This is a genomic window from Streptomyces echinoruber (genome assembly GCF_014651135.1).
GTDB lineage: Bacteria > Actinomycetota > Actinomycetes > Streptomycetales > Streptomycetaceae > Streptomyces > Streptomyces echinoruber.
Map to the genome: position 1 here is coordinate 1 of NZ_BMWH01000014.1, position 176240 is coordinate 176240.

General features: G+C 72.3%; 151 protein-coding genes and 4 pseudogenes. 83 read left to right on the top strand and 72 right to left on the bottom strand.

The features are described 5' to 3' along the window. A partial coding sequence (locus IE225_RS34060; protein ID WP_373303219.1) for a biotin carboxylase N-terminal domain-containing protein occupies positions 1-67 on the bottom strand: 67 nt, incomplete at its 3' end. Positions 68-458: 391 nt separating this feature from the next. On the opposite strand from IE225_RS34060, the gene IE225_RS17230 reads away from it, so the two are divergent. Further along, entirely contained in the window at positions 459-1013 is a 555-nt protein-coding gene (locus IE225_RS17230; protein ID WP_373303210.1) for a DUF308 domain-containing protein, read from the top strand. Here IE225_RS17230 and IE225_RS17235 read toward each other — a convergent pair. The 4 genes from IE225_RS17235 to IE225_RS17245 form a co-directional block, all read right to left on the bottom strand. Next, entirely contained in the window at positions 985-1602 is a 618-nt protein-coding gene (locus tag IE225_RS17235) for a Maf family protein (RefSeq protein WP_190058425.1), read from the bottom strand. The genes IE225_RS17230 and IE225_RS17235 overlap by 29 nt on opposite strands. 27 nt (positions 1603-1629) lie before the next feature. Continuing rightward, complete coding sequence (gene mmpB, locus IE225_RS33770) at positions 1630-1758, bottom strand: morphogenic membrane protein MmpB (RefSeq protein ID WP_268250001.1); 129 nt, start codon at positions 1756-1758, stop codon at positions 1630-1632. Between the two features lie 301 nt (positions 1759-2059). Further along, positions 2060-2269, bottom strand: coding sequence for an acyl-CoA carboxylase epsilon subunit (locus IE225_RS17240; protein ID WP_190058426.1), 210 nt, complete (start codon positions 2267-2269; stop codon positions 2060-2062). Positions 2270-2297: 28 nt separating this feature from the next. Next, complete coding sequence (locus IE225_RS17245; RefSeq protein WP_190058427.1) at positions 2298-3890, bottom strand: acyl-CoA carboxylase subunit beta; 1593 nt, start codon at positions 3888-3890, stop codon at positions 2298-2300. A 166-nt stretch (positions 3891-4056) separates the two neighbouring features. Between IE225_RS17245 and IE225_RS17250 the strand changes: the two genes are divergently transcribed. Both IE225_RS17250 and IE225_RS17255 read left to right on the top strand, forming a co-directional pair. Continuing rightward, on the top strand, positions 4057-4947 hold the full coding sequence (locus tag IE225_RS17250) for a biotin--[acetyl-CoA-carboxylase] ligase (protein ID WP_190058428.1): 891 nt from the start codon (positions 4057-4059) through the stop codon (positions 4945-4947). Positions 4948-5125: 178 nt separating this feature from the next. Next, positions 5126-6265 carry an adenylate/guanylate cyclase domain-containing protein gene (locus tag IE225_RS17255; RefSeq protein WP_190058429.1) on the top strand — a complete coding sequence of 380 codons (1140 nt, stop codon included), beginning with the start codon at positions 5126-5128 and terminating at the stop codon, positions 6263-6265. An 80-nt stretch (positions 6266-6345) separates the two neighbouring features. Here IE225_RS17255 and IE225_RS17260 read toward each other — a convergent pair whose 3' ends face one another. After that, positions 6346-6972: a hypothetical protein gene (locus tag IE225_RS17260; RefSeq protein ID WP_229879632.1), complete on the bottom strand. Its 627-nt coding sequence runs from the start codon at positions 6970-6972 to the stop codon at positions 6346-6348. 436 nt (positions 6973-7408) lie between these two features. Here IE225_RS17260 and IE225_RS17265 point away from each other — a divergent pair, with 436 nt between their 5' ends. From IE225_RS17265 to hutH, 3 genes are all read left to right on the top strand, one after another. Next, positions 7409-8203 (top strand): enoyl-CoA hydratase/isomerase family protein, encoded by a 795-nt coding sequence (locus IE225_RS17265; protein ID WP_190058430.1) that lies wholly within the window; start codon positions 7409-7411, stop codon positions 8201-8203. 169 nt (positions 8204-8372) lie between these two features. Continuing rightward, positions 8373-9518: a GGDEF domain-containing protein gene (locus tag IE225_RS17270; RefSeq protein ID WP_190058431.1), complete on the top strand. Its 1146-nt coding sequence runs from the start codon at positions 8373-8375 to the stop codon at positions 9516-9518. 97 nt (positions 9519-9615) lie between these two features. After that, a complete protein-coding gene (hutH, locus tag IE225_RS17275; protein ID WP_190058553.1) occupies positions 9616-11184 on the top strand; it encodes a histidine ammonia-lyase in 1569 nt (522 codons plus the stop codon). A 289-nt stretch (positions 11185-11473) separates the two neighbouring features. Here the strand turns inward: hutH and IE225_RS17280 are convergent, their stop codons facing one another. Continuing rightward, entirely contained in the window at positions 11474-11815 is a 342-nt protein-coding gene (locus tag IE225_RS17280) for a hypothetical protein (protein WP_190058432.1), read from the bottom strand. A gap of 108 nt (positions 11816-11923) precedes the next feature. Here IE225_RS17280 and IE225_RS17285 point away from each other — a divergent pair, with 108 nt between their 5' ends. The 6 genes from IE225_RS17285 (at position 11924) to IE225_RS17310 (ending at position 20743) form a co-directional block, all read left to right on the top strand. Beyond that, positions 11924-12253, top strand: a complete 330-nt coding sequence (locus tag IE225_RS17285; protein WP_190058433.1) for a hypothetical protein — start codon at positions 11924-11926, stop codon at positions 12251-12253. 370 nt (positions 12254-12623) lie between these two features. Beyond that, complete coding sequence (locus IE225_RS17290; protein WP_190058434.1) at positions 12624-13871, top strand: L,D-transpeptidase; 1248 nt, start codon at positions 12624-12626, stop codon at positions 13869-13871. A gap of 211 nt (positions 13872-14082) precedes the next feature. After that, positions 14083-15525: an ABC transporter permease gene (locus IE225_RS17295; protein WP_190058435.1), complete on the top strand. Its 1443-nt coding sequence runs from the start codon at positions 14083-14085 to the stop codon at positions 15523-15525. A gap of 69 nt (positions 15526-15594) precedes the next feature. Continuing rightward, the gene (locus IE225_RS17300; protein ID WP_190058436.1) at positions 15595-16278 is read left to right on the top strand and encodes an ABC transporter ATP-binding protein; all 684 of its coding nucleotides are present in this window, start codon (positions 15595-15597) and stop codon (positions 16276-16278) included. Between the two features lie 417 nt (positions 16279-16695). Further along, on the top strand, positions 16696-19932 hold the full coding sequence (locus IE225_RS17305; protein ID WP_190058554.1) for a S8 family serine peptidase: 3237 nt from the start codon (positions 16696-16698) through the stop codon (positions 19930-19932). Positions 19933-20272: 340 nt separating this feature from the next. Beyond that, on the top strand, positions 20273-20743 hold the full coding sequence (locus IE225_RS17310) for a hypothetical protein (RefSeq protein WP_190058437.1): 471 nt from the start codon (positions 20273-20275) through the stop codon (positions 20741-20743). Positions 20744-20875: 132 nt separating this feature from the next. On the opposite strand, the gene IE225_RS17315 is transcribed toward IE225_RS17310, so the two are convergent. Continuing rightward, positions 20876-21814, bottom strand: coding sequence for a helix-turn-helix domain-containing protein (locus IE225_RS17315; protein WP_190058438.1), 939 nt, complete (start codon positions 21812-21814; stop codon positions 20876-20878). 181 nt (positions 21815-21995) lie between these two features. Between IE225_RS17315 and IE225_RS17320 the strand changes: the two genes are divergently transcribed. Continuing rightward, positions 21996-23036 (top strand): NAD(P)-dependent alcohol dehydrogenase, encoded by a 1041-nt coding sequence (locus IE225_RS17320; RefSeq protein ID WP_190058439.1) that lies wholly within the window; start codon positions 21996-21998, stop codon positions 23034-23036. A gap of 127 nt (positions 23037-23163) precedes the next feature. Here IE225_RS17320 and IE225_RS17325 read toward each other — a convergent pair whose 3' ends face one another. After that, positions 23164-23736, bottom strand: coding sequence for a dihydrofolate reductase family protein (locus tag IE225_RS17325; RefSeq protein ID WP_190058440.1), 573 nt, complete (start codon positions 23734-23736; stop codon positions 23164-23166). Positions 23737-24204: 468 nt separating this feature from the next. Here IE225_RS17325 and IE225_RS17330 point away from each other — a divergent pair, with 468 nt between their 5' ends. From IE225_RS17330 to IE225_RS17340, 3 genes are all read left to right on the top strand, one after another. Further along, the gene (locus IE225_RS17330) at positions 24205-24618 is read left to right on the top strand and encodes a YciI family protein (RefSeq protein WP_190058441.1); all 414 of its coding nucleotides are present in this window, start codon (positions 24205-24207) and stop codon (positions 24616-24618) included. Next, on the top strand, positions 24618-25793 hold the full coding sequence (locus IE225_RS17335; protein ID WP_190058442.1) for an RNA polymerase sigma factor: 1176 nt from the start codon (positions 24618-24620) through the stop codon (positions 25791-25793). The genes IE225_RS17330 and IE225_RS17335 overlap by 1 nt, the downstream gene beginning before the upstream one ends. Before the next feature lie 430 nt (positions 25794-26223). Next, positions 26224-26745: a hypothetical protein gene (locus tag IE225_RS17340; RefSeq protein WP_229879634.1), complete on the top strand. Its 522-nt coding sequence runs from the start codon at positions 26224-26226 to the stop codon at positions 26743-26745. A 102-nt stretch (positions 26746-26847) separates the two neighbouring features. Here the strand turns inward: IE225_RS17340 and msrA are convergent, their stop codons facing one another. Both msrA and IE225_RS17350 read right to left on the bottom strand, forming a co-directional pair. After that, positions 26848-27564 carry a peptide-methionine (S)-S-oxide reductase MsrA gene (gene msrA / locus IE225_RS17345; protein WP_190058443.1) on the bottom strand — a complete coding sequence of 239 codons (717 nt, stop codon included), beginning with the start codon at positions 27562-27564 and terminating at the stop codon, positions 26848-26850. A 131-nt stretch (positions 27565-27695) separates the two neighbouring features. Continuing rightward, positions 27696-28814, bottom strand: coding sequence for a hypothetical protein (locus IE225_RS17350; protein ID WP_190058444.1), 1119 nt, complete (start codon positions 28812-28814; stop codon positions 27696-27698). Between the two features lie 186 nt (positions 28815-29000). On the opposite strand from IE225_RS17350, the gene IE225_RS17355 reads away from it, so the two are divergent. Next, positions 29001-30155 carry a cystathionine gamma-synthase gene (locus IE225_RS17355; RefSeq protein ID WP_190058445.1) on the top strand — a complete coding sequence of 385 codons (1155 nt, stop codon included), beginning with the start codon at positions 29001-29003 and terminating at the stop codon, positions 30153-30155. Between the two features lie 95 nt (positions 30156-30250). Here IE225_RS17355 and IE225_RS33235 read toward each other — a convergent pair whose 3' ends face one another. The 3 genes from IE225_RS33235 to IE225_RS17365 all read right to left on the bottom strand — a co-directional run bounded on the left by IE225_RS33235 (position 30251) and on the right by IE225_RS17365 (position 31915). Continuing rightward, on the bottom strand, positions 30251-30499 hold the full coding sequence (locus tag IE225_RS33235; protein ID WP_229879636.1) for a hypothetical protein: 249 nt from the start codon (positions 30497-30499) through the stop codon (positions 30251-30253). Then, positions 30496-31011: a sigma factor-like helix-turn-helix DNA-binding protein gene (locus tag IE225_RS33240; RefSeq protein WP_229879638.1), complete on the bottom strand. Its 516-nt coding sequence runs from the start codon at positions 31009-31011 to the stop codon at positions 30496-30498. Before IE225_RS33240 ends, IE225_RS33235 begins: the two co-directional genes overlap by 4 nt. A 385-nt stretch (positions 31012-31396) precedes the next feature. Next, a complete protein-coding gene (locus IE225_RS17365; RefSeq protein ID WP_190058446.1) occupies positions 31397-31915 on the bottom strand; it encodes a MarR family winged helix-turn-helix transcriptional regulator in 519 nt (172 codons plus the stop codon). 161 nt (positions 31916-32076) lie between these two features. On the opposite strand from IE225_RS17365, the gene ilvA reads away from it, so the two are divergent. The 3 genes from ilvA to IE225_RS17380 all read left to right on the top strand — a co-directional run bounded on the left by ilvA (position 32077) and on the right by IE225_RS17380 (position 35461). Next, positions 32077-33306, top strand: a complete 1230-nt coding sequence (gene ilvA / locus IE225_RS17370) for a threonine ammonia-lyase (RefSeq protein ID WP_190058447.1) — start codon at positions 32077-32079, stop codon at positions 33304-33306. A 296-nt stretch (positions 33307-33602) separates the two neighbouring features. Beyond that, complete coding sequence (locus IE225_RS17375) at positions 33603-34619, top strand: ATP-binding cassette domain-containing protein (protein WP_190058448.1); 1017 nt, start codon at positions 33603-33605, stop codon at positions 34617-34619. Next, the gene (locus IE225_RS17380) at positions 34616-35461 is read left to right on the top strand and encodes an ABC transporter permease (RefSeq protein WP_190058449.1); all 846 of its coding nucleotides are present in this window, start codon (positions 34616-34618) and stop codon (positions 35459-35461) included. The genes IE225_RS17375 and IE225_RS17380 overlap by 4 nt, the downstream gene beginning before the upstream one ends. 54 nt (positions 35462-35515) lie before the next feature. On the opposite strand, the gene greA is transcribed toward IE225_RS17380, so the two are convergent. Both greA and IE225_RS17390 read right to left on the bottom strand, forming a co-directional pair. Next, positions 35516-36013 (bottom strand): transcription elongation factor GreA, encoded by a 498-nt coding sequence (gene greA, locus IE225_RS17385; RefSeq protein ID WP_190058450.1) that lies wholly within the window; start codon positions 36011-36013, stop codon positions 35516-35518. A 197-nt stretch (positions 36014-36210) separates the two neighbouring features. Beyond that, positions 36211-36606: a DUF4307 domain-containing protein gene (locus IE225_RS17390; RefSeq protein WP_190058451.1), complete on the bottom strand. Its 396-nt coding sequence runs from the start codon at positions 36604-36606 to the stop codon at positions 36211-36213. Positions 36607-36833: 227 nt separating this feature from the next. On the opposite strand from IE225_RS17390, the gene mca reads away from it, so the two are divergent. After that, positions 36834-37694: a mycothiol conjugate amidase Mca gene (gene mca / locus IE225_RS17395; RefSeq protein ID WP_190058556.1), complete on the top strand. Its 861-nt coding sequence runs from the start codon at positions 36834-36836 to the stop codon at positions 37692-37694. Next, positions 37687-37974: a hypothetical protein gene (locus tag IE225_RS17400; RefSeq protein ID WP_190058452.1), complete on the top strand. Its 288-nt coding sequence runs from the start codon at positions 37687-37689 to the stop codon at positions 37972-37974. Before mca ends, IE225_RS17400 begins: the two co-directional genes overlap by 8 nt. A gap of 289 nt (positions 37975-38263) precedes the next feature. On the opposite strand, the gene IE225_RS17405 is transcribed toward IE225_RS17400, so the two are convergent. Beyond that, positions 38264-38755, bottom strand: coding sequence for a hypothetical protein (locus tag IE225_RS17405; protein WP_190058453.1), 492 nt, complete (start codon positions 38753-38755; stop codon positions 38264-38266). Between the two features lie 116 nt (positions 38756-38871). On the opposite strand from IE225_RS17405, the gene IE225_RS17410 reads away from it, so the two are divergent. The 6 genes from IE225_RS17410 (at position 38872) to IE225_RS17435 (ending at position 48239) form a co-directional block, all read left to right on the top strand. After that, positions 38872-39474, top strand: coding sequence for an ArsR/SmtB family transcription factor (locus IE225_RS17410; protein ID WP_190058454.1), 603 nt, complete (start codon positions 38872-38874; stop codon positions 39472-39474). Beyond that, positions 39455-41485, top strand: a complete 2031-nt coding sequence (locus IE225_RS17415) for a thioredoxin domain-containing protein (RefSeq protein WP_190058455.1) — start codon at positions 39455-39457, stop codon at positions 41483-41485. The genes IE225_RS17410 and IE225_RS17415 overlap by 20 nt, the downstream gene beginning before the upstream one ends. Before the next feature lie 217 nt (positions 41486-41702). Further along, complete coding sequence (locus IE225_RS17420) at positions 41703-42971, top strand: glycosyltransferase (protein WP_190058456.1); 1269 nt, start codon at positions 41703-41705, stop codon at positions 42969-42971. Then, positions 42968-44614, top strand: a complete 1647-nt coding sequence (locus IE225_RS17425) for an ArnT family glycosyltransferase (protein WP_190058457.1) — start codon at positions 42968-42970, stop codon at positions 44612-44614. Before IE225_RS17420 ends, IE225_RS17425 begins: the two co-directional genes overlap by 4 nt. Further along, positions 44611-45837 (top strand): glycosyltransferase, encoded by a 1227-nt coding sequence (locus IE225_RS17430; RefSeq protein WP_190058458.1) that lies wholly within the window; start codon positions 44611-44613, stop codon positions 45835-45837. The genes IE225_RS17425 and IE225_RS17430 overlap by 4 nt, the downstream gene beginning before the upstream one ends. Continuing rightward, positions 45834-48239 (top strand): galactose oxidase family protein, encoded by a 2406-nt coding sequence (locus tag IE225_RS17435; RefSeq protein ID WP_190058459.1) that lies wholly within the window; start codon positions 45834-45836, stop codon positions 48237-48239. The genes IE225_RS17430 and IE225_RS17435 overlap by 4 nt, the downstream gene beginning before the upstream one ends. A 78-nt stretch (positions 48240-48317) precedes the next feature. On the opposite strand, the gene IE225_RS17440 is transcribed toward IE225_RS17435, so the two are convergent. From IE225_RS17440 to trhA, 4 genes and pseudogenes are all read right to left on the bottom strand, one after another. After that, positions 48318-49049, bottom strand: coding sequence for a Mut7-C RNAse domain-containing protein (locus IE225_RS17440; RefSeq protein WP_190058460.1), 732 nt, complete (start codon positions 49047-49049; stop codon positions 48318-48320). Positions 49050-49082: 33 nt separating this feature from the next. Continuing rightward, entirely contained in the window at positions 49083-49709 is a 627-nt protein-coding gene (locus IE225_RS17445) for a TetR/AcrR family transcriptional regulator (RefSeq protein WP_190058461.1), read from the bottom strand. 5 nt (positions 49710-49714) lie between these two features. Next, positions 49715-51417 (bottom strand): annotated as a pseudogene (locus tag IE225_RS17450) (MFS transporter). 204 nt (positions 51418-51621) lie between these two features. Then, positions 51622-52335, bottom strand: a complete 714-nt coding sequence (gene trhA / locus IE225_RS17455; protein WP_190058462.1) for a PAQR family membrane homeostasis protein TrhA — start codon at positions 52333-52335, stop codon at positions 51622-51624. A 302-nt stretch (positions 52336-52637) separates the two neighbouring features. Between trhA and IE225_RS17460 the strand changes: the two genes are divergently transcribed. Together IE225_RS17460 and IE225_RS17465 are read left to right on the top strand one after the other, a co-directional pair. Then, on the top strand, positions 52638-54467 hold the full coding sequence (locus IE225_RS17460; protein WP_190058463.1) for a phosphoenolpyruvate carboxykinase (GTP): 1830 nt from the start codon (positions 52638-52640) through the stop codon (positions 54465-54467). Between the two features lie 339 nt (positions 54468-54806). Beyond that, entirely contained in the window at positions 54807-54983 is a 177-nt protein-coding gene (locus IE225_RS17465; protein ID WP_190058464.1) for a hypothetical protein, read from the top strand. 127 nt (positions 54984-55110) lie between these two features. Here IE225_RS17465 and IE225_RS17470 read toward each other — a convergent pair whose 3' ends face one another. Beyond that, positions 55111-57984, bottom strand: coding sequence for an NACHT domain-containing protein (locus tag IE225_RS17470; protein WP_190058465.1), 2874 nt, complete (start codon positions 57982-57984; stop codon positions 55111-55113). A gap of 153 nt (positions 57985-58137) precedes the next feature. Between IE225_RS17470 and IE225_RS17475 the strand changes: the two genes are divergently transcribed. Then, positions 58138-58584, top strand: coding sequence for a hypothetical protein (locus IE225_RS17475; protein ID WP_229879642.1), 447 nt, complete (start codon positions 58138-58140; stop codon positions 58582-58584). A gap of 371 nt (positions 58585-58955) precedes the next feature. On the opposite strand, the gene IE225_RS17480 is transcribed toward IE225_RS17475, so the two are convergent. Both IE225_RS17480 and IE225_RS17485 read right to left on the bottom strand, forming a co-directional pair. Further along, on the bottom strand, positions 58956-59384 hold the full coding sequence (locus tag IE225_RS17480) for an SCO4983 family protein (protein WP_190058466.1): 429 nt from the start codon (positions 59382-59384) through the stop codon (positions 58956-58958). 190 nt (positions 59385-59574) lie between these two features. Further along, the gene (locus IE225_RS17485; protein ID WP_190058467.1) at positions 59575-60786 is read right to left on the bottom strand and encodes a pyridoxal phosphate-dependent aminotransferase; all 1212 of its coding nucleotides are present in this window, start codon (positions 60784-60786) and stop codon (positions 59575-59577) included. 124 nt (positions 60787-60910) lie between these two features. Between IE225_RS17485 and IE225_RS17490 the strand changes: the two genes are divergently transcribed. Next, positions 60911-61720 (top strand): hypothetical protein, encoded by an 810-nt coding sequence (locus tag IE225_RS17490; protein ID WP_190058468.1) that lies wholly within the window; start codon positions 60911-60913, stop codon positions 61718-61720. Positions 61721-62075: 355 nt separating this feature from the next. Here IE225_RS17490 and IE225_RS17495 read toward each other — a convergent pair whose 3' ends face one another. Further along, entirely contained in the window at positions 62076-63872 is a 1797-nt protein-coding gene (locus IE225_RS17495) for a caspase, EACC1-associated type (RefSeq protein ID WP_190058469.1), read from the bottom strand. After that, complete coding sequence (locus tag IE225_RS17500; RefSeq protein WP_229879643.1) at positions 63869-64306, bottom strand: hypothetical protein; 438 nt, start codon at positions 64304-64306, stop codon at positions 63869-63871. The genes IE225_RS17495 and IE225_RS17500 overlap by 4 nt, the downstream gene beginning before the upstream one ends. Positions 64307-64483: 177 nt before the next feature. On the opposite strand from IE225_RS17500, the gene IE225_RS17505 reads away from it, so the two are divergent. Next, positions 64484-65308: a S1 family peptidase gene (locus tag IE225_RS17505; RefSeq protein ID WP_190058470.1), complete on the top strand. Its 825-nt coding sequence runs from the start codon at positions 64484-64486 to the stop codon at positions 65306-65308. A 190-nt stretch (positions 65309-65498) separates the two neighbouring features. Here IE225_RS17505 and IE225_RS17510 read toward each other — a convergent pair whose 3' ends face one another. Continuing rightward, positions 65499-67193, bottom strand: a complete 1695-nt coding sequence (locus IE225_RS17510; protein ID WP_190058471.1) for an N-acyl-D-amino-acid deacylase family protein — start codon at positions 67191-67193, stop codon at positions 65499-65501. Positions 67194-67210: 17 nt separating this feature from the next. Beyond that, on the bottom strand, positions 67211-68479 hold the full coding sequence (locus IE225_RS17515; protein WP_190058472.1) for an alanine racemase: 1269 nt from the start codon (positions 68477-68479) through the stop codon (positions 67211-67213). Positions 68480-68763: 284 nt separating this feature from the next. On the opposite strand from IE225_RS17515, the gene IE225_RS17520 reads away from it, so the two are divergent. After that, positions 68764-69450 (top strand): hypothetical protein, encoded by a 687-nt coding sequence (locus IE225_RS17520; RefSeq protein ID WP_190058473.1) that lies wholly within the window; start codon positions 68764-68766, stop codon positions 69448-69450. 5 nt (positions 69451-69455) lie between these two features. On the opposite strand, the gene IE225_RS17525 is transcribed toward IE225_RS17520, so the two are convergent. Beyond that, positions 69456-69647 carry a hypothetical protein gene (locus IE225_RS17525; protein ID WP_190058474.1) on the bottom strand — a complete coding sequence of 64 codons (192 nt, stop codon included), beginning with the start codon at positions 69645-69647 and terminating at the stop codon, positions 69456-69458. Positions 69648-69657: 10 nt separating this feature from the next. Further along, positions 69658-70509 carry a helix-turn-helix domain-containing protein gene (locus IE225_RS17530; protein ID WP_190058475.1) on the bottom strand — a complete coding sequence of 284 codons (852 nt, stop codon included), beginning with the start codon at positions 70507-70509 and terminating at the stop codon, positions 69658-69660. Positions 70510-70777: 268 nt separating this feature from the next. Between IE225_RS17530 and IE225_RS17535 the strand changes: the two genes are divergently transcribed. After that, the gene (locus IE225_RS17535; protein ID WP_190058476.1) at positions 70778-71269 is read left to right on the top strand and encodes an ATP-binding protein; all 492 of its coding nucleotides are present in this window, start codon (positions 70778-70780) and stop codon (positions 71267-71269) included. Positions 71270-71560: 291 nt separating this feature from the next. Further along, the gene (locus IE225_RS17540; RefSeq protein WP_190058477.1) at positions 71561-72310 is read left to right on the top strand and encodes a transposase family protein; all 750 of its coding nucleotides are present in this window, start codon (positions 71561-71563) and stop codon (positions 72308-72310) included. A gap of 485 nt (positions 72311-72795) precedes the next feature. On the opposite strand, the gene IE225_RS17545 is transcribed toward IE225_RS17540, so the two are convergent. Further along, positions 72796-74265, bottom strand: coding sequence for a HEAT repeat domain-containing protein (locus IE225_RS17545; protein ID WP_190058478.1), 1470 nt, complete (start codon positions 74263-74265; stop codon positions 72796-72798). After that, positions 74265-74504, bottom strand: a complete 240-nt coding sequence (locus IE225_RS17550; protein ID WP_190058558.1) for a helix-turn-helix domain-containing protein — start codon at positions 74502-74504, stop codon at positions 74265-74267. Before IE225_RS17550 ends, IE225_RS17545 begins: the two co-directional genes overlap by 1 nt. A gap of 64 nt (positions 74505-74568) precedes the next feature. On the opposite strand from IE225_RS17550, the gene IE225_RS17555 reads away from it, so the two are divergent. Together IE225_RS17555 and IE225_RS17560 are read left to right on the top strand one after the other, a co-directional pair. Then, positions 74569-76272 carry a DNA methyltransferase gene (locus IE225_RS17555; RefSeq protein ID WP_229879644.1) on the top strand — a complete coding sequence of 568 codons (1704 nt, stop codon included), beginning with the start codon at positions 74569-74571 and terminating at the stop codon, positions 76270-76272. 320 nt (positions 76273-76592) lie between these two features. Continuing rightward, positions 76593-77252, top strand: a complete 660-nt coding sequence (locus IE225_RS17560; protein ID WP_190058480.1) for a hypothetical protein — start codon at positions 76593-76595, stop codon at positions 77250-77252. A 57-nt stretch (positions 77253-77309) separates the two neighbouring features. Here the strand turns inward: IE225_RS17560 and IE225_RS17565 are convergent, their stop codons facing one another. The 3 genes from IE225_RS17565 to IE225_RS17575 are packed head-to-tail and all read right to left on the bottom strand — an operon-like array spanning position 77310 to position 83091. Continuing rightward, positions 77310-82055 (bottom strand): putative T7SS-secreted protein, encoded by a 4746-nt coding sequence (locus IE225_RS17565; RefSeq protein WP_190058481.1) that lies wholly within the window; start codon positions 82053-82055, stop codon positions 77310-77312. After that, the gene (locus IE225_RS17570) at positions 82055-82702 is read right to left on the bottom strand and encodes a hypothetical protein (RefSeq protein ID WP_190058482.1); all 648 of its coding nucleotides are present in this window, start codon (positions 82700-82702) and stop codon (positions 82055-82057) included. The genes IE225_RS17565 and IE225_RS17570 overlap by 1 nt, the downstream gene beginning before the upstream one ends. Next, positions 82699-83091: an SseB family protein gene (locus IE225_RS17575; protein ID WP_373303212.1), complete on the bottom strand. Its 393-nt coding sequence runs from the start codon at positions 83089-83091 to the stop codon at positions 82699-82701. The genes IE225_RS17570 and IE225_RS17575 overlap by 4 nt, the downstream gene beginning before the upstream one ends. A gap of 508 nt (positions 83092-83599) precedes the next feature. Here IE225_RS17575 and IE225_RS17580 point away from each other — a divergent pair. After that, positions 83600-84109, top strand: a complete 510-nt coding sequence (locus IE225_RS17580; protein WP_190058483.1) for a GNAT family N-acetyltransferase — start codon at positions 83600-83602, stop codon at positions 84107-84109. Between the two features lie 80 nt (positions 84110-84189). On the opposite strand, the gene IE225_RS17585 is transcribed toward IE225_RS17580, so the two are convergent. Further along, a complete protein-coding gene (locus IE225_RS17585) occupies positions 84190-86106 on the bottom strand; it encodes an arabinofuranosidase catalytic domain-containing protein (protein WP_190058484.1) in 1917 nt (638 codons plus the stop codon). A 751-nt stretch (positions 86107-86857) separates the two neighbouring features. Between IE225_RS17585 and IE225_RS17590 the strand changes: the two genes are divergently transcribed. From IE225_RS17590 to IE225_RS17600, 3 genes are all read left to right on the top strand, one after another. Further along, positions 86858-87859, top strand: a complete 1002-nt coding sequence (locus IE225_RS17590) for an AraC-like ligand-binding domain-containing protein (protein WP_190058485.1) — start codon at positions 86858-86860, stop codon at positions 87857-87859. Between the two features lie 97 nt (positions 87860-87956). Continuing rightward, positions 87957-88442, top strand: a complete 486-nt coding sequence (locus IE225_RS17595) for a DUF2975 domain-containing protein (RefSeq protein WP_190058486.1) — start codon at positions 87957-87959, stop codon at positions 88440-88442. After that, positions 88442-88663 (top strand): helix-turn-helix domain-containing protein, encoded by a 222-nt coding sequence (locus IE225_RS17600; protein ID WP_190058487.1) that lies wholly within the window; start codon positions 88442-88444, stop codon positions 88661-88663. Before IE225_RS17595 ends, IE225_RS17600 begins: the two co-directional genes overlap by 1 nt. A gap of 395 nt (positions 88664-89058) precedes the next feature. Here the strand turns inward: IE225_RS17600 and IE225_RS17605 are convergent, their stop codons facing one another. Continuing rightward, positions 89059-90696, bottom strand: coding sequence for a chitinase (locus IE225_RS17605; RefSeq protein WP_190058559.1), 1638 nt, complete (start codon positions 90694-90696; stop codon positions 89059-89061). Positions 90697-91436: 740 nt separating this feature from the next. Here IE225_RS17605 and IE225_RS17610 point away from each other — a divergent pair. From IE225_RS17610 to IE225_RS17675, 14 genes are all read left to right on the top strand, one after another. Then, positions 91437-92246 (top strand): hypothetical protein, encoded by an 810-nt coding sequence (locus IE225_RS17610; RefSeq protein WP_229879653.1) that lies wholly within the window; start codon positions 91437-91439, stop codon positions 92244-92246. Between the two features lie 118 nt (positions 92247-92364). Then, positions 92365-93069: a Flp pilus assembly protein CpaB gene (gene cpaB, locus IE225_RS17615; RefSeq protein ID WP_190058489.1), complete on the top strand. Its 705-nt coding sequence runs from the start codon at positions 92365-92367 to the stop codon at positions 93067-93069. A gap of 9 nt (positions 93070-93078) precedes the next feature. Continuing rightward, a complete protein-coding gene (locus IE225_RS17620) occupies positions 93079-94338 on the top strand; it encodes a CpaE/TadZ family protein (RefSeq protein WP_190058490.1) in 1260 nt (419 codons plus the stop codon). Positions 94339-94556: 218 nt separating this feature from the next. Next, the gene (locus IE225_RS33245; protein ID WP_229879655.1) at positions 94557-94886 is read left to right on the top strand and encodes a pilus assembly protein; all 330 of its coding nucleotides are present in this window, start codon (positions 94557-94559) and stop codon (positions 94884-94886) included. A 1-nt stretch (position 94887) separates the two neighbouring features. After that, a complete protein-coding gene (locus IE225_RS17630; protein WP_190058491.1) occupies positions 94888-95331 on the top strand; it encodes a TadE/TadG family type IV pilus assembly protein in 444 nt (147 codons plus the stop codon). Further along, positions 95328-96665 (top strand): TadA family conjugal transfer-associated ATPase, encoded by a 1338-nt coding sequence (locus tag IE225_RS17635; RefSeq protein ID WP_190058492.1) that lies wholly within the window; start codon positions 95328-95330, stop codon positions 96663-96665. The genes IE225_RS17630 and IE225_RS17635 overlap by 4 nt, the downstream gene beginning before the upstream one ends. A 31-nt stretch (positions 96666-96696) precedes the next feature. Beyond that, entirely contained in the window at positions 96697-97641 is a 945-nt protein-coding gene (locus IE225_RS17640) for a type II secretion system F family protein (protein ID WP_190058561.1), read from the top strand. Positions 97642-97662: 21 nt separating this feature from the next. Continuing rightward, positions 97663-98550 carry a DUF5936 domain-containing protein gene (locus IE225_RS17645; RefSeq protein WP_190058493.1) on the top strand — a complete coding sequence of 296 codons (888 nt, stop codon included), beginning with the start codon at positions 97663-97665 and terminating at the stop codon, positions 98548-98550. 20 nt (positions 98551-98570) lie between these two features. After that, on the top strand, positions 98571-100271 hold the full coding sequence (locus IE225_RS17650; RefSeq protein ID WP_373303213.1) for a sensor histidine kinase: 1701 nt from the start codon (positions 98571-98573) through the stop codon (positions 100269-100271). Positions 100272-100363: 92 nt separating this feature from the next. After that, positions 100364-101203: a response regulator gene (locus IE225_RS17655; protein WP_229879645.1), complete on the top strand. Its 840-nt coding sequence runs from the start codon at positions 100364-100366 to the stop codon at positions 101201-101203. Positions 101204-101326: 123 nt separating this feature from the next. Next, positions 101327-101524, top strand: coding sequence for a Flp family type IVb pilin (locus IE225_RS17660; protein ID WP_190058495.1), 198 nt, complete (start codon positions 101327-101329; stop codon positions 101522-101524). Beyond that, positions 101521-102120, top strand: coding sequence for a pilus assembly protein TadG-related protein (locus tag IE225_RS17665; protein WP_190058563.1), 600 nt, complete (start codon positions 101521-101523; stop codon positions 102118-102120). Before IE225_RS17660 ends, IE225_RS17665 begins: the two co-directional genes overlap by 4 nt. A 35-nt stretch (positions 102121-102155) precedes the next feature. Beyond that, a complete protein-coding gene (locus IE225_RS17670; RefSeq protein WP_190058496.1) occupies positions 102156-102740 on the top strand; it encodes a hypothetical protein in 585 nt (194 codons plus the stop codon). Positions 102741-102747: 7 nt separating this feature from the next. Beyond that, on the top strand, positions 102748-103380 hold the full coding sequence (locus IE225_RS17675) for an OmpA family protein (protein ID WP_190058497.1): 633 nt from the start codon (positions 102748-102750) through the stop codon (positions 103378-103380). Positions 103381-103457: 77 nt separating this feature from the next. Here IE225_RS17675 and IE225_RS17680 read toward each other — a convergent pair whose 3' ends face one another. Continuing rightward, positions 103458-103826 carry a DUF192 domain-containing protein gene (locus tag IE225_RS17680; RefSeq protein WP_190058498.1) on the bottom strand — a complete coding sequence of 123 codons (369 nt, stop codon included), beginning with the start codon at positions 103824-103826 and terminating at the stop codon, positions 103458-103460. A 290-nt stretch (positions 103827-104116) separates the two neighbouring features. Here IE225_RS17680 and IE225_RS17685 point away from each other — a divergent pair, with 290 nt between their 5' ends. From IE225_RS17685 to IE225_RS17715, 7 genes are all read left to right on the top strand, one after another. Beyond that, complete coding sequence (locus IE225_RS17685) at positions 104117-104869, top strand: prepilin peptidase (protein WP_190058499.1); 753 nt, start codon at positions 104117-104119, stop codon at positions 104867-104869. 61 nt (positions 104870-104930) lie between these two features. Next, positions 104931-105506, top strand: a complete 576-nt coding sequence (locus IE225_RS17690; RefSeq protein WP_190058500.1) for a dihydrofolate reductase family protein — start codon at positions 104931-104933, stop codon at positions 105504-105506. A 142-nt stretch (positions 105507-105648) separates the two neighbouring features. Beyond that, positions 105649-106524, top strand: coding sequence for an LLM class flavin-dependent oxidoreductase (locus tag IE225_RS17695; RefSeq protein WP_190058501.1), 876 nt, complete (start codon positions 105649-105651; stop codon positions 106522-106524). Positions 106525-107438: 914 nt separating this feature from the next. Then, complete coding sequence (locus IE225_RS17700; protein WP_190058502.1) at positions 107439-108212, top strand: isoprenyl transferase; 774 nt, start codon at positions 107439-107441, stop codon at positions 108210-108212. A 384-nt stretch (positions 108213-108596) separates the two neighbouring features. Beyond that, the gene (gene phoH2, locus IE225_RS17705; protein WP_190058503.1) at positions 108597-109922 is read left to right on the top strand and encodes an RNA 5'-3' helicase PhoH2; all 1326 of its coding nucleotides are present in this window, start codon (positions 108597-108599) and stop codon (positions 109920-109922) included. A 412-nt stretch (positions 109923-110334) separates the two neighbouring features. After that, a complete protein-coding gene (locus IE225_RS17710) occupies positions 110335-111051 on the top strand; it encodes an aggregation-promoting factor C-terminal-like domain-containing protein (RefSeq protein ID WP_190058504.1) in 717 nt (238 codons plus the stop codon). A gap of 158 nt (positions 111052-111209) precedes the next feature. After that, the gene (locus tag IE225_RS17715) at positions 111210-112511 is read left to right on the top strand and encodes an AI-2E family transporter (RefSeq protein ID WP_190058505.1); all 1302 of its coding nucleotides are present in this window, start codon (positions 111210-111212) and stop codon (positions 112509-112511) included. A gap of 79 nt (positions 112512-112590) precedes the next feature. Here IE225_RS17715 and IE225_RS17720 read toward each other — a convergent pair whose 3' ends face one another. Continuing rightward, positions 112591-113124, bottom strand: a complete 534-nt coding sequence (locus IE225_RS17720) for an alkyl hydroperoxide reductase (RefSeq protein ID WP_190058506.1) — start codon at positions 113122-113124, stop codon at positions 112591-112593. Positions 113125-113127: 3 nt separating this feature from the next. Continuing rightward, a complete protein-coding gene (locus IE225_RS17725) occupies positions 113128-113682 on the bottom strand; it encodes a peroxiredoxin (protein ID WP_190058507.1) in 555 nt (184 codons plus the stop codon). Between the two features lie 133 nt (positions 113683-113815). Here IE225_RS17725 and IE225_RS17730 point away from each other — a divergent pair, with 133 nt between their 5' ends. Then, on the top strand, positions 113816-114763 hold the full coding sequence (locus tag IE225_RS17730; protein WP_190058508.1) for a hydrogen peroxide-inducible genes activator: 948 nt from the start codon (positions 113816-113818) through the stop codon (positions 114761-114763). A gap of 125 nt (positions 114764-114888) precedes the next feature. Here IE225_RS17730 and IE225_RS17735 read toward each other — a convergent pair whose 3' ends face one another. The 5 genes from IE225_RS17735 to IE225_RS17755 form a co-directional block, all read right to left on the bottom strand. Then, the gene (locus IE225_RS17735) at positions 114889-117222 is read right to left on the bottom strand and encodes an ABC transporter permease (protein ID WP_190058509.1); all 2334 of its coding nucleotides are present in this window, start codon (positions 117220-117222) and stop codon (positions 114889-114891) included. Beyond that, a complete protein-coding gene (locus IE225_RS17740) occupies positions 117219-117908 on the bottom strand; it encodes an ABC transporter ATP-binding protein (protein ID WP_190058510.1) in 690 nt (229 codons plus the stop codon). The genes IE225_RS17735 and IE225_RS17740 overlap by 4 nt, the downstream gene beginning before the upstream one ends. Continuing rightward, complete coding sequence (locus IE225_RS17745) at positions 117905-118429, bottom strand: PadR family transcriptional regulator (RefSeq protein WP_190058511.1); 525 nt, start codon at positions 118427-118429, stop codon at positions 117905-117907. The genes IE225_RS17740 and IE225_RS17745 overlap by 4 nt, the downstream gene beginning before the upstream one ends. Before the next feature lie 287 nt (positions 118430-118716). Beyond that, the gene (locus tag IE225_RS17750) at positions 118717-119082 is read right to left on the bottom strand and encodes a type II toxin-antitoxin system antitoxin (RefSeq protein WP_190058512.1); all 366 of its coding nucleotides are present in this window, start codon (positions 119080-119082) and stop codon (positions 118717-118719) included. After that, on the bottom strand, positions 119028-119948 hold the full coding sequence (locus IE225_RS17755) for an SPFH domain-containing protein (RefSeq protein ID WP_190058513.1): 921 nt from the start codon (positions 119946-119948) through the stop codon (positions 119028-119030). Before IE225_RS17755 ends, IE225_RS17750 begins: the two co-directional genes overlap by 55 nt. Positions 119949-120274: 326 nt before the next feature. Here IE225_RS17755 and IE225_RS17760 point away from each other — a divergent pair, with 326 nt between their 5' ends. Next, positions 120275-122662, top strand: coding sequence for a transglycosylase domain-containing protein (locus IE225_RS17760; protein ID WP_190058514.1), 2388 nt, complete (start codon positions 120275-120277; stop codon positions 122660-122662). A gap of 128 nt (positions 122663-122790) precedes the next feature. Here IE225_RS17760 and IE225_RS17765 read toward each other — a convergent pair whose 3' ends face one another. The 3 genes from IE225_RS17765 to IE225_RS17775 form a co-directional block, all read right to left on the bottom strand. After that, a complete protein-coding gene (locus tag IE225_RS17765; RefSeq protein WP_190058515.1) occupies positions 122791-124905 on the bottom strand; it encodes an ATP-binding SpoIIE family protein phosphatase in 2115 nt (704 codons plus the stop codon). 371 nt (positions 124906-125276) lie between these two features. Beyond that, positions 125277-125975, bottom strand: coding sequence for a cytidylyl-2-hydroxypropylphosphonate hydrolase (gene fomD, locus IE225_RS17770; protein WP_190058516.1), 699 nt, complete (start codon positions 125973-125975; stop codon positions 125277-125279). A 106-nt stretch (positions 125976-126081) separates the two neighbouring features. Then, positions 126082-127467, bottom strand: a complete 1386-nt coding sequence (locus tag IE225_RS17775; protein ID WP_190058564.1) for a class II fumarate hydratase — start codon at positions 127465-127467, stop codon at positions 126082-126084. Between the two features lie 313 nt (positions 127468-127780). Between IE225_RS17775 and IE225_RS17780 the strand changes: the two genes are divergently transcribed. Continuing rightward, positions 127781-129349 carry a recombinase family protein gene (locus IE225_RS17780; RefSeq protein WP_190058517.1) on the top strand — a complete coding sequence of 523 codons (1569 nt, stop codon included), beginning with the start codon at positions 127781-127783 and terminating at the stop codon, positions 129347-129349. A gap of 223 nt (positions 129350-129572) precedes the next feature. Here IE225_RS17780 and IE225_RS17785 read toward each other — a convergent pair whose 3' ends face one another. The 6 genes from IE225_RS17785 to IE225_RS17810 form a co-directional block, all read right to left on the bottom strand. Beyond that, a complete protein-coding gene (locus IE225_RS17785) occupies positions 129573-130961 on the bottom strand; it encodes an IS1380 family transposase (RefSeq protein ID WP_190058518.1) in 1389 nt (462 codons plus the stop codon). A 593-nt stretch (positions 130962-131554) separates the two neighbouring features. Continuing rightward, on the bottom strand, positions 131555-131761 hold the full coding sequence (locus tag IE225_RS17790; protein WP_190058519.1) for a hypothetical protein: 207 nt from the start codon (positions 131759-131761) through the stop codon (positions 131555-131557). An 88-nt stretch (positions 131762-131849) separates the two neighbouring features. Further along, complete coding sequence (locus IE225_RS17795) at positions 131850-132698, bottom strand: helix-turn-helix domain-containing protein (RefSeq protein WP_190058520.1); 849 nt, start codon at positions 132696-132698, stop codon at positions 131850-131852. Positions 132699-132713: 15 nt separating this feature from the next. Then, complete coding sequence (locus tag IE225_RS17800; protein ID WP_190058521.1) at positions 132714-133238, bottom strand: DUF6879 family protein; 525 nt, start codon at positions 133236-133238, stop codon at positions 132714-132716. Next, positions 133210-133452 (bottom strand): hypothetical protein, encoded by a 243-nt coding sequence (locus tag IE225_RS17805; RefSeq protein WP_190058522.1) that lies wholly within the window; start codon positions 133450-133452, stop codon positions 133210-133212. The genes IE225_RS17800 and IE225_RS17805 overlap by 29 nt, the downstream gene beginning before the upstream one ends. Before the next feature lie 179 nt (positions 133453-133631). After that, positions 133632-135302: a fumarate hydratase gene (locus tag IE225_RS17810; protein WP_190058523.1), complete on the bottom strand. Its 1671-nt coding sequence runs from the start codon at positions 135300-135302 to the stop codon at positions 133632-133634. A 148-nt stretch (positions 135303-135450) separates the two neighbouring features. Between IE225_RS17810 and IE225_RS17815 the strand changes: the two genes are divergently transcribed. Both IE225_RS17815 and IE225_RS17820 read left to right on the top strand, forming a co-directional pair. Continuing rightward, positions 135451-136179 carry a DUF1707 SHOCT-like domain-containing protein gene (locus tag IE225_RS17815; RefSeq protein ID WP_190058524.1) on the top strand — a complete coding sequence of 243 codons (729 nt, stop codon included), beginning with the start codon at positions 135451-135453 and terminating at the stop codon, positions 136177-136179. A gap of 174 nt (positions 136180-136353) precedes the next feature. Continuing rightward, positions 136354-136728 (top strand): WhiB family transcriptional regulator, encoded by a 375-nt coding sequence (locus tag IE225_RS17820; protein WP_190058525.1) that lies wholly within the window; start codon positions 136354-136356, stop codon positions 136726-136728. 272 nt (positions 136729-137000) lie between these two features. On the opposite strand, the gene glpX is transcribed toward IE225_RS17820, so the two are convergent. Further along, on the bottom strand, positions 137001-138035 hold the full coding sequence (gene glpX, locus IE225_RS17825; RefSeq protein WP_190058526.1) for a class II fructose-bisphosphatase: 1035 nt from the start codon (positions 138033-138035) through the stop codon (positions 137001-137003). A 128-nt stretch (positions 138036-138163) separates the two neighbouring features. Between glpX and IE225_RS17830 the strand changes: the two genes are divergently transcribed. Continuing rightward, positions 138164-138688 (top strand): DUF4245 domain-containing protein, encoded by a 525-nt coding sequence (locus IE225_RS17830; RefSeq protein WP_190058527.1) that lies wholly within the window; start codon positions 138164-138166, stop codon positions 138686-138688. A 139-nt stretch (positions 138689-138827) separates the two neighbouring features. Here IE225_RS17830 and IE225_RS17835 read toward each other — a convergent pair whose 3' ends face one another. From IE225_RS17835 to xseA, 3 genes are all read right to left on the bottom strand, one after another. After that, positions 138828-139418 (bottom strand): malonic semialdehyde reductase, encoded by a 591-nt coding sequence (locus IE225_RS17835; RefSeq protein ID WP_190058528.1) that lies wholly within the window; start codon positions 139416-139418, stop codon positions 138828-138830. Between the two features lie 205 nt (positions 139419-139623). Then, positions 139624-139890 (bottom strand): exodeoxyribonuclease VII small subunit, encoded by a 267-nt coding sequence (locus tag IE225_RS17840; RefSeq protein WP_190058529.1) that lies wholly within the window; start codon positions 139888-139890, stop codon positions 139624-139626. A gap of 10 nt (positions 139891-139900) precedes the next feature. Then, complete coding sequence (gene xseA / locus IE225_RS17845) at positions 139901-141130, bottom strand: exodeoxyribonuclease VII large subunit (protein ID WP_190058530.1); 1230 nt, start codon at positions 141128-141130, stop codon at positions 139901-139903. A 216-nt stretch (positions 141131-141346) separates the two neighbouring features. On the opposite strand from xseA, the gene IE225_RS17850 reads away from it, so the two are divergent. After that, positions 141347-142393 (top strand): 4-hydroxy-3-methylbut-2-enyl diphosphate reductase, encoded by a 1047-nt coding sequence (locus tag IE225_RS17850; protein ID WP_190058531.1) that lies wholly within the window; start codon positions 141347-141349, stop codon positions 142391-142393. Between the two features lie 240 nt (positions 142394-142633). After that, on the top strand, positions 142634-143395 hold the full coding sequence (ppgK, locus tag IE225_RS17855; RefSeq protein ID WP_190058532.1) for a polyphosphate--glucose phosphotransferase: 762 nt from the start codon (positions 142634-142636) through the stop codon (positions 143393-143395). Positions 143396-143461: 66 nt separating this feature from the next. Here the strand turns inward: ppgK and IE225_RS34065 are convergent, their stop codons facing one another. Continuing rightward, positions 143462-143803: a DUF6542 domain-containing protein gene (locus tag IE225_RS34065; protein WP_373303220.1), complete on the bottom strand. Its 342-nt coding sequence runs from the start codon at positions 143801-143803 to the stop codon at positions 143462-143464. A 479-nt stretch (positions 143804-144282) separates the two neighbouring features. Here IE225_RS34065 and ychF point away from each other — a divergent pair, with 479 nt between their 5' ends. Then, on the top strand, positions 144283-145371 hold the full coding sequence (gene ychF / locus IE225_RS17865; RefSeq protein WP_190058534.1) for a redox-regulated ATPase YchF: 1089 nt from the start codon (positions 144283-144285) through the stop codon (positions 145369-145371). Positions 145372-145489: 118 nt separating this feature from the next. On the opposite strand, the gene IE225_RS17870 is transcribed toward ychF, so the two are convergent. Next, complete coding sequence (locus tag IE225_RS17870) at positions 145490-145738, bottom strand: hypothetical protein (protein ID WP_190058535.1); 249 nt, start codon at positions 145736-145738, stop codon at positions 145490-145492. 334 nt (positions 145739-146072) lie between these two features. Between IE225_RS17870 and IE225_RS17875 the strand changes: the two genes are divergently transcribed. Then, a complete protein-coding gene (locus tag IE225_RS17875) occupies positions 146073-147341 on the top strand; it encodes an IS701 family transposase (RefSeq protein WP_229879646.1) in 1269 nt (422 codons plus the stop codon). Positions 147342-147348: 7 nt separating this feature from the next. Here the strand turns inward: IE225_RS17875 and IE225_RS17880 are convergent, their stop codons facing one another. Further along, positions 147349-148047, bottom strand: a complete 699-nt coding sequence (locus tag IE225_RS17880) for a ScbR family autoregulator-binding transcription factor (protein WP_190058536.1) — start codon at positions 148045-148047, stop codon at positions 147349-147351. 715 nt (positions 148048-148762) lie between these two features. Here IE225_RS17880 and IE225_RS17885 point away from each other — a divergent pair. Beyond that, positions 148763-150229, top strand: coding sequence for an MFS transporter (locus IE225_RS17885; protein WP_190058537.1), 1467 nt, complete (start codon positions 148763-148765; stop codon positions 150227-150229). A gap of 193 nt (positions 150230-150422) precedes the next feature. On the opposite strand, the gene IE225_RS17890 is transcribed toward IE225_RS17885, so the two are convergent. The 6 genes from IE225_RS17890 to IE225_RS17915 form a co-directional block, all read right to left on the bottom strand. After that, on the bottom strand, positions 150423-150836 hold the full coding sequence (locus tag IE225_RS17890; RefSeq protein ID WP_190058538.1) for a CU044_2847 family protein: 414 nt from the start codon (positions 150834-150836) through the stop codon (positions 150423-150425). A 55-nt stretch (positions 150837-150891) separates the two neighbouring features. Further along, positions 150892-152217 carry an ABC transporter substrate-binding protein gene (locus IE225_RS17895; RefSeq protein WP_190058539.1) on the bottom strand — a complete coding sequence of 442 codons (1326 nt, stop codon included), beginning with the start codon at positions 152215-152217 and terminating at the stop codon, positions 150892-150894. Beyond that, entirely contained in the window at positions 152214-153206 is a 993-nt protein-coding gene (locus tag IE225_RS17900; protein ID WP_190058540.1) for a hypothetical protein, read from the bottom strand. Before IE225_RS17900 ends, IE225_RS17895 begins: the two co-directional genes overlap by 4 nt. Further along, entirely contained in the window at positions 153203-154621 is a 1419-nt protein-coding gene (locus tag IE225_RS17905) for a vWA domain-containing protein (protein ID WP_190058541.1), read from the bottom strand. The genes IE225_RS17900 and IE225_RS17905 overlap by 4 nt, the downstream gene beginning before the upstream one ends. Positions 154622-154891: 270 nt before the next feature. Beyond that, entirely contained in the window at positions 154892-157036 is a 2145-nt protein-coding gene (locus tag IE225_RS17910; protein WP_190058542.1) for a tetratricopeptide repeat protein, read from the bottom strand. Beyond that, positions 157029-158780, bottom strand: a complete 1752-nt coding sequence (locus IE225_RS17915) for a S1 family peptidase (protein WP_190058543.1) — start codon at positions 158778-158780, stop codon at positions 157029-157031. The genes IE225_RS17910 and IE225_RS17915 overlap by 8 nt, the downstream gene beginning before the upstream one ends. Positions 158781-158910: 130 nt before the next feature. Between IE225_RS17915 and IE225_RS33250 the strand changes: the two are divergent. The 6 genes and pseudogenes from IE225_RS33250 to IE225_RS17940 form a co-directional block, all read left to right on the top strand. Then, positions 158911-159107 (top strand): annotated as a pseudogene (locus IE225_RS33250) (short-chain dehydrogenase/reductase); the annotation flags it as partial. 322 nt (positions 159108-159429) lie between these two features. Then, entirely contained in the window at positions 159430-160182 is a 753-nt protein-coding gene (locus IE225_RS17920; RefSeq protein ID WP_190058544.1) for a GntR family transcriptional regulator, read from the top strand. Between the two features lie 372 nt (positions 160183-160554). Beyond that, a complete protein-coding gene (locus tag IE225_RS17925; RefSeq protein ID WP_190058545.1) occupies positions 160555-160734 on the top strand; it encodes an SPOR domain-containing protein in 180 nt (59 codons plus the stop codon). An 89-nt stretch (positions 160735-160823) separates the two neighbouring features. Beyond that, positions 160824-161207, top strand: a pseudogene (locus IE225_RS17930) ((deoxy)nucleoside triphosphate pyrophosphohydrolase); the annotation flags it as partial. A 398-nt stretch (positions 161208-161605) separates the two neighbouring features. After that, positions 161606-162013, top strand: coding sequence for an ATP-binding protein (locus IE225_RS17935; RefSeq protein WP_190058565.1), 408 nt, complete (start codon positions 161606-161608; stop codon positions 162011-162013). Between the two features lie 219 nt (positions 162014-162232). Continuing rightward, a complete protein-coding gene (locus tag IE225_RS17940; RefSeq protein WP_229879647.1) occupies positions 162233-165196 on the top strand; it encodes a SpoIIE family protein phosphatase in 2964 nt (987 codons plus the stop codon). A 59-nt stretch (positions 165197-165255) separates the two neighbouring features. Here the strand turns inward: IE225_RS17940 and IE225_RS17945 are convergent, their stop codons facing one another. Beyond that, entirely contained in the window at positions 165256-166875 is a 1620-nt protein-coding gene (locus IE225_RS17945) for a hypothetical protein (RefSeq protein WP_229879648.1), read from the bottom strand. A gap of 121 nt (positions 166876-166996) precedes the next feature. Between IE225_RS17945 and IE225_RS17950 the strand changes: the two genes are divergently transcribed. Together IE225_RS17950 and IE225_RS34240 are read left to right on the top strand one after the other, a co-directional pair. Then, positions 166997-168325 carry a glycoside hydrolase family 18 protein gene (locus IE225_RS17950; RefSeq protein WP_229879649.1) on the top strand — a complete coding sequence of 443 codons (1329 nt, stop codon included), beginning with the start codon at positions 166997-166999 and terminating at the stop codon, positions 168323-168325. A 31-nt stretch (positions 168326-168356) separates the two neighbouring features. Continuing rightward, a pseudogene (locus IE225_RS34240) lies at positions 168357-169343 on the top strand (phosphotransferase family protein). A 178-nt stretch (positions 169344-169521) separates the two neighbouring features. On the opposite strand, the gene IE225_RS17960 reads toward IE225_RS34240, so the two are convergent. The 4 genes from IE225_RS17960 to IE225_RS17975 all read right to left on the bottom strand — a co-directional run bounded on the left by IE225_RS17960 (position 169522) and on the right by IE225_RS17975 (position 173620). After that, a complete protein-coding gene (locus tag IE225_RS17960) occupies positions 169522-170292 on the bottom strand; it encodes a succinate dehydrogenase/fumarate reductase iron-sulfur subunit (protein ID WP_190058547.1) in 771 nt (256 codons plus the stop codon). After that, positions 170289-172220, bottom strand: coding sequence for a fumarate reductase/succinate dehydrogenase flavoprotein subunit (locus IE225_RS17965; RefSeq protein ID WP_190058548.1), 1932 nt, complete (start codon positions 172218-172220; stop codon positions 170289-170291). The genes IE225_RS17960 and IE225_RS17965 overlap by 4 nt, the downstream gene beginning before the upstream one ends. Positions 172221-172344: 124 nt before the next feature. Next, positions 172345-173181, bottom strand: a complete 837-nt coding sequence (gene sdhC / locus IE225_RS17970; protein ID WP_190058549.1) for a succinate dehydrogenase subunit SdhC — start codon at positions 173179-173181, stop codon at positions 172345-172347. Between the two features lie 148 nt (positions 173182-173329). Beyond that, a complete protein-coding gene (locus tag IE225_RS17975) occupies positions 173330-173620 on the bottom strand; it encodes an Rv0250c family protein (protein WP_190058550.1) in 291 nt (96 codons plus the stop codon). A 380-nt stretch (positions 173621-174000) separates the two neighbouring features. Between IE225_RS17975 and IE225_RS17980 the strand changes: the two genes are divergently transcribed. Further along, complete coding sequence (locus IE225_RS17980; RefSeq protein ID WP_190058551.1) at positions 174001-176214, top strand: ABC transporter family substrate-binding protein; 2214 nt, start codon at positions 174001-174003, stop codon at positions 176212-176214. Positions 176215-176240 lie beyond the last annotated feature (26 nt).

Below are 176240 nucleotides of genomic sequence, written 5' to 3' on the forward strand. Positions count from 1 at the left end.
CGTCGCGGCAGGCCCGGGCCACGCGGACAGCGATTTCGCCACGATTGGCGATGAGCACCTTGCGCACGATTGAGGCTCCCTCCTTGAAACAAGCCGAGTTTAGGGACTGCCGACACGGCACTACGACCCGTCCCCAATGGTGAGCTTGCCCACACGGAGCGTGAAAAGAGGCTCGCTCGACCGGCGAAATCCCTTGTCGTACCGCGTTACGCAGGACTCCCCCCGAAAACCCTAGCCCCCTGGTGTGGTCAAGGTCTCTGTGAGAGCGTGCTGCCGGCCACTCGGTTTCTTTGTGGAATCCCTACGAATGGCCCAACCGGCCTTTGCCGTTTGCAGGACTCTTGTCCCGCCGTTTACCGATGAGTAGCGTTCGCGATGCCCTGCGGGGTACTCCGGGTAACGGGCGGCGGGAGTCGCGTGGCGGTCGAAAGTGGGTGGGGCCGGTGGTGCGCAGGCCGGTGGCGTTGGTCGTGGCGCTGGTGCTGTACGTCGAGGCGTTCGGCGTGGCGGTGCTGAACTGGACGCTGGGCACGCTCGTGGACCGTCAGCACATGTCGCTGGCCGGGCTGGAGCCGGGGCGGATGGCGGCGGCCTCGAAGGGCTCCGGGATCGTCTTCGGCCTGTACTTCGTGCTGTGCGGCGTGGTCGCGCTGCTCGTCGCCGTACGCGACCGCCGCCCGGCCGGTTTCGGGCGCATCCTGCTGATCAGCGCCGCGGTGGTGCACGGGCTGCTGGGCGCCTTCGCGTGGGGGCTGGTGGGCTGGCCGGCGTTCCTGTTCATGATGGCCGTGCTCGCCCTGATCGTGCTGCTGCTGATGACGTACGACCCCGAGCCGGGCCCGGAGGCCGGCGCCCCGGCCCAGGAGCCCGGCGGGCCGCAGGACGCGGGCCCCGCCGACGATCACCCGCGGGGCGCCGGTCCCGCCGACGATCGCCCGCGGGGCGCCGGTCCCGCCGACGATCGCCCGCAGGGCGCCGGTCCGGTCAGTCCGTCGGCGCCCACAACTCCGTGATGCCCACGCCGAGCCGGGCGAGCAGGCGGCGCACCAGCGGCAGGCTGATCCCGATGACGTTGCCGTGGTCGCCCTCGATGCCCTCGATGAATGGCGCCGAGCGCCCGTCGAGGGTGAACGCCCCGGCGACGTGGAGGGGTTCGCCGGAGGCGACGTAGGCGGCGATCTCCTCGTCGCTGGGCTCGCCGAAGCGGACCACGGTGGAGGCGACGGCGGAGGCGTGGCGCCCGCTGAGCGTGTCGTGGACGCAGTGCCCGGTCTGCAGCGTGCCGGCCCGCCCGCGCATGGCCTTCCAGCGGGCGGTGGCCTCCTCGGCGTCGGCCGGCTTGCCCAGGGCCTGGCCGTCCAGGTCGAGCACCGAGTCGCAGCCGATCACCAGGGCGCCCTTCACCTCGGGCTTCGCCGCGACCACGGAGGCCTTGGCCTCGGCCAGGGCGAGCGCGAGCTCGGCGGGGGTGGGTGCGGTGACGGCGTCCTCGTCGACCCCGCTGACGATCACCTCGGGATCGAGTCCGGCCTGCCGGAGCAGACCGAGCCGGGCGGGGGACTGGGAGGCGAGCACGAGTCGGCGGCGCGGCTGATCTGTCATGCGGTCAGGGTAGCCAGCGGACCGGACTCACCTCACCCCGATCACGATCATCGCGAGCACCATGGCCAGCGCCATGAGAACGCCCAGCCGCCGCAGCATCTCCTGCATGTCGCGCAGTTCCTTGGGCGGCTCGTTCTCCGGGTCGGACCACAGCATGCCTTCGATCGTGCGGCGGCCGTCTCCGGCGGCGCCTGAGTACGCGTACTCAACTTCGCCGGAAGGGTGCGCGGTCCGGTGGACGTGGAGGCGCCGGAGCCCGGTGGACGCGGAAGCAGTGGTGCGGCCCGGTGGACGCGAAAGCGGCGCGGCCCGGTGGACGCGAAAGCGGCGCGGCCCGGTGGACGCGAAAGCGGCGCGGCCCGGTGGGCGTGGAGGCGGCGCGGCCCGGTGGGTCCGGCCGCCCCGCCCCGACCGGGACGGGCAGGGCGGGGCGGCCGGACCGCGGACGCCGCGGTGTTCAGCGGGGCCAGTAGCTGCGGTGCCACGCCGTCGGACCCGGCTGGGGCAGGTGACGGCCGGCGATGCGGGCCGGGTCGGCCCAGGAGTCACGGGGGGCGGGCGCGCCGGACGGCAGGGCGGCCGCCGCCGCGGCGCGCGCCCGGACCACCGCCAGAGCGGCGGCGAGCTCCTCCGGGGTCGGGTTGCCCCGTACGACCTTGATGTTCATGACCGCTCCCGGCGGGTCTGGAGGGGGATCACAGGGGGATGTTGCCGTGCTTCTTCGGAGGCAGGGATTCCCGCTTCGTCCGCAGGTGACGCAGCCCGCGCACGATGTGGGCGCGGGTGTCCGACGGCGTGATCACCGCGTCGACGTAGCCGCGCTCGGCCGCGACGTAGGGGTTGAGCAGCGTGTCCTCGTACTCCTGCATCAGCCGCGCCCGCGTCGCCTCCGGGTCCTCCGCCTCGGCGATGGTGCGGCGGTGCAGGATGTTGACCGCGCCCTGCGCGCCCATCACGGCGATCTGGGCGGTGGGCCAGGCCAGGTTCAGGTCCGCGCCCAGGTGCTTGGAGCCCATGACGTCGTACGCGCCGCCGAACGCCTTGCGCGTGATCACCGTGATCAGCGGGACGGTGGCCTCGGCGTACGCGTAGATCAGCTTGGCGCCGCGCCGGATGATGCCGTCGTGCTCCTGGTCGACGCCGGGCAGGAAGCCGGGGACGTCCACGAAGGTCAGCACCGGGATGTTGAAGGCGTCGCAGGTGCGCACGAACCGCGCGGCCTTCTCGCTCGCCTTGATGTCCAGGCAGCCGGCGAACTGCATCGGCTGGTTGGCGACCACGCCCACCGGGTGGCCCTCCACCCGGCCGAAGCCGGTGACGATGTTCGGCGCGTACATCGGCTGCGTCTCGAGGAACTCGCCGTCGTCCAGGACGTGCTCGATCACCGTGTGCATGTCGTACGGCTGGTTGGCGCTGTCCGGGATCAGCACGTCCAGCTCGCGGTCCTCGTCGGTGACGGTGAGGTCCGCCTCCTCCGGGAACGCCGGCGGCTCGCTGAGGTTGTTCGACGGCAGGTACGACAGCAGCTGCTTGACGTACTCGATGGCGTCCTTCTCGTCCCCGGCCATGTGGTGGGCCACACCGGAGGCGGTGTTGTGGGTGCGGGCGCCGCCCAGCTCCTCGAAGCCGACGTCCTCGCCGGTGACGGTCTTGATGACGTCCGGGCCGGTGATGAACATGTGCGAGGTCTGGTCGACCATGACCGTGAAGTCGGTGATGGCCGGCGAGTAGACGGCGCCGCCCGCGCACGGGCCCACGATCAGGCTGATCTGCGGGATCACACCCGAGGCGTGCGTGTTGCGGCGGAAGATCTCCCCGTAGGCGCCCAGCGAGGCCACGCCCTCCTGGATGCGGGCGCCGCCGGAGTCGTTGATCCCGACGACCGGGCAGCCCGTCTTCAGGGCGAAGTCCATCACCTTGCAGATCTTCTGCCCGTACACCTCGCCCAGGGCGCCGCCGAAGACGGTGAAGTCCTGCGAGAACACGGCCACGGGCCGCCCGTCGACGGTGCCGTACCCGGTGACGACGCCGTCGCCGTACGGCCGGTTCTTCTCCAGCCCGAAGTGGGTGGAGCGGTGCCGGGCGAACTCGTCCAGTTCGACGAACGACCCCTCGTCGAGCAGCAGCTCGATCCGCTCGCGGGCGGTCAGCTTGCCCTTGGCGTGCTGCTTCTCGACGGCGCGTTCCGAACCGGCGTGGGTCGCCTCGTGGATGCGGCGCTGCAAGTCCGCCAGCTTGCCCGCGGTGGTGTGGATGTCGGGGTGCTGTACTTCTTCCGGCTCGGACATCGGGACGCGGCTCCCTGCCTGCTCAGTGCCTGCGCCGTGCGGGGAGCGGTGCCCGCTGCCACGGCGCGTTCGGCGTGCTCAAAAGGGGGGACGGTTACTCATCCGTAGCGTAGTGGTGCTCCTCCGTGTCGGCAGTGCGGCGTTTACCACACCTAGGGTGGCTTGCATGACGCCGCGAGATCCATCACAAGATCCATCACGAGGTCCATCAGGGAAAAACCCCAGCCGCTGGTCCGACCTGGACCGGCCCCCCCTCGACGCCGCCGCGCTGCGCCGCGCGCTGGTCCGGGAGGGTGGCCTGTGGACCGGCCTGGAGGTGCTGGAGCGCACCGGCTCCACCAACGCCGACCTCGTCGCCCGCGCCGAGACCGGCACGGCCGGCGAGGGCGCCGTCCTCGTCGCCGAGGAGCAGACCGCCGGCCGGGGCCGCCTGGACCGCCGGTGGACGGCCCCCGCGCGCTCGGGCCTGTTCTTCTCCGTGCTCCTGAAGCCCACCGAGGTGCCGGTCGCCCGCTGGGGCTGGCTGCCGCTGCTGACCGGGGTCGCCGTGGCGACGGCGCTGGCGCGGGCGGCCGGCGTCGACACGGCGCTGAAATGGCCGAACGACCTGCTCGTCACCGTCGGGCAGGAGGAACGCAAGGCCGGGGGCATCCTCGCGGAGCGCGCCGGGGACGACGGGCTGGTCATCGGGGTCGGCATCAACGTCACCCTACGCCGGGACGAGCTCCCGGTGCCCCAGGCGGGCTCCCTGGCGCTCGCCGGGGCGGCCGGGACGGACCGGGACCCGCTGCTGCGGGCCGTGCTGCGCTCGCTGGAGGACTGGTACGTGCGGTGGCGGGCGGCCGGCGGCGATCCGGGCGCGTGCGGCCTGCAGGAGACGTACACCGCCGGGTGCGCCACGCTGGGCCGGCAGGTCCGGGCGGAGCTGCCCGGGGGGCGGGCCGTGGTGGGGGAGGCGGTCGCCGTGGACGGCGACGGCAGGCTCGTGATCGCCACGGAGGACGGGGTGCGGGAGCCGGTGGGAGCGGGCGACGTGGTGCACCTCCGGCCGGCGTGACGCGACGGGCGGTGACAGCGGTGACGGCGGCGGGGGCGGCGCCGGGCGCGGTGCGGCGGTCGCCGCGACCGGGGTCGCACCCCCGCCGGCCTCACCTGACGGAGTGAGCTGGCGCACACCTGCCGTAGAGTTGAGGCCGGTCGCTATCTGACCGCGGCAGATCGGAAGGGCAGCAGGCGTGACCGTCGACGATTCGGGCTCCGGCCGGGGCGGGCATCCCGCGCCCGACGGCGCCGGCAACGACCCCGAATCCGGCGAGGACCCCCTCGCCCTGCGACTCGAACAGCTCATCCTGGGCGCCGAGCGCCGCTACACGCCGTTCCAGGCGGCCCGCACGGCGGGCGTGTCGATGGAGCTGGCGTCCCGCTTCTGGCGGGCGATGGGCTTCGCGGACATCGGCCAGGCGAAGGCGCTGACCGAGGCGGACGTCCTGGCGCTGCGCCGCCTGGCGGGCCTGGTGGAGGCGGGCCTGCTGAGCGAGGCGATGGCGGTGCAGGTGGCCCGGTCGACGGGGCAGACCACCGCCCGGCTGGCCGAGTGGCAGATCGACTCCTTCCTGGAGGGCCTGACCGAGCCGCCGGAGCCGGGCATGACCCGCACCGAGGTGACGTACCCGCTGATCGAGCTGCTGCTGCCGGAGCTGGAGGAGTTCCTGGTCTACGTCTGGCGGCGGCAGCTCGCGGCCGCCACCGGCCGGGTGATCCAGGCGGCCGACGACGAGGAGATGGTCGACCGGCGCCTGGCGGTCGGCTTCGCCGACCTGGTCGGCTTCACACGCCTGACCCGCCGGATGGAGGAGGAGGAGCTCGGCGAGCTGGTCGAGGCGTTCGAGACGACCGCCGCCGACCTGGTGGCCGCGCACGGCGGCCGGCTGATCAAGACCCTCGGCGACGAGGTGCTGTACTGCGCGGACGACGCGGGCGTGGCGGCGGAGATCGGCCTGCGGCTCATCGAGACGCTGGCGAACGACGAGACGATGCCGGAACTGCGCGTCGGCATGGCGTTCGGCACGGTGACCACCCGGATGGGAGACGTCTTCGGCACGACCGTGAACCTGGCCTCGCGGCTGACGTCGATAGCGCCCCGCGACGCCGTCCTGGTCGACACCGCGTTCGCGGAGGAGCTGATCCGCACCGGCGAGGCCCCGGCCTCCGAGGAGGAGGCGGCCGAGGCCGCGGCCGCCGCGGAGAAGGAGGGCGAGGAGCCCCCCGCGTACCGCTTCACGCTGCAGCCGATGTGGCAGCGCCCGGTGCGCGGCCTGGGCGTGGTGGAGCCCTGGCTGCTCGTCCGCCGCACCGACGACGCCGAGCAGGAGTAGGCGGGCGGGAGCAGCCGGGCAGGAGTGGCCGGGCGGGAGCAGCCGGGCAGGAATGGCCGGGCGGGAGCAGGCGCCCCGTCTCAGTCGCCGCCCAGTCCCACGCACACCGCGACGATCGGCACGCACACCGTCAGACCGCCCGGCTCCTGCGGCGGCGGAGCCGGCGTGTCCGCCGTCCCGCTCGGCACCGGCGTCGGTTCCGGCGCGGGCCGCGGCGCGCGGCTCGTGGGGGACGGCGGGACGGGTGCGGGGGTGGCGGGCACCGGAGGGCGCGGCGGTTCGGGGAGGGCGGTCGGGACCGCGTGCGGTGCCCCGGGTCCGGTGCCGGACGCGGACGGCGGCACCGCGGCCGTACGGCCGCCGTCCGGGACCGGCGCGGTGCTCCCGCCCATGGCGGTGGTCGACGGGGCCGGCCGGGCGGGCACCGCCGGGAGGGCGGCGGCGCGGGACGGGCGGTCGGGGCGGCCGGAGTGCCCGGGGTGCGGTGCCACCCGGACGGCGTCCGGACCGCCGGTTCCGGGTTCCGGGACCAGCCGGACGAGGCTCAGCGCGCCGGCGGCCATGGCGAGGCCCGCGGCGACCGGCAGCAGCAGCCTGCGGGACCGGGGGCGGCGGTGCCGCCCGTGTACCCGGAGCGGCCAGGGCCGTATCCCGCCCGCCGCTCCCTCCGCCTCCGCCGCCAGCCGCCCGGCTCCGGATGTGTTCACCGGCCGCCCGGCTCCGGATATGTCCGTTGGCCGCCCGGCTCCTGATGTCTCCGACGACCGTCCGGCTCCGGATGTCCCCGCGGATGTCCCCGCCGGTGTCTCCGGCGCTGCTGCTCTGCCCGTCGTCACGATCCCCTCCCGGTGCGTGCGCCCCCTGTGCGCCGCGGCGCACGCACGGTATGCGCTGCGGTGGGCAGTGCGCCCGGAGTCGCGCGGAATGTCACTCGAACGGGTGGCCGGTGCTGGACACGGCGAGCGACGGCGCGTCCGGCGCCCGCCCGGCCCTGCTGCCCTGCTGCGTCGACGTCCGTCCGAGGCGCGCTGCCCCGCCCCCGCTTCCCCGCCGCTTCCCTGCCCCCGCTTCCCCGCCGCCCGGGGTGGCTGCGATGATCGGAGCAGAATGGTTAACCGACGTTAACGCGTGCAGGGAGGGTCCATGAGTGAGGAGCGGTTCGGGGAGTTCGTCCTGGTGCGGCGGCACGGGCACGTCGCGGAGCTCGTCCTCGACCGGCCCAAGGCGATGAACGCCGTCTCCACGGAGATGGCCCGCTCCATCGCGGCCGCGTGCACCGCGCTGGGCGCCGACCGGGACGTACGGGTGGTCGTGCTGACCTCGTCGCACGAGCGGGCGTTCTGCGTCGGCGCCGACCTGAAGGAGCGCAACTCGCTGACCGACGCGGAACTGGTGCGGCAGCGGCCGGTGGCGCGCGGCGCGTACACCGGGGTGCTGGAGCTGCCGGTGCCGACGATCGCCGCGGTGCACGGCTTCGCGCTGGGCGGTGGCTTCGAACTGGCGCTGTCCTGCGACGTGATCGTGGCCGACCGTACGGCCGTGGTGGGGCTGCCGGAGGTGTCCGTCGGGGTGATCCCGGGCGGGGGCGGCACGCAGCTGCTGCCGCGCCGGGTGGGGGCGGCGCGGGCCGCGGAGCTGATCTTCACCGCGCGCCGGGTGGAGGCCGAGGAGGCGCGCGAGCTGGGGCTCGTCGACCATCTCGTGGCGGAGGGCCGGGACCGGGAGGAGGCGCTGGAGCTGGCCGCGCGGATGGCGGCGAACTCGCCGGTCGGGCTGCGGGCGGCCAAGCGGGCGCTGCGGCTCGGGCACGGGCTGGACCTGCGCGCCGGGCTGGAGGTCGAGGACGCGGCGTGGCGGGCGGTGGCGTTCTCCGGGGACCGGAAGGAGGGCGTCGCCGCCTTCAACGAAAAGCGGAAGCCCCAGTGGCCCGGGGAATGAGGCGGTCCCGCCGCCCGGAGCGCAGCGGCTCCGCCGGGCCGTAGTGCAGCGACCCCGCCGGCCCGGCGGGTGAAGCGGCCCTGCCGGCCCGGGGAGTGAAACGCCCCCGATCCCGGCAAACGGCCCAACCCTCGGCGTCATTACCCCAAAACCTCCCTAGCCTGGAGTAATGGGTGAGGACAAGCGGCTCGCGGCGGTCGTCGCGCTGGCGCAGGGGATGGCGGCGGCGCGCAGTCCGCGCGAGTCGTGGCGGGCGGCGGCGCTGGGGGCGTGCCGGGCGCTGGACGGCAGCTTCGCGGCGCTGTCGGTGTGGGAACGCGACCACGGGCGGCTGCGGGTGCTGGTGAACGTGGGGGACCGCGCGCCGGACGAGGAGGAGTTCCCGGAGGACGAGACCTACCCGGTGCACCAGTTCGCGGAGATCACGGAGTTCCTGCACGAGAAGTGGGCCTCGGGCGGGGAGCCGAACGCCTGGGTGGAGACCGCCGAGGGCCCCGCGGCCGGCCGCGCCGGGTACTGCCACCAGCGGGTCGCCGCGCTGCGCCGGCGCGGCCGCGGCTGCTGCGTGGTCGCGCCGATCGTGCTGCACGGCCGGGCCTGGGGCGAGCTGTACGTGGCCCGCGCGGCGGGGGCGCCCGTCTTCGGCCGGGGCGACGCGGACTTCGCGACCGTCCTGGCGGCCGTCGTCTCGGCCGGGATAGCGCAGACCGAGCGGCTCCAGGAGGCGCGGCGGCTGGCGTTCACCGACCCGCTGACCGGGCTGGCCAACCGGCGCGCGGTGGACGTCCGGCTGGACGAGGCGATCGAGCGGCACCAGGCGGAGGGTGTGGTCGTCAGCCTCGTCATCTGCGACCTCAACGGGCTCAAGCAGGTCAACGACACGCTCGGGCACGCCGTGGGCGACCGGCTGCTGGAACGGTTCGGCTCGGTGCTGTCGCTGTGCGGGGCGATGCTGCCGGGGACGCTGGCGGCCCGGCTGGGCGGGGACGAGTTCTGCCTGCTGGCGGTGGGGCCGCCCGCCCAGGACGTGATCAAGGCGGCCGACGAGCTGTGCCGGCGCGCGGCGGAGCTGGAACCGGGCGAGGGGGTGGCCTGCGGGGTGGCCTCCACCGGCGAGCCCATCGGCCCGGTCGGTTCGGCCCGGCGGTTGTTCCGCCTGGCGGACGCGGCCCAGTACCGGGCCAAGGCGGTGCACGCCAACCGGCCGGTCGTGGCCGGTGCCGAGGGGCCGGACGACCCCGTCGTACGGCTGGTCGACGAGCCGCCCGAGGAGCCGCCGCCCGGTGAGCGCCGCCTCTTCCGGCGCCGCCGCTGAGCCCGGCCCCGGGCGCGGTAAGGGGCGCGGTAAGGGGCGTACCGGCCGCCCACTGGTGACAGTTACGTCTTCACTGCGTACGCTCCTGAATATGGATATGCACACTGTGGTGGTGGGGACGTCCGGTGTCACCGCGTCCGACGTCCTCGCCGTGGCGCGCGGCGGCGCCCGGGTCGAACTCGCCGAGGAGGCGGTGGCCGCGCTGACCGAAGCCCGCGCGATCGTCGACGCGCTGGCGGCCAAGCCCGACCCCGTCTACGGCGTCTCCACCGGCTTCGGCGCCCTGGCGACCCGGCACATCGGCCCGGAACTGCGCACCCGGCTGCAGCGCAACATCGTCCGCTCGCACGCCGCCGGCATGGGGCCGCGGGTGGAGCGGGAGGTCGTCCGGGCCCTGATGTTCCTGCGGCTGAAGACCGTCTGCTCCGGGTACACCGGGGTGCGGCCCGAGGTCGCGCGGACCATGGCCGACGTACTCAACGCCGGCATCACCCCGGTCGTGCACGAGTACGGCTCCCTGGGCTGCTCCGGGGACCTCGCCCCGCTGTCCCACTGCGCGCTCACCCTCATGGGAGAGGGCGAGGCGGAGGGCCCCGACGGCAGTGTCCGCCCCGCCGCCGAACTGCTCGCCGAGCACGGCATCGCCCCGGTCGAGCTGCGCGAGAAGGAGGGCCTGGCGCTCCTCAACGGCACCGACGGCATGCTCGGCATGCTGCTGATGGCCCTCGCCGACCTGGAGCTGCTGTACAAGTCCGCCGACGTCACCGCCGCCCTCACCCTGGAGGCCCTGCTCGGCACCGACAAGGTCCTCGCGCCCGAGCTGCACGCCATCCGCCCGCACCCCGGGCAGGCCGCGTCCGCCGCCAACATGCTCGCCGTCCTCAAGGGCTCCGGCCTCACCGGCCACCATCAGGACGACGCGCCCCGCGTGCAGGACGCCTACTCGGTGCGCTGCGCCCCGCAGGTCGCCGGCGCCGGCCGCGACACCCTCGCCCACGCCCGCCTGGTCGCCGAGCGCGAACTGGCCGCGGCCGTCGACAACCCCGTCGTATTGCCTGGGGGTACCTCCCAGGCTTTCGGCTCTGGGGGAGGCCGGGTGGAGTCCAACGGCAACTTCCACGGCGCCCCGGTCGCCTACGTCCTGGACTTCCTCGCCATCGCCGCCGCCGACCTCGCCTCCATCGCCGAGCGGCGCACCGACCGGCTGCTGGACAAGAACCGCAGCCACGGCCTGCCGCCGTTCCTCGCCGACGACGCCGGCGTCGACTCCGGGCTGATGATCGCCCAGTACACGCAGGCCGCGCTGGTCAGCGAGATGAAGCGGCTGGCCGTACCGGCCTCCGCCGACTCGATCCCGTCCTCCGCGATGCAGGAGGACCACGTCTCCATGGGCTGGTCGGCGGCCCGCAAGCTGCGCACGGCCGTCGACGCGCTCACCCGCGTCCTGGCCGTCGAACTGTACGCCGCCACCCGCGCGATCGAACTGCGCGAGGGCCTGACCCCGGCCCCGGCGACCCGGGCGGTCCTCGAGGCCGCGCGCGCGGCCGGCGTCCGGGGCCCCGGCCCGGACCGCTTCCTCGCCCCCGACCTGGCGGCCGCGGAGTCCTTCGTGCGCGACGGCCGGCTCGTCGCGGCGGCCGAGACGGTCACCGGGCCGTTGCGCTGACGCCTCGGCGACGCGGTCGCGGCCGACGGCGCGGCGGATGCGGAGTCCGCCGCGCCGTCGGGCCCGTTGCCGGAGCAGGCAGCGACAGGGCGGGCGGCGGCGCGCCCACGGCGAACGGGGCGTCCACGGCGAACGAGCGTTCGCGTCCACGTCGATGGGGGCGTCCGCGGCGATCAGAGCATCCACGGCAAACAGGACGTCCATGGCAAACGGGACGCACCGCCGCGCACCCGGGGGGTCTCTTGACGAGCGGACCGTGAACGGCTCGTCAAGGAAGCGTCAAGCGCGGCTAAAAACCGAGTCGTTCGCGACGCACCGAATACACCACGAATCCGGCGCCCACGGTGAGGAAGAGGGTGCCGCCGACCACGTACGGGGTGGTGTCGACGCTTCCGGTGTCGGCGAGTTCCCGCTCCGCGCGGGCGGCCGTTCCGCTGACCGTGCCGGCGACCGTACCGGTGGTCGTGGAGGCGGCCCTGGCCTGCGTCGTCGCGGTCGCCGACGGTTCTGCTCTGCGCTGCTGCGGCGCCTGCTGGTCCACCGTCGCGTGGGCGGACGGGACGAACCACAGGGCACACAGCAGGGTGCCCGCGGCGGTGGCGGTCAGCAGCGGACGGCGGGCGGATGACACGGAATATCGATCCCCTTGTGGCACTGGCGAATTGGCCGTGTGGGGGATGTTAGTGAAAGGCGCGGGTCACAGGAAAGTCACGGGACCCGCCGGCCGTACTCTCCGCACATGAGCACTCCAGAGACATCACGCTTTGTCCGGCTTCGCGTGGAGCTGCTGCTCGAAGTCGGTGACGACGACGCCATCACCAAGGCCGCCCTGCACCGCATCGCGGCCGACCCGGACCTGCCGGAGCCGGAACGCGGCCACGCCGAACGCGCTGTGACGGAAGACACTGCGGAGGCCCTGGCGTACCTCGTGGACCCGTTGGACCTGGTCAGTGAGGTGCCCGGGGTGGAACTGCAGCAGGCGTCCTGGTCCAGCGAGCGCGTCGCGCACGATCCGGACTCGCCCGAGTGGCTCCTCGACGAGGATGATGTCGAGGAGGAGGACGCCTAGAACGACCCTTCCGGACCGACCCTTCGGCGCCGGGCGGAACACCGCGGCCGGCCCACCGGAACCGGCCTTCCGGCCGGCCCGCCGGAACGGGCCGGTCCGAACGGGCCGGTCCGGACGGTCCTGGGGACCGGCACGACTCGCCGCCCCGGACGGCAACCACCGTCCGGGGTTCGCGCGTCTCACGGGCGGACGCGTCACGGGCCGCGCCGGCCGGCGCCCGCACTTCACGCCCCGGAGGTGCGCCCCGGCGGAGGCGGTGCGCCCCACGCGCCCGGAACCCGGGGAACCGGATCGGCCGGCCGTAGCGTTGAAGGCTCGTAACGGGGGACCCGCGGGGTTTGGGTATTCGGCAACGATGGAGAAGCGTGTGATGACGAACAGTAAGCGGCGCAGGGGCCTGGCGGCCGCGTCCGCACTGCTCGGCGGGGTGCTGGTGCTCTCCGCCTGCTCCGGCGGCGACGACCACGCCTCCGGCAGCGGGGGCGACACCTCGCAGGCCAAGGTCGACGAGGCGGCAGCCAAGAGGACGTCCGAGGCCCAGATCAGCATCACGCCCAAGGACGGCTCCAACAACGCCTCGATCAACAACTCCGCCAAGGTGACCGTGGCCAAGGGCACGCTCACCGACGTGAAGATGACCACCTCCGACGGCACCGCCGTCTCCGGGCGGATATCCGCCGACGGCAAGAGCTGGAAGCCCAGCGTCCAGCTGGAGCGCGCCACCACCTACCGGCTCGCGGTGACGGCCAAGGACTCCGCGGGCCGTGCCGCCCACGAGAACGCCTCCTTCACCACCGTCGCCCCGGCGCACAGCTTCATCGGCAACTTCACGCCGGACAACGGTGCCACGGTCGGCGTCGGCATGCCCGTGTCGATCACCTTCGACAAGGCGATCACCAACAAGGCCGCCGTGCAGAAGGGCATCACCGTCACCTCCACCAGCGGTCAGGAGATCGCCTGCCACTGGTTCAACGCCCAGCGCATGGACTGCCGGCCCGAGGAGTACTGGAAGGAGGGCTCCACCGTCACCCTCAAGCTGGCGCTCGACGGCGTCGAGGGCGCCCCGGGCGTCTACGGCGTCCAGCAGAAGACGGTGACCTTCCACATCGGCCGCAACCAGGTCTCCTACGTCGACGCGAAGACCAAGCAGATGAAGGTCACGCAGGACGGCAAGGTCGTCAAGACCATCCCGATCTCCGCCGGTTCGCCCCAGAACAAGACGTACGAGGGCCAGATGGTGATCTCCGAGAAGTTCAAGGAGACCCGGATGAACGGCGCGACGGTCGGCTTCACCGACGACGACGGCAAGGGCGAGTACGACATCAAGGACGTGCCGCACGCCATGCGCCTGACCACCTCCGGCACCTTCGTGCACGGCAACTACTGGGGCGCGCCGTCCATCTTCGGCAACGTCAACACCAGCCACGGCTGCGTCGGCCTGCAGGACAAGAAGGGCGCCAACGACCCCAACACGCCGGCCGCGTGGTTCTACGAGCACTCCCTGATCGGTGACGTCGTGGTCGTCTCCCACACCGGCGACAAGACCGTCGCCCCGGACAACGGCCTCAACGGCTGGAACATGAGCTGGTCCGAGTGGAAGGCGGGCTCCGCCGTCTGACGGACCGCCATCCCGTGCCGGTGCCGCTCCCTTTGGGGCGGCACCGCTGCGTTTGGGCCGCTGCGTTTCCGGGGCGGCGGCATCATGCGCCACGGGGGCGTCGGCACCGTATCCCGCGGCGGTGCACGGGGCCGTGCGGGAACTCGGGCTTCTCATCGGACTCTTATGCCGGCCTTAAGCCTTCATCAGGGTCCGTTCCTAGCGTGCCGCCATGTTCTTCACCTACCTGAGGCGCGAACTGCGCCGCCGCAGAAAGGCGGCCCTCGTCGTCGCCTCCGGCCTCGCGCTGGGCATCGCGCTGGTCATCGTGGTCACCTCCGTGTCCTCCGGCATGAACGGGGCCCAGGACAAGGTGCTGCAGTCGCTGTACGGGCTGGGCACCGACATGACGGTCACCAAGGCGGCGACGCCGGCCACGGGCAGCGCGCAGCGCCCGCGCTTCCGGTTCGACGCGCAGGACGACGACTCCGGCAAGGAGCAGAGCAGCGACCACGTCCTGGTGCAGGGCTTCACCACCCTGCCCTCCTCGACCGTCGGCAAGGTGGCCGGACAGCGGGGCGTGGCGGGCGCCGTGGGCGGACTGAGCCTCACCGTCGTCAAGGTCAGCGGCCAGTTCACCCGCGGCCGGATCCAGCAGAACCAGGGCGGCGACCAGCCGGGCGGCTACGGCGGCGGGCCGCCGCAGGGCCGCGTGGCGGGCGGCGGCGCCGACTTCGACGTCAACCAGTACACGGTCTACGGCACCGACGTCACCGAGCCGGCCCTCGGCCCGCTCACCTCGTCGAAGATCACCAGCGGCCGCGCCTTCCAGAAGACCGAGACCGACGCGAAGGTCGCCGTCGCCGACTCCGCCTACGCCAAGGAGGAGAAGCTCGAGGTCGGCGACACCGTCACCATCAAGGGCGTCAAGTTCACCATCGTCGGCATCGCGACCGCCGACAGCGGCGCCGCCGCCGCCAACCTCTACATCCCGCTGAAACGGGCCCAGACGCTCAGCGGCACCAAGGACAAGGTCACCACGATCTACGTCAAGGCGACCGACTCCCAGCAGATCGACGCGGTCAAGAAGACCATCCAGAAGAACGTCTCCGGTACCACCGTGACGACCTCCGCCGACCTCGCGGACACCGTCTCCGGCTCCCTGTCCACCGCCTCCCATCTCGCCGCCGGCGTCGGCAAGTGGCTGTCGGCCGTGGTGCTCGCGGCCGCGTTCCTGGTGGCCGGACTGCTGACCTCCTCGGCCGTCTCCCGCCGGGTGCGCGAGTTCGGCACGCTCAAGGCGCTGGGCTGGAGGTCGGGACGGGTGACCCGGCAGGTGGTCGGCGAGGCCGTCGTCAACGGCCTGGTCGGCGGCGTCCTCGGCATCGCGCTCGGGCTGGCGGGGGCGTACGCCGTCACCGCGGCCAGTCCGACGCTGCAGGCACAGCTCGGCGGGGGCGGCGCCACGGGCGGCGGTCCCGGCGGTCCCGGCTTCGGCGGCCCCGGGCGGCAGGCGGCCAGGACGCTCGAGGTGGCGCTCACCGCACCGGTGAGCGCGACGACGATCGCGCTCGCCGTGGGACTCGCGGTCACCGGGGGCCTGATCGCCGGGGCGTTCGGCGGCTGGCGGGCGTCCCGGCTGCGGCCGGCCGACGCGCTGCGCCGCGTCGAGTAACCGAGGCCGCGTCCGACCCCCGACCCCCAACCCCCGACCGCCCCAGCACACCCAGGAGTTGTTGCCCCCATGTACGAACTCAGAGGCGTCACCAAGCGCTACACCCGCGGCAAGGAGACCGTCCACGCCCTCGACGGCGTCGACCTGACCATTCCCGACGGCGACCGGCTGGTCATCCAGGGCCCCACCGGCGGCGGCAAGTCGACGCTGCTGCAGATGCTCGGCGCACTGGACCGGCCGACCTCCGGCGAGGTCGTCCTCGACGGCACCGACCTGGCCGGGCTGCCGGAGGCGAAGCTGACCCGGGTGCGCAGCGAGAACATCGGCTTCGTCTTCCAGTCGTTCAACCTCATCCCCACGCTCACCGCGCAGGAGAACGTGGAGACCGCCCTCGTACCGCTCGGCGTGAAGCCCGGGGAGCGGCGCGAGCGGGCCGCGGAGGCGCTGCGGTCGGTCGGGCTGGGCGAGCGGCTCGGGCATCTGCCCGGCGAGCTGTCCGGCGGCCAGCAGCAGCGTGTGGCCATCGCCCGCGCCCTGGTGAAGCAGCCGAAGGTGCTGCTGGCCGACGAACCCACCGGCAACCTCGACGAGTCCACGCGCGACGAGATCATGGACGTCCTCGAACGTTTGTGGAACGAGCACGGGCTGACTTTCGTGATGGTCACCCACGACTCCGCGATCGCGAGGAAGGCACCGCGCCTGGCGACGATCCGCAAGGGACGGATCACCGTCACGGAGAAGACGGGGGCGTGACGGGAGAAGCCCGCGGAGGACGGACGGCGGGAGAAGCCCGCGGAGGGTGAATGACGGGAGAAGCCCGCGGAGGGTGAATGACGGGAGAACCCCGCGGAGGACGGGTGACGGGAGAAACCCACGAAGACGGAATCTGAAACACCGTCAATCCGGCAACCGCGTAACAGTGTTACTGCGGCGGCGTTACAGTCCGCCGTCCCGGCTCCTTACCTTTCTCTCCTCCCTTGAGGCGTGATCAACCCCTCGGCATACTGCGAGATCCGGGGGACTCGCGCACGCGCGTACGAAGCTTCCCCCGGCCGGGCGAACGGGGATTCGCCCGGTACCTCGTCTCCAGGGGGAGTCTTGCGCAGACAAGTGAACAGAGCCTGCGTGGCCGCCGTCGCCGCGGCGGCCGCCGTCGCGCTCGCCGCGGGCATGACCAACCCGGCGGCGGCGCAGACGGAGCGGCGTTCGACCACCGCCGCCCGCCTGACACCGCACCACACCGTCACCCTGATCACCGGCGACCGGGTCACCGTCGACGCCAAGGGCCGGGTGACCTGCCTGGCGCCGGCCAAGGGCCGCGAGCACATACCCGTCCGGATCCGCAAGGCCCACGGGCACACGCTGGTCCTCCCGGCCGACGCCGCCCGCCTGGTCGCCACCGGCACACTGGACCAGCGGCTGTTCGACGTCACCGAGTTGAACAAGTCCGCCACCCGCGCCTCCCAGAAGAACGGCCTGAAGGTCATCGTCGGCTACCGCGGCACCGCCGCGGCCGCCAAGGAGCAGGTCCGCGACGCGGGCACCCTGCGCCGCACCCTGCGGACCCTCAACGCCGACGCCGTGCAGACCCCGGTGAAGGACACGCCGGAGCTGTGGGACGCGGTGACCAACGGCGACCGGACCGCCTCCGGCATCGCGCACGTCTGGCTCGACGGCATCCGCCGCGCCAGCCTCGACAAGTCCGTCCCGCAGATCGGCGCGCCCACGGCCTGGGCGGCCGGCTACACCGGCAAGGGCGTGAAGATCGCCGTCCTGGACACCGGCGTCGACACCACCCACCCCGACCTGAGGAACCAGGTCGTCGCGTCCAAGAACTTCTCCGCCGCCGCCGACGCCACCGACCACTTCGGCCACGGCACGCACGTCGCCTCCATCGCGGCCGGCACCGGCGCCAAGTCGCACGGGAAGTACAAGGGCGTCGCGCCCGACGCGAAGATCCTCAACGGCAAGGTCCTCGACGACTCCGGCTCCGGCGACGACTCCGGCATCCTCGCCGGCATGGAGTGGGCCGCCCAGCAGGGCGCCTCCGTCGTCAACCTCAGCCTCGGCGGCTACGACTCGCCCGGCATCGACCCGCTCGAGGCCGAGGTCAACAAGCTGTCCGCGGAGAAGGGCATCCTGTTCGCGATCGCCGCGGGCAACGAGGGCCCCGAGTCGATCGGCTCGCCCGGCAGCGCGGACGCCGCGCTCACCGTCGGCGCCGTCGACGACCACGACAAGCTCGCCGACTTCTCCTCCACCGGCCCGCGCACCGGCGACGGCGGCATCAAGCCCGACGTCACCGCGCCCGGCGTGGACATCACCGCCGCCGCGGCCAAGGGCAGCGTCATCGACCGGGAGGTCGGCGAGAAGCCCGACGGGTACCTGACCATCTCCGGCACCTCCATGGCCACCCCGCATGTCGCCGGCGCCGCGGCCCTGCTCAAGCAGGAGCACCCGGACTGGGGGTACGCCGAGCTGAAGGGCGCCCTGACCGGCTCCGCCAAGGGCGGCGCCTACACGCCGTTCCAGCAGGGCGCCGGCCGGATCGCCGTCGACAAGGCCATCAAGCAGAGCGTCGTCGCCGACCCGGTCTCGGTCGGCTTCGGCGTCCAGCAGTGGCCGCACACCGACGACAAGCCCGTCACCAAGCAGCTCACGTACCGCAACCTCGGCACCAGCGACGTCACCCTGAAGCTGACGGCCACCGCCACCAACCCCAAGGGCCAGGCGGCCCCGGCCGGCTTCTTCACCCTCGGCGCCACCACCGTCAAGGTCCCGGCCGGCGGCAAGGCCTCCGTCGACCTCACCGTGAACACCAAGCTCGGCGGCACCGTGGACGGCGCCTACTCGGCGTACGTCACGGCGACCGGCGGCGGGCAGACGGTGCGCACCGCGGCCGCCGTCCAGCGCGAGGTCGAGTCGTACGACGTGACCGTCCGGCACATCGGCCGCGACGGCAACCCGACCGGCGGCTACCTCACCGACCTGTTCGCCTACACCGGCGCCGGCCAGGGCCGGGACTACCAGGTCCCCGTCAGCGACTCCGGCACCACCACCGTGCGCGTGCCCAAGGGCACGTACCTGCTGGACGCCCTGGTCGTCAAGGACTTCGCGGCCTTCGACGGCGGCATCGACTGGCTGGCCCAGCCCAAGCTGACCGTCGACAGGAACACCACCGTGACCGTCGACGCCCGCACCACCAAGGCGGCCGACATCACCGTGCCCGACGCGGCCGCACAGCCCCGCTCGGCGGCCGTCGACTACTCCTACGACCCGGCCGGCGTCGTCGCCGGCGTCAATGTGCGCTCCTTCGCCGACCTGCGCATCGGGCACCTCGGCCCGCAGGTGGACGGCCTGGCGCAGACCTGGAACGGCCAGTGGACCAAGGGCGACGACACCGAGTACGACGTCGCCACCAGCGCGAAGGTCAAGCGGCTCGTCGGCGACAAGGTCCGCCACTTCACGGCGGGCGAGCTGGCCACGGTGAAGAACCGGATCGGCGCGGGCGCCTCCGGCAAGACCGGCGGCGTCACCGCCTGGGGCTACCTGCCCGACGACGTCGTCATCGGCAACCCCGTCGAGCAGAAGCTGCCCGGCACGCGCACACTGCACCTGTCCACCGGCGAAGGCGTCCAGTGGTCCTTCGACGTCGAGCAGTACAACGGCCACGACGCCCAGGGCTACCCGGTCACCGAGGCCCTCTACACGCTGGGCGACCCGCAGACCTTCCAGGGCGGCCACAGCTACACGAAGACCTTCAACACCGCCGTCTTCGGCCCCCACCTCAACGCCGCCTACGGCCTGTTCCGCGACGGCGACACGATCTCCGGCCTGGTGCCGCTGTTCGCCGACGCCAACAAGCACGCCGGCTCCTCGGTGTTCACCTCGGCGAACACGACGCTGTACCGCAACGGCACCAAGGTGGGCTCCAACGACGACCCGCTCCTGGGCGGCAGTGCCTTCAAGGTCCCCGCGGGCGACGCCGAGTACAAGCTGACCACCTCGGTCAAGCGCAGCGTCAAGGTCGCGGCGGCCTCCACCCGGATCGACGCGAGCTGGACCTTCCGCTCCAAGAAGCCCACCGGCTCCGACACCGTCCGGCTGCCGGTGTCCACGGTCCGCTTCAACGCCACCACGGGCCTCGACAACCGTGTCGCGGCCGGCCGGAAGGCGACCTTCCCGGTCGTCGTCGAGGGCGCCGCCGCGGGCCGCAACCTGAAGTCCCTGTCCGTCTACGTCTCCTACGACTACGGCCAGACCTGGAAGAAGGTGCAGGTCAGGAACGGCCGTATCACGGTGGACAACCCGGCGAAGGGCCAGGCCATCTCCTTCCACGCCAAGATCACCGACAAGAAGAACAACAAGTCGACGCTCTCGATCTACAACGCGTACTACGGGAAGTGACCGTGGCCTGAAGAACAGCGCCGCACCTCAGGTGGCCCGCCGGTTTCCGCCGGCGGGCCATCCGCGTACCGGGGCCCCGGCACCCGGGCCAGGACGGATCCCGTCGGAAAACCCACCGGGAATTCCATCGAAAGGGAGCGAAGAAATCCGTTTCGGCGGCCGTGGCCGAATGCCGCCGAACATGCGCACGGCACCGTTTTCCGGGCCGTCCGGAATGCGCCCCCGTTCCGTGTATGGCCGGTTTTTCCCTTCTCCGCGCCGACGTCCTCCCGGAAGGCTGAGGGCCACTTCGGCCGCCGTGCCGAACGGCGGCCGGGAACGACCGCAGACAGGGGGAGACATGTCACTGCGCAAGGGAATCACGCTGGCCGCGGCCGCGGCCGCGCTGGTCGGGGGGCAGCTCGCGGCCACGCAGGCGTCGGCGGCACCCGCTCCGTCGTCACCGCTGCAGAAGCGGGTCGCCCAGTACCTGGAGAGCCACCCCGACGCCCACCGGATCGGTTCCGCGACCCTGAGCATCCCCGGGGGGACGGTCACGCTCGCCGCTCCCGGAGCCGCCCCGAGCACCGCCGCGATCAGCTGCGGCAGCGGCCACCTGTGTATCCAGGACGGCCTCGGCGACCGCTACGACTACTACTACTGCGGCTACTACGACTTCGACGGAGTCGGCGACGGGGTGTTCAACAACAACCAGACCTCCGGCACGGTCGCCAAGTTCTACAACGAGAACGGCAGCCTGCGCTGGTCCAACACGGCCAAGGACACCGGCACCGCGTCCTGGACGCCGGTGTGGCACATCCGCCCGTGCTGACGGGCCTGACGGACCTGATGGACCTGACGGCCCCGACGGCCCTGACGGACCCGCACTGAGCCCAACGCCCGCTCAGGGCACACCGCCGGGCCCCGGCCGGACACCCGTCCGGCCGGGGCCCGGCCACGTCGCTCACGCCGACGGCGCCGAAGAGGTCCCCGTCCCCGTCCCCGCGCGCGTCGCGTCCACGCCCCAGCTCGCCAGCAGACGCAGCGCCTCCGCCGACGGGGAGCCGGGCTCGGCGTGGTAGGTGCACAGGCACTGCTCGCCGTCGTCGGCGACATGGAACGACTCGAAGGACAGGGTGAGTTCACCGACGAGCGGATGGCGCAGCCGCTTGACGCCGTGGCCCTTCTCCTTCACGTCGTGCGCGGCCCACAGCCACCGGAACTCCTCGCTCTTGACGGACAGCTCGCCGACCAGCGCGGACAGGCGCGGGTCGTCGGGATGGCAGCCGGCGTCCATGCGCAGGTAGCTGACGACGTCGGAGGCCTTCTGCTCCCAGTCCACGAACAGCTCCCGGTAGGCGGGCCGCAGGAACACCAGCCGCGCCCAGTTGCGCTCCTGCGCCGGCAGCTCCGACCAGTCGCCGAACACCGCCGCCGCCATCCGGTTCCACACCAGGATGTCCGAGCGGCGGCCGGTGATGTACGCCGGGACGCCGTCGAGGGTGTCCAGGAGCTGCCGCAGCGAGGTGCGCACCTGCTGGGTGCGCGCGGACGGCTTCTTCTTGTGCTGCTTGGGCCGCGCCAGGTGCACCAGGTGCGCGTGCTCGGCGTCGCTGAGCCGCAGCGCCCGGGCGATCGCGTCCAGCACCTCCGCGGACACGTTCCGCCCGTTGCCCTGCTCCAGGCGCGTGTAGTACGCCACCGACACCCCGGCCAGCTGGGCCAGCTCCTCGCGGCGCAGCCCCGGCACCCGGCGGTGCCGGCCGTAGTCCGGCAGCCCCACGTCCCCGGGCTTGAGCCGGGCGCGCCGGGTGCGCAGGAACTCGCTGAGCTCGGCACGCCGGTCCAGGGCCGTCCGCGCGTCCACGGCCGGCTGCGGTACGGCGTCGGGCTGATGGTCCATGGGTCCAGTATTCACGGTCGTACGCAGGGCAACCTGACCCCGCCAGTGGTAGGACCGGCCGACGTAGGCACAGCCGTGGTCTGGGTGGACGCACGGCCGCGCGGCAGGCTGGGGAACCGGACAGACCGCGCCCGGGCACCAGACGACCGGGCACGGAGCGATCGCTAGGAGAACCCTCCGCATGACCACTGTTGCCGCGTACGCCGCCCCCGCCGCCAAGGCTCCGCTGGAGCGCACCACCATCGAGCGGCGGCCGGTGGGCGAGTTCGACGTCCTGATCGACATCAAGTTCGCCGGCATCTGCCACTCCGACATCCACCAGGTCCGGGAGGGCTGGGGCCAGGCGATCTTCCCGATGGTTCCCGGCCACGAGATCGCCGGCGTCGTCTCCGAGGTCGGTCCCGGCGTGACGAAGTTCAAGGCCGGCGACCACGTGGGCGTCGGCTGCATGGTCGACTCCTGCCGCGCGTGCGACAACTGCAGGGCCGGCCTGGAGCAGTACTGCACCCGCGGCGCCGTGATGACGTACAACGGCATCGGCCGGGACGGCGAGCCCACCTACGGCGGCTACTCCCAGAAGATCGTCGTCGACGAGAACTACGTCGTCCGCATCCCCGACAGCCTCCCCCTCGACGTGGCCGCGCCGCTGCTGTGCGCCGGCATCACCACGTACTCCCCGCTGAAGCACTGGAACGCCGGCCCCGGCAAGAAGGTCGCCGTCGTCGGTCTCGGCGGCCTCGGCCACATGGCCGTCAAGATCGCCCACGCGCTGGGCGCCGAGGTGACCGTGCTGTCGCAGTCCCTGCGCAAGAAGGACGACGGCCTGAAGCTGGGCGCCGACCACTATTACGCCACCAGCGACCCGAAGACCTTCGAAGAGCTCCGCGGCACCTTCGACCTGATCCTGTCCACGGTGTCGGCGCCCATGGACTTCGACGCCCTGCTCTCCCTGCTGAAGACCGACGGCGCGCTGGTCAACGTCGGCGCCCCCGAGGAGCCGATCTCCCTCAACCTCTTCTCCGTGATCGCCGGCCGCAAGACCCTCGCCGGGTCCTCCATCGGCGGCATCCGCGAGACCCAGGAGATGCTCGACTTCTGCGCCGAGCACCACATCGGCGCCGAGATCGAACTCATCCGCGCCGAGCAGGTCAACGAGGCCTACGAGCGCGTCCTGAACAGCGACGTGCGCTACCGCTTCGTGATCGACACGGCGACGATCTGACGGCGACGATCTGCGGCGGTGAGGTGAGCGCGCGGTGAGGTGAGCGCGCGGTGAGGTGAGCAGGCGGTGAGGTGAGCACGTGGTGGGGCCCCGGGTTGCCGGGGCCCCACCACGTGCGGAGCCCTTGTCAGCGGACGACGTCGAAGACGTTCTTCTGCAGGCCGTTGGCGTAGACCTCGTGCTCGACGAGCCTCAGCTTCTGGGCGTCCTTGTCCGTGGTGCTGAACAGGCGCTTGCCCGCGCCGAGCAGGAGCGGGAAGACGAGCAGGTGGTACCGGTCGATCAGGCCGGCGTCCGAAAGGCTCCGGTTCAGGGCGGCGCTGCCGTGGATGATGATCGGGCCGCCCTCCGTCTCCTTCAGCGCGGCGACCTCGTCGAGCGAGCGCAGGATCGTGGTCTCGCCCCAGTCGGGCACCAGGTCGTCCTCGGTGAGGGTGGTGGAGACGACGTACTTCGGCATCACCTTGTAGTCGGCGAACTCCGCCATCCCCGGCCACACCGGGCTGAACGCCTCGTAACTGACCCGCCCCAGCAGCATCGCGGTGGCCTCCTTCTGCTCCCGGCCCTTGATCTCGTACGCCTCGGGGAGGAACTCGACGTCCTTGAAGGTCCACCCGGAGTTCCGGTAACCGGGTTCACCGCCCGGGGCCTCCACGACGCCGTCGAGCGAGATGAAGGCGGTGCTGATCAACATACGCATGTGAGGCTCCTCGGTGTTCCGCGTCGTTCCGCGTGGTTCTGCGTCGCCCTATGTCGTTCTATGTCGTTCTGTATCGTTCCGCGTCCGGTTCCGACGGGTCCGGCCGGCGCACGCTGCGACCGCACCCGCGGCCGCAGCGCACCGGCCATGACTTCCGACTGCGGACCGCGGCGAAACTCATCGGTCGCGCCCGCCGGCCGGCCGAGGAGCTGAAGGAAGGCAGCCCGCACGGGCGGGCCCGGTGGCCCCGGTACGAGGCGCAGGCCCGGCACAGCGGCCGAAAACGGCTACGGCACCCGCGACACGAAGAGCACGGAGAGCACGAAGAGCACGGAGAGCAGAGAGAGCAGAGAGAGCAGAGAGAGCCCGGAAAAAAATTTGGGCGGCGATGTCGAGAACCCGCGTCCGGCTCCGTCCCCGGGGTGAACGCGACCAGAATGGGTCGTACCAGCACCGAGGAGCGACACGATGGCCAAGTACCTGCTGCTCAAGCACTACCGCGGTGCCCCGGCTGCGGTCAACGACGTGCCCATGGACCAGTGGACGCCGCAGGAGATCTCGGCGCACGTGCAGTACATGAACGACTTCGCGGCCCGGCTCGAGAAGACCGGTGAGTTCGTCGACGGCCAGGCGCTCGCCCCCGAGGGGACCTGGGTCCGCTACGACGGTGAGGGGCGCCCGCCGGTCACCGACGGCCCGTTCGCCGAGACCAAGGACCTCATCGCCGGCTGGATGGTGATCGACGTCGACAGCTACGAGCGCGCCGTCGAGCTGGCCGGGGAACTGTCGGCCGCCCCCGGGGCGGGCGGGAAGCCGATCCACGAGTGGCTCGAGGTGCGCCCGTTCCTGACCGCGAACCCCGGCATCACCGAGTGTCATTGATGGACGAGGCCCTGCTGAGGAGCCTCACGCCGAGCGTGATCGCCGTCCTCGTCCGCCGCGGAGCCGACTTCGCGGCGGCCGAGGACGCCGTGCAGGACGCGCTGGTCGAGGCACTCCGCTCCTGGCCGGCCGATCCCTCCCCCGGCTCTTCGGGCGAGGGGCACCCCCTTCGGGACGCGAAGGGCTGGCTGGTCACGGTGGCCTGGCGCAAGTTCCTCGACCAGACCCGGTCGGACGCCGCCCGCCGCCGGCGTGAGGAACGCGTCGACCAGGAGCCGGCGCCCGGACCCGCGCCCGCCGTGGACGACACGCTCCAGCTCTACTTCCTGTGCGCCCACCCGTCGCTGACGCCCTCGTCCGCGGTCGCGCTCACGCTGCGCGCCGTCGGCGGACTGACCACCCGCCAGATCGCCCGGGCCTACCTGGTACCCGAGGCGACCATGGCACAGCGCATCAGCCGGGCCAAGCGCACCGTCTCCGGCGTGCGATTCGACCAGCCCGGCGACGTCGCCACCGTGCTGCGCGTCCTCTACCTCGTCTTCAACGAGGGCTACTCCGGCGACCTCGACCTCGCCGCCGAGGCCATCCGGCTCACCCGGCAACTCGCGGCCCGGGTCGACCACCCCGAGGTGGCGGGGCTGCTCGCCCTCATGCTGCTCCACCACGCCCGGCGCGCCGCCCGCACCGCACCCGACGGCAGCCTGGTGCCGCTCGCGGAACAGGACCGCGGCCGGTGGGACACCGAGGCGATCGCCGAGGGCGTCACCCTCCTGCAGGCGGCCCTCGCCCGCGACCGGCTGGGCGAGTTCCAGGCCCAGGCCGCCATCGCGGCCCTCCACGCCGACGCGCCCACCGCCGAGGAGACCGACTGGGTGCAGATCGTCGAGTGGTACGACGAGCTCGTGCGCCTGACCGACAGCCCGATCGTCCGGCTCAACCGCGCGGTGGCCGTCGGCGAGGCCGACGGGCCGCGCGCCGGGCTGGCGGCGCTCGCGGCGCTGGACGACTCACTGCCCCGCCACGCCGCGGTGGCGGCGTACCTCCACGAGCGCGACGGCGATGTGGCGACGGCGGCACGGCTGTACGCCGAGGCGGCCCACCAGGCACCCAACACCGCCGAACGCGACTACCTGACACGCCAGGCAGCCAGACTCAACACCCGCCGGAACCGCTGACAGTCCGCGCCCGGCCCCTCCCACAGCACTCGACGCGGCCCCACGACCGAAGCGGCCACCTCACAGCCAGCGAGCGGGTGGGCGGGCCGAGACCGACTGCACGACGCGCTGCCGCATCGCACAGCCGCGGACCCTCAAGGGCTGTGGAACCGGCGGGTCTGCAGGACGCGAAATGCGCGTTTCCCGCAGGGGGAAGCCCCGGACCCCCTCCCTGCGCGCTGCGGCGCCTGTCCCAGCCGCCCCGCCGGATCAGCAGGTGCGGTCACGCGCCAGTGGAGGCAGGCCGGTCGGCTGGCGGCGTGTGGCAAACGGGCTAACTCTGTGCGTCCCCCGCCGGCTCGTGGGATGGAGGCAATAACGCTACTCGCAGACCACGGTCGGAGGAACAATGGCGATAGACGTCCGCAGGCTCGCACGGCACGGTTCGGGCTTGGCATCCACAGCTACGGTTCTGGCCACCGCAGCCGCGGTCCTCACGATGGCGCCTCCGGCTGCCGATGCCGTAGGCCCCCAGGGAGGGAAGGCCGCCGAGAAGAGGCAGATCGCCTCCTCGGTGCTGGGAGAGGACTTCAAGTTCACCCTGACCGCGCTGCGCTCCACGACCGACCCGCTGCGCGCCTCGGTGCGCCTGAAGGTCTTCGTCCTGCGTGACGGTGTCTGGTCGTTGTCGGACCAGGTCCTGGTCGGACAGCCCGACAGCTGGTTCTGGTTCCCCCTCACCGGTAGGGGAGCGATCTGTGAGTTCTCGACCGCCAGCACCAACCCCGCGCCCATCATGGTGAGTCTGCTGATCACCCCGTCGATCGGCTGCTCCCCCACGGAGAACTTCGAGCTGCGCGACGGGAAGTTCTCCGCGGAGCCGAGCAGGGCGCACAAGCCGCGAGGCGCGGTGAGCGCCGGAGGCGGCGGCATGGCCGAGTCGGTTGCCGCACGGTTCCCACCGACTCGCTGACCGGTCAGTGCTCCGCAGAGCCGGACCACTCGGACCGTGAGGGGCTCGCCGTGGCACCCACCGGGACGGATCGGAGCCACGGCGTGCTGTTCCTGCGGCGGACTACTGGTCCGTGGGCTCCGGCGCCGGAGCGACACCCGTCGGGCACGAGGCACCCCAGTTCGTCTCGAACGGGTCACCCAGCTCGACCCCCGTCCCGCCCAGCCCGCAGTACCCGCCGGGGTTCTTGTCGAGGTACTGCTGGTGGTAGGCCTCCGCCGGGTAGAACGGGTGGTCGGCCGCGGGGATGATCTCCGTGGTGATCGTGCCGTGTCCGGCCGCGGTGAGGACCTTCTGGTAGGCGGCGCGGGAGGACTCGGCGGCCGCCGCCTGGGCGGGGGAGTGGGTGAGGATGACGGAGCGGTACTGGGTGCCGACGTCGTTGCCCTGGCGGTAGCCCTGGGTGGGGTCGTGGGACTCCCAGAAGGTCTGCAGGAGCTTCTCGTACGGCAGGACCTTCGGGTCGTGGACCACGCGGACCACCTCGGCGTGGCCGGTCAGGCCCGAGCAGACCTCCTCGTACGTGGGGTTCTCGGTGTAGCCGCCCTGGTAGCCGACCAGGGTCGTCCACACGCCCGCCGGGAGCTGCCAGAAGCGGCGTTCGGCGCCCCAGAAGCAGCCCAGGCCGAAGTCGGCGATCTCCAGGCCCTCGGGGTAGGGGCCCAGCAGCGGCGTACCGAGGACCGTGTGGCGCTCGGGGACCGCGAAGGCCGGCTCGGGGCGGCCGGGCAGGGCCTCCTCGGGGGTCGGCATCACGGGAGTACGGCGGTACAGGAACATCGGGTCTCCCACCTGGGTCGGGGCCTCGGTTCAGGTCAACGCGCAGGACGCCCTCGCCATTCCGGCTCGGCGTTCCGGGGCCTCCCGGCCGCCGCGCCGCCGGGACGCGCACGCGGGGGCGCGTGTGCGCCTCAGCGGTGCAGCGTCGCCGGGCTGCCTCCGTTCGCCTCGTAGCCCGCCACCGCCAGCGCGCGGTGGACGGCGAACTCCGCGGCCGGGTCCGCGGAGAGGGTCCAGGGCAGGGCGCCGACGTGGCCGTCGACATGTATGAGCTGCTGCATGGCCTCCGCCCAGCGCTCGGCGCGCACCAGGAAGAAGATCAGCAGGTGGCGGACGTGCGCGAGGACCGGGTCGTCGGGGCGGGCCGAGTGCACCGCGTGCAGCGCGCCGTGGATCGCCCTGGTCACGACCTCGCTCTGGTAGAAGCCGCGGACCAGGTTCACCTCGGGCAGGTGCTCGAAGACCGCGAACAGCGGCAGCGCGGCCAGCAGCGAGCCCCGGGGCGCGCGGGCGGCGGCCGCCTCGGCGAAGGAATACGCCAGCTCGCGCGAGCCGTGCCACTTCTCGCACCAGTAGTGCAGCGCGGCCAGGTGCGCGCCCATGTGGTGCGGCGCCCGGTCCAGGATCTTCAGCCACAGCTGCTCGAACTCCGGCCGGGAATAGGCCAGTCCGCGCGCCACCGCCAGCTCGACGATGTACGGGACCGGGTCGTCGGGGGCCAGCAGCGCCGCCTGCCCGCAGGCGTCCCGGGCCTCCTCCATGATGATCCGGAACTCGTCCGTGCCCGGTGTGGACGTCCGCCACGCCTGCTGCACCAGGAACTCGGCGTGCACGGCCGCGCCGCCCGGATCCTTGGGTGCCTCGGCCCGCCACACCCGCAGCCACTGCGCGCCGGGCACCTCGCTCACCCCGCCGGGCCGCTGCTGCAGCTCCAGCGCGGCGGCGCCCGCGAACGCCTGCACCCGCTGCCAGCGCAGCTCGCCCTCCTCCGCCGTGCCCGCGAGCAGGTGCGCGGCCGCCTTGTACTCCTGCGTGCGCTGCACCACGTCCAGGACGTCCAGCAGGTCCTCGTCGGGGCCGGGCAGGCGGACGTCCAGGTCCTCCTCGCGCACGAAGCCGTAGTCCGCGGGGTCCGCGGCGTCCGGGTGCCCGGGCGGAACCAGCTCGATCACGCCGCGCCGGCGCCTGAGGTACGGCAGCAGCGCGAAGCCGATCAGAACCACCGCCATCAGGACCCAGAGAATCTCCATGCCTCCAGCGAACCAGACGCCGCCGACAATTGGCCAACCCGTCACCACGACCTGTGGACAACCCGGGCCGCCGGGGTCCCGAGCGGCCTCACCGCCCGCCGCCCGCCGCCCGCATCCGCCGCCCGCCGCCCGCATCCGCCGCCCGCATCCGCCGCCCACCGCTCCGGCGCATTACGCTCGGTCCCCATGAGCGACAGGCACATCAGTCAGCACTTCGAGACCCTCGCGATCCACGCGGGCAACACCGCCGACCCCCTCACCGGCGCCGTCGTCCCGCCGATCTACCAGGTCTCCACCTACAAGCAGGACGGCGTCGGCGGCCTGCGCGGCGGCTACGAGTACAGCCGCAGCGCGAACCCGACCCGCACCGCCCTGGAGGAGAACCTCGCCGCCCTGGAGGGCGGCCGCCGGGGCCTTGCGTTCGCGTCCGGACTGGCGGCCGAGGACTGCCTGTTGCGTACGCTGCTCGCTCCCGGCGACCACGTGGTGATCCCCAACGACGCCTACGGCGGCACGTTCCGCCTCTTCGCGAAGGTCGTGTCGCGGTGGGGCGTGGAGTGGTCGGTGGCCGACAGCAGCGACCCGGCGGCGGTACGGGCCGCGCTCACCCCGAAGACCAAGGTCATCTGGGTGGAGACGCCGTCCAACCCGCTGCTCGGCATCACCGACATCGCCGCCGTCGCCCAGGTCGCCCGGGACGCCGGTGTCCGGCTTGTGGTCGACAACACCTTCGCCACGCCGTACCTGCAGCAGCCGCTGGCGCTCGGCGCGGACGTCGTCGTGCACTCCCTGACCAAGTACATGGGCGGCCACTCCGACGTCGTCGGCGGCGCGCTGATCGTGGACGACGCCGAGCTCGGCGAGGAACTGGCCTACCACCAGAACGCGATGGGCGCGGTCGCCGGCCCCTTCGACTCCTGGCTGGTACTGCGCGGCACCAAGACGCTCGCGGTGCGCATGGACCGGCACAGCGAGAACGCCGCCAAGGTGGCCGACATGCTCACCCGGCACCCGCGCGTGAAGCAGGTGCTGTACCCCGGGCTGCCGGACCACCCGGGGCACGAGGTCGCCGCCAAGCAGATGCGGGCCTTCGGCGGCATGGTCTCCTTCCGGGTGGAGGGCGGCGAGGAGGCGGCCGTCGAGGTCTGCAACCGCGCCAGGGTCTTCACCCTCGGCGAGTCCCTCGGCGGCGTGGAGTCGCTGATCGAGCACCCGGGCCGGATGACGCACGCCTCGGCGGCCGGCTCGGCCCTGGAGGTGCCCGGCGACCTGGTGCGGCTGTCGGTGGGCATCGAGAACGTCGACGACCTGCTGGAGGACCTGCAGCAGGCCCTGGGCTGACCAGGAGCCGCCTGGCCCGACCAGGAACCGGGAAGGCTGACCAGGAGTCGGGCGGCTCGGTCAGGAGCCGGGCGGGCTGCTCCGGGCCGGGCGGTTCACCAGCCCGTCAGGGGCGTCGTCGTCCGTGACGGCGGCTCCACCCAGGGGTGGACGTCGACCGCCCACACGGTGAACGCCACGGCCGCGGCGAGCAGCAGCAGCCACAGCAGCCGCCGGGCGAGCACCCGGCGGCGCAGCATGCGGCCGCCGACGCGCACGGCGTCCGCGTACACCTCCGGCGGCACCCGGGGCGCCGAGTGCTCCAGCAGGGCGCGGACGGCCGCCTCGCGCCGGGCGCGGTTCACGGCGCGGCCACCGGCGCGGCGGGCGGCGCGCCGCCCACCGCGGGCGCGGAGCCGCGCGGCGGGTGCAGCAGGCGGGCGGCGGCACGGTCGCACAGCACACGCACGCGTTCCTGCGACAGTCCGAGCAGCGCGGCGGTCTGCTCCTCGGCGACCCCCTCGAACAGCCGCAGGACCAGCACCAGCCGTTCCCGCGGCGGCAGGGCCGCCAGCGGTCCCGCGGGGTGCGGGCGGGCCCGGCGGGGGAAGGGGGCGTGGTGCCACGCCTCGCGTGCGAAGCGGGCGGCCAGGTACTGGCGGGCGCGGTCGTAGGGGTCCTCGCCGCGCAGCCGGTCCCAGGTGGCGTAGGTGTGGCCGAGGGCGAGGGTGAGCAGGCGCCGCGCACGCGGGTTGTCGTGCGGGTCCTCCGCGGTGAGCAGCGTGGCGGCGTGCAGCAGCCGGCCGGCCGCACCCGTCGCGAACGCCTCGAACTCCCGGGCCCGGCGGGCGTCTTTGGCCGCATGCCGTTCTCGCACCGCGCCTCCCCTCCCGCCCGGGGCGCCCTGCCGCCCGGGGCAGCTCCCGGGGCGGCTTCGGGACTCGCGGGACCCCACTCCGCGTGCGGACGGCACGACGGGCGCGTGCCGTCCGCACGCGACGAGGACCCGCTCTCATATGAGGCCAGGGGTGGGCTTTCGGTCAAGAGCCGCGCACACTCCCGTGCCGCCCCGCTCTGTCCGCCCCGCGCGCGTGACGCACCGGGGCGCCGGGTGACGGGCAGGCGCGCGTGGACTGCGTACGTGGACTGCGTACGTGGACTACGTACTGGACTGGCCGCGCGCGTGGGCTTGCGGACTTCAGGAGGAGCGCACGCGTGGGCTTGCGGGCTTCAGAGGGACCGCGGGGGTGGCCTCATGGGCCTCAGGAGGACTGCGGGGATTCCGCCGACGCGTCGGACGGGAGGACCTGGGCGGCGGCCTGGCGGGCGGAGAGCGCGGTGTTGAAGCGGGTGAGGAGGGCGCAGAACGTCTCCCGTTCCTCCGGGGTCCAGTCGTGCGTCAGTTCGGCCATCAGCTGACGCCGGGACGACCGCACCTCCTCCAGGCGGGAGAGCCCGCGCGGGGAGAGCTGGAGGACCACCGCCCGGCCGTCCTCCGGATGGGAGGTGCGCTTGACGAGGCCGGTGTCGACCAGGGGAGCCACCTGCCGGGTGACCGTCGAGGAGTCGATGCCCATGCTCGCGGCGAGCGCCTTGACGCCCATCGGGCCCTCCGTGTCGAGGCGGTTGAGCAGCAGATAGGCGGCACGGTCCATGGAGTTGCGCACCTGCCCGACCCCGCCGAGCCGGGTCTGTTCGGCGCGGCGGGCGAACACCGCCACCTCGTGCTGCAGCGTGTCGAGAACACGGGGGTCACCGACGGTCGTCATGTCCATCGACATTTCAGGTGTTGTGGGCATGGCCGGGGGCTCACTTCGGGAGGCTGCTGGGTTGGGGGACAGGGTACGCGGACCGGGGGCGGGACGTACCGGCGCTGCGCAAACCCGTTCCGGAGGTTGGTCACACCGGTCGCCGCGCGCCGGGAACTGGGAGACTTGGGGGCATGAACCACAGCACGGCCTCCTCCTCGCGGATCGTCACCCTCGACGACGTGCGCGGCGCGCAGAAGATGCTCGCGGGTGTGGCGCGGATGACCCCGATGGAGGGCAGCAGGCACCTCACCCGGCTGGTGGGTGCCCCGGTGCACCTCAAGTGCGAGAACCTGCAGCGCACCGGATCGTTCAAGCTGCGCGGCGCCTACGTCCGCATCGCCGGGCTGCTGCCGGAGGAGCGGGCCGCGGGTGTCGTGGCCGCGAGCGCGGGCAACCACGCGCAGGGCGTGGCGCTGGCCTCCTCGCTGCTGGGCGTGCGCGCCACGGTGTTCATGCCGAAGGGCGCCCCGCTGCCGAAGATCAGCGCCACCCGCGAGTACGGTGCCGAGGTGCGCCTGCACGGCCAGGTGGTCGACGAGACGCTCGCCGCGGCCAAGGAGTACGCGGCCACCACGGGCGCGGTGTTCATCCACCCCTTCGACCACCCCGACATCATCGCCGGGCAGGGCTCGGTCGGCCTGGAGATCCTGGAGCAGTGCCCGCAGGTGCGCACGGTCGTCGTCGGCATCGGCGGCGGCGGGCTCGCGGCCGGCATCGCGGTGGCCGTCAAGTCGCTGCGGCCGGACGTGCGGGTCGTCGGCGTGCAGGCGGAGGGCGCGGCGGCGTACCCGCCGTCGCTGGCGGCGGGGCGGCCGGTGGCGGTGCACAACCCGGCGACGATGGCCGACGGCATCCTGGTCGGCCGGCCCGGCGACGTGCCGTTCGGGATCATCGGCGAGCTGGTGGACGAGGTGCGCACGGTCACCGAGGACGAGCTGGCCGCGGCGCTGCTGCTGTGCCTGGAGCGGGCCAAGCTCGTGGTGGAGCCGGCCGGGGCGAGTCCCGTCGCCGCGCTGCTGAGCGCGCCGGAGGCCTTCGAGGGCCCGGTGGTCGCGGTGCTGTCCGGCGGCAACGTCGACCCGCTGCTGCTGCAGCGCCTGCTGCGCCACGGCATGGCCGCGCAGGGCCGCTACCTGGCCGTACGGCTGCGGCTGACCGACCGGCCGGGGGCGCTCGCCACGCTCCTCGGGGTGTTGTCAGTGGTCGACGCTAACGTCCTCGATGTGAGCCACGTGCGGACCGACCCACGGCTGGGCCTCACGGAGGCGGAGGTGGAGCTGCACCTGGAGACGAAGGGCCCGGCGCACTGCGCCGAGGTCGGGCAGGCGCTGCGCGAGGCCGGTTACACGGTCATCGACTGACGCGCCCGGAGCCGCCGCCGCGGTCGTGCGGCCGGCGGGTGCCGGGCCGTCGTGGTGATCCGGCCGACGGGCGCGGACCGGTCGCGGTCGTGGTCGGCGGACACGCCCGCCGCGGCTGTCGGGGCGCCTCCCAGGACCCCTGCGACCCTTGCGTCACCTGTTCGGGTAATTCCATTGAGAGACGCGATACATCGCGTTATGGTGTGTGCGTGCCCCTCATCATGCACTGCGCACGGCACATCCGCCGACTTCTTTTTTCCTGACCTTTTTCGATCCCCGACGACGTGGAGACTCATATGCCAGGCGCCATCTATGCCGAAGGTCTGGTGAAGACCTTCGGTGACGTACGGGCTCTGGACGGCGTCGACCTCGACGTCCCGCAGGGCACGGTGCTGGGTCTGCTCGGGCCGAACGGCGCGGGCAAGACCACCACGGTCCGCTGCCTGACGACCCTGCTGCGCCCCGACAGCGGCACCGCCGTCGTCGCGGGCCTCGACGTGCTCCGGCAGCCCGACGCCGTCCGCCGCTCCATCGGCCTGTCCGGGCAGTTCGCGGCCGTCGACGAGTACCTGACCGGCCGCGAGAACCTGCAGATGGTCGGCCAGCTGTACCAGATGAGCGCGAGGGCGGCCCGGGCGCGCGCCGGCGAACTGCTGGAGCAGTTCCACCTCACCGAGGCCGCCGACCGGCCGGCCAAGACGTACTCCGGCGGCATGCGCCGCCGGCTCGACCTGGCGGCGGCGCTCGTCGTCTCGCCGCCCGTGATGTTCATGGACGAGCCGACCACCGGGCTCGATCCGCGCAACCGCCAGCAGCTGTGGGACGTCATCAAGCAGCTCGTCTCCGACGGCACGACGCTGCTGCTGACCACGCAGTACCTGGAGGAGGCCGACCACCTCGCCCACGAGATCGCCGTCGTCGACCACGGCCGTGTCATCGCCAAGGGCACCTCCGACCAGCTCAAGGCCCGCACCGGCGGCGAGCGCGTCGAGCTCGTCGTGCACGAGCGCGACCGCATCCAGGACGCCTCCGGCGTGCTGCGCGGCTTCGGCAAGGGCGAGGTCACGGTCGAGGAGCACACGCGCAAGCTCACCGTGCCGGTCACCGGCGGCGCGAAGCTCCTCGCCGAGGTGATCCGCGAGCTGGACGCCCGCGGCGTCGAGATCGACGACATCGGACTGCGCCGCCCCACCCTCGACGACGTCTTCCTGTCCCTGACCGGACACGTCGCCGAGGCCACCGACGAGGACAACGGCCAGAAGGCCGGCCGGGCCGCCCAGGACCGCCGGCGCAGGAAGGAGACCACCAAGTGAGTGCCGCCACCGACACCCTCAGAACCCCGGCGCCCGCCGGCGCGTTCGGCCGTTCCGTCCGGGACTCCCTGGTCGTGGCCAAGCGGAACCTGATCCGCATGGTCAGGATCCCCGAGGTCGTCATCTTCGGGCTGATCCAGCCGATCATGTTCGTGGTGCTGTTCAGCTACGTGTTCGGCGGCTCCATGAACATCGGCGGCACCACGAGCCCGTCCGTCTACCGCGAGTTCCTGATGGCCGGCATCTTCGCGCAGACCGTCACCTTCGCCACCGCGGGCGCCGGGGCGGGCATCGCCGAGGACATGCACAAGGGGCTCATCGACCGCTTCCGCTCCCTGCCCATGGCACGCGGCGCGGTGCTGACCGGGCGCACCCTGGCCGACCTCGTGCAGACCGCGCTCACCCTGGTGATCCTGGCCGTGGTCGCCCTGCTGGTCGGCTGGCGCACCCACACCAACGTCGGCGAGGTGCTGGCCGCCTTCGGGCTGCTCCTGCTCAGCGGATACGCCTTCACCTGGATCGGCGCCCTCATCGGCCTGTCCGTGCGCACCCCCGAGGCCGCCACCTCCGGCGGACTGGTCTGGCTCTTCCCGGTCACGTTCATCTCGAACGCGTTCGTGGACTCCAGCCGGATGACCCCCTGGCTGCGCCACATCGCCGAGTGGAACCCCTTCAGCGCCACCGTCCAGGCCTGCCGCCAGCTCTTCGGCAACCCCGGCGTCTCCACCTCCGAGGCCTGGCCCATGCAGCACCCGGTGTGGGCCTCGCTGATCTACTCGATCCTGATAGTCCTGATCTTCCGCACGCTCGCCGTCCGCAAGTACCGCTCGGCGACCGCATGACGAAACCCCCGGCGCCGACCGGGCGCCGGGGGCTCGTCAAAGGTCCGCGGGGGATCACCCCTGGTACGGCTCGGCCTTGAGGATCTTGACGGAGGCCTTCTTGCCGTTGGGCAGCTCGTACTCCGCGGTCTCGCCCACCTTGTGGCCGATGACACCGGAACCCAGCGGGGACTGCGGCGAGTAGGTCTCGATGTCGCCGCTCGCGTACTCGCGGGAGGCGAGCAGGAAGGTCAGCGTGTCGTCCTCGTCGCCGTCGAAGGCGATGGTGACGACCATGCCGGGCGCGACCTCGCCGTCCGTGGCCGGGGGCTCACCGACCTTGGCGTTCTCGAGGAGCTGGGTCAGCTGGCGCACACGGAGCTCCTGCTTGCCCTGCTCCTCCTTGGCCGCGTGGTACCCGCCGTTCTCACGCAGGTCGCCCTCCTCGCGCGCGGCTGCGATCTTGGCGGAGATCTCCGCACGCGCGGGACCAGTAAGGTACTCAAGCTCAGCCTTGAGCTTGTTGTACGCCTCCTGGGTCAGCCAGGTGACGTTCTCGCTGGTCTGGGTCACAGGTGCTCCTCGTAGGTACTGGGAATACAAAGCATCGCCCTACCCAGAAGAATGTTCCTCCACGGATGGGCGAAACCACGAGCCTAACAATTCAGCGGCCCAAGGGGGAGGACATATGCCTCGGAACCACGTCAACGCAGGTCAGCGCCTACGTATTCCGGGTGAGCCCGGTGCGTGGCGGCCGCCGGGGCGTCGGTTCAGCCGGTGTGGCAGCCCAGCAGCTCCGCCGTGGTGCCCCGGGCCGTCGTCCGCAGCGTGACCACCTTGTCGATCCGCGCGGCGTGGTCGTCGAAGCGGAAGTCCGCCCGGCCCACCTCGCTGCCGTCCGCGGCCTGCGAGCGCAGGGTGCAGTAGCCGCGGGTGCCGGCGTCCTTGCGGACCTCCAGGTGCACCTTCACCGCGTCGTCGGAGGCCTTGAAGGTGATCACCTGGGCGCTGATCCCGCTCTGCCCGACATAGCGGTAGGCGAAGTAGCCGACCAGGGCGAGCAGGACGGCGCCGAAGACGGCGGCGGCGACCTTGAGCCCGCGGTCGGAACGCTGTGCGGAGCGGCCGTAGCGGCCCTCGGGCAGGCGCGTACTCGCCGTGCTCATGATCGTCCTCCCGGCAGGTGCGGGACGGGTGTCCCAAAAGGGCGCCCGAAGTCGTACTCCGGAATTATCCGCCCTTCGATTCGGTCACTATAGAAGCCGCCCACCCGTCGCCCGACCACCGCCCCGGGACCGGGGTCCCCGCGGGGCGGGCCCTGTTGGATGCGCCCCGGGACACCGGGGACGCCGATGACCTTGAGGATTGAGCCTTGACTGACCAACTGCGACTGATGGCCGTGCACGCGCACCCCGACGACGAGTCGAGCAAGGGCGCGGCCACCATGGCGAAGTACGTGTCCGAGGGGGTGGACGTGCTGGTGGTGACCTGCACGGGCGGGGAGCGCGGCTCCATCCTCAACCCCAAGCTGCAGGGCGACAAGTACATCGAGGAGCACATCCACGAGGTGCGTCGCAAGGAGATGGACGAGGCCCGCGAGATCCTCGGCGTCAAGCAGGAGTGGCTCGGCTTCGTCGACTCCGGCCTGCCCGAGGGCGACCCGCTGCCGCCGCTCCCGGAGGGCTGCTTCGCCCTGGAGGACGTCGACAAGGCGGCCGGGGAACTGGTGAAGAAGATCCGCTCCTTCCGCCCCCAGGTGATCACCACCTACGACGAGAACGGCGGCTACCCGCACCCCGACCACATCATGACCCACAAGATCTCGGTGGTCGCCTTCGACGGCGCGGCCGACACCGAGAAGTACCCGGAGGCGGAGTTCGGTCCGGCCTGGCAGCCGCTGAAGCTCTACTACAACCAGGGCTTCAACCGCCCCCGCACCGAGGCCCTGCACAAAGCGATGCTGGAGCGCGGCCTGGAGTCGCCGTACGGGGAGTGGCTCAAGCGCTGGGAGAAGTCCGGCCACAAGGACCGCACGCTCACCACGCACATCCCCTGTGCCGACTTCTTCGAGATCCGCGACAAGGCGCTGATCGCGCACGCCACGCAGATCGACCCCGACGGCGGCTGGTTCCGGGTCCCCATGGAGCTCCAGAAGGAGGTCTGGCCGACCGAGGAGTACGAGCTGGCGAAGTCCCTCGTGGACACCTCCATCCCCGAGGACGACCTGTTCGCGGGCATCCGCGACAATGCATGACATGAGCGCAAGCGCGAGCCTGGCAACGGCCCACCTCGTCACCCTGGCCGAGGTGGACCAGAACAAGGTCACCCCCGGCATCCTCGGTTTCCTCGTCTTCGCGGCGCTGGCCCTCGCGGTGTGGGGGCTGATGAAGTCCATGAACAAGCACATGGGCAAGGTGGACTTCGAGGAGGCCCCGGACCCGGAGGCCGACACCCCGCGGAAGACCTCCTCCACGGCCGAGTCCTCCGGTGGGGCGGGCGCCTCCGGCAAGCCCGCCGGCCCGAAGCGGAGCTGACCCGGCACGCGGCACCCGGGGGCGGCGGTCCCCGCACGACCGGCACCGCCACCCCCGTCACCTCGCGCGCCGCTCGGGCTCCCCGCACAGCCGCCGGAGCCGGAGAACGCGGCCGTGACCGCCGTCTCCCCACCGCCGTCTCGTTGCGCAACCCGGAGGCCTGCCGCCCCTCCGCCCCGGCGTACGGCACGTCGGGGCGCCGGCCGCGGAAGTGCCCGGGGGCGGCTCCTGCTCGGCTGCTCCCGCCGCCGGCACACCGCCCCGGCGGGGCGTCTGCTTCCCCTTCGCCTCAACTCCCTTGTGTACGAGTGCCCTTGTGGTGGGTCGGGGGCCTGGGGGTACGGCGGTCGTCCACGGCCGATCCGGCAGCCGGCCCCGTGGCCGGGACCCGGCCCAGTGCCAGGCACACGCAGGTCCCGGCGAGCGCCGCTTCCGCCACCGCGCACGCCGCGGCCTGGGCCAGGGCGGCGCCCGGTGGGGCGGTCGTCAGGTCGAACCAGGCGTCCAGCACCGCCACGGCGGCGGTCGCGGACGCCGTGAGCCGTGCGTGCGGACTGCCCCGGAGACCGAGCAGGGAGGTGGCCGCGCAGCCGGCCGTCAGGAGCACGTCGAGACCGACCCAGGCCAGCGACCAGTGCCGTACCTGCGTGTCGGCGGGCAGCGTGCGGGCGAGCACCACCATCCACGGCACCAGCAGCACCGCGGCCGACCCCAGCACGACCAGCGTCCCTTTCCTCACCCGCCCGCCCAAGTGGCCGACGGACCGCCCGGCAACGTGCACGGCACACTCCCTCCCCTCGCGCCTGCCACCACCGTAGAACCGCAGAGAAAATTCTGCAAAGGAAATTCTGCAGACGTCCCTCTGTGCCATGGCAGGGCCGGGGATACCGTTTGCCCATGTCCGCCGCCGACCCGACGCCCCCGACCGAGCTGACCAGCCTGGAACGCACCGCCCTGTACAAGTCCCTCGCCAACCCGCTGCGCCGCCGGATCCTCGACTACCTCACGCGACACGGCGAGGCGAACTCCACCGTGCTGGCCCGGGAACTCGGCGAGAGCTCCGGCACCACCAGCTACCACCTGCGCAAACTCGCCGAGCAGCGGCTCATCGAAGAGATCCCGGAGAAGTCCGGCGGACGAGAACGCTGGTGGCGGGCCGCGCCCTTCGCCCACACCGCGCCCGACCCGGCGACGATGGCCCCCGAGGAGTACGCGGCGGCCGAGCGGCTCGCCCTGCTCAAGATCGAGACGGACACCCGGCTGTTCCGCCGCGCCCACGAGGAGTACGCCGGCCCCGAGGGCTGGGCTCAGGTGCAGCGCGCCGGCGTCTGGATGACCAAGGAGGAACTGCTCGCCTTCGTCCGCGCCTACCAGGAGTTGCTCGCCCGGTACGGTCACACGCGCGAGGACGCCCCGCAGGGGGCGCGCCGGATGAACCTGCGGTTCTACGCCGCGCCCGACGCAGTGGGAGAGTGGAGGGGTGAACCGACTGGCCCGTGAGACGTCCCCGTACCTCCTTCAGCACGCCGACAACCCCGTCGACTGGTGGCCCTGGTCGGCCGAGGCCTTCGAGGAGGCCCGCAGGAGCGACCGGCCGGTGCTGCTGAGCGTCGGATACAGCAGTTGCCACTGGTGCCACGTGATGGCGCGCGAGTCGTTCGAGGACGAGACGACCGCCGCCTTCATGAACGAGCACTTCGTCAACGTCAAGGTCGACCGCGAGGAGCGCCCGGACGTCGACGCCGTGTACATGGAGGCCGTGCAGGCGGCCACCGGGCAGGGCGGGTGGCCGATGACGGTGTTCCTCACGGCAGACGGGGAGCCGTTCTACTTCGGGACGTACTTCCCGCCGCGGCCGCGGCACGGGATGCCGTCGTTCCGGCAGGTGCTGGAGGGGGTCGCGCAGGCCTGGCGGGAGCGGCGGGCGGAGGTCGCGGACGTCGCCGGGAGGATCGCCCGGGACCTGGGCGAGCGGCACCTGGCCTACGGCGACTCCGAGCTGCCCGGCGAGCGCGAGATGGCGCAGGCGCTGCTGGGGCTGACGCGGGAGTACGACCCGCAGCGCGGCGGGTTCGGCGGGGCGCCGAAGTTCCCGCCGTCCATGGTGCTGGAGTTCCTGCTGCGGCACCACGCCCGCACCGGCTCCGAGGGCGCGCTGCAGATGGCGCAGGACACCTGCGAGCGAATGGCCCGCGGCGGGATCTACGACCAGCTCGGCGGCGGTTTCGCCCGCTACTCGGTGGACCGCGACTGGGTGGTGCCGCACTTCGAGAAGATGCTGTACGACAACGCGCTGCTGTGCCGGGTGTACGCCCACCTGTGGCGGGCCACCGGGTCGGAGCTGGCGCGGCGGGTCGCGCTGGAGACCGCCGACTTCATGGTGCGGGAGCTGCGCACGGCCGAGGGCGGGTTCGCCTCCGCGCTGGACGCCGACAGCGACGACGGAAGCGGCCGGCACGTCGAGGGCGCCTACTACGTGTGGACCCCGCAGCAGTTGCGGGAGGTCCTCGGGGAGGCCGACGCCGAACTCGCCGCCCGCCACTTCGGCGTGACCGAGGAGGGCACCTTCGAGCAGGGCGCGTCGGTGCTGCAACTGCCGTTGCGGGACGAGGTGTTCGACGCCGACCGGATCGAGTCGGTGCGGCGGCGGCTGCGCGCGGCGCGGTCGAGGCGCCCGGCGCCGGCCCGCGACGACAAGGTCGTCGCCGCCTGGAACGGCCTGGCGATCGCCGCGCTGGCCGAGACCGGCGCCTACTTCGACCGCCCCGACCTGGTGGAGGCCGCGACCGGCGCCGCCGACCTCCTGCTGCGGCTGCACCTGGACGAGCACGCGCGGCTGACCCGTACCAGCAGGGACGGGCGCCCCGGCGGCACCGCGGGCGTGCTGGAGGACTACGGCGACGTCGCCGAGGGCTTCCTCGCGCTGGCGTCGGTCACCGGCGAGGGCGCCTGGCTGGATCTCGCCGGTCTGCTCCTGGAGCAGGTGCTGACCCGGTTCACCGACCCGGACACCGGCGCGCTGTACGACACGGCCGCCGACGCCGAGCGGCTGATCCGCCGCCCGCAGGACCCGACCGACAACGCCGCCCCGTCCGGCTGGACGGCGACCGCGGGCGCCCTGCTCGGGTACGCCGCGCACACCGGCTCCGAGCGGCACCGGGCCGCGGCGGAGCGGGCGTTGGGCATCGTCCGGGCGCTGGCGCCGCGGGTGCCGCGGTACGTGGGCTGGGGGCTGGCGGTGGCCGAGGCGCTGCTGGACGGGCCGCGCGAGGTCGCCGTGGTCGGTCCGGCGCCGGAGGACCCGGCGACGCGGGAGATGCACCGCACGGCGCTGCTGGGGACGGCGCCGGGCGCGGTGGTCGCCGTCGGGGCGCCCGGCAGCGACGAGTTCCCGTTGCTCTCCGACCGTTCCCTGATCGGCGGCGCGCCGGCCGCGTACGTCTGCCGCAACTTCACCTGCGACGCCCCGACGACCGATCCGGAACGGCTGCGCGCGGCGCTGAGCGGCTGAAACGGGCGGCCGGCGGAGGGCGGAGCGGGGCCGGAGCGGGGCCGGAACAGGGCTCGTGTCCGGCTTGGTCCCGCTAGGGACAGCACCGGACCGAAACATACTATTTATCGGAACAGCTGTCGGACTTCACACTTCCCCCCTAGTCTCCTCACAGTGACGCGACGGTCGCAACGAGTCGTCGCGTCAGGGGGTTTCACGGGGATCTGGGGGGATCTGTTTGATGACGTCCGTCTTCATCGCCGCCGTCTCGCTCGCGCTGTTCTGGATGGCGGCGTTCACCCTGTGGTGGCAGATGCACGCGTGGCGCACGCCCGAGGTGCTCGCCTCCACCCGCTTCGGCAGACCCGACGGCACGGCACACCTGTCGTTCTCGCTGCTGCTGCCGGCGCGCCACGAGCAGGCCGTGCTGGACCACACCGTCCAGCGGCTGCTGGAGTCCACGCACACCGACTTCGAGATCATCGTCATCGTGGGGCACGACGACCCGGAGACCGCCGAGGTCGCCCGCCGGGCCGCCGAGCGTGATCCGCGCGTCCGCGTCGTCGTCGACACCCACGAGAAGAAGAACAAGCCGAAGGCCATGAACACGGCGCTGCCGCACTGCCGCGGCGACGTCGTCGGGGTCTTCGACGCCGAGGACCAGGTCCACCCCGAGCTCCTCGCCCACGTCGACCACGCCTTTCGCACCACTGGCGCGGACGTCGTGCAGGGCGGCGTGCAGCTCATCAACTTCCACTCCAGCTGGTACAGCCTGCGCAACTGCCTGGAGTACTTCTTCTGGTTCCGCTCCCGGCTGCACCTGCACGCCCAGAAGGGGTTCATCCCGCTGGGCGGCAACACCGTCTTCGTACGGACCGGCGTCCTCCGGGAGGCCGGCGGCTGGGACAACGACTGCCTGGCCGAGGACTGCGACCTGGGCGTGCGCCTGTCCAGCGTCGGCAAGAAGGTCGTCGTCGCCTACGACCCCCGCATGGTGACCCGGGAGGAGACCCCGGGCACCCTGATGTCGCTGCTGAAGCAGCGCACCCGCTGGAACCAGGGCTTTTTGCAGGTCTACCGCAAGAGGGACTGGAAGCAGCTACCCACGTTCGGCCAGCGGATGCTGGCCCGCTACACCCTGATGACGCCGTTCCTGCAGGCCTTCTCCGGGGTGGTCATCCCCGTCAACGCGGCGATCGCGCTCTTCCTCGACGTTCCCGTCTCGATCGCCTTCCTCACCTTCCTGCCGCTGGTCACGGCCGCCGTCACGTTCGTCTTCGAGGTGGTCGGACTGCACGACTTCGGGCGGCAGTACGGGCTGCGCATCCGCTTCGTCCACTACGTGAAGCTCATCCTCGGCGGCCCCTTCTACCAGGTCCTGCTCGCCGGAGCCGCCCTGCGCGCCGTCTGGCGCGAGCAGCGCGGCCGCACCGACTGGGAGCTGACCCGGCACGTCGGCGCGCACCTGACCGAGTCCGAAGCGATCCGAGAGGACGTCCCCGCGTGACCTCCACTCTTCCCGCGGCGACCGGCACCAGGGTCCCCGCGCGGCGCACCCCTGCGCCCGCCGCCCGCCCGGACGGCCGTACGGCACCGGCGCGGCTGCGTTCCTCCCGGCCCGACCTGCTGCTGTGCGGCGTGCTGCTCGCCGCGATCCTGCTCGTGCAGGGCTGGAACATCGCCGCCTACCCCACCCTCAGCGACGACGAGGGCACCTACCTCGCCCAGGCCTGGGCCGTGCAGCAGGGCAGGGGCCTGGCCCACTACACGTACTGGTACGACCACCCGCCGCTCGGCTGGATCCAGATCGCCCTGCTGACCTGGATCCCCTCGGCGCTCAGCCCCGGCGCGATGACCGTCGGCGCGATGCGCGCGGCGATGCTGCCGGTCGCCGCCGTCAGCGCCGTCCTCGTCTACGTCCTGGCCCGCCGGCTGGCGCTGCCGCGCTGGGCGGCCGGGCTCGCCATGGCGCTCTTCGGCCTCTCGCCGCTCTCCGTGGTGCTGCAGCGGGAGATCTTCCTGGACAACCTCGCGGTGCTGTGGACGCTGCTCGCCTTCACCCTCGCCGCCTCCCCGAGCCGCCACCTCTGGCACCACTTCGGCGCCGGTCTCGCGGCGGCGACCGCGGTGCTCACCAAGGAGACGATGCTCGTCGTCCTGCCCGCGCTGTTCGTCACCATGTGGCGGCACAGCCACCGCGACACCCGCAAGTTCGCCCTCACCGGAGCGGTCACCGCCTGCGCCCTGGCCGGCTTCTCCTACCCCCTCTTCGCCCTGCTGAAGGGCGAGTTGCTGCCGGGCAGCGGGCATGTGTCGCTGTGGGACGGCATCGTCTACCAGATGACCCGGCCCGGCTCCGGCTTCCTCCTCGATCCCGGCTCCGGCTCCCACGGGGTGCTGCGGTCGTGGCTGTACTACGACCGCGTGCTGCCCCTGGCCGGGCTCGCCGGCGCGGCGCTGCTGCTGGTCACCTGGCGCTGGTCGGTCACCGCCCGCGCCCTGGCCGGGCCGGCGCTGGCGGTGGCGATCCTCACCGTGCTGGCCCTGCGCCCCAACGGCTACCTGCCCGCGATGTACGTCATCCAGGCGCTGCCGTTCCTCGCCCTGGTCCTCGCCGGCGCCGCCGCGAGCGTCGTCCACACGGTGCTGCACCGCCGGCGCCGCGCGACCGAGAAGCGGTACCTCACCCACGGCCGGTACGCGCTCGCCGCCGTCCTCGCCCTGGCCGCCGGCGCGTTCGTCGTGCCGCGCTGGTACGACGGCGACCGCACCGCCGTCACCGCCGACGCCAACGCCCCCTACCGGGCCGCCTCCGCGTGGCTGGCCACACGGGTCGACGACCCGCGCGGCACCCGCGTGCTGGTCGACGACGCGCTGTGGCTGGACCTGGTGCACGCCGGGTACCGGCCCGGGCCCGGCGCGATCTGGTTCTACAAGGCCGACCTGGACCCGGCCGTCGCCCGGACCCTGCCGCGCGGCTGGCAGGACGTGGACTACGTCGTCGCCTCGCCGACCGTGCGCCGCGACGCGGCCGACCTGCCCACCGTGCGGGCCGCCATCGACCACTCCGCCCCCGTCGCCGTGTTCGGCACCGGAGCCGACCGCATCGAGATCCGCCGCATCCACCCCGCCCCGAAAGGCGCACGATGAGCTTCGAGTCCACCGTCCCCGGGGAGTTGGGGGACCCGTCCGTCCGCGCCGCGGAGGTGCCGGAGCCGGGCGCCGTCACCCTCGTCGTCCCGACCTTCAACGAGTCGGGCAACGTGCGGGAGCTGCTGCGCCGGATCACCGACTCGGTGCCCGCCCGGCTGCCCTGCGAGGTGGTCTTCGTCGACGACTCCACCGACGACACCCCGCAGGTGATCGCCGAGGCCGCGCAGGACTGCCCGTTCCCGGTGAGCGTGCTGCACCGCGCGGAGCCGGCCGGCGGGCTCGGCGGGGCCGTGGTGGAGGGCCTGCGGGCCGCGACCTCCGACTGGGTCGTCGTCATGGACGGCGACCTGCAGCATCCGCCGTCCCTGGTGCCGGAGTTGGTGGCCACCGGGGAGCGGACCGGCGCCGAACTCGTCGTCGCCTCCCGCTACATCGCGGGCGGCAGCCGTGCCGGGCTGGCCGGCGGCTACCGGGTCGCCGTCTCCCGGGGTGCGACCTGGCTGGCCAAGTCGCTCTTCCCGCGCGCCCTGCGCGGCATCAGCGATCCGATGAGCGGTTTCTTCGCCGTCCGCCGCGGCGCGGTGGCCGCCGAGGTGCTCCAGCCGCTCGGCTACAAGATCCTCCTCGAACTCGCGGTGCGCTGCCGCCCGCGCCGCGTCGCCGAGGTCCCGTTCGTCTTCCAGGACCGCTTCGCGGGCGAGTCGAAGTCGACCGCGCGGGAGGGGCTGCGCTTCCTGCGCCACCTGGCCGGCCTGCGCACCGCCTCCCCGCTCGCCCGCATGACCGGCTTCGGCCTGATCGGCGCCAGCGGTTTCCTGCCCAACCTGCTCGGCCTGTACGTCCTGACCGGCCTCGGCCTGCACTACGTGCCCGCCGAGATCCTCGCCAACCAGCTCGGCGTGGCCTGGAACTTCCTCCTCGTCGAACAGCTCCTCTTCCGCGACCGGCGCCGGCACCGGCGCTGGTGGGACCGGGCCGGCCGGTTCGCGCTGCTGGCCAACGCCGACCTGGTGCTGCGCATCCCGCTGATCGCGCTGTTCGTCGGCCGGCTGGGGATGGGCGCCCTGTCCGCCACCGCGCTGGCGCTGGTGGTGACGTTCGTCCTGCGCTTCGCCGGCACCGAGGCGCTGGTCTACCTGCCGCGCAGGAACCGCGGCAACCGCAGCAACCGCAAGAACCGCAGGGACCGTACGGCCCGCACCGCAAGGAGAGCCGCGTGAGAAAGCACCGCAGAAGAACCGCGTTGCTGGGGGTGGGCGCACTGACCGCCGGCCTCCTGCTGACCTCCCCGCAGCCCGCCTCGGCCGCCAACCTCGTGAAGAACCCCGGCTTCGAGACCGACGGCGGCGACGGGATGCCGTACTGCTGGGAGAAGTCCGGCTGGGGCGACAACGACTACACCTTCACCACCACCTCGGACGCCCACGGCGGCAGCAGGGCCATGAAGGTGGAGCTGACCCGCCGCGTCGACGGCGACCGCAAGGCCCTGATCACCGAGTCCGCCCAGTGCGCGCCCGTGGTGACGGCGGGCCGGCAGTACGACCTGTCCCTGTGGTACAAGTCGACCACGCCCGACACCTCCGTCACCCTCTTCCGGCACGACACCACGGCGGGCTGGCAGTACTGGACCGACCTCAAGACGCTGGAGATGCGGGGCGGCTGGACGCAGGCGTCGGTGCGCACCCCCGAGGTCCCGGCCGGCACCGACCGCATCACCTGGGGCGTCTCCGTCTACGGCACCGGCTCGGTCACCACCGACGACTACACCATGGAGCAGGTCCCCGACACCCTGCCGCCCGCCCCGTGCACCGGCACCGGCAGCCAGTGCGCCGACGGAAGCTGGCAGGTGCTGCCCACGCAGAACCCGGTGCGCTCCATGCACTCCGTCGTCCTCAACAACGGCAAGGTGCTGCTGATCGCCGGCTCCGGCAACAGCGAGGAGCAGTTCGCGGCCGGCACGTTCACCAGCGCCGTCTACGACCCGGCCCACGGCACCTACAAGGTCATCCCCACGCCGAAGGACATGTTCTGCGCCGGGCACGTGCAACTGCAGGACGGCCGGGTGCTGGTGATGAGCGGCAACAAGGCGTACCCGGCGGCGGACGGCTCGCACGGCTACGAGGGCTTCAAGGACTCGTACGTCTTCGACCCGCGGACCGAGACCTACACCAGGACCAACGACCTGAACGACGGCCACTGGTACCCGTCGGCGACCGAACTCGGCAACGGCGACGTGATCTCCTTCGGCGGGCTGCGGGAGGACTCGACCGGCTCGGTGACCGCCGAGCGCTTCTCGCAGGCCGAGCAGCGGTGGCTGCCGCTGTGGCGGGTCAACCAGACCTGGTCGTACTGGGGCCTGTACCCGTCGATGATCCTGATGCAGGACGGGCGCCTCTTCTACTCCGGCAGCCACGTCTTCGGCAACAACATCCCCGGCACCGGCGCGGCGATCTACGACTACGACGCCAACACCGTCACCCAGGTGCCGGGCCTGCGGAACAAGGACGAACGGGACCAGTCGGCGAGCGTGCTGCTGCCGCCGGCGCAGGACCAGCGGGTCCTCACCCTCGGCGGCGGCAACATCGACTCCAACCCGGACGCGAACCGCCTCACCGACATCATCGACCTCAAGCAGCCCGACCCGTCCTACGTCGCCGGCCCGCCGCTGCCGCAGGGCACGGTCGACCTCGGCAACGGCCCCCAGCCGGAGACCGGCGGCCAGGGCAAGATGTACGTCTCCGCCGTGCTGCTGCCCGACGGCAAGGTCCTGGAGACCGGCGGCGCGCTGCACAACCGCGCCGACCCGGTCCGCGAGTCGTCGCTGTTCGACCCGCAGACCGAGACCTTCGACCCGGTGGCCGCCGACCCGGAGGCGCGCGGCTACCACTCCTCGTCGTTCCTGCTGCCCGACGGCCGCGTGATGTCCACCGGCGACAACCCGGGCAACGGCACCTGGAACCACCACGTGTCCATCTACACCCCGCCCTACCTGTACAAGGGCACCCGCCCGACGATCACCTCGGTGATCGACACCGAGTGGACGTACGGCGACACCCAGCGCATCACCGTCGACCGGCCCATCGCCAAGGCCGAGCTGATCCGCCCGGCCGCCGTCACGCACTCCTCCGACCCCAACCAGCGGTTCGTGGACCTGCCGCTGTCGGTGGACGGCAACAACGTCGACCTGAACGTCACGAGCAACCCCGACCTGGCCCCGCCCGGCTGGTACATGCTCTTCGCGGTCGACGCCAACGGGGTGCCGTCGGTGGCGAAGTGGGTGCACCTCCAGGGCCCGTCCGCGCTGAGCGCCGCCACCCCCTCCGCCCACGTGCACTCCTTCGCCGACTCCCCGCGGGGCGCCACCAGCGGCCCCGGCCGGAAGCGCGCCTCGCAGAAGGTCGGCACCACGGTCTCCGGCTGCGACCGGCACTACGGCTCGGCCAACGTGTGCGTGCCCACGGCCTTCCCGCCCGGGGTGCGGCGGACGACCGCGGCCCGCTGCGCCTGGCTGCACGGCAACGACTACGGCCGCCTGAAGGTCAACGGCCGCGACGATCCGCTGGGCCTGGACCGCGACCGGGACGGCATCGCCTGCGGCCGGGGTGATGTGACGAAGCGTTAGGAGCTGTTGGCGGGCGAGGCGTCAGGGCCCGTCGCCGGGCGAGGAGTTGGAGCTTGTCGCCGGGCCCTGGCCGTGCTGTCAGCCGCGCCGTGCCTGCTCCGCGAGGGCGCGCTCCACGATGGCTTCGAGCTGCTCGTGGTGCGCGCCCTTCCAGTAGGCGCGGCCGCACGCGCGGCACCGGGCGAACACCTCGTAGGTGCGCCGGGTGCCGGTGTGGAGCTGGTCGGCGACCTCCTCCTTGGTGGCCTCGCGCAGCAGGCCGTTGCAGGCGGTGCAGCGGGTCCAGGGACGCAGGTCGGGGGCGAACCGGTCGAGGACGTCGCGCAGTTGCTCCTCGGGGCGGGTGCTGTAGACGAAGGCGCCCGCCCACAGTTCGCGGCGGCGCAGCAGCCCCCGGTCGCGGCTGAGCATCACCCGCCGCTCGGCCGCCGAGCGGGCGGCGAGGGCCGCGTCGCCGATGTCCGTCGACTCGTACGCCGCGTCCACGCCGAGCAGCCGCAGCCGGCGGGCCAGCGTGCCCAGGTGGACGTCGAGGAGGAAGCGCAGGGGAGCGCCCGGCACCCGCTGCGGGCGGGGCACCGTACGGACGCGCACCCGCTCCCCGGCGGCCGGGACGTGCGAGGCGGGCACCTCGCGGCCGTCCACCTCCAGCGCGCCGACCTCGGTCAGCGGCACGCCGAGGGACTCCACGACGTGGCCGAGGGTGGACACGCCGTCGGTGGCGACCGGGGTGGCGCCCCCGCGGCGGGCCTGCGGGACGAACAGGTGCAGCTCGGGGGCGAACTCGACGCGGATCTCGGGACCGTTCACCCGGTCAGGATGGCACGGGGGAGGGGGCGGATCTCAGTGTTTTCCGGCGGGCAGGCCGTGCTCGATCACGTCGAGGGCGCGGTCGATGAGCTCCTGCAGGTCTTCCTCGTAGCCGTGCTCGGCCCAGTACAGGTAGACCTCCATCAGTCCGCCGACCAGGGACATGGCGAAGACGCGCACCTCCAGGCCGTCCGGGTCCAGACCGGTGCGCTCGCCGATGGCCTGGCGCAGCAGGCGCCCGGTGACCGACATGCTCTCGATCATCCGGGAGCGCACCGCGGGCACCTCCGCGCTCAGCCGGGCCCGCAGCCGGGTCACCTCGGGATCCTCCTCCGCCCCGATGCCCGCGGCCTTGCGCACCACGTGCCGCACGGACTCCGTCCACGGCTCGTCCGCGGGCCGCCTGCGCAGCTCCTCCAGCAGGAGCGGGTCGTACTCGTCGGTGAGGACGATGTCCTCCTTGGTCGGGAAGTAGCGGAAGACCGTGGAGGGCGACACCTCGGCACGCTCGGCGATCTGCTCGATCGTCGTGGCCTCGTACCCCTGCTCCCGGATCAGCGCGTAGGTCGCGCTGCGGATCGCCTGCCGGGTCTTGATCTTCTTGCGTTCCCGAAGGCCCGGCCGGGGGCGGTCGGCGGCGGAGGTGCGTGCGGAGGTCATGACGGTCATTGTCGGGCATCCGTCGGCGGGGCGGCCATGTCCGAGGTGCCGGGGTCTGGGGTGCCGGGGTCCGGGGCGTCGGGTTCCGGGGCGCCGGGGGCTGGGACGTCGGGTTCCGGGGCGTCGGGCGCGGCGGTGCGGGCGGGCGGGGCCTGCGGCAGGAACACGGCGGCCGGCAGCGCCGCGAGCAGGGCGGCGACGCCGCACACCAGCAGCACCAGGCCCATGCCGTGGACGTAGGCGGCGTCCGCGGAGGCCGCCAGGCGGGCCGACCCGGCCTGCCCGGCGACCAGATGGGCGGCGACCACGGAGTCCCCGGCCGTCTCCGCCGCCCGCGCGGGCAGCCCGCTCACGTCGAGCCGGTCGCGGAAGGCGCCGGCGAGCAGGCTGCCCAGCAGCGCGATGCCGAGGGCGCCACCGACCTGGCGCAGCGTCATCAGCAACCCGGAACCTCCCCCACTGCCTCAAGGGCGTGGGGGGACCCCCAGCCGGCCCGGTCGCGCGACAGGGTGCCGAGGGCACCGTCCATCGCGGGCACGACCGAGAAGCCGAAGCCGAGCCCGGCGACCGACAGCCACAGCGCGGTGAAGCCGTAGCCGGACTCCACCGTCGTACGGCTGCCGAGCAGCGCGGCGAAGGCGAGGACGACCAGGCCCGCGCCGACCGTCGCCCGGGCGCCGAACCGGGCGACGACGGGCTGCGCGCCCCGCGCGGCGACCAGCAGACCGCCCATCATCGGCAGCAGCCGCAGACCGGTGCCGAGGGCGTCGTGGCCGAGAACCGCCTGCAGGTAGGGCGGCAGCACGAACAGCAGGCCGGACAGGACGAACATCACCAGGGTCGCCGCGACCGTGTTCCACAGGAAGCCGCGCCGGGCGAGCAGCGCCAGGTCGAGCAGGGGGCGCACGGCCCGCCGCTCGCGCAGCACGAGCGCGGTCAGCAGCACCGCGGCGGCGGCCAGGAAGCCGAGCACCAGGGCGTCGCCCCAGCCGCGGTCGGGCGCTTCGATGATCGCGTAGACAAGGGCGGCGAGGCCGGCCGCGGTGAGCGCGGTGGAGACGGCGTCGACCCTGGGGGAGGCGGGGTCGCGAGTTTCGGGCAGCAGGAAGGCGCAGGCCGCGAGGCCGACGGCGGCCATCGGGACGTTGATCAGGAAGACCGAGCCCCACCAGAAGTGGTCGAGCAGGAAGCCGCCGATGATCGGGCCCAGCGGCAGGCCGAGCGCCGAGGCGGAGGAGATGACACCGACGGCCTTGGCGCGCTCGTCCGGGCCGAACAGGGAGGGCAGGACGGACAGGGCGAGCGGCGTGACCAGGGCCGCGCCGACGCCCATCACCGCGCGGGCCGCGACGACCCACGCCACGTCCCCGGCCAGCGCGCCGACGAGCGAGCCGGCGAGGAAGACGCCGAGCCCGGCCATCAGCATCCGCCGCCGCCCGAACCGGTCGCCGAGCAGCCCCGCCGGGAGCATCAGCGCGGCGAAGACGACGACATACGCGTCCGCCATCCTCCCCCAGGGCTAAACGCCTGGGGGGACCCCCAGCTGCTCGCCGGTGGAGGCACCGAGCTGGGCGGCCATGGTCGGCAGCGCCACGTTGAGGATCGTCGTGTCGAAACCGAGCACCAGCATGCTCGCGACCAGGGCCCCGAGGGCCCACCAGCGGCGGGGGTCGCGCCGCGTGTCGTCGGACTGAGTGACAGTAACCATGAAATGAGAGTAACTCTCAAAATCTATGAGATGTCAATCGCGAGTAACTGTTGGCGGGGCTCGCTCCGGTACAGCTCCGGTACAGGCGTGCGCGGGCGTATGGGTGTGTGGGCACGCGCGGGCCGTGCGCGAGCCATGCGCGGCCATGCAAAAAGGGCCACGGCCGCAGAAACGGCCATGGCCCGGAGGATGTGAGCGGGGCGGTTACGCGTACCCGTACGCCACCAGGGAGATCCCCACGTAGTGGGCGACGAAGCCCGCCAGGGTGAAGGAGTGGAAGACCTCGTGGAAGCCGAACCAGCGCGGTGACGGGTTGGGGCGCTTGATGCCGTAGACGACGCCGCCCGCGCTGTACAGCACGCCGCCCAGCACCACCAGCGCCAGGACGGCGACGCCGCCGGCGTGCAGGAAGTCGGGCAGGTAGAAGACGGCCGCCCAGCCCATGGCGATGTAGCAGGGGGTGTAGAGCCAGCGCGGGGCGCCGACCCAGAAGACGCGGAAGGCGATGCCGGCCGCCGCGGCGCCCCAGATGCCCCACAGCAGCCAGCGGCCCTTGGCGCCGGGCAGGAGCAGCAGGGTGAACGGGGTGTAGGTGCCGGCGATGATCAGGAAGATGTTCGCGTGGTCTAGGCGGCGCAGGACGCCGTCCATGCGCGGGCTCCAGTTGCCCCGGTGGTACAGGGCGCTGACGCCGAACAGCAGGCACGCCGTCAGGGCGTAGATCCCGCAGGCGAGGCGGCCCTCGGTCGAGTCGGCCAGGGCGGTCAGCACCAGGCCGGCGACCAGGGCCGCCGGGAACATGCCGAGGTGCAGCCAGCCCCGGAGCTTGGGCTTGACCGGGTGCGGCAGGGAGAGCGCGCGGGGACCGTGGTCGGCGACCGGCGTGTCCAGGTGCGCGTCGGAGGCGGACGCAGTCATGCGGGAAATGGTACCTACGCGACCGTAAGTTACGCGTCAGAGTCACCTGTTGATCTTCGGTTGATCGGCGGTAACGCAAAAAGACCTTCAGTTGAACCTCATGTGGACGCAAAGAACCCCGAAACCGTGGCGATCCTCACTCTGCTCACCTGTGAGGCCCACTGGACATATGCGCATCATCGTCGGATGATCAAATGAGTGCGGTCGGCACCGGATGAGCGCCAACAGCTCGATGCTGCGAAGCATCCGGGTCGCAGCCCCCACGGGGCGACAAGACAAAAATCCCTCATTTAGGAGCAATCGTGGCGCGCGACATCGCGGCTCCCCCCGTCCCGACCAACCACCAGGAACTGATCTCGTGGGTCAACGAGATCGCGGAACTCACGCAGCCGGACAACGTGGTCTGGTGTGACGGATCCGAGGCCGAGTACGAGCGACTGTGCGAGGAGCTCGTGGCGAAGGGCACCTTCCGGAAACTCGACCCGATCAAGCGCCCCAACTCCTACTACGCGGCCTCCGACCCCTCCGACGTCGCCCGCGTCGAGGACCGGACCTTCATCTGCTCCGAGAAGGAGGAGGACGCGGGCCCGACCAACCACTGGATGGACCCCGCGAAGATGCGGGAGATCTTCCAGGGCAAGGACGGCCAGGGCGGCATCTTCCGCGGTTCGATGCGGGGCCGGACGATGTACGTCGTCCCGTTCTGCATGGGCCCGCTCGGCTCGCCGCTCTCCGCCATCGGCGTCGAGATCACCGACTCCGCCTACGTCGCCGTCTCCATGCGCACCATGACCCGCATGGGGCAGGCGGTCCTGGACGAGCTCGGCGACGACGGCTTCTTCGTCAAGGCCGTCCACTCCCTCGGCGCCCCGCTGGAGCCCGGCCAGCAGGACGTGCCCTGGCCCTGCAACAAGACCAAGTACATCTCCCACTTCCCGGAGACCCGCGAGATCTGGTCCTACGGCTCCGGCTACGGCGGCAACGCCCTGCTCGGCAAGAAGTGCTACGCCCTGCGCATAGCCTCCGTCATGGCCCGCGACGAGGGCTGGCTCGCCGAGCACATGCTGGTCCTGAAGCTGACCCCGCCGCAGGGCGAGCCCAAGTACGTCGCCGCCGCCTTCCCCAGCGCGTGCGGCAAGACCAACCTCGCCATGCTGGAGCCCACGATCTCCGGCTGGACGGTGGAGACCATCGGCGACGACATCGCCTGGATGCGCTTCGGCGAGGACGGCCGCCTGTACGCCATCAACCCCGAGGCCGGCTTCTTCGGCGTCGCGCCCGGCACCGGCGAGCACACCAACGCCAACGCGATGAAGACGCTGTGGGGCAACGCGGTCTTCACCAACGTCGCCCTCACCGACGACGGCGACGTGTGGTGGGAGGGCATGACCGAGGAGCCGCCCGCCCACCTCACCGACTGGAAGGGCCGGGACTGGACGCCGGACTCCGACGAGCCCGCCGCCCACCCCAACGCCCGCTTCACCGTCCCCGCCTCCCAGTGCCCGATCATCGCGCCGGAGTGGGAGGACCCCAAGGGCGTGCCGATCTCCGCGATCCTCTTCGGCGGCCGGCGCGCCACCGCCGTACCGCTGGTGACGGAGTCCTTCGACTGGAACCACGGCGTCTTCCTCGGCGCCAACGTGGCCTCCGAGAAGACGGCCGCCGCCGAGGGCAAGGTCGGCGAGCTGCGCCGCGACCCCTTCGCCATGCTGCCGTTCTGCGGCTACAACATGGGCGACTACATGGCCCACTGGCTCGAGGTGGCCAAGGACAAGGACCAGTCCAAGCTGCCGAAGATCTACTACGTCAACTGGTTCCGCAAGAACGACGAGGGCAAGTTCGTCTGGCCCGGCTTCGGTGAGAACTCCCGCGTCCTGAAGTGGATCGTGGAGCGCCTGGAGGGCCGGGCGGAGGGCGTCGAGACCCCCATCGGCATCCTGCCGACCAAGGAGGCCCTCGACACCGACGGCCTCGACCTGTCCGACGAGGAGCTGGACTTCCTCCTCACCGTCGACAAGGAGGTCTGGCGCGAGGAGGCCGCGCTCATCCCCGAGCACCTCAACACCTTCGGCGACCACACGCCCAAGGAACTGTGGGACGAGTACCACGCGCTCGTCAAGCGCCTGGGCTGACGCCCACCCCAGCCCCGCGGCCGGCCCGACCAGCCCTGACCTGCGACGTCGTCCCGGCCGGCCGCGGTGACACGCGCCAGGGGCCGGCCCCGCACAACGGCGTGCGGGGCCGGCCCCTGACGGCTGTCCCCGACGGCCGCCGCCGGGCCCCGCCGGGCCCCGTCGGGCCCCGTCGGGCTCCGTCGGCCCCGTCGGGGAGACGCCGTCCTCACGGATCCGCCGCCGTTCCCGCGGACCCGCCATCGTTCCCGCAGGCACACGGCCGTCCCCGCGGGCGCGCCGTGTGGCCCCTCCGCCCCCGGGTACCCGACAGGCCCGCTCGGCGAAGAGGTGAGGACCATGGCAGACGGCGACTTCTACAGCCGTGACCGCCCCGACCAGACGGATCTCCCCGAGGACCGGCCGCGCGGCGCCGGCCCCGAGTCGGGCAGCCGCCGCGGCTTCCACGCGCTCTGGACGGTCGTCCTCGCGCTGATCGTGCTGTTCGTGGTCATGGCGCTGCTGTTCGGCATCTGACGGCTCCCGCCTCCCCGGCGGGAGCCCCGGCCCGACCGCCGGGCGGCACCCGACCGCCGGGCGGCACCCGACCGCCGGGCGGTGCCTGCCCCGGGCCGCGGTCCTCGGGCACCGTCACCTCTCCGGGTCACCTCTCCGGGCGAAGCGCTTTGCGTACGGCGAGGTGGAGCAGTCGTCGCAGCACGGCGGTGCCGTCGGAGGGGGCACCCGCCGAGACGTCGGAGTGGTAGTGGGCCTCGAACACGACGTTTCGGCAGAGCAGAAAGGCGTCGGCGAAGACGCCGGACTCCCGGTCGTCGCTCCCCGACGAGACGGACTCGTGGTCCCAGTCGCAGGGGGTGGCCGCGGGATCGGCCGGGGCCGCGCCGTACGGGCGCGTCATCTCGACGAAAACGCGCCCCGCGAGCTCGGCGCCGCTCTTGTCGGGGGTCGGCGTCTCCGTATCGGTGGCCAGTGCCAGTGTCGAGGTGTTGGCCTCGGTGTGCCAGCGGCACCACCCGCCATCACGCCTGGACCAGGGCTCACCCACCCCTGGCCCACGGTCACGCACCGGAGCCCCGTGCAGGGCCGCGGTGACCGTGTGCCGGTCGAGGAGCGAGCAGGCCGGCGCAGGGGCGGCATAGGGGCCGGCCGGCCGGTTGATTTGGCTGATGGACTGCGTGAGGTAGGCGCTGCCGAGGAACAGCACGATTCCCGTCAGGACGAGGGCGGGCCACCGTCCCAGCAGCCGGACGGCGTGCGGCCGCAGGGGGACACGGGCCCTGTCGGCCCGCGTCGGCGGTGCCTCGGCGAGCAGGTGTTCCTGCAACCGTGCGTGGCGGAACTGGAACACCCCGCCGCTCTGGCGCAGTACACCGCGCGCATGGGCGTCCTCCAGGAAGGCCATCGTCCGCCAGGGCAGCCGGCCGGTGGCCGCCAGGACGACGCGCGCCGCGGCGTGGCGTCCCCAGGCCGTGTTGGTGATCCCGTGCAGGACGGTGATGACGAGGGTGCCCGAGACCACGGTGGCCCACGTCGCCGGACCCGCCACCCCCGCCCCCGCGTGGTCGCTCCAGGTGTTGACGAACACGAGAGGCAGCAGCACCACCGCTTCCAGGCACCAGCGGCGCGGCCCGGTGACCGAGTAGTTGACCGCCAGGGTCAGGGCCGACACCCGGTCGGCCCGCAGCAGCGAGCGGGGGGTGACCGACGCCACGTCGGTCGCCATGCTCGGTGCGGCGCGGACGACGAAGAGCACACCCAACACGACGGCCGCGGGAATCGGGAAGCCGGAGGACGGGTGGGGATTGCCGTTGGTGGGGATGTTCGTCCCCCAGGCGAACCCGACCCCGGCGGCGCTTCCCAGGGCGCGCCACAGAATCGTGGGTGCGCGCCGGCGCAGTTGCAGACGCACGGGCACCGGCACGGTGGCGTACACGTCGACGACGGCGATGAGCAGGGGAAGCACGCCGATCAGTGCCAGCGCGCCCCACGGCGGCAGCGTCATGCCCCACCAGCGGATCGTGCCGTGCGGCGGCAGGGCGGCGGTGAGGGCCACGGCGGCGCCGTAGACCAGGGTGACGGCCACCGCCGTGGCGGCCTTCGCCTGCCCGGGATACCAGCGCCACCAGGCGAGTTCGCCGCCGGGCGCACCGTGCCGGGCGGCATCCCGGGCCAGCCGGCCGAGATGGCGTTCGGCGTCCTGTGCGCGCCATCGCGGCGCTTTCCCCACGTCGGGCGGGGTCGTGTAGACCGCCGGGATGAGCCGTGCGATCAGGTGCTTCTCGATCCGCGCTCTGGTCGGGAACGCGGCGGTGTCCAGGAGTTCGGCCGGGTCGGCGGACGTCTCGCCGTAGACGGCCAGGGCCAGCCCGAGCATCAGCGGCGACGACAGTGCGGCGCGCAGCCGCCCGGCATGCGGATCGTCGCCGTCGCGCATGCGGGCGAGGACGGGCTCCCACAGCGGGGTGCCGTCCGCCCGGGTCCGCCGGGTGCTGGTCCTCAGATGTTCGCTCAACTCCCGTACGGTCAGCGGCTGGAGCGTCACGGCCGCCGCGCCGCTGAGTACGTCCGCCTGCCGCACCGCGTCCCGGTACTGCGCGGTGCGGCTGGTGAGGACCAGGTGGGTGTGCTCGTCCAGACTGTCGTTGAGCATCCGCAGGGCCACGGCACGCCGTTCGGCGGGCATTTCGTCGAGGCCGTCGAGGATCAGCAGGAGCCGCTCGGGTGTGGCCACCTCCTCGGCCAGTACGGTGCCGAAGCCGGTCGGTGCCGCCAGTTCGGGGTGCTCGGTGGCGAGCCGCTGCGCGGCCCAGCGCCACAGGCCCGTCTCACCCGGGTTCCAGGAGGCGAGGGGGAGGATCACAGGGACCCGGCCGTCCGGCCCTCGCTGCTCCAGCAACCGCAGCCCGAGCCGGAGCGCCGCCACGCTCTTGCCCGCGCCCGGTTCACCCAGGATCACCAGCCGCCCGGAGGGCACCAGGCCGTAGAGCCGGTCGATCTCCGCGACGTCGCCGTCGAGGGGCAGGGGCTGGTCGCTCCGTTCGCCGGTGCGGATGGTGGACCAGTGGTCGAACAGGTCGCGCCCGGCGGTCCGGCACAGCACGGGCAGCAGGCGCGGTCCCTGGACGCGGCGCGCGATCACCTCGTCGCGCCACTGCCTGGTCTGCTCCCGGGCCAGTCCGGCGAGCACGCCGTTCACCGTGGCGCGCAGCATGTTCTCGTGGCGGCCGCGGGACATCTGACGGCACTGCCAGGTCACCCATCCCACGGAGTACGCGGTCATCAGCAGCGCGAGCCCGGCGACGACCAGCCAGGGCGCCTTCCGTCCGGTCGTGGCGGTGAGCCCCGTACTCAGCAGGAAGCCGCCGAGAGCCACCAGGACCGCCACGGCCGCACAGCGCCGGACGACCGCCCAGCCGGACAAGGGCGTCAGCTGGAAGGGGATCCCGTAGAGGTACACGCGGCCGATGGAACCGGCCTGGACGACCGTCTGGGCGTCACCGTGGAAGGTGTTGTGCACGTCGTGGGACCTGCTCCTCCCGGCTCGCCCCACGTCTCACGCACCTCCGCCGTCTCCTGCTCGAGCACGATAGTCCGCGTCCCCGACGTGCTCCAAGTAGGCTGGTAGGGCCCGGAGTTCGGGGCTGAGCAGTGGGAAGCGGAGGGTGGCGGAGTGGAGGGTGGCGGAGTGGAGGGCGGCGGAGTGGAGGCCGAACTGACCGCGCTGGCCGCGTCCGGGGCGACGACCCTGGTGCAGCTGATGGCGGGCGACGCGTGGGCCACGGTCAGGGACCGGGTACGGGCGCTGTTCGGGCGTGACCGGTCCGGCCAGGCGCAGACGGCGGACATGGAGCTGGAAGAGGCCCGCGCCGCGGTCGCCGCCGCCGCGAACAGCGACGACCGGGCGGCCCTCGCCGGGATCGAGTCCCGATGGCAGGCGCGGCTGCTGCTCCTGCTCCGCGAGGACCCCGCGGCGCAGGCCGAGCTGCGTGCTCTGCTGGCGGCGGCAGGACACTCCTCGGAGCGGGGCACCACCGTGCACAACACCGTCAGCGGAGGCGACATCCGCGGTCCCGTGATCCAGGCCGGCACCATCGAGGGCGACCTCCACTTCGGCTGACGCGGCCCCGGCCTCGTCGCCCCGGCCCACCGGCTCCGGCAGCCGCTTCACGCACGCTTCACCCCGCCACTCGAGGGTGCGGGCACCCAACGCCTTCTCCGCCCGTGCCCGGGCCGCGTTCACGATGCGCTCGATCCGGCCCGGCGGCTCGATCCGGTCCACCCGGCTCGGCCCTCGGGGCAACGGCGACTCGCGGCACCCGGGGACTCACGGCGCCCAGCGACTCGCGGCACCCGGAGGAAGCGGCTCCGCCCCGATGCCCCGACGCCGTGCGAGCCGGCGCGGTGCCGTGGGCACCCGGCCCGCGCGTCGCTGCGGCACGCGGGCCGGGGCCGTCTGGGGAACCCCGCACGAGGGGTTCGGCGGGGGATTCAGCGGGCGGCGCTGAGGTGCTCGCGCCCGGCCAGCGCGGCGGTGTGCGCGTCCATGCGCTCGGCCGCGAGGATCGCCGCCGCCGTGTCCGCGCGGGAGGCGGCGACGACAAGGGCGCGTCCGGCGAGGGTGTGCGCCCGCTGGTGCAGGGCGGCCGGGTCCCGCACACGGTCGCCGGCGGCCCGGGAGGCGCGGACCGGCGCGTGCCCGCCCCGCAGCCGGGCCACCTGCCCGGCGATCCGCTCGGCGGCGGTGTCGAGGTCGGCGGACGGCGCCAGCGCGCGCAGTTCGTCGGTCACGGCGAGCAGGGCGGCGAGGTGGCCCGCGAGCTGGATGTCCAGCTCCTCCTCGCGGGAGCGGTGGGGCAGCCCGGAGGCGTTGCCGGCCATCGTGCTGTGCACCGACTTGCTGCGGATCGGTTCGTACATGGCGGGCCTCCCGTGCTCTGACAGGAAGCCATCCTACATTGGATCACGTCTAAAGTTGAGCCGCTTCGCGGAAACCGGGTCCCCCGTCCTCCGCTCTCCCGCTCTCCGCTCTCCCGCTCTCCGCTCTCCGCTCTCCCGCTCTCCCGCTCTCCGCTCTTGCGCTCTCCGCTCTTCTGCCCCAGCCGACCGCCTACGGCTGGCTGTAGCCGTCGAGGAAGGAGCCGATGCGGCCGATCGCGTCGCGCAGGTCGGTGACCGCGGGCAGGGTCACCACCCGGAAGTGGTCCGGCTCGGGCCAGTTGAAGCCGGTGCCCTGCACGACCATGATCTTCTCGCGGCGCAGCAGGTCCAGGACCATCTGCCGGTCGTCCTTGATCTTGAAGACCTTGGGGTCGAGGCGCGGGAAGAGGTACAGCGCCCCCTTCGGCTTCACGCACGTCACGCCCGGGATCTGCGTCAGCAGCTCGTAGGCCACGTCCCGCTGCTCGCGCAGCCGCCCGCCGGGCAGCACCAGGTCGTTGATCGACTGGCGCCCGCTCAGTGCGGCGACCACCCCGTGCTGGCCGGGCATGTTGGCGCACAGCCGCATGTTCGCCAGGATCGTCAGGCCCTCGATGTAGGAGTCGGCGTGGCTGCGCGGGCCGGAGATCGACATCCAGCCCACCCGGTAGCCGGCCACCCGGTACGCCTTGGACATGCCGTTGAAGGTGAGGGTGAGCAGGTCGGGCGCGACGGCGGCGGTCGGGATGTGCACGGCGTCGTCGTAGAGGATCTTGTCGTAGATCTCGTCCGAGCAGACCAGCAGGTTGTGCCGGCGGGCGATGTCGGTCAGGCCCTCCAGGACCGTGCGGTCGTAGACCGCGCCCGTGGGGTTGTTGGGGTTGATGACGACCAGCGCCTTGGTGCGGTCGGTGACCTTGCGCTCGACGTCGGCGAGGTCGGGCATCCAGTCGGACTGCTCGTCGCAGCGGTAGTGCACGGCCGTGCCGCCCGACAGGGAGACGGCGGCCGTCCACAGGGGGTAGTCGGGGGCCGGTACGAGGACCTCGTCGCCGTCGTCGAGCAGGCCCTGCATGGCCATCACGATCAGCTCGGAGACGCCGTTGCCGATGAAGACGTGCTCGACGTCCGTCTCGATGCCGAGGGTCTGGTTGTGCATGACGACCGCGCGGCGGGCGGCCAGCAGGCCCTTGGCGTCGCCGTAGCCGTGCGCGGTGGCGACGTTGCGGAGGATGTCCTCCAGGATCTCGGGCGGGCACTCGAAGCCGAAGGCGGCCGGGTTGCCGGTGTTGAGCTTGAGGATGCGGTGCCCGGCCGCTTCCAGCCGCATCGCCTCCTCGAGCACCGGACCCCGGATCTCGTAACAGACGTTGGCGAGCTTGGTCGACTGGATCACCTGCATGCTGGGAGCTTACGGGGGCGTAATGTGCCGTGGACCGTGTTTTCCACCACGTGGGCCAGGTGATTTGGGTGTTTTTTGCAGACAGTTGTCACACCGGCCCCTCACGTCCCTAAAATTCGCGTCCATGTCAAGCGTCCCGGAGCCGCCGAAGGTCTTCCTGCCGCAGTCCGAGCCGGCCCCGTCCTACGAGGAGTACGCCGACCCCGCGGCCGCCCACGGCTGGCAGACCGCGTACGACGACACGCGCCCGCTGCCCGCGCTGTCCGACCCGGGCGGCGAGGCGGGTCCCGCGGACCACGCGGATCATGCGAGCCCTGCGCATCACGCCGATCCCGCGGGCCCGGTGGATCCCGCGGGCCCGGTGGATCCCGCGGGCGCGGTGGCGTACGCGGGCCCGGCGGAGTACGCGGGCGTGGCGGGTCACGAGGTCGCCGAGGACGGTGCCGCCTTCGAGGGCGGCCGCGCCGCCCGGCGCCGGCGGGCCCGGCGGGACCACCGCACCGCCCGGCGCGTCGCCGTGACCGCCGGCGCGCTCGGCGCCGTCTCGCTCGCCGCCGTGGTCGCCGGCCTGTCGTTCTCGGGGTCCTCGGACGGGCCGCGCGGCGCGGGCGACCGCACGACACCGGTGACCGGCGACTCCAATCCCACCCTGCTCACCGATCCGACCGCCACCGCCACCGGCACCGGCGCCGCCACGCCCGCGAACGGCACCGGCCGGGCCGCCTCGCCCACCCGGGGCGCCGGCGGCGCGGCCTCGGCGTCCACCACCCCGGGCGAAGACGCGACCGGCGATGCGGGGGCGCAGACCTCGACCGGCCGGGCCACCCCCACGACGGCCACCTCGACGCCGGAGCCCACCGCGAGCACCTCCAGCCCCGCCACCCCGACCAGCCGGCCGGGACACGGCCGGGGCGGCGGGAAGCGGCCCAGGTGAGACCCGGCCGCGGCGGCGACCGGAGTCGCGGCCGCGGCCACGCTCTTTGAGCCGTACCGGAGCCGCGTGCGCCGTGGGGAGGCCGCCTGGACGGCGGTGGTGCCCGGCAGGCTCCGGTACGGCGGGTAGTGGCGGCTACTGGCGCGGCTGGGATCGTGTCTGCTGCAGCGCTGATCGCCGGGGCCGTCCGCGCAAGGGCCGCTATCCGTCTCCACCGGTGCCGTAGGCGCGCTGTGCCGGACAGCGGTGCGCTGCTGGGAGTCCGATCGCGGTGGTCTGTGCCACCGCGGCACAGCAGCCGCATCGTGCCGATCGACCGGGCCGGGAGCGTGGGGCGGAGTCGCAGCAAGCGCCGTCAGCACGCTGACAGAGCGTGGAGGTAGCCCTGGGAGTCGGTGACGTACACGGCGCCGTCGGCATATGCCGGGGATCCCTGGGTGTCCTGACTCAGCAGGAGCTCGTGGGAGCGCAGCTTCCGGCCGTCGGTGAATCGCCAGGCTGTCAGCCGGGCGGCCCGGTCCGCCGTGTAGAGCGTGTTGTCCACCGGGGCCGGGCGGGTGAGGAGCCGACCCTCGGTTTTCCGGCCCCACCGCTTGTCACCGGTGTTTGCGTCAAGGGCGAGGAGCCGGTTGTCCATGTCTCCGGCGAAGACCAGGCCGTTCGCCGCGGCCGGGGCGGCCGCGAGGCCGGCGGGGAACTCGTACGACCACAGCGTCTTCCCGGTCACCAGATCGAGGGTGGTGATCCGCCCGGGTATGCCTTCGACCTGCTCGACGAAGTGAACGTTCTGGTCGGTGACGATCCATTGCCCCGACAATGGCTGTCCCGCCTCGTAGGACCAGTTCGGCGAACCGGTGGCCAAGTCGACTGCGATGACGTGGTCCGCGCCGTTCCTGGCCATGAGGACGACGATCTTCCCGGCCGCTTCGGGGGGCCTGGTCACGGTCAGTCCACGCAGAGGGAGCCGAGGACGATGATCGTCCCCGGTCGCCAGGTCGACGGTATACAGGTGGCCGTCAAGGCTGGGTGCGTACAGCACGCCGCCGGAGATCGCCAGCACTCCGTCGCTCACCATCAGCTGCCGGCAGCGGCGTGGTCGGCCCGTCCGCAGATCGACGGCCTGGAGCCGATTATCCCTGCCAGGGAAATAGGCCATACCGTCGTGGAAGGCGGGGCGGCCGGGGTGCTTCAGCTGGATCAGGCGCAGGCGGCGCCGGATCCCAACGTCGATCACGTGCAGATCGTATTTCTGATGCACTATCAGCAGGCTGTCCAAGAACACCGGCTGATGGGCGGGGCCGGAGGCGACGGGAACCCGCCACGGCAGGTCGGGGCGGCGAGACGGTGCGGTTGGGCGCGGGACTCGCCGGGGACGCCGTTTCTTCGGTTTCGCCTTCACTCTGGCCAGCGCGATGTCGTTGTGCAGTTCGTAGCCCATGAGGGGGTTCTGCTCGACGCCTTCGGCATGGAGGCGTTGGCAGACGTATTCATACAGCTCCCGTACGGTGATGATTCCGTCACCGTTGAGATCGGCGGCCCCGGTGCGCAGGCCGTCGACGAGCGGGCCTGTGAAACGGGAGGGCATGGGTGCCGCCGGGTCGGGGTGCTCGCCTTCGTAAGCGCGCTGTGTCCTGGTGCCGGCAGTGATGACCACACGGCCGTGCCCGACCAGCGCTTTCTCGAACTCCGCCGGGCTGTCAACGCCCTTGGCGCCGGGAAGAAACCGCCCGCTGTAACAGCAATCGAGTACGACGACGATGCTGCGGGCGCGGCAGGCCTCCATCTGGTCATGGATGAACGACGCCGACAGTGAGGAGTGAGCCGGCCAGTCCGGATCAGTGGTGCGGACTGCGAAATGGAGCTTGTCATTGCGCCAGTTCACGATTCCATGGCAGGAGAGGTACAGCAGCCGGACGTCGTCACGTTGAGCTTGGCCGAAGAACTCCTCGATTGCCCGCATCAGCAGGGAGAGATCGGCGTCGACCAGTTGCTGCACATCAAAGGCACCTATCTCCTTGTCGTGCAGCACTTCGGCCAGGCGCGCGCAGTCCACCGCGGGGGAGAGGAGAGGGGCGAGGTCCGGGTGGTCATAATTCCCCGTGCCGATAAGCAAGGCTCCTCGATGGCCCTTTGCGAACGCCGGCGCGGTCATGCGGTGCCCGAGGCTCGCGGCGGCTCGGAAGCAATGGTTTGCCGCTCGTCCGGGTCTCCGCCGGCTTCTTCGTCCTGTCCCAGGAACAGATCAATCAGCCGCTCCCGTTCGGCGGCCGAGGCGTGGCCCAACTCGATGCTACGGCCGTTGAGTTCCACACGGATGCTGCGCAGGGGCCGGTTCCTCAGCCAGGTGTCGGCAAGACGCAGCGTCTGACGGAGGACGAAGGTGGCAGCCGTGACGGCAATCGTCCCGGTGTCGATCAGCTCACCGCTCTTCGAGCTCGGGTGAAACTCGCCGGTCCGACGTGTCGGCCGTACGTCCAGCACGTCCAGTTCGCTGAGCAATCGGCGCAACTGGGCACTCAGTTGCAGGAGTTCCTCGTCGTCGGTGTCAGGAAGACCCACCAGTTCGAGGTGTGCCGTTCTGCTCATGTCCTGCGCCTTCTCCCCTCCGTGCGCGGACCACTCTACTGGCGTACTCCGTGTCGCGTCGCGCTTCCGACTGGAAACGGGCCCTTGCTCCCGCCGTTCTTTGCATTGACAATGCCATGACAAAAAGGAGGGCGGTCGGGGAATCCCCGGTCGCCTCGTCGCAAGAGAGGACCCCACATGAAGAAGCCTCTCCTCGCCACGCTCGCGGTCCTGGCCGTCACCGGGGCGGGCGCGGCACCCGCGGTCGCGGCACCGGCGCCGGCGGTGCGGGCCGTGGACTTCGCCGGCACCGTGGCGCTCAGCAACTGCTCCGGCTCCGTGATCCGCTTCCCTGCCTCGCAGGACGACGACCCGGCACTGGTGCTGACCAACGGCCACTGTCTGGAGACCGGGTTCCCGGAGCCCGGCGAGGTCATCGTCGACCAGCCCTCCAGCCGCAGCTTCGGCCTGCTGAACTCGGCCGGGACCCGGGTGGCGACGCTGCGCGCGAGCAAGGTGGCGTACTCGACCATGACGGACACGGACGTCACGATCTACCAGCTCACCCGCACCTACGCGCAGATCAAGAGCTCCTACGGGATCGGCCCGCTCACGCTCTCCGACACCCACCCGGTCGCGGGCACCGCCATCAAGGTGGTCTCCGGCTACTGGAAGCGGATCTACTCCTGCGCCATCGACGGGTTCGTCTACCGCCTCAAGGAGGGCGGCTGGACCTGGAAGGACTCCGTCCGCTACACCTCCGCCTGCGACACCATCGGCGGCACCTCCGGCTCGCCCGTGGTCGACACCGCCACCGGCAAGGTGGTCGCCGTCAACAACACCGGCAACGAGGACGGCGAGCGCTGCACCGAGAACAACCCCTGCGAGGTCGACGCCAACGGCGATGTGACGGTCCGTCAGGGCATCAACTACGCCGAGGAGACCTACCAGATCCCCGCCTGCTTCGGCCTCGACAACAAGCTCGACCTGAGCCGCAGCGGCTGCACCCTGCCCAAGCCGTGACCACGCGGGCGGGCGGCCACCGGGACCGGGACGGAGGACGCGACCGCCACCGGGATGGAGGACGCAGCCGCTCCTGGAACCGCCACCGGGACGGACGGCGGAACCGCTACCGGAACCGCCACCGGGACGGACGGCGGAACCGCTACCGGAACCGTCACCGCGACGGTCACCGCGACGAACGGCGGAACCGTCACCGGGAGACCGGAACCCGGCGTACCGCCCGCCCCGCCGGCACGTCCGTGCGCCGCCCGTCCTCGATCACGAACCGCCCGTCGATCAGCACGTACGGGATGCCCACGGGCGGCGTGCGCGGCCGGTCCCAGGTCGCGCCGGCCGCCACCGTCGCCGGGTCGAACAGGACCAGGTCGGCCCGGTAACCCTCGCGCACCAGGCCCCGGTCCGGCAGCCGGAGCCGGGCCGCCGGGCGCCCGGTCAGGTGCGCCACGCACTCCTCCAGCGACAGCACGCCCCACTCCCGTACGTAGTGGCCGAGGTAGTGCGGGAAGGTGCCGTAGGCGCGCGGGTGCGGCCGGGCGCCCTGCAGGATGCCGTCGGAGCCGCCGGTGTGGGCGCGGTGGCGCATGAGCGTGCGGACGTTCTCCTCGTGCCCGACGTGCAGCAGGACCGTCGTGCCCAGGCCGTCGTCCAGCAGCAGGCGGCGCGCCGTCGCCCACGGCTCCTCGCCGTCGCGCTGGGCCGAGGCGCGGATCGTGCGGCCGACGTACCCGGCGAGCGCGGGATCGGTGACCCCGGACACCTCCACCGTGTCCCAGTCCACGGGCACCCCGTGGCAGCCGTCGGAACCGGTGACCTCCAGGGCGTGGCGGATCCGTTCGGCGGTCTCCGCGTCGGCGAGCCGGGCCGACAGCGCCTCCGGGCCGCCGGCGTGCGCCCAGCCCGGCAGCAGCGCGGCCAGCGTGGTGCAGCCGGCGGTGTAGGGGTAGGTGTCGAAGGTGACGTCCACTCCCGAGGCGAGCGCGTCGTCGAGGAGGGCCAGCAGCTCCGGGGCGCGGCCCTCGTTCCCGGGGAAGTTGAGGGTGGCGTGCGCCAGGTGCAGCGGGCAGTCCGCGCGCCGGGCGATCTCCACCATCTCCGCGTAGGCGGTGAGCGCGCCGGCGCCGTAGGAGCGGTGGTGCGGGCAGTAGTAGCCGCCGTAGGACGCCACCACTCGGCACAGTTCGACGAGTTCGGCGGTGTCGGCGTACCCGCCCGGCGGGTAGGTCAGCCCGGAGGACAGGCCGACCGCCCCCTGCTCCATGCCCTCGGCCACCAGGCGCCGCATCCGGTCCAGCTCCTCGGGCGTGGCCGGGCGGTCCTCCCAGCCGACGGCCAGCGCGCGCACGGTGCCCTGCGGGATCAGGTACGCGGCGTTGACCGCGATGCCCCGGTCGAGCCGGTCCAGGTACTCGCCCACCGACCGCCAGTCGAAGTCGACGTCGTCGCCGGGCCCGTTCCAGCCGGTGATCGCCTGGCGCACCTGTGCCAGTGTGCGGTCGTCGACGGGGGCGTACGACAGCCCGTCCTGGCCGATGACCTCCAGGGTGACGCCCTGAGCGGCCTTCGCTCCGTGGTCGGGGTCGCGCAGCAGGGCGAGGTCGCTGTGGGCGTGCATGTCGATGAAGCCGGGGGAGAGGACCAGGCCCTCGGCGTCCAGTTCCCGCATCCCGCGCGGGCGTTGGCAGCCGGCCGCCGCGGCCTCCTGGACGATCGCGACGATGCGGCCGCCCTTGACGGCCACGTCGGCGCGGTAGGAGGGGGCGCCGGTGCCGTCCACGACGTCCGCGTCCTGGATCACGAGATCGGCGAGGTCGGGGAGGTCGGGCAGGCCGGGCAGGCCGGGGCGGCCGGGGAGATCGGGGCGGCCGGGGAGATCGGGGAGGTCCATGCGGCGGCTCCTGGGCTCTAGAAGAACGTCCGGACGTAGTCGACGACCGTGCCGTCCGCCTCCGCCACCGGGATCAGCGGCCACCTGTCGAACGTCGTGCACGGGTGGGACAGACCGAGAGCCACCCAGTCGCCGACCTCCGGACCGGCGTCCGGGCCGGTGCGCAGCCAGGCGTGCTGGTCGGACAGGGCGGTGACCTCCAGGCCGGCCGCGGGACGCTCGGTGCCGTCGGCGCCGCGCACCGCGACCGGCACGGGCAGCCCCAGGTCGTGCGCCGCGTCCCGCTTGCCCGCGTTGAGGAACGCCTCCGTCGGCGAGGGCCGGGAGACGACCTGCGCCCACAGCCGGAACGCCGGCTCCAGGGCGCCCTCCCGCGGCATCCTGCGGAACGGGGTCCGCGCACGGTAGTGGCCGTCGTCGTGCGAGACGTAGGCGCCCGAACGCAGCAGCCGCACCGTGGGCAGGGAGAGCTCCGGCAGCTCCGCGAAGACGTCCGCGACCGCGTCGAACCACTCGCTGCCGCCCGCGCTCACCACGATCTCCCCGGCCCCCGCGAACCGCCCCGCCCGGTCGAACTCCACGGCCAGGGCACACAGCCGCCGCAGCCAGTCCCGCACCCGCTCCGGCGACGCCTGCGGCACCTGCGCCTCGTACCCGGCCACCCCCACCAGCCGCAGCGCGCCCGAGGCGGCCACCGCGTCCGCGACCGCCGCGGCCTCCGCCTCCGTCCGCACCCCGGTGCGGGCGCCCTCCCCCGCGGCCAGCTCCACCACGACGTCCAGCGGGCGCGGGGCGCCGGCGAGGGCCGCGTCCATCAGCCCGACCCCGCGCACGGAGTCGACGTAGCAGACCAGCCGGAAGGACGGGTCGGCGGCGAGCTCGGCGGCGATCCAGCGCAACGCCGCCGCGTCCACCACCTCGTTGGCGAGGAACACCCGCGGCACGCCGAACGCCCGCGCCACCCGCACCTGGTGCGGCACCGCCAGCGTGATCCCCCAGGCCCCGTGCGCGAGCTGGCGCTCGAACAACTGCGGGGCCATGGAGGTCTTGCCGTGCGGCGCGAACGCCAGCCCGTGCCGCGCGGTGTACGCCTCCATGAGGCTCAGGTTGTGCGCGAGGCGCTCGGCGGACAGGGCGAGCAGCGGGGTGGTGAAACCGCCGGTGAACAGGTTGCGGCGCTGGGCGGCCAGCTCCCCGACGGTCAGGCCGTCCGCGTCCGGCGGGAGGCCCTTGAAGCGGTGGTCGACCCGTTCGTCGCCCAGCCGGGCGAGGGCTTGCGCGTCCATGGAGCCTCCGGGACGGGTGACACGGGCGCCTGGACCTGGGCGCCACACCTGCTTCTCTTTCCGCCGATCTTCCCTGACCTGCCCTGACCTTCCCTGATCTTCCCTGATCTTCCCCGAACTTTTCCGACCTCTTACGACCTCTTGCGGCCTCTTGCGGCCTCTTGCGGCCTCTTCTGACCTCTTTCCCGTCTCGTCCGGTCCGTTCTTCGCGCCGTGTAGGCGTCTGATAACGATGCGGGGGCCGACTGGGTGGGGCACAGGAACGTCGACCATACTGCTCCGGTGTGGAGCAGCGCATAGGTTCGAGCAGCCAGCCCGTACAGGGCAAGCCGGTGAAGGTCGAGCCGGTGACGGGCGCCGGTTTCGACCCGGCCTTCATCCCCGGCATCACCCCGCCCGCCGCCGGTGACCCCGAGGACGCCCGGGAACGGGAGCCGGAGGAGACGGACGGGCGCGACGACACGACCGCGCGGGACTCCGCCGAGCCGACCGGACCGACCGGCCCGGCCGGACTCGCGGATTCCGCCGAGCCCACGGGTGCCGCCGATTCCGCCGATTCCGCCGACTCCGGCGAGTCCGGTGAGTCCGCCGAGTCCGTCGAGGAGGAGGCCCCCGACGGCCCCGTCTTCGAGGCCGCCGACCGCCGCGCCCGCATCCTCGCCGACGCCCGTGGCGTACGCCTCCGCCTCGACGACCAGGAGTGCGAGTTCCGCTGGGACGAGATCGGCGCCGTGGAGACCACCGTCCCCCGCCTCGGCAAGCGCTACACGGTCACCGTCCACACCCCCGAAGGCCGCTGGTACCCCATCGAGATCGACGCCCCCTCCCGCGCCCGCATCAAGGAGTGGGAGTCGCAGCTCGACGAGGTCTTGGACGCGTTCTTCGACGACGGGACGGAGGAGCCCACGGCGAAGGACGACAAGGGCGACACGGGCGACAAGGACGACTCGGGCGAAAAGGGCGAGGACTGACCCCCTCAGAGCAGGTGGTCGGCCCGCCCCTCCTTGATCCCGAGGATCAGCGCGCGCAGCGCCTCACGACTGTCGGTCAGGGGGCGGTCCTCCTGACCGACTATGGCGATGTAGGCGTTGCCTTGGGAGTCGGTGCCGAGGCGGAAGCACGAATTCCCTTCACCGCAGAAGGCATCTTCCCAGGTGATGTCGTTCACGGGCCCCTCCTTACAGGTCGTTGGCGATACCGCGGATGAAGTCGCGGGATGCCGAGGGCGAGAGCGCCATGCCCTCCATCCAGTCCAGGTGTGCACGGTACTTCGCCAACTGCGCCTCAGCGTGCAGGAAATCGGGCCCATGTGAGTTGTCGACCTGGACGGTGTCGAGCTGGGGCACGGGACCCTCGGCGTACACGACGGTCTGTCCCGCTCCGGGAAAGATGCCGGCCGCGAACGGGATCACTCTCAGTGCCACGTTGGCCTGCTCGGACTTGCTCAGCAGGTGCTCGAGCTGAGCCCTGACGACCTCCCGTTTGCCGAACCGCATGCGGAGTGCGGCCTCGTGCACGAGGGCGAGAAAGTTCGGCGCACTGTCCCCGTCCAGCACCTGTTGCCGTTCTGCTCGGTGGGCCAGTCGCAGAGCGATCTCGTGCTCAGGCAAGGGAGGTAGTACTGCTCTGAAGACGGCCAAGGCGTGATCGGCCGTTTGCAGCAGTCCCGGGATGTGCACGACGTACGACGCCCGCATCCCTACGGCGTGTGCCTCCAACTCTGCGATGTCCAGCATCCCTTGGGGCAGAGATCCCCGGTATTTCTCCCACCAGCCCCGTCGGGCGGGGCGGGCCATTTCGACCAGCGCCTCGACGTATCGCTCGTCCTGGCAGTCGCAGTTGCAGGCGAGCGTGCGTACACGCTCCGGACTGATGGCGCGAACGCCGGACTCGATGTGCGAGATCTTCCCCCGGTCCACTCCCAGCAACCCGGCGGCGTACTCCGCAGACATGCCCGCTGACGTGCGCATCTTGCGGACTTCGGCGCCGAGGCGCTTCTGACGCTCCGTCGGCGATGTCCTCGCTCCCATGCCCTTCCTTCCCGCTCGCGGTCGTGCGAAGTCTGCCGCGTATACGTACGACCACACCACGATCGGGCGTATCTTTCACTGACCAGGGCCAAATTAGGCACCAGTCTGCGTACATTGAGTAACGCACAAGCAACTCATCGCTGTCGGAAGCGCATCGCGCGAGCCTGCCCGCACGCTCCTTCCCTGGGAGGGGTGGGCCCGCGTCAGGGAGACGAGCCACCGGCAGCCGACGAAGCCATGCACGCATCCCACAGACAAAGGAGCCACCGTGTCCCTGTCCCGCTGCCCCTCCGCCCCGCTGTACACCGCCGACCCCACCACCCCCATCCCCGAGACCCTCGCCTACAGCCTCACCCTCCCCGCAGCCCTGGCCAGCCCGGCACTGGCGAGGGCGACGACGGAGAAGGCGCTGAAGACGCACGGACTGCCCGACCTGCTGGACCCGGCACTGCAGGCGGTCAGCGAACTGACCGCGGTGGCGGCCCAGTTCACGGAGTCCCCGAACTTCTACCTCTCCCTCCGCTACCGCGCCGGCGCCCTCCGCCTGATCACCTACGACAGCCACCCCCGCCACACCCAGCCCCACCTCGCCACGGCCTGCGACGCCCGCCGTCACGCCGCCCTCCGCCTCCTCACCCGCGTCTGCCGCGCCTGCGACGGCGACTGCGGCTTCGGCGAGTCCCGCGAACCGGGCGGCGGAACCCGCACGTGGGCGACCCTGCCGAGGGAGGGAGCGGCGGCATACGGAAGGCTCTGCTAGGAAGTTCTGTCCGGACCAAAGCGGGGCGGGTGACGGCGATCGTTTCCGGGCGGCTCTCCGAAGCGGTGCGAGCAGGAGCCCCGCTACTGAGAACGGCCTGCGGCACCTGCTCATGAATTTCTTTGGCTGGACCACCGGCCATCATCCAGTCGGTGGTCCACCCGAAGAAGTTCAGTGAGCTTCTTCGAGGTGGCCACGGATCAGGTGACGGTCCGCGAGCCGCAACGAGCGAGGCCCCCGGGCTGTTGATCAAGATGTCTGACGTCTCAATCACGCTGCTCGGAGGCCTCGTTGGTCATCTATCCTGCCGCACTTGACCTGCCCCATGCGCTCGTGGAATGGGTCACGATGCTCATCGTCACCTGTGAGGGGGACCGGCGCTGCAAGCTCCGCCCGTCTCAGCGCGCGATGGTGGCACTGGTGTACCTGCGCGAGCACGTCACCCTGGCGAAGATCGCTGCCGGGTTCGGGATCAGCGAGTCCACCGCCCACGCCTACACCAGCGCGGTCATCCACCTGCTCGCCGAACGAGCACCGGGTCTGCTGAAGGTCCTGCGCGAGGCCGACCCCGACTTCGTCTTGCTGGACGGCACCCTCGCCGAGTGCGACCGCGTCGGCGACTCACGCGCGGACTACTCCCACAAGCACCGCCGGCACGGTGTGAACGTGCAGGTGGTCACCGATCCGGACGGCCGGCTGCTGTGGCTCTCGCCCGCGCTGCCGGGCCGGGCTCACGACCTGACCGCCGCCCGCACTCACCGGATCATCCGCATCTGCGAGCGCCAGGGCGTCCCCATCCTGGCCGATCTCGCCTACCAGGGCGGCGGCCCCTGGCTGACCACGGGCATCAAACGCCGACCCCTGCAGGAGTTCACCCCCACCGAGAAGACCGTCAACCGAGCCCTGGCCGCGGCACGGGCACCGGTCGAACGAGGCGTCGCCCGCTTGAAGTCCTGGCGGATCTTCCGCCGATCCCTGTGCAGCCCCAACCGCATGACGTCAATCACCAAAGCCGTCCTCACCCTGGAGCGGCAACGCTGAAGAAGCTCAGTCATGATGTTGTCCTTTTTGCAAAAGCGCGAAGCTATTGCGCAGAGCATCACGAAACTCGAGCTGTGGGTGTTGTCGGGCTGTCCACCGCTGCCAGCGTGACGGATGCCTAGGCATGTCTCCAACCTGATATCGGGGTAATGGGGATCCAGAGAGCGCGTCGTCGAGCCACTCCAACTGCTCCTTGTAGTAATGGCGCGCGGGACCCGTCGGAGCTGCTACGCCGTAAGCGAGTAGCACCCCGGCGCAGGCCTTGAGCTGCGCTTGGAGCTCTACACGAGCCGTCAGCCAGCCATCAGCGCCCGTCCCAAGGATGGCGATGTCTGTAACGCTGGGCGATGGGATAGCGAAAAGATTGCCGATGGTAATGGCATCGTAGCCGAGTAGTTCGCCTGCGAGCGCGACTCGAGCGCGAGTACGGGCGCCATCACCAACAGGTGGGTTCGCCAGAATGCAGAGTAGTGTTCGAACCATTGCTATCGGCGAAGCGTCTGAAGCTTTAGGGCGCGGAGAATGCCGTCCGTGTCCGGCTGACGGAGCCAGTCGTCGCCCTTCGCCCACAGGGTAGCGATGCCGGCACGGCTCTGAGCGTCGAGCCTGTTCAGCAGGCCGGAAACGGCCTCACGTGGGGTATCCCCGAGCGCCAAGACGATCAGCCTGCGGACGCCCTCCGGCGCTGTCTGAAGGGCGTTTACGAGCTCGGCGATTAGGTTGCGCTCAGCCAGCAGGTGCGCAGCGGTAGCGGCCCGGCGCAAGTCATCAGCACGAAGCCAGTCGAGGAGCTCGTCCAGGCACTTCTGGGGCAGGTCCGACGGCATAACCGCCGCTGCGTGCGTCGCGACAAGTACGCTGGGATCGTTGACGAGGTGTATGAGCTTGTCGGGTGTCTTGCGGGCCCCAGTCCCGAGCCCCCAGGCGGCAGCTGCACGCACCTCTTCCGGAAACGTTGGCTCAGTGTTGCTGGCAACCGAGTACAGCGCCTCCACGGCTTCCTCGGAATTGATCTCCGACAGGGAGAACACCGCCTCCATGCGCTCCTCGTCGGTCGAGTCAGCACCTTTAGCGAGCATGAGCAGCGCAGCAACGGACGTGGGGCGCGTGGGGGCGAGGCTAGCGTGTGCTTCGAGGCGCAGGCGCCAGTCATTGGCCTCGTCGTCCGCTATGCCGATGAGGATGTCCTCGACCGGCTCTGTGCCAAGGAACCGGGCCGCCTTGACGGCCGGGAATCGAATGTCATCGTCAGTCGAAAGGAGGTCATTCTGCCAGTTCCAGGACCCGTCGCCGGCGCAGGCGACCGAGTCGGCCATGCGGAAGCAGAATGCGACCGGCTGGCCAGCCTCAAATGCCGTCCCTACTGGCAACGTGTGGAACGTACTCCAACGGCTACCGCCTCCATAGAGATACGTGCTGGCGCCCTTCGTGACGCGAATCCTTTTGAGGCCGTGGTCGACGGTGACGACCTCGCCAGCATAGTTTGGGGCCCACATCGGCCACCTGCGGTCCATTTCCGACCCCTCGGACACGGACTTTCGATTGCCCTCCTTGGATGACCTCAGAGCATCTTCCAAGCTCTGCCGAGTCACGTAGACAAGGTTGGACACTCTCACAGGGTTTGTTTTCATGTCGACACGCGCGAAGGCGAATATGTCGTCTAGGCGCATGCCTCCGTCGCGCCAGGTGCGGCCTGGCAGTGTGGAGTCGGAAAGCTTAACCTCAAGCTTTGTCTTTCCCTTGCACTCGAAACGGCGCCCGCAGCTAACGCACATAAGGTCGGGTAGGCGCATGCGCTTGACCTTCGTCTGCCATACCTTGTTGGCCTTGGCGTACCGCTCGAGCTCGATAATGCGGTGCCCGTGATTGCGTTCGAGGTCTTGTGTAATCGCGTCGGCGGCGTGGACCCCCATGCTCAGGAACCGAGCGAAATCAGCGTCTTCTTTGAAGCCCATCAAATACCTTCGAGTAGTTGTGCAGCATCGACCTTGAGCGCACGCGCGAGGGCAATGATGTTGTCAAGGCTTACGTTGCGCTGACCGCGTTCCAGCGAAGAGACGTAGGTGCGGTGGATCCCTGCAGCTTCCGCGAGCTCTTCTTGCGAGAGACCTGCCAAGAGACGTTGCTCCCGCACACGGTGGCCGAACGCCTCGCGTTGCCGCTGGATGCGGAGTTTGTCGGACGCCTGCGTCATGATGTCCAAGGACGCTAGGACGGTGCAGACGATGGGTCTACAGACTATGAGTAACATTGCTGGCATGGCTGAAGAGATCGTGGTGGGCCGTGGTGACCCTGTCTATCTCGCGCACGCCTACCTGACGAAGGTCCCCGTGCCTGCCATTGTGCCGTTCATCGAGGCCTACTGTCCGCCTGGCGGCGTTGTGGTCGACCCGTTCGCCGGGTCTGGCATGACGGGGGTAGCAGCACGGATCACTGGGCGCCGGGCCCGCCTGTCGGACATTTCAGTACTGGGGCGTCACATCGGCTCTAATTACATTAATATGGTCGAAGCGGGCGAGTTTACCAGGGCTGCGCAGGCTGTCATCAAGCGGGCCAAGGATGCTGTCGGCAAGATCTATGAGGTCCCCTGCAGTGGGTGCGGTGGAACCGGCCAGCTTGCGAAGACCGTCTGGAGCGTTCTGGTGAGGTGTGCGGGCTGTGAGAAGCCCGTGAACTATTACCACTCGCTCGAGGCTGCGAAGTGGTTGAAGCCGAAGATGGTCTGTCCTCATTGCGCGGCCCACATTTCGAGCAGGCTCGAGCGTGTAGGTGAGCAGCCTGTGGTCGACTACGTCAACTGCGCGTGCTCCCCCAGGCAGCGTGAGCAGCCGGCGGTTGCTGCGCCGAGTGTCGACGTCGACGGCCTGGACTTCCCCCGCGTTGAAATTACGCCTGACCGAGAGATGTACCGGGCGTCTGCTTTGGGAAAAAGCGGCTATACGACCGTGGCTTCGTTCTACTCGCCGCGTAATCTGCGCACTCTGGTGGCCCTGTACGACGAAATCCGCGGGCTTGAGGACCATGCCCTTAGTCAAAAGCTGCTGTTCGCATTCACCGCGACGCTGACTCGGGCGAGTAAGCGGTACCAGTGGTCGCATAAACGCCCACTGAACGCCGCGAACCAGAACTACTACATTGCCCCGGTTTTCTACGAGTGGAACGTCTTCGAGCTATTCGAGCGTAAGACGACCGCCGTACTGAAGGCTGATGATTGGATCCGGGCGCAGGCATTCATGCGCAACGTGGACGCGGACACGGTGCCCGTTGAGTACGTCACGGAGAGCGCTGCAGAGCTATCCCTGCCAGATGCGAGCGTGGACTACGTGTTCACGGATCCGCCGTTCGGTTCGAATCTCTTCTACGCGGATATGGCTCTGTTCCAGGAGGGTTGGCTGGATGGCTTTACGGATGTCAGCAAGGAAGCGGTGATCGATCGCTCCACCGGCACGAAACGCACGGCGGACCGGTACGAGACACTGCTGACGGAGTCGCTCAAGCAGTGCCGCCGCATCCTGAAGCCCGGCGGGCGCATTTCGATGGTCTTCGGTAATTCCTCGGGCAAGATCTGGGCAGTGGTCCAGCGAGCAGTCGCAGCAGCCGGCCTGCGCATCGAGCCGGAGAAGATTGTCATCCTGAATAAGGGACAGCGCTCCGTGAAAGGTCTGGCCTCAGGTTTCGAGCACGTCGCTACGCTCGACCTTGTCCTGACGATGGTTCCGCAGGATGACGCCGAGGCTTCGTTCAAGCAGCCGACGGCTGCGGAGGTTGCTGCGGCGACGCGAGAGCTTGCTGGCGCTCCCGGTCCTGCCTCCCCGAGCCATCTGTACCTGGAGCTGCTTCGCCGTGCGCTTCGGGAAGGGTGGAGCGTCGCGGACCTCAACCTGCAGACAGTGACGGTAACGCTGCTGGATGACGGGTGGAGCATCGACCCGAAGACGGGCCTACTGGTCGAACCCGAGTAGGCGCTTTGAGTAACCAGAGGGGCCGCCGCCTCAACAAGGGGTGGCTGCCCTTCTGGCTTTTAGCCTCGCGCTTTCATGAAGCCGACTGTCCGGCAAGCGGGCAGGTGAGTGAAAATATCTCTGAGTAACGAGAATGAGGATTGCTGAGGTTTGTTCCATTTGAAGTCGAAGGTGCTTTCTAGGTCAAGAAGCTTATCGGGTCCTACTCGCGTGTCCATGTTGAGAGCGGCGTCTGCCAGATCGTCTCCCAGAATTGCTCGAAACCGCCGATAGGTGCGGTTTTCAAGGTTGGCCTTGACCGGGCGATATCTGCGGCACCGGTGCCGTGGCGTAAACCGCTGATCGCCCAAGATTTTGGGCAAGATATTTCTGGCCTTGTGCCGACGGTCGCGCTCGGCGGGGACTACCTGGCCGACATCGTGATGTTGCAGGCCGAGCTGGCCGTGTTCGGGCCGGTTGCCTCCGGTCCGACGATCTCCCGCCTGATCGATACGCATGTCACCACAGGTGGAAGGGCACTGGGCTCGATCTACTCGGCTCGGGCGAAGTCCGCTGGTATGTCTGGACGTTGGCCGAAGGCCAGGCAGCGAAAACCTTTGGAATTATCAGGAGAAATCCTCGACGAGGATCCAGTACTCGCCGCCTTCTTTGCTCACCGCGCATACGCGGTGGCCGCTCGCGGAACGTGTGACGAAAAGGAGCTCGCCGTCTGGATCCTTCAGTGCAGAGATATTTATTGCGTCGGTCAACCTGACGTGGATCCATTCGTGCTTCAGGCTACCGGCGACAAGGAAAGTTCCATCATCGGCCAGGACGCCTCCGCTTTGCGCATGGGTCTTCCAGGCGTTGTACGCCTTCTGGTCGGCTTTCGCGATTCCTGCGGAAATCCGCTGCACGGGCTTGACTTCAACGTTGACTACTCGACGAAACGCCTCCGTAACGCTGGGTCTTCCGGCGGCGACCGAATTGATCACCTCTAGGCCCGCAGCGCGGAGGCGAGAATAGATCTCCGCGTTGTCTGTAGTCACTCCGTCCTCCTATCGCCTGTAGAAGAAGTGGTGATCCCCGCCGGGCTTGTTCAGAGCGCGGTACCGTTCCATGGTTTCGTAGCCTTGCTTACTGTTGTCCCATCCAAAATTAACTCCGTTCCTGGTTCGGTCCTCGGAGGTGAACCCCTTGGGAGCCCCTGCATGGAAGTGTGGTCCTGCCGGGTCGTGCGTATGCTCCACGATAACGCGTGAGCCGCTCTCCGTTTCGAACTGACGGAATTCTCCCCAGTGTGTCGGGTCAGGTGAATACACATGCCCTGGCAGGTGCTTCAGTGTCTTGTCCCCCATTACACTCCACTCCGCGTCAGGTGATGTCCCGTAGGGGACTCCGGCTACCTCAAACGCGGCACGCTCTGCTTCCTCGCGACGATCAAAGGGATTTCCCTTTTCCCCCTTCGGATAGTCCGGGGCCAAACCCAGAGGGTCTACCCAGGTGTGCGGGTTGTGGACGTAGACATCGGGGTTGGGGGCAGGTGTGAGGCCGAGCGGGTCGGGGGTGAGGTAGCGGGCGGTTTCCGGGTCGTAGTGGCGGAAGTAGTTGTAGTGGAGGCCGGTTTCGGGGTCGTAGTACTGGCCGGGGAAGCGCAGGGGAGTGTAGGTGGTGCTGTTCGCCGCCCAGGCGGTGGTGCCCCACAGGGTGGTGCGGGTGTGCCAGGCGAGATCGCCTCGTTCGTCGACCAGTTCGGTGGGGGTGCCGACGAGGTCGGTGACGATGGCGAAGAAGCGGGAGTCGATCTCCTGCTGCGGGGCGTCGGCGGCGGGCAGGAGGCGTTCGGTCTGGGCGATGGGGTGCAGGCCCTGGTGGTCCCAGGTGAGGGCCACCGGGTGAGGCAGGTCGGGGGAGGTGGTGGTCTGCTCGCACAGGGTCGTGCCGTCCCAGGTGAAGTCGACGCGTTCGACGACCGTTTCGCCGTCCTGGGCCAGGCGGAGTTTGGCGGTGCGGCGGCCCAGCGGGTCGTAGGTGTAGCGCCAGCGGGTGCCGTCGGGGGTGACGACCGAGGTGAGGCGGTCCTCGGCGTCCCATTCGTAGCGCCAGGTGTCGGGTCGGCGGGACAGGCGGGTCTTCTGGCGCAGGGTGATGCGGCCCAGGGCGTCGTGTGCGTAGCGGACGCGTCCGGCGCGGGTGAGGCGGGTGCCGGTGTAGGCGCGCTCGCCGGTGGCCTCGGCGCCCGGGTGGGTGGCCGGCCAGGAGGCGTGGGTCTGGTTGCCGGCCGTGTCGTAGGCGTAGGTCTCGGTCCAGTGCGCCGCGTGCACGGCCGTGACCCGGCCTGCCGCGTCCAGGTCGAAGCGGCGGGGGCCGGAGAGCTGGTCGTCGATGCCGATGAGGTTGCCGTCGGCGCGGTAGTGGTACGAGCGGTGCTGCAGCCGGCGGCCGGCCGGGCCCGTCACCGACTGGCGCGTCAGGCGGCCGGCGGTGTCGAAGGCGTGCTCCAGGGTGATCGTCTCGCCGATGCGGCGGGACAGTTCGCGGCCGGCCGCGTCGTAGGTGAAGTCGACGGGGCGGCCCGAGGACAGCAGGCCCGTGCGGCGGCCGGCCGCGTCGTACGTCCACCTCGTCGTCGCGTCGGTCGGGGTCGTACGGCCCGTGCGGCGGCCCAGTTCGTCGTACGTGTAGGTCAGGGTGCGGCCGTCGACCGTCTCCGAGCGGACGCGGCCGTGGCGGTCCCGGAGGATGGTGAGGGTCGTGCCGTCGGGGCCCGTGGCCTGGGCGAGCTGGTCGGTCAGGTCGTAGGCGTACGTCGTGACCCGCCCGGCCGCGTCCTTGCGGACGACCCGGCCGAGGGCGTCGCGTTCGAAGGACACGACCTGGCCGAGCGCGTCGGTGCGGGACGTCAGGCGGCCCGCCGCATCGTAGGCGTACGTCAGGGTGCGGCCGTCGAAGTCCGTCTCCGCGACGAGACGGCCGGCCGGGTCGTACGCGTAACTCCAGGTCAGGCCCTGCGGGTTGGTGACCTTGGTCAGGCGCAGCTCGGTGTCGTGCTCGAACTCGTGGCGCACCCCGTCCGGGCCGGTGCGGGCGGTCAGCAGGTCGAAGTGGGTGTACTCGAAGCGGGTCACGCCGCCGAGCGGGTCGGTGTGGGTGGTGCAGTTGCCCTCGCCGTCGTACGTCCAGGACTCCGTCGTGCCGTCGGGGGCCGTGCGGCGCAGCAACTGCCCCTCGACCGACCACTCCAGGCGCGTCACCGCGCCCGTCGGGTCGGTGATCGCGACCGGGCGGCCGAAGGCGTCGCGCTCGTAGGTCGTGGTCGCGCCCAGGGGGTCGGTGACCGACACCGGCAGGCCCGCGCGGTCGCAGCGGACGGTGGTGGTGTGGCCGGCCGGGTCGGTGACGGAGGTGAGGCGGCCCGCCTCGTCGTACGTGAAGCGGGTGGTCAGGCCGGCCGGGTCGGTGACCGAGGTGCGGTTGCCGCGGTCGTCGTACGTCTGGTGCCAGACCGTGCCGTCGAACCGCACCACCTTCACCGGCAGGCCGGGCGCGCCGTACTCGGCCGTCGCGCGCCGCCCGTCCGGGCGGGTCACGCAGACCAGGTTGCCGGCGTCGTCGTAGTCGTACGTCGTGGTGTGGCCGAGGGGGTCGGTGACGGACAGCAGGCGGTGGTGGCGGTCGCGCCGGTAGCGGGTGACCGCGCCCAGGGGGTCGATCTCGGCCACGACCTGGCAGGCGTCGTTGACGAGGTAGCGGCGGGTGTGGCCCTCGGCGGTCGTGGCCGTCGTCGTGCGCAGGCCCGTCTCCGGGTCCCGGTCCCCGTACGTCAGGCGCAGGCTCATGTGGCCGGCCGAGCCGCCCTCGGCGACGCAGCGGTCCCGGTCGTCGTACGCGTAGGTGTAGCCGCGGCCGTTGGTGTCCGTCCACGAGGTGACGCGGCCGGCGTCGTCGTACGTGAAGCGCAGGGGGAGGCCGGAGGAGTTGACGACCTCGGTGAGGTTGCCGTCGGTGTAGCCGTACCGTTTCAGCTCCTGGCCCGTGGCGGCCAGGTGGAGTGCGGTGACCCGGCCCGCCTCGGTGGTGACGCGGACCTCGTGCCCGGCGCTGGAGACGATGGCCAGCGGGGTGCCGTCGGCGTCGTACTCGAAGGTGATCCAGTTGCCGTTGCGGTCGTCGATCTGCTCCAGGACGGCGAGGGAGTCGCCGCGGTCGGCGAAGTGCCAGGTGCGGCGGGTGGCGGGATCGGTGACCGTGTAGCCGCCGTCCACGCGGGCGAGGGGCCGGCGGGGGCCGTGGCCGGGCAGGGTGGGCAGGCCGGGGGCGGGATGGGGGTAGGCCAGGAGCAGGCCGTCCTCGGTGACGAGGACGACGCCCTCGGAGTCGATCTCCAGGCGCTGGTCGAGGGTCGAGGACCAGGAGGGACCGAACCAGCGGCCGAAGCGGTAGCCGGACTCGACGCGGCGCTTGACGACCAGGGGCAGGGCGCCGGGCAGTTCGACGTCCGTCTGCGGCAGGTACATCCTGCCGGTGGCGAGGTTGATCGGGTCCGTGCCGTCGCTGTGGACGGAGTCCTGCTCGTGGGACACCCCGTGGGGGTCGTCGGAGACCCGGTCCCGGGCGGTGTGCCCCGCGTTCCGCTCCGCCCGCTCCGCCGCGCTCTCCACGCCCCGGCGGATCCCGGCCGCGCCGGCTTCCTCCGTCGCCTTGGCGGCCGTGCGCAGCCCGAGGCGCCCCAGCCCGGCCCCGTCCGTGCCGATCAGGTCGAGGAGCACCCGGCCGGAGTACTCGCTGGGGTCCTTCGTGAAGTCCTCGTACACCGCCTTGACCGTCCGCTCCGGGTGGGTCGCGGAACCGACCAGACCGGCGAGGGTCATGCTCGCGTTCTCGAGGTAGGCCGCCGGGTGGGTGAGGTTGTAGGGGTCGGTGGGATTGAGACCGCGGGCGAAGTCGACGATGTCACCGGCGCCCTTGACCACACCGCCCAGGACGTGGGTGAGTTCGACCGCCTCCGCCGCCCTGAGATCGACGTAGTCGGCCTTCAGCCGGTCCACGGCGGACGGCCTGGCGGGGGCGTGGGCCAGGGCGGCGCGCACGGAGCGCGCGGCGGTGCCGGCGGCGTCGTCACGCTGGCGGCGCGCGTCCTGGAGGATCTCCCGGGCGTGCGCGACGTCGGCCTTGCCGGGATCGGTGAAGGGGCCCGGACGCGGGCCGGGGTCCTCGCCCTTCTCGACGGCCGCGTTGTAGGCGTCGACGCGCTCGTTGTAGGTCTCCGCCGCCTCCTTGGACGCCTTCACGCCCTTCCGGTAGAGCTTGACGGCCTCCTCGGCCCGGCCCTGCGCCCAGGTGACGGTGTCGGCGTACGTCTCCAGTGCCGTGGCCGCCTTGTCGCAGGCGTCCGCGGCGTGCAGCCACTTGACGGGGTGCAGGGCGAACTTCTCGCGGAAGGTGTCGGCGGCCTCGCCCTTCCAGTGCGAGGAGTCCAGCTTCCGCATGCCCTGGCCGACCTTGTCGAAGGCCTTGTGGAAGTTCTTGAGGTGCTTGGCGGTGGCGCGGATGGCGGACGCGTCGCCGTGCACCAGTTCCTTGGGGTCGTCCGTCTCCCCGAGCTGCCGCTCGCCCGGGGTGGCGCCCAGATCGGAGGCGATGCGGTCGCCGACGTCCTCCACCTTGTCGGCCCAGCCGTGCGCCCCGGCCCGGTCCAGGACGTCGCCGACGACGTCGGTGCCCTTGTCGATGCCCTCGCCGACGAGCTTCTTGCCCGCGTCCCAGGCGTGCTCCGCCTTGTCGAGGTAGTCGCCGAGCCCCATCAGCGGGCGTCCTCCCCCTGCTCGTCGGAGTGCTGCTCATCGGAGTACCGGGCCTCGGCGTAGGCCTCCAAGGCGTCCCGCGCGAGCTGCGGGCCCGGCAGGCCGCCCACGACCCGGGCGGACAGGACGTCCTGCTTCGCCTGCTCCAGGCTCTGCTCGCCGACGTCGGCGGCGTGCCGGAAGGGCTGCGCGCTGTAGTCGGGGTGCGCGAACGCGTTGCCGTCCGCCAGGCCGCCCCAGCTCGTCTTCGTCACCTCGTCCTCGGTGGCGTACGGGTTGCCGATCAGCGAGTTGGCCAGCACCTTGAAGGAACCCTCGAGGTACTGCTCGGTCTCGTGGAACGTCCCCGCCGACAGGCCCACCGCCTGCGCGAAGCCGTTGCCCTCCTCGACGAGCGCCCGCACGCCCCACTCCCAGCGCTCACAGAACGACGCGAACGCCGATGTCAGGTCGTCGTGGCCCAACTCCAGACCGGACAGCTTCAGTTCGGAGAAACCCCGGCCCGCGCCGGCCCAACCCGTGAGACCGAGCTGCTCCAGCTCGCTCAGCGTGTTCGTGATGCCCTGGGCGATGAGATCGAGGCCGTCGACCTGGAGGTCCTTGCCGTTGCCACCGTTGCCGCCGTTGCCGCCGTTGCCACCGCTCATTGCGGTGCCTCCCCCTGAATCCTCTGAAGCTTTCCGTGGTGCTCCGTGTCCACGGCCGCCGGGTGGTGCTCCACGTCCACGGCCGCCGCGTCCGGCACGATCCCGGACACCGGCGGGAACAGCACACCGTCCGGACTGCCGACGTCGAGTGCGACGCCGCACGGAACCCCGACCGCCGGTACGGCGGCGTCCAGCAACCGGGCGCCGAGCACCCGCTGATACGCCCACTCCCGCCGGCTTCCGCCCCTCGCGATCGCGAATCGGGCCAGTGCCTCCTCGTGCGAGAAGGCGTAGATCCACCGGATGCCGCCGTAGTCCGCGGTCAGCGGGACCTCGTCCTCGTCCAGCGGCAGCAGGACGGGCGTACGGCGGAACTCGCCCAGCAGCACGGCGAATTCGCGGCGCCTGGCGGCGACGTCGGCCGGCTCGGCGGGAGGGGCGGAGGGCGGAGTCGCGGCCGATGGGGCAGGGGCTTCCGACGGTTGAGGGGACGGTGCCGTGGGGTGGGCGGGTGGTGCCGCTGCCGACGAACCGTCAACTTCCGTTCCGGGCCTTGCCGTATCGACGTAGTCGAGGAGCCGGGACCGGCGTATGTGCCCTGCCGTGCTGTCGCTGCCCCCGTGATCAGCCATGCCGGAAATCATCACATCAGCGCTTTGCTGGAGGCAACGCGGACATGCGGGAGCGGGAGTGGGAGCGGAAGCGGTGTTGCGGCCGCTCTGCTCCGCCCTGAGCCGCCTCACCGGTTGCGCACATGGATACCGTGCGCAACCGCGGACACCGTGGGCACCTGCGGACACCGCGTGTCCACGGACCCCCGTGCGCGCGCAGACTCGCCCGTTCCGCGCACCGGCCGTGGGACCGTGGGACCGTTCCCGGCGGAACCGAGGAGGCCCCGTGCTGCTGCGCAACGTCACACCGGACGACGTCGACGCCTACATCCGGATGCGGTGCGATCCCGCCATGATGGCCGGCCTCGGCGGCCCCCTGCCGCGCGACGGGATGGCGGACAAGGTCCGGCGGGACGCCCGGGAGGCGGCGGCGGATCACGCGTGGATCAAGATGATCGTTCCCGATCCGGACCGGCCCGAGGTGGTGGCGGGGACGGTGACCCTCTGGTCCCACGACACCGACGACGGGCCGATCTCCGAGATCGGGTGGATGGTCCTTCCGGAGTTCCAGGGGCGGGGGCTGGGCAAGCGCGCGGTCCGCGCCCTGCTCGAACAGGCCCGGGACCAGGACCGCTGGGGCGCCGTGCACGCCTTCCCGGCGACGGACAACGCGGCGTCGAACGGCATCTGCCGCTCGGTCGGCTTCCGGTTCGTCTCCCAGGTCGACGTGACCTTCGCGGGGCGGGTCCTCACGGCCAACCACTGGGTTGTGCGCCCGCGGACGGACCTGGCCTGAACGGCACGGCCCACGGTCCACGACCCACGGCTCACCAGGCGCCGGGGGACTCACCAGGCGCCTGGTGGGGGACCCCGCCGTCAGCTCAGCCGGAACTTCTGGGCGGTGGAGCCGTTGCAGTCCCAGATCTGCAGTCGTGTGCCGTTGGCGGTGGCGCCGTTGGGGGAGTCGAGGCAGCGGCCTGACTGAGGGTTCAGTAGCGAGCCGTCGCTTTGCTGTATCCATTTCTGTCCGCCGACGCCGTTGCAGTCCCAGAGTTCGACCTTGGTGCCGTTGGCGGTTCCGTTGCCGTTGATGTCCAGGCACCGGCCGAGTGTGACGAGAGAGCCGTCGGCACGGTGGTACCAGTGCTGGTCGACCGCCCAGGACTGGCAGTCCCACAGTTGTACGGCGGCGCCGTTGGTGCCGGTGTCGTCGGCGGCGACGTCCACGCACGTGCCGCCCGGCCCGGCGACCGGGGCACCGCCGTCGACCGAGAACTTCTGGGCGGCGGAGCCGTTGCAGTCCCAGATCTGCAGCCGTGTGCCGTTGGCGGTGGCGCCGTTGGGGGAGTCGAGGCAGCGGCCGGACTGCGGGTTGAGCAGTGAGCCGTCGCTTTGCTGTATCCATTTCTGTCCGCCGACGCCGTTGCAGTCCCACAGTTCGACCTTGGTGCCGTTGGCGGTTCCGTTGCCGTTGATGTCCAGGCACCGGCCGAGCGTGACGAGGGAACCGTCGGCGCGGTGGGTCCAGTGCTGGTCCTCCGCGTACGACTGGCAGTCCCAGAGCTGTACGGCGGCGCCGTTGGTGCCGGTGTCGTCGGCGGCGACGTCCACGCACGTGCCGCCCGGGCCGGTGACGGTGCCCTGCGGGCCGTTGGGCACGTTCGTCCGGCCGGAGTAGCCGACGGAGACGATGTTGGCCTGGACCGCGTTCTCGGCCGCGTCGGTCGGATAGCCGGAGACCATCACGCCCTCGAAGAACGTGCCCATGTTCCAGTTGCTGTTGTCGCCGCCCGTGCCGAGGATGATCCCGCCCTCCTGGTGCATGGGCCGGTAGCCGCCGCGGGTGGGGAGGGAGCCGTCCCACCACGTCGTGAGCCCGCCCGACTGCGCGTCGCCGCCCTTGAGCGCGTACCGGGTCTGCCCGTTGTTCTTCAGCATCGCCGTGACGTAGGTGCTGCCGTTGCCGAGGTTGGCGGGGTTGGAGCCGTTGTCGCCCTGGAACATGCCGTTCTCCAGGTCCGCCTCGACCCAGGGTCCGGAACCGGTGCACGGCGCGAAGTAGCACGTGGTCGCGATGCTCACCGCGTCCATGTGGCCGTTGCCGGTGTCGGCCGGCGTGCTCTCGGCGTTGCCGTAGTCGAAGCAGCACGCGGAGCCCACGTGGGTGCCGCTGGCCACCATGTAGACGCCCTCCGGCTGCCCGTTGACGGCGACACCGGAGGCGACCCCGGTGTAGCGGTAGCCGACTCCCGGCGAGATCCACACGCCGTACACCTTGTGCCCGCCGGCGGTGACGGCGATCTCGGAGGCGTCCGCTCCCCGGTCCGCGCCCATACCGGAGGTCCCCGCCGGTCCCGGGGTCAGGTCGTTGTGCCGCGAGGTCTGGTCGTAGATCTTCGTGATGGTGCACGTGGTGTCGGCACAGAACGTGTCCTGGCGGGCGGCGTCGGCATAACCGCCCGGGGACAGCAGTCCGATGTCGGCGCCGGCCCCGTCCGAGGCGCGGGTGACCCGGTACAGCGGGCCGTCGTAGGAGGAGAGGAGCGCGCGCACCGTGCTGTGCGCGGCGACGCAGGGAGTGCCGGCGCCGGCGTAGATGTCGCAGGGCAGCGCACCGGCGGCCCGCGCCGTCCCGGGCAGGCCGAGCAGGGCGCCCAGGAGGAGACCGACGAGGGCCAGGGCCGGCGTCAGCGGTCCGTGACGGCGTGCGGATGGTCCGGAACGCGGGAGCGTTTCGGGGGCGGCGTCCCGGGCGGCTGTGGCTGTGGATGAGGAAGGTCTCTCCGCGCGCATGCTGTGCTCCTTCGTGAGGGGCGACTCCGGCTTCTGGCCGTCAAGTTGGAGCGTCGGCGGCGTTGCGGAACGTAGGCGCGCTGGTGGTTGCCGTCAAGCTTTGTGTCTTTGGCCTTATGAGAAGTTTTGCTCTTGGGGCAACGTGTTGGATATGTGCACCGCGCGGGTCTCGTGGCCCCTGCCCATCGCGGCCGATCATGGTCGACCGCACGCAGCGGCATCGGACGCGGGAGCGGACTGCTGCTGGGCGCCACCGGATGCTCGTCGGAGAGTTCGCGGCGATCGGGACGGGCACGACGCTGCGTGGATCCCCGTTCCCGTCTTCGGGCGGCCGCCCTCGTGGCCCGGGGGTGGACAGGCTAGGCGGAGCGGGAGAGCTTCCCCGTCTTCCTCCTCTGGCTCCGCCTAGCCGCCGCGGCCGCTTTCCCCCACGGTTCGTGGTACGGCGGCCTACGAGCCCATCGTCGCCGCCCCGGGCGCTGCGGTCATTGAGGTGGAGCGCAGGAACCGTTGGCACTCCGCGCACGACGAACCGGACGTGGTGCGGTCCGGCGCCGCGAGGCGCCGCCCGCCATCCACCGGCCGCCGCGGCCGGCGGGCTCACCGCTGCCGCCCTTGACTGCCGACCTTGACGCATTACGCGCCGCTTCCGGGCATTCTTCCGGGCATTGAGGGTGCGAGACTGGGCATGTGGAAAAGCTGTGCTTCGCCGTTGCACGCAAGGCGGTCCGCACGGGGGTGGGACATAAGGATGCTGACGCTTTGTAGCCGAAAACTGCCGGCGGCCGAGCGCTTCAGCTGGTTCCGCGAGCTGGTGGCCCGGGACATGGCACCGCACGACATCGTCACCGAACACGTTTCCGACTTCCCCGCCTCGGCGACGCTGTTGCCGCTGGACGGCGGCATCGGCGTCTCCAGCGTCACGTTCCCCGCGATGCAGTCGATTCGCACCCGCCGCCTCATCCGGCAATCCGACCCCGAACTCTGGATGCTGGCCCTGATCGTCAAAGGGACCATGCAGAGGGAACAGGGCGGCAACCGTGTCGACCCGCGCCCGGGTGACCTGGTGCTCTACGACACCTCCCAGCCGTTCTGGGCGTCGATCGCCACGGACGACTCGGCCCAGTCCATCGTGCTGCACCTGCCCCGGCGCGCGGTGCCCGTTCCGGAGCAGGCGCTCCGTCGGCTGGTGGCCACCCCACTGCCGTCCACCACGGGCGTCGGCGCCCTGCTGGGCCAGTTGCTCAGCGGACTCGTCTCGCAGGCACCGGAGTTGGACGCCGGGCAGATCCCGCGGCTGACGTCCGCCGTGCTCGATCTCACCACGGCGTTCCTGGCCGGCCTGTGCCAGGCCGACGGTCCGCAGACCGGTGCGGCGCGAAAGGCGGCGCAACTCCACCGGATCAAGTCCTTCATCCGGTCCCGGCTGGGCGACCCGGGGCTCACCCCCGCGGCCGTCGCCGCCGCCCACCACATGTCGCCGCGCGCCCTGCACTACCTGTTCCGGGAGGACGAGGACGGCAGAACCGTCGGCGAGTTCATCCGGGAGCAGCGGCTGGAGCGCTGCCGGGCCGATCTCACCGACCCGCGGTTGGCCGGCTGGAGCGTCGCCGCGATCGGGGCCCGGGCGGGTTTCTCCGACGCCGCCACGTTCAGCCGGGCCTTCAAGACGCGCTACGGGATGCCCCCGGGCGAGTTCCGTCGCCGTCTGGGAGGGCGGCAGGCACGGAAGCCCGCGGACCGGCTCGGCTGAGACCTGCTCGTCCGGCCCCGGGTGGGTCCGGCCCAGCCTTTGCTTCACCTATCGATATTCGATAGATTTCCATCGCAACTCGATGGGAGGATGGGTCGTGGGAAAGCTGACAGTGCGTGCGCTGCGTGCCGTGCTCGTGGTGATGCTCGCCGGCACCGTGTTCGTGCAGGCGTCGATGGTGTGGGCATTGGCAACCGATCCGGAGGACGGGTCGCTTCCGCTGACCCCGCTGCGCGTGGTCACGATCCTGGGCATGGTGTCGGTACAGGTCGCCCTGGTCTGCGTAGGGCGACTGGTGACGATGGTGCGACGCGGAACCGTGTTCTCGCACGCCGCCTTCCGGTACGTGGACGGCGTGATCGGCGCGATCGTGGCGGCTGCCCTCGTGTGGTTCGCGGTCACGGCCCTCAATGCGCCGGGCCAGCGGGACGACCCGGGCGTCACCGTCATCATGGGCGGGATCGGCGTGGGCATCCTGGGGGTCGCGCTCATCGTGCTCGTGCTGCGGACGCTGCTCGCCCAGGCCGTCGCGCGCGACATCGAAGCGGCACAGATGCAGGCCGAGTTGGACGAGGTGATCTGATGCCGATTGTCGTCGACATCGACGTGATGCTGGCCAAACGGAAGATGTCCGTGGGCGAGCTCGCGGACCGCGTAGGGATCACGCCCGCCAACCTGGCGGTACTCAAGAACGGCCGCGCCAAGGCGGTGCGCTTCACGACGCTCGCCGCGCTCTGCGAGGTGCTCGAGTGCCAGCCGGGCGACCTGCTGCGCTGGGAGGCCGAGGATGCCGCGGGCGGATGATGCGCCCCAGGACAGCGTGAAAGCGCCCGGCACCACCGGCCCGTGACACGGCACAGGGACCGCATGGACGTGGTCGCCGATCCCGCCTGCCTTTGACCAACTCCGCGAGCATCCCGGGGCCGTGCCCGAAGAGACCCCGGGCCTGCTGGAGCGACTGGCCGAGGCGCCCGGCCCTCGCGACCCGCGCGGCGTACGGCGCGCCCTGGTCGTTGTGCTCGCGCTGACCGCGTGCGCGGTTCCGGCCGGAGCGACCTCCCTTGGCTCGGCGCGTGCCGGAAGGGCCGTGTTGACCGAGGGTGTCGGCAGCGCGGCTCCGGGACGAGCGGCGGTCCCGGAGCCGTGTTCTCCCGGCTCCGGGACCGCACGTCGCGCTCACCGGTTCGCAAACCGCCCTGTCACGGCAGTGCGTGCACGTGGGGGCCCACGGAGTTGGACCAGGCGTTGCCCGCCGTCGCGTCCCAGTTGGTGGACCAGGTCATGGCGCCGCGCAGGTCGGGATAGGTCTTCGACGGTTTGAAGGTGCCGCAGTTGGTGCCCCGGGTCAGGCAGTCGAGGGCGTTGTCGACCACTGTGGGGGACACGTAGCCGCTGCCGGCGGCGCGGGTGGAGGCGGGGACGCCGAGGCCCACCTGGGCGGGGGACAGGCCGCCCTCCAGTTGGATGCAGGCCAGGGCGGTGAGGAAGTCGACCGTGCCCTGGCTGTAGACCTTGCCGTCGCAGCCCAGCATGGAACCGCTGTTGTAGTACTGGGTGTTGACGACCGTGAGGATGTCCTTGATGTTGAGGGCCGTTTGGAAGTAGGCGTTCGACGTCGACTGCATGTCGATCGTCTGCGGCGCCATCGTGATCACCAGCGACGGGCCCGCCTTGGCGGACAAGGCGCGCAGCGCCTGGGTCATGTACGTCGCGTTCAGGCCGTTCTCCAGGTCGATGTCGACGCCGTCGAAGCCGTACGTCCGCATCAGCGCGTACACCGAGTCGGCGAAGTTCGCCGCGGACGTGGCGTCGTTGACCGACACCGTGCCGTTCTGGCCGCCGACCGAGACGACGACCTTCTTCCCGGCGGCCTGCTTGGCCTTGATGTCGGCCTTGAACTGGTCGACCGTGTAGCCGCCCAGGCCGGCGGAGTCGAGGGTGAAGCCCACCGCGCCCGGCGTGGTCGTCGCGTCGGCGAAGGCCACCGCGATGATGTCGTAGGCGGGCGGGACGTCCGAGAGTTTCTGGACCGTCGCGCCGTTGTCGAAGTTCTGCCAGTAGCCCGTCAGGGCGTGCTTCGGGACGGAGCCCGAGCCGCCGTCGCCGGTTCCGCTCCCGGCCGTCGTCGCCGTCACCGCGGCCGACTTCGCCGACTCGCCCGCCGCGTTGCTCGCGGTGACCTGGAAGGTGTGGGTGGTGGCGGGTGGCAGGCCGGTCACCGTCGCCGACGTGCCGGTCGCCGTCGTCGCCTGCACGCCGTCGCGGTAGACCGTGTACCCCGTCGCGCCCGGCACCGCGTTCCACGTGAGCGAGACCGACGAGGACGTCGTGCCCGTCACCGCCAGGCCGGCCGGCGCCGCCGGGACCGTGGGGGAGGGGTCGCCGCCTCCGCCGCCGTCGGGGCCGGTGACGGTGACGTCGTCGGCGTAGTAGGCGGCCTGGCCGTACCAGCCGTGCAGGTAGACCGTGACCGAGGTGGTCGAGGCGCCGGTGGTGAAGGTGGTCGTCAGCTGCTTCCAGGACGAGGTGTCGGGGGTCCACGTCGAGACGTCCGTGGTGCCGGTGCCGGTCGCGCCGAGGTAGGCGTAGCCGCCCTGGACCCAGGCGCTGAGCGTGTACGTCGAGTTGGGCTTGACCGCGACCGTCTGGGTGCACCGGGCGTTGTCCTGGCCGGCGGGCGTGGCCTTCAGGGCGGCCGCGCCGCCGTGCACGGGGGAGGAGACGGTGGTGCCGCTGCCGGCGGAGCAGGTCCAGCCGGTCAGACCGGACTCGAAGCCGCCGTTGCGGGCGTTGTTCACGTCCGCGGTGGCCGCGGCGAACGCCGTGCCCGTGCCCATGGCCGTGGCCGCGAGCGCCGACGCGACGAGGGCGGCGGCCGCGGCGAACACGGCCGGCAGGCGGTGAGGGCGGTGAAGACGTCGAGGGCGGCGTCTTCCGGCGGCTTCTGCGGGAGTGATGCCAAGAGCCGTTCCGGAGCCGGGTTTTCCGAGGCCGGGTTTTCCGGAACCGGATCTCCGGGGTGCGGTGGACGGGGCTGGCGCGCGGTGCACGGGGGCCTCCGGTGGGGGAGTGGTGGGGAAGGGGGCGGTGGCCACACTGGCGTCCAAGTTGGTCCAGACCAATTGCCTTGTCAATAGGTCTGGACCAGAGGGGAGTGGTTCCTCATCCCCTCCCGGCCCCTTTCGTCCCTTCCGGGCCCCACCCACCCCCCTTCCGGCCCTCCCGGTCGTCGTCCGCCGGTCAACCTGCCCCGGTTTGGCGCGGCTTGCGTGCCCGGGAGTCCCAAGAAGGTCCCCCACCTGTTACGGAAAGCTGTTCTCCGGTCACAGAGGCGTGGATACAGTGCTGGGACAGTACCGAGGAAGTCACGCATCGAAGTCGACTCGGTGCGCCGTGCCGGGGGCATACTCCGGACGACGAGCGGATGACGAAGGACGACGGACGTCCGACAACCGGCGCGACCAGCCGGGCGCGGGCCGTGACGGCCGGCCGGGCCGGGGCGGGCCGGCCGGGACGACGACAGGCGGGATGGGGGGAGCTGCGCGTGCCAACTGCCATCGCCGTGACCAGTGCCGACATGGCGCTGCCCGCGCAGGACGAACGGACCGTGCCCGCCGCCGTCCTCGGGGACCTGCACCGGCAGCCGCTCGAGCAGTCCCTGACGGACCTGCAGGAGCTCCTCGACCGGCACGGGCACGTCATCGTCGTGTGCTCGCGCGCCGCGCCCCCGGGCGTCGAACGGCGCCTGCGCACCGTGCGCAACCTGCTGGAGAGCGACCGCATCGCCCTGTTCCGGCCGGACCTGCCGCCGCTCGGACTGGCCGTGCTGGCCCGGCAGTTGCGGCAGCTCGCCTCCTGCGACATCGGGCCCGGCGTGCTGGCCTCGGCGGGGCGGCTGCTGACCCACTACCTGCACTGCGGCGCGGTGCTGGGCTCGGTGACACGGCTGGACCGGGTGCCGGTCGGCTTACGGGCGCACGCCAAGTCCTGGGTGCCGGGCGCCCAGTTCGCCGTACTCGCCCATCCGCAGCCGCAGCTCGTGCGCCTCGGCCCCGGCGCCGCGCTGAGCGGGCCGGAGTTCGGCACCTGGATGCTGGTCGCCAAGGGGCAGTTGCAGTCCGACTGGGTGGCCGGTTCGCTCGCGCCCTCCTGGCGGGTGCTCGGCCTGCGCGAGGCGCCGCTGCCGGCCGAGTCGGCGACCTGGTGGGGCACCGGCAGACTGGTCGAGTTCTGCACCTACCTGCCCGACCTGTCGGTGCTGTACCAACTGGTCGCCTCCGTACGGCAGAGCACCTGCCACTGGTGCGGCATGGACGTCATCGGCGACCGCTGCGTCTTCTGCTCCGCCACCGCGCCCGCCCCCGACGACCGGGCAGCCGTCGGGTGAGCCCGCAGCCGCGGGGTGCCCCCTGTCACCCGCCTCGCCCGGCGCGGCCGCATGCCCCGCCCGGGGAGCCGTCCGCCGTCCCCGCTCGCCCGAACTCCCCCGTGAGGTCGTACGGTCCATGAACTCCCGTCAGCGCCGCGGCGTGATCCTGCTGCTGCTGTCCGTCCTGTGCGCCCTCGGCGCGTTCGCCGGGGTCCTGTCCGTCGTGAACGACGTGAAGTCGAAGGTCGGCCCCGAGGTCACCGCCTACGAACTGCGCACGGAGGTGAAGCCCTACACCCCTTTGAACGCCGACCAGTTCCGCAGGGTGTCGATGCCCAGGCGGTGGCTGTCGGCCACGGCGGTCACCGACCTCGCGCGGATCCGGGGCAAGATCGCGGTGACCACGCTGCACAAGGGATCCCTGCTGCAGAGCGACATGATCGTCGACCAGCCCGCCCTGCAGCCGGGGCAGCAGGAGGTCGCCATCATGATCGATGCGGCGACCGGAGTGGCCGGCAAGATCACGCCGGGATCCACGGTGAACGTGTACGCCACGTTCGAGGGCGAGCGCGAGGGTGACCCCGCTCAATCCAAGATCATTGTAACCGGCGCGCGGGTGCTGGAAGTCGGCCGGCTGACGTCCCTGGAGCCCGACGCGAGCGACCGCGGCCGGCCCACCGACGTCGTCCCCATCACCTTCGCCCTGTCCACCCTGGACGCCCAGCGCCTCACCTACGCCGAGTCGTTCGCCAAGCGGGTGCGGCTCGCGCTCGTCGGGCCCGGCGGCGACACCACCGTCCCGGACAAGGACCGCACCTACGAACTCGCCAAGGACAAGTGAGAGGCCCGCATGCCCACGAGGATCCTCCCGGCCGTCGGCGACGCGGACGCGGTCCGCTCCCTCACCACCCTGCTCAGCCAGCTCCCGGACGCCGAGCCGCTCACCCCCGTGGCCGACTCCACCCAGCTCGTCGACACCCTCGCCCGCCTGGCCGCCGACTCCGTCGACGAACTGCCCGAGGTCGTCGTCGTCCACGAACGCATCGGCCCCGTCCCGGCGCTGGAACTGATCCGCGAAGTCGCCCTGCGCTTCCCGGCGGTGGGCGTCATCCTCGTCACCTCCGACGCCAGTCCCGGCCTGTTCTCCGCCGCCATGGACTCCGGCGCCCGCGGCCTGGTCGCCCTGCCGCTCGGCTACGAGGACCTCGCCAGCCGCGTCCAGGCCGTCGCCCAGTGGTCGACGGGCGTACGGCGCCACCTCGGCCGCGGCAGCCTGGAGGTGTACACCGGCGTCGGCGGCACCGTCGTCACCGTCAGCGGCGCCAAGGGCGGCGTCGGCACCACCGTCACCGCGATCCACCTCGCCCTGGCCGCCCAGACCTCCGGCCACGCCACCGCCCTGGTCGACATGGACCTGCAGACCGGTGACGTCGCCTCCTATCTCGACGTGCAGTTCCGCCGCTCCGTCGCCGACCTCGCCGCCGTCGGCGACATCTCCCCACGCGTCCTGGCCGACGCCGTCTTCCGCCACGACACCGGCCTCGCCCTGCTCCTCGCCCCCGGCGAGGGCGAACGCGGCGAGGACGTCACCGACCGCGCCGCCCGCCAGATCGTCAGCGCCCTGCGCACCCGCTACGAGGTCGTCGTCCTCGACTGCGGCGCCCAGATGAGCGGGGCGAGCGCGGCGGCGGTGGAGATGGCCGACACGGCGCTGCTGGTGACCACCCCGGACGTGGTCGCCGTACGCGGCGCCAAACGCATGGTGCGGCTGTGGGACCGGCTGCAGATCCGCAAGGCGGAGGAGACCACCGTCGTCGTCAACCGGCACACCCGGGGGAGCGAGATCCAGCCCCCGCTCATCCAGAAGATCACCGGCACCAAGGTCGCCGGCACCGCCGTCCCCGCCAACTTCAAGGAGTTGCAGGGCGTCGTGGACGCCGGGCACCTGCACGACCTCGACGGCCGCAGCGCGGTCAAGCAGGCGCTGTGGGGCCTCGCCGGCGAACTCGGGCTGGTCAAGGTCCGCGAGGGCGGCCACCGGGCGGCCGGCGGCCGACTGCGGGGCGACCGCGGCGCGGTGAGCCTGCGGCGCCGGAGCAAGGGGGGATGAGGGGGATGAGTGGAATGAGGGGGATGACGATGCCCCGTACGGCCTTACCGCGGGGGCGGGTCCGCGGCCTCCGCCACCTGCGCGACCTGCGCGGCCTCTGCGGCCTCCGCGGCGTCCGTGACGATCGCGACGCCCGCGACCTCCGCGGCCTCCACGGCGTCCGTGACGATCGCGACGCCCGCGGCGACCGCGGCCAGGTCACCGTCGAGTTCCTCGGCATGACCCCGCTCATCCTGCTCACGCTGGTGCTGCTGTGGCAGTTCGTCCTCGTGGGGTACACCTTCACGCTCGCCGGGAACGCCGCGGACGAGGCGGCGCGCGCGGGAACGGCCGCCGATCCCGGCGCCCGCCAGGGCGCCTGCGAGGAGGCCGGAGAGAAGGACCTGCCCGGCGCGTGGCGCGGCATCGCCACCGTGACCTGCGCGACCGGCGGCGGCTACGTGACCGCCTCCGTCGCCCTGCGCGTCCCCGTCCTCTTCCCCGGCTCCGTCGCCTTCCCCTTCACCGTCCACGGCCACGCCGGCGCCGTCGAGGAGGTGAAGGACTGACATGCCCCACCACCCCCACAGCCCCCACCGCCCCGGACACTGCCGTGGCCGTGACCGCGGACAAGTCGCCCTCGAATACCTCGGGTTCCTCCCGGTGCTCCTCATCGTCGCCCTCGCCGCCGTGCAGCTCGGCCTGGTCGCCTACGCCGCCCAGCAGGCCGGCACCGCCGCCCGCGCCGGCGCCCGCAGCGCCTCCCTCGACCACGACGCCGGACAGGGCTGCCGCGCGGCGGTCAGCGCCTGGATCGCCGACCGCACCGACTGCTCGCCGGCGTACGGCGCCGACGAGGTCACCGTGACCGCCACCGTCACCATCCCGTCCGTCGTGCCCGGCTGGAACGGCCTCGGCACCGCCCGCCGGACCGCCACCATGCCGCTCGACTCGGCCGCGGAGGAAGGAACGGCTACGGAAGAAGAACCGGCCGCGGAGGAAGGAGACTCATGAGCCTGCGGGCACGCGTCCACGCCCCGGAGGAGAACGGCGGCCGCGGCGGGGACGGCCACCTGGTCGCCTCCTACCGGGCCAAGCTGCTGGAGGAGATCGACCTCGCCGAGATGAGCTCGCTGGCCGCCGCCGAGCGGCGGGCCCGCCTGGAGCGGGTGCTCGGGCACATCATCAGCCGCGAGGGCCCGGTCCTGTCGACGGTGGAGCGCGCCCAGCTCATCCGCCGGGTCGTCGACGAGGCGCTCGGCCTGGGCATCCTGGAGCCGCTGCTGGAGGACGCGTCGATCACCGAGATCATGGTGAACGGGCCGGACGCGATCTTCGTCGAGCGCGGCGGCCGGGTCGAGCAACTGCCGCTGCGCTTCGCCTCCCACGACCAGCTCATGCAGACCATCGAGCGGATCGTGTCGACCGTCAACCGCCGCGTGGACGAGTCGAACCCGATGGTCGACGCCCGCCTGCCCTCCGGGGAGCGCGTCAACGTCATCATCCCGCCGCTGTCCCTGACCGGCGCCACACTCACCATCCGCCGCTTCCCGCGCTCCTTCACCCTGCACGAGCTGATCGGCCTCGGCTCGCTCGACGAGCCCATGCTGTACCTGCTCGCCGCCCTGGTGCAGGCGAAGTTCAACATCATCGTCTCCGGCGCCACCGGCACCGGGAAGACGACCCTGCTCAACGCCCTGTCCGGGCTGATCCCCGACGGCGAGCGCATCATCACCATCGAGGACAGCGCCGAACTCCAGCTCCAGCAGTCCCACGTCGTACGCCTGGAGTCCCGGCCGCCCAACGTCGAGGGCAAGGGCCGGGTCACCATCCGCGACCTGGTGCGCAACTCCCTGCGCATGCGGCCCGACCGCATCGTCGTCGGCGAGGTGCGCGGCGGCGAGTCCCTCGACATGCTGCAGGCGATGTCCACCGGCCACGACGGCTCGCTGGCCACCGTGCACGCCAACAGCGCCGAGGACGCGCTGATGCGCCTGAAGACGCTGGCGTCCATGTCCGACGTCGAGGTGCCCTTCGAGGCGCTGCACGACCAGATCAACAGCGCCGTCGACGTCATCGTCCAGCTCGCCCGGTTCGCCGACGGCGCCCGCCGCGTCACCGAGATCGCCCTGCTCGACAGCCACGGCAGCGAGCCGTACCGGCTGGCCACCGTGGCCCGCTTCGCCGCCCGGCCGATGACCCCGGACGGCCGCGTGCACGGCCACTTCACGTACTTCCCGCTGCCCCGCCGGGCCGCCGACCGGCTGTTCCTGGCGGGCCAGTCCGTCCCGCAGGCGTTCGGCGTCGCCCTGTCCGCGGACCAACTCGCCCTCCGAGAGGCCAGGTAGGTGCCGCATGGAGCTCGCCACGGAGTCCGGTATGGATCTGCAGACCCTCGTCACCCTCACCACCGGCGCCACCCTGCTGGCCTGCGTCCTGGCCGTCGCCGGCGTGCACGCCTACGGCCGGGGCCGGGCCCAGCGGGCGGCGCTCATCGACCGCCTCTCGGCCACCCCCCAGCTTCCGCCCGGCGGCCGCCGACGCCGGTTCCGCGCCCTCGACCGCCGTCTGCGCCGCACCCGGCTCGGCCGCCGGCTGGAGCTGCGGCTGGCCGCGACGGGACTGGACGTCACCCCGGGCGAGTTCACCGCCGCCCTGCTCGTCGCCGTGGCGGGCCTGTGGCTGGTCGGGCAGGCGGCCCTGGCGCCGTTCTTCGGGCCGATCGCCGGGCTCCTCGGCGTCTGGGCGGCCGTGCAGTTCCTCACCTGGCAACGGCAGAAACGCATCGAGAGGTTCATCAACCAACTCCCCGAACTCGCCCGCATCCTCGCCAACGCCACCCACGCCGGCCTCGCCCTGCGCACCGCCATCGGCATGGCCGCGGAAGAGCTGGAGGCCCCCGCCGGTGAGGAACTCGCCCAGGTCGCCCACCAGTTGGCGCTCGGCGCGAGCATGGACGACGCCCTCGGCGAACTCGCCGACCGCCTGCCCTCGCGCGAACTCGTCGTCCTCGTCACCACCCTGGTGCTCTCCCACCGGGCCGGCGGCCAGGTCGTCAGCGCCCTGCGCAACCTCACCGAGACCCTGGAGGAACGCAAGGAGACCCGGCGCGAGATCCGCACCCAGCTCTCCCAGGTCAACATGACCTCCTACGCCGTGCCCGTCCTCGGCATCGGCTCCCTGTTCCTGATGAACGGAGTCAAGGACGGCGCCCTGGACCGCATGACCGGCTCCCCCCTCGGGCAGGCCGCGGTGGTCGTCGCGTTCGCGCTGTACGCCGTCGGGTTCGTCCTCATCCGCCGCCTGTCCCGCATCGACGTCTGACCACCCAGGGAGGGAGGAGTCATGGCACTGCTGCTCGCACTGCTCATGGGCCTGAGCGTGTGGGGCGTCTTCACCGGCATCCGCATGCACCGCGCGGACGCCAGGCTCCCCGCCGACCTCGCCCTGGCCCTGGAGGTCGGCGCCACCCGCACCGGCGCGGTGGACTCCCTCGTCGACCGCCTCGGCATGCGGTACGCGCCCGCCGTCCTGCGCCTCATGGGCCCCCGGCTGGTCGCCAAGTACCGCCGCAGGATCGACCTCGCGGGCAACCCGGGCGGCCTGACCATCGACCGGTACGCGGCCCGGCGGGCGGTCTACGGCTTCCTCGGCGCCGTGGGCGGCATCGTCTTCCTGCTGCGGGGCCAGTTCCTCGTCGCCCTCCTGCTGTTCGCCTTCGGCGCGTTCTGGACGGAGGTCGGCATCTGGGCCGCGATGCGGCACCGCAAGGACGTCATCGAGCGCACCCTGCCCGACTTCCTGGACGTCCTCGCGGTCGTGGTCGGCGCCGGCCTCGGCTTCCGCCAGGCCCTGGACCGGGTCGCCTCCCGCTACGAGGGCCCCTGGGCCGACGAGATCCGCATCACCCTGCGCCAGATGGACCTCGGCATGAGCCGCCGCCAGGCCTTCGCCGAACTGCGCCGGCGCAACGACTCCGAGCAGGTCGCCATGTTCGTCACGGCACTCCAGCAGGGCGAGGAACTCGGCGCGCCCATCGTCGACACGCTGGTCGCCCTCGCCAAGGACATGCGCCGCACCGACGCCCAGAACGCCCGCCGCAAGGCCGCCCGCGCGGTGCCCAAGGCCACGCTGATGATCACCACGTTCATGGTCCCGGCCACGATGATCCTCCTCGCCACCGGCCTCCTGCTCGGCTCCGGCGTGGACTTCGGCTCGATCACCGGCAAGTGAGGACGGGGGCGAGGACGGACATGATCGCGACGAGGAAACGCCGGGGACTGGCCCGGGGGCTGCGGCGGCACGCACAGGAGCGGGCGCCGGGGGAGTGGCAAGGGCAGGCGCAAGGAGAGCGTCAGGGGCAGACGCAGGGGGAGCGCCAGGGGCGGGCGCAGGGGGAGCGCCAGGGGCAGGTACGGCTGCCGGGGGTGCCGGCGCAGGCGGGCCCTGCGGTCGTGCGGGCGACCCGGGGCCGCTCCGATGCGGCCCTTCCCGAGGCAACCCTCTTTGAGGCGGTCCTTTCCCCGGCGATCCTTTCCCCGGCGGCCCTTCCCGATGCGGCCCGCCCCGATGCGGCCCTCCCCGAGGACGAACGGCTCCCGCACCCCCCGCACGCGCCGTCCCCGACCGCGGACGCCACCGCATCCGCCACCGCACCCGAACCCGCGCCCGGACCTGGACCCGACTCCGTCCTCACGCACACCCTTGCTTCCGAACCCGCCGCCGATTCCGCCTCCGCTCCAGAAAAACTGCAGGTCAGCGCCCTGCAGGCGATGTGCCGGTACGTCTTCGGCTTCCGCCTCGCGATGATCGCCCTGGCCGCCCCGGCCGCCCTCCTCAACGCCTCCCCGGGCCTGGCGGTCCGCCTGGTCGGCGCCGCGGTCGTCGTCACCTTCATGGGCTCCTACGTCCTCGTGCGCGACTGGGAGCGCTTCGGCCCCCTCCTCCTGCGCCACCCCACCCTGCTGGCGCTGGACACGCTCTTCGGCGCGCTGCTGCTCGCCGCGGCCGGCCCCGACAGCACCCTCGCCTACGTCAGCGTGTGCACCCCGCTGCTGGCGGGACTGGTCTACGGCTGGCGCGGCGCCGGCGTGTTCGCCTCCCTGCAGTCGCTGATCCTGCTCGCCGTCTACGCCGCCACCCGGGACCTGTCCGCCGACCCCGCCCAGTGCGCGCTCTTCCCCGGCCTGTGCGTCATCGCGGGCGCCGCCGGCGTCACCCTGCGCAACCTGCTGCTGCGCTTCGGCGAAGCCACCCGGACCCTGACGGAGGTCCGGGCACGGCTGGCGGTCACCGAGGCGGTGGCCGCCGAACGCGCCCGCCTGGCCCGGGAGATGCACGACTCCGTCGCCAAGACCCTGCATGGCATCGCCCTGGCCGCCGACGGCCTGGCCGCCTCCGCCGGCGCCGACCGGCCCGACCCCGCCCTGCTGCGGCGGCAGGCCGGCCTGGTGGCCCGCTCCGCGCGCCGCGCCGCCGCAGAGGCCCGCGAGCTGCTCGCCGACCTGCGGCGCGAGACCGACCCCGGGCACGGCACCGACGTCCTGGCCGAACTCGCCGCCCGTGCCAGGGACTTCACCGCCCGCACCGGCCTGCCCGCCACCTGCCGCCCGACCGGCGGGGGGACCGTGCCGCCGGTTCCGCCGGCCGTGGCCCGCCAGATCCTCACCATCGCCGGGGAGGCCATGGAGAACGCCCACCGCCACGCGGCCGCCAGCCGTGTCGACGTGCGCGCCGGCGTCCACGGTGACCTGCTGTGCGTCAGCGTCTACGACGACGGCCGCGGCCTGCCACCCGGCACCAGCCTCGACGACCTGCGCCGCACCGGGCACTTCGGGCTCGTCGGCATGGCGGAACGCGCCGCCGCGGTCGGCGCCCGCCTGCGCATCGGCCGCGGCGACCACCCCCGCGGCACCGAGGTCCGCCTCGAACTCCCGCTGGCGGCACTGACATGAGCCCGGCAGCCCACCCGTGTCCGATACGGCACCACCCGCGTTCCCGCTCCTGCGACACCCCACCCGACGAGGACGAGAGGAGGCCGCCGCCGATGCCCCACGAGAACACCCCGCCGTCCGTGCCGCTGCGCGTGCTGGTGGCCGACGACAACCCCGTGGTCCGCGCCGGGCTGACGGCCCTGCTCACCGCCCGCGCGGACATCACGGTCGTCGCCGAGGCCGCCGACGGCCACACGGCCTGCGCGGCGGCCGAGACCCACCGCCCCGACGTCGTCCTGCTGGACGTCCGCATGCCCGGCATGGACGGCCTCTCCGCCCTGCCCCGCCTCGTGCGCGTCGCGCCCGTCCTGATGCTCACCTACAGCGGCGAGGCCGAGATCGTCCAGGAAGCCCTGCGCCGGGGAGCCGCCGGCTACCTCGTCCACGGCGAGTTCACCGCCGACCAGCTCCTCACCGCCGTCCGCGACACCGGGGCCGGTCTCGCCCACTTCACCGCCACGGCGGCCGGCGCCGTACGCGCCCAGTTAAGGCGCGAACCGGCCGGCCCACCCCTGCCGGACGGTCTGGGCAGTGCAACTGCATACGGCGAAAGTCCGCCAATTCCCGCCCAGCCGCCAATTTCCGCAAAACCGCTTTCGCAACTGCAACCGGCCGTGGGACAGTTGACGTCTGGACGGTCGGCGGACCGCCGTCCGACCGCAGTCGACCGTTCCCGGTTCCGTCTGAGCGCCAGGGAGGCGGAGATCATGGACCTCATCGCGTCCGGCATGACCAACCAGCAGATCGCCGCCGCCTGCTTCATCAGCGAGAAGACGGTCAAGAACCACATCAACCGCATCTTCGCCAAGCTCCACAGCACCAGCCGCGCCGAGGCCGCCGCCAAGTGGCTGGGCACGGCCCCCGGTTCCGAACGGGCGGGTGACCCCCGGTGACACCGACGACGCGCGGCGGCCGACCGCCGCTTTGGGCCCGGGATTGGGCCCCTGGACCCTCCGGAAGGCGGCCGGGCGCGCCGTACGGTGCGCCCACCGACGGCGACAACGGAGGAGCACACCATGAACTACTGGGTCAACACAGCGATCGCGCACCTCAAGGCCCGGGCCGCCCGCGACGACCGGGGGCAGACCGCGGTGGAGTACCTGGGGATCATCGCGGTGGTGGTGGCGATTGTGCTGGCGATCACCGGGACGGACATCGGTCAGTCGATCTACGACGCCATCGTGAACCAGATCGACAAGGTCACCGGCGGCTGAGGCGGATCCGCCAGCACGGTGACGCAGGGCAGGCCTTCCCCATCTACATCACGGTGGTGGCGGGCCTGCTCTTTCTCGCGTTCGCCTATCTGGCGGTCGGTCAGGCAGCCGCAAACCGGAACGGCGCGCAGACGGCGGCCGACGCGGCGGCGCTCGCGGCGGCCCAGGACACCCGGGACCAACTGGCGGGCAAATGGGTGGAGGAGGTCCTCGACCCCACCAAGTGGCAGGACATCTTCGACGGCAAGCTGCAATTGACCGACGATCCCTGTGCGCGTGCTCGTCAACTCGCCGACCGGAACGACGCCGACCTCACCGCCTGCACTCCTGAGGGGCTGCTCGGCTACACGGTCGACGTCCGGACCAGGCAGTCCGTGGGGGACTCGATCGTTCCCGGCACGGAGAACAAGCACTCCACGGCATCCGCCACCGCCGTGATCGAGTCGCTCTGCACGTTCAAGCCACCGTCCGAGGACGCCGGAGACGACGTTCTACCACGGCTGACGTGCCGGGACGGGGACTGGGATCTCGACCCGCACCACCTCACCGACCTGCCGAGGCCCGAGGACCTCTTCGATGTCCATCTGGCCGACTGACGAAGCGAACGACGAGTGACGAAGGAAGCAGAACGATGAGCATTCGGTTCACTGCGAAGGCCCGCAGGGGGTTGGTCGCGTTGACCGTGGCGACCGGGCTGGCCCTCGGCGTGGCCGGCTGCGGCGATGGGGGTGGCGGCGGTGACGACAAGAAGCAGGAGGCGTCGGCCTCCGCTTCCCGGTCCGACGGATCCGCTCCCAGCACGCAGGAAGGCTCGGACGAGTCTCTGGCCGAACTCAGGGGCGAGGACGGGTTGATGCTCAGGATCACCTCTGCCACCAGGGATTCCGGTGGCTTCGTCACGGTGAACGGTGAGCTGAAGAACGACGGCGACCAGTCGGTCAGGGTTTCCGTCCGTACGGCGGGTGACGAGACCGAGATCATCAGGCACGGTTCATCGCTCGGCGGGGCCACCTTCGTGGACTCTGCGGGAAAGAAGCGCTACTACGTGCTGCGGGACACCGACGGGCGTCCACTGACGACGACCAACCTGCCGAGGATCAAGGCAGGGGCTTCCATTCCCGTCTTCATGCAGTTCCCCGCACCGCCTCCCGACACGACCGAAGTCACCTTCGAACTGCCGACGTTCTCCAGCGCCACCCTCAAGATCTCCGGGTGAGGCCCTCATGACCCGCACCCGCCCCCGCACCCTGACCCTCACCACCGCCTTCCTCCTCACCACCACCCTCCTGTGCGCCACCCCCACCCTCGCTCGCGCCGACGACGCCCCCAGCGTTCCTCCGGGCACCGAGGCCTCCGCCTCCGCGCCCGTCGACGTCGATCCCAACGACCCCGATCTGAAGCTGCCCGAGGGAGCGACCCTCGCGGAGCCGAAGGTGCTGGACATCAAGTCGGTCGTGGAGGACCAGGGCGGGGAGGAACGCCGGGAGGACACGAACGCGGACGTGACGTTCGCGCTCCAGGCGGAGGTGCTGTTCGACAAGGACAGTTCGAAACTCGGCGACCGGGCCAAGGCGCGGATCGCGAGGATCGCCGAGGAGATCAAGAAGCAGAACGCGACCCACGTACGGGTCTTCGGCTTCACCGACAACCTGGGCTCGTCGGCCCACGGCGACGTCCTGTCCCGCCGGCGCGCCAACGTCGTGCACGACCTGCTGGACCAGCAGGTGAACGACCCGGACATCACCTACGAGGTCCGCGGCTACGGCGAGCAGTACCCCATCGCCTCGAACGCCACGGAGGAGGGCCGCCGCAAGAACCGCCGGGTGGAGGTCTCCTTCCCGCGGACACAGGGCTGACGCGGGTGACGAAGGCGGTGCGGGAGACGAGGGCGACGCCGGCCGCGCGGGCGGGTCGGATGGCGCCGGCGGGCCGGCTATCCGGCCTCCACCGACACCCGGGCCCCCGCCCGCACCCCCCACTCCGCCATCGCGCCCGCCCGCGCCTCCAGGACGTGCCGGGCGCGCAGGCGGGGCAGGCCCAGGCGGTTGGGGGGCATGGTGCGGACGGCGACGACCTGCAGGGCGCGGTCGAGGTAGGCCACGTCGATGGGGAAGCGCATGCGGAAGGTGTGGATGCTGTTGGCGGGGGAGAGGAGCAGGGCGCCGTCGAGGAAGTCCCGGCCGAGCAGGCCCCTGGTGCGGGCGCGGTACGAGGTGGCGATCTCCAGGGGGACGGGGGTCGGGGGGCGGCCGTCGTCGGCGTGGACGAGGAGCGTGCCCCGCGTGTCCTGCCAGCGTCCCATGGTCCTCGGCCCGCCTTCCCGTCCGCCGTGTGGTCGTCCCCGCCGGCCGACCGTATCCGCCGCCGGACGCGTCCCGCACGGGTTCCCGGACCCATGTCCCGTACGGCGGACCGGAATTACCGGAACTACCCGGATCGCTCGGACTACCCGGATCGCTCGGACTACCCGGATCGCTCGGACTACCCGGATCGCTCGGACAGCTGGGATCGCCCGGACTGCTGGGATCACCAGGAACACCAGGATTACTGGACCATCAGGATCACCTGGGCCACCAGGATTAGGGTCCCGGCGTGCGCGTACTGCTGATTGTCGTGGCCGCCCTGTGGGGCGCGGGTGCCGGGGTGCTGCTGCCGCGGGCCGCCCACCGGCTGTCGGTGGAGGCCGGGCGGCCCTGGCGGGGCCGGTGCCCCGGCGGGCACCGGCTGACCGGTGCGCTCGGCGGCTGGGTGGGGCCGGCACGGTGCGCGGGGGACGGGGACGGCGCCCGGTGCGGGACGTACGGGCCGGGCACCGCCCGGGTGGTGGCCGTGACGGCGCTCGTGTGCGCGGCCCTGGCCGCCGCCACCGGCCGCCGCCCGGAGGCCGCCGTGTGGCTGCTGCTCGCACCCGTCGGCGTCCTGCTGGCGCTCGTGGACCTGCGGGTGCACCGCCTGCCCGATGTGCTGACCCTGCCGTCGGCCGCCGCGACGGCCGCGCTGCTCGGTGCCGCGGCCCTGCTGCCGGCGGCGGCGGGGTCCTGGCCGACGGCGCTGCTGGGCGGGCTCGCGCTGGGGGCCGGCTACCTGGTGCTGTTCCTGATCAACCCGGCCGGGATGGGCCTCGGCGACGTCAAGCTCGCCCTCGCCCTGGGCACGGCCCTCGGCTGGTACGGCTGGCCGGTCCTGGTCACGGGCGCCTTCGCCGGCCTGCTCTACGGCGCGCTGTACGGCTTGGCGCTGCTCGCCCTGCGCCGCGCGGACCGCAAGTCGGCCCTTCCGCTGGGGCCGTTCATGCTCGGGGGTGCCTTCACCGGGGTGGTGCTGGGCGCGTTCGCCGCCGGATGAGGCGGGCTCGGCGTACCGTGCCGGGACAGGAAGCGACGAGGCGGCAGGAGGCGAGGCGGTCGTGCGCAGGATCGTGCTGATGATGTCGGTCTCCCTCGATGGACGCTTCGAGGGAGAGGGCCGGGACATCACCTGGCACCGCGTCGACGACGCGCTGCACCGGCACTTCAACGACACGCTCCGGCGGGCCGGCGCCTTCCTCAGCGGGCGGGTGACGTACGAGCTGATGGCCGGTTACTGGCCCACGGCCGACGCGGACCCGGAGGCGAGCGCGCCCGTGGCCGAGTTCGCGGGGATCTGGCGGGAGAAGCCCAAGGTCGTGTACTCGCGCACCCTGCCGGAGGGCGCGGCGGGGTGGCACACCACCGTCGTGCGGGAGGTCGTCCCCGAGGAGGTGCGGGCACTGCGGGAGCAGCCCGGCGGGGACCTGGTGCTCGGCGGCGCGAACCTCGCCGCGAGCTTCCTGCGGCACGGGCTCGTCGACGAGTTCCGCACCTACGTCCATCCCGTTCTCGTCGGCCGCGGCACACCGCTCTTCCCGCCGGACGGCGCGCCGGTGCCGCTGCGGCTCGTCGAGTCCCGCACGTTCGGCAACGGGGTCGTGCTGCTGCGGCACGAACGCGAGCACGCACCGTGAAACAGCCCCCGTCAGACCGCTGCGTGAAACCGTCCCGCCACGCCACCGCGTGAAACCGCCCCGTCATGCCGCTCCGTGAAGCCGTCCCGTCATGTCGTTGTCGCGCGGGTGCGCCGCGGGCAGGGCGGGTAGGAAGGGACGCATGACTGCACTCGGCGCGGTGTTTCGCCCCCAACTGCCCCCCGAACGGCTGCGATCGCTCGCCCGGCTCGCCGACGACAGCGGGCTGGAGGAGCTGTGGCTGTGGGAGGACTGCTTCCGGGAGGGCGGCATCGCGACGGCCGCGGCCGCCCTCGCCTGGACCGAGCGGGTACGGGTCGGGGTGGGCCTGCTGCCGGTGCCGCTGCGCAACGTCGCGCTCACCGCGATGGAGGCGGCCAGTCTGCACCGCATGTTCCCGGGGCGGGCCGTCCTCGGCGTCGGGCACGGGGTGCAGGACTGGATGGCGCAGGTCGGCGCGCGGGCCGAGTCGCCGCTGACGCTGCTGCGCGAGCACCTCACCGCCCTGCGCGCCCTGCTGGCCGGGGAACGGGTGACCACGAAGGGACGCTACGTGCGGCTCGACGACGTCGCGCTCGACTGGCCGCCGCCCGGCCCCGCCCCGGTGTTCGCCGGGGCGACCGGCCCGCGCACGCTGCGGCTGTCCGGCGAGGCGGCCGACGGCACGATCCTCACCTCGGCCACGCCTCCCGACGGCGTCCGGCAGGCCCGCCGGCTCGTCGACGAGGGACGCCGCGCGTCCGGCCGTACCGGCGTGCCGCACCACGTCGTGGTCTACCTCCTCGCCGCCACCGGCCCGGACGCCGCCGAGCGGCTGCGTGCCGAGCTCGCCGCGGAGGGCACCGGCCAGGTGCCGGGCCTGGGTGCCGCCGGGGACGCGGACACCGTCGCCGAGGCCGTCCGGCGCCTCGCGGAGGCCGGCGCCGACACGGTCGTCCTGCAGCCCACCGGCGACGAGCCCGACCCCGAGAGCTTCGTGCGTTTCGTGGCGCAGGAGGTGCGGCCCCGGGTGCCGTAGGACAAGGGCGGAACGGGGACCGGACGGGGCCGGAAGAGAGGCGGGACGGGGCCCCGGCGGGCTCGGGTTTCCACATTGTTATGTGCGCGGCGTTCCGGACGGCTCGCCTCCGGGTGCCCCGGCGCCACACGTCCAGACCAATGTAATTCGCGTGAGCAAAGCAACGTGGGGGTCGCCACACGGGGCAGGAGGTCACGCGCCGCCGCTTGCCCTGCTCGCGGGGGTGCGGCCCGGGCGGGCGCGTCCGCCGCGCACCTGTCCGGAGGGCAAGCGAGTGTTCGCGACCGGGTTCACCCGTCCAGGGGATGCGCGGACAACTCGTCGGCTGTGTCGCAACATTGGCCAAAGCCGTCGTATCCCCAGGATTCCTTCGTATCCGGTCTGTTTTTCCTGCGATTCTGTCGCCGTCGGCGCCCGATCCCACCCGGAATGGCGCCTTCCGCGCTCAGCGGGGCGTCGCCGGGCGACTTCGGAGAGTAATTGTGGTGCGCTGATGCACGCAGCATCACTCACGAAGGGTTATGGTGGAAGCCCCCCCTCGGGCCGGTCCGTCTCCCCCCCACGGACCGGCCCGTTTTCTTGTGCGCCGCCCGGTGCGCCGGATGCGCCCCCCATGGGGCGGCCCCTCGTCGCCCGGCCTGCGGGGCCCCGGCCACCCGGCCCGCAAGGCTCTGGTCGCCCGACTTGCGAGGCCCCGGCCGCCCGGCCTCCTCGCCCCCGCCGCCCTCCCCGGCCCCGTGCCCCCCGCCATCACCCCGCCGCCGCCCGCCTCCTGACCACCCGTTGGCGGTCCGGCCGCCCGACAGCGGTAGGCTTCGCCTCCGGGGACCGCCGCACGGACGCGGCCGCCGTACGACGGGCACGCGAGGCCGACCGCGCCCGTCCGATCCTCAACCGGAGGGGCTGACGATCACGTGATCCTGCGCGACAAGCTGCGGAGCCTGCTGGTCAGGCTGTACGCGCGCCGGGTGGAAGGCCACCTGGACCACGCTCAGGTGCCCAAGCACATCGGCGTCATCATGGACGGCAACCGCCGCTGGGCGAAGGCCGCCGGTTCCAGCACCGCCGACGGGCACCGGGCCGGCGCCGACAAGATCGAGGAGTTCCTCGGCTGGTGCGCCGAGACCGACGTCGAGGTCGTCACCCTCTGGCTGCTGTCCACCGACAACCTCTCCCGTCCGCAGGAGGAGCTCGGCCCGCTCCTGGACATCATCGAGGACGTCGTGCGCTCCCTGGCCGCCGACGGCCGCTGGCGCGTCCATCACGTCGGCACCCCCGACATCCTCCCGGCCGGCATGCAGCGCGCCCTGAAGGAGGCCGAGGAGGCCACCGCCGGCGTCCAGGGGATACTGGTCAACGTGGCCATCGGCTACGGCGGCCGCCAGGAGATCGCCGACGCCGTGCGCTCCATGCTCCTCGACGCCCACGAGCGGGGCGTGTCGCTGGAGGAGCTCGCCGAGCAGGTCGACATCGACATGATCGGCCGGCACATGTACACCCGCGACCAGCCCGACCCCGACCTCGTCATCCGCACCAGCGGCGAGCAGCGGCTGTCCGGTTTCATGCTGTGGCAGACCGCCCATTCGGAGTACTACTTCTGCGAGGTCTTCTGGCCGGCCTTCCGCAAGGTCGACTTCCTGCGCGCCCTGCGCGACTACGCCGCACGCCACCGGCGCTACGGCGGCTGACACCCCGCGGCATCCGCCGCGACCGGGCGCCGGCGCGGCCCCTGCGGCCAGGCGTCGGCGCAACCCCCTGCGACCAGGCGTTACGCGGAGTTCACCGGTGCGCCGCCGTACGGTCTGGCATGGCGGCGCGATTTCGAGGGCATAAGGCAGACAGGTCGACACCCGAACCACGGGTGTCGGATCTCAGCGGGCGGCACGCGCCGTCCGCCCGGGAGGCCCGTTGCACCAGCCCGACCGTGCGGTCACGGCACGGATCCAGACGCGCAGGGCCGGTTCTCGGCCCGCGGTGCGGCGGGACCGACGACCGGCCGGAATTCTTCCCGCCCGTCCCGGCCCCGGCCTCCCTCTCGCCGCTCCCCGACCTCAGAGGGGGTACGTCTCTCCGTGGTGACCAGCACAAAGCGCCACAAGCCAGACCGGCGCACCTATGTTCTCGACACCAGCGTCCTGCTGGCCGACCCGAACGCCGTGAGCCGCTTCGAGGAGCACGAGGTCGTGCTGCCGATCGTCGTGGTCACGGAGCTGGAGGCCAAGCGGCACCATCCCGAACTCGGCTACTTCGCCCGGCAGGCCCTGCGCCTGCTGGACGACCTCCGGGTGCGCTACGGCCGCCTCGACGCCCCCATCCCGACCGGGGACCTCGGCGGGACCCTGCGGGTCGAGCTCAACCACTCCGACCCCAGCGTGCTGCCCACCGGCTACCGGCAGGGGGACAACGACTCGCGCATCCTCGCGGTCGCCCGCAACCTGCAGGCCGAGGGCTTCGACGTCACGGTCGTGTCGAAGGACCTGCCGCTGCGGATCAAGGCGTCCTCGGTCGGCCTGCTGGCCGAGGAGTATCGCGCCGAACTCGCCATCACGGACGCCTCCGGCTGGACCGGCATGGCGGAGCTCGCCCTCTCCGGGGAGCAGGTCGACATCCTGTTCGAGGCCGGGCGGGTGCACGTGCCCGAGGCGGCCGACCTGCCCGTGCACACCGGCCTGACGATCCAGTCCGAGCGCGGCCACGCGCTGGGCCGGGTCACGCCCGAGGGCGACGTGCGGCTGGTGCGCGGCGACCGGGAGGCCTTCGGTATCAAGGGCCGCAGCGCCGAGCAGCGCATCGCGCTCGACCTGCTGCTCGACCCGGAGGTGGGGATCGTGTCGATGGGCGGCCGGGCCGGCACCGGCAAGTCGGCGCTGGCGCTGTGCGCGGGCCTGGAGGCGGTGCTGGAGCGCCGTCAGCACCAGAAGGTGATGGTCTTCCGCCCGCTGTACGCGGTGGGCGGGCAGGAGCTCGGCTATCTGCCCGGCACCGAGGCGGAGAAGATGAGCCCCTGGGCGCAGGCGGTGTTCGACACGCTGTCCGCGGTCACCAGCCGCGAGGTCATCGAGGAGGTCACCGCCCGCGGCATGCTGGAGGTGCTGCCGCTCACCCACATCCGCGGCCGGTCCCTGCACGACGCCTTCGTGATCGTGGACGAGGCGCAGTCGCTGGAACGCAACGTTCTGCTGACCGTTCTGTCCCGGATCGGGGCGAACTCCCGGGTCGTTCTCACCCACGACGTGGCGCAGCGGGACAACCTGCGGGTGGGGCGCTACGACGGTGTCGTCGCCGTCGTGGAGAAGCTGAAGGGGCATCCGCTCTTCGCGCACGTCACCCTCACCCGGTCCGAGAGGTCCCAGATTGCGGCCCTGGTGACCGAAATGCTGGAGGACGGTCAGCTCTGAGCCGTCCGGGTGAGATGTTCAACTTCACAGGGGCGACGCGGTGATGGGCGCCGTCCGGCGAAGCCAGAGAGCCTAGCCGGGCGGCGCCGTCGTGTACGGCGGTTCCGTGAAATCCCCTCCGTCAAACAAGGTGTGAGCTTTCACACGCAACTCGGAATTGCCATCGGGCGTCGGGTTACGGCAAAGTCTCGTTCCTGTCAGGCCCCGCATACGACACACCCGCGCCCCCAGCGGTGCGGAGCCCCAGTGGCAACACCGCCAACTCCATAGCGTCGTCGTATGCCGCCCGAGCACCATGCGGCGCTCCCGAAGAGGGGAGTTGCCCACCGGGCCCGCGCCTCCCGTGACCCCGTAGTTGGGGAGGCCAGTGCCAGGGGCACGATCGCGTCCGCCAGGGTCACCGAAGCGGGCGATGCTGGAAGGAAACCGTGTGAGCCGGATTTCGGTCCGGGGATTCGCAGTGGCCTCCGCCACCGCGGTCACCGCAGTCGGAAGCGTGGTCGGCGTTGCCTCGGGCAGTACCGCCCAGAGCAACGACGCCGAGGCTACGGCCTACGAGACGACGACGCTCCTCGCGGACATCCCTGCCGGCCAGCAGGCCCAGGTGCAGACCGCGTCCCTGACGCAGCAGGCCGACGCGCAGGCCATCGCTGCTGACGCGACCGCCAAGAAGGCCGCCGAGGAGGCGGCCCGCAAGGCGGCCGCCGAGACCGCGATCAAGAAGAAGGAGGCCGCCGAGCAGGCGGCCAAGGCGGCCAAGGAGCGCGCCGAGGCGAAGAAGGCCGCGAGCCGCGACGCCGCCCGGAGCGTCACCGACTTCCCCGTTCAGACCTCCTACACCGTCGCCCAGATCCAGGCGATGGCGCAGCAGATGGTCCCCGCGGGCCAGTTCCAGTGCTTCAGCAACATCGTGGACCACGAGTCGAGCTGGAACTACCAGGCGGTCAACGCCTCCTCCGGAGCCTACGGCCTCTTCCAGGCCCTGCCCGGCTCCAAGATGGCCACCGCGGGCGCCGACTGGCGCACCAACCCCGCCACGCAGATCAAGTGGGGCCTGAACTACATGAACAGCCGCTACGGCAGCCCCTGCGAGGCGTGGTCGTTCTGGCAGGCCAACCACTGGTACTGAGCCGCTGCCGAGCCGTTACCGAGCAGAACGGCCCTCGCGGCCGCTCTCAACCCCGCGCAGCCCCTTCCCCGTCCTTAGGGGGAGGGGCTTTCGCCGTGTACGGTCGGACGGACGACTCCGGGGGAGTGGTGGGCAGAGACGGGGCAAGAGGACGGATGATGTCGCGAGTACCGGGGTGGCTCGGCCGGCTGGGCGCCGGACTGACCGACTTGGGCGAGCGGTTGGAGGAGCGCCGAGCCGAGGTGGAACAGGAACCGGCCGAGGGCGAGCCGCCGCCCGGTGAGGCACAGCACCTCCACGCCGACCACGTCACCGTTGTGCCGGCCCGGCCGGATCCCGCGCAGGCGGTGCCCTGGGGCGTGCGGGTGGCCGCCGAGGCCGGCTGGCGCATTCTGGTCCTCGCCGGGACCGTCTGGGTGCTCATGCGGGTCATCAGCGCGGTGCAGCTGGTGGTGCTGGCGTTCGTGACCGCGCTGCTCATCACGGCGCTGCTGCAGCCGACGGTGACGCGGCTGCGGCGGAGCGGGGTGCCGCGCGGCCCGGCGACCGCGCTCACCGCGGTGCTCGGGTTCGTGGTGATGGGCCTGATCGGCTGGTTCGTGACCTGGCAGGTCATGGAGAACATCGACACCCTCTCCGACCAGATCCAGGACGGCATCGACGAGCTGCGCAAGTGGCTGCTGCACAGCCCCTTCCACGTCACCGACAAGCAGATCAACCGGATCGCCAAGAACCTGCGCGAGGCGATCGGCGCCAACACCGACCAGATCACCTCGGCCGGCCTGGAGGGCGTGACCGTCGTCGTGGAGGCGCTCACCGGCATCCTCCTGACGATCTTCTCCACCCTCTTCCTGCTCTACGACGGCGAGCGGATCTGGGCCTGGTGCCTGAAGCTGGTCCCCGCCGCCGCCCGCCCGGGCGTGGCCGGGGCCGGCCCGCGGGCCTGGCGCACGCTCACCGCCTACGTGCGCGGCACGGTGCTCGTCGCCCTGATCGACGCCATCTTCATCGGCCTCGGCATCTACTTCCTGGACGTGCCGATGGCCGTCCCGCTGGCGGTGTTCATCTTCCTCTTCGCCTTTGTCCCGCTGGTCGGCGCGGTCGTCTCCGGCGCCCTCGCCGTCGTCGTCGCGCTGGTCACGCAGGGCGTCTTCACCGCCGTGATGACCCTGGTCGTGGTCCTGGCCGTGCAGCAGATCGAGGGCCACGTGCTGCAGCCCTTCATCCTCGGCCGCGCCGTGCGCGTCCACCCCCTCGCCGTCGTCCTGGCCGTCTCCGCCGGCGGCATGGTGGCCGGCATCGGCGGTGCCGTCGTCGCCGTCCCGCTCGTCGCGGTCACCAACACCGTCGTCGGCTACCTGCGCGCCTACTCCCAGCAGCCCGTCCCCCGCCGCCCGCCGCCGCCCCCGGCCGGTACGGAGTCGTCAGCCCCGGCCGACTCACCGGACCCGGCGCGGTAGCGGGCGGCCGGGCAGACGAACGGGCCCCCGTCCACCGTGCGGTGGACGGGGGCCCGTGAGCGCGGGGGCCGGACCGCTCCTAGTCGGTCAGCGCGGCCTCGGCGTCCAGGGTCGTGGCGACCGCCTGGACGACCGCGGCGATCTTGAAGGCTTCCTGGATGACCTCCCGGTCGACGCCCGCCTTGCGCAGGACCTGCTCGTGGGAGTCCAGGCACATGCCGCAGCCGTTGACGGCGGAGACGGCGAAGGACCACAGCTCGAAGTCGACCTTGTCGACGCCGGGGTTGCCGATGACGTTCATCCGCAGACCGGCGCGGAGGTTGCCGTACTCCGGGTCGGACAGCAGGTGGCGGGTGCGGTAGAAGACGTTGTTCATCGCCATGACGGCGGCCGCGGCCTTGGCCGCGGTGTACGCCTCCGGCGACAGGTGCGTCTTCGCCTCCGGCTCCAGCTCCCGCAGCACGATGGGGGAGCGGGAGGCGATCGCGGTCGCCAGTACCGTGCCCCACAGCTGCTGGGCCGGCAGGCCGGAGTTGCCGATGACCGAGCCCAGGTTGAGCTTCAGGTCCTTGGCGTAGTCCGGGATGCGGGACTTGAGGGAGTCCAGGGACACGACTCACTCACCAGCCAGGAGCTTGACCGGGTCGAGGGTCTCGTCGCCCTTGTTCCAGTTGCAGGGGCACAGCTCGTCGGTCTGCAGGGCGTCCAGGACCCGCAGCACCTCCTTGGGGTTACGGCCGACGGAGCCCGCGGTCACCATGGTGAACTGGATCTCGTTGTTCGGGTCGACGATGAAGACGGCGCGCTGCGCGAAGCCCTCCTCGTCCTCGATGCCCAGCGCCCGCATGAGCTCGTGCTTGGAGTCCGCCATCATCGGGAACGGCAGCTCGCGCAGGTCCGGGTGGTCCTTGCGCCAGGCGTGGTGGACGTACTCGGAGTCGCCGGAGAAGCCGAGGATCTGAGCGTCACGGTCGGCGAACTCGTCGTTCAGCTTGCCGAAGGCCGCGATCTCGGTCGGGCACACGAAGGTGAAGTCCTTGGGCCATGCGAAGATCACCTTCCACTTGCCCTCGTAGGTCTTGTGGTTGATCTTCTCGAACTCCTTGCCCTTCTCCAGCGAGACGCAGGCGGTCAGTTCGAACTCGGGGAACTTGTCACCAACAGTGAGCACAGGCTCTCCTTGCAGCGAAGAAACGCCAATTTTGTCAGCGTTTCCCATGGGTTGGACGTTGTTGATGTTGGCACAGGGTGCATTGATTCGTGAAATAGCTACACTTGGTCGTGTTGATCGGAGGTAGCTATCAGTGGTCGCGGGAAAGCGCAGGTTGCCCAGCCTCTCCCAGCTCAGGGCCTTCGCCGCCGTCGCCGAGCACCTGCACTTCCGGGACGCGGCCGCGGCGCTCGGCATGAGCCAGCCCGCCCTGTCCAGTGCCGTCTCGGCGCTGGAGGAGACACTCGGTGTCACCCTCCTGGAGCGTACGACGCGCAAGGTGCTGCTCTCGCCCGCCGGGGAACGCCTCGCCGTACGCGCCAAGGCCGTCCTGGAGGAGGCCGGCGCGCTGCTGGAGGAGGCCGAGGCGCTGCGGGCCCCGTTCACCGGCGTGCTGCGCCTGGGCGTGATCCCCACGGTGGCGCCCTATCTGCTGCCCACCGTGCTGCGGCTGGTCCACGAACGGTACCCCGACCTGGACCTGCAGGTGCACGAGGAGCAGACCGCCAACCTGCTGGAGGGACTGGCCGGCGGGCGGCTGGACCTGCTGCTGCTCGCCGTGCCGCTCGGCGCCCCGGGCGTCGTCGAACTCCCCCTGTTCGACGAGGACTTCGTGCTCGTCACACCGCTCGGCCACCGGCTCGGCGGACGCACGGGCATCCCGCGGGAGGCGCTGCGGGAGCTCAACCTGCTGCTGCTGGACGAGGGGCACTGCCTGCGCGACCAGGCCCTGGAGATCTGCCGGGAGGCCGGCCGGGAGGACGCGCCGGTGACCACGACCGCCGCCGGGCTGGCCACGCTGGTGCAGCTCGTCGCGGGCGGGCTCGGCTGCACGCTGCTGCCGCGCACCGCGCTGAAGGTGGAGACCTCCCGCAACGACGGCCTGCTCACCGGGTACTTCGCCGATCCGGCCCCCAGCCGCCGTATCGCCCTCGCCATGCGCGCCGGCACCGCCCGCGCGGCCGAGTACCGGCAACTGGCCGCAGCCCTGCGGGAGGCACTGCGGCCGTTGCCGGTACGGGTGCTGGACGGGGGCGCGTGAGCGGCCGACGGGGGTGACGGCCGGGCGAGCGGCCGACGGGGGTGACGGCCGGGTGAGCGGCCGACGGCGATCGGCGGGCCGCCCCGCCGGGCCCCGCCCGCAGGCGCCCGGTCACGCGCACGGCGTCACTCCGTGCGCAGCCCCTCCGGGCGCACCAGTTTCAGCAGCGGGGGCAGGCTCAGGAGGGTCACCGCGAGGACGACCCCCGCGCCGACGCCGGTCATCGACAGCACGCCGCCCCAGTCGATCCTGACCGGCGTGGCCGTCAGCTTCAGCAGCACCGCGCCCAGCGTCAGCCCGGTCGCGGCGGCGAGCAGCAGGCCCAGGGTCACGGGGATCGCCGCCTGCCACAGCACCGACAGGCCCAGGGTGCGGCGCCGGGTGCCGAAGGCGACCAGGGACGACAGCAGCGTGCGGCGCTCGCGCAGCTGCTCCAGCTGGGAGACGAGCAGGCTCGCGCCGATCAGCACCAGGACGCAGGCGGCGCCGACGAACAGGCCGGTGCGCAGGGAGGCGAAGCGGGGGGAGCGTTCGACGGACGACCAGGTGTCGACCGTGCTCAGCGGGGAGACGGCCGCGGCCGTGTTGCGTACCCGCTCCTCCACCTCCGGCACCGAGCGGTCGATCGAGAGGTAGATCTCCCCGCGCAGGCCCGGGCCCGCGGCCGCGGGCAGGGCGCCGGGTGTGGCGAGGAAGCCGCCGCGCCGGTTGCCGAGCAGGTCCGGGCGGGACGGCGCCCGCTTCATGTCCCGCGGCAGCCGCCAGGGCACCTGACGGCGTTTCGGGCTTCCCTCGTACGACGGGTCGACGTACAGTGTCCGGCCCGCGCGGGCCAGGTGCGGGGTTTCGGTGTCGTATTCGCCGCCGGTCACGGCGAACACGTCGCCGTCGCGGCACGAGGGCAGGTCGGCCACCTGGCGCAGGGCGGCGCAGTCGCCCACGGTCAGCTCAGTGCCGTGCACGGGATCGGCGGGCCGGTCGCCGATGCCGCCCTCCGCGTAGCCGAACACCCGGCGCACGCCAGGGGTGTGGCGGAACTTCGCCAGGGCCGGGGCGACGGGCACGTCGCCGGGCAGCGTGGCCTGCATCTGCGCCCGGGTGAGGTCGTGGGGGCTGCTGCGGGTGTAGTCGTCCTCCACCCCGGCGAACAGCATCTGCAGGGCGATCGCGCCGGCCACCGCCACGGCGATGCCGTTGACCGTCCGCGCCGCCGTACCGCTGCTCAACTGCAGGCGTCGTACGGCCAGTTGCCAGGACACCCCGCCCGCGCCGAGCCGGGCGACGACCGCCTCGACCCCCCACGGCAGCAGCGCGGTGACCCCGACCAGCAGCAGGACCACGCCGCCGGTCACGAGGTACTGGTTGAAGTCGCCGTTGCGGTTGCCCTGGTCCACCATCGGCGCGAGCAGCGCCAGGCCGCCCAGCGGCAGCAGCAGCCGCCACCACAGCCGGCGCCGGGCCGGCCGGGCCGCGCGCACCACACCGAGCGGCTCGATGACCACCCCGCGCAGCGCCAGCAGCGTCACCAGCACGGCGGCCGCGGGCACCGCCACGACGACCAGCGCGACCAGCGCGGGAGCGGGGGTGATGTCACCGGGGAAGACACTGACGTCCAGCACCTCCAGACGCGCGGCGAGTTGACGGCCCACCAGGAAGAACACGGCGCCGAACACCAGCCCGAGCAGGGCGCCCGCGAGGGCTTCGCCGGCCGCGACGCGCCGGGTCATCCACCGGTCGGAGCCCACCAGCCGCAGCGCCGCCAGCCGCCGGTCGCGCCGCTCGCCGCCGAAGCGGACGGCGGCGGCGATGAACACGGCCACCGGCGTCAGCAGCACCACGATGACGACCAGGACGAGCAGGGTCAGCACCGGATCCCACGGGTCGGTCCGCGGACTCGGGTCGCCGAAGCGGCCGATGCGCCGGATCCGGCCGCCGTCGACCTTCCCCGCCAGGTCCCCGGCGCCCCGGTAGAAGGCCGGCTCGTTCGGGCCGATCAGGCCGTCGTCGCCGATGGTGCCCACGATCCGCTGCGGCAGCCGCTGCCGCAGCAGCCTGCCCTCGTCCGACTCCAGCAGCCGCTGCAGCGCCGGGGACACCACCATCTCGCCCGGCCGCGGGAAACGCGCGACGCCCGGCGGCAGCGGCGCCTTGGGGCCCTCCGGCTGCAGGACGCGGCCGCGGATGCTCTTGCCGTGGAAGTCCGTCGGGACGGACGCGATCACCAGCGCGTCGCCGGCCGCGGGCGCGGCGGCGTTGCCGTAGGTGAGGTCCTCGCGCGCCAGGGCGCGCGCGCTGCGGGCCGCCAGCGCATTCGGCAGCGAGGTGGCGAGCAGCAGCAGCGCCACGCCGAGCCCGACCCCGACGGCCGTCAGCAGCGCCCGCACCCACCCCTCGCGGCCGCCCGCGAAGGCGAACCGGACGCCCAGGGCGAGGTCCCCCGTCCACTGCCGCGCGCTCATACGGCGCGCTCCATGTCGCGGGACCTGCCGTCGCGTACGACGATCTCGCGGTCGGAGTAGGCGGCCACCCGCGGCTCGTGCGTGACCAGGACGACGGCGGCGTTGGCCGAGCGCGCGGCCTCGGTGAGCAGCTCCATCACGCGCTCGCCGTTGAGGGAGTCCAGGGCACCGGTCGGTTCGTCGGCGAAGACCACCCGCGGGCCGGTGACCAGGGCGCGGGCGACGGCGACCCGCTGGCCCTGGCCGCCGGAGACCTCCCCGGGCCGCTGGCCGGCCAGGTCGTCGACCTCCAGCCGCTCCAGCCAGGTCCGGGCCCGCCGCTCGGCCTCCCGGCGGGGCGTGCCGTTCAGCCGCAGCGGCAGCGCGACGTTCTCCACACAGGTCAGCTCCGGCACCAACTGGCCGAACTGGAACACGAACCCGAACTCGCCGCGCCGCAGCGCACTGCGCTCGGCGTCACTCATCGCCGTCAACTCCCGCCCGTCGTACGTGATCGTGCCGGAGTCCGGGACGACGATCCCGGCGAGGCAGTGCAGCAGCGTCGACTTGCCGGAGCCGGAGGGGCCCATGACGGCGACGATCTCGCCGGGGTGGATGGAGAAGCCGGCGCCGTCGAGGGCGACGGTGGGGCCGTAGGCCTTGCGCAGGTCCTCGGCGACGAGCAGAGAACCGGCCGGGGCGTTCACGGGGTCACCGCCGCGGCGAGCTTGTCCAGGCGGGCGGCGGTCAGTTCCAGCCAGCGCAGGTCGGCCTCCAGGTGGAACAGGGCGTGGTCGCAGATGAGCTGGTCGGCGAGGTCGCCCTTGCGCTTGCGGTCGGTGAGGACGCGCATCATGCGCAGGTGCTCGGAGCGCTGGGTGTCGAGGATGCCGGCGGCGTCGCGGCGGGTGAGCAGCGCCAGCACGACCTTGATGTAGAGGGTGGACTGCAGGTACGGCTCGGGCTTCTCCGGGGTGGCCAGCCAGCGCTCGACGTCGGTGACGCCGGCCTGCGTGATGGCGTACCGCTTGCGCTCGGGGCCGCCGCCGGGCTCGATGCCGTCGACCTCGACCAGGCCGTCCCTCAGCAGCCGGGACATCGTCGAGTAGACCTGGCCGTAGTGCAGCGGCCGGTCGTGACCGAACTTCTCGTCGAAGGTCCGCTTCAGGTCGTAGCCGTGACGCGGCCCGGACTCCAGGAGTCCCAGAAGAGTGTGACCGATGGACATGCCGAGCACACTACACGGCGTGTATACGCGGGGTGTATACATCGAGTGCGGACGGGGGTGGCGGGCCGTGCGACCGTGCAGGTGGCGGGCGATTGTCACGGTTCCGCCACGACGGGCTGGAGTACGCCTGCCGCGACGGTCTGGTGCACGCCCGCACGACGGCCCGGTGCACGCCCGCCGCGGCGAACCGGCATGCCCGGGGCGGGACTTCGGGGTCGTGCGGCGGCCGGTGTCCTGCGACGACCGGTGCCCTACGACGGCCCGGTGTCCTACGACGGCCCGGTGTCCTACGACGGCCCGGCGTCCTTCGGCGGCCGGCCCCGGCGCGGCAGCGGGCCCGCCTCGCGCGGCAGGCGGCCTGCCTCGGCCAGGGCGCGGCGCAGCAGGAACTCGATCTGGGCGTTGGCCGAGCGCAGCTCGTCGGACGCCCACCGGGCCAGGGCGTCGTACACCGACGGGTCGAGCCGCAGCAGCACCTGCTTGCGCTGCCGCGGCCGGCGCCCGGGCGGGCCCTGGGGGGAGTCCGGGGAAGCCGGGGAGCCCGAGGAGTCCGGGGAAGCCGGGGAGTCCGGGGAAGCCGGGGAGTCCGGGGAGTCCGTCACTGGTAGAGGGTCCCGGCGTTGAGGACGGGCTGCGGGGCCCGGTCGCCGCACAGCACCACCATCAGGTTGGACACCATCGCCGCCTTGCGCTCCTCGTCCAGCTCCACCAGGCCCTGCTCCATGATGCGCCCCAGCGCCGCCTCCACCATGCCGACCGCGCCGTCCACGATCTGCCGCCGGGCGGCGACGACCGCGCCGGCCTGCTGCCGCTGGAGCATCGCCGAGGCGATCTCGGGGGCGTAGGCGAGGTGCGTGAAGCGGGACTCGACGATCTGCACGCCGGCCGTCGCCACGCGCGCGTGCAGTTCGGCGGCGAGCTTCTCGGTGATCTCCTCGGCGTTGCCGCGCAGCGACAGGCCGTCCTCGTCGTGGGCGTCGTAGGGGTACTCGATGGCGATGTGCCGCACGGCGGCCTCGGTCTGGGTGACGACGAACTGCACGTAGTCGTCCACCTCGAAGGTGGCCTGGGCGGTGTCGCGGACCCGCCACACCACCACGGCGGAGAGCTCGATCGGGTTGCCGTAGGCGTCGTTGACCTTGAGCACGGGCGTCTCGTGGTTGCGCACGCGGGTGGAGATCCCGGTGCGCGAGGTGAAGGGGTTGACCCAGCGCAGGCCGTCCTCGCGGATGGTGCCGCGGTAGCGGCCGAAGAGCTGGACCACGCGGGCCTCGCCCGGCGCCACCATGTTCAGCCCGCACATCGCGAGCAGGGCGGCCACACCGAGCAGGACGCCGAGGGCGATCAGGGCGGCCTTGGCGCCGGCCGGGCGCACCGCGACGCCGCACGCCAGCAGGCCGGCCGCGGCGAGCAGCCCGGCCAGGCCGCCCAGCAGCGCCAGGCCGCCGGCGACGCTGCGCGCGGGGAACTCCCGCACCCGCGGGGCGGGCATCTCGGGCAGGTCGGGTATCTGGGACATGAGGTGGTCTCCCCGTTCGGTGAGGTGCCCGCAGCGGATGCGACGGGCTAGCCAAGTGATATCACTTTTCCCCGCCGTGGCAACCTTCACCCCCTCCCGGCCGTCGGTTCCCTTGGAAGGGGTGCTGATTCTCACGTCCGTAAAAGACGGGATGACGGGCCCTTTGTCGCATACGGCGGTGTTAGCTTTCTGAGCCGACCTGAGCGACCCGTGTGACGGGCGGGGCGAGAAACGACCGAACCAGAGCGAATCAGGGCGAACAGAGCGACACGCGAAGAGACCGAACGAGACCGAACGAGACGGAACGAAGCGGAGCGAGCGGAGTCATGGGACGAGCGGAAGAGAGACGAGCGCGGCAGCGCGGCGGCCGCCGCGCTGCGCCCAGGAACCGCTCGGCGCAGACCGCGCCGGCCGCGTCGCCGGCCGGGTCGCCGTCCGTGGCGGCGCCGGGCGGCCGCGCGGCCGCCCGCCGCGCCGGACGGGGCGGGCGGGGCGCCGGGCCCCGCAAGGGCGGCATACGCCGGTTCTTCACCTGGAAGAGGATCCTCGGCACGTTCTTCGGCCTGTGCCTGCTCGGCATCGGCGGCTTCGTCGTGCTCTACCTGCTCGTGCCCATCCCCAAGGGCAACCCCATCGCGACGCAGCAGAGCAACGTCTACAAGTACAGCGACGGCACGATCATGGCCCGCGACGGCAAGGTCAACCGCGAGAGCGTGGACCTGTCCAAGGTGCCCAAGCCCGTCCAGCGCTGCTTCGTCGCCGCCGAGAACAAGACCTTCTACACCGACTCCGGCGTCGACCTGAAGGGCACCGCCCGCGGCCTGATCAACACCCTCACCGGCAAGGGCACGCAGGGCGGTTCGACCATCACCCAGCAGTACGTCAAGAACTACTACCTCAGCCAGGAACAGACCGTCACGCGCAAGCTGAAGGAACTGGTCATCGCGTTGAAGGTGGACCGCGAGAAGACCAAGGAGGACATTCTCGCCGGCTACATCAACACCAGCTACTACGGCCGCGGCGCCTACGGCATCCAGGCCGCGGCGCAGGCCTACTACCGCGTCGACGCGAGCCGGCTCACCGTCGAGCAGGGCGCCTACCTCGCCGCACTGCTGCAGGCGCCGAGCCAGTACGACTGGGCGGTGGCCACCGACACCGGCAAGAGGCTGGTGAAGGCCCGCTGGAACTACGTCCTGGACAACATGGTCGAGCAGGGCTGGCTGGACAAGGGCGCCCGGGACCGCATGACGTTCCCGGTGCCCAAGGAGCCCAAGGCCACGCCCGGCAGCGAAGGACAGAAGGGCTACCTGATCGACCTGGCCAACAAGCAGCTCGAACAGCAGCTGATGAAGCAGCAGGGCCTCAGCGCCTCCGAGGCCCAGGCCAGGGTCGAGCACCAGGGCTGGACCGTCACCCTGAACATCGACCGGCACAAGCAGACCGCGCTGGAGAAGGCCGTCAAGGCGCAGCTGACCAGCAAACTGGACAAGAAGAAGCGCAAGGTCGACGGGGCGGTGCAGGCCGGCGCGGTCTCGGTCGACCCGCGCACCGGGCGGATCGTGGCGCTGTACGGCGGCGTCGACTACTTCGACCACTACCTCAGCAACGCCACCCGGGACGACTACCAGCCCGCCTCCACCTTCAAGCCGGTCATCCTGGCCGCCGCCCTGGACGGCGGCGCCCGCACCCAGGACGGCACCCCGATCACACCGAACACGGTCTACGACGGCACCAGCAAACGCCCGGTGGTGGACCACGGCACCAAGGTCGGCTTCGCCCCCGAGAACGAGGACGACCGGGACTACGGCGACATCACCGTGCAGACGGCGATGAACAAGTCCGTCAACTCCGTCTTCGCGCAGATGGGCGTCGACGTCGGCATGCGGGAGGTGCTGAACGTCGCCGGCCGGCTCGGCATGGACACCGCCGGGCTGAAGGCGGTGCCCGCGCAGACCCTGGGCAGCATGGGCGCGAGCCCGCTGCAGATGGCCGGCGTCTACGCCACCCTCGACAACCACGGCCGGAAGGTCACCCCGAGCATCATCAAGTCGGCCGAGCAGCAGGGCCGCAGGCTGCAACTGCCGGACCCGGTGGGCGACCGGGTGATCGGCCGCGAGGCCGCCGACACCGTGACCTCCGTGCTGACCGGCGTGGTCGACGACGGCACCGCCAGGACCTCGGTGCGCGACAACCCGCTGCGCGGCGGCCAGCCGGTCGCCGGCAAGACGGGAACCTCCGACAACGACAAGTCGGCCTGGTTCGTGGGCTACACGCCCAAGCTGGTCACCGCGGTCGGCCTGTTCGGCGAGGACCCCACAACCCACGCCCAGATCCCCCTCACCGGCGCCACCGGCCTCATTCCCGGCACCGGCCGCATCAACGGCGGCGGCTACCCGGCGCAGATCTGGGCGGCCTACACCTTCGGCGTGATGGACGGCGTCACCCGGTTCGACCTGCAGACCACGCAGGGCGCGGCGGTCCGGCCGTCCAGCACGCCGAGCGTGACCCGGACCCCGTCGCAGACGCCGTCGCACACCCCCAGCAGCTCCCCGCCGGCCTCCCCGTCGCCGTCCGAGACCCCGTCGCAGACTCCCTCCGGCACCCCGTCGCAGACCCCGTCGACCCCGCCGCCCACGGCACCGACGGCGACCGCCTCGGGCAGCGGCCGCCCGACACCACCGGACAACCCGCTGCTGCCCGGCGACGGCCAGTGACGTCAGGGGGCGCCCGGCTTGAAGGCCGGGCGCCCCCTGCCACGTCCTGACGTCCTGCTCCGGATCTCTGCCCGGCTCAGACCTGGGTCGCAGATCTGGGCCTCAGACCCGGATCTCAACCCCGGATCTCAGCCCTGGTTCCGGTTCAGCTCGAACCACACCACCTTGCCCGCGCTCAGCCGCGTCGCCCCCCACCGCCGGGCCAGCCGGTTGACGAGGTACAGGCCGCGGCCGCCCTCGTCGGTGGCGCGGGCCTGGCGCAGGCGGGGCAGCTGGGGCACGTCGTCGCCGACCTCGCAGCGCAGCACGTCCGTGCGCAGCAGGCGCAGGGTGACCGGGCGGGAGGCATAGCGCACGGCGTTGGTGACGACCTCGCTGACCAGCAGCTCGACGGAGTCGCTCAGCTCCTCCAGGCCCCAGCGGGCCAGGGCGCGGCGGGCCAGGCGGCGGGCCTTGGCGGGAGCGGAGTCCTCCGGCTCCAGGAACCAGTACGCCACGTCGCTCGGCGCGATCCCGTCGAAGCGGGCGGCGAGCAGCGCGATGTCGTCGTCCCGGTCGCCCGGGCCGAGCATGTCCAGCACCTCGTCGCACAGCGCCTCCAGGGGCGGCGGGTGGTCCGGCCCCGTGAGCTGCGCCGTCGCCGACAGCTTCTCCCGCAGCTGCTCTATGCCGGTCCACACGTCCCGCAGCCGGGACTCCACCAGCCCGTCGGTGTACAGCAGCAGCGTCGCCCCGGCCGGCGCCTCCAGCTCGACCGCCTCGAAATCGACGCCGCCGACGCCGATGGGCGCGCCCGCCGGCACGTGCAGCACCTCGGCCCGGCCGCCCAGGTGCAGCAGGACGGGCGGCGGGTGGCCGGCGTTGGCGATGGTGATGCGGTGCGCGACCGGGTCGTAGACGGCGTACAGGCAGGTCGCCATGCGGTCGATGCCGAGCCGCTGCGCCTGTTCGTCGAGGTGGTGCAGCACCTCCTGCGGCGGCAGGTCGAGGCCGGCCAGGGTCTGCGCGGTGGTGCGCAGCTGGCCCATGATCGCCGCGGAGGTCATGGAGTGGCCCATGACGTCGCCGACGACGAGCGCGACCCGGCTGCCGGGCAGCGGGATCGCGTCGTACCAGTCGCCGCCCACCCGCGCGGTCTCGGCCGCGGGCAGGTAGCGGGAGGCCAGCCGCACGCCGGTGCAGCGCGGCAGGGTCTCCGGGAGCATGGTGCGCTGCAGCTCGTCGGCGATGTAGGCCTCGCGGCCGTAGAGCACCGCCTTGTCGATGCCGAGCGCGCTGTGCGTGGCGAGCTGGGCGGCGACCAGCAGGTCGTCCGGTTCGAACGCGAGCCGTTCGGCGCGGCGCAGGAACAGCGCGGCGCCGATCACCCGGCGCCGGCCGCGCAGCGGCGCGAGGATCGCGTGCTGCCCGCCCGGCACGGTCGCGTCACCGGCGCCGGCCTCGCCCAGGAGCTCGGCCAGCGCCGCCTGCGCGGCCGGGGTGTCGGTGAACACCGGCCGCACGCCGCGCAGCACCTCGCCGAGCGCGCTGCCGGGCCGCACCTCGCACAGCTCGGCGCCGCCCACGGACAGCTCCGGCTCGGGCGGCAGCGCGGGCACGAAGCCCACCCCGTCGGTGTCCCGCTCCGGCGGTATCCGGTCGGTGCGGCGCAGCCGCAGCACCAGCGGCCCGACGGGCCGCTCGTCGCCCACGGGCAGCGGTTCGCGCAGGTAGACGAGGATCGCGTCGGAGAACGTCGGCACCGTCGCCCGGCACAGGCCCATCACGATCTCGTCCAGGTCCATGCCGCGCGCGATGCGCCGGGTGGCCGCGCCCACGAAGCGCAGCCGGTCCCCGTCCCGCCGCATCGGCATGGGCCGGCCCGGGGGCAGTCCCTGGCCGGTACGGCGCTCCCGGCCGCCCGGCGGCTCGAGAGCCTCGGCGGAACGCTCCTGCTCGCCACTCGGCTGCACCGGGATGCCCTCCGGGACGGGACGCGGGCGGTGATGGATGTCCGGCTCGGCGGCCGCCGGCTGCGCGTGCTCGGGACCGGCACCGCCGGGCGCGGGCGTGAGAGCGGCCGCGTCCGCCGGGTCGGCGGATTCCCCGCCGGTGCGGGACTGCGCGGGTAAAGCGGTGACGTCCGGGGCGAGCGGCGGTGTCGGGGTGTGCAGCAGCGCCCCACGGGGGTCCAGGGGGTCCACGCCCGCCGGGGGGTGCTCGAAGGAGGAGGTCCGGTGCTCCGTCACGCGTGTCGAATCCATCCGTCCGGGGTCGCGCGCCGTGCGTGCCCACGTGCGTGCATAGCGTCCCGCAGAAGTCCCGATACCCGGAATACGTGTCCCGGGAACGGGATTCCCGCGCGGTCAGAGCATGGTGCCGTGCCGCCGGCGGTCCGGTTGCGGCCCCGGCCGGTGACGCCCTCGTACTCCTCGCTCACGTCCAGCCGCCCCTCGGTGACGTTCGGTCAGAACCGGCGCACGTTCCGGCGGTTGCCGACCCGACCCCCGTTGCTCCCGGTGCGCCCACCCGCCGGCCCGACCGCCACCCCTCGACGACGGCGCTGCGCACCGGCAGTATTCCACTGTTGCGGACGACGATCCTACGTTTCCAGCCTGGGGGCACATCAAGGGTCTCACGAGGACACGGGGGCGGACGTGCGGTCCCAGTCGTCCGGCAGGACCGGCACCGACCAGGCAGGATCGGGCCGCCAGTGCTGCCAGCCGTCGCAGAACGGCGGACCCCAGGCGCGGATCACCTCCACCGCGGCCCGCCCGGCCGCCCGCACCCGCTCGGCCTGCGCGGCGTCCATCAGGCCGTCGCGCTGGGCCTGCGCGAACTCGTCCTCGTCGCGCCAGTGCCAGCTGCCGTCGGGGTGCACGGAGATGTCCAGGAAATGGTCCTCGGAGTCCACCCCGCCGGACCACCGCGCCAGCGGCTCCTCCAGGTTGACGTACCAGTTCTTGAAACGCCAGCCCGGTTCCCAGAACAGCCACACCGACCACGGCTCGCCCGGCCGCGCCAGCTTCAGCACGCCCGTGCCGAACCACCGGTCGCGCCGCACGGCCCGCGGCTTGGTGTAGCGGGACTCCAGGGGCTCCTGGTGCAGGGGCGTACCGTCGGCCAGGACCGGCCTGACGCACTCCGTGCCGGGCGCCATCCACACGGCCAGCACCTCGGCGTCGTCCCGGACGACGGTGACGGGGCGGGCGATGTGGAAGCGGTCGCCGGCGTTCTCCCGGTAGCGCCACAGGATGTGGCTGCCCGGGGTCCAGCGCCCCACCGGTCCGTCCGCTTCCGTTTCCACGCGTCTCATCGCTCCGCCGTCTGTCATGCACAGATATTAGGTGCCGCAGGCATCCGACGTGGTGGCACGCCGCACGGCCGCGGGCGGTCCGTCGCGGCCGGCACCCGCGCTTCCCGTCCGCTCCCCGCCCGCTTCACGGCCGTGTCATGCGCAGCACGTCCAGGGCCTGGTCCAGTTCCTCCTCGGTGATCTGCCCGCGCTCGACGTATCCCATCTCCAGCACCGCCTGGCGGATCGTCTTCCGCTCGGCCAGCGCCCTCTTGGCGACCTTGGCGGCCTCCTCGTAGCCGAGGTACCGGTTGAGCGGCGTGACCACGGACGGGGAGGACTCGGCGTACTCGCGGGCCCGCTCGCGGTGGGCGACGATGCCGTCGACGGTGCGGTCGGCCAGCAGCCGGGAGACGTTGGCGAGCAGCCGGATCGACTCCAGGACGTTCTTGGCGATGACCGGCAGCATGACGTTGAGCTCGAAGTTGCCGGCGGCGCCGGCGGTGGCGACCGTCGCGTCGTTGCCGATCACCTGGGCGCACACCATCAGCACGGCCTCGGGGATGACCGGGTTGACCTTGCCCGGCATGATCGACGAGCCGGGCTGCAGGTCGGGCAGGGAGATCTCGGCGAGCCCGGTGCGCGGTCCGGACGCCATCCAGCGCAGGTCGTTGGCGATCTTCGTCAGGCCGACGGCGATGGTGCGCAGCTGCCCGCTGGTCTCCACGATGCCGTCCCGGGCGCCCTGCGCCTCGAAGTGGTTGCGGGCCTCGGTCAGCGGCAGGCCCGTGGCGCGGGCGACCTCCTCGATGACGGCGGCGGCGAACCCGGGCGGGGTGTTGATGCCGGTGCCCACCGCGGTGCCGCCCAGCGGCAGCTCCGCGAGCCGGGGCAGGGAGGCGGTGAGCCGCTCGACGCCGTAGCGGATCTGCGCCGCGTACCCGCCGAACTCCTGGCCCAGGGTGACGGGCGTGGCGTCCATCAGGTGGGTGCGGCCCGACTTCACCACGTCGGCGAACTCCTCCGCCTTGCGCTCCAGCGCGCCGGCCAAGTGCTCCAGGGCCGGGATCAGGTCCCGCGTGACGGCGGCGGTGGCGGCGATGTGGAGGGAGGAGGGGAAGACGTCGTTGGAGGACTGCGAGGCGTTGACGTGGTCGTTGGGGTGCACGTCCCGCCCGAGCCGCTCACCGGCCAGCGTCGCGATGACCTCGTTGGCGTTCATGTTCGACGAGGTCCCCGAACCGGTCTGGAACACGTCGACGGGGAAATGCTCGTCCCACTTGCCCTGCGCGACCTCCTCCGCCGCCTCCTGGATGGCGTCCGCGACGTCCTGGTCGAGCACCCCCAGCCGCGCGTTCACCTTCGCCGCGGCCGCCTTGATACGCGCCAGCGCCTCGATGTGCGCCCGCTCGATCCGCTGCCCGGAGACGGGGAAGTTCTCCACCGCGCGCTGCGTCTGGGCCCGCCACTTGGCGTGCGCCGGGACCCGGACGTCACCCATGGAGTCGTGTTCGATGCGGTAGTCGCTCATACCCGGTACAGCGATCGGCACGACCCGGATGTTCCGGCGCCGTTCGCCCCGGACGGGTGAACTCGCGGGAACGGATGCGCCGGACGGGCCCCCGACGCGGGCAGGCCCCTGACGCGGGAGGCCCCGGCGCGGACGGCTCCCGAGGGGGAGTTCCGCCCGCGCCGGGGGCCCGTGCCGCGCCGTCGGGCGGCCGGTCAGGCCGGCTGCGCGCCCTGCCGCACCGGGATGGAGGTGAACGTCGGCTGCGGCGCTGGGTCCTGGAAGAAGTCGCGCGACTTGTTCATCTAGCATGGACTATCGTACGATCCGTGCCATGATCTCTAACCCGAGGGTCCTGGGGGCCATCCGCCTGTCCCTCCTGAAGGACGACACGACCAGCCCCGAGAAGCAGCGGCACGCCGTAGAACACTGGGCCGCTGGCCCGGCCGTGGACGGTCGCATAGCGGGCTGGGCGGAAGACCTGGACGTGTCCGGCGCGATGCACCCCTTCAAGCGACCGGGCCTCGGTCCTTGGTTCAACGAGCGGGCCGACGAATGGGACGTGTTGGCTGTCTGGAAGCTCGACCGCCTCAGCAGGAAGGCGGGGCACTTCGCCGAGGTCTTCGAGTGGTGTCAGAAGCACGGCAAGTCCATCGTGTCCGTGACCGAGGGCATCGACATGTCCACCCCCATGGGCAAGATGTTCGCTCAGATCATCGCGGCCTTCGCCGAAGGCGAGTTGGACACCATCCGCGCTCGCGCGCTCTCTGGCTCGGCTGCTCGTAAAGCCAAAGGCGTTTGGATCGGTGGCGTCGAGCCGTTCGGGTACCGCTTCGAGCGACAGGAAGGCGGGGGGAAGAAGCTTGTTCCGGACCCCTCCTATGCGAAACTGTTTCGCGAAATTGTGGAGCGCCTAAAGGGCGACTGGTCTTCGTACAAAATCGCGGTTGACCTGAATAAGCGCGGTGTGCCTACGTGGCGGGATCATCTGCGCATCGTGAAGGGAGAAGAGCCGAGGGGTGTTGCCTGGACGGCTAACGCTATTCGCGCCATAGTTATGAATCCGACGGTGGCCGGCATCTACACGTACAAGGGTGAGAACGTCGTAGACGAGAACGGCGAGAACGTTCGGATTACTGATGAACCCCTGATGGAGTTTGCCGAGTGGTCCGAATTCGTTGCTGCACTGAAGAGTGACAGGCCGGCCAGGCGGTCCACTCCTTCGCGGTCGATGCTCGGCGGTGTGGCTACCTGCCAGGGTTGCGGTGCCCGGATGTCGTCTAACAAGAAGACGAAGCCGAACGGCCGCGTACATCACTACTACGCCTGCAACAACGTCAACACTGGAACGTGTCCTAACCCTGGCCGCATTCGGCGCGATGACCTGGACGCGGCTGTCGGGACTTTCGTGAAGGTCACTCTCGGCCCGCTCCCGGTTATGGAGCGGACCGGTAACTCCATCAGTCAGGCCAAGACCGAGCTAGCGGAAGCCGAGGCGACGCTAGACCGACTGGAAGCCGATTACCTGGCTGGACGGTTTAAGACCGATGTGCAGATTGAACGGTACTGGGGGCAGCACGAATTCCAGTCTGCCAAGGTTGAACGCTTGAGGGAGGAAATCAAGGCTGCCGAGGACGCCCCGGCTTGGAAGGAGACCGGGCGGACTTACTCCGAAGAGTGGGCGACCAAGGATGACGAACAAAAGCGGGTGTTCCTGCAGCGGCACGGAATAACTGTGACTGTGGGGGCTACGGAAGACGGGAGCCGACGAGTCATCTGTAAGATGCCTGAGCTTGCCGAGATCGCAAAGGAAACCGGGCTTCGCGTTCCCGAGGGGTACTGGTTGATCAAGCCGGAGGCGGAATACATCCTGCCGAAGCAGAAGGCTTACAAGCGGAAGTAGGCAGAGCTACTCGACGCCCTGACCCCGACCCCCGTTGCGTTTAAACGCTGCGGGGGTCTTTCCATGCCCTGAGCCTCGATCCACCGCGTGAATTCTGATCACGGGTGTCGGGCGGGTTCCGGGTGTTTCTTCGGGATGCGGGCAGCGGTGATCGCCGGGTGGCCGTCCGGTGCGGGGTCTCCGAGGTCTTTCGGGTCGTGTGCGGGCAGGGTGGTCGTGCGGGTCAGGTGACCATGCGCTGTCCGGTCGCGGTCCACAGGTCGGTGAAGTCGTCGGCCCACCGCCAGGGCTGGGGCAGGTGGAGGGTGAGGCGGCGGGCGCCGGTGGCGATCCGGGCGGGAATGCTGATCAGGTGGCGGCGGATGGTGCCGGTGCGTGCCCGGGCGTGGAAGACGGAGGCGAGGTGGCCGGCGGCCCGGGTGAGGTTGTAGGCGGTGGCGGCGAGGGTGAGCCAGGCGGCGTTCGCGGTGAACTTCCCCGAGGGCAGGTGGGCGAGCGCGGAGTCCTCCAGGTCGGCGAAGACCTGCTCGACCTGGGCGTGTTCGCGGTGCATCGACTCGGCCCGGGCCAGGACGAACGGGCTGTCGGTGAAGATCACGTGGTGGCGCCAGGCCGTGAACAACTCGCTCTGCCCGGCGGGCACAAACTTCGGGTTCAGCCGCTTCACGCGGCGCACGATGAGCCGGGCGGTGGTGTGGAACGCCTTTTTCTTGCTGGTGAACGCGGTGAAGGGGATCTCGGCGATCTCGGCGTCGGAGACCCAGCGTTCCTCCTGCTCGTCCCAGACCGCGTTCGTGTACTTGATCGGTGTCCAGGCGTCCTCGGTCATCGTCTCGATCGCGGTGCGGATGGTCTTCGTGACCGCGACCGCGAGCGAGAACCGTGCGCCGGCCTTGCGGCAGACGGCCACGACCTTGTGGGAGAAGAACGCCGAGTCGGCCCGGACGACGATCCGTGCGGTGATGCCCATCGCCCGCACCGTGGCCAGGGCCTCACGCAGCAGACTGGCCGCGCCCTTGCCCGAGCCCGCCGAGCCCTTGCGCAGCCGGGTGGCGATGATGACCGGCGCGCAGGTGGCGGTCTTGACGGTGACGATCTGGAAGTGCAGGCCGCGGACCTTGGTGCAGCCGAAAAAGGCGCCCTGCTCGGCCGGGCCGTAGACCTGCTTGACCTTGGAGTCGATGTCCACGGACACCACCTCGTCCCGCTTCGGGACCAGACCGGTGTGCGCGGCCAGAGTGCAGATGAACGCACGGGCCGCGGACTGGAGCTGGCGCACGTGCCCCCAGGTGAAGGCGCGCAGGAACGTGCCGAGCGTGGACGGCGCCCGCACCCCGCCGAACAGGCGGGACAGCCCGCCGTGCCGCAGCACGTCCAGGTCGTCGATGCTGTCCGCCCCGGCGATCATGCCGCCCACGATGCTCATCACCTTCGCGTCGGCGGCCGTCCCGGCACCGTTCTTCGCGCCGGACAGCCTGACCTTCTCGGCCACCAGCGCGGGCAGGCCGCACCGCTCGGCCAGCCGGACCACCGGGACCAGCCCGGCATGTGCGATCAGGTCCGGGTCGTCGAACGCGGCGAACAGCGTCGCCGGGCTGTGGGAGACTTTCACTTGAGAGGTGCCTTGCTTCGTGGGACTGATGAGGGCGTAGTGAACTCCCATCATCCCAGGTCAGCAGGCACCTCTTCTCATTCCGTCATCCACAGACCGACTATCGCGCGGTGGATCCAGGCTGAAGCGTTTCCACGCCGAACGGAGACGCGCATATGAGGCTTGGCTTCGAGCCGAGGGCCTTAAGGCGCGGGCTGAGCGTTTGAGTTCTTCCTAGTGACCGCTTGGGTAGAGCCGTGCACATGGGAAGCCCCGCCAGTTCGGGGAAACTGGCGGAGCTGGGCCGGCACGCTAGGTAAGGGAGCGTTGCCCGCCCCTGCCGGGATTCCCAGCCGTGGGGAAAAGGTGGTCGGGTCACGTCCGACAGAAGCGGAGATCAGCGGTAAAGGATCACCAGACATTGGGTAGGAGCTGACCGCCGGCACAGGTAGGGCAAGGAACCTTGCGCCTGTTGTTGCAGCCTGAGCAACCCTCGAAGCCGAAGCAGATGGGGCACCAGATTTCGCGGTGTCCCGTGCACGTTCCGCAGTAGTCGCCGTAAGACCACAGGGTCTGCGTGAACGTGAGGGGGCGGCGCGAGTCGGTGCGCGCCATCAGAGTTTTTCGCCACGGCTCCGCGCGTTGGCTTCGGCGACGCGTTCCCGCAGACGCGAATGTTCCACTCCCGAGTGCGGAGGAGTGTCCGCCCCTTCGGCCGTCGTTCCCAACGGGTCGTCCGGGTCGTGGAACACCCGCACCCTTCCGTCGCTGCCGAACAACTCGAACGCCTCGGACAGCCGGGCTCTTGCGTCGCTCGCCATGATCGCTCGCTCCTCCTCTGGTCGTGCAGACCACGCTAGGAACGAGCCACATCGGGGCTCTACGAAGTTCTACGAAATTGCACGCCAGTTAGCCGAGCGCCTCGATTGCCTTCGTGATCAAGGTTCGTGCTGTCGCGCCGTAGACCGCTGCTTCTGACAGGCGTTCGAACGCTCTCGCGTACTGCTCGATCTCCGATGGCGCTGTGACGTTCACAGCGGCAGTCAGTAGCTCTACTTGGGCTTGGGCGCTGTCGTAGATCGAGAACGTCTCCAGCGGCCACATGTGCCGCGAGGCAGTGAACGGCACCACTCCGAGTGAAACCGCTGGCAGGGACATGATCGACAGCAGATGGCCCAGTTGCCCGGCCATGACTTCGGCGTCACCAATGCGGTATCGCAAAACGGCTTCTTCAACGAGGATCGCGAATCGATGATCTCCTTCACGCAGGACCTGCGCCCGATCCATGCGGGCGGCCACAGCTTCCGTGACGTCATTGGGCGTCTGCCGGAAGTTGGTGATCTCAGTCAGCAGCGCGGTTGCGTACGCGGGAGTCTGGAGCAGGCCGGGCACCACGTTGGAGCAGTAGATCCGGAAGGTTCGGGTGCGCTCGAAGAGAGGTACGTACGACTCCTGGAGTCGGCGTAGCCCGGTGCGCTGGAGCCGTCGCCACTCTACGTACATCGACTCCGCCGAGCGAGACGCGGCGATCAAGTCGGCTGCTTGATCATCGGCTCCACAGATGCGGCACCAATCGCGAATGTCGGCATCCGAGGGGGGCGTTACGGCATTCTCCAGCCGACTGGCCTTGGAGGGATGCCAGCCAGCCTGTACGGCCACCTCACGGGCCTTCAGACCAGCGTCTAGGCGAATATCCCGAAGGCGTGCTGCAAGCGCCTCACGGGCCGCCTGGACGCTGGACGAAGGGGAACGGGCCATTGGTGCTGTGCGTTCTCAGATCCTGTAGCGGTCGTGCGGAATAGCCCGGTCCCAGACGGCTTCGAACGCCGAGGCGCACAGCTTGACCACCTCGGCGCGGTCGTCCACCTCGTCGCCGAGGTAGACACCCTCACCGGAGAAGTAGCCGAACCTCACTAGCCGGTCATCGAAGCACCAGAAGTCATTGCCAGGGAGTGCCAGATCCGACGCGTTCCGCCGGGGAAGCCAACGAACCTGCTCACCAGCGGCGATATTGGTGAACGTGCCGTCGTAGAGGTACCGGGTGTACTCGCTCACCGGCTCGGAGACGATCCGGGCACGGCGGATCACGACGCCACGGGAAACGGCCTCGGACACCATGTCCAGCCAGGGACGCCACCAGGACGCCCGGTCGTTCGGGTCCGGCCGATGACCGGCCTTCCACGCTGCCACGCGCGGGGCCTCGTCGGGGTCGTCGTAGAAGTCGCGCATCTCCAGATGCACGGCGGACCGCTGGCAGTTCGCCAGCAGCTCACTGAACGGTGGGGCCGTCTGCGGCATCACAAGCCTCCCTGATGGCGGCAGCCATACGCATGGGCAGCCGGACGACGGTCTCACTGTCGGGGATGGGGCCGGTCTTCAGGCACTCGGCGCGCGTCGCCTCGTCCAACGTCCAACCCTGCAACACGATCTCTTGCTTCTCCTCGTCGACCCAGACCGTGGGGCAGTTCGCCCCGTCCGTGTTCGGGTCCTTGGCGATGAACCGTAGCGACACAGCAGCCTCCCGGGCTATGCGGATTGCACGGACTTCTACGCACGGACCCTCCCGATGCTGCCGTGCTGGCGTCAAGGGTGCGCTTTAAGCCATGGGAGCGAGGGCTCATAGCGCCACCCACGGACAGCAGCAGACCCCCCGGCGACGCCGAGGGGTCTGTGAGGCGCTTACGGGACGGCTCAGGCCAGCCCAGGACCCCGAACCGGGATGCTGGTGAACGTCGGCTGTTCCGGTTCCTGCGAACTGAAGAAGTCGTTGCCCTTGTCGTCGACGACGATGAAGGCGGGGAAGTCCTCGACCTCGATCTTCCAGACGGCCTCCATGCCGAGTTCGGGGTACTCCAGGACCTCGACCTTCTTGATGCAGTCCTGGGCGAGGCGGGCGGCGGGACCGCCGATGGAGCCGAGGTAGAAGCCGCCGTGCCGGGCGCAGGCCTCGGTGACCTGCCGGCTGCGGTTGCCCTTGGCGAGCATGACCTTGGAGCCGCCGGCGGCCTGGAACTGCTCGACGTAGGAGTCCATGCGGCCGGCCGTGGTCGGGCCGAAGGAGCCGGAGGCGTAGCCCTCGGGCGTCTTGGCCGGGCCGGCGTAGTACACCGGGTGGTCCTTGAGGTACTGCGGCATCTCCTCGCCGCGGTCCAGCCGCTCCTTGATCTTGGCGTGCGCGATGTCGCGGGCGACGACGAGCGGGCCGGTGAGGGACAGGCGGGTCTTGACCGGGTACTTGGTCAGCTCGGCGAGGATGGCCTCCATCGGCTGGTTGAGGTCGATCCGCACCACGTCGCCCTCGTCGAGCTGCGCGTCCGTGGTGTCCGGCAGGAAGCGCGCCGGGTCGGTCTCCAGCTGCTCCAGGAAGACGCCCTCCGGGGTGATCTTGGCGAGGGCCTGCCGGTCGGCGGAGCAGGACACCGCGATGGCGACCGGGCAGGACGCGCCGTGCCGCGGGAGGCGGATGAAGCGCACGTCGTGGCAGAAGTACTTGCCGCCGAACTGCGCGCCGATGCCGAGGCGCTGCGTCAGCTCGAAGACCTTCTCCTCCATCTCCTTGTCCCGGAAGCCGTGCCCGAGCGGCGAGCCCTCGGTCGGCATGGTGTCCAGGTAGTGCGCGGAGGCGTACTTGGCGGTCTTCAGCGCGTACTCGGCGCTGGTGCCGCCGACGACGATGGCCAGGTGGTACGGCGGGCAGGCGGCCGTGCCGAGCGAACGGATCTTCTCCTCCAGGAACTTCATCATGGAGGACTCGTTCAGGACGGCCTTGGTCTCCTGGTACAGGAACGACTTGTTGGCGCTGCCGCCGCCCTTGGCCATGAACAGGAACTTGTACGCGCCGCCGTCGGTGGCGTACAGCTCGATCTGCGCCGGGAGGTTGTTGCCGGTGTTCTTCTCCTCCCACATGGTCAGCGGCGCCATCTGCGAGTAGCGCAGGTTGAGTTTGGTGTAGGCGTCGTAGATGCCGCGGGAGAGGTGCTTTTCGTCCTCGCCCTTGGTGAGGACGTTCTGGCCGCGCTTGCCCATGACGATCGCGGTGCCGGTGTCCTGACACATCGGCAGCACCCCGGCCGCCGCGATGTTGGCGTTCTTCAGCAGGTCCAGGGCGACGAACTTGTCGTTGGCGCTGGCCTCCGGGTCGTCGATGATGCGCCGCAGCTGGGCCAGGTGCGCGGGCCGCAGGTAGTGCTGGATGTCGTGGATGGCCTCCTCGGCCAGCTTGCGCAGCGCCTCCGGCTCCACCTTCAGGAACGTGCGCCCGTCCGGCCCCTCGACCGTGGAGACACCCTCGGAGGTCACCAGCCGGTAGGGGGTGGTGTCCTCTCCCAGGGGGAGCAGATCGGTGTACGCGAACTCAGGCATCGGGTTGCCATTCCTCACTCGACAGACTGCGGCCCGCCTCCGTTGGCGCGCGCCCACCAGCGTAGAACCTGCCCGCGGCGGCGAAGCTGTGAGGTAAGGCTCAGCACCCCTCTAGTCGCGATCTATCGCGTTTCGCTACGCTGCTGCCGTGGACCTTCAGAAGCAGACCGAACTGCGCCCCTCCACCTCATCCGGCCCGTCCGGCCCGTCCGGAAACACCCCGGGCCCCTCCGACCTCCGCGCCTCCGACGCCGACCGCGACCGGATCGCGGACGTCCTGCGCGACGCCCTCGCCGAGGGCCGCCTCACCGCCGACGAGCACGCCGAGCGGGTCGAGCGGGCCTACCGGGCCAAGACCGTCGGCGAGCTGGAGCCGCTCGTGCGGGACCTGCCCGGCGCCCACCGGGCCGCGCCCGCCTTCGCGCCCGCGCCGGGCCGCCCGCCGGCCGGTGCCGTGCCGGTGGAGGCGGACGCGCGCGTGGTGGCGGTGTTCAGCAGCGCCGCGCGCCGCGGCCGCTGGCGCGCGGGGCGCCGGCTGCACGCGTACGCGGTGTTCGGCAGCGTCGAGATCGACCTGAGCGAGGCGATCTTCGAGTACCAGCAGGTCGTGGTCAAGGCGGTGTCGGTCTTCGGGAACGTGGAGATCTCCGTCCCGGAGAACGTCTCGCTGCGCGGCACCGGCGGCGGCGTCCTCGGTACTTTCGAGGTGGACACGCTCGACGCGGCCGACCCGGACGCCCCGGTCGTCTACGTCGACGGCTGGGCGGTGCTCGGCAACGTGGAGGCACGGCCCAGGCGCGGCAAGCTCGTCGCGGACATCCTCGACCGCGTCCAGCGCAAGGTCGACCGGAGCGTGCGCAGGCACCTGGGCCGTTGACGGCCGTGAAGCCGGGCGGTGGCGAACGGAACCGGCCGGGCGGGGCGCCGCCCCTCCCGTAGCTCGGCTCCCTTCCGGACCGGGCGGTTCGGGACGCTGTGCATAGGCGCGCGTACAGCGGGTAGGGCTTGCTGCATCGCCTCTCGCTCGCGAAGCCGTCGTCAGGAGAAGACCGTGCTGCAACCGCCGCATTCGTCCCTGCAGGTAGCCGCCGTCCCGGCCCAGCGGGTGCCGACGCGGGACAGGGACCACGACGCGCCGTGGCACACCGAGGCGGTGTGCCGGCGCGACGAGGCAGGCCTGTTCTTCGCCCCCTCCAAGGAACCCACCGCCGCCCGGCTCTCCCGCGAGGAGGCGGCGAAGCGAGTCTGTGCGCGCTGCCCGGTCATGGTCGAGTGCCGTGAGCACGCGCTGCTGCAGCCCGAGCCCTACGGCGTCTGGGGCGGCCTCACCGCCGCCGAGCGCCGCGTCGTCCTCGCCCGGCGCCGCCGCCGCGAGATGGAGCTGAAGAAGGCGGCCCGCGCCGGCCGCATAGCCGCCGCCGGCTGACCCGTCGGCCACCGCCGCGCCGGGGCGCCCCTCGCACCGCGGGCGCCCCGGCCGTGTACGACGCCTGCGATGCGGGGGTACGGCGCCGGCGGCGCGGGGTACGGCGCCCGCGGTCGCCCCGGGTGTCACCCCGGGTGCCCGCCGGCCGGCGTACGGGCGGGGTGCCCCCTCCGCACCGGAGGCGCCCCGCGGCCGTACGGCACCGGCCGGCTCCGCTTCGTCCGCCGCCTCGTCCGTTGCTTCGTCTGCTTCGGCTGCTTCGTCCGTTGCTTCTACTTCGCCCGGTCGAAGTCGATGGCGCTGTACGCGCGCAGCTTGCTCAGCCGGTGCTCGGAGTCGATCCGGCGGACGGTGCCGGACTTGGAGCGCATGACGATCGACGAGGTCGTGGCGGTCTCCGAGCGGTAGCGCACGCCGCGCAGGAGCTCGCCGTCGGTGATGCCGGTGGCGGCGAAGAAGACGTTCTCGCCGGAGACCAGGTCGTCCGTGGTCAGGACGCGGTCCAGGTCGTGGCCGGCGTCGATCGCCCGCTGCCGCTCCTCGTCGTCCTTGGGCCACAGCTTGCCCTGGATGGTGCCGCCCAGGCACTTCACCGCGCAGGCCGAGATGATGCCCTCGGGGGTGCCGCCGATGCCGAGGAGGAGGTCGATGCCGGTGCCCTCGCGCAGGGCGAGGATGGAGCCGGCGACGTCGCCGTCGGAGATCAGCTTGATGCGGGCGCCGGTCTCGCGGACCTCGCGGATCAGGTTCTCGTGGCGCGGCCGGTCGAGGATGACGACGGTGACGTCCTCGGGCGCGGAGTGCTTGGCCTTGGCGACCCGGCGGATGTTGACGGAGACGGGCGCGTCGATGTCGACGAAGTCGGCCGCCTCCGGACCGGTGACCAGCTTGTCCATGTAGAAGACGGCGGACGGGTCGAACATCGACCCGCGCTCGGCGGCGGCGAGCACGGCGATGGCGTTCGGCATGCCCTTCGCGGTGAGCGTGGTGCCGTCGATCGGGTCGACGGCGATGTCGCACTCGGGCCCGGTGCCGTCGCCGACGCGCTCGCCGTTGAAGAGCATCGGCGCCTCGTCCTTCTCGCCCTCGCCGATGACCACCACGCCGTTCATCGACACGGTGGAGACGAGGGTCCGCATGGCGCGCACCGCGGCGCCGTCCGCGCCGTTCTTGTCGCCGCGCCCGACCCAGCGGCCGGCGGCCATCGCGGCGGCCTCGGTGACCCGGACGAGTTCCAGGGCGAGGTTGCGGTCGGGAGCCTCGGAGGGAACGTCGAGCTCGGACGGCAGGTGGTGGTGATCGGTCATCGGAGCGCACCTTTCTGATACGACGACGGCCGGATGAGGGTCTTGATGCCCGACTCTATCGTCGAGCAGACAAAATGAGCAGGGGGCCCCACGGATGAGCGCACCGGGCACCTGCGACGATAGGGGACGTGGCAGGTTCGAACGGCAAGCAGAAGACGGTCCGGGACATGGTCCTCTCCCTGGGCCTCATCATGATCGCGGCGGCGGTCATGTACCTCTTCATCCCGCACGACGACCGCAAACCCGACATCCAGCGCGTCGACTACGGCATCGAGCTGAGCACCGCGCGCCGTGCCGCCGCCTACCCCGTCGCCGCCCCTGAGGGCCTGCCCGGCACCTGGAAGGCGACCTCCGTGCGCTTCCGCGCCGACCAGGGCGACGCCTGGCACCTCGGCTTCGAGGACCCCGACGGGCAGTACGTCGCGATCGAGCAGTCCACGCGGAAGCGCGCGGACTTCATCGAGGAGGCCAGCCAGGGCGCTCACCCGACCAGGATCACCCAGAAGATAGACGGCCGCACGTGGACCCGGTACACCGGCGGCCGCTACGACGCCCTGGTCCTGGAGGGCACCAAGGGGTCGACCACGGTGGTGGCCGGCACGGCGTCGTTCGGGCGGCTGACGACGATGGTGGAGGCGCTGAAGATGCGGTGAGCCCGCCCCTTCGGCCGTCCGACGCGTGCGAGGACCCCCGTCGGTGTGCCGGGGGCCCTCACACGTCGGGCGACACGCGTCGGATGACACGCGTCGGACGGGCGCCGGGCGCGGTGGTGCCGGGCGCCGTGCGGCGGTGTCAGACGGTGGTGACGACCTGGTCGTAGGTCAGGCGCGGGGCGCGTGGGCGGAAGGCGCCCTCGCCCGGCCGGCCGATGTTGACCACCATCAGCGGGGTGTGGTCGTCGTCCAGGAACTCCTTGCGCACGCCCTCGTGGTCGAAGCCGGTCATGGGGCCGGCGGCCAGACCCGCGGCGCGCACGCCGACGATGAAGTACGCGGCCTGCAGGGCGCCGTTGAGCAGCGCGCTGCTCTCCCGGACCGCGCGGTCGCCGAAGACGGTGTCCTTGGCCTGCGGGAAGTGCGGGAAGAGCTGCGGCAGCTCCTCGTGGAACTCGTTGTCCGCGGCCAGGATCGCCACCAGCGGGGCGGCGGCCGTCTTGGCCCGGTTGCCCTCCGCCATGTGCTGCAGGAGCCGTTCGCGGGCCTCGGGGGAACGGACCAGGACCACACGCAGCGGCGACTGGTTCATGGAGGTCGGGCCGTACTTGACCAGGTCGTAGATCGCCTGCACCTGCTCGTCGGTCACGGGCTCGTCGGTGAAGGTGTTCGCGGTGCGGGCCTCGCGGAACAGCAGGTCCTGGGCGGCGGGGTCAAGCGCGAGAGACATGGATGCGTTTCCTGATGGATGCGTCGGATGCGGTGGACCGCCGTGGTGGGGCCACCGCGGCGGATCTTCCTGACGTCGTCCGACCGTACCGCGAATGAATTTCAACGTTCAACGAAAGGTGGGGTGCGGTGATCCGCTTCACAGCCGCCGCCGCACGGCCGCCTTCGGGCCGCCCGCCGCCGGGACCGCCCGCCGCCGCACGGCGCTACTCGTCCTCGCCGTCCTCCGCCCCCGCCCCGGCCTCCTCGGCCAGCGCCGCGTCCAGCCGGGCCCGCGCGCCCTCCAGCCAGCGGCGGCACACCTTCGCCAGCTCCTCGCCCCGCTCCCACAGCGCGAGCGACTCCTCCAGCGTCGTACCGCCCGCCTCCAGCCGCCGCACGACCTCGATCAGCTCGTCCCGCGCCTGCTCGTACCCGAGCGCCTCGGTCCGCCCGGGCGCCGGCCCGGCCGTCTCGCTCACGTTGCTGGTCATGCGCCCCACCCTATGCGTCGGCCGCGTCGACCCGGTCGACGCGTACGGAGAACTCACCCTCGGCGACCCGCGCGCGCAGCGCCTCGTCCGGCGCCACCTCGCCCGGGGCGCGCACCACGTGCCCGTCCGCCCGCTGCAGCACCGCGTACCCGCGCCGCAGGGTGGCGGCGGGGGAGAGGGCCACCACGCGCGCGTGCGTGTGCGACAGTTCGGAGTCGGCGCGGTCCAGCAGGTGGCGCAGGGTGCGCCGCCCGCGGTCCAGCAGCGAGGCCACCTCCTCGGCGCGCACGTCGACGATCACCCGGTGCGGATCCTCCAGCGACGGCCGCGCCAGGCACTGCGCCAGCCCCCGCTCCTCCCGCTCGACCAGCGCCCCCACGCACCGCCGCGCCCGGTCCCGCAGCTGCCGCACCCGCTCGTACTCCTCGCCCACGTCCGGCACGACCTTCTTCGCGGCGTCGGTCGGGGTGGAGGCACGCAGGTCGGCGACGTGGTCCAGCAGCGGGTTGTCCGGCTCGTGCCCGATCGCGGACACCACCGGCGTACGGCAGGCGGCGACCGCGCGGACGAGCTGCTCGTCGGAGAACGGCAGCAGGTCCTCCACGCTGCCGCCGCCGCGCGCGACGATGATCACGTCGACCTCGTCGATCTCGTCCAGCTCCTTCACCGCCTGCACGACCTGCGGCACGGCGTGCACGCCCTGCACGGCGACGTTGCGCACCTCGAAGCGGACGGCGGGCCAGCGGCGCCGGGCGTTCTCCAGCACGTCCCGCTCCGCGGCCGACGCCCGGCCGCACACCAGCCCGATGAGCTGCGGCAGGAACGGCAGCGGCTTCTTGCGCTCCGGCGCGAACAGCCCCTCCGCCGCCAGCGCCTTCTTCAACTGCTCCAGGCGGGCCAGCAGCTCCCCGACCCCCACCGGCCGTATCTCCGCGGCCCGCAGCGACAACTGCCCCCGCGGCGCGTACCACTCCGGCTTGGCGTGCACCACGACCCGGGTGCCCTCGCCGACCACGTCGGCCACGGCGTCGAACACCTGCCGGTAGCAGGTCACCGACACGGAGACGTCGTACGACGGGTCGCGCAGCGTCAGGAACACCACGCCCGCGCCCGGCCGCCGCGACAACTGCGTGATCTGCCCCTCGACCCACACCGCGCCGAGCCGGTCGATCCACCCGCCGATGAGGCGCGACACCTCACCGACCGGCAGCGGAGCCTCCGCAGACGTGTTCACTGGCATGGGGCCGAGCGTAACGGCCGGGCCCGACAACGCGCGGGCAGCCGCACGCAGGGATGCCGCACGCAGGGATGCCGCACGGCGGGCAGTCGCACGACGGGATGCCGCACGGTGGGATGCCGCACGACGGGATGCCGCACGGTGGGAGGCGCGTCCCCGCCGGTCCCCGCCACCGCACGCCGCGGACGTGATCTCCGGGCGGCCGAACGCGCCCTTACGATGGGTGCCATGACTGCTTCGCCTGGCCGCCGTGTCCTGCTCGCCGCTCCCCGGGGCTACTGCGCGGGTGTGGACCGCGCCGTGATCGCCGTCGAGAAGGCCCTGGAGCAGTACGGGGCCCCCGTCTACGTCCGTCACGAGATCGTCCACAACAAGTACGTCGTGCAGACCCTGGAGAAGAAGGGGGCCGTCTTCGTCGAGCGGACGGAGGAGGTCCCGCCGGGCAACATCGTGATGTTCTCGGCGCACGGCGTCGCGCCGACCGTCCACGAGGAGGCGAAGCGGGGCCGGCTCGCCACCATCGACGCGACCTGCCCCCTGGTCACCAAGGTCCACAAGGAGGCGGTCCGCTTCGCCAAGGAGGACTACGACATCCTCCTGATCGGGCACGAGGGCCACGAAGAGGTCATCGGCACCACCGGCGAGGCCCCCGACCACATCCAGCTCGTCGACGGCCCCGAGGACGTGGAGAACGTACGGGTGCGTGACCCGGAGAAGGTCGTGTGGCTGTCGCAGACCACCCTGTCGGTCGACGAGACCATGGAGACCGTCGGCGCCCTCAAGCAGCGCTTCCCCAAGCTGGTCTCCCCGCCCAGCGACGACATCTGCTACGCCACGCAGAACCGGCAGCAGGCGGTGAAGCAGATGGGCGCCCAGGCCGACCTGGTGATCGTCGTCGGCTCCCGCAACTCCTCCAACTCCAAGCGGCTGGTGGAGGTCGCCAAGCTCGCCGGCGCGCGGGCCGCGTACCTGGTGGACTTCGCCGACGAGATCGACGAGACCTGGCTGGAGGGCGTCTCCACGGTCGGCGTCACCTCCGGCGCCTCCGTTCCGGAGGTGCTGGTCGAGCAGGTCCTGGAGTGGCTCGCGCAGCGCGGCTTCGAGGACGTGGAGATCGTCAAGGCGGCCGAGGAGTCCATCACCTTCTCGCTGCCCAAGGAGCTGCGCCGCGACCTGCGCGCGGAGGCGGCGGCCCTGGCGGCCGAGCGCGGCGGCACCGGCCCCGCGGAGGCCGGCGGCGCGCAGACTGCGGCCGGGCAGGTGTGACGGCCGGGCAGGCGTGACGGCCGGGCGGAAGTGACTGCCGGGCAGGCGCGACGGCTGGGCAGGTGTGACGGCCGGCGGCCCGGCGGGGCGGTCGGCCGTGACCGAGTCGGAAGGACCGGTCCCCGCCGGGTCGGAAGGACCGGTCCCCGCCGGGTCGGAGGGACCGGTCCCCGCCGGGTCGGAGGGACCGGGCGCGACCCGGCGGGGATCACTGTCGGTCGTCCGTCGTAACGTGGAGCCATGCAGATCTTCGGCGTGGACATCGGCGGTTCCGGCATCAAGGGCGCCCCTGTGGACCTGGACCGGGGCGACCTGGCCCAGGAGCGGTGCAAGGTGCTCACCCCGCAGCCGGCCACGCCGGACGCGGTGGCCGAGGGCGTGCGGCAGGTCGTCGAGCACTTCGGCTGGTCGGGCCCGGTCGGCATCACGTTCCCGGGCGTGGTCACCGGCGGTGCCACGATCCGCACGGCGGCCAACGTCGACCGCGGCTGGGTGGGCACCGACGCGCGCGCCTTGTTCGGCGAACGGCTGGGCGGCCTGCCGGTGACCGTGGTCAACGACGCCGACGCGGCCGGTGTCGCCGAGATGCGCTTCGGCGCCGGCCGCGACCGCCGCGGCACCGTCGTTCTCCTCACCTTCGGCACCGGCATCGGCAGCGCCGTCTTCACCGACGGCGTCCTCGTCCCCAACACCGAGCTCGGCCACCTCGAACTCGACGGCCACGACGCGGAGAAGCGCGCCTCCAGCAAGGCCAGGGACGACCACGACCTGTCCTGGGAGCACTGGGCCCGCCGTGTCCAGCGCTACCTGGCCCACGTCGAGATGCTGTTCTCCCCCGACCTGTTCATCATCGGCGGCGGCGTCAGCCGCAAGGCCCACAAGTTCCTCCCTCACATCACCGGTATCGAGGCCGAGATCGTCCCGGCCCGGCTCCAGAACAACGCGGGCATCGTCGGGGCGGCGCTGCGGGCGGCCGCGGCGGAGGAAGAGACGGTGGGGTGACGCAGGGGCAGGGAGACACTGCCGCCTGCCGTGCCGCGGCGGGCGGCGGGATCCCGGAGCCGGCGGTCACGCCGGCGGGCGGAGCCGGGCGAGCCGGCGGCGACGCACGAACCGCACCCTGCGCACCAGCCCGATCGCACCGGCGATCAGCGTGCCCCCGTACAGCCACCCGGCCTGCACGGCCAGCGCGGTCACCAGACCGACCAGCCGCCCCTTGAACCCCTCGTCACCGCCGGCGAGGGGCAGCAGGCCCACCACGAAGGCGTTCGGGACGACCACGGGCGCGGCCAGCAGATCCCCCCGCCTGACCCACACCGCGGTCAGGGCGCACACCGGCAGGAACAGCACCCCGTACACCGTCGGCGACGCCCCGAACAGCAGCCGGTCCAGGCAGCCCAGCACGAGCATCACCACCCCGCAGAACAACGCGGCCCCCAGCCCGGTCAGCCGCGGACCGGGCAGCCGCTTCCCGCCCGAAGCGGGCTCGGCCCGCGGCGCAGCAGGGGCGGGCGCCGGACCGGCGGCCTTCCGGGCCGGATTCCCGCCGTCCCGCCGCGCCGGATTCCCGGCGGCCTTCCGCGTCGGATTCCCGCCGTCCCGCCGCCCCCCGCCGCGTCCGCCCCGCGGCGGCAGTGGCGGCGTACGGCGGCGCGCCGCGGACTGCTGCTGCGGAGATCGCGTCCTGTGGTACTCCATCGGACCAACTTAGGTCGGTCAATATGCCGATCGGCCCCTCAGACACGCCGTCTCACGCAGCTTGGCCGAGGCTTCGACGCGGCCGCCGGGGCGCGGCGCGGCACGCCGTAGACTGGTGGATCGGCCCCGGGCCCGCACCGCCCACCGGCCCGCCCCCAGGCCCAGTCCTCTCACGTACGGGAAGTCGCAACGTGTCGCTCACGATCGGAATCGTCGGTCTGCCGAACGTCGGCAAGTCGACCCTGTTCAACGCCTTGACCAAGAACGACGTGCTGGCGGCCAACTACCCGTTCGCCACCATCGAGCCGAACGTCGGCGTGGTCGGCGTCCCGGACGCGCGCCTGGCCAAGCTCGCGGAGATCTTCCACTCGGAGCGCATCGTTCCGGCCACCGTCGACTTCGTGGACATCGCGGGCATCGTGCGCGGCGCCAGCGAGGGCGAGGGCCTGGGCAACAAGTTCCTGTCCCACATCCGTGAGTCCGACGCGATCTGCCAGGTCATCCGCGCCTTCAAGGACGAGAACGTCGTCCACGTCGACGGCAAGGTCTCGCCCAAGAACGACATCGAGACGATCAACACCGAGCTGATCCTCGCCGACCTGCAGACCATCGAGAAGGTCCTGCCGCGCCTGCAGAAGGAGGCGCGCGTCAAGAAGGACGTCGCGCCCAAGCTGAAGGCCGTCGAGGAGGCCAAGGAGATCCTGGAGAAGGGCGACACGCTCTTCGCGCACGGCCTGGTCCAGGGCAGCGAGCGCGCCGCCCTCCTGTACGACCTGCACCTGCTGACCACCAAGCCGTTCCTCTACGTCTTCAACGTCGACGAGGACGAACTGGTCGACGAGACCTTCAAGAACGAGCAGCGCGCCCTGGTCGCCCCCGCCGAGGCGATCTTCCTCAACGCCAAGCTCGAGGCCGACCTCGCCGAGCTGGACCCGGAGGACGCGCTGGAGCTGCTGCAGTCGGTGGGCCAGGAGGAGCCGGGCCTGGCCACCCTCGCCCGCGTCGGCTTCGACACCCTCGGTCTGCAGACCTACCTCACCGCCGGCCCCAAGGAGGCCCGCGCCTGGACCATCAAGAAGGGCGCCACCGCCCCCGAGGCCGCCGGTGTCATCCACACCGACTTCCAGAAGGGCTTCATCAAGGCCGAGGTCATCTCCTTCGACGACCTCGTCGAGGCCGGCTCCATCGCCGAGGCCCGCGCCCGCGGCAAGGCCCGCATGGAGGGCAAGGACTACGTGATGCAGGACGGGGACGTGGTGGAGTTCCGGTTCAACGTGTGAGCTCCACTGCCTCGTCGGCCGGGGGGAACGAGGCTTTCCAGGGGGTGTCCGGCCGGCGGTGCCACACGGTCTCCACGGGGCCGCTCGTGCCAAGGGCGGCGCCCGAAAAAGCCGTCCGCTACCGGAAGTCGTAGGCGGTGAAGGCGAGGCAGACGACCGTCCCGTCCGGCTCCAGCGCCCCGTAGCCGTTCCTCTCCTCCGCCTCGATCGGGAAGAACAGGGCGTTGCCGCCGCGGTGCGGATCGGTGACGAGCTCGGTGTAGCCGGCTCGGCGGCCCTCGGCGGCCCCCGACGTCGCCGGCCGCGAGGACGCGTGGGGCCTCGCGGAGCCGGTCCCCGGCGCGGAGTTCCGTCTGCTGGAAGGCATCGGCCGCCTGCCCAGGTCGAGACGCCCGAGCACCTCCTCCCCTTGCTCCGGGCCTTCGCCGGCGCCCACGCCGCCGACCGGCCGCGGTGCTGACGCCGGGGGAGGGGCGCGTGTCGCCCCGCCTTCGACGCGAGAAGACCTGCACCGCTTCGTGCCGGGCCCGCAGTGGGCACCCGGGCAGCCGGCGCGTACGTCGTCGTGTCGACCCCGTTGCTCGTCCCGCACGCCTCTCGGCGCACTTTTAATTCGTTCGCGAAGGTATTATTTTTCTGAACGCCTTAGCGCGTGCGACGGCAGCGCAACCGGCGTCCATCAGGCCGACCTGGAGGGGGACGTGCTCGACCGGCACCTGCACCGCACCGTGTCAGTGCCCCAGTCGTCCGAGCCGGCGGCTCGGCTCCCGGGTGCGGCGCACAGATCCGGATCCCCGCTCACGGTCGCGGACTTCGCCGAGGAGGTCTTCGGTCATCTGCCGCGGGCCGACCAGCGTCGCTGGGCCGAGGTGTACCTCGGCGGACTGCTCACCGCCCGGGGCAGGAAGTCCCTCCGCAACCTGGCCCGGACCGTCCCGCGTTCGCCGACGGCCGCCCAGTCCCTCCAGCAGTTCGTCAACTCCAGCCCCTGGCCGTGGGCCCCGGCCCGCCGGGCGGTCGCCGCGCGGGTGGCGGCATGGATGCCGGTCGCGGCGTGGTCGGCCGGGATCGCGGTGATCCCCAAGCGCGGCGAGCACTCGGTCGGGGTGCACCGCCGTTTCGTCCCGGAGGCCGGGCGGACCGTCAACTGCCAGCTCGGCATCGGCCTGTTCCTGTCCTCCGGCGAGACGAGCGTGCCGGTCGACTGGCGGCTGCTGCTGGACGACCGCTGGTGCGGCGACGAACGGCTGCGCTCCCGGGCCCGGCTGCCGCGGTCCGCCGCGCCCGAGCCCGTGGGCCGGCACGTGCTCGGCATGGTCGACGCGCTGACCGCGTCCGGCCTCACGCCGCCCGCACCGGTCGTCGCGGACCTGCGCTGCGCGGCCGAGGCGGCGCCCCTGGTGGCCGGACTCGCCGAGCGCGGGCGGGACTTCGTGGTCGAGGTGCACCCCGGCCAGACGGTCCTCCCGGCCGCGCCGAATGCCGTACGGGGCGCGGAGGCGATCCGGCCGCTGCCCGTGAGCGAGTTCGCGGGCAGCGGCGAGCGCGCGCACCGGCCGCAGGTGATCGCGGCCGGTGCGGCGGACGGTCCGGTGCGCCACCTCACCCTCCGCTCCGGACTCGTCCGGCTGCCCGCGCCGCCCGGAGCGGCGCGCACCGCACGGCAACCGGTGTACCGCCTGCTCGCCCAGTGGTCGGCCGCCGAACGCCGGCCGATCCGGTACTGGCTGACCACGCCGACGGACCGGCCTGCCGACGAGGTCCTGTCCCTGGTGCGGCACTCCGTGCGCACCCAGGCCGCGTTGAGGTCCCTCGAACGGGACTTCGGGCTGCTGGACTTCGAGGGGCGGTCCTTCCCCGGCTGGCACCACCACATGACGATGGTCACCGCCGCGTACGCCTTCAGCCGCCTCGGCGGCACCCCGGCGGGCGCCGCGGAGCCGGCTTCGGCCGGGCGCAGATTCGCGTGACGGACGGTCAGATGGCTTCTTGCGCGGGGGGCAGGGAAGAGTCGGCCCGGTCTTCCGCCGCGGACGCCAGGAAGGGCAGGGCCTGGATGATCTCCTCCGTCCGCTCCACGATGTCCGACCAGCCGTGCTGCACCCCGGAGATGTGCTGTGCGCCGAACAGCGCCGACCGCAGCACCCGGGCGAGCGCCTCGGGGTCGGAGCCGTCGGGCAGGGCCCCGCCGTCCCGGCACTCCGTCAGCAGTCCGGTCAGGATCTCGGTGAAACCGACGTACGGCGTGGGCAGTTCGGACTCGATGGCCCACTGCTGGATCTGCAGCCGGCTGCCGGCCTGGATCAGCGCGTCCTCGCGGAACGACCGGGCGGTGCGCCGCAGCAGCTCCACCACCTTGCGCGCCGGTGCCGCGTCGGTGTCGAGCACGGGGCGCAGCGAGGACAGCAGCACCGTGTAGAACTGCTCGGCCACGGCGACCGCGACGGCCTCCTTGTTGGCGAAGTGGAAATAGACGGCACCCTTGGTCACGCCCGCCTGCTCGGCGATGTCCAGGATCGTCACGGACGGGTAGTCGCGCTGCGCGAAGACTTCCGCGGCCGCCTTCAGGATCGCCCTGCGGGTGCGGAGGGCGCGGTCCTGCTTCAGGCGCGGCTCCTGGCGTCGCGCGCCCGTGCGCCGCGTACCGGCGCGTGAGGGGGACTGGTCCTTCGTCATGTTCGTCCTTCGTCCTACGGAGTGATCTCCGCGAGCCTCTTCACCCCCTTCCACCTGGGAAGACGGTGATCTGGAGAAGCCGTTGCCCGCTAAATACCTTCTCAACGGTATATTTCTCCGGCGAAGCCGGCCCGCTCCTTCGGGCCACGTGCCTTCGGGCAGCGTGCCTTCGGACCGCATATCTTCGGACCGCATATCTTCGGACCGCATATCTTCGGACCGCATATCTTCGGACCGCATATCTTCGGACTACGTATCTTCCGGGCTGCTCGGAGCCGGTCTTCGTCTTCCGGGGAGACCGTGGTGCGTCGGCGGTCGTCGGCGCACGTCCGCGACGGCAGGTCCCTCAACGGCCGCCCTCGAGCCCTCCTCCCTCCGCGCCGTCGCGGCCGGTCACGACGTGTGCCCGATCACCTCACCACGGTGTGCCACGCGGGTGGTCCCGTGGCCGAACTCCGCTTCCACTTGGGGAACTTGGACCAGTCGCAGTGGACCACCCGGGTGGGCTTGGCGAACCGCGCCCGTCCGGCGTTCTCTTGAGGCGACCCCTCCGCCGCCGCGTCCGCACCCGCCTGCCGGGCCCCGACTGCCGTACCGGGCCGTGGAGATCCCGGCGATGCGCGAGTTCGGCCGGTCCCCGGCCGCCGCACCGGCCGCGCCCGGGCCCCGTGCCGAGGCGCGGTCCCGTGTTCCAGAGAGGAATCCAGAGAAATCCATGAGTACGACCGACTCCAGCACGCGGTCCGTGCCCGCCGCCGGTGAGTCCGGCGGCGGGCAACTGCCCGATCCCAAGCGGTGGCCGGCGCTCGGCATGCTGCTGCTCGCCACGTTCATGGGCATGCTCGACGTGTTCATCGTCAATGTGGCGGCACCCTCGATCCAGTCCTCGCTCGGTGCCTCCTTCAGCCAGATTCAGTTCGTCGTCGCCGGGTACGTCCTGGCCTACGCGGTGGGTCTGGTCACCGGCGGCCGCATCGGCGACGCCCTCGGCCGCCGCCGGGTCTTCCTGATTGGGCTCATCGCCTTCGGCGCCGCCTCGCTGCTGTGCGCGGTGGCGCCCAGTGCTGCCGCGCTCATCGCGTTCCGCGTGGTGCAGGGGCTGGCCGCGGCACTGATGCTGCCCCAGGTCCTCGCCATCCTCCAGGTGGTCTTCCCCGAGGAGGAACGCGCCAAGGCGCTCGGCCTGTACGGCGCCACCATCGGCCTCGGCTCCGTCGCGGGCCAGATCGTCGGCGGTGTCCTGATCAAGCTCGACCTGGCCGGCTGGAACTGGCGCAGCGTCTTCCTGGTGAACGTGCCCGTCACCGTGGTGGCCGCACTCGGTGCCGCCGCCTCGGTACGGGAGGTGCGCGGCAGCCGCCGGGCCCGTATCGACCACCTCGGCGTCGTGCTGCTCGCCGCCGCCCTGCTGCTCCTGCTGTGGCCGCTGGTCGTCGGCGCCGACGACGGCTGGCCCGTCTGGGGCTGGGGTGCGCTGGCCGGGTCGGTGGTGTGCTTCGCGCTGTTCCTGCTGTGGGAGCGGCGCATCGCCCATGTCTCCGACGCCGGGCACGCGCTGCTGCCGCCCCGGCTGTTCGGGCACCCCGGCTTCGCCAAGGGCCTGCCCACGGCCCTGGTGTTCTACAGCGGCAACGCCGGCCTGTTCCTGATCCTGTCGTACTTCCTCCAGGACGGCCTGAAGCTCACCCCGCTCGCCTCCGGTGTGGTGTTCCTGCCGCTGGGCGCCGCCTTCGCCGTCGCCTCGCTCCAGGGCAAGAAGCTGGTGGCGCGCTGGGGGACCGGTGTGCTCGTCGCGGCGGCCGTCGTCATGGCGGCGGGTCTGGTGCTGGTGCGGCTGCCCGTCGGCTCCGGATCCGCCTCCCACCAGGCGGCGCTGCTGACGCCCGGGCTGCTGCTGTGCGGGCTGGGGCAGGGGCTGATCGCACCGTCCCTGATCGGCCTCGTGCTCGGCGGGGTCGCCGCGCAGGACGCCGGTGCCGCCTCCGGCGGCCTGCTCACCGCCACCCAGATCGCCAACGCCCTCGGCTACACGGTCGTCGGCGGCGTCTTCAACGCCCTGCTCGACGGCGGCACGTACGCCTCCGCGTTCCGGGAGGCGCTGTGGCTGCTGTGCGCCCTCGCGCTGGGCGCCGGAGCGCTGCTGTGGTGGCTGCGGCCCGGGCAGCGGGCCGCGGCGCACTGACCCGGCGGGCGGCCGGCAGGGGATTCCGGCGGCTTTTCCGTGGATTCTCCGCCGGGGGTGGCGTGGTGCGTTCCGGGCTCGGTGGCGTGGTGCGTTCCGGGTCCGGCGGCGTGGTGCGTTCCGGGTCCGGTGGCGTGGTGCGTTCCGGGTCCGGCGGCGCGGCGCGTTCCGGGTCCGGCGGCGCGGCGCGGGTTCACTCCGCCCGCGATCCCGCCCCGGCCTCTCCCGCCGTCGGCCCCGGCCGCCCGGCTTCTCCCGCCGCTCGCCCCGGCGGCCCGGCCTCTGTCTCCTGCCCCTCCGCCTCGTTCCACCGCAGTGTCACGTCCAGGTGGGCGCTGGTGCTGGCGCCGGCGATGAGGGCGCCGAGTTTGGCGTCGAGGACCACACCGAAGGTGATCTCGACCTCGTCGGGACGGTGGGCGAGGGCGCGGAACTCGCCGATGACGTCGGTGGCGGCGGAGGTGATGGGGGCCAGGGCTTGGCGCAGGGTGTGCCCGGCGTTCTCCAGGCGCGTGCCGAGGCCGACGACGTCCGTGCCGGCCCGGGCGGGCGGGGCGACGAGGACGGCGGTGCCGTCGGAGAGGATGAACCGGACTGCGTCGGGCATGGGGCTCCTCGCGGACTGGGGCGGACTGGGGCGGACTGGGGCGGACTGGGCTGTGTCAGTTCCGGGTCGGGGTCGTGCACAACCGGTCGGGGGGGACGGGAGGTCTGCGGGACGTGCCCAGGTGTCGCTGGACGGTGTCGAGGTCGGCGAGCAGCTTGGGCAGTTCGGCCGTGCCGCCCGCGTAGTCGAGGACGGCGCGGTAGAACGCGGCGGAGACGTCCGGGTCCATCGCGTCGGCGGCGCCGAAGCACAGGGTGTAGCCGGAGTGCGGCTGCAGCAGCGCGGCGATGCGCCGTTGGACGGGGTCGTGGTACCGGATCGCCTCGCTGCGGGCGGAGAACGCGTGCCCTCCGGGCTGGTTCACCCACAGCTGCTGCGCCCGGTGGCCCGAGAGGTAGGTGATGAGGTCCTCGGCGGCCGGGTTGTTCCTGCTGAACATGCCGACGAAGTCCGCGGAGACTTCCAGGCGGGGGAGGAAGGGCCGGATGTAGTCGTACGCCGTCCCGGAGCGGAAACCCATGGCCGACAGGGCGCCGTGGGCGAGGAGGCACCTGGGCCGCGAGCTGGTCAGATCCTGGCCCACCGTGGTGAAGCTGCGGGTCCGTGCGTCCCGCGCGGTGGCGGTGCCGAGCAGATCGCGCCAGGTTTTCCAGGCGTCCTGGACCGGCTGCGAGCTCCACGCCAGCCGGCCCGCGAGCCATTGTCCGTAGGCGCTGCCGTCGCCCTCGGCGAGCAGCAGGTCGGCGATCCAGTCCGCGCCGGGCCAGCCGGAGGTCGGACCGGACTCCAGGCCGAGGCACCAGGCGTGCGGGTGCGTGCGGGAGAAGTCCCGCAGGGCGTCCCGGGAGGCCGGCGGACGGGCGAGGTGGTCCCGGTCGAACCAGGTGAGGCTCTTGACGTCCGCCTTGACCGGCACCGCGTAGACGGCGTCGCGCTCCGTCGTCAGCCCCTTCGTCAGTCCGCGGAAGGGCTGCAGGTAGGCGTCCGTGTCGACGTCGAGCTTCCGCAGCCCGTCGTGCGCGTACTTCTCGATCGCCCCCACGCTCGGCAGGATCGCCAGGTCCGGCGGCGCGCCCGCCGCCACCGCGGCGTCGAGCTGCTGCGTCAGGGCCCGCGTGACCTGCACGTTGACCTGGATGTGGGTGCGATGCTCGAAGTCCTTGAGCACCGCGTGGAACGCCTGGAACTCCTGGCCCGACCACGGCACCATGATCGTCACCTGCTCGGTCCGCGTCCCGCCGCCGCAGCCGGTGGCCGGGACCAGGAGCAGACCGAGGGCGAGGAGGCGGCGCGCGAGGACGAGGAGGCGGCGCGCGAGGACGAGGGGGCGGCGGGCGGGGTGCGCCCGGTGACCGTCCGGGCGGATCGTCGCGGCGGTCATGACCGCGGGAACCGGTACTCGGCGAGCCGGGGACGGTAGGCCAGGTACGCCAGCGCACCCGCGGCGGCGAGGAGCGGCAGCACCAGGGCCATGGTCACCGGGTGGTCGGCCAGCGGGTGCGGTGCGAACCGGTGCATGTCGAGGAGGTGTGTGCCGAGCCGGTGCGTGTCGAGGCGGCACAGGAGGCCGGCGGTGGTGCCGGCCGCGGCGGTGGCCAGCAGCGCCAACAACAGGCGCGGGTCGGGGTGGCGCCGGAAGTGCCGTACGACGACGCAGCCGCTGGCGACGACGAGGACCGCCATGACGGCCACCGGTCCCAGCAGCAGCGTCCAGACCCAGCCGGGGGTGAGCCAGGGCGAGCGGAGCTGGTCGTCGAGCGCTTCCCCTTCGCGCTTCTGCAGGTCCTGCAGCGAGGAGATGAGGCCGCCGGTGCCGGAGATGTACGTGTGTGTCGTGGGGTCCTTCTCGCCCGGGTCGGTCAGCGTCGCGCGGGCGACGGCCAGTTGGGCCGGGCCGCTGCGGGCGTCGCCCCGCAGCGCGGCGTTGGCGAGCTGCACACAGGTGGTCAACTGGCCCTGCGCGAACTGGATCTGGTTCAGGCCTTGCTTCCCGGCCGCGTTGTTCTCGGCCGCGGAGGTGATCAGGACGCTCACGCGGGCCGTGGTGTTGGCGAACTCCGTTCCCGTGCCGATCAGTTCCATCTCCGCGGGGTGGGAGACCTGCTGCAGCGCCGTGTCGGCCCGGCCGGCCTCCCGGGCGGCCAGACGAAGGTCGTGGACGGCCTCCGAGGTGCGCCGGGCGGCGGCGATCCGGTCACCGGCCTGCGCCGACACCAGCAGGTACAGCAGGGCCGTCGCGACGACCATGGCCAGCACGCCGGTGCGCAGCCGGCGCAGCACGGTGATCGGGTGCGGCGCGGACCACCGGATCCGCCGGGTGCCGGCGGCGCCCCGGGCAGGCCACCGGGACGGAACGGCCGGCGCGGTCACGAGGCGTCCTCGGGGACGTCGTCCACCGCGTCGTCGAGGGGGTGGCCGCACGCCTCGCAGTAGCGGGCCGCGGCCACCGGGGCCGTCGCACCGCACCCGCGGCAGCGGCGCCGGCCGGTGCCCGCCCCGGGCGGCGGGCCGGTGACGAGCGCGTCGACGGGCGGGGCGCCGGTGCGGGTGGACTCCAGGCCGAGCCGCTGCAGCTCGCCCCGGGACGCGTCGCGCCGCACCTGCGGCAGGCCGTCGGGGCCGGTGGCCGCGACCGCGCGCAGCAGCCCGAGCCGTACGGTGTCCCCGAGGTCCTCGGCGAGCCGCAGCGCCAGGCGCAGTTCCCGGTCGGCCCGCTCCAGGTCGCCGCGCTGCCGGGCGTCGGCGCAGGCGCGCATGGCCATGCCGAGCTCGCGTTCGTTCTCCACCCGGGTCAGGCCCGCCGAGCGGGGGATGCCGTAGCCGGGGGTGGCCCGGCGCACCACCACCATGGTCTGCGTCTGCGAGCACGGCCGGCGGGTGCCGTCGGGCCGTTCGGCGTGCAGGGTGATGCGGGCGGCGCGCTGTCTTTCGTCGACGGCCAGCGTCTCGGGGTCGAAGCGCAGGGACACCTGGTACTGGCGGGTCTCCGGCGACCAGGCGCCGAGCGGTACGTGGATCTCGCCCTGGTGTGTCTGATGGTGCGTCAGTTCTGCCTCGACGGGCCGGGTCTGCCGCACGAAGGCCGGATGGAAGCGCTCGTTGAGCCGCAGCCCCAGGTAGACCCGGGGGACGACCAGGTGCTGGGCCTGCCGCACGAGGCCGGTGAAGTCCTCGGTGAGGTCGGCGATGTCCAGCACGGCGCGGGCGGTGCCGTGCAATGCCTCGGTGATGCGCAGCAGTTCGGCGTGGTCCCAGTCCTCGCCCAGTCCCCGCACGTCGCACACGAACCGGTCGGCGCAGGCCGCCAGGACCTCGCCGAGCTGCTCGGGCGTCTCGTGCTCGTTGCGGCCGTCGGTGTAGAGCACCGCGTGCCGCACGACGGCGGGGGAGGCGACCGAGGCGAAGAGGCGGTCGGCGCGGGCCAGCCAGGTGCCGATCGCCGTCCCGCCCTCGGGGAGCTGGCTGCGGACGTGCCGTTTGGCCGCCTCCCTGGCCGCCGCGTCGACGGGGGCCAGGCCGCCGTGGGGCGGATACACCACCTGCGCCTCGTGGTGGCCCGCGACGACGCCGAGCAGGGTGCCGTCCGGGAGGGCGTCGATCGCCGCGCACACCGCGCGCTTGGCCTCGTCCAGCTTGCGCCGCCCGGCCATGGACAACGACCGGTCCATGATGAGCACTTCGGCGGCCGGCGGGCGTGCCCCGGGCGGCCCGACGGAGCGCGCCCGGACGGTGACCAGGGCGTCCGCGCGCTGCGCGTCGAAGGCCAGGTCCGTGGGCGCGTCCACCTCGACGGAGAAGCTCAGCCCCAGATCCGGTGCCGGTACCGGATCTTGTCCCAGATCCCGTCCTGGGTCTCGTCTCGGGTCCGGTAACGCGTCCGGCTCCGCGTCCCGTTCCGGTTCCCGCCTCGCGTTCCGCCCCGTGTCCGGTCCCGCGTCCAGCCCTGCACCCAGCCCTGCAGCCAGTCCTGCACCCAGTCCTGACGGTGACCTGTCCCCCACCGGTACCACCTGACCGCTTCGTTGCGTGTCGCCCCGTGTTCCGTGCGTGACGTCCTAGGAGCTTAGCGTCTCGGACGGGCGTCTGAAACGGGACGGACGCGTTCTGCTTCCCGGCCGGGGCCATCTCCACTCCGGCGCGGGCCGCAGCCGGTTGGCCAGGTCGACGAGGGCGACGTACTCCCGTTCGGTGGCGGCGTGCGGGCCCAGCGCCCGTACTGCCTCGGACAGTTGGAGCCGGTCTCCGGTGAGCAGGAAGTCGGCGTACTGGATCTCGGCCCGCAGCGCGGCGGCCGCGGCGTCGTCGACCGGGAGGCCGGCCAGGGCCGCCCGGGCCTGCGCCAGGTCGTCCCCGGTGGGGGCGGCGGGGCCCGGCCGGTCCGGCACGGTGACCAGCAGGCGCACGGCGGCGACGCGGGCCTCGCGCTCGAAGCGGAACTCCTGGGTCAGGCGCTCGGCGGTGGCCACGGCCCGGTCGCGCCGGCCGGCCAGCAGGTGCACGCGGGCCAGGCCGAAGCCGGCCGCGCCGAGCGCGGGGGTGGTGCCGAAGACCGCGTCGTAGTGCGACCGGGCGACCACGCCGTCGCCGCGCAGCTCGGCGCACAGGCCGAGCGCGAGCTGCGGGATCAGCTCGCCGGGAAGGTCGGCGCGCACCCGGGCGAAGTGCCCGGTGGCCTCTCCGGGATCCTCGCGGGCCAGCGCGATCAGGCCCTCGTACCAGGCGTGCAGCCAGTGCCACGACGGCAGGTGCGCGGCGGCGAGGGCGGCCTGCGCGCGCGGCACGTCGCGCCGGCGCACGGCGAGCCGGCTCTCGGCCAGGGCGCTGCCCGCCGCCTCCGTCACGCGCGGGTCGTCGGGGTCGGCCAGGGGCGCCGGCAGCGCCGCGGCGACCTCGTGCGGCCGGGGCGAGGAGAACGGCGCCGGCATGGTCAGCAGCGCCTTCTCCGACCAGGAGGCCCGCACCCAGTCGGCCGGGGGCCGCGCCGTGCCCAGGCCGCCGTGCAGGGGCTCGGTCAGCGAGCCGAACAGCGCCGAGGGCCGCGTCACCTGCCGGTGCTCGGCCACGACCTGCCGGATCACCCCGCTGAGCTGCTCGCCGAACTGCCGTGCCGAGACGAACCGCCGCCGGGGCACCCGGTCGTCCGTGGCCCGCTCCAGCAGCAGGGCGAGGGAGTCCACGCCGGGCGCCGTGCGGTCCTTGAGGTGGTCGCGGCACAGCTCGCGCAGCGTCATGCCCAGCCCGTACAGGTCGAAGCCGGGGGTGGGCCGCTGGTGCTCCGGGTCGTGCTCGGGCGGCGCGTACGCCTTGGTGTACGCCACGACCGGCCCGGTGACCCGGCGCGAGCGCACCGCGCCGAAGTCGATGAGCCGCACCCGGTCCAGCGGCCCGTCGGGGCCCTCCTCCGCGAACCGGATGATGTTCAGCGGCTTGACGTCGCAGTGCAGCAGCCCCCTGGCGTGCAGGTAGTCCAGCGCCTGCAGGATGCGCACGCCGTGCCCGAGCAGGTTCTCCAGCCGGTCGCCGTCGCGCGCCGAGAGGGGGGTGCCGGGGACGTACTCCAGGACGAGGTGCGGTCCCTCGGACTCGTAGCCGAGGATGCGGACGATGCTGTCGTGGCGCAGCCCGACCAGGGCGGCCCGCTCGCGGTCCGCGGTGTCGGCCACCGACCGGTTCAGGGCCTTGACCACCACGTGGGTCTCCAGGTTGCGGTCCAGGGCGAGGTAGGCGGCCCCGTAGGCGCCAGAGCCGAGGACCCGCTCCACCTGGTAGCGGCCGGCGATCACCAGGCCGTGGATCTGACCGAAGTCGAACCGGGTGCCGCAGTGCGGGCAGAAGCCCACCGTCCGTCCCGGCCGGCCGTCGTGGCCGCGCCCGACCGGCCGCCCGCAGGCGGGGTTGGGGCAGAAGCGGTGCTCCTCGGCGACGGGCCCGGCCGTCTGCGCGGGCGGCCGCAGCGCCTCCTCGGGCACCGGGCCGTCCCCGGCCAGGTCCAGGCCGTACCAGGGGTCCGGCCGCACCTGCGCCACTCCGACGCCCGCCGCCTGCCGCGCCCTCGCCGGGGCGGTGCCGGGGACGGTGCCGGGGGCGGCCCGTTCCGGCGGCAGCGGCTCGCGGTCGCACACTTCGCAGAAGCCCTCCGCGTCGATCGCGCCGCGCCCGCAGTCGGGGCGGTTGCACCTCGTCACCACGGCCTCACCCACCCTGCTCTCCCCGCTCTTCCTGCTCTTCCTGCTCTTCCTGCTCCGCCTCGATCCTGCGGTCGGCCTCGTCGGTGTAGCGCCTGACCAGCTCCCGGGCGGCCACCAGGTCGACCGGTACGGTGTGCAGCGCGCGCAGCGCCGGGGCGTACCGTTCGGCCAGCCGCCGGTCCTCCTCGCCGAAGAACCGCGCGGCCCGCACCCGGTGCAACTCCAGGACGGCGCACAGGTCCTCGTGGTCGGCGACCAGCCGCCGCACCGCCCGCTCGTAGCCGGCGGCCTCGGCGCGGGCCGCGGCGGCGGCCCTCAGGACGGCGGCGAGCTCGGGGTTCGGCTCGGTGGCGCGCGCCACCGCCAGCCGCACCCGCAGCCGGGGCGCGACGCGCGGCGGCAGCCGCGGCGCGGCGAAGAACCTCCGCCCGTGCTCCTCCTCCAGCCGCGCCGCCGCGTCCTCCGCTGCGGCCAGCCGCCCGACCGCCGCCTGCGCCTCGGCCGCGCCCACCCCGCCGACGACGGCCCCGGCGACGGCCAGCGGTTCGGGATCCAGCGCCACGTCGTGCGGCAGGCCGTCCGGCGGCCGGTCCTCGAAGCCCAGCACCAGCCGCATCCCGCGCGAGCGGGCCCGCGCGGCCAGCGGCGCCAGCAGGTTGCGCACCAGGGCCGGCGCGTCCCGGGCCCGGTCCACGCTGCCCACCACCAGGCAGGCGGGCGGCGTACGGCGCAGCAACTGCTCCACGACCGTGCGATCGTCGCCGCCGGGCAGCCCGAACCGCTGCACCAGATAGCCGCGCACGTCGTCGACGGACCGCCCGCGCGCGCTGCAGGCCGCGTCGATGGAGCCCAGGGCGAGGACCGTGCCGCGGGGCGCCCCGGTGAGCTCGGCGTCCGAGACGGTGGCCCGTGCCGCCGGGTCCGCCGTGCGCACCAGCCGTACGAGCCAGGAGTCGCCCGCCGTGACGGAGCCGCCGGTGCCGACCACGGCGGTGCCCGACCAGCCGCTGTCCAGCAGCCGGGCGAGCTCCCGGGTCAGCGCCAGCCGCAGCGGGTCGCCCAGCACGTCGCCGGGCGGCGCGCCGTCGGCCGGACCGAGCCGGTCGGCGGGGGCGCCGCCGGTGAACCCGGCGATCTGCGGCAGGTACGTCAGTACCGTCTCGGTCGGCAGCATCCAGGCCGCCCGCGCGTCGCCGTTGACGTAATTCGCGACGACGATGCCGATGACGCGCCCGTCGAACTCGCCGCCCAGCGCCATCACTCCGGCGCCCGAGTAGCCGCGCTCGATCCACGGGTCGCCCGCGCGCACCTGCTTCAGCTGTCCCCACTCGCCCTCCCGGCCGGCCGGGCCCGCCAGTTCGGCGTCGGCGGCGACGCCGTAGGGCTCGGCCTGCGGGAAGCCGTAGACCCGCACCCGGCCGCCGGAGACGGGCGCCTTCCACAGCGTGGTGCGGATGCCGCAGCCGGCCGGCTCGTCGAGCCGGAGCAGCGCCACGTCGCCGCGCCGGGTGCCGTCGCGGTGCACCCACGAGCCCGGCACCACCCGCGCGGTGCGCGTCCACTCCGGGCGGCAGGCCACGCTGCTGATCCGCAGGCGGGGGGTGCTTCCGCCGGGTTCCGCACCGGCGAGGCGGACGACGTGCGCGCAGGTGAGCACCCGCCGGTCGTCGAGCAGCACCCCGGCGCCGCACGGAGTGCCCCCGTCGTCGTCGACCCTCACCCGCCACGGATGCTCGCGGTGGTGATGCAGCGTCATCTCTTCACGGTAGGCCAACGAGGGGGGAAAGCACCCGAGTTGTCGATGAGGGAACCGGGGCTTCCCGTTGTGCCCGGCGGCGGCCGGTCACCGGGCGCGTCCCTGGGGCCGGCCGCTCGTCCCCGTCGACCGCGCCGGCGATCCCGCCAAGGCGGCGGCCCTCATCCGCGCCGCCCTGGAGGCGGACGAGACCCCGCTGCACCTGCCCCTCGGCGACGACCCCTCGGCGACGACGCCGTCACCGCCGTCCTGGACCACCTGGACCAGGTGCGGGCGGACATCACCGCCTGGGAGGAGCGGACCCGGGCCACCGCCTTCTCCGCCTGATGGATTGACGGACCGATGGTGACGGGCTGACGGTGACGGATTGACGGACCGATGGTGACGGACTGACGGTGACGGGCTGACGGACCGACGGTGACGGACTGACGGACCGGCGGACGGGCGGACTGCCGGGCCGGCGGTCCGCCGACCGCGTTCACATCGGGCCGGTGCGGGTGTGATCGGCCGTATAACGGGGAGAACCGCCTGGGTAAAGGGCACCCCCGGGGCAAGTCATCACATCGGGTGATTCTCTGGCCTTTGCTTGCTTTGCGCAACCCACGGTTGCCAGGCTGTTGCTGTCTGTACAACCTGATGGGAGTGGCCAGTGACCTTCGGTGAGCAGCCGGCGTATCTGCGTGTCGCGGGTGATCTCCGGAAGAAGATCGTCGACGGCCTGCTGCCACCGCACGCCCGGCTCCCCTCGCAGGCGCGCATCCGCGAGGAGTACGGCGTCTCCGACACCGTCGCCCTGGAGGCGCGCAAGGTGCTGATGGCGGAGGGGCTGGTCGAGGGGCGCTCCGGATCGGGCACGTACGTGCGCGAGCGCCCGGTGCCGCGCCGCATCTCGCGCTCCGGCTACCGGCCGGCCGGCGGGGCCACCCCGTTCCGGCAGGAGCAGTCCGACACCGGGGTCCACGGCACCTGGGAGGCCCGCAGCGAGCAGGCGGAGGCGAGCCCGGCCATCGCCCAGCGGCTCGGGATCGAACCGGGCGACCGCGTGATGTGCACTCGGTACCTGTTCCGGGAGTCCGGCGAGGCCATGATGCTCTCCACCTCCTGGGAGCCCCTCGCCGTCACCGGCCGCACCCCCGTCATGCTCCCCGAGGAGGGCCCCCTCGGCGGCGCGGGCGTGGTGGAGCGGATGCGCGCCATCGACGTCATCGTGGACAACGTCACCGAGGAGGTGGGCGCCCGCCCCGGCCTGGCCGACGAGCTCCAGGTGCTCGGCGGCGTACCCGGACACGTCGTCCTCGTCGTCCAGCGCACCTTCTACGCCTCCGGGCGCGCCGTCGAGACCGCCGACGTCGTCATCCCGGCCGACCGGTATCGCGTCGCCTACCACCTCCCGGTGAAGTAGCTCACACCGGCCCGGCCCGCGGGGGCGTGTCCGCCGGGGCGGACGTGTTCGCGGTCGTGCGCCCCCGGCCCGCCCGGGCGCTCGATTCCGGCCGTTTTCCCAGGTCGGTCGCTTGCGCCCGAAACACCTCCCGGTGCTTCTGACCGGATGCGTCCGTGTACGCGAGCGGCGCGTGCGACGGCGTACGCCGCCCGCTCTCTGGCCGGTTGCGTACCTCTTCGTGAAAAGCCGTGTTCGCAGCGTGAAGGTAGGGCGTACGCTCGGGCATATGCGGATTGCGGTTTCCTTAGCGGGTGGGGCGACGGGCGCTCCCCTGGCTCGGACGTGCAGAGCCCGGGGGAGGAAGCCCGGGGCGAGAAGCGGAGGGGCGCGATGAACGACAGCACGGTCACTCTTCCCTGGCTCGTCATACGGCAGGACGACAACGGCAATCGCTACCGCGTGGGCCGGTACGCCACCCGCGCCGAGGCCCAGAAGATCGCCGACAGCCTCGACCACCGCGGTCACCAGCGGCTCTACTGGGTCGAACGCATCGGCCAGGGCGACGACTGACGACGGCCGGGCCGCCGGCCCCGGCCTTCCGGGGCCTTCGGGACCTTCCGGTGCGCACGTCCGCGCCGTGCTCCCGTAGGCTCCCGCGCATGACGGAGCGGACGGTGGTCGTGGGTGCCGCCCTGATCGACGACGGGCGGCTGCTGGCCGCGCGGCGCAGCGCGCCGGCGGAGCTGGCCGGGCGGTGGGAGCTGCCCGGCGGCAAGGTGGAGCCCGGGGAGGCGTCCGAGGCGGCGCTGGTGCGCGAACTGCGCGAGGAACTCGGCGTCGACGCCGAGGCCGTCGCCCGCGTCCCCGGCGCCTGGCCCCTGCGGCCGCCCTACGTGCTGCACGTGTGGACCGCGCGCCTGCGCCCCGGCTCCGCCGCCCCCGCACCCCTCCAGGACCACGACGCGCTGCGCTGGCTCGCCCCCGAGGAGATCTGGCACGTCGACTGGCTCGACCAGGACGTCCCCGCCGTGCGCGAGGTGCTCCTCGGGCTGCGGGAGGACGCGGACGCGCGGGCCGGCGCGGAGGCGGCTGCGGGCACGAAGGCGGCTGCGGGCGTGGAGGCGAGTGCGAGTGCGGACCCGAGCGCGGACTCGCGCGCGGCGGCGGAGACCGGCGCGGAGTGCGACGGCGGGGACCGGCGCCGAGGCGGGTGAGGGACGGCACGCCCGCGCGGCGCGCCGTACGCCCCGCGCCGTACGTGCCGCGGCGCACCCTCCGGGAGGGTGCCGGACGGGCCGTACGGCCGTACGCCGTGGGCGCCGCGGCGCACCTTCCAAAAGTTCCGAAACGGTGTCGGATGCCGCAGAACGGTACCGCACGCCGAATGTCGGGTATGTGCCCATTAGGTCCATGAAAATGGACATGGGTGGCTGCCTGGGAAGTGATCGGCGTGAGCGACACCGGAGACGGCTGCGCCGAGTGGACCTTTCCCGCGGAGCCGAGCGCCGTGCGCGCCGCCCGCTCCGCCGTGCGCGGCCAACTGCGCGACTGGCGTCTCGACGGGCTGGGCGATCTGACGGCCCTGCTGGTCAGTGAGCTGGTGACCAACTCCCTGCGGTATGCCGCGGGTCCCATCGGCGTCCGGCTGGTACGCCCCGACGGGCGGCGCGACGCGCTGCTCGTGGAGGTCTCCGACGCGCTGCCCGACCCGCCCCACGAGCGCGTGGCCGGGGACGACGAGGAGAGCGGGCGCGGCCTGCGGCTGGTGGCCGGTTCCTCGCGCCGCTGGGGGAGCCGGCCGGGGAACACGGGCAAGACGGTGTGGTTCGAACTCGCGGTGCCCGCGTGAGCCCGTGCGCGTTCGCTCCCGGCGGTGGTTCGATGGGGGGCCGTCTGGTTAGAAGACTGGTTGTGTCGTCGCAGGCAGGTCCGAAAAGCAGCCGAAAAGCATCGGGACTGTCCTGTGATCGTGAACACCGTGTTGCGCGGCGCCGTAGTGCTGGATACTGCGGGTCAGCCGCCCCCGGTGACCGGTGCCGGACGCGGTGAGCTGGAGGGGACGGTTCGCGTGAGCGAGATACCAGCGAAGGCCAAGGAGTCCGAAGGCCCGTCGGACGGCGCGCAGCACCACGCGGGCGCGTCGGCGAGGCGGGGGCAGGCGCAGCCTCGGGCGGCGCGCGGCCCCCGGGAGGCGGCGGGCGGTGCCCCGGAGAGAACGTCCCGTCAGGCACCGCACGCGGAAGGACCGCACGCGGAAGGACCGTCCGCGGAAGGACTGTCCGCGGCGCAGGACCGCGCGGCCGACGACCCCGAACCCGGCGATCCCCAGCCCGGCGATCCCCAGCCCGGCGATCCCCAGCCCGGCGATCCCCAGCCCGGCGATCCCGAGCCCGGTGCCCCCGAGGCCGTCGGACTCCGGCCCGCCGGTCACGGCGGCACCCCGCCCGGCCCGGGCGCACCCGCCGGGGACGCGATGTGGCAGAGCAGCCCGCCCGGCTCCATCTACGACTACATCAAGGTCGCGTCCTTCTCCATCGGCCCCGACGGCCTCGTCGACCAGTGGAGCCTGCGCGCCGAGCAGCTCTTCGGCATCTCCGCCGAGCGCGCCGTCGGCATGGACCCCGTCGACGCGTTCATCGACCCCGACCTGCGCCCGCAGGGCCACCGCAAGATGGCCGAGATCCTCGACGGGCGGGAGTGGACCGGCGTGGTCCCCTTCCGGATGCCCGACACGCCCGACGGGCGGCGCGGCGAGGAGGGACTCGCCGAGATCTACGTAATGCCGACGCGCACCGCGGAGGGCGCCAACGCCGCGCTGTGCATCGTCGTCGACGTGCGCACCCTGCGCAGCATCGAGACCGACCTCGCCGCCTCGCAGGCGATATTCGGTCAATCCCCGTTCGGCTTCCTGCTCATCGACACCGAGCTCAAGGTGCGCCGCGCCAACGAGCGGTTTGCCTCCATCTTCGGCGGCACCCCCGACGACCACCGCGGCCGCGGGGTGCACGACTACCTGCCCCGGCCGGAGGCGGAGCGGGTCGCGGCGACCCTGCGGCGGGTTCTGCAGACCGGCGAGTCCATCACGGACATGCACGTCACCGGCTACGTGCCCGGCTCGGACGAGCGGCGCCACTGGTCGGTCAACCTCTACCGGGTGCACAGCGGTTCCGGCCGCCCCATCGGCATCGCCTGGCTCGGCATCGACATCACCTCCCGCCGCGCCGCCGCCCGCGAGGCCGCCGCCGCCCGGCGCAATCTCGCCCTCCTCAACGAGGCCGGCGCCCGCATCGGCAACTCCCTCGACCTGGAGACCACCGCCCGGGAACTCCTCGACGTGGTCGTCCCCGGCTTCTGCGACCTGGCCACCGTCGACCTCTACCAGGGGCTGCTGGCCGGCGACGAGACCCCGCACGGCCTCGCCGACGGCAGCGCCGCGCTGCGCCGCGTCGCCTTCGCCAGCGCCGTCTCCGGGGCGCCGTTCGCCGCCTCCGGCGAGCCCGTCGAGGTGGGCGTCGTGCACCACTTCCCGTTCAACTCGCCCTGCGCGGACGCCCTGCGCACCGCCCGCCCGCAGCACGTCCCCGGCCAGGAGGGCGGCCTGGTGCAGTCCACGCTGGCCGTGCCGATGGTCGCCCACGACACCGTCGTGGGACTCGCCCAGTTCGCCCGCACCAAGGGCAGCGAGCCGTTCGGCGAACGCGACCGCGACCTCGCCGTGGAGCTGGCCGCCCGTGCCGCCGTCTGCATCGACAACGCCCGCCTGTACCGGCGCGAGCACGAACGCGCGCTGATCCTGCAGCGGTCCCTCCTCCCGCCCGGCGACCCCGTCGCCTCCGGCCTGGACATCGCCTGCCGCTACCTGCCCGGCAACGCCTCCACCGGCCGGCCCAGCGAGGTCGGCGGCGACTGGTTCGACGTCATCGAACTCCCCGGCCACCGCACGGCGCTGGTCGTCGGCGACGTCATGGGCCGCGGCCTGCGCGCCGCCGTCGCGATGGGCGAACTGCGCACCGCCGTACGCACCCTGGCCCAGCTCGACCTCGAACCGGCCGAGGTGCTCTCCCAGTTGGACGAGATCGCCCGCGGCCTGGGTGCCCCCGGCGGCGTCCAGCAGGCCACCCGCGCCGCCCGGCGCCCCCGCGAGGCCGACCTGTCCGAGGTGTACCTGGCGACCTGCGTGTACGCCGTGTACGACTCCGTCACCCGCCGGTGCACCTTCGCCAACGCCGGCCACCTGCCCCCGGTGCTGGTCGAGCCCGGCGAGAGCGCCCTCATGCTCGACGTGCCGCCCGGCATGCCGCTCGGCGTCGGCGGGGAACCCTTCGAGGAGGTCGAGGTCGAACTCCCCGAGGGCTCCCTGCTCGCCCTCTACACCGACGGCCTCGTCGAGTCCCGCGACCACCCCCTCGACGAGGGGCTGCAGGCCCTCGTCAGCGCCCTGTCCGCGCCGCCCCGCACGTCGCCCGGCCACCACCCCCCGGCGACGGAACTGCACGCCGACCCCTCCCAGTACCTCGAGGACGTCTGCGACCAGGTTCTCAACACCCTCGACACCCACCACGGCGAGGACGACATCGCGCTGCTGATGGCACGTGTCCAGGGGCTGCCCGCCGAGTCCGTCGGCGACTGGACGCTGCCGCGCGAGCCGCGCAGCGTGGGGCGGGCCCGCGAGTACGCCCGTGCGCAACTGCTCAGCTGGGACCTCGAACCCCTCGTCGACACCACGGAACTCCTCGTCAGCGAGCTCGTCACCAACGCGCTGCGGTACGGCGAGGGGGAGATCCGGCTGCGGCTGCTGCTCGACCGCACGCTGGTGTGCGAGGTGTGGGACTCCGGGCTCGTGCAGCCCCGGCGGCGCCGGGCCCGCGACACCGACGAGGGCGGGCGGGGCCTGCAGCTCGTGGGGATGCTGTCCGCCGCGTGGGGGTCCCGGCGGACGCCTCGCGGCAAGACGGTGTGGTTCGAACTGCCGCTGCCCGGCGGGGAGGGCGGACTCACGGACCCGGCGGAGGCGCTGCTGAGCCTGTTCTGACCGGCTTCGGTCCCGCGGTACGACCGGCCCCGTCTCTACGCGTCCCTGCGGCTCCGCCCCTACGCGTCCCTGCGCCGCCCCCGCGTCCCGGGCCCCCCGAAGCTCCCCGGCGGCCCCCCGCCCGGCGCGCCGCCGAGGAGGACGCCGCCCAGGACGGCGCCCTCGAACCCGCTCACCCGGGCGTCCGGGTCCGCGACGCGCCAGGCCCGCACGTCCCGCTCGGCCAGTTCCCGGGCCTGGAGGGCGAGTTGCCCGGCCATCAGCAGGTCCGCGCAGTCCGCGGCGTCCGCGGCGAGGAGGCGTTCGGCCTCCGCGAGGCGGGTGCGGGCCTGGAAACCCACCGCGCCCCGGTGGGTGGTGACGAAGTCGGCGGCGGCCGCCGTGGCGCTGAGGGCGGCCAGGCGGGCGGCGGAGGGCAGGACGCCGGAACGCCCCGGTGCGAGCGGGGCGACGGCCCGCACGATCCGGGTGAGGACGTCGAGGGGGTCGCAGGGCCCGGCCCCCAGGTCGTCCCGTACGGCGGACAGGGCGGCCTCGGCGCGGGCCAGGCGGGCGCCGAGGCCGGCGGTGGCGGCGCCCGGGTCCGGTTCCGCACGGCGCTTTCGCACGTCCGCCAGGGCGGCGTCCGCGGCGGCCAGCGCGTCGGGCACCAGGTCGGCGGCGGTGGAGAGTTCCGCGGCGAGCCGGTCGACGGCCGCGACGAGGACTCCGGCCTGGGCGACGGCGCCCTCGGCGGCGCGCAGTTCCCGGGCGGCGGCGTCCGGCCGGCCGAGGTCGGCCGAGCGGCGGGCCTGGTTGAGGTGGGCGGTGGCGAACACCAGCCGGTCCTTGGCCTCCTCGGTGCAGCCGAGCACGCCGGTGACGGCCGACGGCGCGTACCGCTTGTCCAGTTCGACGAGGGTGGCGTCCGCGGCGCCGACGCGGCCCGTCAGCTCCCGGAAGCGGGCCTCGGCGACGGCGAGCGCGCGGTAGGGGTCCGTCTCCAGCGCCCGCAGCCGGTCGAACCCGGCCGCCTCCGCGTCCAGCCGCCGCCCGGCCTCCGCGCAGCGCCCGATGATCCCGACGAGCAGGTGCCGCCGCGTCTCCTCGTCCCGGGCACCGTCGTCGTCGTACCGCTGCCGCAGCGCGAACGCGGCCGCCAGCTCGTCCGCGGCCCGGCGCACGGCCCGCTCGGCGGGCGCGAGGGCGTCGGCCGGCACCAGGGCCTCGGCGAAGCCGAGCTCCTCCCGGCTGGTGCGCAGGCAGTCGTCGGCGCTCACCAGGGCGCGCCCGGCGCGTTCGTCCAGATCGGCGAGGGGTTCGCCCGCCGGGGTGGCGGGCGGGCCGCCGGGCGTGGTGCGGGTGCGGGCGCGGCGGGTGCGCCGCCGGTGGCCGAGGGCCGCGGCCGCGCCCGCCGCGGCGGCGACGGCCAGCGGCACGGCGTAGTCCGCGGCACCGGCCTCCCGTACGGCCGCCGGACGGGGATGCGCGGCCGTGGGGGCCGTCGGACCGGGGTGTGCGGCCGCGGGGGCCGCCGGCCCGTGGTCCGGCGCCGCAACCGCGGACCCCGTACTGATCGTCATCACCGGCAGCATCAGCCACACCAGCCCCGCCGCACCGCCCAGCACGGTGCGCGCCACCCGTCCGGACGGGCGCGCCCCGGTCCGCCGTGACCGGTCTCCGATCAAGGATGACGTCATAGGGGGGAGGGTAGGGCGGCGACCGCTGCCGCGCGACCGGGCCTCGGGACCGGTGGGAGCGATGTGGTCCATGAGGTGACCGGGACGGGTGAGGGACGGCGGCCGAGGGGGAGCGAGCGGCATGGAGCACGGCGGGGACGACACGAACCACTCGAACGACCCGAACGACTCGAGCGACACGACCGGTGCCGTCGGCACGACCGGCCTTCCCGGTGCGGCGGACACCGCCGTTGCCGCCGACACGGCCGACACGGCCGACCCGACCAACACGGCCGACCCGACCAACACGGCTGACCCGACCGACACTGCCGACCCGATCGGCCCGGCGTCCGGCACGCCGGGCACGCCGGACGCGGACCCCCCGCCCACGGCACCCCGCGACGCACCGCGCTCCCGCTCCCGTACGCGCCTCCGCTCCCGTACGCGCCCCCGCCGCCGGCTGCCGCGCCGCCTCCGCCGGACCGCCCTCGCCCTCCTCCTGCCGCTTCTCCTGCTCCTCGGATCCCTCCTGGCCACCCAGATCGCCCTCCGCGCCGCCTACTCCGGCGACCCGGCCGAGGGCACCCGCACCCGCGGCCGGGACGCGCTCTGGCTCGGCCACGCCTGGGTCGACGGCCGCAGGACCGACGGCGACCTCGGCGCCCTAGCGCGGCGGCTGCGCGGGACGGGCGTGCGGGACCTGTACGTGCACGCCGGTCCGCTGGAGCACGACGGCACGCTGCCGGCGTCGGCCCACCGCGACGCCCGCCGGCTGATCACCGGCGTGCACCGGGAGCTGCCCGGGGTGCGGGTGCAGGCGTGGCTCGGCGACGTGCTGGCCACCGAGACACCCGACGGCATGCGCCTGGAGCGGGCCCGGACCCGGGCCGCCGTGGTCCGCTCCGCCCGGCAGGTGCTGGCCGCCGGTTTCGACGGCGTCCACGTCGACCTGGAGCCGACGCACTCCGGCGACCGCCACTTCCTCGCCCTCCTCGACGCGCTGCACCACGTCACCCGCGCCCACGGCGCGACGCTGTCGGTCGCCGCGCACCAGATCGACCCGCTGCCCGGGCTGCACAGGGCGTTCGGGGCGGTCACCGGGCACCCCAAGTGGTGGTCGCAAGCGTACTTCGGGCAGGTCGCGCGCCGCGTCGACCAGATCGCCGTGATGTCGTACGACACCATGCAGCAGTGGGAGAGCACCTACGGCGGCTACGTCGCCCGGCAGACCGCGCTCGCCCTGGAGGCCACCCCGCCCGGCACCGACCTGCTGATGGGCCTGCCCTTCTTCCACGAGGACCGCTTCGGCCACCGCGCCGCCGCCGAGACCGTCCCCGCCGCCGTCCGCGGCGTCCGCCTCGGCCTGTCCCGCACGGACGCCGGCCGCGAGCGCTTCGGCGTCGCGCTCTACGTCGACTTCGCGGCGACGGAGGCGGACTGGCGGGCCTATCGGGAAGGATGGGTGCGGTGACCCGGACCCGGCCTGCCCTGACCCCGCCGACCTGACCCCCGCCGACCTGACCCCGCTCGCCCGCGCGGCCCTCGGCACCGACCGCGCCCTCGCCTCCGCCACCCGGCTGCGCGGCGGCAGCAAGAAGGGCGTCTACCGACTGACGTGCGACGACGGCACGACGGCACGACGGCCGTCGCCTACGTCTGGTCGCCGGAGGAGGACTACTGGGACCCCGGCGCCCCCGGCGCCGCCGACCCGCGCGACCCCTTCTCGCACGCCTTTGGCCTGCCCCTGTTCACCGCGGCCCAGGCCCGCCTGACCGCCCTCGGCGTCCGCACCCCGCGCCCGCTGCTCACCGCCCCGGCCGGTCCCCACCTCCCGGTGGACGCCGCCGTCGTCGAGGACGTGCCCGGCGGCACCCTGGAGGAGGCCCTGCGCCGGGACCCGGCGGCGGCCCGCCCGGCCCTGGAGCGGCCGGCCCGGGCACTGGAGACGATGCGCGGCTGCGCGGGCCCCGGCATCGGCACGGTGGCCGACGTCGACAACGGCGGCGCGGGATACGGGAGTTCGTGCGCGCGGCTCGTCCTCGACCGCGCCCTGCGGGACCTCGCCGAGGCCGCCGTGCGCGAGCCGCGTCTGGCCGCCGCGCGCCCGCGGCTGGAGCAGGCGCTGCACACCCTGGCCGCCGAGGTCCGCCCCCCGCGCCCGCCCGACCCTCGTCCACGGCGAACTCGGCCCCGACCACGTCCTGCTGGACGCCGACGGCCACCCGGTCCTCATCGACGTCGAGGGCCTGATGTACTTCGACGCCGAGTGGGAGCACGTCTTCCTGCGCCTGCGCTTCGGCCCCGCCTACGACGTCCTGCGCGCCCCCGGCCTCGACGGGCACCGCCTGCGCCTGTACCGCCTGGCCCTGCACCTGTCCCTCGTCGCCGGACCGCTGCGGCTGCTGGACGGTGACTTCCCGGAGCCGGGCCCGATGCGGGGAATCGCGGAGTACAACCTGGAGCGGGCGCTGGAGTGCGTGGCGGGATGACGGCGGGCGGGCGTCCCTGGGACCCGGTTACCCGGTACCCAGGACCCGGGACTCGGCACCTGGGACCCGGGACCAAAATCCGACGGCGGCCCGCCCCTCCCCGCCCCGGCCGGCCCCCACCTTCCTACGCCCCCACGTTCCTACGCCCCTACGCTCCCAGCCCCTACGCTCCCAGCCCCTACGAGGACCGCCTCCTGATCTTCGATCCCAGCCACACCAGCGGGTCGTACTTGCGGTCCACGGCCCGCTCCTTCAGCGGGATCAGCGCGTTGTCCGTGATCCTGATGCCCTCGGGGCACACCTCGGTGCAGCACTTGGTGATGTTGCAGTAGCCCAGGCCGTGTTCGTCCTGGGCGGTGCGCTTGCGGTCCAGGCCGGTCTCGGCGGCGGCGTCCAGCGGGTGCATGTCGAGCTCGGCGATCCGCATCAGGAAGCGCGGGCCCGCGAACACCGTCTTGTTCTCCTCGTGGTCGCGCACGACATGGCAGGTGTCCTGGCACAGAAAGCACTCGATGCACTTGCGGAACTCCTGCGGCCGGTCCACGTCCTGCTGGAACATGCGGTACTCGCCGGGCCCCAGCCCGGGCGGCGGCACGAACGCCGGAACCTGCCTGGCCTTGGTGTAGTTGAAGCCGACGTCGGTGACCAGGTCGCGGACGACGGGGAACGCCCGCAGCGGGGTCACGGTGACCGTCTCGTCGCGGGCGAACACCGACATGCGGGTCATGCACATCAGCCGCGGCCGCCCGTTGATCTCCGCGGAGCACGAACCGCACTTGCCCGCCTTGCAGTTCCAGCGCACGGCCAGGTCGGGGACCTGCGTGGCCTGGAGGCGGTGGATGACGTCGAGGACGACCTCGCCGTCGTTCACCTCGACGGTGAAGTCCTCCAGGCCGCCGCCCTCCCGGTCGCCCCGCCACACCTGGAAACGGGCCTCGTAGCCGCTCATCCGTACAGCTCCTCTTCGGCCAGGTACTTGACCAGCTCCTCCTTCTCGAAGAGGGCCAGCAGGTCGGGACGGACGGGATCGGCGGTCTCGCGGGAGAGGGTGATCTGGCCGCGCACCGGGTCGGTGGCCGCCAGCCCGCCCGTGGGATCGGTGAGGGTGCACAGGAGGCGCACGCGGCGCCAGGCGCGGTCCATGGCGGGATGGTCCTCGCGGGTGTGGCCGCCGCGCGACTCGGTGCGCTCCAGCGCGGAACGCGCCACGCACTCGCTGACCAGCAGCATGTTCCGCAGGTCGAGCGCCAGGTGCCAGCCGGGGTTGAACTGGCGGTGCCCCTCCACCCCGGCCCGCCGCGCCCGCACCCGCAGCCGCGCGAGCCGGCGCAGCGCCTCCCGCATCTCCTCCTCGCGGCGGATGATGCCGACCAGGTCGTTCATGGTCTGCTGGAGTTCCTGGTGCAGGGTGTAGGGGTTCTCCGGCGGGCCGGAGTCCGGCTCCCCGCTCTCGGCGGAGAACGGCCGCAGGGCTTCGGCGGCGGCCGTGTCCACCTGCTCGTCGGCCACCACCGGGCGCTCGGCGAGCCCGGCCGCGTACGCGGCCGCGTGCCAGCCCGCCCGGCGCCCGAACACCAGCAGGTCCGACAGGGAGTTGCCGCCGAGCCGGTTGGAGCCGTGCATGCCGCCGGCGACCTCGCCGGCCGCGTACAGGCCGGGCACCCCGCGCGCGGCGGCCGTGTCGGAGTCGACGGCGACCCCGCCCATCACGTAGTGGCAGGTGGGTCCGACCTCCATCGGCTCGGCGGTGATGTCGACGTCCGCCAGCTCCTTGAACTGGTGGTACATCGACGGCAGCCGCCGCCTGATCACCTCGGCGGGCATGCGCGTCGACACGTCCAGGAACACCCCGCCGTGCGGGGAGCCGCGGCCCTCCTTCACCTCGGTGTTGATCGCGCGGGCCACCTCGTCGCGGGGCAGCAGTTCCGGCGGGCGCCGGTTGTGGTCCGGGTCGTCGTACCAGCGGTCGGCCTCGTCCTCCGTCTCGGCGTACTTGTCCTTGAAGACGTCGGGGACGTAGTCGAACATGAACCGCCTGCCGTCGGAGTTCCTGAGCACCCCGCCGTCGCCGCGCACCGACTCGGTGACCAGGATGCCCTTCACCGACGGCGGCCAGACCATGCCCGTCGGGTGGAACTGCACGAACTCCATGTTCACCAGCGGCGCCCCGGCCAGCAGCGCCAGCGCGTGCCCGTCGCCGGTGTACTCCCACGAGTTCGACGTGACTTTGAACGACTTGCCGATCCCGCCGGTCGCCAGCACCACCGCGGGCGCCTGCAGCACGAAGAAGCGGCCGGTCTCCCGCGCGTAGGCGAAGACGCCGGACACGCGCGCGCCGTCCTTGAGGACGCGGGTGACCGTGCACTCCTGGAAGACCTTCAGCCGCGCCTCGTAGTCGCCGGTCTCCCGGTGGTCCTCCTGCTGCAGCGCGACGATCTTCTGCTGGAGCGTGCGGATCAGCTCCAGGCCGGTGCGGTCGCCGACGTGCGCCAGCCGCGGGTACTCGTGGCCGCCGAAGTTGCGCTGCGAGATCCGGCCGTCCGCGGTGCGGTCGAACAGCGCCCCCCACGTCTCCAGCTCCCACACCCGGTCCGGGGCCTCCTTGGCGTGCAGCTCGGCCATCCGCCACTGGTTGAGGAACTTGCCGCCGCGCATCGTGTCGCGGAAGTGCACCTGCCAGTTGTCGCCCGCGTTGACGTTGCCCATCGCCGCGGCGATACCGCCCTCGGCCATCACCGTGTGCGCCTTGCCGAACAGGGACTTGCAGATCACCGCCGTACGGGCGCCCCGCTCGCGCGCCTCGATCGCGGCCCTCAGGCCCGCGCCGCCGGCCCCCACCACGACGACGTCCCACTCCTGCCGGTCGACCACGGTCATCAGCGGACCTCACTCATCGGGACTAATCGGGACCCATCAGAATCCATCAAAACCTGTCGGGCTTTACATGATCTATCGGAATCTATCGGAGTTCATGGGGACCAACCGGGATTCATCGGAACTCTCAGAAGAAGCGCGGATCGTCGAAGACGCCGGACGCGAGGAGGTAGACGTAGAGGTCGGCGAGCGCCACGCTCGCCAGCGACGCCCATGCGAGCTGCATGTGGCGGGCGTTCAGCCTCCCGATGAACTGCCACATCCGGTAGCGCACGGGGTGTTGGGAGAAGTGCTTGAGCCGGCCGCCGACGATGTGCCGGCAGGAGTGGCAGGAGAGGGTGTACGCCCAGATCAGCACGATGTTGACCAGGAAGACGACGGTGCCCAGACCCATGTGGCCCCAGTGGTACCGCGGGTCGCGGAAGGCGAGCACGGTGTCGTAGGTCAGCACCCCGGCCACGAGCAGGGCGGCGTAGAAGAAGTACCGGTGCAGGTTCTGCAGGACGAGCGGGAAACGGGCCTCACCGGTGTACGTCCGGTGCGGCTCGGCGACCGCGCAGGCCGGCGGGGCGGCCCAGAACGCGCGGTAGTAGGCCTTGCGGTAGTAGTAGCAGGTCAGGCGGAAGCCCAGCGGGAAGACCAGGATGATGATGGCGGGGGAGATGCCCCACCAGCCGCCGAACAGGTCCCAGTTGGGGCCCGCGTGCATCGGGCGGCAGCGCTGCGCCAGGCACGGCGAGTAGAACGGCGAGACGTACGGCGCGGCGTAGTAGTCCGCGTCGGCGAACGCCCGCCACGTCGAGTACACGACGAACGCGAACAGGCCGGCGGCCGTGGTGGCGGGCGGCACCCACCAGCGGTCGGTGCGCAGGTGCCCGGCGGCGATCGCGGCGCGCGTCGGGGCGCGGACGCCGCCACGGGCGGGACGGGGGTGTGCGGCGGGGGGCTCGGTTCCGGTGGACACGATGGGACGCACCCTCTCCTGTCGGGCTCCTTCGAGCTCCTGCGGGTTCCTGCGGACTCCTACGGGCTCCTGCGGGAGTCTCCTGCTGCGCCCGGGCGTGGGTGGGCGCACCGGGCGCGGGCCGGCGTTCAGGCCCGGTTCGCCCGGTTCACGGTGCGTGCCGGTCGCGGGCGCCGAGACCCTCGTCGTCCGAGTCCGTCCACAGCGACCCGTCGTAGGGGGTGTCGGGTATGGTGACCAGCTCCGGGCGGGCGGCGGTCGGGCCGGCGGCCGCCGCGGCCCGCAGCAGCGCCACGCTCTCCCGCAGGTGGTCGGCGTCGGTGCGGACGCGGCGCAGGTCGAGGCTGGTACTGCCGAGTTGCTTCTCCAGGCGCCCCACCGACCGGGTCAGGTCGTCGAGGCAGCGCTGCACCGATGCCAGGTCGTCGTGCACGGTCATGAGGTGACCTCGCTTCCACGCGGACCGAAGGTTCGGGGCGGCAACGCTCGTGCGCCTGCGAGTGTTGCGCGTCACACCGCCCGGTGTGAAGGGGACGTACGGCGATTGGCGGAGTGCGCACCCGCGTGCACCTCCGGGTACGCCCGGCGCGTGCGGTGCGCACGCCCCTTTTCCGCCAGGGGCGCGCCGGTGCGGGCTCCGTTGCGCCGCACGAGTGGGCTTGCGCGCCCCCGCCGCCGTGTCGCCCCCGGTCGGCGAACCCTTTCCTCTTCAGTGGGCCGTAGATCTGATGAACTCAAAATACCGCCAAAAGTGAACGAAACGCACCTTTGTGAGCGGGGTGCGCGGTGGCGGCAAGCGGCTCCCCGGAGGTAGCAGTGATGTCCCACGACGGCGTCGGACCGCGCGCGGTGGTACGCGCGGTCGCCTTCCTCACCGCGGGCGTGCTCGCGGTGCCCGCCCTGGCCGGCTGCGGCTCGGACGACGAGGTGAGCAAGCCGCTGGCCGGGCAGGACATCGCCCCGGCCGCACGCGAGCGGATCGCCGACGGCGGCACCCTGCGCTGGGCCGTGGACGCCGTACCGGAGACCCTCAACACCTTCCAGGCCGACGCCGACGCCACCACCACCCGCGTGGCCCAGGCCGTGCTGCCGTCGATGTACCGCACGGACGCCGACGGCCGGCCGCAGCGCGACGCGGACTACCTGGAATCGGCCAAGGTCGTCGACACCGAACCCAAGCAGGTCGTCCTCTACAAACTCAGCCAGCAGGCCGTCTGGAGCGACGGCCGCGAGATCGGCGCCGCCGACTTCGCCGCCCAGTGGCGCGCCCTGTCCGGCCGCGACTCCGCCTACTGGACCGCCCGCAACGCCGGCTACGACCGCATCGAGAAGGTCGAACGCGGCGCCGACGACCTCGAGGTCAAGGTCACCTTCGCCCGCCCCTACGCCGACTGGAGATCGCTGTTCTCCCCGCTGTACCCGAAGGACGTCATGGGCACCGCCGACTCCTTCAACGACGGCGCCCGGCGCGCCCTGAAGGTCACCGCCGGACCGTTCCGGGTCGACAAGGTCGACCGCAAGGCCAAGGACGTCGTCCTCACTCGCAACCCGCGCTGGTGGGGCGAACCCGCCAAACTCGACAAGATCGTCCTGCACGCCGTCTCCCGCTCCCGGCGCGCCACCGCCCTCGCCGACGGCACCGTCGACGTCGCCGACGTCGACCCCGCCGACGCCGAGCGCATCACCCTCGCCGCCCGCGCCAAGGGCACCACCGCCCGCACCAAGGGCACGACCGCCCGTACCGAAGGCGCCACCGCCCGCGCCAAGGACGCCACCGCCCGCGGCCTGGCCGACATCCGGCTGCACAAGTCGCTGGAGCCCGCCTACACCCAGCTCGCCCTCAACGGCGCCAAGGACCCGCTCGCCGACGAGCGGGTCCGCCGCGCCATCGCCCGCGCCCTGGACCGCAAGGAACTCGCCCGGCTCGTGCTGAAGCCCCTCGGCCTGCCCGCCGAACCCGTCGGCAGCCACCTCGCCCTGCCCGGCCAGCCCGCCTACGCCGACGGCAGCGGCGCTCTCGGCGCCCAGGACACCGCCGAGGCGCAGGCGCTGCTGGCCGACGCCGGCTGGGTGCGCGGCGGCCCGCTGAAGAAGGCCAAGGGGGAGAAGGCCGCCGGGGCCGAGGAGGACGGGGAGAAGAAAGACGAGGAGAAGGGGGAGAAGGGGGAGAAGGGGGAGAAGGGGGAGAAGAAGGACGGGAAGAAGAAGGACTCCGGGGACGGTGACGACGGCACGTACACCGTCGGCGAGGACGACAAGGGCCGCCAGGAGTCCGCCCGCGCCGACGGCGAGCAGCGCGGCCCCGGGCACGACGGGGACGCGCGGCACCTCGCGCAGGACGGCAAGCAGTACGCCGAGGGGCAGCTGCGACCGGGCGGCGCGCCCGGGGCGTACGCCCCCAAGGGCACCGCCGCCCCCGGGAAGGCGGCGGCCGGACCGCTGGCCAAGGACGGCAAGCCGCTCACGCTCCGCTTCGTGGTCCCCTCCGGAGCCGGCTCCCGGACCCTGCGCGACGTCGCCGAGCGGATCTCCCGGATGCTGGACCGGGTCGGCATCGGCACCGACATCCGGAAGGTCCCGGACGACAGCTACTTCAAGGACCACATCGCCTCGGGCCAGTTCGACCTCGCCCTGTACTCCTGGCCCGCCACCGCCTTCCCGGCCACCGACGCCCGCCCCGTCTACGCCAAACCCGCCCCCGCCGCCGACGGCTCCCTCAACGTCGAGCAGAACTACACCCGCGTCGGCACCGACCAGGTCGACCAGCTCTTCGACCAGGCCCTCACCACCCTCGACGAGGACGAGGAACGCGAACTCGTCCGCAAGGCCGACTCCCGCATCTGGGCCGCCGCCGCCTCCGTCCCCCTCTTCCAGCGCCCCCAGCTCATGGCGGTCCGCAAGACCGTCGTCAACGTCGGCGCCTTCGGCTTCGGAACACCGGTGTACGAGGACATGGGCTTTTTGAGGAAAGGCGCGACGGCAGGCGCCGCGGGGGCGTCGCCGTCGGCGTCGGGGTCGGCGTCGGCCCGGTAGCGGACGGCCCGGCGTCCGCGACGATG

Bases quoted from the DNA above. Each gene is read 5' to 3' on its own strand.
- IE225_RS17235 (WP_190058425.1), bottom strand. From the start codon at position 1,602: ATGACAGATCAGCCGCGCCGCCGACTCGTGCTCGCCTCCCAGTCCCCC.
- mmpB (WP_268250001.1), bottom strand. From the start codon at position 1,758: ATGCTGTGGTCCGACCCGGAGAACGAGCCGCCCAAGGAACTGCGCGAC.
- IE225_RS17240 (WP_190058426.1), bottom strand. From the start codon at position 2,269: ATGAACATCAAGGTCGTACGGGGCAACCCGACCCCGGAGGAGCTCGCC.
- IE225_RS17245 (WP_190058427.1), bottom strand. From the start codon at position 3,890: ATGTCCGAGCCGGAAGAAGTACAGCACCCCGACATCCACACCACCGCG.
- IE225_RS17250 (WP_190058428.1), top strand. From the start codon at position 4,057: ATGACGCCGCGAGATCCATCACAAGATCCATCACGAGGTCCATCAGGG.
- IE225_RS17265 (WP_190058430.1), top strand. From the start codon at position 7,409: ATGAGTGAGGAGCGGTTCGGGGAGTTCGTCCTGGTGCGGCGGCACGGG.
- IE225_RS17270 (WP_190058431.1), top strand. From the start codon at position 8,373: ATGGGTGAGGACAAGCGGCTCGCGGCGGTCGTCGCGCTGGCGCAGGGG.
- hutH (WP_190058553.1), top strand. From the start codon at position 9,616: ATGCACACTGTGGTGGTGGGGACGTCCGGTGTCACCGCGTCCGACGTC.
- IE225_RS17285 (WP_190058433.1), top strand. From the start codon at position 11,924: ATGAGCACTCCAGAGACATCACGCTTTGTCCGGCTTCGCGTGGAGCTG.
- IE225_RS17290 (WP_190058434.1), top strand. From the start codon at position 12,624: ATGACGAACAGTAAGCGGCGCAGGGGCCTGGCGGCCGCGTCCGCACTG.
- IE225_RS17295 (WP_190058435.1), top strand. From the start codon at position 14,083: ATGTTCTTCACCTACCTGAGGCGCGAACTGCGCCGCCGCAGAAAGGCG.
- IE225_RS17300 (WP_190058436.1), top strand. From the start codon at position 15,595: ATGTACGAACTCAGAGGCGTCACCAAGCGCTACACCCGCGGCAAGGAG.
- IE225_RS17305 (WP_190058554.1), top strand. From the start codon at position 16,696: ATGACCAACCCGGCGGCGGCGCAGACGGAGCGGCGTTCGACCACCGCC.
- IE225_RS17310 (WP_190058437.1), top strand. From the start codon at position 20,273: ATGTCACTGCGCAAGGGAATCACGCTGGCCGCGGCCGCGGCCGCGCTG.
- IE225_RS17315 (WP_190058438.1), bottom strand. From the start codon at position 21,814: ATGGACCATCAGCCCGACGCCGTACCGCAGCCGGCCGTGGACGCGCGG.
- IE225_RS17320 (WP_190058439.1), top strand. From the start codon at position 21,996: ATGACCACTGTTGCCGCGTACGCCGCCCCCGCCGCCAAGGCTCCGCTG.
- IE225_RS17325 (WP_190058440.1), bottom strand. From the start codon at position 23,736: ATGCGTATGTTGATCAGCACCGCCTTCATCTCGCTCGACGGCGTCGTG.
- IE225_RS17330 (WP_190058441.1), top strand. From the start codon at position 24,205: ATGGCCAAGTACCTGCTGCTCAAGCACTACCGCGGTGCCCCGGCTGCG.
- IE225_RS17335 (WP_190058442.1), top strand. From the start codon at position 24,618: ATGGACGAGGCCCTGCTGAGGAGCCTCACGCCGAGCGTGATCGCCGTC.
- msrA (WP_190058443.1), bottom strand. From the start codon at position 27,564: ATGTTCCTGTACCGCCGTACTCCCGTGATGCCGACCCCCGAGGAGGCC.
- IE225_RS17350 (WP_190058444.1), bottom strand. From the start codon at position 28,814: ATGGAGATTCTCTGGGTCCTGATGGCGGTGGTTCTGATCGGCTTCGCG.
- IE225_RS17355 (WP_190058445.1), top strand. From the start codon at position 29,001: ATGAGCGACAGGCACATCAGTCAGCACTTCGAGACCCTCGCGATCCAC.
- IE225_RS17365 (WP_190058446.1), bottom strand. From the start codon at position 31,915: ATGTCGATGGACATGACGACCGTCGGTGACCCCCGTGTTCTCGACACG.
- ilvA (WP_190058447.1), top strand. From the start codon at position 32,077: ATGAACCACAGCACGGCCTCCTCCTCGCGGATCGTCACCCTCGACGAC.
- IE225_RS17375 (WP_190058448.1), top strand. From the start codon at position 33,603: ATGCCAGGCGCCATCTATGCCGAAGGTCTGGTGAAGACCTTCGGTGAC.
- IE225_RS17390 (WP_190058451.1), bottom strand. From the start codon at position 36,606: ATGAGCACGGCGAGTACGCGCCTGCCCGAGGGCCGCTACGGCCGCTCC.
- mca (WP_190058556.1), top strand. From the start codon at position 36,834: ATGGCCGTGCACGCGCACCCCGACGACGAGTCGAGCAAGGGCGCGGCC.
- IE225_RS17400 (WP_190058452.1), top strand. From the start codon at position 37,687: ATGCATGACATGAGCGCAAGCGCGAGCCTGGCAACGGCCCACCTCGTC.
- IE225_RS17410 (WP_190058454.1), top strand. From the start codon at position 38,872: ATGTCCGCCGCCGACCCGACGCCCCCGACCGAGCTGACCAGCCTGGAA.
- IE225_RS17430 (WP_190058458.1), top strand. From the start codon at position 44,611: ATGAGCTTCGAGTCCACCGTCCCCGGGGAGTTGGGGGACCCGTCCGTC.
- IE225_RS17445 (WP_190058461.1), bottom strand. From the start codon at position 49,709: ATGACCTCCGCACGCACCTCCGCCGCCGACCGCCCCCGGCCGGGCCTT.
- trhA (WP_190058462.1), bottom strand. From the start codon at position 52,335: ATGACTGCGTCCGCCTCCGACGCGCACCTGGACACGCCGGTCGCCGAC.
- IE225_RS17465 (WP_190058464.1), top strand. From the start codon at position 54,807: ATGGCAGACGGCGACTTCTACAGCCGTGACCGCCCCGACCAGACGGAT.
- IE225_RS17480 (WP_190058466.1), bottom strand. From the start codon at position 59,384: ATGTACGAACCGATCCGCAGCAAGTCGGTGCACAGCACGATGGCCGGC.
- IE225_RS17485 (WP_190058467.1), bottom strand. From the start codon at position 60,786: ATGCAGGTGATCCAGTCGACCAAGCTCGCCAACGTCTGTTACGAGATC.
- IE225_RS17490 (WP_190058468.1), top strand. From the start codon at position 60,911: ATGTCAAGCGTCCCGGAGCCGCCGAAGGTCTTCCTGCCGCAGTCCGAG.
- IE225_RS17495 (WP_190058469.1), bottom strand. From the start codon at position 63,872: ATGACCGCGCCGGCGTTCGCAAAGGGCCATCGAGGAGCCTTGCTTATC.
- IE225_RS17500 (WP_229879643.1), bottom strand. From the start codon at position 64,306: ATGAGCAGAACGGCACACCTCGAACTGGTGGGTCTTCCTGACACCGAC.
- IE225_RS17505 (WP_190058470.1), top strand. From the start codon at position 64,484: ATGAAGAAGCCTCTCCTCGCCACGCTCGCGGTCCTGGCCGTCACCGGG.
- IE225_RS17510 (WP_190058471.1), bottom strand. From the start codon at position 67,193: ATGGACCTCCCCGATCTCCCCGGCCGCCCCGATCTCCCCGGCCGCCCC.
- IE225_RS17515 (WP_190058472.1), bottom strand. From the start codon at position 68,479: ATGGACGCGCAAGCCCTCGCCCGGCTGGGCGACGAACGGGTCGACCAC.
- IE225_RS17530 (WP_190058475.1), bottom strand. From the start codon at position 70,509: ATGGGAGCGAGGACATCGCCGACGGAGCGTCAGAAGCGCCTCGGCGCC.
- IE225_RS17545 (WP_190058478.1), bottom strand. From the start codon at position 74,265: ATGGGCTTCAAAGAAGACGCTGATTTCGCTCGGTTCCTGAGCATGGGG.
- IE225_RS17550 (WP_190058558.1), bottom strand. From the start codon at position 74,504: ATGACGCAGGCGTCCGACAAACTCCGCATCCAGCGGCAACGCGAGGCG.
- IE225_RS17555 (WP_229879644.1), top strand. From the start codon at position 74,569: ATGGCTGAAGAGATCGTGGTGGGCCGTGGTGACCCTGTCTATCTCGCG.
- IE225_RS17565 (WP_190058481.1), bottom strand. From the start codon at position 82,055: ATGGGGCTCGGCGACTACCTCGACAAGGCGGAGCACGCCTGGGACGCG.
- IE225_RS17570 (WP_190058482.1), bottom strand. From the start codon at position 82,702: ATGAGCGGTGGCAACGGCGGCAACGGCGGCAACGGTGGCAACGGCAAG.
- IE225_RS17585 (WP_190058484.1), bottom strand. From the start codon at position 86,106: ATGCGCGCGGAGAGACCTTCCTCATCCACAGCCACAGCCGCCCGGGAC.
- IE225_RS17590 (WP_190058485.1), top strand. From the start codon at position 86,858: ATGCTGACGCTTTGTAGCCGAAAACTGCCGGCGGCCGAGCGCTTCAGC.
- IE225_RS17600 (WP_190058487.1), top strand. From the start codon at position 88,442: ATGCCGATTGTCGTCGACATCGACGTGATGCTGGCCAAACGGAAGATG.
- IE225_RS17605 (WP_190058559.1), bottom strand. From the start codon at position 90,696: ATGGGCACGGGCACGGCGTTCGCCGCGGCCACCGCGGACGTGAACAAC.
- IE225_RS17610 (WP_229879653.1), top strand. From the start codon at position 91,437: ATGGCGCTGCCCGCGCAGGACGAACGGACCGTGCCCGCCGCCGTCCTC.
- cpaB (WP_190058489.1), top strand. From the start codon at position 92,365: ATGAACTCCCGTCAGCGCCGCGGCGTGATCCTGCTGCTGCTGTCCGTC.
- IE225_RS17620 (WP_190058490.1), top strand. From the start codon at position 93,079: ATGCCCACGAGGATCCTCCCGGCCGTCGGCGACGCGGACGCGGTCCGC.
- IE225_RS33245 (WP_229879655.1), top strand. From the start codon at position 94,557: ATGACCCCGCTCATCCTGCTCACGCTGGTGCTGCTGTGGCAGTTCGTC.
- IE225_RS17630 (WP_190058491.1), top strand. From the start codon at position 94,888: ATGCCCCACCACCCCCACAGCCCCCACCGCCCCGGACACTGCCGTGGC.
- IE225_RS17635 (WP_190058492.1), top strand. From the start codon at position 95,328: ATGAGCCTGCGGGCACGCGTCCACGCCCCGGAGGAGAACGGCGGCCGC.
- IE225_RS17640 (WP_190058561.1), top strand. From the start codon at position 96,697: ATGGATCTGCAGACCCTCGTCACCCTCACCACCGGCGCCACCCTGCTG.
- IE225_RS17645 (WP_190058493.1), top strand. From the start codon at position 97,663: ATGGCACTGCTGCTCGCACTGCTCATGGGCCTGAGCGTGTGGGGCGTC.
- IE225_RS17650 (WP_373303213.1), top strand. From the start codon at position 98,571: ATGATCGCGACGAGGAAACGCCGGGGACTGGCCCGGGGGCTGCGGCGG.
- IE225_RS17655 (WP_229879645.1), top strand. From the start codon at position 100,364: ATGCCCCACGAGAACACCCCGCCGTCCGTGCCGCTGCGCGTGCTGGTG.
- IE225_RS17660 (WP_190058495.1), top strand. From the start codon at position 101,327: ATGAACTACTGGGTCAACACAGCGATCGCGCACCTCAAGGCCCGGGCC.
- IE225_RS17670 (WP_190058496.1), top strand. From the start codon at position 102,156: ATGAGCATTCGGTTCACTGCGAAGGCCCGCAGGGGGTTGGTCGCGTTG.
- IE225_RS17675 (WP_190058497.1), top strand. From the start codon at position 102,748: ATGACCCGCACCCGCCCCCGCACCCTGACCCTCACCACCGCCTTCCTC.
- IE225_RS17680 (WP_190058498.1), bottom strand. From the start codon at position 103,826: ATGGGACGCTGGCAGGACACGCGGGGCACGCTCCTCGTCCACGCCGAC.
- IE225_RS17695 (WP_190058501.1), top strand. From the start codon at position 105,649: ATGACTGCACTCGGCGCGGTGTTTCGCCCCCAACTGCCCCCCGAACGG.
- IE225_RS17710 (WP_190058504.1), top strand. From the start codon at position 110,335: ATGCTGGAAGGAAACCGTGTGAGCCGGATTTCGGTCCGGGGATTCGCA.
- IE225_RS17715 (WP_190058505.1), top strand. From the start codon at position 111,210: ATGTCGCGAGTACCGGGGTGGCTCGGCCGGCTGGGCGCCGGACTGACC.
- IE225_RS17735 (WP_190058509.1), bottom strand. From the start codon at position 117,222: ATGAGCGCGCGGCAGTGGACGGGGGACCTCGCCCTGGGCGTCCGGTTC.
- IE225_RS17745 (WP_190058511.1), bottom strand. From the start codon at position 118,429: ATGTCCATCGGTCACACTCTTCTGGGACTCCTGGAGTCCGGGCCGCGT.
- IE225_RS17755 (WP_190058513.1), bottom strand. From the start codon at position 119,948: ATGTCCCAGATACCCGACCTGCCCGAGATGCCCGCCCCGCGGGTGCGG.
- IE225_RS17760 (WP_190058514.1), top strand. From the start codon at position 120,275: ATGGGACGAGCGGAAGAGAGACGAGCGCGGCAGCGCGGCGGCCGCCGC.
- IE225_RS17765 (WP_190058515.1), bottom strand. From the start codon at position 124,905: ATGGATTCGACACGCGTGACGGAGCACCGGACCTCCTCCTTCGAGCAC.
- fomD (WP_190058516.1), bottom strand. From the start codon at position 125,975: ATGACAGACGGCGGAGCGATGAGACGCGTGGAAACGGAAGCGGACGGA.
- IE225_RS17775 (WP_190058564.1), bottom strand. From the start codon at position 127,467: ATGAGCGACTACCGCATCGAACACGACTCCATGGGTGACGTCCGGGTC.
- IE225_RS17780 (WP_190058517.1), top strand. From the start codon at position 127,781: ATGATCTCTAACCCGAGGGTCCTGGGGGCCATCCGCCTGTCCCTCCTG.
- IE225_RS17790 (WP_190058519.1), bottom strand. From the start codon at position 131,761: ATGGCGAGCGACGCAAGAGCCCGGCTGTCCGAGGCGTTCGAGTTGTTC.
- IE225_RS17795 (WP_190058520.1), bottom strand. From the start codon at position 132,698: ATGGCCCGTTCCCCTTCGTCCAGCGTCCAGGCGGCCCGTGAGGCGCTT.
- IE225_RS17800 (WP_190058521.1), bottom strand. From the start codon at position 133,238: ATGCCGCAGACGGCCCCACCGTTCAGTGAGCTGCTGGCGAACTGCCAG.
- IE225_RS17810 (WP_190058523.1), bottom strand. From the start codon at position 135,302: ATGCCTGAGTTCGCGTACACCGATCTGCTCCCCCTGGGAGAGGACACC.
- glpX (WP_190058526.1), bottom strand. From the start codon at position 138,035: ATGACCGATCACCACCACCTGCCGTCCGAGCTCGACGTTCCCTCCGAG.
- IE225_RS17835 (WP_190058528.1), bottom strand. From the start codon at position 139,418: ATGTCTCTCGCGCTTGACCCCGCCGCCCAGGACCTGCTGTTCCGCGAG.
- IE225_RS17840 (WP_190058529.1), bottom strand. From the start codon at position 139,890: ATGACCAGCAACGTGAGCGAGACGGCCGGGCCGGCGCCCGGGCGGACC.
- xseA (WP_190058530.1), bottom strand. From the start codon at position 141,130: ATGCCAGTGAACACGTCTGCGGAGGCTCCGCTGCCGGTCGGTGAGGTG.
- IE225_RS17850 (WP_190058531.1), top strand. From the start codon at position 141,347: ATGGGTGCCATGACTGCTTCGCCTGGCCGCCGTGTCCTGCTCGCCGCT.
- ppgK (WP_190058532.1), top strand. From the start codon at position 142,634: ATGCAGATCTTCGGCGTGGACATCGGCGGTTCCGGCATCAAGGGCGCC.
- IE225_RS34065 (WP_373303220.1), bottom strand. From the start codon at position 143,803: ATGCTCGTGCTGGGCTGCCTGGACCGGCTGCTGTTCGGGGCGTCGCCG.
- IE225_RS17870 (WP_190058535.1), bottom strand. From the start codon at position 145,738: ATGCCTTCCAGCAGACGGAACTCCGCGCCGGGGACCGGCTCCGCGAGG.
- IE225_RS17880 (WP_190058536.1), bottom strand. From the start codon at position 148,047: ATGACGAAGGACCAGTCCCCCTCACGCGCCGGTACGCGGCGCACGGGC.
- IE225_RS17885 (WP_190058537.1), top strand. From the start codon at position 148,763: ATGAGTACGACCGACTCCAGCACGCGGTCCGTGCCCGCCGCCGGTGAG.
- IE225_RS17890 (WP_190058538.1), bottom strand. From the start codon at position 150,836: ATGCCCGACGCAGTCCGGTTCATCCTCTCCGACGGCACCGCCGTCCTC.
- IE225_RS17895 (WP_190058539.1), bottom strand. From the start codon at position 152,217: ATGACCGCCGCGACGATCCGCCCGGACGGTCACCGGGCGCACCCCGCC.
- IE225_RS17915 (WP_190058543.1), bottom strand. From the start codon at position 158,780: ATGACGCTGCATCACCACCGCGAGCATCCGTGGCGGGTGAGGGTCGAC.
- IE225_RS17925 (WP_190058545.1), top strand. From the start codon at position 160,555: ATGAACGACAGCACGGTCACTCTTCCCTGGCTCGTCATACGGCAGGAC.
- IE225_RS17945 (WP_229879648.1), bottom strand. From the start codon at position 166,875: ATGACGTCATCCTTGATCGGAGACCGGTCACGGCGGACCGGGGCGCGC.
- IE225_RS17950 (WP_229879649.1), top strand. From the start codon at position 166,997: ATGGAGCACGGCGGGGACGACACGAACCACTCGAACGACCCGAACGAC.
- IE225_RS17960 (WP_190058547.1), bottom strand. From the start codon at position 170,292: ATGAGCGGCTACGAGGCCCGTTTCCAGGTGTGGCGGGGCGACCGGGAG.
- IE225_RS17965 (WP_190058548.1), bottom strand. From the start codon at position 172,220: ATGACCGTGGTCGACCGGCAGGAGTGGGACGTCGTCGTGGTGGGGGCC.
- IE225_RS17975 (WP_190058550.1), bottom strand. From the start codon at position 173,620: ATGACCGTGCACGACGACCTGGCATCGGTGCAGCGCTGCCTCGACGAC.
- IE225_RS17980 (WP_190058551.1), top strand. From the start codon at position 174,001: ATGTCCCACGACGGCGTCGGACCGCGCGCGGTGGTACGCGCGGTCGCC.